Annotated in this window: 208 protein-coding genes, 1 tRNA gene, 1 other RNA gene and 8 pseudogenes (1 of these 218 running past the window's edge); 151 read left to right on the top strand and 67 right to left on the bottom strand. The window is 62.8% G+C overall.

Going from position 1 to position 227,552, the window contains the following annotated elements:
• From XH79_RS40255 to XH79_RS40240, 4 genes are all read left to right on the top strand, one after another.
• Positions 1–825 carry the 3' portion of a TRAP transporter substrate-binding protein gene (locus tag XH79_RS40255; protein WP_271585288.1) on the top strand. It extends 207 nt beyond the left edge of the window, so 825 of the gene's 1,032 nt are visible here — the last part of the coding sequence; its start codon lies beyond the left edge, outside the window; the stop codon is at positions 823–825.
• Between the two features lie 34 nt (positions 826–859).
• Complete coding sequence (locus tag XH79_RS40250; protein ID WP_212339986.1) at positions 860–2,713, top strand: TRAP transporter large permease; 1,854 nt, start codon at positions 860–862, stop codon at positions 2,711–2,713.
• Between the two features lie 12 nt (positions 2,714–2,725).
• Positions 2,726–3,703, top strand: coding sequence for a hydroxyacid dehydrogenase (locus tag XH79_RS40245; protein WP_271585287.1), 978 nt, complete (start codon positions 2,726–2,728; stop codon positions 3,701–3,703).
• Between the two features lie 85 nt (positions 3,704–3,788).
• A complete protein-coding gene (locus tag XH79_RS40240) occupies positions 3,789–3,914 on the top strand; it encodes a hypothetical protein (RefSeq protein WP_271585286.1) in 126 nt (41 codons plus the stop codon).
• A gap of 3 nt (positions 3,915–3,917) precedes the next feature.
• Here XH79_RS40240 and XH79_RS40235 read toward each other — a convergent pair whose 3' ends face one another.
• On the bottom strand, positions 3,918–5,084 hold the full coding sequence (locus XH79_RS40235; protein ID WP_271585285.1) for an ABC transporter substrate-binding protein: 1,167 nt from the start codon (positions 5,082–5,084) through the stop codon (positions 3,918–3,920).
• 287 nt (positions 5,085–5,371) lie between these two features.
• On the opposite strand from XH79_RS40235, the gene XH79_RS40230 reads away from it, so the two are divergent.
• From XH79_RS40230 to XH79_RS40220, 3 genes are all read left to right on the top strand, one after another.
• A complete protein-coding gene (locus tag XH79_RS40230) occupies positions 5,372–7,801 on the top strand; it encodes a bifunctional diguanylate cyclase/phosphodiesterase (protein WP_271585661.1) in 2,430 nt (809 codons plus the stop codon).
• 88 nt (positions 7,802–7,889) lie between these two features.
• Complete coding sequence (locus tag XH79_RS40225; RefSeq protein ID WP_271585284.1) at positions 7,890–9,185, top strand: MFS transporter; 1,296 nt, start codon at positions 7,890–7,892, stop codon at positions 9,183–9,185.
• A gap of 156 nt (positions 9,186–9,341) precedes the next feature.
• Positions 9,342–11,927 (top strand): EAL domain-containing protein, encoded by a 2,586-nt coding sequence (locus XH79_RS40220; RefSeq protein WP_271585283.1) that lies wholly within the window; start codon positions 9,342–9,344, stop codon positions 11,925–11,927.
• 67 nt (positions 11,928–11,994) lie between these two features.
• On the opposite strand, the gene XH79_RS40215 is transcribed toward XH79_RS40220, so the two are convergent.
• The 5 genes from XH79_RS40215 to XH79_RS40195 all read right to left on the bottom strand — a co-directional run bounded on the left by XH79_RS40215 (position 11,995) and on the right by XH79_RS40195 (position 17,001).
• The gene (locus tag XH79_RS40215) at positions 11,995–12,420 is read right to left on the bottom strand and encodes a hypothetical protein (RefSeq protein ID WP_271585282.1); all 426 of its coding nucleotides are present in this window, start codon (positions 12,418–12,420) and stop codon (positions 11,995–11,997) included.
• Positions 12,421–12,736: 316 nt separating this feature from the next.
• Positions 12,737–13,372: a response regulator transcription factor gene (locus tag XH79_RS40210; RefSeq protein WP_271585281.1), complete on the bottom strand. Its 636-nt coding sequence runs from the start codon at positions 13,370–13,372 to the stop codon at positions 12,737–12,739.
• A 342-nt stretch (positions 13,373–13,714) separates the two neighbouring features.
• The gene (locus XH79_RS40205) at positions 13,715–15,670 is read right to left on the bottom strand and encodes a peptidoglycan-binding protein (protein WP_271585280.1); all 1,956 of its coding nucleotides are present in this window, start codon (positions 15,668–15,670) and stop codon (positions 13,715–13,717) included.
• Positions 15,671–15,717: 47 nt separating this feature from the next.
• On the bottom strand, positions 15,718–16,131 hold the full coding sequence (locus tag XH79_RS40200; RefSeq protein WP_271585279.1) for a hypothetical protein: 414 nt from the start codon (positions 16,129–16,131) through the stop codon (positions 15,718–15,720).
• Positions 16,132–16,389: 258 nt separating this feature from the next.
• Positions 16,390–17,001 carry a TetR/AcrR family transcriptional regulator gene (locus tag XH79_RS40195; protein WP_271585278.1) on the bottom strand — a complete coding sequence of 204 codons (612 nt, stop codon included), beginning with the start codon at positions 16,999–17,001 and terminating at the stop codon, positions 16,390–16,392.
• 126 nt (positions 17,002–17,127) lie between these two features.
• Here XH79_RS40195 and XH79_RS40190 point away from each other — a divergent pair, with 126 nt between their 5' ends.
• The 4 genes from XH79_RS40190 to XH79_RS40175 all read left to right on the top strand — a co-directional run bounded on the left by XH79_RS40190 (position 17,128) and on the right by XH79_RS40175 (position 23,781).
• Positions 17,128–18,360 (top strand): cytochrome P450, encoded by a 1,233-nt coding sequence (locus XH79_RS40190; protein WP_271585277.1) that lies wholly within the window; start codon positions 17,128–17,130, stop codon positions 18,358–18,360.
• A 154-nt stretch (positions 18,361–18,514) separates the two neighbouring features.
• Entirely contained in the window at positions 18,515–22,147 is a 3,633-nt protein-coding gene (locus tag XH79_RS40185) for an AsmA family protein (protein WP_271585276.1), read from the top strand.
• A gap of 228 nt (positions 22,148–22,375) precedes the next feature.
• Positions 22,376–23,500: a DUF2336 domain-containing protein gene (locus XH79_RS40180; protein WP_271585275.1), complete on the top strand. Its 1,125-nt coding sequence runs from the start codon at positions 22,376–22,378 to the stop codon at positions 23,498–23,500.
• A 41-nt stretch (positions 23,501–23,541) separates the two neighbouring features.
• A complete protein-coding gene (locus XH79_RS40175; protein WP_271585274.1) occupies positions 23,542–23,781 on the top strand; it encodes a hypothetical protein in 240 nt (79 codons plus the stop codon).
• Between the two features lie 39 nt (positions 23,782–23,820).
• On the opposite strand, the gene XH79_RS40170 is transcribed toward XH79_RS40175, so the two are convergent.
• Positions 23,821–24,837 carry a zinc-dependent alcohol dehydrogenase family protein gene (locus tag XH79_RS40170; RefSeq protein ID WP_271585273.1) on the bottom strand — a complete coding sequence of 339 codons (1,017 nt, stop codon included), beginning with the start codon at positions 24,835–24,837 and terminating at the stop codon, positions 23,821–23,823.
• 26 nt (positions 24,838–24,863) lie between these two features.
• On the bottom strand, positions 24,864–25,337 hold the full coding sequence (locus tag XH79_RS40165) for a cyclophilin-like fold protein (RefSeq protein WP_271585272.1): 474 nt from the start codon (positions 25,335–25,337) through the stop codon (positions 24,864–24,866).
• Between the two features lie 150 nt (positions 25,338–25,487).
• Between XH79_RS40165 and XH79_RS40160 the strand changes: the two genes are divergently transcribed.
• Entirely contained in the window at positions 25,488–26,384 is an 897-nt protein-coding gene (locus XH79_RS40160; protein WP_271585271.1) for a LysR family transcriptional regulator, read from the top strand.
• Between the two features lie 198 nt (positions 26,385–26,582).
• Entirely contained in the window at positions 26,583–26,810 is a 228-nt protein-coding gene (locus tag XH79_RS40155; protein WP_271585270.1) for a hypothetical protein, read from the top strand.
• Between the two features lie 148 nt (positions 26,811–26,958).
• Here the strand turns inward: XH79_RS40155 and XH79_RS40150 are convergent, their stop codons facing one another.
• Both XH79_RS40150 and XH79_RS40145 read right to left on the bottom strand, forming a co-directional pair.
• Positions 26,959–27,192 carry a hypothetical protein gene (locus XH79_RS40150; protein ID WP_212339585.1) on the bottom strand — a complete coding sequence of 78 codons (234 nt, stop codon included), beginning with the start codon at positions 27,190–27,192 and terminating at the stop codon, positions 26,959–26,961.
• Between the two features lie 236 nt (positions 27,193–27,428).
• Entirely contained in the window at positions 27,429–28,601 is a 1,173-nt protein-coding gene (locus XH79_RS40145; RefSeq protein ID WP_212339584.1) for a hypothetical protein, read from the bottom strand.
• A 194-nt stretch (positions 28,602–28,795) separates the two neighbouring features.
• Here XH79_RS40145 and XH79_RS40140 point away from each other — a divergent pair, with 194 nt between their 5' ends.
• A complete protein-coding gene (locus XH79_RS40140) occupies positions 28,796–29,167 on the top strand; it encodes a cupin domain-containing protein (protein WP_271585269.1) in 372 nt (123 codons plus the stop codon).
• A 13-nt stretch (positions 29,168–29,180) separates the two neighbouring features.
• Here XH79_RS40140 and XH79_RS40135 read toward each other — a convergent pair whose 3' ends face one another.
• Positions 29,181–29,678 (bottom strand): GNAT family N-acetyltransferase, encoded by a 498-nt coding sequence (locus XH79_RS40135; RefSeq protein ID WP_271585268.1) that lies wholly within the window; start codon positions 29,676–29,678, stop codon positions 29,181–29,183.
• 40 nt (positions 29,679–29,718) lie between these two features.
• On the bottom strand, positions 29,719–30,396 hold the full coding sequence (locus XH79_RS40130; protein WP_271585267.1) for a TetR/AcrR family transcriptional regulator: 678 nt from the start codon (positions 30,394–30,396) through the stop codon (positions 29,719–29,721).
• Between the two features lie 172 nt (positions 30,397–30,568).
• Here XH79_RS40130 and XH79_RS40125 point away from each other — a divergent pair, with 172 nt between their 5' ends.
• From XH79_RS40125 to XH79_RS40115, 3 genes are all read left to right on the top strand, one after another.
• Positions 30,569–31,402, top strand: coding sequence for a DUF3313 domain-containing protein (locus XH79_RS40125; protein WP_271585266.1), 834 nt, complete (start codon positions 30,569–30,571; stop codon positions 31,400–31,402).
• A gap of 110 nt (positions 31,403–31,512) precedes the next feature.
• Positions 31,513–31,701, top strand: coding sequence for a hypothetical protein (locus tag XH79_RS40120; protein WP_212339578.1), 189 nt, complete (start codon positions 31,513–31,515; stop codon positions 31,699–31,701).
• Between the two features lie 27 nt (positions 31,702–31,728).
• Entirely contained in the window at positions 31,729–32,007 is a 279-nt protein-coding gene (locus XH79_RS40115; protein WP_271585265.1) for a hypothetical protein, read from the top strand.
• A gap of 103 nt (positions 32,008–32,110) precedes the next feature.
• Here XH79_RS40115 and XH79_RS40110 read toward each other — a convergent pair.
• Positions 32,111–32,308: pseudogene (locus XH79_RS40110) on the bottom strand (GNAT family N-acetyltransferase); the annotation flags it as partial.
• On the opposite strand from XH79_RS40110, the gene XH79_RS43380 reads away from it, so the two are divergent.
• Together XH79_RS43380 and XH79_RS40100 are read left to right on the top strand one after the other, a co-directional pair.
• Positions 32,307–32,783, top strand: a complete 477-nt coding sequence (locus XH79_RS43380) for a hypothetical protein (RefSeq protein ID WP_442870024.1) — start codon at positions 32,307–32,309, stop codon at positions 32,781–32,783. The pseudogene XH79_RS40110 and the gene XH79_RS43380 sit on opposite strands and share 2 nt — an antisense overlap.
• A 162-nt stretch (positions 32,784–32,945) precedes the next feature.
• On the top strand, positions 32,946–33,707 hold the full coding sequence (locus XH79_RS40100; protein ID WP_212339575.1) for an outer membrane protein: 762 nt from the start codon (positions 32,946–32,948) through the stop codon (positions 33,705–33,707).
• A 93-nt stretch (positions 33,708–33,800) separates the two neighbouring features.
• Here XH79_RS40100 and XH79_RS40095 read toward each other — a convergent pair whose 3' ends face one another.
• Together XH79_RS40095 and XH79_RS40090 are read right to left on the bottom strand one after the other, a co-directional pair.
• Complete coding sequence (locus XH79_RS40095) at positions 33,801–34,082, bottom strand: hypothetical protein (RefSeq protein ID WP_271585264.1); 282 nt, start codon at positions 34,080–34,082, stop codon at positions 33,801–33,803.
• A 127-nt stretch (positions 34,083–34,209) separates the two neighbouring features.
• Positions 34,210–34,599, bottom strand: coding sequence for a DoxX family protein (locus XH79_RS40090; RefSeq protein WP_271585263.1), 390 nt, complete (start codon positions 34,597–34,599; stop codon positions 34,210–34,212).
• Between the two features lie 154 nt (positions 34,600–34,753).
• On the opposite strand from XH79_RS40090, the gene XH79_RS40085 reads away from it, so the two are divergent.
• Entirely contained in the window at positions 34,754–35,134 is a 381-nt protein-coding gene (locus XH79_RS40085) for a winged helix-turn-helix transcriptional regulator (RefSeq protein ID WP_271585262.1), read from the top strand.
• A gap of 253 nt (positions 35,135–35,387) precedes the next feature.
• On the opposite strand, the gene feoB is transcribed toward XH79_RS40085, so the two are convergent.
• From feoB to ssrA, 7 genes are all read right to left on the bottom strand, one after another.
• Positions 35,388–37,259, bottom strand: a complete 1,872-nt coding sequence (gene feoB / locus XH79_RS40080) for a ferrous iron transporter B (protein WP_271585261.1) — start codon at positions 37,257–37,259, stop codon at positions 35,388–35,390.
• Positions 37,260–37,296: 37 nt separating this feature from the next.
• Positions 37,297–37,572 carry a FeoA family protein gene (locus XH79_RS40075; RefSeq protein WP_212339569.1) on the bottom strand — a complete coding sequence of 92 codons (276 nt, stop codon included), beginning with the start codon at positions 37,570–37,572 and terminating at the stop codon, positions 37,297–37,299.
• 117 nt (positions 37,573–37,689) lie between these two features.
• Complete coding sequence (locus XH79_RS40070; protein ID WP_011089261.1) at positions 37,690–37,941, bottom strand: ribbon-helix-helix domain-containing protein; 252 nt, start codon at positions 37,939–37,941, stop codon at positions 37,690–37,692.
• Complete coding sequence (locus XH79_RS40065; protein ID WP_212339568.1) at positions 37,938–38,126, bottom strand: DUF4169 family protein; 189 nt, start codon at positions 38,124–38,126, stop codon at positions 37,938–37,940. Before XH79_RS40065 ends, XH79_RS40070 begins: the two co-directional genes overlap by 4 nt.
• Before the next feature lie 272 nt (positions 38,127–38,398).
• Entirely contained in the window at positions 38,399–39,832 is a 1,434-nt protein-coding gene (gene fumC / locus XH79_RS40060; protein ID WP_271585260.1) for a class II fumarate hydratase, read from the bottom strand.
• Positions 39,833–39,920: 88 nt separating this feature from the next.
• Positions 39,921–40,439, bottom strand: coding sequence for an SspB family protein (locus XH79_RS40055; RefSeq protein WP_271585259.1), 519 nt, complete (start codon positions 40,437–40,439; stop codon positions 39,921–39,923).
• Between the two features lie 114 nt (positions 40,440–40,553).
• Positions 40,554–40,921: a transfer-messenger RNA gene (gene ssrA / locus XH79_RS40050) on the bottom strand.
• A gap of 95 nt (positions 40,922–41,016) precedes the next feature.
• Here ssrA and XH79_RS40045 point away from each other — a divergent pair.
• The 12 genes from XH79_RS40045 (at position 41,017) to XH79_RS39990 (ending at position 51,719) form a co-directional block, all read left to right on the top strand.
• On the top strand, positions 41,017–41,622 hold the full coding sequence (locus XH79_RS40045) for a chromate transporter (protein ID WP_212339561.1): 606 nt from the start codon (positions 41,017–41,019) through the stop codon (positions 41,620–41,622).
• The gene (locus tag XH79_RS40040) at positions 41,619–42,149 is read left to right on the top strand and encodes a chromate transporter (RefSeq protein WP_271585258.1); all 531 of its coding nucleotides are present in this window, start codon (positions 41,619–41,621) and stop codon (positions 42,147–42,149) included. The genes XH79_RS40045 and XH79_RS40040 overlap by 4 nt, the downstream gene beginning before the upstream one ends.
• A gap of 96 nt (positions 42,150–42,245) precedes the next feature.
• The gene (locus XH79_RS40035; protein WP_271585257.1) at positions 42,246–43,007 is read left to right on the top strand and encodes a tripartite tricarboxylate transporter TctB family protein; all 762 of its coding nucleotides are present in this window, start codon (positions 42,246–42,248) and stop codon (positions 43,005–43,007) included.
• A 7-nt stretch (positions 43,008–43,014) separates the two neighbouring features.
• Entirely contained in the window at positions 43,015–44,529 is a 1,515-nt protein-coding gene (locus tag XH79_RS40030) for a tripartite tricarboxylate transporter permease (protein WP_232954462.1), read from the top strand.
• A 123-nt stretch (positions 44,530–44,652) separates the two neighbouring features.
• Complete coding sequence (locus tag XH79_RS40025; protein ID WP_271585256.1) at positions 44,653–45,636, top strand: tripartite tricarboxylate transporter substrate binding protein BugD; 984 nt, start codon at positions 44,653–44,655, stop codon at positions 45,634–45,636.
• A gap of 171 nt (positions 45,637–45,807) precedes the next feature.
• A complete protein-coding gene (locus XH79_RS40020; RefSeq protein WP_014493053.1) occupies positions 45,808–46,602 on the top strand; it encodes a thymidylate synthase in 795 nt (264 codons plus the stop codon).
• Positions 46,603–47,088 carry a GNAT family N-acetyltransferase gene (locus tag XH79_RS40015; RefSeq protein ID WP_212339551.1) on the top strand — a complete coding sequence of 162 codons (486 nt, stop codon included), beginning with the start codon at positions 46,603–46,605 and terminating at the stop codon, positions 47,086–47,088. It begins immediately after the preceding gene.
• Positions 47,088–47,600: a dihydrofolate reductase gene (locus XH79_RS40010; RefSeq protein ID WP_212339549.1), complete on the top strand. Its 513-nt coding sequence runs from the start codon at positions 47,088–47,090 to the stop codon at positions 47,598–47,600. Before XH79_RS40015 ends, XH79_RS40010 begins: the two co-directional genes overlap by 1 nt.
• Before the next feature lie 153 nt (positions 47,601–47,753).
• Complete coding sequence (hflK, locus tag XH79_RS40005) at positions 47,754–48,896, top strand: FtsH protease activity modulator HflK (protein ID WP_212339547.1); 1,143 nt, start codon at positions 47,754–47,756, stop codon at positions 48,894–48,896.
• Entirely contained in the window at positions 48,893–49,789 is an 897-nt protein-coding gene (gene hflC / locus XH79_RS40000) for a protease modulator HflC (RefSeq protein WP_212339545.1), read from the top strand. The genes hflK and hflC overlap by 4 nt, the downstream gene beginning before the upstream one ends.
• A gap of 70 nt (positions 49,790–49,859) precedes the next feature.
• A complete protein-coding gene (locus XH79_RS39995) occupies positions 49,860–50,066 on the top strand; it encodes a DUF2065 domain-containing protein (protein WP_212339542.1) in 207 nt (68 codons plus the stop codon).
• Positions 50,067–50,210: 144 nt separating this feature from the next.
• Positions 50,211–51,719, top strand: a complete 1,509-nt coding sequence (locus tag XH79_RS39990; RefSeq protein ID WP_271585255.1) for a Do family serine endopeptidase — start codon at positions 50,211–50,213, stop codon at positions 51,717–51,719.
• A 161-nt stretch (positions 51,720–51,880) separates the two neighbouring features.
• Here XH79_RS39990 and serB read toward each other — a convergent pair whose 3' ends face one another.
• Positions 51,881–52,786, bottom strand: a complete 906-nt coding sequence (serB, locus tag XH79_RS39985) for a phosphoserine phosphatase SerB (protein ID WP_271585254.1) — start codon at positions 52,784–52,786, stop codon at positions 51,881–51,883.
• Between the two features lie 11 nt (positions 52,787–52,797).
• Between serB and miaA the strand changes: the two genes are divergently transcribed.
• The 9 genes from miaA to XH79_RS39940 all read left to right on the top strand — a co-directional run bounded on the left by miaA (position 52,798) and on the right by XH79_RS39940 (position 62,087).
• Complete coding sequence (gene miaA, locus XH79_RS39980; protein ID WP_271585253.1) at positions 52,798–53,739, top strand: tRNA (adenosine(37)-N6)-dimethylallyltransferase MiaA; 942 nt, start codon at positions 52,798–52,800, stop codon at positions 53,737–53,739.
• 329 nt (positions 53,740–54,068) lie between these two features.
• Positions 54,069–55,844: an acetolactate synthase 3 large subunit gene (locus XH79_RS39975; protein ID WP_212339534.1), complete on the top strand. Its 1,776-nt coding sequence runs from the start codon at positions 54,069–54,071 to the stop codon at positions 55,842–55,844.
• A gap of 4 nt (positions 55,845–55,848) precedes the next feature.
• Positions 55,849–56,820, top strand: a complete 972-nt coding sequence (locus XH79_RS39970) for a threonine dehydratase (protein ID WP_271585252.1) — start codon at positions 55,849–55,851, stop codon at positions 56,818–56,820.
• A gap of 23 nt (positions 56,821–56,843) precedes the next feature.
• On the top strand, positions 56,844–57,386 hold the full coding sequence (ilvN, locus tag XH79_RS39965; protein WP_018640841.1) for an acetolactate synthase small subunit: 543 nt from the start codon (positions 56,844–56,846) through the stop codon (positions 57,384–57,386).
• A gap of 3 nt (positions 57,387–57,389) precedes the next feature.
• On the top strand, positions 57,390–58,085 hold the full coding sequence (locus XH79_RS39960) for a class I SAM-dependent methyltransferase (protein WP_271585251.1): 696 nt from the start codon (positions 57,390–57,392) through the stop codon (positions 58,083–58,085).
• Positions 58,086–58,134: 49 nt separating this feature from the next.
• Positions 58,135–59,010, top strand: a complete 876-nt coding sequence (locus tag XH79_RS39955; RefSeq protein ID WP_271585250.1) for an EamA family transporter — start codon at positions 58,135–58,137, stop codon at positions 59,008–59,010.
• A gap of 7 nt (positions 59,011–59,017) precedes the next feature.
• On the top strand, positions 59,018–59,620 hold the full coding sequence (locus XH79_RS39950) for a LysE family translocator (RefSeq protein ID WP_271585249.1): 603 nt from the start codon (positions 59,018–59,020) through the stop codon (positions 59,618–59,620).
• 133 nt (positions 59,621–59,753) lie between these two features.
• Entirely contained in the window at positions 59,754–60,773 is a 1,020-nt protein-coding gene (gene ilvC, locus XH79_RS39945) for a ketol-acid reductoisomerase (RefSeq protein WP_018640837.1), read from the top strand.
• A gap of 471 nt (positions 60,774–61,244) precedes the next feature.
• Positions 61,245–62,087 (top strand): SDR family oxidoreductase, encoded by an 843-nt coding sequence (locus XH79_RS39940; protein WP_271585248.1) that lies wholly within the window; start codon positions 61,245–61,247, stop codon positions 62,085–62,087.
• 7 nt (positions 62,088–62,094) lie between these two features.
• On the opposite strand, the gene XH79_RS39935 is transcribed toward XH79_RS39940, so the two are convergent.
• Positions 62,095–62,715, bottom strand: a complete 621-nt coding sequence (locus XH79_RS39935) for a hypothetical protein (RefSeq protein WP_271585247.1) — start codon at positions 62,713–62,715, stop codon at positions 62,095–62,097.
• Positions 62,716–62,821: 106 nt separating this feature from the next.
• Here XH79_RS39935 and XH79_RS39930 point away from each other — a divergent pair, with 106 nt between their 5' ends.
• Together XH79_RS39930 and XH79_RS39925 are read left to right on the top strand one after the other, a co-directional pair.
• The gene (locus XH79_RS39930) at positions 62,822–63,490 is read left to right on the top strand and encodes a TetR/AcrR family transcriptional regulator (protein ID WP_245003550.1); all 669 of its coding nucleotides are present in this window, start codon (positions 62,822–62,824) and stop codon (positions 63,488–63,490) included.
• Positions 63,491–63,665: 175 nt separating this feature from the next.
• Positions 63,666–65,378, top strand: coding sequence for a sulfatase-like hydrolase/transferase (locus XH79_RS39925; RefSeq protein ID WP_271585246.1), 1,713 nt, complete (start codon positions 63,666–63,668; stop codon positions 65,376–65,378).
• Positions 65,379–65,529: 151 nt separating this feature from the next.
• Here XH79_RS39925 and XH79_RS39920 read toward each other — a convergent pair whose 3' ends face one another.
• Together XH79_RS39920 and XH79_RS39915 are read right to left on the bottom strand one after the other, a co-directional pair.
• Positions 65,530–67,089, bottom strand: a complete 1,560-nt coding sequence (locus XH79_RS39920) for a glycine betaine ABC transporter substrate-binding protein (RefSeq protein ID WP_271585245.1) — start codon at positions 67,087–67,089, stop codon at positions 65,530–65,532.
• Positions 67,086–67,868 carry an ATP-binding cassette domain-containing protein gene (locus XH79_RS39915; protein WP_271585244.1) on the bottom strand — a complete coding sequence of 261 codons (783 nt, stop codon included), beginning with the start codon at positions 67,866–67,868 and terminating at the stop codon, positions 67,086–67,088. Before XH79_RS39915 ends, XH79_RS39920 begins: the two co-directional genes overlap by 4 nt.
• A 280-nt stretch (positions 67,869–68,148) precedes the next feature.
• On the opposite strand from XH79_RS39915, the gene XH79_RS39910 reads away from it, so the two are divergent.
• Entirely contained in the window at positions 68,149–68,967 is an 819-nt protein-coding gene (locus XH79_RS39910; RefSeq protein ID WP_271585243.1) for an ABC transporter ATP-binding protein, read from the top strand.
• Positions 68,967–69,755, top strand: coding sequence for an ABC transporter permease (locus XH79_RS39905; RefSeq protein WP_211405599.1), 789 nt, complete (start codon positions 68,967–68,969; stop codon positions 69,753–69,755). Before XH79_RS39910 ends, XH79_RS39905 begins: the two co-directional genes overlap by 1 nt.
• A gap of 45 nt (positions 69,756–69,800) precedes the next feature.
• Here XH79_RS39905 and XH79_RS39900 read toward each other — a convergent pair whose 3' ends face one another.
• Entirely contained in the window at positions 69,801–70,250 is a 450-nt protein-coding gene (locus XH79_RS39900) for a cupin domain-containing protein (protein ID WP_212339512.1), read from the bottom strand.
• A 138-nt stretch (positions 70,251–70,388) separates the two neighbouring features.
• On the opposite strand from XH79_RS39900, the gene XH79_RS39895 reads away from it, so the two are divergent.
• The 9 genes from XH79_RS39895 (at position 70,389) to XH79_RS39855 (ending at position 78,867) form a co-directional block, all read left to right on the top strand.
• On the top strand, positions 70,389–71,414 hold the full coding sequence (locus tag XH79_RS39895; RefSeq protein WP_212339510.1) for an ABC transporter substrate-binding protein: 1,026 nt from the start codon (positions 70,389–70,391) through the stop codon (positions 71,412–71,414).
• Between the two features lie 29 nt (positions 71,415–71,443).
• Positions 71,444–72,148, top strand: a complete 705-nt coding sequence (locus tag XH79_RS39890; protein ID WP_271585242.1) for an NUDIX hydrolase — start codon at positions 71,444–71,446, stop codon at positions 72,146–72,148.
• Positions 72,149–72,242: 94 nt separating this feature from the next.
• Positions 72,243–73,553: an ABC transporter substrate-binding protein gene (locus XH79_RS39885; protein WP_212339505.1), complete on the top strand. Its 1,311-nt coding sequence runs from the start codon at positions 72,243–72,245 to the stop codon at positions 73,551–73,553.
• 12 nt (positions 73,554–73,565) lie between these two features.
• Entirely contained in the window at positions 73,566–74,333 is a 768-nt protein-coding gene (locus XH79_RS39880; RefSeq protein ID WP_271585241.1) for an ABC transporter ATP-binding protein, read from the top strand.
• Positions 74,334–74,336: 3 nt separating this feature from the next.
• Positions 74,337–75,041 (top strand): ABC transporter ATP-binding protein, encoded by a 705-nt coding sequence (locus XH79_RS39875; RefSeq protein ID WP_271585240.1) that lies wholly within the window; start codon positions 74,337–74,339, stop codon positions 75,039–75,041.
• 5 nt (positions 75,042–75,046) lie between these two features.
• On the top strand, positions 75,047–75,928 hold the full coding sequence (locus XH79_RS39870) for a branched-chain amino acid ABC transporter permease (protein WP_212339499.1): 882 nt from the start codon (positions 75,047–75,049) through the stop codon (positions 75,926–75,928).
• The gene (locus tag XH79_RS39865) at positions 75,925–76,944 is read left to right on the top strand and encodes a branched-chain amino acid ABC transporter permease (protein ID WP_212339498.1); all 1,020 of its coding nucleotides are present in this window, start codon (positions 75,925–75,927) and stop codon (positions 76,942–76,944) included. Before XH79_RS39870 ends, XH79_RS39865 begins: the two co-directional genes overlap by 4 nt.
• Positions 76,904–77,833 carry a polyphosphate kinase 2 family protein gene (locus tag XH79_RS39860; protein WP_271585239.1) on the top strand — a complete coding sequence of 310 codons (930 nt, stop codon included), beginning with the start codon at positions 76,904–76,906 and terminating at the stop codon, positions 77,831–77,833. The genes XH79_RS39865 and XH79_RS39860 overlap by 41 nt, the downstream gene beginning before the upstream one ends.
• Complete coding sequence (locus XH79_RS39855; protein ID WP_271585238.1) at positions 77,830–78,867, top strand: patatin-like phospholipase family protein; 1,038 nt, start codon at positions 77,830–77,832, stop codon at positions 78,865–78,867. Before XH79_RS39860 ends, XH79_RS39855 begins: the two co-directional genes overlap by 4 nt.
• Positions 78,868–79,258: 391 nt before the next feature.
• Here the strand turns inward: XH79_RS39855 and XH79_RS39850 are convergent, their stop codons facing one another.
• On the bottom strand, positions 79,259–80,143 hold the full coding sequence (locus XH79_RS39850; RefSeq protein WP_271585237.1) for an MBL fold metallo-hydrolase: 885 nt from the start codon (positions 80,141–80,143) through the stop codon (positions 79,259–79,261).
• Between the two features lie 741 nt (positions 80,144–80,884).
• Here XH79_RS39850 and XH79_RS39845 point away from each other — a divergent pair.
• From XH79_RS39845 to XH79_RS39795, 11 genes are all read left to right on the top strand, one after another.
• A complete protein-coding gene (locus XH79_RS39845; RefSeq protein ID WP_271585236.1) occupies positions 80,885–83,215 on the top strand; it encodes a mechanosensitive ion channel domain-containing protein in 2,331 nt (776 codons plus the stop codon).
• Between the two features lie 100 nt (positions 83,216–83,315).
• A complete protein-coding gene (locus tag XH79_RS39840; RefSeq protein ID WP_271585659.1) occupies positions 83,316–84,314 on the top strand; it encodes a Bug family tripartite tricarboxylate transporter substrate binding protein in 999 nt (332 codons plus the stop codon).
• A 300-nt stretch (positions 84,315–84,614) separates the two neighbouring features.
• Positions 84,615–86,267, top strand: coding sequence for an NAD-dependent malic enzyme (locus XH79_RS39835; protein WP_271585235.1), 1,653 nt, complete (start codon positions 84,615–84,617; stop codon positions 86,265–86,267).
• 349 nt (positions 86,268–86,616) lie between these two features.
• A complete protein-coding gene (locus XH79_RS39830; protein WP_212339479.1) occupies positions 86,617–87,009 on the top strand; it encodes a BlaI/MecI/CopY family transcriptional regulator in 393 nt (130 codons plus the stop codon).
• Complete coding sequence (locus XH79_RS39825; protein WP_271585234.1) at positions 87,006–89,525, top strand: M56 family metallopeptidase; 2,520 nt, start codon at positions 87,006–87,008, stop codon at positions 89,523–89,525. The genes XH79_RS39830 and XH79_RS39825 overlap by 4 nt, the downstream gene beginning before the upstream one ends.
• A 174-nt stretch (positions 89,526–89,699) precedes the next feature.
• Entirely contained in the window at positions 89,700–91,163 is a 1,464-nt protein-coding gene (locus tag XH79_RS39820) for a DUF1800 domain-containing protein (RefSeq protein ID WP_271585233.1), read from the top strand.
• A 2-nt stretch (positions 91,164–91,165) separates the two neighbouring features.
• On the top strand, positions 91,166–92,416 hold the full coding sequence (locus tag XH79_RS39815; RefSeq protein WP_271585232.1) for a DUF1501 domain-containing protein: 1,251 nt from the start codon (positions 91,166–91,168) through the stop codon (positions 92,414–92,416).
• A 30-nt stretch (positions 92,417–92,446) separates the two neighbouring features.
• Entirely contained in the window at positions 92,447–92,608 is a 162-nt protein-coding gene (locus tag XH79_RS39810) for a hypothetical protein (RefSeq protein WP_271585231.1), read from the top strand.
• 152 nt (positions 92,609–92,760) lie between these two features.
• Positions 92,761–93,273, top strand: a complete 513-nt coding sequence (locus XH79_RS39805; protein WP_271585230.1) for a septal ring lytic transglycosylase RlpA family protein — start codon at positions 92,761–92,763, stop codon at positions 93,271–93,273.
• Positions 93,274–93,376: 103 nt separating this feature from the next.
• On the top strand, positions 93,377–93,532 hold the full coding sequence (locus XH79_RS39800; protein WP_212339470.1) for a hypothetical protein: 156 nt from the start codon (positions 93,377–93,379) through the stop codon (positions 93,530–93,532).
• Between the two features lie 17 nt (positions 93,533–93,549).
• Entirely contained in the window at positions 93,550–93,720 is a 171-nt protein-coding gene (locus tag XH79_RS39795) for a hypothetical protein (RefSeq protein ID WP_271585229.1), read from the top strand.
• Between the two features lie 79 nt (positions 93,721–93,799).
• On the opposite strand, the gene XH79_RS39790 is transcribed toward XH79_RS39795, so the two are convergent.
• The 3 genes from XH79_RS39790 to XH79_RS39780 form a co-directional block, all read right to left on the bottom strand.
• Positions 93,800–94,105 carry a hypothetical protein gene (locus tag XH79_RS39790; protein WP_018640807.1) on the bottom strand — a complete coding sequence of 102 codons (306 nt, stop codon included), beginning with the start codon at positions 94,103–94,105 and terminating at the stop codon, positions 93,800–93,802.
• An 84-nt stretch (positions 94,106–94,189) separates the two neighbouring features.
• Positions 94,190–94,462 (bottom strand): hypothetical protein, encoded by a 273-nt coding sequence (locus XH79_RS39785; RefSeq protein WP_018640806.1) that lies wholly within the window; start codon positions 94,460–94,462, stop codon positions 94,190–94,192.
• Between the two features lie 132 nt (positions 94,463–94,594).
• Entirely contained in the window at positions 94,595–97,285 is a 2,691-nt protein-coding gene (locus XH79_RS39780; protein ID WP_271585228.1) for a flavin-containing monooxygenase, read from the bottom strand.
• 191 nt (positions 97,286–97,476) lie between these two features.
• On the opposite strand from XH79_RS39780, the gene XH79_RS39775 reads away from it, so the two are divergent.
• A complete protein-coding gene (locus XH79_RS39775; protein ID WP_212339463.1) occupies positions 97,477–97,725 on the top strand; it encodes a hypothetical protein in 249 nt (82 codons plus the stop codon).
• Positions 97,726–97,802: 77 nt separating this feature from the next.
• Entirely contained in the window at positions 97,803–99,278 is a 1,476-nt protein-coding gene (locus tag XH79_RS39770; RefSeq protein ID WP_271585227.1) for a carboxylesterase/lipase family protein, read from the top strand.
• A gap of 7 nt (positions 99,279–99,285) precedes the next feature.
• Here the strand turns inward: XH79_RS39770 and XH79_RS39765 are convergent, their stop codons facing one another.
• Positions 99,286–99,465, bottom strand: a complete 180-nt coding sequence (locus XH79_RS39765; protein WP_271585226.1) for a hypothetical protein — start codon at positions 99,463–99,465, stop codon at positions 99,286–99,288.
• A gap of 158 nt (positions 99,466–99,623) precedes the next feature.
• Between XH79_RS39765 and XH79_RS39760 the strand changes: the two genes are divergently transcribed.
• On the top strand, positions 99,624–100,418 hold the full coding sequence (locus XH79_RS39760) for a DODA-type extradiol aromatic ring-opening family dioxygenase (protein WP_271585225.1): 795 nt from the start codon (positions 99,624–99,626) through the stop codon (positions 100,416–100,418).
• 113 nt (positions 100,419–100,531) lie between these two features.
• Here XH79_RS39760 and XH79_RS39755 read toward each other — a convergent pair whose 3' ends face one another.
• The 3 genes from XH79_RS39755 to glgC are packed head-to-tail and all read right to left on the bottom strand — an operon-like array spanning position 100,532 to position 103,539.
• A complete protein-coding gene (locus tag XH79_RS39755) occupies positions 100,532–100,792 on the bottom strand; it encodes a SemiSWEET transporter (RefSeq protein ID WP_018640800.1) in 261 nt (86 codons plus the stop codon).
• A gap of 33 nt (positions 100,793–100,825) precedes the next feature.
• Positions 100,826–102,280, bottom strand: a complete 1,455-nt coding sequence (gene glgA / locus XH79_RS39750; RefSeq protein ID WP_271585224.1) for a glycogen synthase GlgA — start codon at positions 102,278–102,280, stop codon at positions 100,826–100,828.
• Positions 102,277–103,539, bottom strand: coding sequence for a glucose-1-phosphate adenylyltransferase (gene glgC / locus XH79_RS39745; RefSeq protein ID WP_271585223.1), 1,263 nt, complete (start codon positions 103,537–103,539; stop codon positions 102,277–102,279). Before glgC ends, glgA begins: the two co-directional genes overlap by 4 nt.
• 325 nt (positions 103,540–103,864) lie before the next feature.
• Between glgC and XH79_RS39740 the strand changes: the two genes are divergently transcribed.
• On the top strand, positions 103,865–104,329 hold the full coding sequence (locus XH79_RS39740; RefSeq protein WP_212339451.1) for a hypothetical protein: 465 nt from the start codon (positions 103,865–103,867) through the stop codon (positions 104,327–104,329).
• Positions 104,330–104,455: 126 nt separating this feature from the next.
• Here the strand turns inward: XH79_RS39740 and XH79_RS39735 are convergent, their stop codons facing one another.
• The gene (locus XH79_RS39735; protein ID WP_271585222.1) at positions 104,456–105,436 is read right to left on the bottom strand and encodes an ABC transporter substrate-binding protein; all 981 of its coding nucleotides are present in this window, start codon (positions 105,434–105,436) and stop codon (positions 104,456–104,458) included.
• 474 nt (positions 105,437–105,910) lie between these two features.
• On the opposite strand from XH79_RS39735, the gene XH79_RS39730 reads away from it, so the two are divergent.
• The 9 genes from XH79_RS39730 (at position 105,911) to XH79_RS39690 (ending at position 114,915) form a co-directional block, all read left to right on the top strand.
• A complete protein-coding gene (locus XH79_RS39730; RefSeq protein WP_271585221.1) occupies positions 105,911–107,014 on the top strand; it encodes an ABC transporter substrate-binding protein in 1,104 nt (367 codons plus the stop codon).
• Complete coding sequence (locus XH79_RS39725; RefSeq protein ID WP_271585220.1) at positions 106,992–108,014, top strand: ABC transporter permease; 1,023 nt, start codon at positions 106,992–106,994, stop codon at positions 108,012–108,014. The genes XH79_RS39730 and XH79_RS39725 overlap by 23 nt, the downstream gene beginning before the upstream one ends.
• Positions 108,008–108,805 carry an ABC transporter ATP-binding protein gene (locus tag XH79_RS39720; RefSeq protein WP_271585219.1) on the top strand — a complete coding sequence of 266 codons (798 nt, stop codon included), beginning with the start codon at positions 108,008–108,010 and terminating at the stop codon, positions 108,803–108,805. Before XH79_RS39725 ends, XH79_RS39720 begins: the two co-directional genes overlap by 7 nt.
• Positions 108,799–109,971 carry an acyl-CoA dehydrogenase family protein gene (locus tag XH79_RS39715; RefSeq protein ID WP_271585218.1) on the top strand — a complete coding sequence of 391 codons (1,173 nt, stop codon included), beginning with the start codon at positions 108,799–108,801 and terminating at the stop codon, positions 109,969–109,971. The genes XH79_RS39720 and XH79_RS39715 overlap by 7 nt, the downstream gene beginning before the upstream one ends.
• A gap of 25 nt (positions 109,972–109,996) precedes the next feature.
• Positions 109,997–111,091 carry an LLM class flavin-dependent oxidoreductase gene (locus tag XH79_RS39710; RefSeq protein WP_271585217.1) on the top strand — a complete coding sequence of 365 codons (1,095 nt, stop codon included), beginning with the start codon at positions 109,997–109,999 and terminating at the stop codon, positions 111,089–111,091.
• Entirely contained in the window at positions 111,088–112,026 is a 939-nt protein-coding gene (locus XH79_RS39705; RefSeq protein ID WP_271585216.1) for an ABC transporter substrate-binding protein, read from the top strand. Before XH79_RS39710 ends, XH79_RS39705 begins: the two co-directional genes overlap by 4 nt.
• 412 nt (positions 112,027–112,438) lie before the next feature.
• Positions 112,439–113,284: a CmcJ/NvfI family oxidoreductase gene (locus XH79_RS39700; RefSeq protein WP_271585215.1), complete on the top strand. Its 846-nt coding sequence runs from the start codon at positions 112,439–112,441 to the stop codon at positions 113,282–113,284.
• Positions 113,285–113,386: 102 nt separating this feature from the next.
• The gene (locus tag XH79_RS39695) at positions 113,387–113,701 is read left to right on the top strand and encodes a septal ring lytic transglycosylase RlpA family protein (protein WP_212339436.1); all 315 of its coding nucleotides are present in this window, start codon (positions 113,387–113,389) and stop codon (positions 113,699–113,701) included.
• 44 nt (positions 113,702–113,745) lie between these two features.
• Positions 113,746–114,915, top strand: a complete 1,170-nt coding sequence (locus XH79_RS39690) for a Gfo/Idh/MocA family protein (RefSeq protein ID WP_271585214.1) — start codon at positions 113,746–113,748, stop codon at positions 114,913–114,915.
• 53 nt (positions 114,916–114,968) lie between these two features.
• Here XH79_RS39690 and XH79_RS39685 read toward each other — a convergent pair whose 3' ends face one another.
• The 9 genes from XH79_RS39685 to XH79_RS39645 form a co-directional block, all read right to left on the bottom strand.
• Positions 114,969–116,279: an ABC transporter substrate-binding protein gene (locus XH79_RS39685; protein ID WP_271585213.1), complete on the bottom strand. Its 1,311-nt coding sequence runs from the start codon at positions 116,277–116,279 to the stop codon at positions 114,969–114,971.
• Positions 116,280–116,440: 161 nt separating this feature from the next.
• Positions 116,441–118,951, bottom strand: coding sequence for an excinuclease ABC subunit UvrA (uvrA, locus tag XH79_RS39680; RefSeq protein WP_271585212.1), 2,511 nt, complete (start codon positions 118,949–118,951; stop codon positions 116,441–116,443).
• A gap of 164 nt (positions 118,952–119,115) precedes the next feature.
• Positions 119,116–120,351 carry an ABC transporter substrate-binding protein gene (locus tag XH79_RS39675; RefSeq protein ID WP_271585211.1) on the bottom strand — a complete coding sequence of 412 codons (1,236 nt, stop codon included), beginning with the start codon at positions 120,349–120,351 and terminating at the stop codon, positions 119,116–119,118.
• A 40-nt stretch (positions 120,352–120,391) separates the two neighbouring features.
• Positions 120,392–121,873 carry an ATP-binding cassette domain-containing protein gene (locus XH79_RS39670; RefSeq protein WP_271585210.1) on the bottom strand — a complete coding sequence of 494 codons (1,482 nt, stop codon included), beginning with the start codon at positions 121,871–121,873 and terminating at the stop codon, positions 120,392–120,394.
• On the bottom strand, positions 121,873–122,799 hold the full coding sequence (locus tag XH79_RS39665) for a branched-chain amino acid ABC transporter permease (protein ID WP_271585209.1): 927 nt from the start codon (positions 122,797–122,799) through the stop codon (positions 121,873–121,875). Before XH79_RS39665 ends, XH79_RS39670 begins: the two co-directional genes overlap by 1 nt.
• A 1-nt stretch (position 122,800) precedes the next feature.
• A complete protein-coding gene (locus XH79_RS39660; protein WP_212339415.1) occupies positions 122,801–123,676 on the bottom strand; it encodes a branched-chain amino acid ABC transporter permease in 876 nt (291 codons plus the stop codon).
• 607 nt (positions 123,677–124,283) lie between these two features.
• Positions 124,284–125,381: an NAD(P)/FAD-dependent oxidoreductase gene (locus XH79_RS39655; protein WP_271585208.1), complete on the bottom strand. Its 1,098-nt coding sequence runs from the start codon at positions 125,379–125,381 to the stop codon at positions 124,284–124,286.
• A gap of 58 nt (positions 125,382–125,439) precedes the next feature.
• Positions 125,440–126,570, bottom strand: a complete 1,131-nt coding sequence (locus tag XH79_RS39650) for a D-alanine--D-alanine ligase family protein (RefSeq protein WP_271585207.1) — start codon at positions 126,568–126,570, stop codon at positions 125,440–125,442.
• A gap of 119 nt (positions 126,571–126,689) precedes the next feature.
• On the bottom strand, positions 126,690–127,913 hold the full coding sequence (locus XH79_RS39645) for an SMP-30/gluconolactonase/LRE family protein (RefSeq protein WP_271585206.1): 1,224 nt from the start codon (positions 127,911–127,913) through the stop codon (positions 126,690–126,692).
• A gap of 276 nt (positions 127,914–128,189) precedes the next feature.
• Between XH79_RS39645 and XH79_RS39640 the strand changes: the two genes are divergently transcribed.
• The 5 genes from XH79_RS39640 to XH79_RS39620 all read left to right on the top strand — a co-directional run bounded on the left by XH79_RS39640 (position 128,190) and on the right by XH79_RS39620 (position 132,965).
• Entirely contained in the window at positions 128,190–128,453 is a 264-nt protein-coding gene (locus XH79_RS39640) for a hypothetical protein (RefSeq protein WP_212339412.1), read from the top strand.
• Positions 128,454–129,122: 669 nt separating this feature from the next.
• Positions 129,123–130,685: a 2-isopropylmalate synthase gene (locus XH79_RS39635; protein WP_271585205.1), complete on the top strand. Its 1,563-nt coding sequence runs from the start codon at positions 129,123–129,125 to the stop codon at positions 130,683–130,685.
• Between the two features lie 215 nt (positions 130,686–130,900).
• Entirely contained in the window at positions 130,901–131,902 is a 1,002-nt protein-coding gene (locus tag XH79_RS39630) for a TRAP transporter substrate-binding protein (protein ID WP_271585204.1), read from the top strand.
• 209 nt (positions 131,903–132,111) lie between these two features.
• Positions 132,112–132,720 carry a Spy/CpxP family protein refolding chaperone gene (locus XH79_RS39625; RefSeq protein WP_271585203.1) on the top strand — a complete coding sequence of 203 codons (609 nt, stop codon included), beginning with the start codon at positions 132,112–132,114 and terminating at the stop codon, positions 132,718–132,720.
• 169 nt (positions 132,721–132,889) lie between these two features.
• Positions 132,890–132,965: transfer RNA gene (locus XH79_RS39620), tRNA-Lys, on the top strand.
• 229 nt (positions 132,966–133,194) lie between these two features.
• Here XH79_RS39620 and XH79_RS39615 read toward each other — a convergent pair.
• Together XH79_RS39615 and XH79_RS39610 are read right to left on the bottom strand one after the other, a co-directional pair.
• Positions 133,195–134,721 (bottom strand): hypothetical protein, encoded by a 1,527-nt coding sequence (locus tag XH79_RS39615; protein ID WP_128948312.1) that lies wholly within the window; start codon positions 134,719–134,721, stop codon positions 133,195–133,197.
• Between the two features lie 59 nt (positions 134,722–134,780).
• A complete protein-coding gene (locus tag XH79_RS39610; RefSeq protein WP_271585202.1) occupies positions 134,781–135,068 on the bottom strand; it encodes a hypothetical protein in 288 nt (95 codons plus the stop codon).
• A gap of 506 nt (positions 135,069–135,574) precedes the next feature.
• Between XH79_RS39610 and XH79_RS39605 the strand changes: the two genes are divergently transcribed.
• The 6 genes and pseudogenes from XH79_RS39605 to XH79_RS43375 all read left to right on the top strand — a co-directional run.
• Positions 135,575–136,909: an NtaA/DmoA family FMN-dependent monooxygenase gene (locus XH79_RS39605; RefSeq protein ID WP_271530762.1), complete on the top strand. Its 1,335-nt coding sequence runs from the start codon at positions 135,575–135,577 to the stop codon at positions 136,907–136,909.
• Positions 136,910–136,939: 30 nt separating this feature from the next.
• On the top strand, positions 136,940–138,628 hold the full coding sequence (locus XH79_RS39600) for an ABC transporter substrate-binding protein (RefSeq protein ID WP_128948315.1): 1,689 nt from the start codon (positions 136,940–136,942) through the stop codon (positions 138,626–138,628).
• Positions 138,625–139,587 (top strand): ABC transporter permease, encoded by a 963-nt coding sequence (locus XH79_RS39595; RefSeq protein ID WP_271530761.1) that lies wholly within the window; start codon positions 138,625–138,627, stop codon positions 139,585–139,587. The genes XH79_RS39600 and XH79_RS39595 overlap by 4 nt, the downstream gene beginning before the upstream one ends.
• Positions 139,584–140,465, top strand: coding sequence for an ABC transporter permease (locus XH79_RS39590; RefSeq protein WP_128948317.1), 882 nt, complete (start codon positions 139,584–139,586; stop codon positions 140,463–140,465). The genes XH79_RS39595 and XH79_RS39590 overlap by 4 nt, the downstream gene beginning before the upstream one ends.
• The gene (locus tag XH79_RS39585; protein WP_128948318.1) at positions 140,462–142,192 is read left to right on the top strand and encodes a dipeptide ABC transporter ATP-binding protein; all 1,731 of its coding nucleotides are present in this window, start codon (positions 140,462–140,464) and stop codon (positions 142,190–142,192) included. Before XH79_RS39590 ends, XH79_RS39585 begins: the two co-directional genes overlap by 4 nt.
• A gap of 248 nt (positions 142,193–142,440) precedes the next feature.
• Positions 142,441–142,702 (top strand): annotated as a pseudogene (locus XH79_RS43375) (IS30 family transposase); the annotation flags it as partial.
• 365 nt (positions 142,703–143,067) lie between these two features.
• Here the strand turns inward: XH79_RS43375 and XH79_RS39580 are convergent.
• The 5 genes and pseudogenes from XH79_RS39580 to XH79_RS39565 form a co-directional block, all read right to left on the bottom strand.
• Entirely contained in the window at positions 143,068–143,547 is a 480-nt protein-coding gene (locus XH79_RS39580) for an acetoacetate decarboxylase family protein (protein ID WP_245471719.1), read from the bottom strand.
• A gap of 55 nt (positions 143,548–143,602) precedes the next feature.
• Positions 143,603–143,821: a DUF3141 domain-containing protein gene (locus tag XH79_RS43370; protein ID WP_128948319.1), complete on the bottom strand. Its 219-nt coding sequence runs from the start codon at positions 143,819–143,821 to the stop codon at positions 143,603–143,605.
• Between the two features lie 1,232 nt (positions 143,822–145,053).
• Positions 145,054–145,307, bottom strand: a pseudogene (locus tag XH79_RS39575) (nickel/cobalt efflux protein RcnA); the annotation flags it as partial.
• Positions 145,308–145,533: 226 nt separating this feature from the next.
• Positions 145,534–146,817 (bottom strand): cystathionine gamma-synthase family protein, encoded by a 1,284-nt coding sequence (locus XH79_RS39570; protein WP_128948321.1) that lies wholly within the window; start codon positions 146,815–146,817, stop codon positions 145,534–145,536.
• A 1,086-nt stretch (positions 146,818–147,903) separates the two neighbouring features.
• A pseudogene (locus XH79_RS39565) lies at positions 147,904–148,034 on the bottom strand (Ku protein); the annotation flags it as partial.
• A 609-nt stretch (positions 148,035–148,643) separates the two neighbouring features.
• Here XH79_RS39565 and XH79_RS39560 point away from each other — a divergent pair.
• Entirely contained in the window at positions 148,644–149,012 is a 369-nt protein-coding gene (locus XH79_RS39560) for a hypothetical protein (RefSeq protein ID WP_128948322.1), read from the top strand.
• Between the two features lie 279 nt (positions 149,013–149,291).
• On the opposite strand, the gene XH79_RS39555 is transcribed toward XH79_RS39560, so the two are convergent.
• Both XH79_RS39555 and XH79_RS39550 read right to left on the bottom strand, forming a co-directional pair.
• Positions 149,292–149,600: a GNAT family N-acetyltransferase gene (locus XH79_RS39555; RefSeq protein WP_164937368.1), complete on the bottom strand. Its 309-nt coding sequence runs from the start codon at positions 149,598–149,600 to the stop codon at positions 149,292–149,294.
• A gap of 231 nt (positions 149,601–149,831) precedes the next feature.
• Positions 149,832–150,632: a GH12 family glycosyl hydrolase domain-containing protein gene (locus XH79_RS39550; RefSeq protein WP_128948324.1), complete on the bottom strand. Its 801-nt coding sequence runs from the start codon at positions 150,630–150,632 to the stop codon at positions 149,832–149,834.
• A 1-nt stretch (position 150,633) separates the two neighbouring features.
• Between XH79_RS39550 and XH79_RS43175 the strand changes: the two genes are divergently transcribed.
• The 4 genes and pseudogenes from XH79_RS43175 to XH79_RS39540 form a co-directional block, all read left to right on the top strand.
• Positions 150,634–151,155, top strand: coding sequence for an IS66 family transposase (locus XH79_RS43175; protein ID WP_333921999.1), 522 nt, complete (start codon positions 150,634–150,636; stop codon positions 151,153–151,155).
• Positions 151,136–151,366 (top strand): IS66 family transposase, encoded by a 231-nt coding sequence (locus tag XH79_RS43365; protein WP_442868953.1) that lies wholly within the window; start codon positions 151,136–151,138, stop codon positions 151,364–151,366. The genes XH79_RS43175 and XH79_RS43365 overlap by 20 nt, the downstream gene beginning before the upstream one ends.
• Before the next feature lie 22 nt (positions 151,367–151,388).
• Positions 151,389–151,547 carry a transposase domain-containing protein gene (locus XH79_RS43170; protein WP_333921997.1) on the top strand — a complete coding sequence of 53 codons (159 nt, stop codon included), beginning with the start codon at positions 151,389–151,391 and terminating at the stop codon, positions 151,545–151,547.
• A 21-nt stretch (positions 151,548–151,568) separates the two neighbouring features.
• Positions 151,569–151,712, top strand: a pseudogene (locus XH79_RS39540) (IS3 family transposase); the annotation flags it as partial.
• 7 nt (positions 151,713–151,719) lie between these two features.
• Here XH79_RS39540 and XH79_RS39535 read toward each other — a convergent pair.
• Positions 151,720–152,046: a hypothetical protein gene (locus XH79_RS39535; RefSeq protein ID WP_128948326.1), complete on the bottom strand. Its 327-nt coding sequence runs from the start codon at positions 152,044–152,046 to the stop codon at positions 151,720–151,722.
• A 190-nt stretch (positions 152,047–152,236) separates the two neighbouring features.
• Between XH79_RS39535 and XH79_RS39530 the strand changes: the two genes are divergently transcribed.
• The 8 genes from XH79_RS39530 (at position 152,237) to XH79_RS39495 (ending at position 160,975) form a co-directional block, all read left to right on the top strand.
• Positions 152,237–153,622, top strand: a complete 1,386-nt coding sequence (locus XH79_RS39530; RefSeq protein WP_128948327.1) for an ABC transporter substrate-binding protein — start codon at positions 152,237–152,239, stop codon at positions 153,620–153,622.
• A 67-nt stretch (positions 153,623–153,689) separates the two neighbouring features.
• The gene (locus tag XH79_RS39525; RefSeq protein ID WP_128948328.1) at positions 153,690–154,652 is read left to right on the top strand and encodes a carbohydrate ABC transporter permease; all 963 of its coding nucleotides are present in this window, start codon (positions 153,690–153,692) and stop codon (positions 154,650–154,652) included.
• 12 nt (positions 154,653–154,664) lie between these two features.
• A complete protein-coding gene (locus XH79_RS39520; protein ID WP_128948329.1) occupies positions 154,665–155,525 on the top strand; it encodes a carbohydrate ABC transporter permease in 861 nt (286 codons plus the stop codon).
• A gap of 14 nt (positions 155,526–155,539) precedes the next feature.
• A complete protein-coding gene (locus tag XH79_RS39515; RefSeq protein ID WP_245471720.1) occupies positions 155,540–156,463 on the top strand; it encodes a ribokinase in 924 nt (307 codons plus the stop codon).
• Entirely contained in the window at positions 156,460–157,230 is a 771-nt protein-coding gene (locus XH79_RS39510) for an SDR family NAD(P)-dependent oxidoreductase (RefSeq protein WP_128948331.1), read from the top strand. Before XH79_RS39515 ends, XH79_RS39510 begins: the two co-directional genes overlap by 4 nt.
• Positions 157,223–158,050, top strand: a complete 828-nt coding sequence (locus XH79_RS39505) for an HAD-IIA family hydrolase (protein WP_128948332.1) — start codon at positions 157,223–157,225, stop codon at positions 158,048–158,050. The genes XH79_RS39510 and XH79_RS39505 overlap by 8 nt, the downstream gene beginning before the upstream one ends.
• Positions 158,050–159,162, top strand: coding sequence for an ABC transporter ATP-binding protein (locus XH79_RS39500; RefSeq protein ID WP_128948333.1), 1,113 nt, complete (start codon positions 158,050–158,052; stop codon positions 159,160–159,162). Before XH79_RS39505 ends, XH79_RS39500 begins: the two co-directional genes overlap by 1 nt.
• Before the next feature lie 37 nt (positions 159,163–159,199).
• A complete protein-coding gene (locus XH79_RS39495) occupies positions 159,200–160,975 on the top strand; it encodes a phosphoenolpyruvate hydrolase family protein (RefSeq protein ID WP_271530758.1) in 1,776 nt (591 codons plus the stop codon).
• A 4-nt stretch (positions 160,976–160,979) separates the two neighbouring features.
• On the opposite strand, the gene XH79_RS39490 is transcribed toward XH79_RS39495, so the two are convergent.
• Positions 160,980–161,528, bottom strand: coding sequence for a hypothetical protein (locus tag XH79_RS39490; protein ID WP_271530757.1), 549 nt, complete (start codon positions 161,526–161,528; stop codon positions 160,980–160,982).
• 941 nt (positions 161,529–162,469) lie between these two features.
• Between XH79_RS39490 and XH79_RS39485 the strand changes: the two genes are divergently transcribed.
• From XH79_RS39485 to XH79_RS39465, 5 genes and pseudogenes are all read left to right on the top strand, one after another.
• Positions 162,470–163,720 (top strand): Tm-1-like ATP-binding domain-containing protein, encoded by a 1,251-nt coding sequence (locus XH79_RS39485; protein ID WP_271530756.1) that lies wholly within the window; start codon positions 162,470–162,472, stop codon positions 163,718–163,720.
• Complete coding sequence (locus XH79_RS39480) at positions 163,713–164,576, top strand: phosphoenolpyruvate hydrolase family protein (protein ID WP_128948462.1); 864 nt, start codon at positions 163,713–163,715, stop codon at positions 164,574–164,576. The genes XH79_RS39485 and XH79_RS39480 overlap by 8 nt, the downstream gene beginning before the upstream one ends.
• Positions 164,569–166,332 (top strand): FAD-dependent oxidoreductase, encoded by a 1,764-nt coding sequence (locus XH79_RS39475; RefSeq protein WP_128948336.1) that lies wholly within the window; start codon positions 164,569–164,571, stop codon positions 166,330–166,332. Before XH79_RS39480 ends, XH79_RS39475 begins: the two co-directional genes overlap by 8 nt.
• Before the next feature lie 145 nt (positions 166,333–166,477).
• Positions 166,478–166,802: pseudogene (locus tag XH79_RS39470) on the top strand (pyruvate kinase); the annotation flags it as partial.
• Between the two features lie 3 nt (positions 166,803–166,805).
• Positions 166,806–166,981: pseudogene (locus tag XH79_RS39465) on the top strand (IS1595 family transposase); the annotation flags it as partial.
• A gap of 241 nt (positions 166,982–167,222) precedes the next feature.
• On the opposite strand, the gene XH79_RS39460 reads toward XH79_RS39465, so the two are convergent.
• Complete coding sequence (locus XH79_RS39460) at positions 167,223–168,569, bottom strand: IS5 family transposase (protein ID WP_271530753.1); 1,347 nt, start codon at positions 168,567–168,569, stop codon at positions 167,223–167,225.
• A 158-nt stretch (positions 168,570–168,727) separates the two neighbouring features.
• Positions 168,728–169,516 carry a DUF3800 domain-containing protein gene (locus tag XH79_RS39455; RefSeq protein ID WP_271530752.1) on the bottom strand — a complete coding sequence of 263 codons (789 nt, stop codon included), beginning with the start codon at positions 169,514–169,516 and terminating at the stop codon, positions 168,728–168,730.
• A gap of 154 nt (positions 169,517–169,670) precedes the next feature.
• On the opposite strand from XH79_RS39455, the gene XH79_RS39450 reads away from it, so the two are divergent.
• The 9 genes from XH79_RS39450 (at position 169,671) to XH79_RS39410 (ending at position 178,415) form a co-directional block, all read left to right on the top strand.
• Positions 169,671–170,396 (top strand): PAS domain-containing protein, encoded by a 726-nt coding sequence (locus tag XH79_RS39450; protein WP_271530751.1) that lies wholly within the window; start codon positions 169,671–169,673, stop codon positions 170,394–170,396.
• Positions 170,397–170,459: 63 nt separating this feature from the next.
• Positions 170,460–170,654, top strand: coding sequence for a hypothetical protein (locus tag XH79_RS39445; protein ID WP_208757082.1), 195 nt, complete (start codon positions 170,460–170,462; stop codon positions 170,652–170,654).
• Positions 170,655–171,143: 489 nt separating this feature from the next.
• Positions 171,144–172,007, top strand: a complete 864-nt coding sequence (locus tag XH79_RS39440) for a branched-chain amino acid ABC transporter permease (protein ID WP_128948339.1) — start codon at positions 171,144–171,146, stop codon at positions 172,005–172,007.
• Complete coding sequence (locus XH79_RS39435) at positions 172,004–173,224, top strand: substrate-binding protein (protein WP_271530750.1); 1,221 nt, start codon at positions 172,004–172,006, stop codon at positions 173,222–173,224. The genes XH79_RS39440 and XH79_RS39435 overlap by 4 nt, the downstream gene beginning before the upstream one ends.
• Before the next feature lie 65 nt (positions 173,225–173,289).
• Positions 173,290–174,300, top strand: coding sequence for a branched-chain amino acid ABC transporter permease (locus XH79_RS39430; protein ID WP_271531168.1), 1,011 nt, complete (start codon positions 173,290–173,292; stop codon positions 174,298–174,300).
• Positions 174,287–175,021, top strand: coding sequence for an ABC transporter ATP-binding protein (locus tag XH79_RS39425; protein ID WP_128948340.1), 735 nt, complete (start codon positions 174,287–174,289; stop codon positions 175,019–175,021). Before XH79_RS39430 ends, XH79_RS39425 begins: the two co-directional genes overlap by 14 nt.
• A complete protein-coding gene (locus XH79_RS39420) occupies positions 175,014–175,709 on the top strand; it encodes an ABC transporter ATP-binding protein (RefSeq protein ID WP_128948341.1) in 696 nt (231 codons plus the stop codon). The genes XH79_RS39425 and XH79_RS39420 overlap by 8 nt, the downstream gene beginning before the upstream one ends.
• Positions 175,710–175,785: 76 nt before the next feature.
• Entirely contained in the window at positions 175,786–177,042 is a 1,257-nt protein-coding gene (locus tag XH79_RS39415) for an amidohydrolase family protein (RefSeq protein ID WP_164937371.1), read from the top strand.
• A gap of 152 nt (positions 177,043–177,194) precedes the next feature.
• Positions 177,195–178,415 (top strand): substrate-binding protein, encoded by a 1,221-nt coding sequence (locus XH79_RS39410; RefSeq protein ID WP_271530749.1) that lies wholly within the window; start codon positions 177,195–177,197, stop codon positions 178,413–178,415.
• Between the two features lie 58 nt (positions 178,416–178,473).
• Here the strand turns inward: XH79_RS39410 and XH79_RS39405 are convergent, their stop codons facing one another.
• Positions 178,474–179,256: an enoyl-CoA hydratase-related protein gene (locus XH79_RS39405; protein WP_128948343.1), complete on the bottom strand. Its 783-nt coding sequence runs from the start codon at positions 179,254–179,256 to the stop codon at positions 178,474–178,476.
• Between the two features lie 765 nt (positions 179,257–180,021).
• Between XH79_RS39405 and XH79_RS39400 the strand changes: the two genes are divergently transcribed.
• Positions 180,022–181,281: an MFS transporter gene (locus XH79_RS39400; protein ID WP_164937373.1), complete on the top strand. Its 1,260-nt coding sequence runs from the start codon at positions 180,022–180,024 to the stop codon at positions 181,279–181,281.
• 125 nt (positions 181,282–181,406) lie between these two features.
• Positions 181,407–184,043 (top strand): CehA/McbA family metallohydrolase, encoded by a 2,637-nt coding sequence (locus tag XH79_RS39395; protein WP_271585201.1) that lies wholly within the window; start codon positions 181,407–181,409, stop codon positions 184,041–184,043.
• Between the two features lie 166 nt (positions 184,044–184,209).
• Here the strand turns inward: XH79_RS39395 and XH79_RS39390 are convergent, their stop codons facing one another.
• Complete coding sequence (locus tag XH79_RS39390; protein ID WP_128948345.1) at positions 184,210–185,301, bottom strand: LacI family DNA-binding transcriptional regulator; 1,092 nt, start codon at positions 185,299–185,301, stop codon at positions 184,210–184,212.
• Positions 185,302–185,384: 83 nt separating this feature from the next.
• On the opposite strand from XH79_RS39390, the gene XH79_RS39385 reads away from it, so the two are divergent.
• From XH79_RS39385 to XH79_RS39365, 5 genes and pseudogenes are all read left to right on the top strand, one after another.
• Complete coding sequence (locus XH79_RS39385) at positions 185,385–186,761, top strand: CaiB/BaiF CoA transferase family protein (protein ID WP_245471725.1); 1,377 nt, start codon at positions 185,385–185,387, stop codon at positions 186,759–186,761.
• A gap of 64 nt (positions 186,762–186,825) precedes the next feature.
• A complete protein-coding gene (locus XH79_RS39380) occupies positions 186,826–188,250 on the top strand; it encodes an MFS transporter (RefSeq protein ID WP_271585200.1) in 1,425 nt (474 codons plus the stop codon).
• Between the two features lie 58 nt (positions 188,251–188,308).
• Positions 188,309–189,460 carry a hypothetical protein gene (locus XH79_RS39375; protein WP_271585199.1) on the top strand — a complete coding sequence of 384 codons (1,152 nt, stop codon included), beginning with the start codon at positions 188,309–188,311 and terminating at the stop codon, positions 189,458–189,460.
• Positions 189,461–189,637: 177 nt separating this feature from the next.
• Positions 189,638–190,567 carry a dihydrodipicolinate synthase family protein gene (locus XH79_RS39370; protein ID WP_271530746.1) on the top strand — a complete coding sequence of 310 codons (930 nt, stop codon included), beginning with the start codon at positions 189,638–189,640 and terminating at the stop codon, positions 190,565–190,567.
• 3 nt (positions 190,568–190,570) lie between these two features.
• Positions 190,571–192,036 (top strand): annotated as a pseudogene (locus XH79_RS39365) (NAD-dependent succinate-semialdehyde dehydrogenase).
• Positions 192,037–192,742: 706 nt separating this feature from the next.
• Here XH79_RS39365 and XH79_RS39360 read toward each other — a convergent pair.
• Genes XH79_RS39360 through XH79_RS39350 form a run of 3 tightly spaced genes read right to left on the bottom strand, consistent with a single transcriptional unit; the run spans position 192,743 to position 195,804 of the window.
• Positions 192,743–193,657, bottom strand: a complete 915-nt coding sequence (locus XH79_RS39360; protein ID WP_128948349.1) for an NAD(P)-dependent oxidoreductase — start codon at positions 193,655–193,657, stop codon at positions 192,743–192,745.
• A gap of 3 nt (positions 193,658–193,660) precedes the next feature.
• Positions 193,661–194,341, bottom strand: a complete 681-nt coding sequence (locus XH79_RS39355; RefSeq protein WP_128948350.1) for an HAD family hydrolase — start codon at positions 194,339–194,341, stop codon at positions 193,661–193,663.
• On the bottom strand, positions 194,338–195,804 hold the full coding sequence (locus tag XH79_RS39350; protein ID WP_271585198.1) for a hypothetical protein: 1,467 nt from the start codon (positions 195,802–195,804) through the stop codon (positions 194,338–194,340). The genes XH79_RS39355 and XH79_RS39350 overlap by 4 nt, the downstream gene beginning before the upstream one ends.
• Before the next feature lie 41 nt (positions 195,805–195,845).
• Between XH79_RS39350 and XH79_RS39345 the strand changes: the two genes are divergently transcribed.
• From XH79_RS39345 to XH79_RS39275, 16 genes are all read left to right on the top strand, one after another.
• Positions 195,846–196,052, top strand: a complete 207-nt coding sequence (locus XH79_RS39345) for a hypothetical protein (RefSeq protein ID WP_271585197.1) — start codon at positions 195,846–195,848, stop codon at positions 196,050–196,052.
• The gene (locus XH79_RS43360; RefSeq protein ID WP_442870032.1) at positions 196,007–196,201 is read left to right on the top strand and encodes a hypothetical protein; all 195 of its coding nucleotides are present in this window, start codon (positions 196,007–196,009) and stop codon (positions 196,199–196,201) included. Before XH79_RS39345 ends, XH79_RS43360 begins: the two co-directional genes overlap by 46 nt.
• A gap of 35 nt (positions 196,202–196,236) precedes the next feature.
• A complete protein-coding gene (locus XH79_RS39340) occupies positions 196,237–196,518 on the top strand; it encodes a helix-turn-helix transcriptional regulator (RefSeq protein WP_128948359.1) in 282 nt (93 codons plus the stop codon).
• Positions 196,519–196,540: 22 nt separating this feature from the next.
• Positions 196,541–197,422, top strand: coding sequence for a replication initiator protein A (locus XH79_RS39335; RefSeq protein ID WP_128948360.1), 882 nt, complete (start codon positions 196,541–196,543; stop codon positions 197,420–197,422).
• 289 nt (positions 197,423–197,711) lie between these two features.
• Positions 197,712–198,176 (top strand): DUF2840 domain-containing protein, encoded by a 465-nt coding sequence (locus XH79_RS39330; protein WP_128948361.1) that lies wholly within the window; start codon positions 197,712–197,714, stop codon positions 198,174–198,176.
• Positions 198,173–198,685: a S26 family signal peptidase gene (locus XH79_RS39325; RefSeq protein WP_128948362.1), complete on the top strand. Its 513-nt coding sequence runs from the start codon at positions 198,173–198,175 to the stop codon at positions 198,683–198,685. Before XH79_RS39330 ends, XH79_RS39325 begins: the two co-directional genes overlap by 4 nt.
• 152 nt (positions 198,686–198,837) lie before the next feature.
• Entirely contained in the window at positions 198,838–199,518 is a 681-nt protein-coding gene (locus XH79_RS39320; RefSeq protein WP_333921845.1) for a lytic transglycosylase domain-containing protein, read from the top strand.
• A 418-nt stretch (positions 199,519–199,936) separates the two neighbouring features.
• Positions 199,937–201,700 carry a relaxase/mobilization nuclease domain-containing protein gene (locus XH79_RS39315; protein WP_128948363.1) on the top strand — a complete coding sequence of 588 codons (1,764 nt, stop codon included), beginning with the start codon at positions 199,937–199,939 and terminating at the stop codon, positions 201,698–201,700.
• 36 nt (positions 201,701–201,736) lie between these two features.
• On the top strand, positions 201,737–203,398 hold the full coding sequence (traG, locus tag XH79_RS39310) for an IncP-type conjugal transfer protein TraG (RefSeq protein WP_271585196.1): 1,662 nt from the start codon (positions 201,737–201,739) through the stop codon (positions 203,396–203,398).
• A 5-nt stretch (positions 203,399–203,403) separates the two neighbouring features.
• The gene (locus tag XH79_RS39305) at positions 203,404–203,829 is read left to right on the top strand and encodes a CopG family transcriptional regulator (RefSeq protein ID WP_128948365.1); all 426 of its coding nucleotides are present in this window, start codon (positions 203,404–203,406) and stop codon (positions 203,827–203,829) included.
• Positions 203,830–204,373: 544 nt separating this feature from the next.
• Entirely contained in the window at positions 204,374–205,978 is a 1,605-nt protein-coding gene (locus tag XH79_RS39300) for a S8 family serine peptidase (RefSeq protein ID WP_271530256.1), read from the top strand.
• Between the two features lie 90 nt (positions 205,979–206,068).
• On the top strand, positions 206,069–207,268 hold the full coding sequence (locus XH79_RS39295) for a hypothetical protein (protein WP_128948367.1): 1,200 nt from the start codon (positions 206,069–206,071) through the stop codon (positions 207,266–207,268).
• Between the two features lie 24 nt (positions 207,269–207,292).
• A complete protein-coding gene (locus tag XH79_RS39290; protein ID WP_271530255.1) occupies positions 207,293–207,760 on the top strand; it encodes a Rieske (2Fe-2S) protein in 468 nt (155 codons plus the stop codon).
• A gap of 35 nt (positions 207,761–207,795) precedes the next feature.
• The gene (locus XH79_RS39285; protein WP_128948369.1) at positions 207,796–209,112 is read left to right on the top strand and encodes a YCF48-related protein; all 1,317 of its coding nucleotides are present in this window, start codon (positions 207,796–207,798) and stop codon (positions 209,110–209,112) included.
• 77 nt (positions 209,113–209,189) lie between these two features.
• The gene (locus XH79_RS39280) at positions 209,190–210,647 is read left to right on the top strand and encodes a hypothetical protein (RefSeq protein ID WP_271585195.1); all 1,458 of its coding nucleotides are present in this window, start codon (positions 209,190–209,192) and stop codon (positions 210,645–210,647) included.
• A gap of 28 nt (positions 210,648–210,675) precedes the next feature.
• Positions 210,676–211,041, top strand: a complete 366-nt coding sequence (locus XH79_RS39275) for a hypothetical protein (RefSeq protein ID WP_128948371.1) — start codon at positions 210,676–210,678, stop codon at positions 211,039–211,041.
• Positions 211,042–211,313: 272 nt separating this feature from the next.
• Here XH79_RS39275 and XH79_RS39270 read toward each other — a convergent pair whose 3' ends face one another.
• Entirely contained in the window at positions 211,314–211,652 is a 339-nt protein-coding gene (locus XH79_RS39270; RefSeq protein ID WP_128948372.1) for a KTSC domain-containing protein, read from the bottom strand.
• A gap of 573 nt (positions 211,653–212,225) precedes the next feature.
• On the opposite strand from XH79_RS39270, the gene XH79_RS39265 reads away from it, so the two are divergent.
• From XH79_RS39265 to XH79_RS39210, 12 genes are all read left to right on the top strand, one after another.
• Positions 212,226–213,560, top strand: a complete 1,335-nt coding sequence (locus XH79_RS39265) for an MFS transporter (protein WP_128948373.1) — start codon at positions 212,226–212,228, stop codon at positions 213,558–213,560.
• Between the two features lie 268 nt (positions 213,561–213,828).
• Entirely contained in the window at positions 213,829–214,743 is a 915-nt protein-coding gene (trbB, locus tag XH79_RS39260; RefSeq protein WP_208757083.1) for a P-type conjugative transfer ATPase TrbB, read from the top strand.
• A 1-nt stretch (position 214,744) separates the two neighbouring features.
• Positions 214,745–215,068: a TrbC/VirB2 family protein gene (locus XH79_RS39255; protein WP_271530253.1), complete on the top strand. Its 324-nt coding sequence runs from the start codon at positions 214,745–214,747 to the stop codon at positions 215,066–215,068.
• A complete protein-coding gene (locus XH79_RS39250; protein ID WP_128948376.1) occupies positions 215,068–215,331 on the top strand; it encodes a VirB3 family type IV secretion system protein in 264 nt (87 codons plus the stop codon). Before XH79_RS39255 ends, XH79_RS39250 begins: the two co-directional genes overlap by 1 nt.
• Positions 215,332–215,341: 10 nt before the next feature.
• The gene (trbE, locus tag XH79_RS39245) at positions 215,342–217,783 is read left to right on the top strand and encodes a conjugal transfer protein TrbE (RefSeq protein ID WP_128948377.1); all 2,442 of its coding nucleotides are present in this window, start codon (positions 215,342–215,344) and stop codon (positions 217,781–217,783) included.
• A complete protein-coding gene (trbJ, locus tag XH79_RS39240; RefSeq protein ID WP_128948378.1) occupies positions 217,780–218,508 on the top strand; it encodes a P-type conjugative transfer protein TrbJ in 729 nt (242 codons plus the stop codon). The genes trbE and trbJ overlap by 4 nt, the downstream gene beginning before the upstream one ends.
• Positions 218,508–218,876, top strand: coding sequence for a putative entry exclusion protein TrbK-alt (trbK-alt, locus tag XH79_RS39235; protein WP_128948379.1), 369 nt, complete (start codon positions 218,508–218,510; stop codon positions 218,874–218,876). Before trbJ ends, trbK-alt begins: the two co-directional genes overlap by 1 nt.
• Entirely contained in the window at positions 218,873–220,099 is a 1,227-nt protein-coding gene (gene trbL, locus XH79_RS39230) for a P-type conjugative transfer protein TrbL (RefSeq protein WP_271530252.1), read from the top strand. The genes trbK-alt and trbL overlap by 4 nt, the downstream gene beginning before the upstream one ends.
• A gap of 91 nt (positions 220,100–220,190) precedes the next feature.
• Positions 220,191–220,874 carry a conjugal transfer protein TrbF gene (gene trbF, locus XH79_RS39225; protein WP_128948381.1) on the top strand — a complete coding sequence of 228 codons (684 nt, stop codon included), beginning with the start codon at positions 220,191–220,193 and terminating at the stop codon, positions 220,872–220,874.
• A complete protein-coding gene (trbG, locus tag XH79_RS39220; RefSeq protein WP_164937377.1) occupies positions 220,871–221,905 on the top strand; it encodes a P-type conjugative transfer protein TrbG in 1,035 nt (344 codons plus the stop codon). The genes trbF and trbG overlap by 4 nt, the downstream gene beginning before the upstream one ends.
• Positions 221,902–223,113 carry a TrbI/VirB10 family protein gene (locus XH79_RS39215; RefSeq protein WP_128948382.1) on the top strand — a complete coding sequence of 404 codons (1,212 nt, stop codon included), beginning with the start codon at positions 221,902–221,904 and terminating at the stop codon, positions 223,111–223,113. Before trbG ends, XH79_RS39215 begins: the two co-directional genes overlap by 4 nt.
• 4 nt (positions 223,114–223,117) lie before the next feature.
• The gene (locus tag XH79_RS39210; protein WP_128948383.1) at positions 223,118–223,360 is read left to right on the top strand and encodes a DUF2274 domain-containing protein; all 243 of its coding nucleotides are present in this window, start codon (positions 223,118–223,120) and stop codon (positions 223,358–223,360) included.
• A gap of 175 nt (positions 223,361–223,535) precedes the next feature.
• Here XH79_RS39210 and XH79_RS39205 read toward each other — a convergent pair whose 3' ends face one another.
• The 3 genes from XH79_RS39205 to XH79_RS39195 form a co-directional block, all read right to left on the bottom strand.
• Positions 223,536–224,453, bottom strand: a complete 918-nt coding sequence (locus tag XH79_RS39205; protein WP_128948384.1) for a TauD/TfdA dioxygenase family protein — start codon at positions 224,451–224,453, stop codon at positions 223,536–223,538.
• Positions 224,454–224,848: 395 nt separating this feature from the next.
• The gene (locus XH79_RS39200) at positions 224,849–225,478 is read right to left on the bottom strand and encodes an FMN-binding negative transcriptional regulator (RefSeq protein ID WP_128948385.1); all 630 of its coding nucleotides are present in this window, start codon (positions 225,476–225,478) and stop codon (positions 224,849–224,851) included.
• Positions 225,479–226,540: 1,062 nt separating this feature from the next.
• A complete protein-coding gene (locus tag XH79_RS39195; RefSeq protein ID WP_128948386.1) occupies positions 226,541–226,774 on the bottom strand; it encodes a hypothetical protein in 234 nt (77 codons plus the stop codon).
• Positions 226,775–227,552: the final 778 nt, after the last annotated feature.

Below are 227,552 nucleotides of genomic sequence, written 5' to 3'. Positions count from 1 at the left end.
CTCGGTGAGCAGGTCGAGGTCGCGTTCTTTCCCGACAACCAGCTCGGCCAGGAAATCGACGTCATCAACTCGGTGAAGCTCGGTGTCATCGACCTCATGGTGTCGGGCTCGTCGATCTCGGCCAATCTGGTGCCGCTGGTCGGCACCTTCGACCTCGGCTTCCTGTTCTCGAGCTTCCCGCAACAGACCAAGGCGTTCGATGCCGGCGCCGCCAAGCCGATCGAGGACGCGCTGCTCAAGGGCGGCAACATCCGCATCATCGCCTGGGCCTATAATTTCGGCTCTCGCAGCGTGCTGGCGAAGAAGCCGGTGAAGACGCCGGAGGATCTCGCCGGCCTCAAGATCCGCACCCTGCCCAATCCCGTCATCACCGAATGTCTGCGCCTGATGGGCGCGGCCGCGACGCCGCTGGCCTTCGGCGAGATCTATACTGCCTTGCAGGCCGGTGTGCTGGATGGCCTCGAGCATGATCCACCGACGATCCTGGCCAGCAAGTTCTTCGAGACGTCAAAGTCCTACGCGCTGACGCAGCACAATTTCTCGCCGCTCGCGATCTATTTCAGCGACATGACCTACAACCGCATGGATCCGAAGCTGCGCGAGGGTTTTCTCGATGCCGCGAAGAAGGCCGCGGTCGACACCCGTGCTCATGGGCTCGCGGTCGAGAAGGAGGCGCTGGCGGCTTTGACCGAGAAGGGCGTGACGGTGGCCGAATGCGACCGTGAAGCGTTCAAGAAGCGCGTCGCGCCGCAGTACGAGAACTTCATCAAGGCGCGGCCGGAATCCAAGCCGGTCATCGACATGATCCGCGCGACGCAAGCCTGATGGCCAAGTCCCAATGGCCAAGTCCGAAATGGCGATGACAGCCGCGGTGCCCTTCTCGGGCGGCCGCCATGGCAGCATGACGCTTCTGCTTCGCCTCAGCGACGCGATCGCGGCCGTGCTGCTGGCCGCCGATCTCGTGGTCGTCTGCGCGTCCGTGCTGCTGCGCTTCTTCTTCAATGCGCCGGTCGAATGGTCCGATGACGTCGCCCGCGGATTGATGGTCGGCTCGGCCTTCTTCGGTGCCGCGAGCGCGCTCGCGCGCGGCGAGAATGTCGGCGTCTCCTTCTTCCGCGATCTCCTGCCGGTGCGGCGGCGCTCGCTGGTCGATGCCGCCAGCGCGCTGCTGATCGTGCTGATCTCCGGCTATGTCGCCTATCACGCCATCAAGCTGGGCTCGCTCACCGCCGGCCAGACCACCGGCTCCGGACTGCCGCTGGAATTGACCTTCTATCCGATGGGCGTCGGCGCGCTATTCATGACGGTGTTCGCGATCGACCATCTCTGCGCAAGGCCGCTTCCGGATATCGTCAGGGGCCTCATTGCGATCATCGTAGTGACCGCGCTTTATCTCGCCTGGGACTATCTGTCGCCGTCCTCGGTGCCGTCGGCAGGCACCTTGATGCTGATCGGCTTCTTCGCAACGCTGTTCGGCGGCTTGCCGATCGGCTTTGCGCTGGCGCTGGCCGCGCTGATCTTCATCTGGGTCGAGGGCGCGCTGCCCGGCGTCATCTTCGCCCAGCAGATGGCGCGCGGCATCGACAATTTCGTGCTGCTCGCGATCCCGTTCTTCATCCTCGTCGGCTACCTCATGGAAGCCAACGGCATGTCGGTGCGTCTGATCGAGCTGTTGCAGCGCGCGGTGGGGCGCATGCGCGGCGGCCTCAACGTCGTGATGGTGGCCTCGATGGTGCTGTTCTCGGGCATATCAGGGTCGAAGATGGCCGATGTCGCCGCGGTCGGCTCGGTGCTGATCCCGGCGGCGCGCCGCTCCAAGCAGAATCCGGGCGGCGCCGTGGCGCTGCTCGCCGCCTCCGCAGTGATGGCGGAAACCATTCCGCCTTGCATCAACCTGATCATCCTCGGCTTCGTCGCCAACCTGTCGATCGGCGGCCTGTTCATGGCCGGCCTGCTGCCGGCAGCGCTGATGGCGCTGGTCCTGATCGCGGTGTCCATCATCTTCGGCAAGCCGCCGGCGGAGGCCGAGGACGTCGCACCACAAGCGCCGGTATCCGGGCTCTGGAGCGGCGCGATCGCCGCGTTCGGCCTGATCTTCATGATCTTCTTCGGCTTCAAGAGCGGCTTTGCCACGGCCACCGAGATCTCGGCGTTCGCAGTCGCCTATGCGCTGGTCGTCGGCAGTGTCGTGTTCCGCGAGCTCAGCTTCAAGACGGCCGCGCACAGCTTCGTGCAGGCCGCGACCAGGGCAGGGCTCGTGCTGTTCATCGTCGCCGCCGCGCAGTCGCTCGCGTTCACGCTGACCCTGCAGCAGGTGCCGCATGCGGTCGGCGATTTCATGCTGGGACTGTCAAAGACCTCGGGCGTCTGGCTGTTCATCCTGCTCGCGATTGTCGTGCTGATCGTGATGGGCTCGGTGCTGGAGGGCGCTGCGGCGCTGATCATCTTCGGGCCGCTGCTGTTGCCGGTGGCGGTGCAACTCGGCGTCGATCCTCTGCATTTCGGCGTCGTGCTCGTCATCGCCATGGGCATCGGCCTGTTCGCGCCGCCGCTCGGGCTCGGGCTCTACGGCGCCTGCCTGATCGGCAACGTGCCGATCGAGCAGACGGTCAAGCCGATCATGGGCTATCTTGGCTTGCTATTCCTCTGCCTGCTCGTTATCGCCTTCGTGCCATGGCTCTCGACCGCGCTGCCGCGGGCATTCGGCTACTGAAGGAGTGAAGTCGTGAAGGTCCTGCTCGCGCACACGCCCGAGATGCGGCGCAACTACTACGGCGATCGCAGCCTGAACGGCCTGCGCGCGGCCGCCGAGGTGATCCTGCACGAGAGCGACGAAACGCTGGACGCCGCCGGCCTCGTGCGTGCCGCCAAGGATGCCGACATCATCGTCGCCGATCGCATGACCGAAGGGCGCGGCGAGATCTTCGCGCAATTGCCGCGCCTGCGGGCCTTCGTTCGCTGCGCCGTCGATATCCGCAACGTCAACGTGGATGCGGCTTCACAAGCCGGCGTGCTCGTGACCCGCGCAGGCCCCGGCTTCGTGCAGGCGGTCGCCGAGCTCGCACTCGGCTTCATGGTCGATCTCTCCCGCGGCGTGTCGCGGACGACGGCGGACTACCAGGCCGGCCGCAAGCCCGAGGCGCGGATGGGCCGCCAGCTCGCCGGCAGCAGGATCGGCATCATCGGCTATGGCAGCATCGGGCGCTACCTCGCCGAGGTCGCAAAGGTGTTGCGCATGGAGGTGCTGGTCTCCGATCCCTTCGCGACCATCACCGATGCTGCGAACCGGCAGGTCAGCCTCGACGAGCTCCTCGCCGCATCGGACTATGTCGTGTGCCTCGCCATCGCCAACGAGCAGACCGAGAACCTGATCGGGGAGGCCGCGCTGGCGCGGATGCAGAGGCATGCCGTCTTCATCAATCTCTCCCGCGGCAATCTCGTCGACGAGGCTGCGCTCGCACGCGCGCTGCGCGAGAACCGCATCGCCGGCGCGGCGATGGATGTCGGCCGCGCGCCCGACCAGATGCCGGCGCCGGAGCTCGCAAAGCTGCCGAACGTCATCGCGACCCCGCATGTCGGCGGATTGACGCCGCAGGCGATCGAATACCAGTCGCTGGAAACCGTGCGGCAGGTGGAAGCGATCGTGAAGGGCGAGGTGCCGCCGGGCGCCGTCAACGCCGAGCGCTGGACGCGGCGGCCGTGAACTCCCTGCCTTGAACCTCGTCCGGGCCCGCGACGTCAAAGTTCCGTGCCTGTCGTGAGATGGTTCATTGAGCAGGGTTGAGCAGATGAAGTTTCTGATCACTGCGGTATGCGCGGTCCTGATCGGCGTGTTCCTGAGCGCCTGCCTCACATCTGATCCCGACAACAAGCCGCCTTACGGCCAGGCCAACGGCAGGAAATCTGATCGTTAGGTCCTACAGCCGGTCCACCGCGCTGAACGTTCCGTCCTTCTGGATCACCGTCAAAAACACCTTCGGCGGCGTTTCGATCGCGCGCATGCCGACGGTGACGATGCTACCGCTGATGTCGAAGCGGCCGACCTCGTTGATGGCGCGTAGCAGGCTCGCGCGCGTCGGTTGCGGTCCGGCCTTCTCCAGCGCCGCGGCGGTGAGGCGGCCGGAGAGATAGCCTTCCAGTGATACGAAGTCCGGCGTCAGCGCCGGGTCGAACGCCTTCAGCGCCGCCTGGTAGTCGGCGACGAGCCTGAGCGAACGATCCCAGGGAAACGGCACCACCTGCGAGACGATGACGCCTTCGCCGTCGGGGCCGAGCTCCTTGGCGAGCGCATTGGCGCCGACGAAGGAGATGTTGACGAAGGTCGGATAGGCGCCGCTGCGGTGCGCCAGCTTGATGAACTCGGCGCAGGGACCATAGGTCCCGACCATGACGATGGCTTCGGGCTCGGCGCGCCTGATCATGCGCCAGGCCGCGCCGACCGCGCGGGTGTTGCGCTCGAAGGTGCCTTCGGCGGCGAGCTCGAGGCCGCGCTTGGCGAGCGCGCGCTTCACGCCGAGGAGACCGTCACGGCCGAATGAATCGTCCTGGTAAAAGATGCCAATGCGGGTGAACTTACGATCCTCGGTGAGATGCGCGACCCAGGCCTCGGCCTCCGCGCCGTAGCTCGCGCGGATGTTGACGACATTGGGAAGCTCGAGGTCGCGCAGGAACTCGGCGCCGCTGAATGGGCCGATGAAGGGGATGTTCCGGGCGCTGGTGATCGGGATCGTCGCCATCGCGGTCGGCGTGCCCACAGCGCCGATCAGCGCGAACACCTTGTCGTCCTCGATCAGCCGCAGCGTCTGCGCGACCGAGCGATCGGGATCGTAGCCGTCGTCACGGCTGATGAGCTGGAGCCTGCGGCCGTAGACGCCGCCCCTCTCGTTGATCTCGGTGAATGCCGCGACGATGCCTTGCCGCATGCGCTGTCCGAGCGCGGAGGAGGGACCCTCGAGCGCGGCCGCCTGGCCGAACAGGATCGCATCGTCGCTGACGCCGACCTCGCCGCCTTTCGCCGGCAGCAGGCTTGCTGCCAGCAAGACGATGGTCAAGGCGAGGCGTGTCGCGGAGCGCGATCGGGTCATGGGGAGGGGTGCCGGATGCAGGATGAGCGTATTGGAATGATAGTTCTGCAGGCTGAACAGCTCGCTAACCGGCGTCGCAACGCCGAACCGTAAGACTCCGGGTAAAAGCGGCAAGTTATTTCCAGTCTGCAGCGACTTGCAGGGCAGTCGTTAACTAAAGCGCGCAATGCGGGACGCCCTGGTTCCGAAATTGTGCAGTTCTTAACCCCGATCCTTGTCCGATAGAAGTTCCGGTGGCTCAACCACAAGTTCGTGCCGCCGCGCCGAAGGGGGACGTGCGGATCAGGATGGGCGGTCGCGATCAGAACGATCAGGATCGGAAGCGGAAGACCGGATGGTGGCGTGCCGCGCCGCTGCTCGGGCTCTATCGCCCTGCGCTGGTCGCTGTCGCCGTCGGGCTTCTGTTCTCGGTCGTGGGCGCCGCCGCCGTTGCGCGATGGGAGAACCGCGTCAACAAAATCGAGTTCGAGAACGCAGCCGAAACCGAAGCGATCGTCATGCAGAACGGCATGGGCGAGTACATCTCCAGGCTGGTCGCGCTGCGCACGCTGTTCGAATCGACCAACGAGGAAATCAGCCGCAGCGAATTCGAGACCTTCAGCGCGCGCCTGTTCGAGCGCCATCCCGGCATGTTGCGCATCGCCTGGCTGCCGCGCGTGAACCGCAAGGAGCGCGCCGAATACGAGGCCGCCGCGATCACCGACGGCGTGTCCGGCTACCGCATCAAGGTGCCTCAGGGCGATGCCTTCGCGGCCGCGCCGCAGAGCGACGAATATTTCCCGGTGTTCTACTCGACGCAGCCGAAGACGTCGCAGGTCTACGGCATGGATTACGCGAGCATCCCGGAACGCCTCGCGGTGCTGGAGCGTGCCCGCGACAACGATCGGGTGGCGGCCGTCCGTACCCGTCTCTACGAGCCCAAGGAAGGCGGCCGGCTGCCCGACGTCCTCGTCGCCATTCCCGTCTACGCCAAGGGAACGTCGCGCGAGACGGTCGCGGACCGGCGCCGCAATCTGGCCGGCTTCGTGGTCGGCGTCTTCGATCTGCCGCTGCTGATCCAGTCCATTCGCGTGACCACCGGCGCAAGCCCCGCGGTCAGCGTGAACGTCTATCCGCCCTTCACCGGCCAGATCGTCAGCCTCGAGGACATGCTGCCGGACTTTTCGTCCGCCGCCACCGTGCCGCAGTCGATGCGGGACGTCGCGCGGGTTCTGCACTGGTCGGGCGGTCTCAAGATCGGCGATACCGACTGGCAGGTGCGCGCCATGCCGACGGCCGGCGGCGCGCTGGAGACGGCATATGATCGCGCGGTCGCGGTCATCATCGTCGGCTTGCTGCTCACGCTGTCGCTGTCGACCTATCTCTTGCTCGCCAGCCGCAATTCGCGGCGGCTGTCGCTGGCGAACCGGCGGGTGCTCGAGCTCGCCCAGACCGACATTCTGACCGGCCTGCCGAACCGCGCCTTCTTCCTCGCCCGGCTCGACGAGCTCAACCGCCGGCTCGACGATAGCGGCGCGGCCTTCTCGATCCTGATGCTCGATCTCGACCGCTTCAAGAACGTCAACGACTCACTCGGTCACGGCGCCGGCGACGTGCTGCTGCGTCAGGTGGCGCAGCGGCTGAAATCCGCGCTGCGCGCCACCGACGTGCTGGCGCGGCTCGGCGGCGACGAGTTCGCCATCATCCAGGAGTCTTGCGAGGATCAGCGCGCCTGCTCCACGGAGCTCGCGGCACGGATCGCCAAGCTCGTGGCGCAGCCGTTCCTGCTGCCCGGCCATCGCGTCGAGATCGGCACCAGCATCGGCATTGCGATCGCGCCGGATCACGGCAGCGACCAGGAGCAGCTCTTGAAGAAGGCCGACCTTGCGCTCTACCGCTCGAAATCGGCCGGCCGCAACTGCTTCACCGTCTACGACGAGGCGATGTCGGCCGAGCTCGAGGCACGCAACACGCTGGAAGGGGATTTGCGCGACGCGATCGCGCGCTGCCAGCTCGAGGTGCACTACCAGCCGTTCGTCGATGCCACGAGCGGCGCGCGGTGTGGCTTCGAGGCGCTGGTGCGCTGGCGGCATCCGAGCCGCGGATTGATTCCGCCGGACCAGTTCATTCCGCTCGCCGAGGAGACCGGGTTGATCGTTCCGCTCGGCGAATTCGTGCTGCGGCGCGCCTGCGCGGATGCGGCCGGCTGGCCCTCCGACCTCATGGTCGCCGTGAATCTCTCGCCGATCCAGTTCAAGGAAGCCGAGCTGTTCGAGATGATCTGTGCGGCGCTGGCGGATTCCGGCCTGTCGCCCGATCGGCTGGAGATCGAGATCACCGAATCCGTGCTGCTGGAGCGCGGCGTCGAGAACCACGCCTTCATGGAGCGGCTGAAGGGCATCGGCATCGAGCTCGCGCTCGACGATTTCGGCACCGGCTATTCCTCGCTCAGCTATCTCACCGCGTTCCCGTTCGACAAGATCAAGATCGACAAGTCGTTCATCCGCAACCTCACGCACCAGCCGCGCTCTTCCGCCATCATCTCCTCGATCGTGACGCTGGCGCGCGGGCTGGACATGTCGGTCACCGCCGAGGGCGTCGAGACGGCCGAGGAGTTCGAGCGGCTGAGGGCGCTCGGCGTCAATTTTGCCCAGGGCTATCTGTTCGGGCGTCCGCAGCCGGTCGACGAGATCGAGCTGGGTGCGACCATTGAATCCTCCCAGCTCGACGCCGCCTGAGCTCACCGCCCGACGGGCATGCGCCGAAATCGCTTGACCCGGGCCGCCTCGGATGGTCGGTAGCACCATCTAGGGATGAAATAGAAAAATGCGGCTTCCGTTCTTCTACGGCTGGGTCGTGGTCGCCGTGACCTTCGTCACCATGGCCATCGGCGTCAACGCGCGCACCGCCTTCTCATTGTTCTTTCCGCCGATCATTTCCGAATTCGGCTGGGAGCGCGGCATCACCGCGGGCGCCTTCTCCTTCGGCTTCGTGGCCTCGGGTGTCGCAAGCCCGCTGATCGGCCGTCTGATGGATCGTGCCGGTCCACGTGCGGTGATGGAGCTCGGCGTGGTGCTGATGGGCGGCGGGCTGCTGCTGGCACCGCTCACCAGCCAGCCCTGGCATCTCTATCTCACCATCGGCGTCATGGTCGGCGCCGGCAGCGTCTGTCTCGGCTATTCCGGCCAGTCATTGTTCCTGCCGAACTGGTTCATCCGCAAGCGCGGCTTTGCCATCGGCATCGCCTTTGCCGGCGTCGGCATCGGCTCGGTGACGCTGCTGCCATGGGTGCAGCACATGATCGAGCAGACCGGCTGGCGCACCGCCTGCACCGCGATGGGCCTGCTCGTCCTGATCGCGCTGGCGCCGATCAACCTGCTGCTGCACAAGCGCCCCGAGGATATCGGCCTGCAGCCGGACGGCGATGCGGCGCATGCCGCAGGCGCGGCGAAGCCGGTCTCCAACATCGTCGATCCGGTCTGGGTCAACACCGACTGGACGCTGAAGCGTGCCGTCCGGACCGCGCGGTTCTGGTGGATCGCAATCGGCTATTTCTCCGGCCTGTACATCTGGTACGCGGTGCAGGTGCATCAGACCAAATTCCTGCTCGATATCGGCTTCAGCCCCGGTGTCGCGGTGTGGGCGCTCGGCATCGTCAGCCTGCTCGGCATTCCCGGCCAGATCGCGCTCGGTCATATCTCGGATCGCATCGGGCGTGAGTGGGTCTGGGCGATCAGCTGCGCAGGCTTTGCGATCTGTTTCGCGGCGCTGATCGCGCTCAAGTTCCAGCCGTCGCTCTGGCTGGTCTACGTCATGGTGTTCACGCAAGGCGCGCTCGGCTACGGCCTCACCTCGATCATGGGCGCGGTGGTGTTCGAGATTTTCCAGGGCCGGCACCAGGGCAGCATCTTCGGCACCATCATGCTCGCCGCACTGGCGGGCGGTGCGGCAGGTCCCTGGCTCACGGGCCTGCTCTATGATCGCACCGGCGACTACACGCTCGCCTTCGCCATTGCGATGGTCGTGAGCGGCTTGTCGGCGCTGTCGGTGTGGCGGGCCTCGCCGGGCAAGGTGCGCGCCGTAGCCGGGCGGCTGCACAAGCTCAAACCGGCATCCGAATAGGTTCCGGACGCATCAATATACCTCTGCCGTCTTCGCCGAACGTTAAGCATGCCGCGTCTTGGCGCGGTGCGGCGGAATTGCAAAAACGTCTTGGACACCATCGGAGCGTTAACCTCTCGCCGATTGCCGCATTTCCCGATGCCGCCGGTTCAGACGATGTCCGCCTCCGATCGCCTTGTCACAGAAACTCCGGACGTGCTGCGCGCCGCGCTCGAACGCGCCGACGACGGCATCGTCATCGTCGACGAAGCGCGTCGCATCACCCATTTCAACCCCGCCGCGGAGCGGATCTGGAAGCTTGCCGCCACCGAGGTGCTCGGCCGCGATGCCGCCGTTCTCAGCCTCAGATGTCTTGAAGCCGGTGCGACCGCCGACGTCCGCGAGGAGATCAGCCTCGTGCGGCGCGACGGCAGCCGTATCAAGGCGCAGGTCGCGATCTCGTCGGCGACGGTCGACGGCGCGCCCCATCGCATCGTGTTCGCGCGCGACGTCACCCTCGATGCCGAACGCCGCGTCAGGATCGGGCTGCTCCACGCGGTCTCCGACCAGACCAACCGCGCGGTGATCATCACCGATGTCGAGCAGAACATCGTCTACGTCAATTCCGCGTTCACGGCGCTGTTCGGCTATACCAGCGAGGAGGCCGAGGGGCGCCGCGCGGGCGAGTTGATCGCCGGTCGCCACACCGATCGCAGGGCCGTCGTGAATCTCGTCAGGCGCCTGATGACTGGCGGCCACCGCGGCGAGGTCGAGGTGCTCGTCTACGACAAGGACGGCGAGGAGATCTGGGTCTGCGCCCGCATCGATGTGTTCCGCGACAGGAAGGGCCGGGTCAAGCATATCTTCGCGCTGATCGAGGACATCACCGAGACCAAGCAGCTGCGCTCGCTCCAGCAACTGATCATGGGCGCGCTCGCCGACGAGGTTCCGATCACCGACATCGCCGACAGGCTGTGCCGCCGGGTCGAGGAGATCGCGCCCGACGTGGTCTGCTCGCTGCTTCACGTCGATGCCGCCGGATTGGTCCATCCGCTCGGCGGCCCGAGCCTGCCGGAGGATTATTCCCGCGCGCTGGATGGCGTCGCGATCGGCCCCAATGTCGGCTCCTGCGGAACCGCGGCCTTCTACGGCGTGCCGGTCCTGGCCGAGGATATCGACACCGACCCGCGCTGGCAGCCTTACAAGGCCATGCCGCTCGCGGTCGGCCTGCGCGCCTGCTGGTCGACACCGATCAAGGCCAAGGACGGCCGCGTCATCGCGACCTTCGCCTTTTACTATTGCGAGCCGCGTGCGCCGAGCAACTGGCATCGCCGCATCGTCGAGGCCTGCGTCGACCTCGGCGCCTTCGCGATCGAGCGCAAGGAAGCGCGCGCCGAGATCGCGCGGCTCGCCTATCACGACATCCTCACCGGCCTGCCCAACCGCGCGCAGCTGCGGCACCTGATCACGACGGCGATCGATGCCTGCCCGACCGGCAGCCATGTCGCGCTGGCCTTCCTCGACGTCGATCATTTCAAGGACGTCAACGACACGCTCGGCCACGCCGCCGGCGACGAGCTCTTGATCCAGCTTGCGCAGCGCCTGCGCGAGCATATCGGTCCTGAGGACATGCTGGGACGGCTCGGCGGCGACGAGTTCGTCATCCTGCTGCCGCAGCGCAACGCCGAGGCCGCCGAGCGCATCGCGGCCGGGATCACCGAAGCGCTGGCCGCGCCCTTGAGGCTCGGATCGAAGCTGATGCCGATGTCGGCCAGCATCGGCATCAGCCTCTATCCCGATCACGCGACCGACATCGACACGCTGATGCAGCAGGCCGACGCCGCCATGTACATGGCCAAGCAGGCCGGCCGCTCCACCCATCGCCTGTTCAGCGCCGAGATGAACGGGCTCACCGAGCAGCGTCTGGCACTGATCGCCGCACTGCGCCGCGCCATCGCGGACGGCGCGCTCAGCCTCAGCTACCAGCCGCAGATCCGCAGCTGCGACGGCGCCGTCCACGGCGTGGAGGCACTGGCACGCTGGCACGATGCCGAGCTCGGCGACATCTCGCCGGCAAAATTCATCCCGCTCGCCGAGGAATGCGGCCTGATCGAGCAGATCGGCCTGTGGTCGGTGCGCGAGGCCTGCCGGCAGATGGCGAGCTGGCGCCGTGCCGGGCTCAATATCCCCAGCGTCTCCGTGAACCTGTCGCCGATCAACTTCCGCAACGTCACGCTGGCCGCGCGGCTCAAGGACATCCTCGCCGAATACGACCTGCCGCCGGATGCCCTGATGCTCGAGATCACCGAGGGCGTGTTCATGCAGGACAGCGTCGCCGCGCTCGAGACCATGAACGCAATCCGCGAGCTCGGTGTCGGGCTCTCGGTGGACGATTTCGGCACCGGCTATTCCAGCCTCAGCCGTCTCGCCCATCTGCCGATCCGCGAGCTCAAGATCGACCGCAGTTTCATGCGCGACATCGAGCGTGACGCGGGCGCCCTTGCAATCGCCACCGCCGTGGTGCGCGTCGGCCAGGGCCTCGGCATGACCGTCGTCGCCGAGGGCGTCGAGACCGAGGGCCAGCGCAGGACGCTGGCCGAGCTCGGCTGCGACGTCGTGCAAGGCTTCCTCTACGCCCCCGCACTCGCCCCCGTCGCCTTCGAGCGCTGGCTGATCGAGCACTGCGCCGAGCAGGCGAGGGCGATGCTGGGGCGGCTGGATGTTGCGACGGTGGAACGCGAGCCCGTGAAGCGGTCGGCGTAGGCCGTGTACCTATCAACCCGGCGGATGACGACGTCAGCTTGGGATCTGCGCCCTTTGTTGGCCCCATCTATCGTTTGCGTGATGACTGTTCGCCATTGAAGTAGAAGACTTTGGTTGTGATATAGAGCATCGAAACCAAAGTGCACTCTAGAAGAAGCAATGTCGTAACGAACAGCGCAGGCTCTTCAGAGGGAATGATCGTTCTGGTCCATCCGAGCTTGCTCGACCCAATCGTCAATTGTCCTGACAGGTAGAGTTGCAAGGGTCCGGCAATCGCGGCTGCCACAAGCCCCGCTGTCGCGAGCAACCTGCTCCATATCGGAAAATCTTCCAACAATCGTCTGGTCTGCTCGGCCTTGATTTTTTGCCTTTCGGCATCGCTCATAAGTAAGAATTGGCCGTCAATGATGCCGAGGTAGACGAGCCATCGCTTCCATCTCGGTAATGCCGCAAAGCATTGAGCCTTGGTCTCTTCGGGTTCGGGATCAGTCATAGCAATCGTCGAATGGGAATCGAGATCAAGCCAATCTCGGAAGATATTCCCTAAGATCTAAGAGCACCTGAGCGCGAAGCAGCAAAAGTCGGGTTATCGCGTAGCGATAGCTTAACCCCTTACTTCCGCTTTGGGTTATTTTCGAGGGTTTCAGCAGATATTGTCGGCCGGCTGATGTCCGCTTCTACCTCGTAAGCGTCCAACCGGGCTCTCCGCGGAATGGTGGCCTGTTCCTCTCCAGCAAGCGGGAGAGGAGAACATGTCCGCGGCAATCGAACCTAAAGCCACTCCGCGCTGGCAGCGGCCGCGCGTCACCTTATACGGTCGCGCCCGGCTCGTCCTTTGCGCCGAGCACGCCGAGCCGCTCGGCGATCCTGACCAGTTCGACCACCGATTGGACCTGAAGCTTGTCCATGATCGCGCTCCGATGCGCCTTGATGGTCCGCTCGGTGCTGCCGAGCTCGCGCGCGGCATGCTTGCTCGTCTTGCCCTGGACGATGATCTCGAAGACCTGCCGCTGGCGCGGGGTGAGCGTCGAAAGCCGGCGCCGAAGTGCTTCCAGCTCGCCGTCGAGTTCGCGCGCGTCGCGATGCCGCGCGATCGCGCGTGCGATGGCTCGTAAGAGATCATCCGAGCTGACAGGCTTGATGAAGAAGTCATCCGCCCCTGCCTTGATCGCCTTCACGGTGATGCCGACGTCGGGATAAGCGCTCAGGAAGATGATGGGCAGTGTCGAGCCGCGCTCGGTCAAGCGGTTCTGCAACTCGAGCCCACTCATGCCCGGCATCCTGACATCCAGCAGAATGCAGCCCTTGATCTGGTCGAGCCGCTGTTCCAGCAATTGCTGCGCCGATGCATAGGTGGCGACGCGGTATCCGCTTGCCTCTAGAACTTGTTGGATGGCCGATAGGTACGATGCGTCGTCATCCACGACATGGACGATGCCGGGCAATGAATTCTCCTGAACGAAAAGTAGCTGCTTTGCTTGCTTTTCTTGCTGTTGGTGCAGCGCCTTCTCGTCCGGTCATTGCCGGATCACGTCGCTCTTGAGTGGCAGTTACGTCCTGCAATCGCGAGGTGCAAATTAAATTTGCTACAGCATGCGGCACCGGACGTTGGGTGTGTCCTTTTGATCGCAAATGCGCGCGGACGCGAGATAGGGCCGAATGAGGGCGCGTCGTCATTTCAACATGGCACCGTCCCGCTTGCTGCAGGTCATCGCCTTGAATGCTGCTGGCCGTAGCGAAAGAGCCCCGCCGGGGAGGCGGGGCTCGGAAGCGTGTGGTCAGCCGCTCTACTTCTGGCTCGGCTGACTGGACGTCGAAGGCGGCGGCGCACTGTTCTGGTTGGTCTGTTCGGTCTGCGTGTTCTGGTTGGTACTGGGCTGACTGGTGGACGGAGTGCTGCTTTGTGCCGGAGCCTGGCCGGTGGTCTGGCCCGACGGCGGTTGCGTGGTGGCCTGACCCGAGGCGGCCGGTTGGTTCTGCTGAGCCTGGCCGGTTGTGGACGGCTGGTTCTGCGGAGCCTGGCCGGTGGTCTGGCCCGACGGCGGTTGCGTGGTGGCCTGACCCGAGGCGGCTGGTTGGTTCTGCTGAGTCTGGCCGGTTGTGGACGGCTGGTTCTGCGGAGCCTGACCGGTGGTCTGGTTCTGCTGCGCCGGCGCGTTGCTCTGGCCGGTGTTTTGGCCGGTCGTGTTTTGCGGCATCGACTGGTTGTTGCCGCCCTGGCCGACTGTGGTCGACTGGCCCTGCGTGGCGCTGATCTGGTTGGACACGCCGAGCGCAGCGACAGTGCGGGTGTCGATCGAGCCGGTGGCCTGGAAGCCTTCCTGTCTCTGGAAGGTCATCAATGCCCTGCGTGTACCCGGCCCGAGGACGCCGTCGGCTTCGCCGGACAGCATGCGGCGTTCGATCAAGACCCGCTGAACAACGCGGATCTCGTCGGGGCTGAGATTCAGCGCAGCGATGCTGCCGCCACCACCGCTCGGGCCACCGCTCCGGGCATAGCGCGTCCGCGGCCCAGCGGGAATGACGTCGACGATCCTGCGGCTGCGGTCGGTGACGATGATCTCGTCGTCGACGACGAAGAAGCTGTCGTCGCGGTAGTCAGGATAGACATCGATCAGCGCGGGATAAGCCGCGACCGAGACCACGGAGATGTTCCGCGGCACGACCACGCCGGCATTGACCCGGAAGTTGATGGCATTGGTGTTGACGCGCACGCGGTCCACATTGCGTGAGTTCAGCACCGACTGCTGCAGCTGCGTCTGCTGCTGCGCATTCACCTGCACGCGGCCGGACATGCTCTGGGTGGCCGCGCCCTGGGTCTGAGCCTGAGCGTTGGCCTGACCTTGCGCGTTGGTCCCTGTCGCAGTGCCCTGACTCTGCTGGGTACTCTGGTTTTGGACGTTACCCTGGGCACTGCCGCCAGTGTTCGCGCCGGTCGTCGTCGTGCGCGGATCCTGTGCGTTCTTGTCTTGTGCGTTCCTGTCTTGGGCGTTCCGGTCTTGGGCGGTGCTCTTGGTGTTCGCGCCGGTGGTCGTCGTGCTCTGACCCTGCGCGTTCTTGCCCTGGGCATTCTTGCCCTGTGCATTCCTATCCTGGGCATTGTCCCTGGTATTGGCGCCCGTCGTGGTACTCTTGTTCTGTTCGGTGCCCTGCGACTGATATGTATGGTCGCGGTCGTTGCGGCTCTGTCCGACCGTCTGCTTGCCGCTCTTGTCGCTCTCGGACTTGGATTGACGCGCCTGGTCCCTGTCGCCACGGCTCTGGCCGACCGTCTGGTCCTTGCCTTGCTTGCTTTGCTCCGATTGCGATTGGCGCGCGCCGTCGCGGCCCTGACCGATGGTCTGCTTGTCGTCCTTGTCCGCGGCCCGGCTGCTGTCGTGCGCTGCAGAGGAACCTTCGGCCCGACCGCCCGCGCGGCCCTGCGTCATCCCTTCGCTGCGTGAGGCACCGGCGGCGCCCTGCGACGTCGCACCGGATCGTCCGCGTTCCGCAGCACCTCCGCTGGCTCCGCCACCGGTGCTCATGCCGCTTCCGCCGGCACCTTCACGTTCACGCATGCCTTGCGCCGATGCCAGACTGACGCCGGCGAGAAGGACTGCCGTGGTCAGCAAAAACTTGTTCTTTCCCGTGTTCATCTGAGACTCCTTGTTGATCTGCTCGCTGCAATTGCTCAGGTTCCGTGGCGACGCGACCGCGCGTTGAACGTCGCGGTCGAAGCCGGACGGCATCGACCTGATCATCATTCTTGAGGGCTCAGCGTTCCGTGCTGGGCCTGTCTTGGCGCTTCACATCACCAGTGATGGTGCCAACGATGGTGATAGAAGTGCCGACGCGGGAACGGTCCGCCGTAATAGGCGTAGGCCGGACGCACGACGCGGCGATAGCCGTACCCGTAATAGGCCGGGGCATAACCAGTGCTGTAGTAGGTCGTGGTGTAGCCGCCCCAGGGATATGGTTCGTAGCCGCCGTAATACGCCGGCGCGTAGCCGCCGCCGTAATAGCCGTAACCCGGGCCATAGTAGCCGTAACCCGGCCCATACGCGTAAGCGGAAGAGGCCACGCCGCCGATCACGGCGCCTGCGATCAATCCACCTGCCAGCGCCGGACCGAAGCCGCCACGCCAGCGGGCTTCCGCGGGCGTTGGTGCTGTCACCGCGCTCACGCCGAGCGTACCGACGGTTGCCAGAACTAGCGCGGTCTTCATGTGCGGTCCTCCTCGATGCCGTTGTGATGCGGTGCCAACATCAACGACGGGCAAAAGTTGCAAGCGCGCAATCAGGAGAGGCAAAGAGTCATGAAGATAAATGCGCGTTCATCTCGACGGTCTCGCGTCTCCTGATGGCGGTCGCCTCAGGACTGATCGCGACGGTTGAAGGGATCGGCCAGCTGTTCCGCGGACGTTTGTTGATCGCGTCGCGCTGTTTGTTCCCGGCTGCGGCGGTTTGGCACATGCGTAGCCGCCCTAGTCCGACGCCAGTCCCGTCCTTCGCCGCAGATCCGTGATGGCGCGTAAGAAGCTGTCGGCTGGCGTCGTTTCCGGATCGATCAGCCGGTGCAGGCGAAAGCCGTCTTCGAGCGCCAGCACGACCGAGGCCATCCAGGGCGGATTCACCGTGTCGTTCTTGCCGTTGCCCTTCAATGTCGCCTCGACGATGTCGGCGACGAGCTTGCGCCGCGCCCGCAGGCGTTTGGCAAGTTCGGGCCGACGCTTCTCGGCGCGCGCGACGTAGAGGATCATCTCCATGTGGAGGAGGGGCGCGCGGCCGAGCGGATCCTGCTTGCTGCGGTCCATCGACTTCAGTGCCGCGATGAAATCGTCGAGATTGTCGTGCTGGGCGAGGATGTCCATGTTGCGGCGGATCGATTGCTCGACATGGTCCTCGAGCATGGCGATGATCAGCTCGTCCTTGCTCTTGAAGTTGGAATAGAACGCGCCGCGGGTGAAGCCCGCGGCGGCCGCGATCGCCTCGATGCTGGCGCCGCCGATGCCGTCCTCCTCGAACACGCGCGCGGCCGCCTCGAACAGTCTGTCGCGCGTATCGTTCCTGGTCGGCCTGGTTCTCACCCTTGACATCGGCGCAGCTTAGGGCAGAATGCAACTCGATACAACAGTGTATCGAGTTGATAAATAAGAGGGATGGTTACGCCGGGCAGGGGCTGCCTTGCGTATGCGTGTCATCGGCAACCGATTGAGGTCACCATGAACGAGCAAGTGCAACCCGCAGGCGGAGATCCGCTGTTCAATCCGCTGTCGCCGGACTTCATCCGCGATCCCTATCCGCATTACGACCGGCTGCGCGCGATCGACCCGATCCATGTGACGCCGTTCGGTCAGTTCGTCGCCAGCCGCCACGCCGACGTCAGCCTCGTGATGCGCGACAAGCGCTTCGGCAAGGATTTCGTCGAGCGATCCAAGCGCCGTTACAGCGAAAAGATCATGGACGAGCCGGTGTTCCGCAGCATGAGCCACTGGATGCTGCAGTCTGATCCCCCGGATCACACCCGCCTGCGCGGCCTCGTCGTAAAAGCCTTCACCGCGCGCCGGGTCGAGGACATGCGGCCGCGCATCCAGGAGATGGTCGACCAGGCGATCGATGCCGTGATCGCGCGCGGTCACATGGATCTGATCGAGGATTTCGCCTTCCGCCTGCCCGTCACCATCATCTGCGACATGCTCGGCATCCCCGAGGACCATCGCGAGGTGTTCTACAAGAGCTCGCGCGACGGCGGCCGGCTGCTCGACCCCGTGCCGCTCTCGAAGGAGGAGATCGCCAAGGGCAACGCCGGCAACATGATGGCGCAGATGTACTTCCAGCAGCTGTTCGAGCTGCGCCGCAAAAATCCCGGCGACGACCTCATCACGCAGCTGGTGCAGGCCGAGGAGGACGGCAACAAGCTCACCAATGAGGAGCTGACCGCCAACATCATCCTCTTGTTCGGCGCCGGTCACGAGACCACCGTCAATCTGATCGGCAATGGCCTGCTGGCGCTGCACCGCAATCCGGACCAGCTCGCGCTGCTCAAGGCGCGGCCGGAGCTGATGGTGGGCGCGATCGAGGAATTTTTGCGCTACGATTCCTCGGTGCAGATGACCGGGCGTGTCGCGCTGGAGGACATCGAGGATCTCGGCGGCAGGCAGATCCCCAAGGGCGAGACCGTGCTCTGCCTGCTCGGCTCGGCCAACCGCGATCCCGCCGTTTACCCCGATCGCCCCGATCGGCTCGACGTCACCAGGCAGAACGTGAAGCCGCTGTCCTTCGGCGGCGGCATCCATTTCTGCCTCGGGGCCCAGCTGGCGCGCATCGAGGCTGAGATCGCCATCGCGACGCTGCTCCGGCGGCTGCCCGATTTGCGCATCGACGACGTCGAGAACCCGAAATGGCGGCCGACCTTCGTGCTGCGCGGCCTGACGCAGCTCCCGGCCAGCTGGTGAGGCTGCAGCGTTAACCTCCGCGCGCAACAGTCGCTGTGACTTCGCCACACTTCCCTCTATATAAGGGGCTGTTCCGGCGCGCCTGAAGCCTCAAGGCCAAGGTTTGCAGGGGTCAAGGTTTGGCCCGGGTGCCGGTTTGGCCGAGGGGAGACCCGTGCAGACGACGCTGCTCGGATTGGCGATTGCCTTCATCTTAGCGCTTCTGGCGGCGCTGATCGGGCCTTACTTCATCGACTGGAACCAGTTCAGGCCCCAGTTCGAGGCGGAGGCCGGCCGGATCATCGGCGTGCCGGTGCGGGTGGCGGGCGAGCTGGACGCGCGGCTCCTGCCGGCGCCGACCTTGCGGCTGCGCTCGGTGACATTCGGCGGCAACAACGATCTCGGCCGGCTGCGCGCCGACAAGCTCGACGTCGAGTTCAGCCTGGGCTCCCTCATGCGCGGCGAATGGCGTGCCACCGAGCTGACGGTGGGCGGCATGGCGGTCGATCTCGGCCTCGATGCGCGCGGGCGGGTCGACCTGCCGTCCACCGCGAACGGCAGCTTCAACCTCGCCTCGCTCGCCATCGAGCGGGTGAACCTCACCGGGCGCATCGCCTTGCACGATGCCGCCAGCCGTTCGACGCTGGAGCTGACCGACATCGCGTTCTCCGGCGATGTCCGCTCGCTCGCCGGCTCGGTGCGCGGCGACGGCAGTTTCAAGGTGTCGGGCACGCGCTATCCGTTCCGGATCTCTTCCGGCCCGAGCGCTGACGGCAGCGCCACGCGTCTGCATCTCAACGTCGATCCCGGCGAGCGCGCGACCCTGGCCGATCTCGAAGGCGTGCTCGCTTTCGACAACCGCCAGCCGAAATTCGACGGCGCGCTGACGCTCGGTGTGCCCGCGGCGAAGAAGCCGGGCGAGGCGGGGCCGACGCCGTGGAAGCTCACGGCAAAGCTCAAGGCCGACCCGGCCGGCGCCAAGCTCGACCAGATCGATGCCAACATTGGCACTGATGACAACGCGTTGAAAGTTGGCGGCGTCGGCGACCTCAGGTTCGGTACATCGCCGCTGCTGCGCGCGGTGCTGTCGGCCCGTCAGATCGATGCCGACAGGCTGGCGGCCAGGAACGATTCCGAGCCGCTGCGCATCCTGCCGGCGTTGCGCGCGGGCCTTGCCGCGATCCCGCAGGCGCCGATCCCGGCGCAGATCGAGTTCAACTCCGACCAGATCATGCTCGGTGGCCGCCCGCTCCAGAACATCGCGGCGGAGCTTGCGACCGACGGTCGGTCCTGGACCTTCCGGCGGCTCGAGCTGCGCGCGCCCGGCACGACGCAGCTCTCGCTCAACGGCGCAACGCCAGGCGCGGACAGTTTCAGCGGCCGCCTCAACGTCGAGTCGTCCGATCCGGATACGCTGGTGGCCTGGCTGCTGGGCCGCAGCGAGATCAACCGCCGCAGCACGCGGCCGCTGCGCCTTGCCGGCGATGTGACCATCGCCGCCAACCATCTCGCCGTCGACAGGCTGAAGGCCGACATCGAAGGCGGCGCCGTCGAGGGACGGATTGCCTTCGTCCAGAACGGCGCGAGCAAGGGCTCGCGGATCGATGCCGAGCTGAAGGCCGACCGGCTCGATCTCGACGCCGCCGCGAGCTTTGTCCGCGCGCTCGCGGGGCCGCAAGGTGAATGGCCGGAGGAAGCCAAGCTGTCGCTCGATATCGGCCGCGCCATCTCCGCCGGCCAGGAGCTGCGGCCGTTCGCGGCCAAGCTCGGCTACTCGCCGGCGTCGCTGTCGTTGGAGCAGTTGCGGTTCGGCCAGACCAGCGGCGTGACCACGGAAGCGAGCGGCAGTTTCGACCGCACCAGGGCCACCGGCAAGCTCGCGCTGAAATCCTCCGCCGGTTCGCTGCACGAGCTCACCGCGCTGATCGAGCCGTTTGCGCCGTCGGTGCGCGCGCGCTTCGATGCCCTGCCGTCGCTGCCGGGTGTGACGCGCCTGAAGCTCGACGTCAGCCTCGACAAGAACGCCGAGCATGCCGATCGCAGCGACGCCCGCGCCGTGCTCGATCTCGACGCGCCGCAACTCAAGGCCAATGCGACACTGGCCGCGCAGACTCCGGTGGCGGACGTCAACGGCATCGATATCGACAAATTGCGGAGCAGCGACTTCACGCTGGACTCGAAGGTGTCGACTCCGCAGGCCGGCGCATTGCTGGGCCTGCTCGGGCTCGACCGCATGGTGGCCGCAGGCGAGGGCGCCTCGCAGTTCGAAGGCCGTTTGAGCGGCGCCTGGCGGCGACCGCTGCAATTGAACGCAAAGCTCAGCGGCGGCGGATTGGATGCGGATGCGCAAGGGACTGTCGAACTGTCGGAGCCCAAGGCCAGCGTCAATCTGCGCGTGCGCAACGTCAACCTCGCGCCGCTGTTCGGGACCGGCACGGCCGACAAGTCGGTGCAGGGTGTCAACCTGTCCTCGCGCCTCACGCTGTCAGGCAACCGCCTGACTTTCGACGATCTCGACAGCAGCGCGGCCGGCTCGCATCTGCGCGGGCGTCTCGCGGTCACGCTCGACCCGGAGAAGAGCGTCGACGGCGAGATCGGCCTCGATACGCTCGACCTCGCACCTGCGCTCGCAAAGGCGATCGGCGCGGCCGGACGCGATGCGGGCGAGCCGCTGAGTGCGGGGCTGCTCGGCGGCTGGCGCGGCCGCATCGCCTTCCAGGCGCTGCGCGGCACGATGCCCGGCGGCATCGAGCTGCGCCCGTTCGGCGGCATGATCCGCAGCGACGGCCAGTCGCTCGCGTTCGATGGCCTCAAGGGCGGTCTCGGCGGCGGCGAGGTGTCAGCGAGCTTCGACGCGCGCAATGGCGCGAACGGCCTCGCGCTGAACGCGCGCATCGAGCTCAGCAATGTCGATGCGACCGTGCTGCGCTATCGCGATCTCGCGCTGCCCAAGGGCCGTGCCTCGGTGCAGATGGCGCTGACCAGCCAGGGCCGCAGCGTCGCGGCGCTCACCGGCGCGCTCGCCGGCAACGGCACGGTGAAATTGGACTCCGCCGAGATCAGCGGCCTCAATCCGCGCGCCTTCGAGATCGCCATCCGCGCCAGTGACGGCGGCCAGGTCAGTGACGACAACCGGCTGCGGCAGCTGGTCGAGCCCGCGCTGTCGGCAGGCCCGATTGCGGTCGCCTCGGCGCAGATCCCGTTCACCATCCGCGACGGACGGCTGCGCGTCGGTGCGACGCCGCTGGAGGCCAAGAATGCCCGCGCCATCGTCTCCGGCGGCTACGACATTCCCGCCGACCAGGCCGACATCCGCGCCAGCCTGACGCCGATCATGACCGGGCTCTCCGGCGCGCCGCCGGAGATCCAGCTGTTCGCGGCAGGTCCGCCCGATCGCCTCAGCCGCACCGTCGACCTCGCGCCGTTGTCGTCATGGCTTGCGGTGCGCACGATCGACCGCGAGACGCGCCGGCTCGACGCGATCGAGCGCGGCGAGCCGCCGCCGGCCACCGCCGCGCTGCCGACGCTGGTCGCTCCGGATGCAGCGCCCGAGCCGGCGCCGGTCAATGTGCCGCTGCCAGGCCAGGATCCGCGCCGGGTGCCGCAGTCCAAGCCGAAGGCCGCGCCGATGCCGAAGGCGCCGCAGGCCGCGCCCGCCGCGCCAAGCCCGCCACTCACGAGCCCGCCGCTCGCAAGCCAGCAGGTCGCGCCCTTGCCGCCGCCGATCGAGGTGCGGCCGGCGCCGGGCCCCGCGCCCGCAAAGCCCAGGCCGAAACCGCCGCTGGTGCTGGTGCCGCAGAATCCGTAGTCAACGGTGCTCCCGCAGCGCTCGATGCTCACCGGGCGAGGCGTCGCAGCTTGCCCGGCGGTTAACCCATCCCCTTGCATTTGAATGAATTTTCGTCGGCAAAACTGATTTGCCAATTTTACCGAATTCTCGCGTTTCATCTCTAGCGTTGGTTCTCAGAGGAATTCGGCGTCGCGTCCGCACGGGCGGGACGGCTCGCCAAAGACGACCAAGAACTGGGGTATCGAGATGAACGGGGCGAAATCGCTTCTGCAGGATCTGGACGACGCGATCGCGCGCGGCACCGACGAAAGCCGGGCACGCGCGTTGTGGCATGCGACCGACATTCTGATCACCGGCCGCTACAGCGACGACGAGATCAGCATGTTTGGCGAGGTCATCGGCCGGCTCGCCGAAGAGATCGAGGTCGCCGCGCGGGCGCAGCTCTCGGAGCTGATGTCGGCGTGCGATCATGCTCCGCTCAACGTCATCGAGAAGCTCGCCCTGGACGACGAGATCGAGGTTGCCGGTCCCGTGCTGCGCGACTCCAATCGTATCGACGAGAAGATGCTGGTCGAGAGCGCCCTGACCAAGGGCCAGGCGCATCTGCTGGCGATCTCGCAGCGCCAGTCGATCGGCGAGGCCGTGACCGACGTGCTGGTCAAGCGCGGCAACCAGGAGGTCGTGACGTCGGTTGCCAAGAACGAGGGCGCGCGCTTCTCCGGCTCGGGCCTGCTGCACATGGTCCGCCGCGCCGAGGGCGATTCGATCCTCGCCGAGCAGCTTGGCCTCCGCAAGGACGTGCCGCGCCACATCTTCCAGCAGCTGATTGCGAAGGCGTCGGAAGACGTCCGCCGCCGTCTCGGGACCGAGCGCCCCGAGATGATGGCGCAGATCCAGAGCTCGGTGACCGAGGTCACCGGCGATCTGCAATCCAAGTTCGGTCCGTCTTCGCGCAGCTATTTCGTCGCCAAGCGCGTGGTCACGACGCAGTACCGCCAGGGCAACCTCAACCAGGACTCGATCGCGAGCTATGCGCGCCAGCACCGCTTCGACGAGGTGCAGATCGGCCTGTCGCTGCTGTCGGCGCTGCCGGTCGACGTGATCGAACGCGCGCTGATGGACCGCAACCGCGAGATGCTGCTGGTGCTGTGCAAGGCGCTCGACTTCTCCTGGGACACGACGATGTCGCTGCTGTTCCTCGGCGCCAAGGATCATCTGATCACCGCGCGCGACCTCCAGGACAATGAGCGCGAATACGGCCGGCTCAAGATCGAGACGTCGCGCAGCATCCTGAAATTCTACCAGTCGCGCAAGAACAGCGCGGGTGCCGATTCCGCCTCGGGCCGTCAGCCCGAGCTCCAGGTCCATTGAACAGGTCAACTGAGCGGGAATTCGAGAGGGGAGTATTTGAGATGTTGCCTCAATTCGGCACCGCAGTTCGCAAGAAGAGCCTCAACAAGGTCGCCGCAGACATCGGCGGCGGAGCACCGGACAAGGCCTCGGTGGACGCCGCCTGGCTCGTGCTCGAAGCCGCCAACGACCTCGGCGACCACGCCGCGATCGAGGCCTGCCGCCGGGTCATCGATGCCGAGCTGAACGGCACGGCGGCCCGCAGCTCGGACGTCGATCTCGTGCTGGGGTATTTCAGGTAAGCTGCTTTCCACGCCGTCATTGCGAGCGCAGCGAAATCCTCACAAGGTGATCAACGTCTTGATCGCGCGCCGCTCGTCCATGGCGCGGTATCCCTCGGCCACTTCCGACAGCGGCAGCTTCAGATCGAACACCTTGCCCGGCTTGATCCTGCCGGCGAGGACGCGCTCGATCAGGTCCGGCAGGAAGCGCCGGACCGGCGCCGGTCCGCCGAGCATGCGTCGCTGCGCGAAGAACATCGCCTCGCCTTCGAAGGTCACGCCGTGCGGCACGCCGACATAGCCGATCGACCCGCCGGGCCGTGAGCAGGCGATTGCCTGCGTCATCGATTGCTGCGTGCCGACGCACTCCAGGACGGAATCGGCACCGACGCCGCCGGTGAGGTCCTTGATGCGGGCAATACCCTCTTCGCCGCGCTCGGCCACGATATCGGTCGCCCCGAGCTCGGTGGCGAGCTTTTGCCGCGCAGCGTGACGGCTCATGGCGATGATCCGCCCGGCGCCCATTTCGCTCGCCGCCAGCACGCCCATCAACCCGACGGCGCCGTCACCGACCACGACGACGGTCGACCCTTCGCGGACATTGGCGGCGTCCGCGGCATACCAGCCGGTGCCGAGCACGTCGGAGGTCGCGAGCAGATGGGGAATGAGATCGGCCGATGGAAGCTCCGCGGTCGCCACCAGCGTGCCGTCGGCCAGCGGCACGCGCGCGTAGGGGGCTTGCGCGCCGGACATGAACTCGCGCTGCACGCAGGAGGAATGGAAGCCGAAGCGGCAATGCGGGCAGGTGTTGTCGGAGATGCAGAAGGAGCCGACGACGAACTGCCCGGGCCGCACCGTCTTCACCTCGCTGCCGACCTCCACGACCACGCCGCAATATTCGTGGCCCATATGCGCGGGGCCGTCGGTCGGCTGCAGGCCGCGATAGGGCCACAGGTCCGAGCCGCAGATGCAGGTCGCCGACAGCTTGATGATGGCGTCGGTCGGCTTGAGGATTTTGGGATCGTCGACCGCTTCGCAGCGAACGTCGCCGGGACCGTACATGAGCGTTGCCAGCATGGTCGTATCCTTTCGGGGTTTGATCGTCAGGAGAGAAGCTCGATCCGCAGCGGATATTGTCCGCGCGTGAGCAGGGGCTGAGCGCCACCGTCGAGACGGCCGAGACGGATCAGCCCGTTGGAGTAGCGGTAGTTGCCGTGGAAGAAGGCGAGATTGCCCCAGGGCGCGAAGTAGCAGAGATCGCCCGGCGCCTCGTCCGTGAACGGCCCGCTGCCGTTCTCGGTCAGCTTGCGCGGCAGATAGGCGATCTTCTCGTTGGTCGAATAATCCTCGATGGCGAGGTCGAGCGGCAAGAGAGCGGCGAGGTCCCGCGCCGACGGGTTGTCGAGAAGAGTTGCCGTAAAACTGTGGCGGTCGAAGACGCATCGTATCTGCATGTTTGCTGCTCCCGTCTGACCGGAGGCGTTCGTCGCGGTCAGGCCGGCGACGGAGCCGGGCACTGCGGCGATGGCCACGAGGCCGCCGACAATTGTGCGGCGCGTGGGGCAGTGTCTGGACATGATGCGTGCGCCTGTGGTCGGGACGGCGGCCAGGCTGCGGCCATCCGTGGCAGCTGAAATAGCGCTCCGCTCGCACCCCGATTAGATGGAATAGTCCGCTTGCATTAATCGACCTGCGGCATAAATGGATGGTTTCAGCGGCGGACAGCGATGGCCAGGCACGATTTCAACGACCTCTTGTGGTTTCTCACCGTCGCCAGGGAGCGCAGTTTCACCAAGGCGGCCGCCAAGCTCGGCATCGCCCAGTCGACCCTGAGCCACACCATCAAGCGTCTGGAAGACCAGATGGGCATTCGGCTCCTGACGCGCACGACCCGCAGCGTCGGTCTCACCGAAGCCGGTGAGCGCCTGCGGCAATCGATGGCGCCGCGCATCGCCGAGATCGAGGCCGACATCGCCGACCTCATGGCATTCCGCGACAAGCCCTCGGGGCGGATCCGGATGACGATTTCGGACCATGCGTTCCACAGCGTGGTGTGGCCGAAGCTCGAGCCGATCCTGAAGGATTACCCGGACATCAAGCTCGAGGTCAGCCTCGACAGTGGATTTCGCAACATCGTCGAAGAGGGGTTCGACGCCGGCGTCCGCCTCGGCGAGAGCGTCGAAAAGGACATGGTCGCGGTGCGGATCGGGCCGGACTGGCGGCTGGTGGCCGTGGGCTCACCCGGCTACTTCGCCGAGCACGGCGCGCCGACCCACCCTCATGAGCTCGTGCGGCACAATTGCATCAACCTCCGCATGGAACGGGCGGGCGGGCTGTATGCGTGGGAGTTCGCGAAAGGCAGCCAGGAGCTTCGCGTCCGCGTCGACGGACAATTGACGTTCAACAATTCCTACGCCCAGGCCGACGCGGCGCTGAAGGGATACGGCATCGCCTATGTGCCGGAGAACATCGCACGGCAGCACATCGCGGCGGGTGACCTCATGCTGGTGCTGGACGATTGGTCGCCGACGTTCGACGGTTACCACATCTACTATCCGAGCCGCCGCCAGAACGCGCCCGCCTTCAAGGTCATTGTCGATGCGCTGCGCCATCGCGGCGAGTAATGACAGGCTGCCGGCGGAGGACGAGACGCCTCGATTGCGCCCGCGTTTGGTTAGCTCGCCGGAGGAGTGAGAGCCGGCATTTCCGCAAGGCACCTCTTCGATCCCGAATGGACACGCGTCCATCTCGCGCAGTCGAAAGCATGCTATCGTACCACCTGGGATAGCGCTCGCTAATCCCTGGATTTGGGAGAGATAGTCATGAAGACCTTCGCGTTTCTCGTCGTCGGGCTCGCTGTCACAACCCTGTCGATGCCGGCAGCCAATGCTCAATACAAGTGCTCCTGGAGCGGCGGCACGATTTCCTCCGTCCCGTGTGCCAAGCGCTATGCCGTCAACTACGAAGCGTGCCGGAAATACGTTATAGAGCATGGCTCGACCTCGGCCGACGCCATGTGGTGGTGCACGAGCCAGGGTTACACGAAGTAGCGGCACAAGTAATTTGATAGGCCACGCAGGGCGATCTGATGCCAGCTAGGAGGCTGCCGTGCCTGGCGGCGTCTTCCGTGCGTCCAATGCAAAAAGCAAAAAGGCCCCGTCCGAGCGGGGCCTCCTTGTTCGATCGTACTGGCGCGCACTAATCGTCCCAATGATGATAACGACGGATCACGACGCCGCGGTCGTAGTCGCGGTCGTGGTGATACCAGCCACGATGCCAGCCGCGGTCATGCTGGTAGACCCGCGCGCGGGGGCCGTCATAATAGTCCCTGTCGCCGCCGACATAGACGCCGAAGCCGGCCGCATTGGCGATGGTGGGGGTACCGATTGCAAGCGTCGCTAGCGCTGCAAGAGCGTAAGTCAGCTTCTTCATCTGTTCCTCCTTGGTTTGCGTCCGTCGCGAGACAACGACCGCCACCATCGCCTGTTGCAGGAACGGGCAAGAAACTTTCTTGAACGGCTGTTCAGGTCCAGCGTCACCGCAACTGCATGGACTGCCGTTCGTTGGGTTTCTTTTGTTCCGCTTGTGGCGCTGAATGCCGGTGTCGAAGGGCCGAGCCGGTTCCAGCCTCACAGGCCACCAGAGCCGCAAATCAGCACTTCGGCGGTTTACGGCGGCAAGCTCTCTGAGAGCTCGAAAATGACCGCACGGCGCCTGACGGGATCGCTAACCTGTTCGGCAATCGGGATGGCCGCTGTGACGTCACCGGACCTTGCCGTTGCTACGGCAAGGGCGCGAAGAAGCGATTGGTGAATGTTCGGATCGGTCTCGTCCTTCAGAAAGGTCTGGACCTCACGGGTCTCTTCGAGCCGGCCATGCTCGGCATCCCAAAATGCGATATTCAAGAGGCTGAACGGCCTGTAGCGTTGCGGCGTGGAGTTGGCGATGTCGGCCGCCATCCTGGGATTATCGAGCCGCAACAGCATCACGATGAGTCTTTGATAGCCCGCATTGCGGTTGATCTCGACCCAATTGGACGGCTTGTCCGACACCGCGGGCAATTCCTTCAGCGCGGCCTTGACACCGTCGGTATCGCCGCGCGCCGCTCGCAATATAATCCGATCGAAACGAAGCTCCATGTCGGTGTGGTCCTGAACCACACCGGGCGCTCGCTGCTCCACGACGGATTGCGCTTTGTCGTAGAAGCGCGCGGCCATCTTCTGGTCGCCGCGCTTGGCGTAGGCCACTCCCAGCGCTTCCAGCGTGTCCGCGTCGGGCGCGCCGGCCGGATAAAGGGCGCTGAAGGCCAGGGCCTGCTCGATCTTGCCTTGCTCGGCCAGCATCGTCACGGCCGTTTTGAAGACGTGTCGCGGATCGGCCACCATTGGCCTGCCGAAGACGGGGATGTCGTCCAGCTTGTCGGCTTTGATGAGCGCTCTGATCACCTCACTCAGAGCGTTATTGCGCCACCCTGCATCCAGATCCGATATCAGATCTAGCGCTTCCTGGACCTGGTCGGCTGCGATCAGCCCCGTCGCCGCCACCGCGAAGTACTGCCATCGCGACGCCGGCTGCGAGGCGGGCTGGCTCATGAGCTGCCGCTTCGCCTCGTCAATATCCGCGGCCGTCAAATATTGGGGATGGCTCCGGTAGTTGGTCAGAGCAAGGACATCAAGACGTTCCTTGCCGACAAGCGGCCCTTGATCGCCGCGCAGGGCCTCTTCGAGCAGGCAGGTTCGTGTCGGCTTGCTTTGGCAGCTGGCCCAGTCCGCTCTTGCCGTCGATCCCCAGGTAATCCAGCCGACAATGGCTGCGGCCGCCGCGAAGTAAATGCAATCCACTCTCACAGTCGATTTCCCCAACCCTGGTCTCACGAACGTGCGCAACCGGAAGAGCGTACTGGGTGCATGATCGCGAGATAGCACGTAAGGCGAGAAAAGCGCAACATGGCGCTGAACCGGAAATCGGCCACTTTGTTGTCCTGCGCTAGTCGCCAGACGAAGAAAACTCAATCCTCGAAAGAGTCAGGTGCTCCATGGATGAACATAGCGACGGTCGCGCAGGCGCTCGGCAGGCCGGGTTTGCCGGTGTCACACGCAAGGTTCTCGAACGTCTGCCATTGCCCGGCCGTCAGCAGGAGCTCATGGTCGTCGAGGTCACCTATCCGCCCGGCGGCACAGCTCCGCTTCACCGGCATCCCGTGGCCGGCGCGATCTACATCGTCGAAGGTGTTGCCGAATCCGCCTATGGCAGCGACGAGCCGCGCCAATACCGGGCGGGCGAGACCTTGCAGGATCGGGCGGATGTTCCGCACACCCTGTTTCGCAATTGCGACCCGGACCGTCCGCTCCGCTTCCTGACCATCTACGCGCTCGAACCCGGGCGCTCCTACACGATGGAGCCGTGAGGTTGCTGCGCTCTCACCGCTGGATACGATAGATCACGGCGTCGTTGCCGTAGCGGTTCGTGCTCCGCTCGAGCAGGTAATTCGATTTCTCCAGCACGCGGCGGGATGCGCCATTGTCGACACGGACGATGCCGATGAGCGAGGGTAGCGCGAGCTGTGACAGCCCGATGCGCGTCATCGCGCTCGCGATCTCGCTGGCAAATCCCAGTCCCCAGACACTGCGCGTGAACGCGTAGGCAATCTCGATCTCGTCCACGTCATCCACGAGGATGTGCCTGATGCCCGCCCGTCCGGCGAACGCACCGTCCTTCGTTCGCAGCGCCCAGAGGCCGAAACCGTGGTGGTCCCAATGGGCCATGTTGACGTCGAGATAGGTCTTCGTCACCTCCGCCGAGCGAACGCCACCGAGATAACGCGACACCTCGGCATCGAGATGCAGCGCAACGAGGTCTTCGAGATGAATTTCGTTCAGCCTTTCGGCGGTCAATCTGTTTGAGCTGAAGTGGTCCATGAACTGGATCGTTGCCCTGCTTTGATCGCGTTGTCGCCGGTTATCTCTTCCGGTTTGTGTTCAAGGCCGCGTTCCTGCTGCCGGTGACGCGGCGCACGTGCACTGACACCTCCTTCGGCGGCTTCAGGAAGCGCGACAGCATGGTTCGCAGATGGGCCAGGCTTTGCTCGACGTCCAATGACGGCGTGCGGATCGGCATCGCACGCGCGCCGTCGATGATGGCGAGCAGAATGTTGGCGGTAGCAGCCGGGTCCAGCTCCGGATCGATCTGCCCCTGGCGCTGCGCCATACCGATAAAATCGACCAGAAGATTCCGCGATACGCTGGCGTGTTTCTCGACGATCCCGGCGAATTGCGGATTTCGGGCGGCCTCCGCCAGTGCATCGAGACTGAGGACCTGAGCCGTGCGATGCCGCAGGCTGCCGCGTTCGAGATAGTCGATCAGGGCCTCGATGAAGTCAGGCGCGGCCGATATCTTGCCGAACTCTTCCGTCGCGCGCGCGAGGCCGATATCGACCATCGCCTCGACGATCGCCTCCTTGCTCGGAAAGTAGTGATACAGATGCCCGGGACTGATCTTCGCCGCGGCACAGATGTCCGTCGTGCTCGCCCCGTGAAAACCGTCCTTGATGAAGCAACGAAACGCCGCGTCGAGGATGTCCTGGCGCTTCTGTTCGTGTTTGACGGGGTCCACTTTTCGCACGATCGGCGTCTCCAATTCTGACAAGCGCTTACCACAATTTGACCGCGGCTACGCCAAAAATAGAGAGGTAACTCTATTATTCTTGACAAGTCGCCCGGACCGATTATTAGAGAGATAAGTCTAATAATCGTCGCGAGTTCCTGTGGTGCGTATCTCTTCGCGTTTGTGCTGGGCGGACGTGGCCACGATGGCGACGCTGACGCTCGCGGGCTGCGCGACAGCTCCGCTGGATCGCGCGGGTTCACTTCGAAGCTATGACCGCCTGTCGGAGGCCGATGGCCTGATCACCAAGGCGCAGATCCGGGCGAGCAAGAAGGACCTGCTCGCTGCAAAGACCGTTCGGATCGCGCCCGCCACGTTTCCGGCGCGGGCCGGGGTGCCTCTCAACGAGAAGGAGCGGGCCTTGGTCGCGAATGCGATCAGCCGCGAGCTGTGTCTCAGGCTGAGCGAGAAATTTCGCATCGTCACGAGCGACGACGATGCCGACCTGACGATTCAAGCCACGGTGACGCATGCCACGCCGACCGGTGAGACGGCAGCGGGCGCCTCGAAGGCCGCCGCGGTTGCAAAGACCGTGGCGTTGCCCGGCGTGCCCGTTCCGGTGCCGCGACTGCCGGTCGGGCTGGGCAGCCTTTCCGTCGAGGCCGAGGCACGAGACTTCGCCGGCTTCCAGAAGGCGGCGATGGTCTGGGCGCGTGGCGCCAATTCGATCACCAATTCGCCGCGCATCGCCAACGAGGGCGACGCCTACGACCTTGCATCGGATTTCGGCGCGGATTTCTCCAAGCTCATGCTGACGGGTGAGTCTCCTTTCGGAGGACTGCCTGCATTGCCTCCGGTCGAGAGCGTGGGGCCACGTTTCGGCGGCGCGCCCAAATACGTCGCCTGTGAGCAATTCGGCAGATTTCCCGGTGTGACCGGTTTCGTCGGCCAGCAGCTCGGCATGCCGCCGTCGTGGACGGACTCCGGCGCGAAGCCCTCGCCGACACCAATTAACGAAGGACAAACGGCCTCACGATGAAGCGCTTTCTTCTGACCATCCTGCTCGCGACGCTCGGGCGCATCCTCACCACGCTCATCGTCTTGTCGATGGCGTCACTTTTTTCCCGCTGACGGGCGCTGGACATGAGCATGGGAAACGATCCCCGACGTCCTCTCTTCGTGGCCGATGCCGCCTGGCATCGCGCGCAACTGCCTGCGAGTCACGAGAGCGGCAAGGCAGAGGCGGTATTCGATACCGATTTCTGGATTTGGATTGCGCTGGCGTTCCTGCCGACAATCCTGGGCTGCCTGTATCTGCTTTTCTTTGCCGAGGTTTGACGTCACCGCACATCAGGTAGCGTAATCGTGCGTATCGAGTTCTGCGCCTTGTTGGCGCGTCATGCCGTCCTGCTCATGCTGTTCGTGCTCGGCGGATGTGCAACGCTTGCCCGGGACGATGTCGCCGACAGCCATGTAGCGCAACGGCAGCCCGGTTCAAGCACCGTGCATGACTATCTTCCAGTCCATGATCTGCCGCCTCAACGTGATGAACCTTTGATCCCCGCGGGGGAGCAGGACAGGATCAAGACGGAATTGACCGCAGCCCAACGTCAGGCGCAGCGCGTCAGCGCCAAACCGAAATAGAAATCCGGAAATAGAGATCCGGATGGCTAGAGCTCTTGCGAAACCCATCATTGCTTCTGAGTGTCTCGAAGCGTGATGGGTTTCGCTTCGCTACTACGAAAATGCGCAGCACCCAGAGGCCGAAACCGTGCTGGTCCCAATGGGCCATGTTGACGTCGAGACAGGTCTTCGTCGCTTCCGCCGAGCGCACGCCACCAATATAGCGTGATACTTCGGTATCGAGATGCAGCGCGACGAGGTCGGCGAGGTGGTTTTGGCGCAGTCGCTCGGCGGTCGGTCTGTCGGCGCTGGAATGATCCATGGAAACAGTTCGTCGCCTGGGAGCCGGTCGCGATCTTGATGATGCCATCGTGCCCCTGGTCTGCCCGGCGGGTCAACCGACGCCCGGCTCGCATCCCGGCGCTCGCATGAAAGTGGCCAAGTGGCAGCTTGATCTGAATCAAGCACGCGGAATCATGGCCACACCACAACGCGACCTCAGGGGTTGCTGGCATGTTGGTGTGTGCGCAATGATTCCGACCTGGTACGTCACCTTCGAAGTGCGACAGCGAGGCATTCTGCCGAGACAACGCAGTCCGCGTGAGACGAAGACCTTCGCGACTGAGCATGAGGCGAAGCTGTTTGCGCGCGCCAAGCGCGATGAGGGACTTTCCGTCTTTGCAGGCACGATCAACCCCCACCTCCCGAAGCGGCTGATCCCGTCCTCCGGCATCAACGCCTGGCTTGCCGACGAACAGGACAGCGCCGCTTCACCCGGCGCTTCAGATGACGACTAAGCACCTTTCCGTGCATAGCGATGGGGCCGGAGTGTTGCCATTTTGGTACGGGCCAGGAATCCCCTCGCGCGTAAACTTCAGATGGTTCGCAGCACTTATGCACGCCAGCCTACATAAGGGCTTGTTTCTAACGAACGAGATTTGAGCAAAGGGGATGAGACGATGAATAAGCTTTCGATCGCGGCGATCGGCTTCGCGGCGCTGAGCATGGCGGCTCCGGCCATGGCGGCCGACATGGCCGTCAAGGCGGCACCACCGCCGGTGCCGGTGGTGGCGGTCTACAACTGGACCGGGTTTTACATCGGCGCCAATGGAGGCTGGGGGCAGAGCCATGGCTGCGTGGATTTTCTGACGCCCACAGGGACATTCGCAAGTGGTTGCGCCGATCGCTCCGGAGGCCTCGTTGGCGGACAGATCGGGTACCGCTGGCAGACCAATCAGTTTGTGCTCGGCCTGGAAGCACAGGGCGATTGGGCCGATATCAAGCACACGCGCGTCACCCTGATCGATCCGTTGATCTCGACCACGGGCAAGACAGATGCCATTGGACTCTTCACGGCCCAGGTCGGTTGGGCCTGGAACGCCTCGCTGTTCTACCTGAAGGGCGGCGCCGCCGTGACGCGCAATCGCTTCGACGTCTTCAACAACGTCACCGGCGTCGGCCTCGCCTCGGCAGGTCACACGCGCTGGGGCGGTGCCCTGGGTGTCGGTTGGGAATATGGATTCACGCCGAACTGGTCGTTCGGTATCGAGTACGACCATCTCTGGATGGGGCGTGACAACAGGACCTTCGCAGCCGGCGTGGTCACCCCCAATGGATCCATCCTCACGGGCAGCGGAGTCAGCCAGGACATCGACATGGTCACGCTTCGGGTGAACTACCGCTTCGGCGGCTACGGTGCGCCGGTCACGGCGCGCTATTGAACCAAAGCCTCTCCAGTGAACTCAGGCCCCGGCATCGACCGGGGCCTTTTTCATGGGGAGTCAAGAAAAACGCGAGGATGCGATCGCGCGCCCTCAATAGCAGGGCGGATAGGGGTAATATCCACAAGCCCGGCGATAGCCATAGGCCCCATAGGCTGCGGCTCCCGCCGCTGCCGCACCGTAATACGCCCGCCGATGGACCCTGCGATTGACACCGGCAACGCTTCCGGGCGTAAGGGGACGCCCGACGCGGGCTTCGGCCGTGTCAGCGGACACGGTCAGCGCATCCACCGGCGAGTAGCGGAACGACAGGGGCGTTGCCGTGAACAGCACGGCAGTTACGAACAGTCCAAGCAGCTTGGCACGTCCAGTCATGTGCTCTCTCCCTTTGCAGGACGACGAGAAAACGTGACATGCCGATGAGGTGGACCATTGACCGAAATCAATGGAGCGCAATTCCGAATGGATCGCGGGGATCCGTTGGTTCCCCCGGGCGACAAGATCACAACATCATTGTTTGCGCGTAAGGCGAGGGGATCTCCCGCGCGGCGTTCTGGGTGACGAACGAGGCGGCTAGCAGCACGATGCCCACGATTGCGGGCACTGCACCGCCGGGCCTCCTGACGCCGAGATAGGCAAGGCCCGCCAGCAGCAGGTGAAACAAGATGCCGGCATAGGCGAGATCGCTGAGCGCGACGCTGGCGCGCAGCAGGATCGCCGCCGGGCCCAGCACTTTCACCACGATCATGCCGGGCACGAGATAGGCGGGATAGCCGAGTTCGGCCAGCGCCTGCCGGACCCAGTCTCCCCTGGTGAGGTACATGTAGGCAGAGGTCAGATACAGCAGGCACAGCAGCGCCGTGCTGATCCAGTAGGTGTAGATTGCAGCCATGAGGTCTCGTTGATCGCCACCGAACGCGGCAATCTCTCCTTCGTCTCGTTGGTTTCGTGTCGATGCGCAGCCTTCGTAGGCGTGCCTGCATCACGCATCGAAAATGCTAAGCAAGACCGGATTGCGCAAGTAGGATGAATAATCCGCGCTAAGTATGGAAAACCAGACCATGGCCGATAAGGCGCTCAACATGCACGAGGAGATGCGGCGCGCCTTCGCGTTGCTCTCGGGCAAGTGGAAGCTCGAGATCATGTGGCTGCTCAACCAGCGGATCTATCGCTTCGGCGAGCTGCGCAAGGCGATCCCCGGCATCACGCAGCACATGCTGACCGCGCAGCTGCGCGAGCTCGAAGCGGACGGCCTGGTGCTGCGCACGGTGTTCGCGGAAGTACCGCTCAGGGTCGAATACGAGATCACCGAAAAGGCGCGGGGGCTCGGCCCGACCATGGAGGCCCTGACGGCGTGGTGGACGAAGTATGGAAAAAGCGTGCCGGCGAAAGCGAGTGGGCGGGGCCGCAAGGCCAGGCGCAATTGACTGGTGCGCGCGGATGCGAACGCAGGTCGATGTTGCCATCATGCCAGTGTTTTGCCCGACGGTGCAACCGGGGCGGTCCGTAGCCCGGATGGAGCGTAAGCGTAATCCGGGTCCGCTGGCGCCTTGGGCAAGAGTCCCGGATTTCGCTGCGCTCCATCCGGGCTACGGACTGGCACATCCGTAAGCCATTGATTTCACAACCCCCCGCCTACTGTGCATGGGGTTGTTTTCGCAGTTTGAGTTTTGAGAGGGGCTAGCCCGCGCCCAGCCCCACCGCGACGTTGTACGTCACGAGGCTCGCCGCATAGGCCAGCACCAGCATGTAGAAGAAGGTTGCCGCCATCCACCCCCAGCTTCCGGTCTCGCGCCGGATCACGGCCAGCGTCGAGGCGCATTGGGGAGCGAAGATGTACCAGGCCAGCATCGACAGCGCGGTGGCGAGCGACCATTTCGTCGCCAGCACCTGGCCGATCTGCTCGGCGGCTTCCTTGCCGCCTTCGATCGCATAGACGGTGCCGAGCGCCGCGACCGCGACCTCGCGGGCGGCCATGCCCGGGATCAGCGCCACCGCGATCTGCCAGTTGAAGCCGACAGGGGCGAGCAGCGGCTCGAGCGCCTTGCCGAGGATCGCAGCGAGGCTGAAGTCGATCGCAGGCTCGGTGCTGCCCGCCGGCGGCTGCGGGAACGAGGCCAGGAACCAGATCAGCACCATCATCGAGAAGATCGTGGTGCCGGCGCGGTAGAGGAACATCTTGGCCCGCGTGTAGATGCCGATCACGATCGATTTCAGCCTGGGCATCTTGTAGTCCGGCAGCTCCAGCATGAACGGCGCCGGTGCATAGTCGCGGATCATGAAGAACTTGATGACGAACGAGACGGCGAGCGCGCTGACGATGCCGGTGGCGTAGAGGCCGAACATCACGAGGCCCTGGAGGTTGATGAAGCCCCAGACGTCCTTCGCAGGGATGAAGGCGGAGATGATCAGCGTGTAGACCGGGATGCGCGCCGAGCAGGTCATCAGCGGCGCGATCAGGATCGTGGTCAGCCGGTCGCGCTTGTTGTCGATCACGCGCGTCGCCATGATGCCGGGAATGGCGCAGGCAAAGCTCGACAACAGCGGGATGAAGGCGCGGCCGTGCAGCCCGGCGCCGCCCATGATGCGGTCCATCAGGAACGCAGCGCGCGCCATGTAGCCGAAATCTTCCAGCAGCAGGATGAACAGGAAGATAAGGATGATCTGCGGCAGGAACACGATGACGCTGCCGACGCCGGAGATCACGCCGTCCTGCAGGAAGCTCTGGAGCAGGCCGTCGGGCAGGCTGGCTTTCACGAGCTCGCCGAGCGCGTCGAAGCCCGACTTGAGCAGGTCCATCGCCGGCTGCGCCCAGGCGAACACCGCCTGGAACATCACGAACAGGATCAGCGCCAGCACGATCAGGCCGCCGACGGGATGCAGCACGACGGCGTCGATCCGCGCGGTCCAGGTGTCGGGCCTGTCAGGCAGGCTGACGCAATCGGCGATGATGCGGTCGGCCTCGCGCTGGGTGGCGCGCAGCTCGGAGACGCTGAGTGCGCGCCAGCTGTTCTCCTGCGGCTCGGCAGCAAGCTTCGCGGAAATCTCGTCGGTCAGCGCCAGCAGGTCGGCCGTGCCGCCCTTGCGCACCGCGATCGAGGTCACCACGGGCACGCCGAGCTCCTTGGCGAGCCGCTCGACATCGACCGTGATGCCGCGGCGGGTGGCGATGTCGAACATGTTCAGAACGAGGATCATCGGTCGCCCGGTGCGCTTCAGCTCCAGCAGCAGGCGGATGGTCAGGCGCAGATTGGTGGAATCGGCGACGCACAGCACGAGATCGGGCACGGTCTCGCCGGAGGCCTTGCCGAGCACGAAGTCGCGGGTGATCTCCTCGTCCGGGCTGCGGCCGCGCAGCGAATAGGTGCCGGGCAGGTCGACTACGGAGACCTGGCGGCCGAGCGGGGTGACGAAGAAGCCTTCCTTGCGCTCGACGGTGACGCCCGGATAGTTCGCGACCTTCTGCCGGCTGCCGGTCAGGGCATTGAACAGCGAGGTCTTGCCGCTGTTGGGCGTGCCGACCAGGGCGAGATGCAGCAGGGGTGCTTCCATGGGATCAAGGGCCTGGGGGCAGTTATCCGGTCGCTGTTCAGGCGACGATGATGGCCATGGCTTCGCGCCGGCGGACCGCGATCGTGATGCTGTCGACCCTGACCGCGATCGGGTCGCGCCCCACCAGCCCCTCGTGCAGGACCTCGACCCGGGCCCCCTCGACGAAGCCGAGCTCGATCAGGCGGCTCTCGAGCTCGATGTCCGAAAGCGCCGAGCCCGTATCCTTGGTGGAAAGGTGCTGAATGACGCCGGTATAGCCGCGCAGGGCCAGACCCAGCGGCATAAGCGGGCGCGTATCATCATGGTCGGTCATGCCCTGTATTTTCAACGCAGGGCATTGAGGTCAAGCGCGCGCAGCGGCCGAAACTGCACCTTAGAGTGATTTTAAAGTGCAGGCGCCCGGGTCGCGTCGGAAAACAGGCCCCCGCGGCTATTGCGCCGGGACCTTGTCCGGCTGGACGGCCATGGCCCGGCTCTTGAAGTAGTCGAGCACGAACAGGCGGATCGCCGAGGACAGATTGCCCTGCTGGCGGTTGCCGTCGATCTCGCCGACGAGCTCGGACAGCGTCATGTTACGCAGACCCGAGATCTCCTTCATGCCGTTCCAGAACGCCTCTTCCAGGCTGACGCTGGTCTTGTGGCCGGCGACGACGATCGACCGTTTCACGACGGGCGACTTCATGGCTGCTCCTCGCGATCGATCCGATGCTGGTCCAGATGTGTCGTCGCCTTGTCCGCGCGCGTCTCCTCCGCTGACCGCTCCGCCTTGGTGCGGCCGAACTTCGCCCGGTTGGCGTCCGCCTGTTTCGCCGACGCTTCCCGTTCGGCGCGTTTCCTGAAACGATTCAGGTTGATGACGTTCCCCATGCCGCGTCTCCATCATTCGATCCTCGGCAGGCAGGATGAAATGTTCAGGGGGCGGCATTGCGCCCCAAAAGACTTGATGTTCATTCGCTTGTCCTCGTCAATCGGCCCTTCGGGCCATCAAACGATGAATTTCGCCCCATCACGGGCGGTGGGGCTGCGTAACACGCCGCCCCGCCGGAACATTGACGGTAATCAAATCCCGCCCCCAAAACTGCATATTTCTGAGCGCCCAGCGTCCGTATCATTACGGATGACTATCGGAATTTGGAAATCTAGCCCGGGCTGGTCATCTTCTCCGGGCGCACCAGGCGGTCGAATTCATCGGCCGAGACGAAACCGAGCCGCAGCGCCTCCTCCTTCAGCGTGGTGCCGTTGGCATGGGCGGTCTTGGCCACCTTGGCGGCGTTGTCGTAGCCGATCTTCGGGGCCAGCGCCGTCACCAGCATCAGCGAGCGCTCCATCAGCTCCCTGATGCGCTTTTCGTCGGCTTGGATGCCGTTGACGCAATGCCCGGTGAAGGAGCGCGCGGCATCCGCCATCAGGCGGATCGAGTGCAGCATGTTGTAGGCCAGCACCGGCTTGTAGACGTTGAGCTCGAAATGGCCCTGGCTGCCGGCGACCGTGATCGCGGTGTGATTGCCGAACACCTGGCAGCACACCATGGTCATCGCCTCGCACTGTGTCGGATTGACCTTGCCGGGCATGATCGAGGAGCCGGGCTCGTTCTCCGGCAGGATCAGCTCGCCCAGCCCCGAGCGCGGGCCCGATCCGAGCAGGCGGATGTCGTTGGCGATCTTGAACAGGCCGGTCGCGACCGAGTTGATGGCGCCGTGCGCCAGCACATAGGCATCGTTCGAGGCCAGCGCCTCGAATTTGTTGGCGGCGCTGGTGAAGGGAAGTTTCGTAATCGCCGCGACATGCTTTGCGAACAGCTTCGCAAAGCGCGGCTTCGAGTTGAGGCCGGTGCCGACCGCGGTGCCGCCCTGCGCCAGCGGATAGAGATCCTTCACCGCGACCTTGAGCCGCGCGATGCCGCTTTCGACCTGCGCGGCATAGCCGGAGAATTCCTGGCCGAGCGTCAGCGGCGTCGCATCCTGGGTATGGGTGCGGCCGATCTTCACGATCTTCGAAAACTCCTTTTCCTTCTTGCGCAGCGCGCGGAGCAGCTCGCCGAGGGCCGGGACGAGATCGGCATTGATGCGGCTTGCGGCCGCGATGTGCATCGCGGTCGGGAAGGAGTCGTTCGACGACTGGCTCATGTTGACGTGATCGTTGGGATGCACCGGCTTCTTGGCGCCGAGCTCGCCGCCGAGCAGCTCATTGGCGCGGTTGGCGATCACCTCGTTGAGGTTCATGTTGCTCTGCGTGCCCGAGCCGGTCTGCCACACAACGAGGGGGAAATGGTCGTCCAGCCTGCCCTCGATCACCTCGCGTGCGGCGCGGATGATGGCATTGGCGCGGCGCTGGTCGAGCAGGCCGAGTTCGAGATTGGACTGTGCGGCCGCGAGCTTGACCATGCCTAGCGCATGCACGAGCGAGATCGGCATGCGGTCGGTGCCGATGCGAAAATTCTGGCGCGACCGCTCGGTCTGCGCCCCCCAATAGCGATCGGCGGGCACTTCGATGGGACCGAAGCTGTCGGTCTCGGTGCGGGTTGCGGGGCGAGCGGTCTTCGAGCGGGAAGCTTTGGCCATGAGCACATCCATTTTGCCGCGCGAAACGCCGCACGGCCTCTTCATGTGCTCTTCTATATAGGCAGTTGAGCGGGCGCGATGGCTCCGCGCCCAACCTAGATCATTTCTTGCGGAAACGATCGAGCCGCACGACCTCGGCACCGCCCTGGCTCGGCGGGGTCGGCTCTTCCGCTGTCTCCGCGTTCTCGGCGACGGCGGCAGGCACCGCGACGGCCGAAGGGGCAGGGGCCGCCGGCAAATTCTCCGGCGCGACCTCGGCGACATCGGACGTGTCGAACTGGAGGCCGAATTTCACGGAGGGATCGAGGAAGCTCTTGATGGCGCTGAACGGCACCACCAGCCGCTCCGGAATGCCGCCGAAGGACAGGCCGACCTCGAAGCGGTCTTCGAGCACGGTCAGATCCCAGAACTGGTGCTGCAGGATGATCGTCATCTCCTCCGGATATTGCGCCAGCAGCCGCGGCGACAGCTTCACGCCCTCGGCCTTCGATACGAAGGTGATGAAGAAATGGTGCTCGCCCGGCAGGCCATGGACCGCGGCATCGGTCAGCACCTTCCGCAGCACGCCGCGCAGCGCGTCGCGGGCCAGCACATCGTATCGGATATGATCGGTCGCCATGGTGGTCCTGTTGCATTCCAGGAGTTGGGCCCTGCCGGCCCGACTCGCCAAGCCGCAATAGTACCGCGCCTGACGGGTCAGCAGGAGTCCCCGCCGGGGAGGAAATAGAAGGCAAGTGGAGGCTTCTGTTGCCAGGTGCCTCCGAACCCCGCCTAGCGGAGCTTAACCCGCTAGGACTTTAGAGTGGTCTTTCAAACTGCGTTACGCAGCCTGAGCAACCGGAGCAAAGTTGTCGTTGGCAACTATTGCAGTAGCCCGATAACGGCGGAACAATACCGGGAAAAAGCACGCCCTTTACGCCCTCGTCGATCCTATTTCGCCCCCGCCAAAGCCCGCTTTCCAGGCTAGCCCGATGGTGGGCTTTGGTGGAGGCGCCGGGTACCGCCCCCGGGTCCGAATGGTTTATTACGACGACCGTTTATTTCCATAGCCGGCGAACCGGCACCTCCAATATAGGGGGCAAAGGTTTCAAAAAACAGAGGTTTCGAGCAGCGATGTGCTGTTCCTTTTGGATAGCTTCCGGATCGCTGCAGGTCCGATCTTGGCCGCGCCGTGGCCCCCGTTCTAAGCTCCTGAGATGTCCACCGATTCAGTACCGGCCGCCCAAGAGCCGGACCAGCCAGCCTCGCTTGCCGCCCCGCCCAGCCTGACCGGACTGTTTGTGGCCTTCGCCCGGATGTCGCTGGCGGGTTTCGGCGGGGTCCTGGTGTTTGCGCGGCGGGCGATCGTCGAGCAGCACCGTTGGATGACGGCCGACGAGTTCAACGAGACTTTTGCGCTCTGCCATTTCCTGCCCGGCCCCAACATAGTCAATCTGTCGATGGTCTTTGGCGCGCGCCTACGCGGGATCGCCGGAGGTGTCGCCGCTTTTGCCGGGCTGCTGCTGCCGCCGACGCTGATCATGACCGTGCTCGCGATCGCCTACGCCCGGTTCGGCGACCTCGAGGTGCTGCGTCGCATTCTCGCGGGCATCTCCTGCGCCGCAGTCGGCCTCCTGATCGCGGTGGTCTTTCGCATGATGATGCCGCTCCTGAAGCGGATGGAGGCGGTCGCGCTGATCCTGATGCTCGGTGTCTTCCTCGCCATCGGCGTGCTTCGCCTGCCGCTTCAGGCCGTGCTCCTGGTCGCGATCCCCGTGAGCATCGGCGCCACCTTCCTCCTGCGGCGGAAAGTAGCAGCGTGAACACCGAGAACCCGGTCTGGGCGCTGATCTCGACCTTCGGCCTGATGTCGCTGTTCGCGGTCGGCGGCGCCGCCGCGGCGGTGCCCGAGATGCACCGCATCGCGGTCGACGTGCATCACTGGATGACCGACAAGCAGTTCGCCGATGCCTATGCGATCGCGCAGCTCTCGCCAGGTCCGAACGTGCTTATCGTGACGTTAATCGGCTACGCCGTCGCCGGCATCCCCGGTGCGCTCGCGGCCACGCTGGCGATGTGCCTGCCGACCGCGCTGGTTGCCTATTATGTCAGCCGTCTCCTCAACCGGCCCAGCCAGTCGCGCTGGCCGGCCCTGATCCAGGCTGCACTGGTTCCGCTCTCGATCGGATTGATGGCGGCGAGTGCCCTGATCCTGGCCCAGTCGACCGACCGGACGATTGCTGCAGTGCTTCTGACCGCGATGGTTGCGGTGATCGCATCGGTCTCGCGCATCAATCCCCTCTGGCTCCTGCTCGCCGGGGGCCTGTTGGGTTTTGCTGGCATTGTGTGATGAAAATCGCTAGGCAGTGCTGCGGCCCAGGGGATCCCTTTCAAGCCGATTTAGAACAACAGTGCTCGTGACTTACGGGTCGCGGAGGAGACATGCATGGCCGAGACGATGGGCCACTCAGCGACAGCCACCCGAAACACCAAGGTGGTGATCGGTTTCTGCTTGCTGGCGATAGCGCCGCAGATCTTCGAATTCATCTGGTCGATCGGGACCATCTTCGGCTGGGGCGCGGGACGTGGCCCGGCCACCGTCCTGATCAGCCACGCCACCGCGCTGGTCGCCGGCGCTCCCACGGTCCTGATCGGAGCGGCCGGCGGTGAGACCAAGAAGGCGTCCTCCGATGTGTTGCTGGCGCTGATCTATTCCTATCCGATCCTTGCGGTGGCGATCGTCACGCTGTTCATGACCATCCGGTCGGCGCAGGACTATGTCGGCGGCGTCATTCTGATGGCGGTCGCCTTGTTCGCGCTGTGGGCGTCGAGCGATTTGCAGGGCATGCGCGGCTTCTCCTTCGGCGCGGGCACCGCGCCGCGGATGTTCGGCGGGCTTCTGGTCGCGCTGTCCGCCGGCATCGCCCTGACCGGCCTTCTGGCCGACGGGCCGTCGATGGCGCATTATTCGTGGCGCGGGCCGTTGTTCGTGATGGTCGCGATCCTGTTCTTCGCGTTGGCGATCCGGCCGCTCGGCCTCGTGGTCACGGCCTTCGCGAGCTTCATGATCGCGGCGACAGGGTCGCATGAGACGCGCTGGCTGGAGGCTGCCATCGTCGGCGCCTGCCTGACGCTCGGCTGCGCGATCCTGTTCCCCTACGTGCTCGGGCTGCCGATGCCGATGTTTCCGCGTTTCCTGATCCAGTGAGGGCGTGATGGATATTTTTGCCAACCTCGCTCACGGCTTCGCCGTCGCGCTCTCTCCCATCAATCTGCTGATGTGCCTGATCGGTGCGCTCGTTGGCACGCTGGTCGGTGTTCTCCCTGGTATCGGCACCATCGCGACGGTCGCGATGCTGCTGCCGATCACCTTTGGTCTGCCGCCGGTTGGCGCGCTGATCATGCTCGCCGGCATCTATTACGGCGCGCAATATGGCGGCTCGACCACGTCGATCCTGGTCAATATTCCCGGTGAGGCGACATCGGTCGTCACCGCCATCGACGGTCACCAGATGGCCAAGCAGGGCCGCGCCGGTCCGGCGCTGGCCATCGCGGCGATCGGCTCCTTCTTCGCCGGCTGCGTCGCAACTATCTTGATCGCCGTCCTCGGCGCGCCGCTCACAAAGCTCGCGCTGGCGTTCGGCCCGGCCGAATATTTCTCGCTGATGGTGCTCGGCCTGATCTTCGCGGTGGTGCTGGCCAAGGGCTCGGTGCTGAAGGCGATCGCGATGATCGTGTTCGGCCTGCTGCTGTCGATGGTCGGCTCCGACATCGAGACCGGCGCCTCGCGCATGGCCTTCAATATTCCGGAGCTCGCCGACGGTCTCGGCTTTGCGACGGTGGCGATGGGTGTGTTCGGCTTCGCCGAGATCATCCGCAATCTCGACGCCGGCGCCGAGATGAACCGCGACCTCGTGCAGCAGAAGATCACCGGCCTGATGCCGACCAGGAAGGATCTGGCTGACTCGACGCCGCCGATCCTGCGCGGCACGGTGCTCGGCTCGATCCTCGGCATTCTGCCGGGCGGCGGCGCGGTGATCGCCTCGTTTGCGGCCTATACGCTCGAGAAGAAGCTCGCGAAGGATCCGAAGCGGTTCGGCCGTGGCGCGATCGAAGGCGTGGCGGCGCCGGAAAGCGCCAACAACGCCGCAGCGCAGACCTCCTTCATCCCGCTGCTCACCCTCGGCATCCCGCCGAACGCGGTGATGGCGCTGATGGTGGGCGCGATGACCATTCACGGCATCGTGCCGGGTCCGCAGGTGATGCAGAAGCAGCCGGATCTCGTCTGGGGCATGATCGCCTCGATGTGGATCGGCAACCTCATGCTGATCATCATCAACCTGCCGCTCGTGGGCATCTGGGTCCGCCTGCTGCGCGTGCCTTACCGGCTGATGTTCCCCTCGATCGTGATCTTCTGCGCGATCGGCATCTACTCGGTGAACAACGCGCCGGTCGACGTCATCCTCGCCGGCGTGTTCGGGCTCGTCGGCTATTGGCTGATCAAGCACGATTTCGAGCCGGCGCCGCTGCTGCTCGGTATGGTGCTCGGACCGCTGATGGAGGAGAACCTGCGCCGTGCGCTGCTGATCTCGCGCGGCGACTGGAGCGTGTTCCTGACGCGGCCGTTGTCGGCGGTGCTGCTGGCGATCTCGTTCGGTCTTCTGCTGCTCACGGTGCTGCCTGCGCTGCGTGCCAAGCGCGACGAGGTGTTCACCGAGTCTGAGAACTGACGACGCCGTTCCCTGCGTCGGCACGCCGCATTCGGAAGTCGAATCGACGTGTGTGATGCCTTCGTGACATGAAAATGCCGGCCCTTGTGGCCGGCATTTTTGTTTGTGCCCCGGGGAAACGACATGACTTCCATTCGCGCGCTTGCTACGGGCGCCTGTGCCGCCGCGCTCGCTTCACTGTGCGCCTTTGTTGCACCTGCGAAGGCGCAAAACTATCCGACGCGCAGCATCACCATGATCGTGCCGTTCGCAGCGGGCGGCCCGACCGATGTCATCTCGCGCATCGTCACCGCACACATGGCGCAGACGCTCAGCCAGAGCATCATCATCGAGAACGTCGTCGGCGCCGGCGGCACCACCGCGACCACGCGTGCGGCGCGTGCCGCCAATGACGGCTATACGCTCATCACCGGGCATATGGGCACGCATGCGGCGTCCGTGCCGCTCTATCCGAAGCTCGCCTATCATCCCGAGAAGGATTTCGAGCCGATCGCGCTGCTCGCGGGCACGCCGATCCTGATCCTCGCGCGCAAGGACTTTCCGCCGAAGGACCTCAAGGAGTTCGTCGCTTACGTGAAGGCCAATGCCGAGAAGGTCAACGCGGCGCATGCCGGCGTTGGCTCGGTCTCGCACGTCTCCTGCGAGCTCTTGCACTCCATCCTCGACGTCAAGCCGGTCGGCGTGCCCTTCAACGGCACCGGCCCCGCGATGAATGCGCTGGTAGGGGGGCAGGTCGACTACATGTGCGACCAGATCGTCAACGCCGTGCCGCAGATCAACGCCGGCACCATCAAGGCCTACGCGATCGCAACGCCGGAGCGCAATCCGTCGCTGCCGAACGTGCCGACCACCACGGAAGCGGGCCTGCCTGCGTTCCAGGCCCAGGCCTGGAACGCGATGTTCGCGCCCAAGGGAACTTCGCCCGCGATCATTGCAAGCCTGAACGCCGCCGCCCTCAAGGCGCTCGACGACGAGACCGTGAAGAAGCGCCTGCTCGAGCTCGGCAGCGTCATCCCGGCGCCCAAGGACCGTACGCCGGAGGCCCTGGCCACTCTGGTCAAGAACGAAATCGCAAAGTGGACCCCGGTGCTCAAGCCAGCAACTTAACCAGCACTTTCAAGCTGATAGGCGAGGGGCGGACGCTGAGTTCCGCCCCTTGTCGTTTGCCGCGGGAACGCTCACCTTTTCCTTGTATAATCTGTGGGAGCAGCGAATCGCTGCTGTCGCAGCGCGGGGGCGGCCGTTAAGTTCGCCGCCTTCCCAAAGGCTCAGTCGCACATGCACCAATATCAGGACCTGCTCGAGCGGATTCTTTCAGACGGCGCCGAGAAGACCGATCGGACCGGCACCGGCACGCTGTCGGTGTTCGGCCATCAGATGCGCTTCAACCTGTCGGCCGGCTTCCCGATGCTGACCACCAAGCGACTGCCGCTGAAGGCCATCGTGCACGAGCTGCTGTGGTTCCTGAAGGGCGACACCAACATCAAATATCTGCGCGACAACGGCGTCACCATCTGGGACGAGTGGGCCGACGCCAATGGTGATCTCGGCCCGGTGTACGGCCATCAGTGGCGGTCCTGGCCCACGGCTGACGGGCGCAGCATCGACCAGATCGCCAATGTCATCGACATGATCAAGCGCACCCCGGACTCCCGCCGGCTGATCGTCACTGCCTGGAATCCGGCCGACGTCGAGAAGATGGCGCTGCCGCCCTGCCACCTGCTGTTCCAGTTCTATGTCGCGAACGGCAAGCTGTCATGCCAGCTCTATCAGCGCTCGGCCGACGTCTTCCTCGGTGTGCCCTTCAACATCGCATCCTATGCGCTGCTTACCATGATGGTCGCGCAGGTCACCGGCCTGAAGCCCGGCGACTTCGTGCACTCGCTCGGCGACACCCATCTCTACTCCAACCATCTGGAGCAGGCGCGGCTGCAGCTCACGCGCGCGCCGCGCGCGCTGCCGGTGATGCGGATCAATCCTGATGTGAAGGACATCTTCTCCTTCCGTTACGAGGATTTCGAGCTTGTCGGCTACGATCCGCATCCGCACATCAAGGCGGAAGTCGCGGTCTAGATGTCACTGAATATTCGCCGCGCGCGCCCGGGGGAGGCCGGTCTCGTTCTCGCCTTCATCCGCGAACTCGCCGAATACGAAAAGCTGTCGCACGAGGTCGAGGCGACCGAGGCTGACATCGCGCAGGCGCTGTTCGGCGCGAGGCCGCAGCTCTATTGCGCGATCGCCGAGTGGAACGGCGAGCCGGTCGGCTTTGCGGTCTGGTTCGCCAATTTCTCCACATTCAGCGGCCGCCACGGCATCTATCTCGAGGACCTCTATGTGCGGCCGTCGCATCGGGGCAGGGGCCTCGGCAAGGCGCTGCTGGTTTATCTCGCCAGGGAGTGCGTCGAGAACGGCTGGTCGCGCCTGCAATGGGCGGTGCTCGACTGGAACTCGCCGTCGATCGCATTCTACAAATCGCTCGGCGCCGTGATGATGGACGACTGGACGCTGTGCCGCGTCACCGGTCCCGCGCTGAGGCAGCTCGCCGGGAGCACGTCCTGATGGAGATCGTCTTTGTCGTCGCGATCGCGGAGAACGGCGTCATCGGCGCCGGCAACGCGATCCCGTGGCGATTGAAATCGGACATGGCGCGCTTCAAGGCGCTGACGATCGGCAAGCCCGTGATCATGGGGCGCAGGACCTTCGAATCCCTGCCCCGCCGTCCCCTGCCGGGCCGCACCAATATCGTCATCACGCGCGATGCGGACTATCGCGCCGCGGGCGCCATCGTCACGACATCGGCGGCGGACGCGGACGCGGTTGCGCGTGGCGATGCCCTGCGGCGTTCGGTCACTGAGGTCGCGGTGATCGGCGGCGCCGAGATCTTTCGGCAATGGCTCGATCGCGCCGATCGCCTCGAAATCACCGAAGTGCATGCGCGACCCGAGGGCGATACGCATTTCGACATCGACAAGGCAGAGTGGGATGAGGTGGCGCGCATCCGTCATCCTGCCGGGCCGGACGACAGCGCCGACTTCTCCTATGTGACATATCGTCGGCGGCCGCCCCATTAACCGCATTCCCCAATGTTTACATTGACTTTTTCGTGCCCGAGCATAGCTCGAAAGGCAGCCAAGGCTGCGTTGTAAGGGACCTGCCTGTCCCCTATAAAGCCGGACCGGACAAAGCGGGCGGGGGCAATTCCACCCTGCCGAGGAGAGCGTCGAATGCCGTGGAAGAATCAGGGCGGTGGCCCATGGGGCTCGGGTCCGAAGGGACCGTGGGGCTCAGGCCCGCAACCGGTCGGGCCGAGACCGCCGGATCTGGAAGACCTTCTGCGGCGCGGCCAGGACCGCCTTCAGCAGATCATGCCGGGCGGCTATTTCTCCGGCGTCGGCATCACGCTGATCATCCTGCTCATCATCGCATTCTGGCTGCTGTCGGGCTTCTTCCGCGTGCAGTCCGAAGAGCGCGGTGTCGTGCTGCGGTTCGGCAAGCATGTCCGCACCGTGGATCCCGGCCTGAATTATCATCTGCCCTATCCGATCGAGACCGTGCTGCTGCCGAAGGCGCTGCGCGTCAACACCACCTCCATCGGCATGACCCTGATCGACGATCCGGCGCGGCGCGGCCGCTCCATCCGTGACGTGCCGGAAGAGAGCCTGATGCTCACCGGTGACGAGAACATCGTCGATGTCGACTTCACCGTGCTGTGGCGCATCAAGCCCGATGCCGGCGGCGTCGGCGACTTCCTGTTCAACATTCAGAACCCCGAAGGCACCGTGAAGGCAGTCGCCGAGAGCGCGATGCGCGAGGTGATCGGCCGCTCGCAGATCCAGCCGATCCTGACCGGCGCCCGCAACACGATTGAGCAGGGCGTGCAGGAGCTGATCCAGAGGACCCTCGACAGCTATGGCGCCGGCATTCTCGTCACCCAGGTGCAGATGCAGAAGGTCGACCCGCCCGCGCAGGTGATCGACGCGTTCCGCGACGTGCAGGCGGCGCGCGCCAATCTCGAGCAGTTGCAGAACGAAGCGCAGACCTACGCCAACCAGGTGGTGCCGCAGGCCCGCGGTCGTGCGGCGCAGATCCAGCAGGCCGCCGAAGGCTACAGGGAGCAGGCGATCGCCGAGGCCAAGGGCCAGAGCGCGCGCTTCCTGAAAGTTTACGAGGAATACAAGAAGGCGCCCGACGTGACGCGTGAACGGATCTATCTCGAGACGATGGAGCGCGTGCTCGGCGGTGCCGACAAGCTCGTCTATGACGGCGGTCCCTCGGGCCAGGGTGTCGTGCCCTTCCTGCCGCTCAACGAATTGACGACCAAGCGGCCGCCTACCACCGGTCAGACCTCGAGCGGAGGCAGCCGATGAGGTCTCCGGTCACAGGTATCGTCACGCTGCTCGGCCTCCTGCTCGTCGTGATCGTCGGCTACATGTCGCTGTTCACGGTGCAACAGACCGAACAGACCATCGTGCTGCAGTTCGGCAAGCCCGTCGACGTCGTCACCGCTCCCGGCCTGCATTTCAAGGCGCCGTGGAATTCGGTGATCAACATCGACAAGCGGATCCTCGATCTGGAGAACCCGTCGCAGGAAGCGATCGCGTCCGACCAGAAGCGGCTCGTGGTCGACGCCTTCGCGCGTTACCGCATCAAGGACGCGCTGCGCTTCTATCAGAGCGTCGGCTCGATCCAGGCCGCCAACATCCAGCTCACCACGCTCCTGAACGCGGCGCTGCGCCGCGTGCTCGGCGAGGTCACCTTCATCAACGTGGTGCGCGACGACCGCGAGAAGCTGATGCTGCGCATCCGCGACCAGCTCGATCGCGAGGCCGACGGTTACGGCATCCAGGTGGTCGACGTCCGTATCCGGCGCGCAGACCTGCCGGAGCAGAACAGCCAGGCGGTCTATCTGCGCATGAAGACCGAGCGCGAGCGCGAGGCGGCTGAGTTCCGCGCGCAGGGCGGCCAGAAGGCGCAGGAGATCCGCTCCAAGGCCGACCGCGAGGCGACCGTGATCATCGCGGAAGCCAATTCGCAGGCCGAGCAGACCCGCGGCGCGGGCGATGCCGAGCGCAACCGCCTGTTCGCCGAGGCCTACAGCAAGGATGCCGACTTCTTCTACTTCTACCGGTCGATGACGGCATACGAGAACGGGCTGCGTGCGAACGACACCCGCTTCCTGCTGCGGCCGGAGTCGGATTTCTTCCGGTATTTCGGTAACCCGACCGGCAAGAGGGCGGCCGAGACGCCGGCGAAGCCTTAAGCTAGACAGGGGCGGCGGTTCTGCCGCCCTTCGTCCAGACAAGAACAGCACCACGGGAGGTTCCAATCCGATGAGGTCCATTGCGTTCGCCGACTTCCTCATCGGCTTGGGCATCCTGTTCGTGCTGGAAGGCTTGATGTTTGCGGCAAGTCCAAACTGGATGCGCAAGGCCATGAAGAGTGCGATGGCCACCCCCGACCACATCCTGCGAGCGGTCGGGATCGGTTCGGCCGTCGTCGGCCTGATCCTGATCTGGGTGATGCGGCGTCCGGTTTAACCGCAGAGCCAACGCCAAAGTGAAGGCGCAAGGCCGGTTTTCGCCATATTATCCGGGTCTTGAGGCCCGTTAAGGTCCGTGCTTGCGCCGCGCCCCCGTTCGAGCGCAGTCTGGCGCCGAATCCTATTTTCTCTGGAGATCACCATGACCGCTGCCACCATTGCCCCGACCCGCTTGCGCCATGCTGTGCGCATTGGGCTGGCGGCGCTCGCCATCAGTGCTTTCGGTGCGCTCGGCAACCCGGCTCAGGCGCGCGGACCGGAGGGCATCGCCGACGTCGCCGAGAAGGTGATCGACGCGGTCGTCAACATCTCGACCTCGCAGACGGTCGAGGCCAAGGGCGGCGCCAACACCATGCCGCAACTGCCACCCGGCTCACCCTTCGAGGAGTTCTTCGACGACTTCTTCAAGAACCGCAGGGGCCCCGGTGGCGGCAGCAAGGGCGGCGACAGCGGCAGCGGCCCGCCGCGCAAGACCAACTCGCTCGGAAGCGGCTTCATCATCGACACGTCGGGCGTCGTCGTCACCAACAACCACGTCATTGCCGACGCCGACGAGATCAACGTCATCCTCAACGACGGCACCAAGATCAAGGCGGAGCTGGTCGGCGTCGACAAGAAGACCGACCTCGCGGTGCTGAAGTTCAAGCCGACCAAGCCGCTGGTTGCGGTGAAGTTCGGCGACAGCGACAAGCTGCGCCTCGGCGACTGGGTGGTCGCGATCGGCAACCCGTTCAGCCTGGGGGGAACGGTGACCGCCGGCATCGTCTCGGCCAAGAACCGCGACATCTCTTCCGGTCCCTATGACAGCTACATCCAGACCGACGCCGCCATCAACCGCGGCAATTCCGGCGGCCCGCTGTTCAACCTCGAAGGCGATGTCATCGGCGTCAACACCCTGATCATCTCGCCCTCCGGCGGCTCGATCGGCATCGGCTTCGCCGTGCCGTCGAAGACGGTCGCGGGTGTCGTCGACCAGCTCCGCCAGTTCGGCGAGCTGCGTCGCGGCTGGCTGGGCGTGCGCATCCAGAGCGTCACCGACGAGATTGCCGAGAGCCTCAACATCAAGCCGCCGCGCGGCGCGCTGGTTGCCGGCGTCGATGACAAGGGCCCGGCCAAGCCTGCCGGCATCGAGCCCGGCGACGTCGTCGTCAAGTTCGACGGCAAGGACGTCAAGGACCCGAAGGACCTGTCCCGCGTCGTCGCCGATACCGCGGTCGGCAAGGAGGTCGATGTCGTCATCATCCGCAAGGGCCAGGAAGAGACCAAGAAGGTCACGCTCGGCCGCCTGCAGGATCCCGAGAAGGTGCAGGCCGCGGTGAAGACCGACGAGCCGGCGCCCGAGAAGCCGGTGACGCAGAAGGCGCTCGGTCTCGATCTCGCGGCGCTGAACAAGGACCTGCGCACGCGCTACAAGATCAAGGACAGCGTCAAGGGCGTGGTCGTCACCAATGTCGACGCCAATTCGGATGCCGCCGAAAAGCGCCTCTCGGCCGGCGACGTCATCGTCGAGGTCGCGCAGGAAGCCGTCTCCAGCGGAGCCGACATCCAGAAGCGCGTCGACCAGCTCAAGAAGGACGGCAAGAAGTCGGTGCTGCTGCTGGTCTCGAATGCCGACGGCGAGCTGCGCTTCGTGGCGCTGAGCGTGCAGTAGTCGCGGCAGAGTCTCGCACCGCGGCACGGTCTCGTAGGGTGGGCAAAGCGAAGCGTGCCCACCATCTTTCTGCCGTCTCAACGAGTGGTGGGCACGGCGCAAGCGCGCCTTTGCCCACCCTACGGCTGCGGAGCGCGGGCAAGTGCTGACGACGAAAGAGGCTACCCCTCCACGAACTCGTCGCGCCGATACCCCTGCGCATAGAGCAGCGCGGTGAGATCGCCGTGGTCGATCCGCGCAGCTGCCGCGGCGGCCACAGCCGGCTTGGCGTGATAGGCCACGCCCAGCCCCGCCGCCTGGATCATCGCGAGGTCATTGGCGCCGTCGCCGACCACGACCGAGTCGACGTCGTCGAGATCGAATGATTCCATCAGATCGACCAGCGTCGCCAGCTTGGCGGCGCGGCCCAAGATCGGCTCCTTCACCTCGCCGGTGAACTTGCCGTCGCGCACGATCAATTCGTTGGCGCGGTTCTCCTGGAAGCCGATCCTGGCGGCGACGGCGCTCGTGAACAGCGTGAAGCCCCCGGAGACGAGGCAGGTATAGGCGCCGTGCGCGCGCATGGTCGCGACCAGCGCGCGGCCGCCCGGCGTCAGCGTGATGCGCTTGTCCAGCACTTCGTCGACGACGCTGGCGGGGAGGCCCTTCAGCAGCGCGACGCGCTCGCGCAGCGCCGGCTCGAACTCGATCTCCCCGCGCATCGCGCGTTCGGTGATCGCGGCGACATGGGCCTTCATCCCGACCAGATCGGCGAGCTCGTCGATGCATTCCTGGCCGATCATGGTGGAATCCATGTCGGCGAGAAAAAGCTTCTTGCGCCGGAAGCCGGCAGGCTGCACGACGATGTCGATCGGCAGGTCGACGCGAAGCTCGCGGAGCCGCTGCTCGATGGCGTGACGGTCGCCTTCGAGGTTACTGTCGGCACCGAAGGGTATGTCGACCGCAACCCCGTCGAACAGCCAATGCGCGGGAGCTGCCTTCGGCAGCACGGCGCGGGCGCCGTCGACGATGGTAGAGTCGAGCGCGGGGTTGTCAGGGTTGCAGATCAGCGTGGCGACGAGGGACATTTGAGGTTTTCGTGAGCGAGAGGCATTCGAGCAAGGCCGTGCTTATCGCAGGCCCGACCGCCAGCGGCAAGTCGGCGCTGGCGCTCGAGCTTGCGCTCAGCGCCGGCGGCACGGTCATCAATGCCGATTCCATGCAGGTCTATCGCGACCTCCGCATCATCACGGCGCGCCCCACACATGGCGAGGAGGCGCGAGCGCCGCACCGTCTCTACGGCCATGTCGATGCAGCCGTGAATTTCTCCGCCGGCGCCTGGGTCGTGGATGCTGCGAGGGCGCTCGAGGAGGCGCGCGCCGAAGGCCGGCTGCCGATCTTCATCGGCGGCACGGGGCTCTATTTCAAGGCGCTGACGGCGGGCCTTTCCGTGGTGCCGCCTATCCCCGCCGAGCTGCGCGAGGACGTGCGCGCGAGGCTGGAGCGGAACGGCGTCGAGGCGCTGCATGCGGAACTCGCTGCCCGCGATCCGCGCGCGGCCGGGCGATTGAACCTGCGCGACCGCACCCGCATCGCGCGCGCGCTCGAAGTGGTCGAGGCGACCGGGCGCTCACTGCTGGATTGGCACCAGGAGGGCCAGCCGCCGCTGCTGCCCAGGGACAGTTTTCGCGCGGTATTCCTCGCCCCCGCGCGTGACGATCTCTATGCCCGTATCGATGCCCGCTTCGATGCCATGCTGGGTGCCGGCGCCTTGAGAGAGGTCGAGCGGCTCGCCGCCCGCGGTCTTGATCCGCTGCTGCCGGCAATGAAGGCCCACGGTGTGCCGGCCCTGATCCGGCATCTGCGCGGTGAGCTCAGCCTGGAGGAGGCCGCCACGATCGGCCGCGCCGACACCCGCCACTACGCCAAGCGTCAGTTCACTTGGTTCCGGCATCAATTGCCGGAATTCGAATGGGTGAAGCCGGAGGAGGCGAGGGGATGGCTCGCGGCGGCCGTGAGCGCGGAGCGGGACCCGGACTGACGCGCATTTGTGCCGGGTTCCCGAATTTTACCTCTCGCCGAACCCGGGGAACACCGCTACACTGCCAAAATCGCGCGGGAACGGCCGCATTGCCTTGACATCCGGGCTTTGGCCGCTATGTTTCGCGCAACCTTTGGGAAGCCGGGCGCCTGCCATGCGTAACATTATTACCAAACTCCTTATCGCCGTCGTACCCAGGCACACCGCCGGGGATGGCTAGCTGCCATCCACAAGACAGGCGGTGTGCATGGGCCCTCTTCGGGGCCTTTTTTATTTCCCGAACCCGACACGAACGAAGCCGCTGACAACAGCGCATCCGGAGCAAGCCAATGAGCGACAAGAGCCACGATCCGAACCAGATGACCGGCGCCGCGATGATCGTCCGCGCGCTCATCGATCATGGCGTGACCGACATTTTCGGCTATCCCGGCGGCGCGGTGCTTCCGATCTACGACGAGATCTTCCAGCAGAGCGAGGTCCAGCACATCCTGGTCCGCCACGAGCAGGGCGCGGGCCACGCCGCCGAGGGCTATGCGCGCTCGACCGGCAAGCCCGGCGTTGCGCTGGTGACCTCCGGCCCCGGCGCCACCAACATGGTGACGCCGCTGACCGACGCCCTGATGGACTCGATCCCGCTGGTCTGCATCTCCGGCCAGGTGCCGACGCATCTGATCGGCAACGACGCCTTCCAGGAATGCGACACCGTCGGCATCACGCGGCCCTGCACCAAGCACAACTGGCTGGTGCGCGACGTCAACGATCTCGCCAAGGTGCTGCACGAGGCGTTCTATGTCGCGACCTCGGGCCGTCCGGGCCCGGTGCTGGTCGACGTGCCCAAGGACGTGCAGTTCGCAACCGGCACCTATCATCCGCCGCGCAAGTCCGACGTGCACCGCTCCTACGCGCCGCGCGTGAAGGGCGATGCGACGCAGATCCGCAAGGCCGTGGCGCTGCTCGCGAACGCCAAGCGTCCCGTGATCTACAGCGGCGGCGGCGTGATCAATTCCGGCCCCGAGGCAACCAAGCTGCTGCGCGAGCTGGTCGAGGTCACCGGTTTTCCGATCACCTCGACGCTGATGGGCCTCGGCGCATATCCCGCGTCGGGCAAGAACTGGCTCGGCATGCTCGGCATGCACGGCACCTACGAGGCCAATATGACCATGCATGATTGCGACGTCATGCTGTGCGTCGGCGCGCGCTTCGACGACCGTATCACCGGCCGCGTCGATGCGTTCTCGCCGGGCTCGAAGAAGATCCACATCGACATCGACCCGTCCTCGATCAACAAGAACATCCGCGTCGACGTGCCGATCATCGGCGACTGCGGCAACATCCTCGGCGACATCCTCCAGGTGTTCAAGGCGGAGGCGAAGAAGCCCGACGTCAAGTCGTGGTGGCAGCAGATCGCGCAGTGGCGCGCGCGCAACTCGCTGTTTTACAAGAAGAGCAACGACGTGATCCTGCCGCAGCACGCGATCCAGAGCCTGTTCGAGGCGACGCGCGGCAAGGACACCTACATCACGACCGAGGTCGGCCAACATCAGATGTGGGCGGCGCAGTTCTACGGCTTCGAGGAGCCGCATCGCTGGATGACGTCGGGTGGTCTCGGCACCATGGGCTACGGCCTGCCGGCCGCGGTCGGCGTGCAGGTGGCGCACCCGGACAGCCTCGTCATCGACATCGCGGGCGATGCCTCGGTGCAGATGACGATGCAGGAGATGTCGACGGCGGTTCAGTACGAGCTGCCGATCAAGATCTTCATTCTCAACAACCAGTACATGGGCATGGTGCGCCAATGGCAGCAGCTGCTCCACGGTAACCGCCTGTCGCATTCCTACTCGGAGGCGCTGCCGGATTTTGTCAAGCTGGCGGAAGCCTATGGCGCCGTCGGTCTCCAGGTGCACAAGCCGGGCGATCTCGATGGCGCGATCCAGGAGATGATCTCGGTCAAGCGCCCGGTGCTGTTCGACTGCCGCGTCGCCGCGCTCGAAAACTGCTTCCCGATGATCCCATCCGGCAAGGCGCATAACGAGATGCTGCTGCCGGAGCAGGCCAACGACGAAGCAACCGCCAAGGCGTTCGCCGCCGGTAAGGCGCTGGTGTGAGGCCATGTTCGACCTGAGGGAGCTCGAGCGCGCACATGCGATCGTGGGGCAGGCGGTGCCGGCAACGCCGGCGCATGCCTGGCCGCTGCTCGCCGCTCGCCTCGGCACCGAGGTCGTGGTCAAGCACGAGAACCACACACCGATCGGCGCCTTCAAGGTGCGCGGCGGCCTCGTCTATCTCGAACGGCTGAAGCGCGAGCGGCCGACCACGCCCGGCATCATCTCGGCGACGCGCGGCAACCACGGTCAGAGCCTGGCCTTTGCCGCGGGGCGCCACGGCGTGCCGGCCGTGATCTATGTGCCGCGCGGCAACTCGGTCGAGAAGAACCGCGCGATGAAGGCCTTTGGTGCCGACCTGGTCGAACATGGCGAGGACTTCCAGGCTGCGCGTGAGGAAGCCGAGCGCCGCGCGCAGTTCGCCGGGCTCCATATGGTGCCGTCATTCCATCCGGACCTCGTGCTGGGTGTCGCGACCTACGCACTGGAGCTGTTCAGATCCGCGCCCGACCTCGACGTCCTCTATGTGCCGATCGGGCAGGGCTCCGGCATCTGCGGCTGCATCATGGCGCGTGACCTTCTGGGCCTGAAGACCGAGATCGTCGGCGTGCAGTCGACGGAGGCGCCGTCCTATGCGCTGTCGTTCGCGGCCGGCAAGATCGTGACGACCGAGACCAGCAACACGCGCGCCGACGGCATGGCGACGCGCATTCCGGACGCGGATGCGTTCGCGCTGATCCGCAAGGGTGCCTCGCGCATCGTGGAGGTCCCCGACGACGAGGTCGCCGCCGCGATCCGCGCCTACTGGACCGACACCCACAATCTCGCCGAAGGCGCGGGCGCAGCTGCGCTCGCCGCGGCATTGCAAGAGAAGAGCAAGCTGAAGGGCAAGCGCGTCGGTCTCGTGCTGTCCGGGGGCAACATCGATTTCGATCTGTTCCGCCGTTGGGTCGGAACGGACGCGCCAGCGATGGCGTGATGGAGAGACAAGAGGGGACGACAATGAACCAGCCCGCATCCGCCTACTTCATCGAGGACCGCCACGATCCCAACGAGACGCACACGCTCGCGGTGCTCGTGCAGAACGAGCCGGGCGTGCTCGCGCGCGTCATCGGCCTGTTCTCGGGGCGCGGCTACAACATCGAGAGCCTCACGGTCTCGGAGACCGAGGCCCAGAAGCATCTGTCGCGCATCACCATTGTCACCACGGGCACGCCGATGGTGATCGCGCAGATCAAGAATCAGCTCGACCGCATGATCCCGGTCTACCAGGTCGTCGACATGACCCAGACCAAGCGCTCGATCGAGCGCGAGCTCGCGATGGTGAAGGTGCGCGGGCAGGGCGAGCACCGCGTCGAGGCGCTCAGGCTGGCGGACGCGTTCCGCGCCCGCGTGATCGACGCCACCACCGAGAGCTTTGTGTTCGAGATCACAGGCAATACGGACAAGATCAATCAATATATCGATCTGATGCGCCCGCTCGGCCTTGTCGAGGTGTCGCGCACGGGTGTTGCCGCGATCGGTCGCGGGCCTGAAGGGATGTGAGCCATGCTGGCGCGCGACTGGTACTACAACGAGCGGAACCGGATGGGGATCGAGCCCGCGGTGGCGTCGATCTACGACAACCATGACGATGCCGATCTGCGGGCGCGCGCCGCGCTGAAAATGCTCGGGGTCCAGCGCGGCTGGCGCATCGCCGACATCGGCTGCGGCAACGGCGTGCTCGCCACCGAAGCGGCGCTGATGGGCGCCGAGGTCGACGCCATCGACATTTCGCCGGCGATGCTGGCGCTCGCCGAGATCTACGCGCGCGACCGCAAGGCACCCGTACGCACCCAGTCCGCCGGCCTGCTCAGCTTCGCCTACCGGCCGGAATCCTACGATCTCATCGTCAGCGAATTCACGCTGCATCATTTGCCGGATTTCTGGAAGGTGGTGGCGATGTCGCGGATCTATCGCGCGCTGAAGCCAGGTGCGAGCTTCTACCTGCGCGACATCGTCTATGCGTCGATGCCCGACGCGCTTGAGCGCGACGTCGAGCAATGGGCCGACTTCCAGATCAAGAACCACGATTTCTCGCGCGAGGGCGTGGTGACGCATATGCGCGACGAATATTCCACCTTCGGCTGGGTGATGGAGCGGATGCTGACCGATGTCGGCTTCACGCTGGTCTCGGCCGACTACCACGCACCGATGCACGGCACCTATCTGCTGCGGAAACCGAAAGCCGGCGAGCAAGGCTAGACAAGAACAACAAACAGGGCTGCACGACAAAGCAGAACCGGAAACAACAATGAAGCCGGCCGACATCCTCATCGCCGTCATGGTGGCGATCATCTGGGGGCTTGCCTTCGTGGCGAGCCGGATCGCGCTCGACGAGCTTTCGCCGGAGCTGATGACGGCGTTGCGCTTTACGATCGCCGCGGTGCCGTGCCTGTTCATTCCCAAGCCGAAGGTCGCCTGGTCGCTGCTCATCGCGATCAGCTTCACGCTGTTCCTCGGCCAGTTCCTGTCTCAGGCCTATGGCATCGCCCACGGCGTGCCGGTGGGCCTGACCAGTGTCGTCGTGCAGAGCCAGGCGCTGTTCACGATCGGCTTTGCCGCGCTCGCATTCGGCGAGCGGCCGACGCCGATGCAGACGCTGGGCATCGGCGTTGCCGCGGCCGGCCTTTTGATGATCTGCGGCACCGTCGGCTATGATTTCAGCGTCAGTGCCTTTGCGGTGCTGATGATTTCGCCGGTCAGCTTTGCCGTCGGCAATCTGCTGCTGCGCGGCGCCCGCGGCGTGCCGATGTTCGACCTGTTTGCCTGGCTGTGCCTCGCCTCGGCCGTGCCGCTGTTCGTGCTGGCGCTGCTCGCCAACGGACCGGCGTCGACCTGGACGTCGCTGACACGCATGTCGCTCACATCGGCGCTCTGCATGCTGATGCTCGGCGGCATTTCCACCAGCATCGCCTATTGGCTGTGGGGCCGCCTCTTGCGCGACTATCCGGCGGCGCAAGTAGTGCCATTCGCGCTGCTGGTGCCGTTCGTCGGCTCCGCCGCCTCCAGCATCGTGTTCGGCGAACGGTTCGGCCCGCTGCGCCTCGCCGGCATGCTGACCGTGATCGGCGGCATCGCGGTGATGGTGCTGGCGAAGCGCCCGCAAGTCCTGCCGAAGACCGCGTGAGGTGAGCATGACCTACTCGCTGTTCTACGCTTTCCTCGCCTTCATGGTGGTGATGTACTTCACGCCCGGGCCGAACAACATCATGCTGCTGTCCTCCGGCCTGACCTATGGCTTCCGCCGCACCATCCCGCACATCGTCGGCATCGTCATCGGCTTCGCCTTCATGGTCGCCACCGTCGGCCTCGGGCTCGGCACCGTGTTCCTGGCCTATCCGATCCTCCAGACCATTCTGAAATATGCCGGTGCGGCCTACCTGATCTATCTTGCCGCGGTGATCGCCATGTCCGGTCCAACCACGCCGGGCGGAGACAGCGGCCGCGGCCCGATGACCTTCTGGGGCGCGGCGATGTTCCAGTGGATCAACGCCAAGGGCTGGGTGATCGTGATCGGCACCATCACCGCCTACGCGGCGATTGCCCAGTTTCCCATCAACATCGTGATCCAGACCCTGATCAGCCTGCTCGTCGGCACGGTCTCGACCGTGGTCTGGGCGCTGTTCGGCACCGCACTGCGGCCGGTCCTGACCTCCGAGCGGCTGGTCCGCGCCTTCAATATCCTGATGGCGATCCTGCTGCTGGCCTCCCTCTACCCCGTTTTCATGGATGCATGATGTCGCGGATTTCCATGCAGAAACGGGTTTCCCTCAGGGCTGAAAATGCTCTAGACAGCCCCCGAAATCCGCAAATTTCACCCTTCGGACACTGACCATCGGCCGATTTCGGCCCTGAACGAGGAAACGACCTATGCGTGTTTATTACGATCGCGACGCCGACCTGAACCTGATCAAGGGCAAGAAGGTCGCCATCGTCGGCTACGGCAGCCAGGGCCACGCCCATGCGCTCAACCTGAAGGATTCCGGCGTCAAGGAAGTCGCCATTGCGCTGCGCAAGGACTCGAGCTCGGTCAAGAAGGCAGAAGCCGCCGGCTTCAAGGTGATGGAAGTCGCCGAAGCCGCCAAATGGGCCGACCTCGTCATGATGCTGACCCCGGACGAGCTCCAGGGCGACATTTATCGCGAGCACCTGCACGACAACATGAAGAAGGGCGCCGCCCTCGTGTTCGCGCACGGCCTCAACGTCCACTTCAACCTGCTCGATCCGCGCGCCGACCTCGACGTGCTGATGATCGCGCCGAAGGGCCCCGGCCACACTGTCCGCTCGGAGTATCAGCGCGGCGGCGGCGTGCCCTGCCTGATCGCGATCGCCAAGGACGTCTCGGGCAACGCCCATGACCTCGGCCTGTCCTACGCGTCGGCAGTCGGCGGCGGCCGCGCCGGCATCATCGAGACCACCTTCAAGGAAGAGTGCGAGACCGACCTGTTCGGCGAGCAGGTGGTGCTCTGCGGCGGCCTGGTCGAACTGATCAAGGGCGGCTACGAGACCCTGGTCGAAGCCGGCTACGCGCCCGAGATGGCCTATTTCGAGTGCCTGCACGAAGTGAAGCTGATCGTCGACCTGATCTATGAAGGCGGCATCGCCAACATGAACTACTCGATCTCCAACACCGCCGAGTACGGCGAGTATGTCACCGGTCCCCGCATCATCACGGACGAGACCAAGAAGGAGATGCGCAAGGTTCTGGCCGACATCCAGGGCGGCAAGTTCGCCCGCGACTGGATGCTCGAGAACAAGGTCAACCAGACCTCGTTCAAGGCGACCCGCGCCAAGCTCGCCGCCCACCCGATCGAGGAAGTCGGTGCCAAGCTGCGCGACATGATGCCCTGGATCAAGAAGGGCGCGCTGGTCGACAAGTCGAAGAACTGACGGCTACGCCGTCATTCCGGGTTCGCGCGAACGACACCCGGAATGACGAGCGAAGCGCAAGCTTCGCTCGCCAAACCAAATCTTAAAACCTTCGCGGGTATGGTGGAGCGAGATCGTAGACAGCGGTCTCGCTCTTTCCTTCTCGCGCGAAGCATTGTTGCTTCATTCAAATTCTTCGCGAGTTGACGCGCTCCTCGAGCACCAAGAACTGACGCTTAAACCACATTCTTGGCAGTGCGTCGTTTTCAGAACTTTTTCAGAAGTCCGGATTCGTCAAAAGCCGTGCGTCTTCAGGGCCAAGGATTCGGCTCTTTATCCGCTTGTTTAAGGCGCCTTCGACCTCGCGTCGCAACGTTCGCACGCCGCCTCATCTTAAGAACCGACACTGGCCGCACCTTCTTGAGAGTTGGACGGCATTGCGCGACCGCGCCTTCCTCCTACATGATCGCGGGAACTCGAGGGGAGAGGACCATGCGATCCGTCGTCATCACCGGCGCGTCCACCGGCATCGGCTGGGCCATTGCGAAATATCTGGTCGCGCGCGGCTATCGCGTTTTCGGCAGTGTTCGGAAGCAGGCCGATGCCGACCGGCTCAAGGGTGAGTTTGGTCCGAACTTCACGCCGCTGCTGTTCGACGTCACGGATGAGGCCGCCGTGCTTGCGGCTGCGCGAAGCGTTCGCGAGGCGCTGGGCGGGGAGACGCTGGCCGGCCTCGTCAACAATGCCGGCATTGCGGTCGCCGGCCCGGTGCTCGAATTGTCGGCCGATGATTTCCGCCGCCAGATGGACATCAACGTCATCGGCCCTGTGATCGCGACGCAGGCGTTCGGGCCGCTGCTCGGCGCCGACCCGTCGCTGAAGGGGCCGAAGGGCCGGATCGTGATGATCAGCTCGGTCGCGGGCAAGAACGGCAATCCGCTGTCGGCGCCTTACTGCAACTCCAAGCACGCCGTCGAGGGCTTGTCGGAAAGCCTGCGCCGCGAGCTGATGCTGTTCGGCATCGACGTCATCATCGTCGCCCCCGGCGCGGTCAAGACGCCGATCTGGAGCAAGGCCGAAGAGATCGATCTCACTGTTTACAAGAACTCGCCCTATCTGCCCGCGCTGAACAAGGTCATGGCGTTCATGATGGAGCTCGGCCTGCCGGCCGAGCGCATCGCCGAAATCGTGTTCGAAGCGCTGACGGCGACGAGCCCCAAGGTGCGCTACCAGATCACGCCCGATCCGCTGCGCCATTTGATTACGGCGCTGCTGCCGAAACGGACACTCGACCGCATCATTGCCAAGCGGCTCGGGTTGCTGCCGCAAGGGTAACCGTCATTCAGCTCGCCTCGGCCGTCTGCCCACGTGGATGGGCGGCCATCGCGATCAGCCGCAGCGCCATCACGACGAGCAGCGGAAGCAGGAAGGCGGCATAGAGCGGCATCGCCGGTACGCGCTTGCCGAACGACACCATGAACTGGAACCAGAGGTAATAGCCGCCGACAAGATGCAACGCGCGCCAGGCGCGCGGTCCAAGCAGCGCGGCGGTGCGGTCGAACGAGGTCGCGCTCATGACTATGATAACGGCATAGCCGATGCCGCCGAAGATGTAGGAGGCCGCCGAGGTGGCCTCCGCAAAGCCGGCTGGATCCATCCTGGCGAAGGCAACGATGGCCACTGCGTGGATGGCGTGCGAGGCGGCGAAGCTGAGGCCGAGATAGCGGCGATTGCGCCGCTGCCAGCGCGTCCAGGCATTCGGCCACAGCCGCGCCAGCGCCGCGGCACTGAAGGCGAGGCAGAACAGCGTGAGCGAGCTTCGCGCGGTGAAGCGGATTACCATCCGCGCGCCCTCGACCTCGAACTGTCGCATCGCGGCGATCCACAGGCTAAGTGCGATCAGGCTGAGGGTGAGCACGGCAAGCAGCCGCCAGCCTTCGAACCAGCCTTGACGTTGCGACATGGCAATCTCCTCCGTTATGTAATCATCGATTACATTTAGGGATCGCGCATCCGTCAATGGTGTAATCGCTGCTTACATTCACGATGGAGTGATGCTAGAAGACGCCATGCCCGCCCGTCCGACCTCCAAGCCGCGCGCCCGCCGCCAGAAGCCTGAAGCTCGGCCGTACCATCACGGCGACCTTCGCCGCGTGCTGATCGATGCTGCGTTGCAGCTCGCCGCGGAAGGCGCCGAGGTCTCGGTACGGGAGGCCGCGCGCCGGGCTGCGGTATCCCCGGGGGCGCCGTTCCGACACTTCCCCAACCGCGACGCGCTGATGGCGGCGGCGGCCGAGGAGGCGCAGCGGCGCTTCCGAGCCGAGATCGAGGCGGCGCTGGGCGAGGCCAAAGGCGCGGAAGCGGCCGCCGACCCGCTTCTCCGCTTCCGCGCCTTTGGCCTGGCCTATCTGCGCTGGGCCATGCGCAACCCCGCGCATTTCGAGATCATCTCGACGGGGCGATACTTCGCCCATGGCAGCTCGCCGGAGCTGACGCGCGACAACGCCGAACTGATCGCGCTGACGGAGCAGATGCTGGCTGATGCGGCAGAGCAAGGCCTGCTGCGGTCGGCCGACCTCAAGCGCATCCAGATCGCCGGCCGGGCCCTGGTCTACGGCTTTGCCCGGATGAATCTCGACGGCCATTTTCCGCGCTGGGGCGTCGGGAAGGGCGAGGTCGAGCGGATGGCTGAAGGGGTGATCGATCTTTTCATCTCCGGGATCGCCACGACCGATTAGCCACGAGCCGACATTAAGCGAAGGTCGGATCGCGGCGCGCGTTGCCTGTCCTTGACTGTTCCGTTACAGTTTTATGACACGGTGCAGGTTTCCGGCTGCGCCGGACGCCCTAGCCGTCTTGGGACCGGCCAGACGGCTTTGCATACCCGCGCCGGACCAGAGTTGCGTGCCGTCGATGGCGTCCGCGCCCAATCCAGGTCCTTCTGCCACCACCGCCGTGCTGGCGAGCGTCGCCGCGCTCGGCATCTGGCGGCTGCTCGCGGTCGCCGCGCCGCATCTGGCGGCGCTCGCGCTGATGTACGAGACCGAGACCGATTTCGGCTCGCGCCTGTCCTTCGCCCTGGCCTGGGGCATCCTCAACTTCTTCTGGATCACGCTGTTGCGCCGGCCGGCGCTGTCGGGCGCGCTGTCGCTGACCATGGTCGTCGTGCTGGTGCTGCTGTCGCGTCTCAAGCACGACGTCGTGCAGATGACGGTCAACTTCATCGACCTGATGATGATCGACCGCGACACCGTCGCGTTCCTGTTCACGATCTTCCCGAATTTGCGCTGGTCGGTGATCCTGGCCGGCCTCGTCACGCTGCCGCTGATGTATGCGCTGTGGTGGCTCGATCCGTTCCGCATCCGCCGCCTGCCGGCACTCGCCTGCAAGCTCGCCTGCCTCGCCGCCCTGGTCAGCTATTCGCTCTATCATCCTGATGAAGCCTGGCGCGGCTATTACGACGACGGCTATCTCTCAAAATTCTTCCGCTCGGGCGTCAGCGCCGTCTCCGACCTTGCGCAGTACGGCTTCATGGAGTCGGCGGCTTCGACCAACGAGCGGCTCAGCATGCCGCTGGTCGATGCCTGCCACCCTGCGGGCCGCCGGCCGAACATCATCATGGTCCATGATGAATCCAGCTTCGACATCCGCGCCGCGCAGGGCATCAGGGTGCCGCCGCGCTATGGCGATCACTTCAAATCGTGGGACGGCAAGCAGCGTACCTTCCTCGCCGAGAGCAATGGCGGGCCGAGCTGGTTCACCGAATACAATGTGCTCGCAGGGCTCTCCTCGCGCTCGTTCGGTCGCTTCGCCTATTTCGTGACGCGCATCGCCTCGAGCCGCGTCGAGCGCGGCCTGCCGCTGGCGCTGCGCCGCTGCGGCTACGACACGCTGTCGCTCTATCCCGCCCATGGCGGCTTCATGGGCGCACGCAGCTTCCAGATGACGACCGGCATCGAGCGCTTCCTCGACTCGAAGGACCTCGGCGCCAAGGACGTCGAGCCCGACAGCTTCTTCTACGACAAGGCGCTCCAGCTGATGGGCCAACAGCCGCCGAACAAGCCGCTGTTCACCTTCATCTATCTCGGTGCCAATCATTTCCCCTGGGAGACGCGCTTCCGCCCGGACCTGCTGCCGAACTGGCGCGCGCCGGGCAATGTGGCGTCCATCGACGAATATCTGCGCCGGCAGGCGATGAGCGCCGAGCAGTACAAGGCGTTCGTCGCCGGCCTGAAGAAGACCTTTCCCGGCGAGCCCTTCCTGATCGTGCGCTATGGCGATCATCAGCCGGAATTCGCGCCGAACCTGCTCGAGCCCGGACTCGACGAGGGCGCCATCGGCAAGAAGTTAGATGCCTACGATCCGCGCCTCTACGCGACCTATTATGCCATCGACGCCGTCAATTTCGAGCCGGTCAAGAGCGATGCCGTGATGGACACGATCGACGGCCCCTATCTGCCGCTGGTGATCCAGGAAGCCGCCGGCATCCCGCTCGACCCGTCCTTCGCCGAGCAGAAGGCGATCATGCTCCGCTGCAAGGGCCTCTTCTACGGCTGCAAGGACGGCGCCGAAGCGCGGCGGCTGAACCGGCTGCTGATCAACGCGGGGATGATCCGGGGATTGTAGTCGCTCGCTTGGGTCGCGGACCGGTGCTCACCAAGCGGCGTGAGATCGTAGGGTGGGCAGAAGCGAAGCGTGCCCACCAATCCTGTCGCGCGTGTCCAGAGACGGTGGGCACGGCGCTTATGCGCCTTTGCCCACCCTACGAAATCCCGGCCTACTGCGTGCCCACCTTCCCCCACAGCCATTTCGCCACCGCATCCGGCGACGAGTTCGCGTCGTTGCCGCTGGCGCGCAAATTCGCTTCGCGCATGGTGGCGATGTCGATCTTGCCGAGCAGGGGTTGCAGCGCCGTCTTGAGCCGCTCGTCGCCGGCGCGTTTCGGCGCCAGCAGCAGGATGGCGTCGTAGGGCGGGATCGCGCGTTTGGGATCGTCGAGCGTGACAAGGTCGTATTTGGCGATCAGGCCGTCGCTGGTGTAGCCGGCGATGACGTCGACCTCGCCGCTGGCAACCGCCGCATACATGAAGTCCGGCTGCATCTGGCGCTGGGTGCGGAACTGCAACCCATAGGCCTTTTGCAGCGCTGCCCATTCGGGGCGCGAGAAGAATTCGTAGTCGCCGGCAATCGATAGCGTCGAGGCATGTGCGGTGAGGTCGGCGATGGTGCGGATGCCAAGCGCCTCGGCGCGCTTCTTCGGCATCACCAACGCATAGGCATTCTCGAAGCCGAGCTCGCCGAGCAGGGTGATGTTGTCCTTTGCGAGCGCCGTCTTCAGCTCGGCGACCAACTCGGCGCGCGGCTTGATGTCGGTGCGATGCAGCTGGTTGGCCCAGAGCGTGCCGGAATAATCGACATAGAGATCGATGTCGCCCGCCTTCAGTGCCTCGAAGATCACGCTGGAGCCGAGCCCCGACCGCGCCGTGGCCGAGAGGCCCGCCGCCTGGAGGCGGTCCCTCATCAACGCCGACAGCACATATTGCTCGGCGAAGGTTTTGGCGCCGACCACGTAGCCTTGCGACGAGCGTCCCATGGTCGGCACCAGCGTTGCTGCGACCAGCGCCGCGATCCCGATCGCGCCGAGGCCGGTGCGCAGACGGCCGCGACGGCGCAAGCCGCTTTCGATCAGCCCAAGCAGCTGATCGACCGCGAGCGCGAGCAGGGCCGAGGCGAGGCAGCCGAACAGCACGAACACCCAGTTCTGGGTCTGGAGGCCCGCAAAAATGTAATTGCCGAGGCTGGTCTGCCCGATCGGCGTCGAGAGCGTCGCGGTGCCGATCACCCACACCGCGGCGGTGCGGATGCCCGCCATCATCACCGGCAGCGCCAGCGGGAGCTCAACCATGACAAGCGACTGCCGTGCGGTCATGCCGACGCCCTTGGCCGCCTCGATCAGCGCGGGATCGATGCCGTTGAGGCCGGTGATGCCGTTGCGCAGCACCGGCAGCATCGAATAGAGCGCCAGCGCCAGCATCGCCGGCAGGAAGCCGAAGGCGGAGAAGGACACGCCGAACCAGGCGAGCGTGACCGAGGCCGCCAGCAGCAGCAGCGGGTAGAAGAGCGCGAGCAGCGCCAGTCCCGGCACGGTCTGCACGATGCTGGCGAGCGCGAGCAGGATGCCGCGCGGTGCCGGACGGTTGCGCGTCAGGATCGCCAGCGGCAAGCTGACGGCGAGGCCAAGTGCGAGCGCGGCGAGGCTCACCCGCACATGGTTGCCGAGATAATCGGGCAGATGCGACAGCGCCTCGCCCCAGCGCGGATCGGAGAGGAGGCTCATGCCGCACCGCTCTGCGGCAGCAGTGCATTCAGCCGCTCGACCTGGCGCCGCGGTGTGCGCAACAGCTCGAGCACGTAAGCGTCGCTGCTGCTGGAGAGCTCCGCGGGCGTGCCTTGCGCCAGCACCTTTCCGCCGCGCATCACCGCGATACGATCGGCGAGCAGGATCGCCTCGGTCATGTCGTGCGTGATCATCACGGTGGTCAGACCGAGCCTGCTGTGAAGCGTGCGATAGTCCTCGCCGAGCGCATCGCGGGTGAGGGGGTCGAGCGCGCCGAACGGCTCGTCCATCAGCACGATGCGGGGCTTTGCGGCGAGCGCCCGTGCCACGCCGACGCGCTGGCGCTGGCCGCCGGAGAGTGCCTCGGGCAGACGATCACGATGTGATGCGCGGTCGAGCTGCACGAGCTCCAGCAGCTCGTCGACACGCCCAGCGATGGCCGCTGCCGGCTCGCCCAGCAGTTTTGGCGTGATCCCGATATTGTCGGCGACGCTTAAGTGAGGAAACAGCCCGCCGCTCTGGAAGACGTAGCCGATCCGGCGCCGCAGGGCGACCGGATCGACATTCCGCACGTCCTCGCCCTCGACCATGATCGTGCCGGTATCGGCCTCGATCAGCCGGTTGGCGAGTCGCAGCAGCGTGGTCTTGCCCGAGCCGGAGCCGCCGACGATGGCCAGAAACTCGCCCTCGGCAATGTCGAGCGACACGTCGTCTACAGCCCTGAGGGAGCCGAAGCTCTTGCTGACCGTTTGGTAGCTGATCGCTGGTTTGGAAGTCATCCGACGTGGCTCATTCTTCCTTACCCTCCCCTGGAGGGGGAGGGTCGCTCGCGCGAAAGCGCGGGCGGGGTGGGGTGATCTCTCCACTCGGGCACTGTTCGAGGTGGAGAGACTGTCACCCCACCCCGTCTCGCATTTCGCTGCGCTCAATGTGAGCCGACCCTCCCCCTCCAGGGGAGGGTAAGAGCACGGCAAGACCCCATGCGTAGCACGCTTGGCGGCTTGATTGAACTTGGCCGCGCGAGAGGCTAAGGCATCGGCCTGAGTTCGGAGGAAACATATGACAACGCCAACGGCAGTGGCGCTGAAAGATGCCAAGGTTGCGTTCCGGCTGGGGGATGGTCGGGTCTATACGGCGGTGGAGAAGGCGCATCTGACAGTCGCGCAGGGCGAGTTCGTCGCCATCGTCGGTCCGACCGGCTGCGGGAAATCGACGCTGCTCAATGTTGCCGCGGGCCTGCTCAAGCCGGCCGCCGGCAGCGTCAAGATCTTCGACCGGCCGCTGGCGGGGCTCAACCGGGAGGCCGGCTACCTGTTCCAGGCCGACGCGCTGTTCCCCTGGAAGACCGCGCTCGACAATGTCGCGATCGGGCTCGAGATCAAGGGCACGTCGCGCGCTGAAGCCCTGCCTCAGGCGCAGAAATGGCTGACCTCCGTGGGCCTCGGCGCCTTCGCCAATCGCTATCCGCACATGCTCTCCGGCGGCCAGCGCAAGCGCGTGGCGCTGGCGCAGGTGCTGATCCGCGATCCCAAGATCCTGCTGATGGACGAGCCGTTCGGGCCGCTCGATGCGCAGACGCGACAGGTGATGGGCAACCTGCTGCTCGACTTGTGGAACGCCGACCGCAAGGCCGTGCTGTTCGTCACCCACGATCTGGAAGAGGCGATCGCGCTCGCCGACCGCGTGGTGATTATGTCGGCGGGGCCGTCCTCGCGCATCATCGGTGACTGGCGCGTCAGCCTGCCGCGCCCGCGCGACATTTTCGAGGTGCGGCTCGACAAGGAGTTCCATGCGCTCCATCGCGAGATCTGGAGCGTGCTGAAGGACGAGGTGATGAAGGGCTACGCGCAATCCACGCACGCGGCGGAGGCGGTCTGATGTCGCGTCCGACGCTGTTTGCGCTGCAGGTTCTGGTCGCGGTCGTGTGCATCGTGCTGTGGCAGGTGCTGTCGACCGTGCCCGTGTTCGGCAAGATCCTGCTGCCGCCGTTCTTCTTCTCCAATCCGTTCGACGTGTTCAGCCAGATCGTGAAATGGTTCGCGTCCGGCGTGATCTGGAAGCATCTCGGCATCACGCTGGCGGAATCGATCCTCGCCTTCGTGATCGGATCGGCCGGTGGTGTGCTGGTCGGCTTCTGGTTCGCGCGCCAGCCGCTGGTGGCGGCGGTGTTCGACCCCTACGTCAAGATGGTCAACGCACTGCCGCGCGTGGTGCTGGCGCCGATCTTCGCGCTGTGGCTCGGGCTCGGCATATGGTCGAAGGTCGCGCTCGGCGTGACCCTGGTGTTCTTCATCGTGTTCTTCAACGTCTATCAGGGCGTCAAGGAAGTCAGCCGCACCGTGCTCGACAACGGCCGCATGCTCGGCATGAGCGAGCGGCAGCTGATGCAGCACGTCTATTGGCCGTCGGCATTGTCGTGGATGTTCTCCTCGCTGCACACCTCCGTCGGCTTCGCCGTGGTCGGCGCGGTCGTCGGCGAATATCTGGGATCGGCGGCGGGGCTCGGCTATCTGATCCAGCAGGCTGAAGGCGTGTTCGACGTCGCCGGCGTGTTCGCCGGCATGTTCGTGCTGTCGGCCTTCGTCATCCTGATCGACTACGGCGTGACACTGGTCGAGCGGCGCCTCCTGGTGTGGCGGCCGACCGCGTCGGATGGGCGCGGCTAGCTGAAAATGGGCTCGCGCATCGGCGCGAGCCCCATTTCCGTAGGCTCAGTCCAGCAGCTTGGTATCGTCGGGTGCCTGCGGTGGCGTCTTGATGGCGATCGCCTTGACCTGACCGCTGATCGGCTTGGTGCCGCCATGCGGCGTGCCCTTGGGGATGATGACGAGGTCGCCCGGCTTGACCGTGACCTCCTTGTCGCCGAGCCAGATCGTCCCGGTCCCGTCCAGGATGTACTGAATCTCGTTGGTGTTGGGGTGCATGTGCTTGGGCACGTTGCCGACCTGGATCGAGACGGTGGCGCCGTCGGCGCTTGCGAACATTTTTGAGCGGTAGCCGACATTGTTGGCGGGGCCGAGCGCATCGCCCTCCATCTCGCCAGTATGGATGAGCTGCGCGGTGATGTTCTCGGCAGCCAGCGCCGGCCGGAGCAGCTGGTTGGCGCCGCATCCGGCGGCAAAGGCGGCGGCGAGCGACAGCCCGGCAATAAGGCGATTCATGGATCATTCTCCCCATCTGGAATTGTTCTTGTTCAGGCATGCTATTGCGCCGAAAGGCAGATGGCCAGCCCACTTAGGCAGTGCTTCTCAAGCCGGTCCCGCTGCTCTATGGTGCCGCCGGCCGAACGGAGGAAACCAATGAAGAACACGATTGCCAGGCTCGCCGGCGCGCTGCTCGCGCTGACGCTCACCACCTCGCTTGCCGCAGCCCAGAGCAAGGTGACCGTCGCGGTCGGCGGCGGGGCCTGCCTGTGCTACCTGCCGACGGTGCTGGCCAAACAGCTCGGCGAGTACGAGAAGGCCGGCCTCAACGTCGAGCTGGTCGACCTCAAGGGCGGTTCGGACGCGCTCAAGGCCGTGCTCGGCGGCAGCGCCGACGTCGTCTCCGGCTATTTCGACCATTGCGTCAACCTCGCGGCCAAGAAGCAGGAGCTGCAGTCCTTCGTGGTCTATGACCGCTATCCCGGCCTCGTGCTGGTGGTTGCGCCGTCGCGCACCAATGACATCAAGTCGGTCAAGGACCTCGCCGGCAAGAAGGTCGGCGTCAGCGCGCCCGGCTCCTCCACCGACTTCTTCCTGAAATATATGCTGAAGAAGAACGGGCTCGACCCCACCAGCGCTGCTGTGATCGGCGTCGGCCTCGGCGCTACGGCCGTGGCCGCGATGGAGCAGGGGCAGATCGACGCGGCCGTGATGCTCGATCCGTCCGTCACCGTGCTGCAGGGCAGCCACAAGGATTTGCGCATCCTCAGCGACACCCGTACGCAGAAGGATACGCTCGAGACCTTTGGCGGCGAATATCCCGGTGGCGCGCTGTACTCGACGGCGGCCTGGGTCAATAGCCACGAGAAGGAAACGCAGGCGCTGACCAATGCGATCCTGGCCACGCTCGCCTGGATCCATTCGCACTCGCCCGAGGAGATCATGGCCAAGATGCCGGAAGAGACGGTCGGCAAGAACAAGGACCTTTATCTCGCGGCGCTGAAGAACACGATTCCCATGTTCTCCGAGACCGGCAAGATGGACCCGAAGGGTGCCGACGCTGTGCTTGCGGTGTTCAGTGTCGGTTCGCCCGAGGTGGCGAACGCCAAGATCGACGTCAGCAAGACCTTCACCAACAAATTCGTCGACCAGGCCAAGAAGACCACGGGGAGCGCCAAATAGCTGACGCGAAGGCGTGGTAACCAGGCGTCATGACGTCACCGGTCATTCATCGCGTCACGACGCTTGACCTTGCGGTTCGGCCGATTGTTTGGCCGTTCGCGGAGGAACGGCGCGCCGAGATCGCAGCGCATTTCGCCGAGAAGCAGCGCGAGCGGCCGAAGATCTGGAACGGCCGCGTCCTGCTCGGGCGCGATGCCGTGTTCAGCGACGGGCATCTTTCTGCGACCTACTTCGAGACCGATTTTGCAAGCTTCCTCGCCTGGCGCGACTGGGGCTTTCCCGACAAGGCCGTGTTCAACGGCTTTGGCATGGGCGCGCTGCGCGCGTCCGACGGCGCCTTCATCATGGGCGAGATGGCACCCCACACCGCCAATGCGGGTCGCGTCTATTTCCCCTCGGGCACGCCGGATCTCGACGACGTCAGGGACGGCACGCTCGATATTCCCGGCAGTGTCGTCCGCGAGCTCGGCGAGGAGACCGGTCTGACCGCGGCCGACTACCGGGTCGAGCCGGGCTGGCATTGCGTGGTCACCGGCCCCTCGATTGCAATGCTGCAGGTCATCAACCTGGATGTGCCGGGCGATGTGGCCCGCGCCCGGATCGAAGCCAATCTTGCACGCGAGACCGAGCCGGAACTGTCGGCCATTCATATCGTGCGCGGGATGAGTGATCTCACGCCGGCCATGCCGCGATTTGTCACGGCCTTCGTCGAGCAGCAGTTCGCCTCGCGCTGAGCGCGAGGCTTGACATCGCCGCGCGCAGCCCATGTGATGGGCAAAAAAGCAAAAGCAAGAAGAATGCAATGCACAATCGTCCAGGGAGGTTTAGATGCGCCTGCGCATGGCTGCCCGGTTGGTACGTGGGCTGTTGGTCGCGATGTCAGCGACGGGCTTGATGGCTTCGGCCGAGGCCCAGGAGAAGAAGATCAAGATTGGCGTCGTTTTCGACCTGACCGGGCCTCTCGCGGGCGGCGGTTCTGAACTGAACTATGTCGGCACCAAGATCATCCTCGACCATTTCGCCAAGACCGGCGTCGAGGGCTACAAGATCGAGGCGGTCTACGCCGACGCACAGAGCAAGCCCGACATCGCCATCAATGAATCCGTCCGCCTGCTCGAGCAGGAGAAGGTCGACATGGTGCTCGGCTTCTTCTCCTCGGCGCAATGCGTGCCGGTGGCCTCGCGCGTCGAGCAGCTCAAGAAGTTCATGTGGATGACGACCTGCATCTCGTCGGCCGTGTTCAACGACAAGGGCTACAAATACGTCTTCCGCCCGCAGGCGAGCGGCGACCAGTTCGGCATGATGACGATGGATTTCATCGCCCAGAATGCCAAGGAGAAGCTCGGCAAGGAGCCGAAGGATCTGCGGGTCGCCATCATCCACGAGGACGGCGCCTATGGCGTCGATGTCTCCAAGGGCAACGAGGCCGGCGCGAAGAAGGCGGGCTTCAACGTCGTGCTGAAGGAAGGCTATTCGGCCACCGCGCCGGATCTGTCGGCGCTGGTGACCAAGCTGAAGCGTGCCAAGCCCGATGTGATCTTCCACACCGGCTACAATCCAGACATCACCTTGCTGCTGCGCCAGGCCCGCGAGCAGGGCTTGAAATTTGCCGCGCTGATGGGGCATGGCGCCGGCTACGGCGTGTATGAGAAGCTGAAGGAGGGCATGGGCGCGGACGCGACCTACATCTTCAACGCCGATCCGATCTCGATCTGGCTCTCCAACCAGAAGACCATGGATCCGAAACTCCCGGCCGTCATCAAGATGGTCGGCGAGGAGTTCGACAGGATCAAGCCTGGTGTCGCCATCCGCTCGGCGCATGTCGGCATCGGCGCCTCCAACACCTATGTGTTCATGAGCGAGGTGCTGCCGCGCGCAATCAAGAAGTATGGCGGGGTCGATCCTGATGCGCTGCGCAAGGCCGCGCTCGACACCGACATCCCCGAAGGCGGCACCATGCTCGGCTTCGGGGTCAAGTTTTACGGCGAGGGCACGCCGATGGCGGGCCAGAACGAGCGCTCCTTCCCGGTCGTGATCCAGTATCTCGACGACAAGTCCCATGTGGTGTGGCCCAAGAGCCAGGCACAGCGCGAAGCCGTGCTGCCGCTGCCCAAGGGCACCACCTACAGCAACCAGTAGCGGAGTGATCCGGTGTTGGAAGTCAGCGGGCTGGTGAAGCGGTTTGGCGGCTTCACCGCCGTGAACAACGTGTCGTTTCGGGTCGAGCAGGGCGAGATCCTCGGCCTGATCGGCCCCAACGGCTCTGGCAAGAGCACGATCTTCAACATGCTCTCAGGCACGCTGGCCCCGACCTCGGGCTCGATCCTGTTTGCCGGCCACGAGATCGCGGGCCTTGCGCCGCACCGGATCATCAATGGCGGCATCGGGCGGACCTTCCAGATTCCGCGGCCGTTCCGTCGCCTCTCCATTTTCGAGAACGTCGCGCTCGCCGGCTTCTACGGCCAGGGCCGCCACAGCCGCGCCAAGGCCGAGGAGGCGGCCGGGCGCGCGCTGGCGATGGTCGGCCTGCCGACCGATCGGCACGCCAGCGTCGATGGTCTCGGTGCCGCGGGGCTGAAGAAGCTCGAGCTTGCCAAGGCCCTCGCCACCGCGCCAAAGCTGCTGCTCGCCGACGAGAGCCTCGGCGGTCTCGATGAGGCCGAGATGGACCAGGCGGCGGACATGCTGCGCAACATCCGCGACGAGCTTGGCATCACCATCATCTGGGTCGAGCACATCATGGGCGTTCTGATGCGCGTCGTTGACCGCGTCATGGTGCTCGATCACGGCGAGAAGATCTCGGAAGGCCTGCCGAGCGCGGTCGCCGGCGATCCGCGCGTCATCGAGGTCTATCTCGGCACCGATGCCGAGACCACGCAAGCCGCGGCCGCCGAAGCGCGCCGCCGCGCGGGAGGCTAGCCGATGCTGGAGCTCCGCGGCGTCAATGCCGGCTATGGCACCTTCCAGGCGCTGTTCGACGTCAATCTCGACGTGAAGGCCGGCGAGGCCGTCGGCGTCATCGGCCCGAACGGTGCCGGCAAGACCACGTTGATGCGCGTCATCTCCGGCCTGATCCGGCCCTCGCGCGGCTCGATCAAAATGGAAGGCGTCGACGTCGTCGCGACGCCGCCGCACAAGATCGTCAGCCTCGGCATTGCGCATGTGCCGGAGAACCGGCGGTTGTTTCCGCGGCTCACGGTCGACGACAATCTCAAGATGGGCGCCTTCATGAAGGAGGCGCGGGGACAATATGCCGAGCGGCTGGAGGTCGTGTTCGACCTGTTCCCGCGCCTGAAGGAGCGGCGCCACCAGATGGCCGGGACGATGTCCGGCGGCGAGCAGCAGATGTGCGCGATCGGCCGCGCAATGATGTCCAATCCAAAGCTGCTGCTGCTCGACGAGCCGTCGGCCGGACTTGCGCCGGTCGTGGTGCAGCAGGTGTTCGAGCTGGTGAAGCGGATCCGCGCCAGCGGGCTGACCGTGCTGATCGTCGAGCAGAACGTGCAGCAGGTGCTGAAGGTGGTCGACCGCGCCTATCTGATCGAGGCGGGCACGATCCGCGCGTCCGGCACTTCGGCCGAGATGCTGGCGAGCGACACGGTCAAGGAAGCTTATCTCGGGGTGTGATGGGCATGCAGGCGTTCCTGGACATTTTCGACATTTACCTGCTGGAGGCCGTCATCAACGGCATCCTGCTCGGCGGCGTGCTGGCGCTGCTCGCGCTCGGGCTCAATTTGATCTTCGGCGTCATCGACGTGACCTGGATTTGCTATGCCGAGCTGGTGATGATCGGCATGTATGCGATGTATTTCACGGTGCAGTATTACGGCGTCAGCTATTTCGTCGCGGCCCCGCTCACCATCCTGCTGGTCGCCATGCTTGGCGCGGCGCTGCATTACCTCGTGATCGCGCCGCTATTGACCGCACCGCCGATCAACCAGCTGCTCGCGACCGGCGGCGTGCTGTTCGTGCTGCAGAGCTTTGCCACGGTCGCCTTCGGCATCGACTTTCGCAATCTTGGCATCCGCCTGCCGGTGCTCGCCTTCGGCGACATGAACTTCAGCTACGCGCGGCTGCTGTCCTTCGTGGCCGCGCTGGTCGGCATGGTCGCCGTCTATCTGTTCATGACGCGCACCTTCACTGGCACCGCGATCCGCGCCATCTCGCAGGACCGGCAGATCATGGCGCTGATGGGCGTCGACACCAAGCGCATCTATCTCATCACCTCCGCGCTCGGCGGCGCGCTCGCCGGCCTCGCCGCCTGCCTCCTGGTGCTGCAATATGACGTGCATCCCTTCGTCGGCCTCTCATTCGGGCCGATCACCTTCCTGATCTGCGTGCTCGGGGGCCTCGGCAATTTCATCGGCGGCTTCATCGCCGCCTTCCTGTTCGCCGAGATCATCTCGCTCGGCGGCCTGTTCTCCGATCTCGAATGGGGCTATGTGCTCGCCTTTGCCTTCTTCATCGTCATGATGTTCATCCGGCCCGCGGGCCTGCTTGCGAGGCGCCGATGATGGGGCAGGGACGTCTTGCGGCATGGGCGATAGGGCTGGCGGCGCTGGTCGCGCTGCCCTTCGTCTATCGCGATCCCTATCATCTGCACATCCTGGTGCTGATCCTGATCTGGTCGTTCGCCTATACGTCGTGGTCGATGATGGGGCGGTTTGGCCTCGTCTCGCTCGGACATGGCGGCTTCATGGGCATTGGTGCTTACGTCACCGCGCTGTTGTGGAATCACCTCGGACTGTCGCCCTGGATCGGCATTCCCATCAGCATGGCGGCGGCCGGCGCGCTGGCGATGATCGTCGGCTATCCCTGCTTCCGCTTTCGCATCACCGGGCATTATTTCGTGCTGGTGACGTTGGCGCTCTCAGGCATCGTGCTCCAGGTCATCACCGCGACGCGCGACTATACCGGCGGCTCGCTCGGCTATACGCCGAACCGCGCGTCCGGCAACAAGCTGCTGGCGCTGCAATTCGACGACAAGACCACCTGGTACCTGATCGCGCTCGCGGTCTGGCTGTTCGGCATCGTGGTCTGGCACTGGGTCGACCGCAGCATGGCCCGCTATGCGCTGGAGGCGATCTCGGAAGACGAGGACGCCGCCGCTGCCGCTGGCGTCGACGTCACCGCCGAGAAGCTGAAGATCACGCTGCTCAGCGCGCTGATGACGGCGCTCGCCGGCGCGATCTACTGCCAGTACCAGATGTTCATCACCCCCGACACGGTCAGCGGCATCGCGGTGTCGCTGCAGATGGTGTTCGCGGCGATCGTCGGCGGCCTGTTCGTCTCGCTCGGGCCGACCGTCGGCGCCATCATCACCATCCTCCTGGCCGAGACCCTGCGCATCGGCTTCGGTACCAAGGCGGTCGGCTGGGACAATCTCGTCTACGGCGTGCTGCTCGTGCTCTTCATCATATTCCTTCCCAAGGGCATCCTTGGTAGCTTGCTCGACCGACTGAAGCCGCAACGCAAGGTATCCCGCGCTCATGAGCAAGAAGCCGTCCAAATCGCTCGCCCAGGAGCTTGACCGCTACATCACGCCATTCCGCTACGATGGCTCGGGCAAGTTTCACCTCAAGGCGCACAAGACCAACGAGAAGGGCGATCTCGACAAGGAGAAGGCGCAGGCGATTCTCGACGCCAACAAGAAGCGGCTGATCGAGTTTCAGGAGAAGCTCTACGCCCAGGACCGCTGGTCGCTGCTGATCGTGTTCCAGGCCATGGACGCGGGCGGCAAGGACTCTGCGATCAAGGCGATCTTCGAGGGCATCAATCCGCAGGGTTGCGAGGTCACGGCCTTCAAGGCGCCGAGCAGCAAGGAGCTCGACCACGACTTCCTCTGGCGCCACGTCGTCGCGCTGCCCGAGCGCGGTCATATCGGCATCTTCAACCGTTCCCATTACGAAGAGTGCCTGGTCACGCGCGTGCATCCGGAGATTCTCGCCAAGGAGAAGCTGCCGCAAAAGCTGGTCACCAAGAACATCTGGAAGGAGCGGTTCGAGGACATCTCCGCCTTCGAGCGCTATCTCTGCCGCAACGGCACCGTGGTGCTGAAGTTCTTCCTCAACGTCTCCAAGGACGAGCAGCGCGAGCGCTTCCTCGACCGGCTGGAGGATCCGGCCAAGCAGTGGAAGTTCTCCATGGGCGACATCACGGAGCGCGCGCTGTGGCCGCGCTACCAGGCGGTCTACCAGGACATCGTCCGCCACACGTCCACGCCGCACGCGCCCTGGTACGTCGTGCCCGCCGATCACAAATGGTTCGCCCGCGTCGTGATCGGCTCGGTGATCAATGCCGCGCTCGAAAAGCTCGACTTGCGCTTTCCCCGTGCCGACAAGGCCTCGCTGCAGGAGTTCGAGCAGGTGCGCAAGGCGCTGGAGAAAGAGGGGACGGGAGGCAAGAAGAAAGCAAAGTGACAGCCAACGGGACCGCCGACCGCAAGACCGTCAACTTCGCGCTCCAGGGCGGCGGCGCGCACGGCGCCTTCGTCTGGGGCGTGCTCGACCAGGTGCTCGAAGACGGCAGGCTCGCGATCGAGGCGATCAGCGCGACCAGTGCCGGTGCTATGAATGCGGTCGTGATGGCCTCCGGCATGGCGCACGGGGGTGCGGAGGCCGCGCGGGAGAGCCTGCACGCATTCTGGTACGAAGTGTCGCGCATGGACATGGCGTACGATTTGATGTCGCCACTGAACCAGTGGATCCAGGCGCTGAGACTGCCGCCGGAATATCATCCGGTTCACGCCGTCATCCACACGCTGACGCACACGCTGCCGCCGGGCCTGCTCAATCCCTTTCATTTCAATCCGCTTCGCTCGCTGCTGCTGCGCGTGGTCGATTTCGACCGGCTCAATTCCTCGCCCGAGGCGCCACAGCTGTTTCTCAACGCCACCAACGTCCGCACCGGCAAGATCAAGGTGTTCCAGAGCCCGCTTCTCACGGCCGAAACCGTGCTCGCCTCGGCCTGCCTGCCGCCCTATTTCCAGGCCGTCGAGATCGACGGCGAGCATTATTGGGACGGCGGCTATCTCGGCAATCCCGCGATCTATCCGTTGATCTACCGCAAGGGCAGTCATGACGTCATCATCGTGCAGGTCACCGCGATCCGGCGCGACGAGCTGCCGACCAGCGCAGCCGATGTCCTCCACCGCATCAACGAGATCAGCTTCAATTCGTCCCTGATGCGCGAGATGCGCGCGATCGCCTTCGCCACGCGGCTGATCGACGACGGCGAGCTCGACAGCGACAGGCATAGCCGCATGTACATGCACTGGATCGGCAACGACCAGCTGATGTCGCAGCTCGGCACGGCCACGCAGTTCCATCCCGAATGGAGCCTGTTGTGTCGCCTGCGCGACGAGGGCCGCGAGGCGGCGCGAGGCTGGCTGGCGCGACACTTCGACCAGATCGGAAAGGCCTCGACGGTCGACCTGGCGGACATGTTTCTCTAGGCCGCTGAGCGGGCCATCGACAAAAAAAGTGCGAAAACAACCCCATGCACAGTAGCCGGTGTCAGCGGAATCAATGGCTTGGCAGGCGTGTCGATCGCATTCGGATTTAAAGAAGTCCGTTTGACCCGTCGGGCAAAACAGGGGTATGATGTCAACATCGCCGCGGACCGGGCAGGGTGGGCAGAGCGACGTGTCCGCCGTCGCTCATAGCCGAGATCACTGGCCTCGTAGGGTGGGCAAAGCGAAGCGTGCCCACCGATCTTCGACCGGATAGAGGTGGTGGGCACGGCGCAAGGGCGCCTTTGCCCACCCTACGAGTTCTGTGCACGCGGCTCTCAATACCCGCGTCCTCAGCGCGAGCGAAGCTCGTCGCGTCTGAGCGAGCCGACTCTCAATATCCGCGTCCCCACCAGTAGCAGAAGCGCTCGATATTGGCGGGAAGGCTCGCCTCGTAATTCGCCCACTCCTCGTATTTCGGCAGCTTTACTTCCTTCATCGCGGTGTCGAAGCATTTGCCGGCGTCCGCCGCCTTCTTCACTTCAGCGGAGAGGTCCTCCATGTAGGCGATGTCGTCCTCGACGTCCTTCTTGGTGCCGAAGCGTCCGCCGGCCTGGGGATGGCCGGGAATCATCCGCTCCCAGTCGAGCGAAGCCAGCTTCTTCAGCGAGGCGATGTACTCCAGCGGCGAGGCATTGTCGGGAATGTTGCGGAACTGGACGCTCTCGATCGGTGCGAAGTCGACCACGAAGACGATCTTCTCCTTCGGCAGCCGCATCACCAGCGAATTGTCGGAATGATTGCGGCCGACATAGTTCAGCTCCAGCGTGGTGCCGCCGAGCGTGATGTTCTTCTTGTCGTCCACCACCTGGTCCGGCATCACGACGTCGGCGAGCAGGGATTTCTGCTTCTTCAGCTCGAGCAGGCGCTCCTTGGTTCGCCGGTGCGCGATGAAGGTGGCGCCGAGATCCTTGAACGGCTGGCCGCCGGCGATGTGGTCGTAGTGATGGTGGCTGTAGATGACGTATTTGATCGGCTTGTCGGTGACCGCCTTGATCGCGTCGATATAGGGCTTTGCGGGTCGCAGATACGAGATCGGATCGGTCGCGATCACGCCCTGCGGCGTCACCACGAACATCGACTGATGGCCGCCATAGCGGAAGACGTAGACATTGTCGGTGCCGTCGACCTTCCTGGTCGAGGTCTGCGGCGGGGTCTGCGCGAAGGCCGATCCGGTCGCGAGGGCCACGAGAATGGGGATGCAAAATAATGCTTTCATCTCTGGGCTTTCTAGAAACGAAGAAGATGTGGGAGAGGGAATATCCCTTCGACACAAACGCTGCGTCGAGGGATTTATTCCGCTGTTTTACACGGCCAGTCTGTCGCGGAACAATGTGGAACGCAGTGCCAAATGTGATCTGAAAGCCATCGATCCTGCTTGACAGTTTTGTGTCTCGGGAGGAGCATCGCTGTGGTCGCAAACAAGCGACGCGTAACGTCCACCTCATGAGCAAGGGGAGGTCTATGACTCCACCTCCGCAAATCCAGCCGCGTTAAATGCGATGGAGCTCGTTCGGACTATCGCATAGCGGCGAAAACCGCGAACGGCACGCCGGGTCAAGGTTTAGCGGGCTGCATCAGTGAGGCATAGCCCCTACCTTCCCGGCGCTGTATTTTGCATCACATCGATCATTGGATGGCCGCGCTGAGGCCACCTCGACGAATGGATTTCCATACACTGCTCACTCTCCTCCTCCTCGCCGTCATTCCGGGCCCAATCCCGGAATGACGGGCGAAGTTTTGGCGTGAGCATCGTGTTCCATCGATGCATGCCGGCATTTCGCCGGGCGTAGGCGGAGTTTCTGCCTCCTGCATTGCGGCAAATGCCAAGAGAATGTCGCCTCAATGGCCAACTTCCGACACAGGGTCGGGGCGAATAGCGGGTATCCGACATGACGCATGTGCTTCGGCGGTGACGGTCCCGTCGCCGCCGGCGCATTCATTTTTTCAGGGAATCCGCGTGTCGCATAAGCTTGTCCTGGCGCTTCTCGCAGCGCTCTTCCTTGCCATCTCGTCTTTTGCCCCGGTTCGCGCCGAGAAGCCCGCTCCGGCCGCCAATCAAGCGGCCGCACTGTCGCCTGACGAGGCCAAGCGCGCACTGGAAACCCTTCAGGACGACAAGAAGCGCGCCCAGATGATCGATACGCTGCGCGCAATCGCCAATACGTCCGGTCCGCCGCAGCCTGCACCCGAACCGAAATCGCCGATCCCGCTTGCGGCCGACGGCCTGGGCGCGCAGCTCATGCTCACGGTGTCCGAGCAGATCGGCGAGATCTCGAGCGAGATCGCCAGCATGGCGCGGACGATCACGCATTTCCCGGCCTTCTACTACTGGATCATGCGAACCGCGAACGATCCGGCGGCCTACAATCTCCTGATCGAGATCGCCTGGAAGCTCGCGCTGGTGCTGGGCTGTGCGCTCGCGGCAGAATGGGTGATCTTCCGCCTGATCCGCCGCCCGGTCGCATTCCTGGAAGGACGCGTGCCGGAGACCGCCCGCCTGCCGGTGCAGGCGCTGCCGATCGCCGATCCGCCATCGTCAGTGGCCGACGTCACGCCGGCCCCTGAATTGCAGAAGCGCCGCCACAGTCTGGCACGGATCTGGCAGGTCATGCTGCGGCTGCCCTTCGTGCTTGGACGCTTCGCGCTCGAGCTGCTGCCCGTGCTCGTCTTGGTCGGCGTCGCCACCGCGCTGCTGGGGACGGAGATCGGAGAACCGACCACCGTCCGCCTCGTGATCCTCGCGGTCGTCAACGCCTATGCGTTCTCGCGCGGGCTGATCTGCCTGGTCCGGGCGCTGGCGGGGCCGTTCGGCCTGTTTCCGGTGCGGGCCGAGACGGCGGCCTATATCGAGATTTGGGCGCGCCGAATCGTCGGCGTCGGCGTCACCGGTATCGCCTTCGCCAATGTGGCGCTGCTGCTCGGCCTGCATCGCGCCGGCTATGCCGCGCTGCTGCGCATGGTGATGCTGGTCGTACACCTCTTCATCGTCGTCATCATCCTGCAATGCCGCCGTCAGGTCGCCGAAGCCATTCGCGCGCCGGCCGATAGGCAGGGCATCGCGGCCGGCATGCGCAACCGCATCGCCGGTGGCTGGCATTACCTCGCCATTGCGCTCGACCTGGCGCTGTGGGCGGTGTGGGCGCTCAACATCCGCAACGGCTATTCGCTGCTGCTGCAATATTTCGTCGGCACCGTCGTGGTGGCGCTGATCACGCGCGTCGCCATCATGCTGACGCTGGGCCTGATCGACCGCGGCTTCCGCATCAAGCCGGAGATCCTGCAGCGCTTTCCGGGGCTGGAGGTCAGGGCCAACCGCTATCTGCCGATGCTGCGCAAGATCGTCTCGGGCGTGATCGCCTTCATCGGCTTCGTGGCCGTGCTCGAGGTCTGGGGCGTGGACGCTATCGTCTGGTTCTATGGCGGCCAGATCGGCGGCCGGCTGATCTCGGCGGTGGTGACGATCGGCATTGCCGTGTCTATCGCTGCGGCCATCTGGGAAATCAGCAATGCGCTGCTGGACCGCCAGATCAATGCGCTGTCCCGGGACGGGCACTACGCCCGCGCGGCGCGCCTGCGCACCTTCCAGCCGATGCTGCGAACCGCGCTGCTCTGCCTGATTGCCACCGTCGTCGGCCTCACGGCGCTGAGCGAGATCGGCGTCAATGTCGCCCCGCTGCTGGCGGGCGCCGGCATCGTCGGCATCGCGATCGGCTTCGGTTCGCAGAAGCTGGTGCAGGATCTCATCACCGGCCTGTTCCTGCTGCTGGAGAATACGGTGCAGGTCGGCGACAATGTCAGTGTCTCCGGGCTCTCGGGCGTCGTCGAGAACGTCTCGATCCGGACCATCCGCCTGCGCGCTGGCGACGGCGCCGTGCACATCGTGCCGTTCAGCGCGGTCACCACCATCACCAATGCCAGCCGCGGCGCCGGCAACGCCTCCGTCAGCGTCAACGTCGCCTACAGGGAAGACACCGATCGCGCCGGCCAGATCCTCAAGGACATCGTCGACGAGATGCGCCGCGAGGCGGACTTCCGCGCGCTGATCCGCGGCGATCTCGAGCTCTGGGGCGTCGACAAGGTCGACGGCGCGATGGTCTCGATCGTCGGCCAGATCCGCTGCACCGAGGCCGGCCGCTGGCCGGTGCAGCGCGAATTCAACCGCCGCATGAAGCAGCGCTTCCAGCAGCATGGCATCGAGGTTGCGTCCGCGACCCAGACCATTCTGATGCATGTCGCGCCGCCGGCAGAGGGGACCACCAATCTGACGCCGCGGCGGGCGGCCGGATAGCGGCTCCGCAAAATTCCAGCTTGCCTGCGCTCGCCCGGCAGCGTTCACTCCAGCCTCAGCCCGCTGACAACAAGCGGGCGGCAAAAAGGGGGAGACGATGATGCGGGGGCTGTGGGCCGGATGTCGTGGTCATGTGTTCGTCATTTGCGCGCTGATCGGAGGCGCGGTGTGGGTTGCTCCCGGCAACGCGCAGCCGTTTCCGTCGCGTCCCATCACCCTCGTCGTGCCGTTTGCCGCGGGCGGCCCGACCGACACGCTGGCGCGGATCCTGTCCGAGCGGATCGCGGCCGAGCTGCACACGACGGTCGTGGTCGAGAACGTGGCGGGCGCCTCCGGCAGCATCGCCGGCGCCCGCGTCGCACGCGCTACGCCTGACGGCACCACCGTTACCATCGGCCATTGGGGCACGCATGTGCTGAACGGCGCGATCTTCAAGCTGCCTTATGACGTGATTGCCGATTTCGAGCCGGTGGCGACCATCGCGATGGGCACGCAGCTCATCGTCGGCCGGAAGTCGCTCGAGGCCAACAACCTGAAGGAGATGATCGCGTGGCTGAAGGCCCACCCCGGCAAGGCGACCGCCGGGACGGCCGGCGCGGGCACCGGCGCCCATGTCGCCGGCGTGTTCTTCAAGGAGAAGACCGGCACTGATTTCCAGTTCGTGCCCTATCGCGGTGCGGGCCCGGCGATGATCGATCTGGTCGCCGGCCAGATCGACATCATGTTCGACCAGGCCTCGAACTCGCTGCCGCAATACAAGAACGGCGCGATCAAGGCGTTCGCCGTGACCTCGCCGACACGGCTCGCCTCCGCGCCCGATATTCCGACGGTCGACGAGGCGGGCCTGCCCGGGCTCTATATTTCCTACTGGCACGGCATCTGGGCGCCGAAGAACACGCCGAAAGACATCGTCAGCAAGCTCAACGCCGCCATCGTCGCCGTGCTTGCGGATGCTTCCGTCAAGCAGCGCTTTGCCGAACTCGGGCAGGAGATACCGCCTGTAGCCCAGCAAACGCCCGCAGCGCTCGCCGCCTTCCAGAAGGCCGAAACCGAGAAATGGTGGCCGATCGTGAAGGCCGCCGACATCAAGCCTGAGTAGTTTCGGGGCACCACAAGCACTGCTCCTCATCCTGAGGAGCCCGCGCGAGCGGGCGTCTCGAAGGATGGCCGCGGGCGAGATCGGAGCCTTCATGGTTCGAGACGGCGCTGGCGCGCCTCCTCACCATGAGGAGTGCGAGATTGCCGCGTTAACCTTTTCGCGTGCGCAATTGCCGGTTTACGCGCCATTCTCGCTGCGGTGCGAGATCACAATCGATGCTGCAATGGCAACGTCCTTGATCTCAGGGGAACGCTGGCCGACAATGGTTGCCCTTCAATAAGAAACTCCCTGGGGGAATTCGTGAATAGAGCTGCTCGGGTCAGCGCCCATTCGACATCATCCGACGCCGCGCACGGCATGACGCTGCTGCGCGATCCCTTGCTCAACAAGGGTACCGCCTTCACGGAAGCGGAGCGCGCGGCGCTCGGCCTGCGCGGCTTGCTGCCGCCTTGTGTGCTGACGATGGAGACCCAGGCGGAGCGCGTGCTCACCAATCTGCGTACGCTGCCGACCGATCTCGAAAAATACGTCGCGCTGAACGCGCTGCATGACCGCAACGAGGCGCTGTTCTTCCGTGTCGTGGTCGACAACATCGACGAGATCCAGCCGATCATCTACACGCCGACCGTCGGGCTCGCCTGCCAGAAATACGGCCTGATCTTCCAGCGACCGCGCGGCATGTTCATCTCCTCGCGCGACCGCGGCCAGATCGCCGAGATCCTGAAGAACTGGCCTTATCCCGCCAAGCTGATCGTCGTCACCGACGGCGAGCGCATTTTGGGACTTGGCGATCTCGGTGCCAACGGCATGGGCATTCCGGTCGGCAAGCTCTCGCTCTATTCGGCCTGCGCCGGTGTGCATCCCGAGCTGTGCCTCCCGATCGTGCTCGACGTCGGCACCAACAACGAAGAGCTCCTGAACGATCCCTATTATCTCGGCCTGCGTGAGCGCCGGCTGACGGGCGAAGCCTATGACAGCTTCGTCGACGAGTTCATGCAGGCGGCGCGGAAGACCTTCCCGGGCGTGCTGATCCAGTTCGAGGATTTCGCCAATCATTCGGCGTTCAAGCTGCTGCACAAATACCGCGACGAGGCCTGCGTCTTCAACGACGACATCCAGGGCACCGCGGCGGTGGCGCTCGCCGGCCTGTTCTCGGCCCTGCGCGTCTCCGGCGGCAAGCTGAAGGATCAGAAGATCCTGTTCCTCGGCGCGGGCGAGGCGGCGACCGGCATCGCCGATCTCGTGGTCTCCGCCATGATGGCGGAGGGCGCTTCCGAGGCGGAAGCGCTTCGTCGCAACTGGCTGGTGGATTCCCGCGGCCTCGTCGTCGGCGGCCGTGAGGGCCTCTCCGGCCACAAGCTGCGCTATGCCCATACCGGCCAGGCGCCGATCGCCGATTTCCTCACCGCGATCAAAACGCTGAAGCCGACGGCGATCATCGGCGTCGCCGCGGTCGGCGGCGCCTTCACGCCCGAGGTGCTGAAGACGATGGCCGAGCTCAACCAGCAGCCGATCGTGTTCGCGCTGTCCAACCCGACTTCGAAGGCGGAATGCTCGGCGGAGGATGCCTATCGCTACACCGACGGCCGCGCGCTGTTCGCCTGCGGCAGCCCGTACGATCCGGTCACGCTCAGCGGCCGCACCTTCGTGCCGCGCCAGGGCAACAACTCCTACATCTTCCCCGGCGTCGGCCTCGGCGTCATCGCCAGCGGCTCCAAGCTGGTGACGGACGAGATGTTCATGGCGGCCGCGCATACGCTCGCCAACAGCGTCGGCAAGGAAGACCTCGCGCAAGGCAGCCTCTATCCGGCGCTGCCCCGCATCCGTGAGGTCTCGGCCAGCATCGCCGCCGCGGTGGCCGATGTCGCCTATCAGCGCGGCCTCGCCGACGGACCCGCGCCGAATGACGTGAAGGCCCTGGTGCAGTCGCAGATGTACGAGCCGAAGTACTGAGGCTTACAATTCGGTCCGAACTTGTGGAGGCAGCTCCTCACTCCAACCCTCTCCCCGTAAGAACGGGGCGAGGCAGCGTGAGAGTGGCGCGTCCCTAACCTCTCCCCGCTCTTCTGCGGGGAGAGGTCGGATCGCGCCGGCGATGCGAAGCATCCTCGGGTGATCCGGGTGAGGGGCAGGGCATTCTGCCAATCGCGTCGGAGCTCCATCCGACTCCTCAGACGTTTCTAGACCGGCGTTAGGTCAGCCCACCACCACCATTTCAGGTGGAATCGCCGTTGTGCCGCGCGGCCGTCTATGCGACAGTCTGTAGCGTTACAAGAATACTCAATCCGCAAGGTCAGATGCCATGGACGATCGTTTGCCTGAACTGGGCGACCTCGAGCGTGAGGTCATGCAATTGGTTTGGGCCCATGGTCCTGTCACGGCCGAAATCGTGCGCGAGCGGTTGTCGCGGCGCCTGAAGGAATCCACGGTGCGCACGGTGCTGCGCCGGCTGGAAGAAAAGGGCTATGTCAATCACACGGTGGACGGCCGCACCTACGTGTACCACGCTGCCGAGCCACGCGCGCGGGTTGCGGCGAAGGCGGTGCAGCGCATCGTCGACTGGTTCTGCAACGGCTCGATCGAGGAGGTCCTCGTCGGCATGGTGGACAACAAGATGCTCGACCAGCAGCAATTGCGCTCGCTGGCCGACCAGGTGGCCAAGGCGAAGAAAGCGAGGGGAGTGAAGAAAGAATGATCGCAACTCTGGCGGAGGCGGCGCTGCGCTCCTTTGTGCTGGGAGGCGTCGTCTGGTTCGGTCTCACCCTGTTTCGCGTGCGCAATCCGCACGTCCACATGACGGCCTGGGTCGTCGTGCTCATGGCCTCGCTCGCGATGCCGTTCGTGATGCATTGGCCGACGCTCACCATCGACCGGTTGCCCGCGTCCGTTCCGGTGCCGGGCGAATTGTGGCCGGCCGATATCCCGATGCTGGAGACGCCGCAGCCGGCGCTGCCGATTGCGCCGGGCGTCGTCGCTGCGCCGCCGGCGCGAAGCGGCGTCTCGATCGACTGGTGGCTGGTGGCGACGATCGTCTATGCCGGCGTCGCCGGCCTGTTGCTGCTGCGGCTCGCCATCGGCCTCGGCCTGACCTGGCGCCTGGCGCGCGCGGCGAAGCCGGTGAAGGGTGCGCAGCTGATCGATGCCGACATCCGCGTCAGCCGCGACGTCGGCGGTCCCGTCACCTTCGGCTCGACCATTCTGGTGCCGCCGCAATTTGCGGGATGGGATGCGAAGAAGCGCCTCGCGGTGCTTGCGCATGAAAGCGCGCATGTCGCCAACCGCGATTTCTACATCCTCCTGCTTGCCTCGCTCAATCGCGCGGTGTTCTGGTTCAGCCCGTTCTCCTGGTGGCAGCTCGCGCGCCTTGCCGAGCTTGCCGAGATCATCAGCGACGCGCAGGCGATCGAAGTGATCGACGACCGGCTGTCCTATGCGGAGATCCTGCTCGATTTTGCCAGCAGCGTGAAGCCGCGCCCCGTCGAGCTCGCGATGGCGCGGGCCTCGACCGTGCGCGCCCGCGTCGAGCGCATCATCGCGGCCGCCGCGCTGCCGGTCGCGGTCGGCTGGCGCAAGCGGCTGTGGATCGCGGCCACGATCGTGCCGGCCCTGATCGTGTCGACCGGCATGATCGCCTATCGCACGCCCGACCCTGCGCCCACTGTTGCGGATAGCGGCGAGGTGCCGGCCCAGCATTACCGCCCCTTCGTCAATTTCTACGCCATGGGGCCGGCCTCGGTGTTCGCCATCTTCCGCGAGGACGATGAGCTCTATGGACAGCTGACCGGGCAGCGCAAATTGCGCCTGACGGTCGGCAGTGACGGCACCGCATCCTACGCGGCCTCGTCCGGCGAGATCACGTTTCCGCTCGATGCGGAGCGCCGCTCGGCCGAGCTGGTGCTGCGCATGAACGGCCGCGACATCCGCGCGTTCCGCATCGCCGAGGTGCCGGCGGCGGCAACCGGACCCGCGCCACTCGATCAATATGTCGGCTGGTACAAGGTTGCGCCGAACCGCGTGCTCACCGTGCGCCGCGACGGCGATCGGCTTCAGGTGCAGGAGACCGTGCAGGGCCGGGCGGCACTTCTCACTGAGGGCGCCGACGTCTTCTCGATCCATGGCGACAATCTCCTGGTCTTCCTGCGCGACGAGCAGGCCAGGGTCTCGCGCGTGCTGGTCCAGAATGCGGTGTTCGGCGCCCGTCTGGCGCCGCGGATCGATGCGGCCGCGGCGCAGGCGATCGAGGCCGACTTCGCACGCCGTGTTGCGGAGGTGCCGGATCGTTTCCGCGAGCAGGTCCCCGTCGCCGGCGGCAAGGAGATGATCCTGCGCGGAATCGAGGACCTGCGCCGGGGCACGCCGAACTACGACCGCATGAGCGCGCCGCTGGCTGCGAAGATTCATCGTCAGCTCAACGAGACGCAGGCGACGTTCGTGGCGCTCGGCGCGCTCGAGTCGATCTTCTTCCGCGGCGTCGGGCCCGGTGGCTACGACATCTATGGCGCGAAGTTCGAGAACGGCACGGCGGAATTCCGCCTGCTGCTCGAGCCCGACGGCAAGGCCGGCGACGTGATCTTCCGGGCCGACGGCAATGACGAGCTCGGCGGCATCCTGCCTTGCTCGGAAGAAGCGAATGTGCGCGGCCGCGCCGGCACCTCGCCGATCCGGATCATGGTCTACAACGAGCTGGGCGACGACATCCGCGTCTTCAATCTCGATGCCGACGGCAATCGCAGGAGCCAGAGCGTCGTCAGATCCAACATGAGCTGGGCTGCCACGACCACCGTGAACAATGCCTGGGTGATCGCCGACAAGTCGGGACGGTGTCTCGAGGTCCTGATGCCGGGCCGGCAGACGCGCTTCCACAATGTCGAAGCCTCGAGCCTCGGCGCAAAGCCGGGGCGTGCCGCGCGCCGCGCCGTTCCGATCGCCAATGGCGAGGAGATGCTGCGCCGTTACATCGAGGGCGTCGGGAAGGGACAGCCCGATTACGAGCACATGACGCCCGAGGTCGCCGACATCACGCGCCAGCAGCTTCCGTTCGACCAGGCCATCCTGGCGAAGCTTGGTACGCTGCGTGCGGTGTCGTTCCGCGGCGTCACTGCGCTCGACAGCGACATCTACATCGCCCAGTTCGCCAACGGCTCGGCGGAATGGCGGATCGGTGTCAGGAACGGCACGATCACCAAGATCGCGCTCGGGCCGAATTTCTAGGGATCGTTGCGGGTGCCCGTCCGTCGCATCGGATGGGCGTCTCCCGATTTCTTGATGCCAACGGCTCAATCTCCGCTTGCCGGCGCATGCCACGAATGCTACGGTTTGTAGCATTACGGTTCGTAGCCTCGTACGGCGCGATGTCGGCAGGCTCGAGAGAATTGGGCGTTCGCCATGAGCAATTCTGCAAAGGCCGAGGCCGTGCTGGCGCTGCATCGCTTCGGTATGGGGCCGCGGCCGGGATCGATCGCCGCAATGGGTACGGACCCGCGCGGCGCGCTGATCGCCGAGCTCGACCGGCCGCTCACGCTGACCGCCGCGGCTGTGCTTCCCACCAGCGCCAAGGCCTTTCGCACCGTTGCCGACGCCAATGCGCGGCGGACGGCGCGGGTCAAGCAGGCGCAGCAGCAGGCCAAGAAGCAGCAGATGGCGGCCGCGCAGGCGATGTCGGAAGACCAGGCGCAAGCGCAAGGCCAAGGTCAAGCCCAGGACAAGGACGCCGCCGAGATGGCGGCCAAGCAGGCCGCCGAAGCCGTTCCCGATCCCGGACGTCCGATGTATCTGCAGGAATCCAAGCTGCGCACGGAAGCTGCGCTTGCCGCCGACATCGGCTTTGCCGAGCGGCTGGTGTGGTTCTGGTCCAACCATTTCTGCGTTTCGGCCAACAAGATCCAGAGCATGTCCGGCGCCTATGAGCGCGAGGCGGTTCGCGCCAATGCGCTCGGCCACTTCGTCGATCTCCTGCTGGCCGTCGAAGGCCATCCGGCGATGCTGTTCTATCTCGACAATCTGGAATCGATGGGCGCGAACTCGATCGCGGGCATCAATCGCAGCCGCGGCCTCAACGAGAACATCGCGCGCGAGATCATGGAGCTGCATACGCTCGGTGTGCGCACCGGCTACACCCAGGACGACGTGATCAGCTTCGCCAATGTCATGACGGGCTGGACGCTGGTGCCGCCGGGCGCCGATCCCCAGCACGGCGGCGAGTTCACCTTCAATCCGCGGCTGCACGAGCCCGGCGGGCAGACCGTGCTCGGCAAGCGCTACGAGCAGGAGGACGCCGAGCAGGGCCGCGCCGTGCTGCGCGACCTTGCCGCGCATCCGGCTACCTCGACCCATGTCGCGACCAAGCTGGCGCGGCACTTCGTGGCCGACGAGCCGCCGCCGGCGCTGATCGAGCAGATGGCGAGGACCTTTCGCGACACCGAGGGCGACCTCAAGCAGGTCGCAATCGCGATGGTGTCGTCGGACGAGGCGTGGCGCGGACCGCCGTCGAAGCTCAAGCGTCCCGGCGAATGGGTCGCCGGCATGGTGCGCGCGACCGGCATCACGACCGTCGATCCCGTCCGTTACACCGGCGGCCAGGAGCTGCTCGGCGAGGCGCTGTGGCGTCCGTCCGCGCCGAAGGGCTATCCGGACGACGAGGCGAGCTGGATCGACGGGGTCGGGCGGCGGCTCGACATCGCCAACAACTTTGCCGAACGCATCACCGGCATGGCCGATCCGCAAGTCATCATCGAGGACGTGTTCGCGTCCGAGATCGCACAAGAGGTGAAGCAGGCGGTCGGCCGCGCCGAGAGCCGGCAGCAGGCGCTCGCGCTCCTGTTCATGTCGGCGGATTTTCAGAGGAGGTGAGCATGGGCTTCGATCGTCATCTGCCCACGCGGCGCGAGCTTCTGGCCGGCTCCGGCGCGCTGTTCGCGTGGAGCCAGATGCCGCGGATTGCGCGCGCCGAAGGGCGCGATCCGCGCCTGCTCGTCGTCATCCTGCGCGGCGCGCTCGACGGCCTCGGCGCAGTCGCGCCGGTCGGCGATCCCGACTGGATCGCCTTGCGCGGCGATCGCGCGCTGCTGCTCGACGGCAAGCCGCCGGCGCTGCCGCTCGATGCCTTCTTCGCGCTCAATCCGGCGATGCCGAACCTGCATCGGCTCTACAAGAGCGGCAAGGCCGCGATCGTCCATGCCACGGCCACGCCCTATCGCGAGCGCTCGCATTTCGACGGCCAGGACGTGCTGGAGAGCGGCTTCACCAGGCCCGGTGCGACCGCTTCGGGATGGCTCAACCGCGCGCTGCTCGCGATGGAGTCCGGCGGCCGCGTCGATCCGCGCGGCAGCCGCGCGCTCGGCATCGGCTCGGTGACGCCGCTGGTGGTGCGCGGCTCGGCGCCGGTCATGACATGGGTGCCGCAGAAACTCCTGCCGGCGAGCCAGGATACGCAGAACCGCCTGCTCGATCTCTACCAGCACACCGATCCGAAGCTTGCGACCGTGCTGCAGGCGCGGATGAAGCTGGCTTCGCTCGACGGTGCGATGGGCACGGGCGATCCGATGTCGGACGATCCGACGCTGGCGCCGCCCGGCATCGCGCGCGTGCGCGCCTATTTCGCCGAGGCCGCCGGCACCGCCGCGCGCTATCTCGCCAAGCCCGACGGCCCGCGCGTCGGCGCGATGGGCTTCGTCGGCTGGGACACGCACATCGCCGAAGGCGCTGCTTCGGGCCAGCTCTACAATCTGCTCGGCGCGCTCGACGGCGCGTTCGCAGCGATCGAAAGCAACATGGGCGAGGTGTGGCACGAGACCGTGGTCGCCGTCGTCACCGAGTTCGGCCGCACCGCGCGCATCAACGGAACGCAAGGCACCGATCACGGGACCGGCACGGTCGCCTTCCTCATCGGCGGCGGGCTGGCCGGCGGCCGCGTGATCGCGGACTGGCCGGGCCTGAAGCCCGCGCAACTGCTCGAGGACCGCGATCTCAAGCCGACCACTGACTTGCGCGCCGTGCTGAAAGGACTGCTCAGGGATCATCTGCGCGTCGAGGAGAAGATCCTCGCCGAGACGGTCTTCCCAGGCAGCGTCGACATCAAACCGATGGGAGGCCTCGTCGGCTGACGGCGCGGCTCTCGCAACCGGATCGGGTTCATGTGCACACTGACGCAATTGGAGCTCGACTTTCTCGCCAGCCTCAAAACCGGCTGGCGTCGGCTCTATCGGCGCGAGCTGATGCGGCTGTTGCGTCGGGACGCCGGTACCGATGAGGCCCGACCGGATGCGCGCCCGATCTTGCGCACTGTATCGGGCTAATAGTTCCGCTGATCTGTCCCGATTCAGGACATTAACTGTGATGGAATCGTCACAGCCGCCGCGAAACGATGGCGGCCTCACGTCCGCTTTTGTTCCGACAAGGTTCTGCCCTCATTGCCCACCGAAACTTGGGGTTGTTCGGAGGGCGCATCATGTCTCGCATTGCACGTGCCGAAACTGCCCGAATGTCGCTGGCAACCCCGAGCCGGCTGCTGCTCGCCATCATCGGTGCCGCATCGCTCGCTGCCTGCGCGCAGTCGCCGGTCGGCCGCCAGAAGGCCGATCTGGCCGGCACGAGCCGGCAGGCCGCGGTCGAGCGGCCGCACAGGGTGGCGGCGCTGCACCCGCGGCCGATCAGCCGGGCGCGTGTCCAGGACGCAAAGCGAACGGCCTCGCATGGCCTCGCCAGCTTCTACTCGGACACCGAGACCGCGAGCGGCGAGAAGTTCGACAAGAACGAACTGACCGCGGCGCATCGCACCTTGCCGTTCGGCACCAAGCTGCGCGTCACCGACGTGTCCTCCGGCCGCTTCGTCACCGTCAGGGTCAACGATCGCGGTCCCTTCGTTCGCGGGCGCGTGGTCGACATCTCGCCGTCCGCGGCCGAGGCGCTCGGCATGGTCGACAAGGGCCTCGCCAATGTCCGGCTCGACGTCGTGCGATAAAGCGCGTTTCGTCGAGGTGAAGCTCAGCGCTTAACGAGCTGTTAGGCGGTTCTCACGCACCATGGCTGCCCAAACAAATTGGGGCTTTTGGGGAGGCGGACGCTTGACCACGATCCAGTATCTCGAAGATCAGGCCGCGCGCGCCGAGCGGCTCGCCAAGAGGATCACGGATACGCTGACGATCGAAAAGCTCCTGACCTTCGCCGGCGAACGCCGCCGCGAGATCGAGGTCATCGCCGGCAAGTATCGGCGCGTATAACTCCCGCAACCCATGCCGTGAGCGCATTCGTGCTTCCTGCGAAGCGCGGAACTTCCGCTCGTCTCCTGCGTCAATTGGGCGTGAGAGAGGAGGAGGACATCATGGGTTTTGGACGAGGTGCTTTGCTTTGGTTGCTTGGCGTGCCGCTGCCGATCATTCTGCTGCTGGCATTGTTCTGGCACCATTGATGTTGCCACACTAAAAGCGCCGCGGAAGCGGCGCTTTTTTATTGGGCGCGATCTGCAGCGTTCGAGGCGCGATGCGCCCTCAGCTATGGCTCTCGACGAAGTCGCTGAGATAATCGGGCAGCTCTATGCCATAGATGTCGCAGCGTGCTTTTATCGCGCCGGCGACGTCGGTCGAGATGTCCTTCATCCAGTGTTCGAGCGTGTTGAACGAGATCACCTTGACGGGATCGTTGAAGCAGCCGGCGACGAACTCGCCGATCGTGGCTTCGAGATCGCTGCGCTCGATGCGGATTTCAGTCGCTATGTCGAGACGGTCGACGACGACGAAGAGGGTTTGGTCCGCGCCATAGGGCACGACGGGAGATGCAACGCCAGCTTCAAGCATGTGAGGCGCTCACGGTTTGACTTCCGATCTCCAATAACGGGAAAAACCGGAAGAAGGTTCCTACGCACGTGCTTGTGAAGGCCGTCAGAGAAATTCCCGCCAGCGTGATAGCTCGATGACGTGTTCGGGTGAGAGAACGGCGGTAACCAGCGGTGGCTGCGGCGCGGTGCGGATCTCATAGAGATGTCGGGTCGCCGCCGGCTTCTGCATGAAGGCCGAGATACATTCGTCGAGCGTGCCTTCGCTCACCTGGTAGGGCTCGCGGTCCGGGCGGCGCTGGTTGGCTAGCGACGGCCATTTATGCAGCGCCGCAAGCGCGCCGAAATCGACTTTTGACTCCGCAACAACGTCCCCCATCGTCCCGCCTCACGCAAGAAGAACCCCAGCGCGCGGACTTGCGCGCCGGGGCCTACACCTATCGCTGCATCTCAATGCCACGACTACCTAACGCAGCAGCCGTGCAAAGGTTCCCCGCCGATCCGTTGCAGCTCAGCTCGCAGCCGCCGCGATCTTGTGCCCCGGGCTCGTGTGACCGTGGCTGCGCTCGTCACTGCTGCTGACCTCCGGCGGAAGTCCGGCGAACCGCCGCAAGGCTTCGGCCATCTGCCCGCGGCCCGGCGCGCCCGTGATCACCACGTCGACCATCGTGAAGGACGAGTGGAAATGGCCGCGCGCCTTGAGTTGCTCAACCGGGACGCCGGCAGCCTGCATCGCCTCGGCATAGGCGATGCCCTCGTCGCGCAGCGGATCGAACTCGCAGGTGACGACGAAGGCCGGCGGCAAGCCTTCGACCTTGCCGCGCAGCGGCGAGACGCGCGGATCGGTGCGGTCCGCCGGCGAGCAATAGAGGTCCCAGAACCAGTTCATCAGCGAGCGCGTCAGGAAATAGGCGGTCGCATTGTCGTTGTAGGAGGGGCGATCGAAGCTGCAGTCGGTGACCGGGCAGATCAGCAACTGGCCCGCAATCTCGGGCCCGCCGCGGTCGCGCGCGAGCTGGCAGGTGACGGCGGCGATGTTGCCACCGGCGCTCCAGCCGGCGACCAGCACCGGGCCCGGTCTGCCGCCGAGCTCGGCGGCGTGCTCGGCGATCCAGCGCGTGGCCGCATAGCCGTCTTCGGCCGCAGCCGGGAAGCGATGCTCGGGCGCGTGGCGATAGCCGACGCTGACGAACATCATGCCCGTCCTGCGCGCCATGTCGCGGCAGAACGGCTCGTCCGACTGCTCGTCGCCGAGCACCCAGCCGCCGCCGTGGAAATAGACCACGACCGGATGCGGTCCTGCTGTTGCGGGCTTGTAGACACGATAGGGCAGCGGACCATCGGCACCGGGCAGGGTGCCGTCGACGATCTCGCCGATCGGCCGTCCGGCGGGACGGCTCTTGTTGAACTCGTTGACGAAGGCGCGCGCCCCTCCCGCGCCCATCGACTCGATCGGCGGCAGGTTGAGCGTTGCCAGCAGGTTCAGCACCAGCCGTACGTCCGGCTGCAGGCGCACCACCTCGCCGTCATTGCATTGCGCGGTGCCATCGGGGCCGGTGAGCCTGAAGCCGAACATGCCGCGGCTGACCACCTCGTCGCAGATGCTGCGATAGGGGCCGACGCCGCCGGTATAGGGCATCAGGCCCTGCACCTTGCCGGGCACGTTGGCGCCCGTGTACCAGGTGTTGGCGAGCCGGTGCAGCGTCAGCATCGAGCAGTCGGCCATGTGCCGGCCCCAGGCGGCCTGCGCCGTCTCGGTCGGCTCCATCGTGGTGAAGCCGGCATCGCGTAGCGCTTTGAGGCGGTCGACGACCCAGTCGACATGCTGCTCGATCGACACCGCCATGTTCGACAGCACCGACGGGCTGCCGGGCCCGGTGATCATGAAGAAGTTCGGGAAGCCTTCCACCGTGAGCCCGAGATAGGTCTGCGGCCCCTGCGCCCAGACGTCGGTGAGCGACTTGCCGCCGCGCCCGCTGATCGGATGCACGGCGCGGATCGCGCCGGTCATGGCGTCGAAGCCGGTCGCGAACACGATGACGTCGACGTCGAAACTGCGGCCGTTCGTGAAGATGCCGCTCGCCGTGATCGCCTTGATCGGCTCCTGGCGCAGATTGACCAGCGTGACGTTCGGCCGGTTGTAGGTGGCGTAGTAATTGGTGTCGAGACAGGGACGCTTGGCGCCGAAGGGATGATCGTGCGGCGTGAGCGCCGCGGCGGTCTCGGGATCTTTGACGGCGGCGCGGATCTTCTCGCGGATCAGGTCCTGGACGATCTTGTTGCCGTCGACATCGACCGCCTGGTCGGCCCAGAGCTGCGTCAGGATGTGGACGAGGTCGCCGGCGGCCCAGGCCCGTTCGAACCGCTCGCGACGCTCGGCATCGCTCAACTGCCAGCTCACGACCGTCTGCTGCGGATAGGGCACGCCGGCCATCGATTGGCGCGCCTGCTCGCGATAGGCCGCGCGGTCGCCTTGCAGAAGGCTCATGCGGTCGTCCGGCGCCGGGCCGTTGTGTGCAGGCAGCGCAAAATTCGGCGTGCGCTGGAACACGGTGAGATGCGCGGCCTGCTCGGCGATCAGCGGGATCGACTGGATCGCCGAGGAGCCCGTGCCGATCACGGCGACGCGTTTGCCCGCGAGATTGACGCCGTCATGCGGCCAGCGCCCGGTGAAATAGACCTCGCCCTTGAAATCCTTGACGCCGTCGATCTCCGGCGGCTTGGGCGCGGAGAGGCAGCCTGTGGCCATGATGTAATGGCGGCAGGAGACCGGCGCGCCGTTGTCGGTGGTGAGCTGCCAGCGCTCGGCGGCCTCGTCCCATCTGGCTTCGGTGACCTTGGTCTTGAAGCGGATGTCGCGGCGCAGATCGTAGCGGTCGGCGACGAAGCCGAGATAGCGCAGGATCTCGGGCTGGGTCGCGTATTTCTCCGACCAGGTCCAGGCCGCCTCGAGGTCGGGATCGAAGGTGTAGCTGTAGTCGATGGTCTGGATATCGCAGCGCGCGCCGGGATACCGGTTCCAGTACCAGGTTCCCCCGACATCGCCGGCTTCTTCGAGGGCGACTGCCGAGAGGCCTGCCTTGCGCAGGCGATGGAGAAGATAAAGACCGGCAAACCCGGCGCCGACCACGGCGACGTCGACCTGCTCTGCTGTTCCACTTGCCGCTTTGGACTCACGCGCAGCAACCATAGCTTCAGGCATGGCATTTCCTCCCGTGCGTTTTGTTTTGCCGGCAGGCTAGTCCTGCAGGCTCGGCTTGTCATCAGACCAAGTGCAATCCTCGGTAGTCGTTTGCGGCTTCACGGTGGCGGCGCGAACGTTGCTCCACTGCACGCATCGCGATGCACAATGGCCGTGATTGTCCGGGCTAATCATGCCTGATCCCTCTGTGTATGCTTGCGGTTACAAGCCACGCGTGCCGGCCGGGCGTCATGACAGAGTTGAGTGAGCGGACCAAAGCCAACATGGACGTCGTCCTGGAAGAGACGTGCCGTCAATTGCCGCATGGCGGCGATCATGACAGCCGCAGGTTCATCGCCGAGCGCCTGATCGAGGCGGCGCAGTCGGGACACTCCACCCTCGGTGAACTCGGCATCATCGCGCGGCGGGCACTGGCGGAGATCATTGCGAAGGGCGGTTAGCTGCGATCCGTGAGGCTTGCCTCGGCGGTGTGCGCGGACATAACTTTGCAGGAAATCTCGCGCATCGAGATCCCAAGATGCGGTCCCTGCTTGCGCTCGTTACGGCTTCCGGATTCCTTTGCCTCGCTGACCCGGCCGCAGCCCAGCCGGTCGGGCAGTTTCCGTTCGCGCTGACGCGCGAGGGCCAGATGCTCGGCGGCGTCGAAGGCGAGGTGGCCTTCTTCAAGGGACTGGCTTATGCGGCCCCGCCGGTCGGGCCGCTGCGCTGGCGTCCGCCGGAGGTCACGCCTGAAAGCTCGGAGATGCGTACGGCCTATGAGTACGGTGCACCGTGCCTTCAACCGTCGCTCTCCGGGGCGCGCGAGGATTGCCTCACGCTCAACGTGTTTCGTCCGTTCGGCGTCGACGGCCCGCTGCCGGTGATGGTGTTCATCCATGACGGCGCCTTTGTCAGCGGCACCGCCAACGATCCGCTGTTCGATGGCGCGAGGCTCGCGCAGGCCGGCCTCATCGTGGTCACCGTGAACTATCGCCTCGGTGTGTTTGGCTGGCTCACCCATTCCGCGCTGTCGGAAGGCGGCTCCGGAAATTACGGACTGATGGACCAGATCGCGGCGCTGCGTTGGGTGCACGACAACATCGCGGCGTTCGGTGGCGATGCCGGCAACGTCACGCTGTTCGGCAGTGGCGCGGGTGCGACATCGATCGCGTTGTTGATGCTGTGCGGCGAGGCGCGTGACCTGTTTCAGAAAGCCATCCTGCAATCGCTGCCCGGCCGCGTGCGCTTGCGCTCCCGGCAGGAGGCAGAGGCCTTCGGCCTGCAATTGGTCGCGACGCTCGGACAGGATGGCACCGATCCGCGCGGAAGCGCGCCGGCGCGGCTGCTCGCGGCCGAAAGCAAGCTGCTCGCAAAATCTCCGCACGGCTTCGCGCCCGCGATCGATGGAAGCCTCGTGACGGAGGACATTGCCGCAGGCTTTGCGGCGGGACATGAAGGGCGGATTCCCCTGATCATCGGCTCCAACGATGACGAGACGGGTTTCGACAGCGAGCCCGAGATCGCTGAGGCGCTTACATCGTCAGGCGCGACACCCGAGCAGCTGCGCAAGCTCTATCCCGACCTAGCCAGGCCTTCGGACCTTGCCGCACGTGTCTACACCGACAAGGTCTTCTCCGAGCCGGTGAGGCTGCTGGCGCGCCTGCATGCCGCGACCGGCGCGCCGACCTATCGCTATCGCTTCGCCTATGTGCCGGAGGCGCGGCGAACCAATCCCGAGGGCGGTCACGGACGCGAGCTGCAATTCATCTTCGGCGCGGAAGGCGTGCCCGGTGCGGGCATCCTGTCGCGGCGCGACCGCGAGGTCGCAAGCCGCGTGCGCGGCTACTGGATCAATTTTGCCAAAAACGGCGATCCCAACGGCCCGGACCTGCCGCGTTGGGACGCGGCCGCAGACCGCGACCGCCTGCTGCTGATCGCGAATGATCGCATTGCGAGCGGAGACGATCCCTTCGCGGGTCGCCTCGACCGGCTCGCAGATGAGAGCAAGAAATGAGTTGGAGTTAAGCCGCGAGCTCGACGCGCGGCGCCGGGCTTAGCCGGTTTTCCTCGAGATAGTCCATCGCGCCGTCCTTCTCGACGGCATAGAACTGCTGGCCCTCGCGCGACTTGAAGGCGGCGCGAACGACGCCGCGGCGGCCCTTGTCACTGTTGACGACGTCCCCCAGCGAAAACTTCCTCATCTCACGTCCTCGTCTTCTGGCCGACTCCTTCGGCCACGGCGGGGATTTTGGAAGGGAAATCGTTAACGACTTGCTAACCATACGGGTTTGCCTATGCTCGCCGCCGGTCGCGTGGGACCGCCACGCGCGTATGTTGTCTTTGAGCCGAGCCCTTACCCATGACGCGATTTCCGACCCTCTTCCTGTCGCATGGCGGCGGCCCCTGGCCGTTCATGGAGGACCGGCGGGTGCAATATGCCAGGACCGCCGAGGAGTTCGGCCGGCTGCCGCAGCTTCTCCCTGACAGGCCGAAGGCCGTGCTCGTCATCACCGGGCATTGGGAGGCGGACGCCTTCACCGTGTCGACCTCGGCGCATCCGCCGATGGTCTACGACTATTACGGTTTCCCGGAGCATACCTATCGCCTCAAATATCCCGCGCCGGGCAAGCCCGAGCTTGCAGCTGAGGTGAGGGCGCTGCTCAAGCACGCGGGCCTCGATTGCCGCGAGGATCCCAATCAGGGTTTCGACCACGGCACGTTCGTCCCGCTCGGCCTGATGTATCCGAACGCCGACATGCCGATCGTGCTCTTGTCGCTGAAGTCGAGCTACGATGCGGCCGAGCACATCAAGGTCGGGGAGGCGATCGCATCGCTGCGCGACGAGGGCATTTTGATCGTCGGCAGCGGGCTCACCTATCACAACATGCGCGGCTTCAACCGGCCGGAGTCCAAGCCCGTCTCGTACGATTTCGAGGCCTATCTGAACGAGGCGATCAGCAATCCCGATGCGGCGCGCCGCAACGCGATGCTGGTCGATTGGGAGAACGCGCCGAGCGCACGCCTTGCGCATCCCCGCGAGGACCATCTGCTGCCGCTGATGGTGGCAGCCGGCGCCGCCGGCAAGGATATAGGCAAGCGCGTCTTCGTCGACGAGGTCGCGAACGTCGCGATGGCGTCATATGTGTTTGGATGAATAGTAGGGTGGATTAGCGCAGCGTAATCCACCATCGGGCGGCAATGAAGGTGGTGGATTACGCCCACGCACTGCGCTTTGCGCAGCCCGTGGGCTAATCCACCCTACGCATCCTAACCGTATCGCAGCTTCATCACCAGAATGCCGCCGGCGAGCAGCATGGTGACGGCGTTCGAGGCGATCAGCGGGCCATCGCCCGAGAGCAGGCCGTAGATGAGCCAGAGCGCCAGGCCCAGCACCATGACCAGGAACATGCCGAGCGAGATGTCGCCGGTGGAGCGGGTCTTCCACACCTTGATGGCTTGCGGCGCGTAGGCCACGGTGGTGCAGGTGGCGGCGGCAAAGCCGATCAGCTTGATCAATAGCGGGTCCATGCGCGCTCTATAGCATGGATTCGACGTCATGCCTCAAGCGCGGGCCGCCACGAGATCGCGATACAGCGCGGCATAGTCGCCGGCGCGGTTGCGCCAGGAGACGCCGGTCGCAAGGCCGCTTCGCTGCAGCCGCCGCCAGGTCGTCTTGTCGTGGAAGACGGTGTTGGCCTTGCGCAGCGTGCCGGCGAAGGCATCCGCCGTCACCGGGCCGAACTTGAAGCCGGTCGCATCGCGTCCCGATCTGTCGGCTTCGCCGATATCGACGATGGTATCCTCGAGGCCGCCGACGCGTGACACGATCGGCACCGCGCCATAGCGCAGCGCGCAGAGCTGGGTCAGGCCGCACGGCTCGAACCGCGACGGCACCAGAAGCGCGTCCGAGCCGGCCTGGATCAGATGCGCCAAAATCTCGTCATAGCCGATCACGACGCCGATCCGGCCGGGATTGGCGCGGGCGGCGGCCTGATAGCGGTCCTGGAGATCGCGGTCGCCGCTGCCGAGCAGCGCGAGCTGCATGCCTTCACGCAAGATGGTCGGAATGGCCTCGAGCAGGAGATCGAGCCCCTTCTGCCAGGACAGGCGGCTGATGACGCCGAGCAGCGGCGCTTCGTCCGAGGAATCGAGATTGAACTGCTGCTGCAGCACCGCCTTGTTCGCCGCGCGGAACGTCAGGTCCTCCGCGCCGAAGCGATAGGCGATGTGCGGATCGGTTTGCGGATTCCACACCTCGGTGTCGATGCCGTTGAGGATGCCGCTCAATGCGCCCGCGCGTGCGCGCAACAGGCCGCCGAGCCCCATGCCGCCTTCGTCGCTCTGGATTTCATGGGCGTAGGTCGGCGACACCGTGGTGATGCGATCGGCGAATTGCAGGCCGGCCTTGAGGAAGCTGATGCCGCCGAAATATTCGAGGCCGTTGACGTCGAAGGAGCTCCACGGCAGGCCGATCGCGCCGATCAGCTCGCGCGCGAACTTGCCCTGATAGGCCATGTTGTGGATGGTCATCACGGTGCCGGGCCGCGGGCGGTTGTCATAGTGGAGGTAGGCCGGCGCGAGCCCGGCCTGCCAGTCATGGGCATGCACGACATCAGGCAGGAACGCCGGCACGAGGCCATAGCCGATATCGGCCGCGACGCGCGACAGCGCCGCAAAGCGCACGCCGTTGTCCGGCCAGTCGACGCCCTCGGCGGTGACGTAAGGGTTGCCCGGCCGCGCGTAGAGATGCGGCACGTCGAGCACGAACAGGTCGAGCCCGTCATGGGAGCCGGCGAGCAGCCGGCCCGGTCCGCCGAAATAATCCGGCCAGCGCCGGACTTCCTCTGCGCTCGCAAGCAGCCGCATCACGCCGGGATAGCCCGGCATCAAGGTGCGCATCTCGACGCCATGCGCCTTCAGCGCAAGCGGCAGCGCACCGGCGACATCCGCGAGGCCGCCGGTCTTGACGATGGGGTAGACTTCAGAGGCGACCGCGAGGACGCGAACAGGCGTCATGTATTGAGCCTGTCGATCATCGGCTGGGTGATCAGCGAGATGCCCTGCTCGGTGGTGCGGAAGCGCTTGGCATCGATCTCGGGATCCTCACCGACGACGAGACCCTCGGGAATCTCGACGCCGCGGTCGATCACGACATTCTTCAGTCGCGCGCCGCGCCCGACATTGACATAAGGCATGATCACGGCGTTCTCGACATTGGCGTAGGAGTTGATGCGCACGCCGGTGAACAGCAGCGAGCGGCGCAGCGAGGCGCCGGAGATGATGCAGCCGCCGGAGACCAGCGAGCTCACGGCCTGGCCGCGCCGGCTCTCCTCGTCATGGACGAATTTCGCCGGCGGGGTGATCTCCGCATAGGACCAGATCGGCCAGGCGCGGTCGAACAGGTCGAGCTCCGGTACCACGTCGGTGAGGTCGATATTGGCGGCCCAATAGGCGTCGACCGTGCCGACGTCGCGCCAGTAGGCGCGCTCATCGCTGCCGGAGCGGACGCATGACGTCGAGAACTGGTGCGCGATGGCGCGGCCGTTCTTGACGATGTAGGGAATGATGTCCTTGCCGAAATCGTGGTTCGAGTTCGGGTCTTCCGCGTCGCGCTTGAGTTGGTCGAACAGGAATTTCGAGTCGAACACGTAGATGCCCATGCTGGCGAGCGAGACGTTCGGCTTGCCCGGCATCGGCGGCGGATCTTTGGGCTTTTCCAGGAACTGCTGGATCCAGCCGTTCTCGTCGATGTGCATGATGCCGAAGCCCGAGGATTCCGCGCGCGGCATTTCCAGGCAGCCGACGGTAACGTCGGCGCCGCTGTCGACGTGCTGGCGCAGCATCACCTCGTAATCCATCTTGTAGATGTGGTCGCCGGCCAGCACGACGATGAAGCGGGCATTGTGCGATTCGATGATGTCGATGTTCTGGTAGATCGCATCCGCCGTGCCGACATACCACATGTTCTCGGAGACGCGCTGGCTCGCGGGCAGGATGTCGAAGCTCTCGTTGCGCTCGGGGCGGAAGAAATTCCAGCCCATCTGGAGATGCCGGATCAGGCTGTGCGCCTTGTACTGGGTGGCGACCGCGATGCGGCGGATGCCGGAATTCACCGCATTCGACAGCGCGAAATCGATGATGCGGGACTTGCCGCCGAAATAGACCGCGGGCTTGGCGCGCCGATCGGTCAGCTCCAGCAGCCGGCTGCCGCGTCCACCAGCCAGGACGAACGCCAGCGCCTGACGCGCGAGCGGCTCATTACCCACGGCACTCATGCAATCCTCCCCACACCTCTGGCGCGTCGCGGGATGCGTCCCGGCCGCGCACCATTGGAACCGATAGTAACGGTACGAATAGTAAATCAGGAAGATGGTTGTTGGTTGCGAACGCGCGGGAAGCTTAATGCTTTGCCGTGGTCGCCGGGACCCGGCGCCGTCGCATCGGTGTCATATCGTCGCGATCCCGCTTGACCATAATTGAGGCATGCACCGGCTCTCTTGTGCGCCGCACGCAAAATCGAGGCTTTGACTTGGCGCAACGTTGCCCGATCATGGGCCTGCGATCCTTTTCCAAGCGAAACGTCAGACAGGGAGCAAGACGATGAGGATCTGGACAACGGCAATTGTCTGTTCACTGGCGGGCGCGGTCATGGCCGGCCAAATCGGCCAAGCCGCAGCAGCCCCGCTGCCGACCAATGTCGCGGCCATGAAAGCGGCCGTCGGCGATGATGTCACGCAGGTCTATTGGCGCGGCCGCGGCTGGGGTGGCGGCTGGGGCTTTGGTATCGGCGCCCTCGCGGCCGGCGCGATCATCGGCGGCGCCATCGCCAGCAGCGCGCCCTACGGCTACGGCTATTATGGCGGCGGACCGTATTATGGCGGCTATGGATATCCGGGCTACGGCTATGGTTACGCGCCGGCCTATTACGGCGGCTACGGCTATGGACCGAGCTACGGCTATGGCGGCTACTACGCGCGTCCCCGCTATTATGGCTATCGGGTCTATCGTCCGTATTATGGCCCTCGCTACGGCTACTACCGGCCCTATTACCGCGGATATTGGTGAGCGCCTCGCGGAGCTAAAGCGAGAGCCACACGATCAAGCTCATGCAGGTGAAATGCGCGAGCACGATCGCGGCGAGATGCAGCGGGCCGGCCCTGAGGCGAGGCCTGCGCATCCCGCCGCTCCGCGCTAGTTCGATCCGGCCGCCGCAGCGGTGAAGCTGCGGTCGACGGCTTTGCTGACGTCGAGCGTCTTCGGCAGGATGCCGTAGCGCGTCGAGCGGTCCGAGGCGGCCTGGATTTCCTTCACCACGTTCTCATCGATCACGATCGGGCTGGTGCGCTGGGCGGTGTAGGCCGACAGCAGCACGTCCTCCGGCAGTTTTGTCAGGTCGGCCGTGCTCTTAGCGTATTCGGCAACATGATCGAGCGACCAGAGTCGCGCCTTGTTCAGCCGCTGCACCAGGTCCTGCACCGCCGCGCGCTTGGTGGCGATGGCGTTGTCGGAGGCGACGATGAAGGTGATGGTCGGCGTCAGGCCTTCGCCGTCGGCGATCACGCGCGCCTTGTCCTTCAAGGTTGCGAACGAGACATAGGGCTCCCACACCGCCCAGGCGTCGATCGAGCCGGCGACCAGCGCGATCTTGGCATCGACCGGGCCGAGCGGCGCGAAGGTCGCATCCTCGAGCTTGATCTGCGCCTTCTCCAGCGTCGCGTCGATCAGGAACTGGCCCCAGCCGCCGCGCGTGCCGGCGAGACGCTTGCCCTTGAGGTCGGCGGCCGATTTGATCGGCGAATCCTGGCGCACGAGGATCGCCTGCGTCTTCGCATCGGAGCGCGTGCCGCCGATCGCCTTGATCGGCGCGCCCGCCGCATAGACCGAGAGGAAGGAGAGATCGCCGGTATAGCCGACATCGAGGGCGCCGGCGTTGAGCGCTTCGAGGATCGGCGCGGCCGCAGGGAATTCCGACCATTCGATCTTGTAGGGCAGGTCCTTCGCATAGCCGGAGATCTCCAGCAGCGAGCGGTTGCCGCCTTTCTGGTCGCCGACGCGCAGCACGACGGTGTCGGCGGCGAGCGATGCTGCCGCTGTCGACAGGGTGATGGCGGCGGCCAGCAGCGAGGTAGCGAGCCGGCGCGTGATGGAATTGTCGTTGGAGTTGATGCTCATTGGATCCGTCTTGTTGCGTCGCTCACGATGCGTGAGCGGACGATGCAGCGAGACGATCAAGTCTATGAGTGCGCGATCCGCAGTCAATGAAATGGCCAACCGTATTGCGTGCGCGATCGGCAAGGACGTTTCAACGAAGTGCTGCTTTCGAGAACGTGCAACGTGCACGGCGGAAGATGCACGCGGATGAAGCAAGCGGCGGAGTCGCGGTGCGCTTTGCAAGGCGATGCGGCAGCGAAAATCCTTTCATCGTTCCCGCACGTGCCGATGGAGAGAATGACTTCGCTTCGCGTCACATTCGAAATTCCATTTCATTGACGATGCCGCGAACGCGCCGCATGATTTGCGCATCGCATCAAAGCCGCGTGTGAAGCGACGGCGAAGAATATTCTCCCAACGCATCTCCGTGCGGAACATGCGCAACGCAATGTGCTGCGCGAACGGCGGAGCTGTGCCAACTCAGGAGCGGGGCTGATGGACAACGACAACAAGCGCGGCGGATCGAGCCTCGACCGGCGTCATTTGCTGCAGGCGGGGTTGGCCGCGGCGTTCGCCGCGCCGCTGGGTGCCTTCGGTGCAGCGCAGGCGTTTGCGCCACAGGCGATCGCGCCCGGTGTCGATCTCTCGCAATTCCCGCTGTGCCGCACGGCCTCCGACGCGCCCGCGCTCACGGGCGCGCCGCGCAAACTGAAACTGTCGTGGAATGCCGGCGCGGTCTGCCTCGCGCCGGTGCCAGTGGCCATCGAGCACGGCTTCTTCCAGAAGCACAATCTCGACATCGAGCTCATCAACTATTCCGGCTCAACCGACCAGCTGCTCGAGGCGATCGCGACGGGTAAGAGCGATGCCGGGCTCGGCATGGCGCTGCGCTGGCTGAAGCCACTGGAGCAGGGTTTTGACGTCAAGATCGCAGCCGGTACCCATGGCGGCTGCATGCGCGTCCTCACTCGGACTGATTCCGGCGTGAACAAGCTCGCCGATCTCAAGGGCAAGATCGTCGCGGTCGGCGATCTCGGCGGCCCCGACAAGAACTTCTTCTCCGTCCAGCTCGCCAAGCTCGGGATCGACCCGAACAAGGATGTCGACTGGCGCGCCTATCCCGGCAACCTGCTCAACGTCGCCGTGGAGAAGGGCGAGGTCCAGGCCTTCCTGTCGTCCGATCCGCTCGGCTATCTCTGGCTCAAGGACAGCCAGTACAAGGAAGTCGCCTCCAACCTCGACGGCGAATATCGCGACAAGAGCTGCTGCATCCTCGGCCTGCGCGGCAGCCTGGTGCGCGAGGAGCCGCAGGTCGCGCGCGCCCTCACGCAGGCGCTGCTCGATGCTGCGATGTTCACCGCGCAGAACCCGGCCGTGACGGCAAAGTCGTTCCAGCCTTACGCGCCGAAGACGGCATCGCTCGCCGATATCGAGGGCATGGTGCGCTACCACACCCATCATCACCATCCCGTGGGTGAAGTGCTCAAGCGCGAGCTCAAGGCTTACGCCGACGACCTGAAGACCGTGCAGGTCTTCAAGCAGAGCACCGATACCGCCAAATTCGCGGAGCGCATCTATGTCGACGTATTCGCTGTCTGACGGCCTTGCCTCCGGCGCGCCGCGCTCCTCGCGCGCGCCGCTGCTGGCGAGCTGGCTCCGGGACTCCGGCGTCGGCGTGCTCGCCAGCATCGCCTGGATCGCCTTCGGCCTGTCCTGCCTGTGGTGGGAGGATGTCGGCGACTGGTCGCGCACGCACTCGCTCGGCATCGCCGCCTTCATCATCGCGGCCGTCGCGCTGTTCGGAACCGTCGGGGCCGATTATCTCGGCTCGGCAGGGAAGGCCTTGCACAAGCGCGCGCCCTGGCTGGTCGCGCTCGGTGCCTTCCTGACGGTGTGGGAAGTTGCGACCGCGAAATTCGCCTGGCTGCCGCTGCCGTTCTTTCCGCCGCCGCAATCGATCATCGAGGTCTATACCGACGATCTGCCAAAACTGCTCGACAGCGTGTTCGCCTCGGTCAAGCTGCAGCTCGGCGGCTATCTGATCGGCGCGACGGTCGGCTTTTTGACTGGTGTCTCGATCGGCTGGTCGCGCGCGGTCGGCTATTGGGTGCATCCGGTGCTGCGCTTCATCGGCCCGCTGCCGGCGACGGCCTGGCTGCCGATCGCCTTCTTCACATTCCCGTCGAGCTGGAGCGCCTCGACCTTCCTGATCGCGCTGGCGACCGGCTTTCCCGTGACCGTGCTGACCTGGTCGGGTGTCGCGAGCGTCAGCAACGCCTATTACGACGTCGCGCGCACTCTCGGCGCAAAACCGTCCTTCCTGGTGCTGAAGGTCGCAATCCCGGCCGCGCTGCCGCACGTCTTCGTCGGCCTGTTCATGGGGCTCGGCTCGTCCTTTGCCGTGCTCGTCGTCGCCGAGATGATCGGCGTCAAGGCCGGGCTCGGCTGGTACCTGCAATGGGCCCAAGGCTGGGCCGCCTACGCCAACATGTACGCGGCGCTGATCGTGATGTCGTTGCTCTGCTCCGGCGCGATCACGCTGCTGTTTTCGATCCGGGATCGATTGCTGGTCTGGCAGAAGGGGACCGTCAAATGGTAGCCGCAGCTCTTGCCGAAGCCGCGAGGCATCCCGCCGCCGGCGCCGCGCTCGACATCGAGCAGGTCAGCCACGCCTTCGATATCGACGGCACCGAACTGCCGGTGCTGAGCGACGTCAGCATCTCGGTCGAACCCGGCGAATTTGTCGCGCTGCTTGGCCCGTCCGGCTGCGGCAAGTCGACCCTGCTGCGGCTCGTTGCCGGGCTCGACAAGCCCAAGGCGGGCAGGCTGCGGGAGGATGAGGAGCGCATCAGAAATCCGCATCCCTCGCGCGTCGTCGTGTTCCAGGATCCGACCCTATTTCCCTGGCGGTCGGTCTGGGACAACGTCGCCCTGGGCCTTGAGGCGCAGGGCATTTTGAAGAGCCAGCGTCACCGCGTCGACGCCGCGCTCGATCTCGTTGGGCTTGCCTCGTTCCGCAATGCCTATCCGCACCAGCTCTCCGGCGGCATGGCGCAGCGCGTCGCGCTGGCGCGGGCGCTGGTCAACGATCCCAAGATCCTGATCCTCGACGAGCCGCTGGGAAAACTGGATTCGCTGACCCGCATCACGATGCAGGCCGAGCTGGTCTCGCTCTGGCAGCGCAAGGGGTTTACGACGCTCCTGGTCACGCATGACGCCGAGGAAGCGCTCGTGCTCGCCAACCGCGTCATCGTGTTCAGCGATCGTCCGGCGCGGGTGAAGGCCGACATCCGCGTCGACCGTCCCTATCCGCGCCATCGCGGCGATCCGTATCTCGCCGATCTGCGCCGCCAGATCCTCGGCCTCCTGGGATTAGATGCCACATGGTGACTTCTGTAGCCAAAGGGCGCACGGCCCATAGCGAACCCGACTACATCGCTCGCGCCGAGGCGCTGGCCGAAACCTTCGCCACGCGCGCGGCCGAGCACGACCGCACCGGCAGCTTTCCTTTCGAGAATTTTCGCGAACTCTCGGAAGCTGGCCTGCTGTCGTTGACGGTACCGGCCGCCTTCGGCGGGGCCGGCGCCGGCGCGAGATACGCCGCACGCGTGCTCGGCATCGTCGGCAAGGCCTGCTCGTCGACCGCACTGGTGCTGTCGATGCACTACATCAACCATCTGGTGATGGCGCGAAGCCCGACTTGGCCGGTGCGACTGTCGCGCAAGCTCGCCCATGAGACTGTCGAAGGTCTTGCGCTGATCAATGCGCTCCGCGTTGAGCCGGAGCTCGGCTCGCCCGCGCGTGGCGGCCTGCCGGCGACGATCGCGCGGCGCACGGAGACCGGCTGGCGCCTCTCAGGCCACAAGGTCTATTCGACGGGCTCGCCGATCCTGAAATGGTATCTGGTCTGGGCGCGCACCGACGAGGCCGAGCCGCGCGTCGGCCAGTTCCTGGTGCCGGCGGGGCTGCCGGGCACGCGCATCGTCGAGACCTGGGATCATCATGGCCTGCGCGCCAGCGGCAGCCACGATGTCATCTTCGACGACGTCGTGATCCCGCTCGACGCCGAAGTCGACGTGCGCGCGCCCCAGGATTGGCGCGCGCCCGATCCGGCGCAGGCGACCGTCCACACCATCTTCGTCGCTGCGATCTATGACGGCATCGCCCGCGCGGCGCGGGACTGGCTGGTGACTTTCCTGAAGACGCGGGTGCCGGGCAGTCTGGGGGCGCCGCTTGCGACCTTGGCCCGCGCCCAGGAGATACTGGGCGGCATCGAGGCTAAGCTCGCAGTCAACGCACGTTTGATCGACAGTTTCGCCTCTGATTTCGACAACGGCTTGCAGCTGAGCGCGATCGAGTCCAACATCGTCAAGCTCACGGTGACCAATAACGCCGTGGCCGCAGTGGAGGACGCCTTGTTGCTGACCAGCAATCACGGTCTGTCGCGCAAAAATCCGCTGGAGCGGCATTACCGCGACGTGCTCTGCGGCCGCGTCCACACCCCCCAGGACGACTCTACGAAAATCTCCGCCGGGCGCGCAGCGCTGGGCGTCTGACCCATCACTTGCAAGGAGTTCCCCGATGTCGGTCGAGTTCATCGGCTTTATCGCCAACAGCAATGCTTCCGAGACCATCGTGCGGCAGGGACCGGTGCTCGATCCCGCCTATATCGAGACGGTCGCGAAGGCGCATGAGCTCGCCGGTTTCGACCGCGCGCTGCTGGCGTTCCATTCAACCACGCCGGATGCGCTCCAGATCGCCCAGCATGTGCTGACCATTACAAAGAAGCTCAAGGTGATGATCGCGCAGCGCCCGGGTTTCACTGCGCCGACGCTTTTGGCGCGCCAGCTCGCCACGCTCGACCAGCTCTATGGCGGCCGCGTCTCGCTGCACGTCATCACCGGCGGCAACGCCATCGAGCTCAGGCAGGACGGCAACACGCTCGACGACAAGGACGAGCGCTACGCCCGCACCAGCGAATTCCTCGACATCGTGCGGCTGGAATGGACCAGCGAGAAGCCGTTCAATTACAGCGGCAAATACTACAATGTCGAGAACGGTTTCTCCCAGGTGAAGCCGCAGCAAGCGGGCGGCATCTACACTTTCGTCGGCGGCGGCTCCGATGCCGCGATCGAGGTCTCGGGCAAGCATGCCGACACCTTTGCGCTGTGGGGCGAATCCTACGCGCAGGTGCGCGACGTCACCGCGCGCGTTCATAACGCAGCAGTGCGGCACGGACGGCCGACGCCGCGCTTCAGCCTGTCGGTACGGCCCATTCTTGCCGATACCGAGGAGAAGGCATGGAAGAAGGCGGACGAAATCCTGGAACGCGCCACCGCGCTTCAGGACCAGACCGGCTATCGCCGGCCCAATCACGCCACCGAGGGCGCCAAGCGGCTGCTGGCGGCGGCCGACCAGGGCGCGCGCATCGACAAGCGGCTCTGGACCGAGATCGCCAAGCTCACCGGCGCCAACAGCAACACCACCGCGCTGGTCGGCACGCCCGAGCAGGTCGCCGAGGTCTTCGGCGACTACTACGACCTCGGGGTCAGCCACTTCCTGATCCGCGGCTTCGATCCGCTCCCTGACGCCATCGACTATGGCCGCGAGCTGATCCCGCTGACGCGCGAGCTGATCGCCAGGCGTCGGGCCGTGCGCGGTGAGGCCGCGGAATGATCCGCCTCATGCTGGCCGGCGCGCTGCTGTTCGGTTCATTCGAGCTGGCGGCGGCGCAAACCACTTTGCGCGTCGGCGACCAGAAGGGCAATTCGCAGGCCGTGATGGAAGCGGCCGGCGTGCTCAAGGATCTGCCGTACAAGATCGAGTGGAAGGAGTTTCCGGCGGCAGCCCCACTGCTGGAAGCGCTCAGCGCTGGCGCGATCGAAACCGGCCTCGTTGGCGACGCTCCCTTCACCTTTGCGGCCGCCTCCGGCGCGCCGGTGAAGGCGATCGCCGCGATCCGGCAGACGCGGGAGGGGCTCGCCATCCTCGTGCCCGAGCATTCGCCGATCAAGAGCTTTGCCGATCTCCGCGGCAAGAAGATCGCAACCGGCCGCGGCTCGATCGGCCATCAGCTGATCCTCGCCGCGCTGGAGAAGAACGGCTGGAGTGCCAGCGACGTGCAGATCGCGTTCCTGGCGCCGTCGGATGCGAAGATCGCCTACACGCAAGGCTCGGTCGATGCGTGGTCCACCTGGGAGCCCTATGTCAGTCAGGAGGAGGTGCTGTTCAAATCGCGCCGCATCATCACCTCCGAAGGGCTCACGCCGGGCCTGAGCTTCCAGGTGGCGCGGCCCGAGGCCATCCGCGACAAGCGCGCGGAGCTGACCGACTTCGTGCGGCGTCTCACCGCGGCGCGGGCGTGGTCGCTGAACAATGTCGACAGCTACGCCGCGACCTGGGGCAGGCTGATGAACATCCCGACCGCCGTGCCGCTGAACTGGCTGTCGCGCGCCAAGATCCGCATCGCGCCGATCGATGACGGCGTGATCGCGGACGAGCAGAGCACGATCGACCTGTATTTCCGCTGGGGGCTGATCAAGCAGAAGCTGGATGCAGCCGAGATCGTGGATCGCTCGTTTGCCGATGCGATCGCGAAGGCGGGGTTGTAGGCAGCTCTGCTTGCGTCGGGCGGCTTACCCTCCCCTTGAGGGGGAGGGTCGGCTCACGTTGAGCGCAGCGAAACGCGAGACGGGGTGGGGTGACAGTCTCTCCACGCCCACGCTGCCCGAGAGGAGAGATCACCCCACCCCGCTCGCGCTGCGCGCGATCGACCCTCCCCCTCCAGGGGAGGGTAAGAGTTCGCGCCACCTTCTCCCACAAGGGAGGAGGAAGAAGCGCTCTCACGGACGCTTCAAGGACTCGTGAGGAAGGAGGAGGTTTCCAGCGCAATCGGCTTGCTCGACACATTCCTTCTGCGCTTTGCACTGACGACAACACCTCCATTGCTATTTGCTTCCCCTCCCTTGCGCCACGTCGCGCCCCGTCAAAAATCAATTCGACGACCACATCGGGAGACCGGCCATGGGCCTGCAAGAAACAAAAATCGAATCGCTTCCCTTCGTCACCGCCGAACTCAACTATCTCGCGCCGACATCAGGCAAGCCGCGCACCTACGCCTTCGATCCGCCGCCGGGTGAGCCCAAAAGCACGTCGCTGCCGGAGCCGCATCAGGTGCCGATCTTCGATGCGCGGCTGATCGCGCAAAACTTCTCGCTCGATCGCGAGGGCTTTGCACTGGTGCGTCACCCGACGCAGGTGAAGGATTTTTACAACGACGAGGAAATCCGCAGCGTCTACTATCCCGCGGTCGAGGCGTTCCTGCGCGCCACGCTGAAGGCCGATCGCGTCGTCATCTTCGACCACACCGTGCGCAAGCGTGTCGAAGGCGCGCCGGATATCCGCGACGGCGGCCCGCGTCAGCCGGCAACGCGCGTGCATGTCGACCAGACCGCCGTCTCCGGCGCCAACCGCGTGCGAGAGCATCTGCCTGACGAGGCCGAGGAGCTGCTGAAGGGACGCGTGCAGGTGATCAATCTCTGGCGGCCGATCCGCGGGCCCTTGCGCGATTCACCGCTCGCCATGGCCGACGGCACCACGGTGGCGCCCGACGATCTCGTGGCCTCCGACCTGATCTATCCCAACCGTCGCGGCGAGACCTATTCGGTGAAATACAATCCGAACCACCGCTGGTTCTATTTCCCCGAGATGACGCCGGACGAGGCGCTGCTGCTGAAGTGCTACGATTCCGCAACCGATGGCCGCACCCGATTCGGACCGCATACCGCGTTCATCGACCCGACCACGCCGGCCGATGCCGCACCCCGTGAGAGCATTGAGGTCCGCACGCTGGTATTTCACCGGCAGTAACAAACTGTGATAGCCCTGCCGGCATTTCCCGGCAGGGTTCCCGGAACCCAGGGGAACAAAGGACGTTTGCAGCGCCGGACAGGGCCAACCGGGAGCGGTGCCGTGCGCGCGCAGACGACCCTTTTGCTTTGTTTGATGACTTCATTCCTCGCCTTCGTGTCCGTCGCTAAAGCCGAAAGCGGTCTTGCTTCGTACTACGGATATGGAAGGGCGGGCAAAGGCGGCGAGTTGACTTGCGCCCACCGCACACGCCCGTTCGGCAGCGTGCTCAGGGTGTCCTACAGCGGGCGCTCGATCCAGTGCCGGGTCAATGATCGCGGTCCCTTCATCCGCGGCCGTATCGTCGATCTCTCCGTGCCCGCCGCCCGTGCGCTCGGCATGATGAGCGCGGGCGTGGTGCGCGTCTCGGTGGATTAGGTCTCCGAGCGCGCTATAGTGCCGCCCGAAGCAAGGGGGGCGCTATGACTGGGATCAGGGTGGGACTCGTCGGCTGCGGCTTCGTGTCGGAGCTGCACATGTACGCGTTCCGGCGCGTCTATGGCGTGGACGTCGAGGTCGCGGCGGTCGCCGCGCGCGGCGACAAGGTTGTCGCGTTCGCCCAGCATCACAATATCCCGCGTGTTTACCGGAGCTTCGCCGAGCTGATCGCGGACGGCGAGCTCGATGTCATCGATATCTGCACGCCGCCCAACCTCCATGCGGAGATGATCGTCGCCAGCATGCAGGCCGGCAAGCACGTGATCTGCGAAAAGCCCTTCGCCGGCTATTTCGGCCGCGAGGGGGATCAGCAGCCGATCGGCAAGCACGTGCCGAAGGCGCTGATGTATGAGCGCGTGATCGAAGAGATGGACAGGACGCGCACCGCGATCGAGCGCACCGGAAAACTCTTCATGTATGCCGAGGACTGGATCTACGCGCCTGCGGTGACCAAGACTGCGGAGATCATCAGGGCGACGAAAGACAAGATCCTGTTCATGAAGGGAGAGGAGAGCCATTCCGGCTCGCACGCCGCGCATGCCGCGCAATGGGCGATGACCGGCGGCGGCTCGCTGATCCGGATGGGCTGCCATCCGCTCTCGGCCGTGCTGTATCTCAAGCAGGTCGAGGCCAAGGCGCGCGGCGAGAGCATCCACGTCGCCAGCGTCACGGGCGATGTCGGCAACGTCACCGCCGTGCTCAAGCCGGAGGAGCGCGCCTACATCAAGGCCAATCCCGTCGACGTCGAGGATTGGGGCACGCTGACGGCGACATTCTCCGACGGCACCAAGGCGACCGTGTTCTCCGGCGACATGATCATGGGCGGCGTGCGCAATCTGATCGAGACCTACACGTCCGGCGGTTCGCTGTTCGCCAACATCACGCCGAACAATCATCTGATGAGCTATCAGACCAGCGAGGAGAAGCTCGCGAGCGTCTACATCACCGAAAAGGTCGACCGCAAGACCGGCTGGCAATATGTCTGCCTCGAGGAGGAATGGACGCGCGGCTATCTCCAGGAGATCCAGGATTTCATGGAATGCGCCGCGACCGGACGCCAGCCGCTATCGGACCTCGCGCTGGCCTACGAGACGATCAAGGTGAACTACGCCGGGTATTGGGCGGCGGAGGAGGGGCGGCGGGTGGTGTTGTAGGGGATCGGTACGCTTACCCTCCCCCTCCAGGGGAGGGTGGGAGCAAGGCCCCCTCACGCCCCGTAGGTCGAGCCCTTCGGCAGCGGGAATACCGGGTCCTGCGTCTTGATGTTGGTCGGCCACACCACCGAGATGTGCTCGCCTGCGTTCTGCATCACCACCGGCGTCGAGCGTTCGTTCTGGCCGGACAGCGGCGTGCCCGGCGGGAAGAATTTCACGCCATAGCCCTGGATGGTGCCGCCGGCGGGGATGTCGACATCGAGCGCGGCCTTGCGGATCGCCTCGGGCTCGAAGCTGCCGTACTTCTCCTTGGCGACCGGCAGCACGTTGTTGAGCAGCACCCAGGTCTGGTTGAAGCCCATCGAGCAGTGCGGCGGCACGTCGGTGGCGCCAGTCTTGGTTTGATAGCGGCTGACCATGGTCTTGATCAGATCGCCCATGCCGGGCGCGAGCTTGGCGGGATCGAGCAGCTGCGCCGGCACCGGATCGATGTTGCAGAAATTGTCGATGTCGGCGCCGAAGGTCGCGCGCAGCTTGTCGAGCTGGCTGTAGCCGGCACCTGCCCCGAACAGCATCTTGAAGCGTAATCCGCTCTCGCGGGCCTGCCGCAGGAACAGGGTGATGTCCGGGTTGTAGCCGGCATGCGAGATCACGTCGGCCTTGGCACGCTTGATCTTGGTGACCAGCACCGAGAGGTCGGGCGCGGCGGCCGAATAGCCCTCGCGCAGCACCACCTGGATGCCGGCCTGCTTGGCATAGGCCTCGTCGGCGGCGGCGACGCCGACACCGTAGGGGCCGTCCTCGTGGATCAGCGCAACCTTCACCTCGCCCGGCTCCATGCCGAGCTTGGCCTTGGCGTGCTCGGTGAGGAAGGCAGCGAAGGCCTGCCCGTATTGATCGGAATGAATCTGCGCGCGAAACACGTATTGCAGGTTCTTGTCCTTGAACACGGCGGTCGAGACCGCGGTCGTGATCCAGAGGATCTTCTTCTGCTGCTCGACCTTGGCCGCGAGCGGCACCGCATGCGAGCTCGCATAGACGCCGTTGAGGATGTCGATCTTCTCCTGGCTGACCAGGCGTTCGGCCTCGTTGATCGCGACGTCGGGCTTGCTCTGGGAATCCGCGGCGACCGGCACGATCTTGGTCTTGCCGCCGATACCGCCTTTCTCGTTGACGAGATCGATCGCGATCTGCGCGCCGATCGACGAGGCGACCGAGCCGCCGGCGGCGAACGGGCCGGTGAGGTCGTAGATCAGGCCGATGCGCAATGTCTCGGCTTGCGCCTGGGCCCTGGTCCAATCGAGGCTGAGTGCGGCGGCGGCAGCCGCCGAGGTCTTCAGCAGCTGCCTGCGTGAAGTCGGCATCCTATCCTCCCTCAAAACCCGTCTTATGCTTGGTTGTATTTTTTTGCGAAGTATGGGGAGGGGCGCGGCGGAAAGTCAACATCGCGAAAGTCGGAGTCTATCCTCGCCGCGTAGAACGCAATTGCGAGATGAGTGACGACGAGACCGCGAGATCGCGTCCGTCACTCCCTCAGGCGGCGGGCCAGATAAGATGCCGTCTTCCCGCCCGCCCTGGCGAGCTGATGCGGCGTCCCCGCCGCGACGATAAGGCCACCCTCGTCGCCGGCGCCGGGGCCGAGATCGATGATCCAGTCGCTGTGAGCCACGACATCCATGTCATGCTCGACCACGACCACGCTGTTGCCGGCATCCACGATCCGGTCGAGCTGGGCGATCAGCCGCTCGACGTCCCTGGGATGAAGACCGGTGGTCGGCTCGTCCAGCACATAGAGCGTGTGCCCGCGCTGCGGACGCATCAGTTCGGTCGCGAGCTTGATGCGCTGGGCTTCGCCGCCGGACAGCTCGGTCGCGGATTGGCCGAGGCGGATATAGCCGAGGCCGACTTCGCGCACGATGGATAGCGACCGGTTCAGGGTGGCATCGTCGCGGAAGAAGTCGAAGGCCTCGTCGACGCGCATCGCCAGCACGTCCGCGATGGATTTGCCGTCGATCTTCACCTCGAGCGTCTTGTCGTTGTAACGCGCGCCCTTGCAGGTCGGGCAGGGCGCGTAGACGCTGGGCAGGAACAACAGCTCGACGCAGACGAAGCCTTCACCCTCGCAGGTCGCGCAACGGCCCTTGGAGACATTGAACGAAAAGCGCCCGGCATCGTAGCGGCGGGCCTTGGCCTGCGGCGTTGCTGCGAACAGCTTGCGCACATGGTCGAACAGGCCGGTATAGGTCGCAAGGTTGGATCGCGGCGTGCGGCCGATCGGCTTCTGGTCGACGACGACGAGGCGATCGATCCGGTCGAGGCCGGCGACAATCCTGCCGCCCAGCGTCTCGACGGTGGGAGCAAGGCTGTCGTCATCCGCATCGGTGGCCAACGTATGGCCGAGATGTCCGGCCATGGCCTCGACCAGGAATTGGCTGATCAGGCTCGATTTGCCGGAGCCTGACACGCCGGTGATGCCAGCGATCACGCCGAGCGGAATATCGACGTCGAGGCCGCGGAGATTGTTGCGGAACACGCCCCTGATCTTCAGGTGCCCCTTCGGCTCGCGACGGGCCGTCGGCAGCGGTTTTCTCGGTTGCGACAGATAATCGGCGGTTCGCGATTGCGCGATGTCGCCGAGCCCTGCCGGCGGTCCGCTATAGAGGATGCGTCCGCCGCCGTCGCCGGCATCGGGCCCGACATCCACCAGCCAGTCGGCTTGCCTGATCACCTCGATCTCGTGCTCGACCACGAAGATCGAGTTGCCCGCGCGCTTCAGCCGGTCGAGCGCACGCAGCAGCGCCTCGGTGTCGGCGGGGTGCAGGCCTGCGGATGGTTCGTCGAGGACGTAGACGACGCCGAACAGGTTGGAGCGGACCTGGGTCGCCAGCCGCAGCCGCTGCAGCTCGCCCGGCGACAACGTCGGCGTGCTGCGCTCGCAGGCGAGATAGCCGAGGCCGAGGTCGAGCAGGACGGCGAGGCGCGCCGACAGATCCTCGCAGATGCGCCGGGCGACGACAGCCTTCTCCGACCTGTCCGTTGAAGCTTTTGCGAATGGCTTGATCAACTCCTGCAACTGCTTGAGCGGCAGGTGCGAGATCTCGGCGATATTGCGGCCGGCGAACTTGACCTTGAGCGCCTCGGGCTTCAGCCGCGTGCCATGGCAGGTCGGGCAGTCCTGCGTGATCATGAACTGCGCGACGCGGCGCTTCATCATCGCGCTCTCGGACTTGGCGTAGGTCTGCATCACGTAGCGCTTGGCGCCGGTGAACGTGCCCTGATAGCTCGGCTCCTCCTTGCGGCGCAGCGCGCGCTTGACTTCGGCTGCGTCGTAGCCGGCATAAACCGGAACAGTCGGCTGTTCCTCCGTGAACAGAATCCAGTCGCGGTCCTTCTTCGGCAGCTCGCGCCAGGGCTTGTCGACGTCGTAGCCCAGCGTCGTCAGGATGTCCCGGAGGTTCTGTCCCTGCCAGGCGCTCGGCCAGGCCGCGATGGCGCGCTCGCGGATCGTCTTGGTGTCGTCAGGCACCATGGATTTTTCGGTGACGTCGAGCATCCTGCCGATGCCGTGACAGGTCGGGCAGGCGCCCTCCGGCGTGTTCGGCGAAAACGCTTCCGCATAGAGCATCGGCTGCCCCCGCGGATAGTCGCCGGCGCGGGAATAGAGCATCCTGAGCAGGTTCGAGATGGTCGTCACGCTGCCGACGGACGATCTTGTCGTCGGCGCGCCGCGCTGCTGCTGGAGCGCGACGGCGGGCGGCAGGCCCTCGATGTCGTCGACTTCAGGGATCTGCATCTGGTGGAAGAGGCGTCGCGCATAGGGTGACACCGATTCCAGATAGCGCCGCTGCGCCTCGGCATAGATCGTCCCGAAGGCGAGCGAGGATTTTCCCGAACCCGAGACCCCCGTGAACACGACCAGGGCGTTGCGCGGAATTTTGACGTCGATGTTCTTGAGGTTGTGCTCGCGCGCGCCCCGGACCCGGACGAAGCCGTCGTCCTGCATCAGGCTCTCGGGTGGTCTCGGTCGGTCGTCCATCTGGCTCCTCCAGTCCCCATCCGGGCACTAACGGCAAGATCGCAGGATGGGTCCTTTGATGCCAGCGGGCCAGTTACGTTCTGCACAAAGCGAAGGCCCGCCGCGGTCATGCGACGGGCCTTGCTGGGGTGTTTGGGCTGCCGGCAGCGGTCCGGCGCCGGCTATTACTGTGACAGCTTCACGAAGTTCGGAAACTTCATCTTGCCTTCGGCGATCTTCTCGGGCCAGACCACGACCTGCTTTGAGTCCTGCCACTGGAAGACGAGGCCGGTGATCGTGCCCGGGCCGGACTTGATGCCATGGGTGAACTCGTCGTTCTTGCCGTAGAACTGGATCTGGCCGATCGTGCCCTCGTAGTCGGTCTTCTCGAGCTCGGTGACCATCTTGTCGGGATCGGTCGAGCCGGCGCGCTTGATGGCGTCGGTGATGATGTAGACCTCATCATAGGCGGTGTAGCCGGTATAGGCCGGCGGCGAGCCGAACTTGGCCTTGAAGGCGGCCGCGAACGGTTTTGTCTTTGAGGTCACGGCCACATCGGGCGTCGCCACCGCCAGCGACGGCACGCCGTCGGCGGCACCATTGGTGTCCTTCCAGAAGGTCGGGCTCAGCGCCTGCGCGCTGATGCCGAACATCGGGATCGGCACCTGCTGGTTCTTCCACTGCACGGTCGGCTGCACGCCGACATGCGAGATGCCGGTCACGATCACGTCGGGCTTCTTGCCCTCGATGTTGTTGAAGATCGGCGTGAAGTCGGTGGTGTCGGGCGAGAAGCGGACATGCTCGACGACCTTGAGGCCGGCCTTGGGCAGGCACGCCTCGTAGCCGACGTCGAGCGGCTTGGTCCAGGCGGCGTCCTCGCTCATGATCGCGACCGTCTTGAACTTGAGCTTGTCGACGAGGAGATCCTTGGCGGCGTCGCAGACGAGCTGGGCCTGCGCGGCCGAGGTCAAATAGCCGTGGAAGGTGTACTTGTTCTTCTCGTAGTCGTTGTGGATCGCCTTGGTGATCTCGTTCGAGGCCGCGCCGGGCGTGATCAGCGGCATCTTCAGCCGCGCCGCCCAGGGCTCGAGCGCCAGCACGACCTCGGAGATGTAGCTGGCGATCACGGCGGAGACCTTGTCCTCGCTCACCGCGCGCTGGAAGGCTCGCACCGAGTCGGCCGAGGAGCTCTTGTTGTCATAGGTGACGATCTCGACCTTGCGCCCCAAGATGCCGCCCTTGGCGTTGATCTCGTCGGCGGCGATCTGCGCGCCGCCCGGCGTCGCCGCGCCCGCGATCGACTGCACCTCGGCGATGACGCCGATCTTGATCGGATCGTTCGACTGCGCGTAGGCGGGCGCGGCGAGGCACAGCGCCAGCGCGGAGGCGAGGAAGCTGCTGCCGAGAACTGAAGATCGCATGGTCGTTTCCTTTCTATGTTTTTTGTTGATGTTGACAGACTTACAGAAAATCGGCGCCGGCCTCGCTCGCAAAGCGGCCGGGATCGCCCTCCCAGATAATCCGGGCGTGTTCGAGCACATAGACGCGGTCGGCGTGCGGAAGCGCGAAGGTGACGTTCTGCTCGCCGAGCAGCACCGTGATCGCCGTGGTCTGCCGCAGCTTGGTCAGCGCCTTGGACAATTGCTCGAGGATGACGGGCGCAAGGCCGAGCGTCGGCTCGTCCAGGATCAGGATCTGCGGCTGCATCATCAGCGCGCGGCCGATCGCGAGCATCTGCTGCTCGCCGCCGGAGAGCGTCTGCGCCATCTGGCCCTGACGTTCCTTCAGGATCGGAAACAGCTCGAACAGCCAGGCAAGCTGCGCGGCGCGCTTGTCGTCGGACAAATGCTGGCCACCGAGATCGAGATTCTCCCGCACGCTCATCTCGCCGAACAGCTCGCGCGATTCCGGGCACTGCACGAGGCCGCTGCGGGCGATCTTCGCCGGGCTGGTGCCGCGCAGCTTCTCGCCACCGCGTACGATCTCGCCGCTATAGGGCAGGAAGCCGGAGATGGTGTTGAACAGCGTGGTCTTGCCGGCGCCGTTGAGGCCGACCACGGAAACGAACTCGCCCTCATGGACGTGGATCGAGACGTTCTCCAGCGCCTGCGCCTTGCCGTAGAACACGCTGACATTCTCGACCTGGAGCAGCGGCACCTTGTCCTTGAAGCTGGTCTCGGGCCGCGCATGGGTCTCGATGGCGCCGCCGAGATAGACCCGGCGCACGGTCTCGTTTCGCATGACGTCCTCGGCCTTGCCGGTGACGATCTCCTCGCCGAGATACATCGCGAGGACGCGGTCGACGAGCGCGGCGACGCTCTTGACGTTGTGATCGACCAGCATCACGGCGCGGCCGTCGTCGCGAAAGCTGCGGATCAGGTCGGAGAAGATGTCGACCTCGGCCCGCGTCAACCCGGCAAAGGGCTCGTCCACCAGCACGACCTTGGGATCGCGCGCGATCGCCTTGGCAAGCTCGAGCCGGCGCAGATCGGCGAAGGGCAGTGTCGGCGGGCGGCGGTTCATGACGTTACCGAGCCCGACGCGCTCGGCGATCCATTTGGCACGCTCGACCAGCGCCTTGTCGGGAAACAGCATGAACAGGCTGTCCGGCAGCAGCGCCACCATGATGTTCTCCAGCACCGTCTGCCGGTTCAGCGGCCGCGAGTGCTGGAACACCATGCCAAAGCCCTTGCGCGCGATCTTGTGCGCGGGTAGGCCGGCGACGTCCTCGCCTTCGAAGATAACCTCGCCCGCAGTTGGGCGCTCGATGCCCATCACGCTCTTCATCGCGGTCGATTTGCCCGAGCCGTTCGGCCCGATCAGGCCAAAGATCTCGCCGGCGTTGACCTCGAAGCCGAGGTTCTTCACCGCGGTCAATCCGCCGAAGCGCTTGGTCAGGCCGCGGACTTCGAGCACGGCCCGGTTTGAAAGCCTCATATCCATCACGAACGAGCCTCGCGCGAGAGGGCCGCTCCGAGGAAGCCGCCGGGGAAGAACAGCACGACGAGAAGCGCGACCGCCGAGACGATGAAGGTCGCAAGCTCGCCGGTAGGGCGCAGGAACTCGCCGGCGACGATCAGGAAGATCGCACCCAGCGCCGCGCCGAGCACGGTGCGCCGGCCGCCGAGCACGGCCGAGACGATCACGTTGACGCCGACCGCGACGTCGACGACGGTGCCGACCGAGGCGGTGCCGAAATAGAACACCAGGAGGGCGCCCGATAACCCCGAGAAGAACGCAGAGACGATGAACGCCGCGAGCTTGTGCTTGACGATGTTGAAGCCGAGCGCGCCGGCCTGCACCGGATCCTGCCCGCTCGCCTGCAGCACGAGTCCAACAGGCGATTGCGACAGGCCGTAGAGGATCGCCGCCGAGATGATCATGAAGCCGAGCGCGATCCAGTAATTCGCGCCGGCGTCGATGCTGATGACGTCGGGGATGGTGAGCCCTATCTCGCCGCCGGTGAGATCGGCGAACACCACGATGAAGTTCTGCAGCATCAAGACCGCGACCAGCGTGGTCAGGCCGAAATAGGGTCCGCGCACCCGTAAGGCCGGCAGCGCCAGCACGAGACCGGCGATGACCGAGGCGAGCGCGCCCAGCACGATGCAAGGATAGACCGACCAGCCGAACTGGGCGTTCAGGATGCCGGCGGTGTAGGCGCCGACGCCGATCAGGAAGGTCGGGCCGAAATTGACCTCGCCGGCGAAGCCGAACAGGAGGTCCCAGGCCATCGCGAACACGCCGAAGTAAAAGGCGACGGTAAGAAGCCCGAGGACGTAGCCTGAGACGTAAAGCGGTAGCGTCGCTGCGATCACGACCAGCGCCAGCGAGATGAAGAACAGGCGCGAGGTGAAGAAGTTCGACATCTCAGCGCCTCCCGAGAAGGCCCTGGGGCCGGATGTACATCACGAACACGAGCAGCAGCAGCGCCGGGATGGTGCGATAGGCCGGCGAGACCAGGTAGGCCGTCAGCGTTTCGAGATAGCCGACCACGAAGGCCGCGATCAGAGAGCCCGAGACGCTGCCGAGCCCGCCGAGCACGACGATCGAGAACGCGCTCGCCGTCAGCGGTCCGACGCTGTAGGAGCTGACCCCTAAGAACATGCCGAGCAGCACGCCGGCGATGCCGGCGAGGATGCCGTAGATCGCCCAGACCACGATGTAGATGTTGGTGAGCTCGAGCCCGAGCAGGGTGACGCCGCGCGGATTCATCGAGGCCGCCAGCACGGCCTTGCCGGTACGGGTGCGGTTCACCAAGAGCCATAGCAGCGCGATCACGAGGCAGCACACGATGGCGGTGAAGATCTCATTGCGCGGCGTGCGCACGCCGAGGATCTCGACCACGCCCTCGACGATCGGCAGCACGGTCTTGGCGTTGTTGGTGAAGAAATAGGCGATCAGCTCCTGGATCATGATGCCCCAGAGCAGCGTTCCCGTGAGGACGAAGATCTCCTTCTCCTCATTGGGGATGCGCCGGGAGTCCTGGATCGGCTTCACCACCGCGAAATAGGTGGCAAACGCCGTGAGGAGGGCGACCGCGACGCCGATCAGCGCGCCGGCATAGGTGCCGACCCCGAGGATGCTCGCAGCGGCCCAGGCGGCGACGGCTGCCGCCACCATGATGGCACCGTGAGAAAGGTTGAGGACGCCCGAGACGCCGAAGATCAGCGTGAAGCCGGTGGCACCGAGCGCGTAGAGAGCGCTGATGGCAAAGCCATCGATCAAGATCTGGAAAGCTCGCATAGATGATTGGCCAGGCAGACGAGCTGCCTCCTTGAGGGAAGGTGCTGTGTGGAGCGCATGTGAACGCTTCCGGGCTTCATGCCCGGAGAGCAATCCCGATCAGCCTGTGATGGGTTCGATGAGGCTCGGAGGCCGGACGTTGGCCTTCGCAACGTCCTTCGGCCCGCTAGTCGCGGTCATGCCGCACGCTATACGCAACGCAACAGAGAGTCGTTTCTTCATGTTGTTCTCTCCCTTTGAACAGGCCTCTTGTGAGCCATTGTGTCGCGACTATACCGGCGGAGAGTTTCTCGGCAAGTGAAACTGCATTCAGGATTGTGAGAGGCGGACTAAAGTTGAGAGCTTGCGCAATTTGCAGGCAGAAAAGATGCGCGATCCTCATTACGCGCGCAGGCATGCAGATTCCGTCGATGGGCATGCGTGAGCATCAACGGCTGCGAGCGATCGCCGATTGGCGAGCCGCGACGTCGTCGAGAGCTTCAGCGTGCTTGCAGCTTCCGTAGCCCGGATGGATCGAAGCGCAATCCGGGGTTCTCACCAACGGGCACTGAGGTCCCGGATTTCGCTTCGCTCCATCCGGGCTACAAGAAAGCGAAATGTGGGCGTTTCAGCGTGCTTGCAGCAGGGATGGATCGAGCGGTGTAAGCCGGGCCGGATCGAATGGCGACAAATCAACCTCGCGCGTTGCGCCTTCAGTGATCAACTCCGCCAGCGCTTCTCCGGTGGCGGGTGCATTGAGGATGCCCCAGACATTGTGTCCGGTCGCAACATAGAGACCTTCGCTCTGCGGCACCTTGCCGATCAGCGGCAAGCCGTCCTCCGTCACGGGGCGGAAACAGGCCTGCTGCGCGATGATCCTTTCGGAACGGAACAGCGGCGACAGCCGCTCCGACATGCTCTGCAGCCGCCCGATCGCATCAACGTCCGGCGTCACGGCGGCGGGATCGAGCGGCAGCGGCGCGATGTCGGACAGGGCGGTGATGTGCGTGCTGCCGTCGGCGCGCGGGAAGACCTCGATCGAGACCGTGCTGCCGTCTTCCTCATACTCCAGGAATAACGCATCGGCCGGCACCTCGGAGACGGTGTCGTACACGATGCTCGGGCTGCGCTGGCCGTAGACGGCCGGCAGGCTCATCCATTGCGCCGCGAGCAGCGACCATGGCCCCATCGCGATCACGACGGCATCAGCCGCGACGACGCGACCTTCGACCTCGACACCCCTCGCCCGATCGCCATCGCGCACGATGCCGGTGATGCGTCCAGCGCGAAGCGTGGCTCCTTGCGCGAGCGCAGCGTCCATCACGGCCGAGGTGAACTTGCGGGGATGGACGATCGCGGTCGTCTTCGCCGTGCCGATGCGTTGTGTGATGACGACACCGTCGCGGAGCCAGCCGAGTGCGGATGGTGCATGCCGCCGCGCGTCGCCGTCGGAAGCAACGAAACCGCTATAGGCGATCATCGGCCGGTAGCCCCAATTGCCCGCGATCTCCTCCGGCAGTTGCGCGTGAAGCGCAAAGCTGCGCCGCGCGAGCGCGTCCAGCGGCGTGCCGGCGCACCAGTCCCGGGCCAGGAAGCCGCCGGCCTTGCCGGAGGCGGCGGCCGCGACCTCGGTTCGCTCCACGACGGTCACGTCGATGCCGCGGCGGCGCAGGAAATAAGCGGTACAGGCCCCGATCACGCCGCCGCCGCAGATCACAACGCGCATGGTGTCTTCCCTGGCTCGCGTCAATTCCTGGAGCGCTTAGCTCCCGAGCGGAAACAACCTAGCTAGCGTAACCCCGTTCCAGCGATTGACGCTGCCGGTGCCGGTCCAGCGCCAGCTCGACGAGGCGGGTCAGCAGCTCGCCATACGGCACGCCCGAGGCTTCCATCATCTTCGGGTACATGCTGATGGAGGTGAAGCCGGGCAGGGTGTTGATCTCGTTGAAGCAGAACTCGCCGCCCTGCCGGTCGAGGAAAAAGTCGACGCGCGCGAAGCCGCTGCATTCGAGCGCCGCGAACACCTGCGTTGCCAGCGACCGGACGCGCTCCATCTGTGCTGCGTCGAGGTTGGCGGGAAGGTCGACCCGGGCGCCGTCGGGATCGAGATACTTGGCCTCGTAGGAATAGAACTCGTGATGGGCATTGGGATTCAGCTCGCTGGCGAGGCTCGCGAACAGCGTCTCGCCCTCGAGCACGGCGACCTCGATCTCGCGGGCGTCGATGCCCTGCTCGACCAGCACCTTGACGTCATAGCGGAACGCATCGTCGAGCGCCGCTCCGAGCGCCTCCCAAGTCTTCACCTTGTGAATGCCGACGCTGGAGCCCATGTTGCACGGCTTGACGAACACCGGGAGGCTCAGTCCTTCGGCCGCCTTCGCAAGAGACGTGGACCGGTCCTGGACGAAGGCCTTGCGGGTGAGCACGCGATAGGGCGCGACCGGAATGCCCGCGAATTCGGCGAGCCGCTTGGCGACGTCCTTGTCCATGCTGACGGCGGAGGCGAGAACGCCGGATCCGACATAGGCGACGTCGGCCAACTCCAGCAGGCCCTGCACGGTGCCGTCCTCGCAAAGCGGTCCGTGGATGACCGGAAAGACGACATCGATCTCGAGCGGGTCCATTGTCCCTGCTGTCCCTGCGGAAATCGGCATGAGAGCGACGCGTCCATCAGGTTCTCTAGCGAGCCGTATCTCCGGCGCGTCGGGCAGGATCGGCAAGGACGTCGTCTGCGCCAGATCGAGCGCACCAAGATCGTTCCATTGCCACCGACCCTCCTTGTCGATGGAGACCGGGATCACCTCGAAACGGGTGCGATCGAGATGCCTGAATACGGAGGCCGCCGATTTGAGCGAGACCTCATGCTCACCGGACCTGCCGCCATAGAGAACCACAACGCGAATTTTTTCTGCCATGGCTCAATTATCACGCGCCCGGTCTGGAAGTCACCTCTGTTGCCCCGGTTGCTGCATCGATCATAACAGTTCGGCGCCGGCGAGGCCCGCCGGCGCCGTGTCGTGAAGGCCGCTGCGCTTCAGCCCGGCCCCGCGCCCTGCGTCGCCGTATATACCGCATAGAGCGACTGGCTCGCGGCCATGAACAGGCGGTTGCGCTTGGGCCCGCCGAAGCAGACGTTGCCGCAGACTTCCGGCAGGCGGATGCGTCCGAGCAGCTTGCCCTCCGGGGACCAGACCGTCACGCCGCTGTAGCCGACGGCGCGGCCGGCATTGCTGGAAGCCCAGAGATTGCCGTTGACGTCGCAGCGCAGGCCATCGGGCCCGCACTTCACGCCGTCGATCACGCAATCGCTGAACTTCTTCAGGTTCGAGAGCTTGTTGTCCGTGCCGACGTCGAACACGAAGATCTCGCCTTTGCCGCCGGGGCCGGTATCGCCCGGTCCCTTGCCGGTCGAGGCGATGTAGAGCTTCTTGTAGTCGGGCGAGAAGCACAGCCCGTTCGGATCGGGCACCTGGTCCTCGGTGACGACGAGATCGATGCGGCCGGAGGGATCGATGCGATAGCAATTGGTCGGCAGCTCGCGCTTGCCCGGTGTGAAGCCGGCCGGCTGTCCGATGCGCGGATTGAGCTTGCTGCCCGCATTGCTCGGGCCGCCCGCGACGTCAGGCTCGCCTTCGTAGAGCTGGCCGCCATAGGGCGGATCGGTGAACCAGTAACTGCCGTCGGGATGCGCCGCGATGTCGTTCGGCGAGTTCAGCCGCTTGCCTTGATAGGAATCCGCCAGCACCGTGGCGGTGCCGTCATGCTCGTAGCGCGTCACCCGGCGCGTCAGGTGCTCGCAGGAGAGCTGGCGGCCCTGGAAGTCGAAGGAGTTGCCGTTGGAGTTGTTGGAGGGCGAGCGGAATACGCTGACGCGGCCGTCATCCTCGGTCCAGCGCATTTGCCGGTTGTTGGGAATGTCGCTCCACAGCAGATACCGGCCCTGTGCGCTCCAGGCCGGGCCCTCGGCCCAGAGCAGGCCGGTATAGAGGCGCTTGATCGCGGTGTTGGGCTGCGCGAGATCTTCGAAGGACGGATCGACCGCGATGACGTCGGGGTCCCAGAAATAGGTGGTCGGCGCGCCATTGGGGCCGAAATCGCGCGGCGGCGTGGTGATCGTCGTCGGCGGTGCGGCTGGCCCGGTCTGGGCCAGCGCGGGGCCGGCTATCGTGGCCGCGGCGCCGAGCGCCAGTCCCCGGACAAGTGTTCGTCGTGAAAGCGCAGCATCCTGCTCCTGCTCAGGAGCCTCCTGGCGTGTCATCGCGTCCTCCCGGTCATGTTTGGCTGGCCGGTTGATCCGGCCGAGCGAGCCGAAGGTTAGTCCGGTCCGCGTCCGGTTGCGAGGGGCAGGTTCGCAGCCTCCGCGCGATGCCGCGAGATCGCCGCAACATCGCCGCATTGCGGGCTGTTCGACCTGCAAGGCGACAATTCGTCTCGCCCGCGAGCTGTTAACCGGGGCCGGTTTTGGGACCTGTCAAGCCTTGACCTCGCGCGCGATGCTGGCAGAACGTCCCCGGGGTCAACGCCGGAGTTCATTGTGTTAGCCGTTGTTGCACTGGTCATTGCGCTCGCCGTCGCGTTTGCCGCGGGCTATTTCACCCGCGATCGTGTCTCCCGCCAACGTCGGGCGGAGGCGCAGCGCTGGCGCGAATATAGCGAGCCGGGCTGGTTGCGCGCCGCCGCGCCCGCCAACACCAACGAGGCTGCGAATTCCAACGCAGTCGCGAAGGTCGCCACCGGCGAACTCGGCCAGATGCTGGATCGTTGGGAGAGCAGGGCCCGCGCCCGCCGCGCGGGATAGTTTGACATTGCTCCCAGTTCGGATCGGGCGAAGCATGATCCGGGGGCGTTTGCATCAGGACGCTACCGCGAACTCTCCTACATCACCGTCACCCCCGCGCGAGCGCTTAGCGCTCGTCGCTGGAGGTGCGCGCCCCTGCGGCGCGACAGAGCCGCGGGGCAAGCCTCGAAGGATGAACGGCCCGAATGCATCCCGGCCGCTCATCCTTCGAGGCTCCCGGCGCGATGCTTAGTGCATCGCGCCACTCGCACCTCAGGATGACGGGGCTGGCAAGGGCGCTTGCTGAGGCGGCGCGATCCACCTCCAACCAGGTCAGCCTTCCTGACCATCTTTTGGCGTTGCAGTTGCGGCCATTTCTCGTCTAGAAACAGGCCGATCGAGCCTCCCGGCAACCAACCGTCAACGGTTTTGACCGAGGATTTGAGGGCTCAAAAGGGTCTGGCAATGCTGATTCGCGGCCAAATCGATGGGATTTCGAAGGAGGTGGCTCCGGCCGCCGCCGCGATCCCGGCTGCGCTGCCCACCCTCCTTCTTGGCGGGCTTCTTCTTAGCTGCCCCTGAGGGCCGGCTGGGCGCAACGCGCCTGGGCGCTCAGGGGCTGGTCGAGATCACCGGACACCTCAGGCGCCCTGCAGATTGAACGGCGCTAAAGCTCAAAAGGAATTTGAAATGGCCAACGTGAACAAGTCCGAGAAGGACCGCGTCATCATTTTCGACACCACGCTGCGCGACGGCGAGCAGTGCCCCGGCGCCACCATGACCTTCGAGGAGAAGCTCGAGGTCGCCGAGCTGCTGGACGATATGGGCGTCGACGTCATCGAAGCCGGCTTCCCGATCACCTCGGAGGGCGACTTCCAGGCGGTCAGCGAGATCGCCCGCCGCTCCAAGAACGCCGTGATCGCCGGGCTGTCCCGTGCGCACCCGGCCGATATCGATCGCTGCGCCGAAGCCGTGAAATTCGCCAAGCGCGGCCGCGTCCACACCGTGATCGCGACCTCGCCGCTGCATATGCGGGTGAAGCTGAACAAGACCCCGGAGCAGGTGATCGAGACTTCGGTCGCGATGGTCGCGCGCGCCCGCAACCAGATCGACGACGTCGAATGGTCGGCCGAGGACGGTACCCGCAGCGAGATGGATTTTCTCTGCCGCATCGTCGAAGCCGTGATCAAGGCCGGCGCCACCACGGTGAACATTCCCGACACCGTCGGCTACACGGTGCCGGAGGAATACACCCACTTCATGAAGACGCTGATCGAGCGCGTGCCGAACTCCGACAAGGCGGTGTTCTCGGTCCATTGCCATAACGACCTCGGCATGGCGGTAGCGAACTCGCTGGCCGGCATCACCGGCGGCGCGCGCCAGGTCGAGTGCACCATCAACGGCATCGGCGAGCGCGCCGGCAACGCTGCGCTCGAAGAGATCGTGATGGCGATCAACGTCCGCAACGACAAATTCCCGTACTGGAACAAGATCGACACCACGCAGCTGACCCGCGCCTCGAAGGTGGTGTCGGCGGCGACCTCGTTCCCGGTCCAGTACAACAAGGCGATCGTCGGACGGAACGCGTTCGCGCATGAGAGCGGCATCCACCAGGATGGCGTGCTGAAGGACGCGTCCACCTACGAGATCATGCGGCCCGAGATGGTCGGCCTGAAGCAGTCCTCGCTGGTGCTCGGCAAGCACTCCGGCCGCCACGCTTTCGTGCACAAGCTGGAGGAGATGGGCTACAAGCTCGGCCCGAACCAGCTGGAAGATGCGTTCACGCGGATGAAGGCGCTCGCCGACCGCAAGAAGGACATCTACGACGAGGACATCGAGGCGCTGGTCGACGAGGAGATGGCGGCTTCGCACGACCGCATCAAGCTGACCTCGCTGACCGTGATCGCCGGCACCCATGGCCCGCAGCGCGCGACCATGAAGCTGGACGTCGACGGCCAGATCAAGATCGAGGAAGCCGAGGGCAATGGTCCGGTCGATGCGGTGTTCAACTGCATCAAGCGCCTGGTGCCGCACGAGGCCAAGCTCGAGCTGTACCAGGTCCACGCGGTGACCGAAGGCACCGACGCGCAAGCGGAGGTCTCGGTGCGGCTGTCGCATGACGGCCGTTCGATGACGGCGCGCGCGGCGGACCCGGATACGCTGGTGGCCTCGGCCAAGGCCTATCTCGGTGCGCTCAACAAGATCGTCATGAAGCGCCAGCGCGACACGGTGACGACGGCGGCGGCGAGCTGAAGGTCACGTTCCGGATGAAACGGTGGAAACGCGGTGGCCTCGGCACCGCGTTTTTCGTTGAGCGCCGCGGCTTCTTCCCGGATACCGCATTTTTGCAGGGAGACCCCTGCTAAGGGGCAATGGCGCCCCAGCCTGCTTCCCTATAATGCTGCCTCCAAAGAATTTAAGGCTTGGGGCCGGCGGTCCGCGCCCCACAAAAGCGTAGTGGAGGAAGCATGCGGAAACTCATTTGGGCTGCAGCATCGATTGCGGCTTTGGCGCTGACCGGGCCGGCAACGGCGCAATCGCCGATCATCATCAAGTTCAGCCACGTCGTCGCCACCGACACGCCGAAGGGCAAGGGCGCGGAGAAATTCAAGGAACTCGCCGAGAAGTACACCGGCGGCAAGGTCAAGGTCGAGGTCTACCCGAACTCGACGCTCTACAAGGACAAGGAAGAGCTCGAGGCGCTCCAGCTCGGCAGCGTGCAGATGCTGGCGCCGTCCAACTCCAAGTTCGGCCCGCTCGGCATCCGCGAGTTCGAGGTGTTCGATCTGCCCTACATCCTGCCCGACCTGAAGACGCTGCGGAAGGTGACGGAAGGCCCGCTCGGCGCGCGCCTGCTCAAGCAGCTCGAGCCCAAGGGCATCACCGGACTTGCCTATTGGGACAACGGCTTCAAGCAGATGAGCGCGAACAAGAAGCTGATTGCGCCCGCCGACTATCAGGGCGTCAAGTTCCGCATCCAGTCCTCGCGCGTGCTGCAGGCCCAGTTCAAGACGCTCGGCTCGCTGCCGCAGGTGATGGCTTTCGGCGAGGTCTACCAGGCACTGCAGACCGGCGTGGTCGACGGCCAGGAGAACACCTGGTCGAACATCTATACCCAGAAGATGCACGAGGTGCAGAAGTACATCACCGAGACCAATCACGGTTACATCGGCTACGTCGTGATCGTGAACAAGAAGTTCTGGGACGATTTGCCGGCCGATATCCGCGACCAGTTGTCGAAGGCGATGAAGGAAGCCACCGACTTCAACAACGCGCAGTCGCAGAAGGAAAACGACGACGCGCTCGCCGAGATCAAGAAGAGCGGCAAAAGCGAGATCATCAAGCTCACGGGCGAGCAGGACGAGGCGATGCGCAAGGCGATGGAGCCGGTCTACAAGGATGCCGCGAGCCGCGTCGGCCAGCCGCTGATCGACGAATTCCTGAAGGAAGCGAAGAGCACGACGAACTGACGCGCGTGGTGCGCGGATAAATAGTGCATGAACAAAAGGGCTTCCGTGTCGGCACGGAAGCCCTTTTTGTTGCAAATCGTTTCAGTATGCATCTGAACGGACATTCACGGCAGTTACATCTCCGTAAGAACGGCTTCCTGTCCAAGTTGTAAGTTGCGCGTCAGCCTCCTCGCGCTCATCCTCAGCGCATCCTTCCAGAGGAGGTTCGGATGAAGAAGTTCACCATCGCTGCCATTGCCGCGCTCAGCATCGCCGGCTCGGGCGCGGTCTATGCCCAATATCATCGTCCGTGGATGGAGCACTTCCGCCACATCCGCATGAACCCGGAGGATCGCGCCGCTTTCGTCGATGCGCGGATCGCCGCCGTCCATGCCGGGCTGAAGCTCAACGCCGATCAGGAGAAGCTGTGGCCGCCGGTCGAGGCCGCCGTGCGCGACTTCGCCAAGCTGCGTATCGATCGCGCCAATGCGCGCATGAATGCCGGCCCGGGTGACGCAAGCAGGGATGCCGACAAGCCGGACGATCCGATCGCCCGCCTGCGCCAGCGCGCCGAGGACATGGGCGCCAGTTCCGCCGCCCTGAAGAAGATCGCCGATGCCGCCGATCCGCTCTACAAGACCCTCGACGAGGGCCAGAAGCGGCGCCTCGCCGTGCTGACCCGCCACCGCGGCCCGTTCGGCGGCGGCGAGGACGGCCCGCCGCGCCACTTCATGGAACGGGGCATGGACCGGATGATGGAGAGGGGCATGGAGCACTTCCGCCGCGACCGTTTCGACCGCGATGGCGGCCCGGACCGGGACCGCGAGGGCCGGCTCTGAGCGAGTACGGGATTTCCCTGGGATTAACCTTGGCGAAGCCGCTGGAATCCAGCGGCTTTTCGCTTTTTGTGGACTGTGGAAGAACCTTGGAAAACATGCGCCACATCGCTTGCCATCCCCGGATCGCTTTGCTAAACGACCGGCCTCGCAAGGCTTTGACCGGCCTTTCGGGCGCATAGCTCAGTTGGTAGAGCAGCTGACTCTTAATCAGCGGGTCCCAGGTTCGAGCCCTGGTGCGCCCACCACTCTCAAGAGATTGGCCCACAAGGGCTTTTTTCATTTTTGCGGATAGAACAAAATGTGGCCGTGCGACGCTTTTTGTGGTCGCACGTCGCACGCCGTGCGACGAGTCTGTATCGTTCTCTGAATGTTCTTTGTGGCACTTTGTAGGAGACGGTTGCAACCGGCGAGGGTATCACCGACATAAACAGAGCACACGGGCTGTCGCCGAACGAGGTTCGGCCGGTCCCGCAGTCAGCCCTTCATCCCTTCCTTGCGTACCTGCAATTCGAGCCGGTCGATGCCGGCGTCGGCGCGATCGGCATTTCGGGCGCGGTAATGCTTCACGATGGTTTGCGCGCTTCGATACGAGTGCCCGGTAATGTCGCAGATGGTCAGCAGGTCGCAGCCGGCGCGATCAAGCAGCATCACACAAGTATCGCGCAGGTCCTGGTCGTGTTTCTGGTCGAGTTCGCCGGCCACATTGACAAACATTAGCGACGGGCAGGGCTTCAGGCGCCACGCCGCCGTCTCCCCATTGCTGTCGCGCGTTGCCTGCGCATCCAGCCATCGCGCCAATGCACCCGCGCGCTGATCGACCGCGCGGGCCCGTTTCGCTTTGTTTTCTGAATCGAGTGAGAAAGGCGCGAACAGTGTGTCGACGGTATTGATCAGTTCGGAGGTCAGCCGCTCAGCGCGGACGACCGCCTGACGCGCGGTATGACTTGCGAGAAAGCCGAAGACGGCGACGGCCCGCGCGGTTGATACCCAATGGCGATAGGTGCTCTCGTCATATGGCTCGCCATTGTCCTCGTTGATGACAAGTTCGAGCGGTACTGTCTCAAGCTGAAGCCGCAGCTTGAGCGCCTTTATCCTGGCGCGCGAAGCGCTTAGCCTTGCGCTAAGTTGTGGCGCCTCCTTGATGTCGACGAGTTCGCCAGTCTTGCTTTGCCGGAACGCGTGCCGTCCCTCGACGTCACCCTCGTCACGCATGATCAGACGATCGGTCTGGCGCTGCCCGGTGAACAGGGCAAGATAGAAGCTGTCACCAATCGAAGGCCGTTCGATTGCATCGGCTGCAGCCACCCATGCCGAAAATTCTCGCATCGCTACCAGCACGATCCGGCCGTCCGGATGATCGAACTCCATGCCCTCTCGCGGGTTTGGTCCGAGGCGCCACAGGATGCTTTCCTGACCCCAAGTGAACGCGGCAGACAGCGTCGCGATCATCGACAGCGCCATGTGATGCCCGCGCACTGATTTCGCATAGTTATAGAACGCGCGGAACTCCGGCTTGCCAATCGAAGATGGCGTCGCGGTCGCGATCGCCTCGAGCTCTCGCGCGGGCTCCGCCAGGCCGAGCAGTCGGGCGGCTCGGATCTCCGCACGCATCCGTGCAGCAGCCTCGCGCGTCTGCGGTCGATACAGGATGGCGGAGATGCACTTCCGGTAGGATGATTGCGAGGCGGCCGACAATGCCTTGAACTCAGCCGATTTGCTCCAGTCGTCTAGAAGATCTCCAATTGTGGTACGCTTCCTTACAGTTATCTTTTTGGGCAGTTTGCCGGCGCGCCGCGCCGCATCGATTTCCGATCTTCGTCTATCTGAAAAGTCAGAGGCCTCCTGGAGATTGAACCATGCACCGACCGGATGGCCTTTTTCATCGTGGGGCGGATGGCGCAAGTCGGAATCGAGGAAGCCAAGTGCTCTGGCGTAAGCGCCATGCGATGAACGCGGGCGACCGTCACGCCACTTCACGTACGGAAATTTCGGATCCGCCATAGCAAACCTTGGTGCCGAAGTAAGAAAGCACCTATTGGACTCTGGGGCGATCTACGATGTCAAGCGCGATGATTGCCATAGGCCGTTCTCAGCCGCTCGCGATGTTCTGCATCGGTTGCTGCTGGTGGTGGCACGAATGTGTCATTGGCGATCGTCTTTGGACGCATGGGGTGATGTCGGGTCAGCCAGGCGTCGAAGCCCGTGCGCTCCCATTTGAGCGGCCCCCGCGCGCTGATCGGCGCTGGCAAGCCGTCGCGCTCGTGTCGGATCTGACGCGTGCGATAGAAAGTGTCCAGCGAAATGCCCATCGCTTTTGCGACTTCAATTGAAGAATAGGGCGGCTCCATGGTCTGTGCGCTATTTGGCGAGCGCAGCTGCATAAGTCCGCAACGCCGCGTCACTTTTTTCTCCGTTGAACGATTTCGATACAACATGGAAGCAGACAAGAACGAACATGAAAAGCGTGCCCTCCTAATCGTAGCGAATTCGGCTAATTTCGCGTGCAAAATAGGATGCAAGGGTCCTCTCGCGTCGCGTCTTCACGCACCGTGCTGAGGGAGAACATTCATGGGAGGAGCCCAAAGACCGCCGATGCGATTGCAAACCGGATAGATGGGGCTTCTCAGTCGCGGAGTTTATCGTTCCGTGCGGTGATGCATTCCCAACAAAAATCAATTATCGGGCGGCACGAATTGAAACAGGCATTCTTATTTCGTCTGCATGGTTGACGCTGGTCGGCTACTCAACAATGTTGAAGTGCCATGACGGGTTCATGGCTACCGAAAATTGAGAGGAGCGGGATGACGTTTTTGAGCTTCCGGTGCACCTCCACTCGAATCACATGTGCCGCGTGATGACGTCAGCGCTTGAACGTGAGCTTCACCTTGGTTTGAACCTGCACGGCGCTGGGGGACATGCAGCGGCGTGGCGGTGGCCCGGAAATCCTCCTGGGGCATTCTACGACGTTGAACATTACGTACGAGCCGCAAAGCTCGCCGAGCGTGGAAAGCTCGACGCGGTTTTCCTCGCCGATACGCCAGCGCTCAATCCAGCAATCGACAAAAGCCCGCCGCTCAATGGCATCGAGCCGACGATTACGCTTGCCAGCATCGCACGAGAAACAAAATTTGTCGGGTTAATCGGCTCGGCATCCACCACCTACAACGAGCCCTATAACCTCGCGCGCCGATTTCAGTCGCTTGACGTTGTCAGTGGCGGCCGTGCGGCCTGGAATGCAGTTACGACATCCAATGTCTATACGGCCAGGAGCTTCGGCGGCCAGGAGCAATCACGTGATGACCGTTATCGCCGCGCTGAAGAATTCGTGGAGGCCGTGCGAACCCTTTGGCAGAGCTGGGGAGAAGGCGCTCTTATTCTGGACCAGGCCTCGGGGCGTTTCGGTGATCCGAGCCGGCTGCAGAGGGTAAGACATGCCGGCGAGTTCTTCGACATCAGCGGGCCACTGACACATCCGGGCTCAAGACAGGGACAGCCGGTTATCTTCCAGGCAGGCGGATCGGATCAGGGGCTTCAGTTCGCTGCCCGAAGCGCCGACGCCGTGTTCTCGTCGACAGGCAATCTGGAAATCGCCTTGCGCGAGGCCGATCGCCTCAGGTCGTTTGCTTCTCAACATGGACGACGGGCGCCCCTTGTGCTGCCGGGCATCGTCACTTTCATTGCCGGAACGGAAGAGGAAGCAATCAAGCGCAAGGCAGGGCTTGACGAGCTTATCAACTTTGACGTTGCCCTTGATGTGCTGTCCGGTCGTTTCGGTATTCCTGCCGAAAGGCTGAAGATCGACGAACCAATCGACCCCAACTTACTGCCGCGACATGCGGACGCGGCTTTTTCCATCGGCCAGTATCGCACTGTGGAAGCGCTCGTGCGCTCCGGCAAAACGGTCCGCGAGATCATCGTCGAGGCGCCTGCTTACGGTCACCGGGTGCTGGTTGGATCGCCGGAGCAGATTGCCGCTTCCTTCGAAGAGTGGTTCCGGGCTGGCGCAGTGGACGGGTTCAACGTCATACCGGATGTTCTGTCCGACGGCACGCCTGCGTTCGTCGACCATGTTGTTCCCGTTCTGCAGCGGCGCGGCTTGTTCCGTTCGGACTATAGCGGCGAAACGCTGCGCGAGCATCTTGGCATTCCTCTGCCGGGCGAGCGCGCCGAACAGGTCTCCGCCGCCTGAGTTCTTCTCCCTTCATATTCGGAGCTTATCATGTCTAAGCCGGCTGCCGTTCGTTCGGCGTTTCTTCTCAAAAGTATGAATCGTCGTCTGAAGTCTCACGCCGCAATCATCGCCATCGCGATGTCTGGCCTTACCATAGCGGATGCCGTGAAGGCGGAAGATGCTTCTGCTGGCAAGCCGCAATCGGGCGGGATCATCCGGTACGGTCACTTCCAGGAGCCGCCGTGCCTCTATGGTGGCTGGGTGCAGCAATGGTACCTGCAGCGTCAATTCAGCGACAATCTGGTCGCCAGGGCTGAAGACGGAAGAATCCTGCCTTGGCTTGCGACCGCCTGGAGCGTTTCGGATGACCGCAAAACCTACATTTTCCAGATCAAGCCCGACGTCAAATTCACGGACGGGACGCCTCTGGACGCCCAGGCGGTCGTCGATAACATCAATGGATGGCTGAGCGACAATCCGGAGCTGGAGAACCCCACAGCCGGCCCTTATCTCAAGGGCGTCTTCGAGTCCGCGGCGGCGGCTGGCCCGCTGACGCTCAAGATCACCTTGAAGACGCCATTCGAGCCGCTGCTGAATGTCTTTGCGCAGTCCTCGCAAGGTATCCTATCGCCGACGGGGCTGAAGCGTGGCAAGGCCGTGAACTGCGAAAGCCCTGTCGGTTCGGGACCGTTCATCGTGGAGAAATGGAACCGCGGCAAGAACGTCATATTCCGTCGAAACCCAAACTACAATTCGGCCCCGGCCACTGCCAAGCATCAAGGCCCAGCCTATGTCGAAGGAATCGAGTGGCGTTTTCTCGCTGACCCCACGATACGCTACGGCTCGCTTCTGTCCCGCGAATCCGACGTTGTCTATCATATCCCGGCCGTCAACTGGCAAGACGCCAATTCCCGCTTCAAGATCGTGCGTCACCTCACGGGCGGAACGCCGCTTCGGCTTGCGTTGTTCTCCGAGAGACCGCCGTTCGACGACGTGCGTGTCCGGCAGGCTTTTGCTTATGCCTCCGACCGGCGTGCTGCCGTGCAAGCGGCGTTCCTTGGCTCGCTGCCCTATGAGGGCAATTTCGCTTTGAGCCAAAGCTCGCCTGAATATGTCGGCGAGCTCTCAAAATCCTATTCTTATGACGTTGAGAAGGCGAACAAGCTGCTCGATGAGGCCGGGTGGACGGTGCGCGATGCAAACGGCATTCGCAGCAAGAACGGCAAAGCGCTGATCATACGCATCACCTACACCAACGCCTTTTCGCCTCCCGATGGCGATCAGGTCCTGCAGATCATCCAGCAGCAAGCGAAGGCTGCAGGCTTCGACGTGCGCCTCCAGCCCACCAACCAGGCTGATTTCTGGGCCGGAAAGAATCTTGGTCCAAATGACTATGAGATCGTGCCCCTATATTGGGTTGCGCCCGGCGCCGAGATCTATCGCATCTCGTACAAGCCCGACCTGAATGGTGTCCGCAATCCTTTCAATCCCTCCCGCTATCAGGATCTGCCCCTGTGGGACATCATCCAGAAGGCCGAACAGACCGCTGACAAGGAGCAACGCACCGCGGTTTATCAGCAGGCGGAGCGCCGGATCGTCGAGAACGCGCCGTCCCTGAGTTACACGGTTTTGGATGTCACCCTCGCTTTAGCCGATAATGTGAAGGACATCTGGCTCGACAGCGGGTCGGTGGGCGAGCCCGTTTTCTCGGACGCATATTTCACCGATAAGAAATGAATGCGGCGAAGATGATAGGCCATCAAAGCCTTTGGCTGGCGCGCCGGCTCTTGTCCGGCGTGATCGTGGTCTGGGCCGCGGCGACATTCACCTTCTTTGTGCAGTTTCTGATGCCCGGGGAACGCGCCCAGATCATCTTCAATGCAAATAGCGGAAACGTGGGAGAGATTCCTCGGGACCAACTGCTCGCCATCAACGCCAAATATGGCTTCGATCAACCCGTCATCGTGCAATATGGAAGGTATATAAGGGACGTGATGCACGGAGACCTTGGGCAGTCTTACGTTCAATATCAACCTGTCACGGACCTGATTGGGCGCCAGATCGGACCGACGATTGCGCTCGCCTTTGCCGCCGTGTTGACGGCCTGGATCATCACCATCACAACCACGGTTCTTTTCGCTGGGCGTGACAACATATGGTCCAAGGCGCTGGGCGGGCTTCAGGTCTTCTTGGCAACCCTTCCGCCTTATTGGCTGGCGACAATCCTGTTGGTCGTTTTCGCGATCCAGCTTCGCTTGTTTCCTGTCGTAGGCGGCAACACCCTCATGGGCCTCGTTCTGCCGACGATCGCCCTGGCCTTGGAAATCTATGGCTTCCTTGGTCAAGCGGTTTTGAGTGAATTCACGCGGGTTCTTGATCAACCTTTCATCACCTCATCGAGAATGCGCGGCACAGGGGATCTCGGTATCCGTCTACGTCACGCTCTGCGCCATGCTGCCTTGCCCGGGATCACCCTTTCCGGCTGGATTATAGGCAAGCTGCTGTCCGGCGCGGTATTGATCGAAGCGGTCTTTGGCCGTCAGGGGCTGGGCGGCGTTCTCGTCGCAGCAACCTCCACACGCGATGTCCCGGTCGTGTCAGGGGTGATTCTGGTTTCGGCTGCGCTGTTTGTCGCTACCAGCTTGTTCGTGGATCTCACGGTGCAGCTCATCGATCCCCGGATGAAAGAGGCATGAGTTTCGCCACTAGCTCCGCCGGACATGCTAAGGCGTTCATAACTGCAAGAGTGCTGACGGGCGCCCGTAGATTTCCAGTTCGGGTCTATGTCGCGGCTTTTTTTATGGCGTTCTTCCTCATCGCGGCGATTGAGCCGAAACTGCTTCAGACGCATGATCCTTTAATGCTGAGCCTGACGTCACCTCTGAAGGCCCCTTCCTTGACGCATTGGCTGGGGACGGACCAGTCCGGACGGGATCTCTATTCCCGCATCGTGGCAGGGACAGGTCATTCTCTCTCGATTGGGCTGGGTGCGACTGCGCTCAGCCTTGCCCTCGCGCTTATACTCGGCGTGACGGCGGGCCTGTCTGGCGGCTGGATCGACAATGTGCTCAGCCGGCTGTTCGACGCCTTGTTCGCTCTCCCCACTCTGTTTCTTGCGCTTCTCTTCGTTTCGTTGTTGGGCACCTCGGTCCCGACGCTGGTTATCGCCGTCGGCCTTGGAACATCGCCCGGATATGCGCGGATGGTGAGGGTGCAGGTTCTGAGCGTTAAAGCGACCAGTTATGTTGAGGCGGCAAGGGCGCTAGGACACTCGCCGAGACGCATCCTGTTCAAGCATATTCTCCCCAACGCAATCAGCCCACTTGCGACAATGTTCACGCTCGGTGTCGGGCAAGCCATCATTTGGGCATCCGGCCTTTCCTTTCTAGGCTTGGGAGTTGCGCCCCCGTCATCGGAATGGGGCGCGCTGCTCAATGCCGGGCGTAACTACGTGATCTATGCGTGGTGGCTCGAGGTCATGCCCGGTATTGCCATCGCTGCCTTAGCACTCTCAGTTACTGTTGTCGGCCAGTACGTGCAGCAACGCCTGGAAGGAAGGATTGAGCTTCCATGAACGTGACCTATCCCGCAGCCTCCTTCCGGCAAAATGCCACACCGCCCGCGGCTAGCGTCCCGTTGCTCGGGGTACAAAACCTCAACGTTTCCTTCGGGCCGGCGCATTCGCGGCGAGATGTGGTAAAGAGTGTCTCTTTCACGGTTGAGAAAGGCCGGTGCGTCGCGATCGTTGGTGAATCAGGATCAGGCAAGAGCGTTACGGCCCGGACGTTGGTTGGTCTTACCGGCGCGCGTTCTCATGTCCAAGCTGACCGCCTGACTTTTCAAGGGAAGAGTATCGATCACCTGGGTGACACGGAATGGAGAGCCCTGCGCGGCAAGGGTATCGGCTTCGTGTTACAGGACGCACTGGTGTCGCTCGATCCGCTAAGACCGGTTGGCAAGGAGATCGGTGAAGCGCTGACTGTTCACCGCGCAATCAGGACAGGCGCAGAGTTGACAGAACGGGTGCTTGAGCTTCTGAAGCTCGTCGGCGTGCCCGAGCCGGCGGTCAAGGCGCGGCAGCTTCCACATGAGCTGTCAGGCGGACAACGACAACGAGCCTTGATTGCGACGGCGATCGCTCTCGATCCAGCTCTCTTGATCGCAGATGAGCCCACGACGGCGCTGGACGTTACGATCCAGGCGCAAATCTTGGATCTGCTCAGCGAAACCCGCGAACGCGGGAAGGCCGTGATCCTCATCAGCCACAATCTTGCCGTGGTATCGCAGATGGCCGACGAAGTCATCGTGATGCGACACGGTGAAATCGTCGAGCATGGCTCATCAGAACAGATTTTTGGCAATCCAAGACACGATTATACCAGAAGCCTTCTTAAGGCGATCCCATCCGTCCAGTCACGCGGCAGCCGTCTTTCGTCCTATAAGGCGCCGCGCTTCATCTCGGCTGAGCGCGACGTGACCAAAGCGCTGGCCCAATCGGATATCGCACAGCGTAGTAGGCCGCTGCTTGAAGCGGAAGGGCTCGTCAAGCGCTTTCGTGGACCGGACGGCAAGCTGCGTACCGTTGTCAATGATGTCTCGTTTCGCCTCGGCCATGGAGAGACGCTTGGTATCGTCGGCGAGTCAGGGTCCGGGAAGACGACCGTGGCACGCATGGCGCTCGCGCTCGAAAGGCCGGACCTGGGAGAGGTGACGCTCGAAGGTGCGCTGTGGACTGCAGCGACTGAGAAAGAGCGCCGCCAGCGGCGATCGGATATCTCGGTCATCTACCAGGACCCACTAAGTTCATTCGATCCGCGCTGGAGCATCGAGCGCGTCATTGATGATGCCTTGGCAAGGCGCCGCGGAGATCCCCTCGACAGAGCCAGTCGACGATCCGAGGTCAGTGAGTTGCTCGATCTTGTGGGGCTTTCATCAAGCTTCAGGAACAGGCGCCCACTCGAGCTGTCGGGAGGTCAACGCCAACGGGTTGCGATCGCCCGCGCGATTGCTCCGCGCCCCAAGATCATCGTGTGTGACGAGCCGGTCGCGGCACTTGATGTATCCATCCAGGCGCAAATTCTCGATCTGCTTGGCGATCTCAAGTCTCACTTGCGCGTCAGCTATCTATTCATCTCGCATGATCTCGGCGTCGTGCACCACCTGAGCGACCGTGTTCTTGTCATGAATCACGGCGTGGCCGTCGAAGCCGGCGCAGCAGACGACGTATTTTTACGGCCTCGGCAACCCTATACGAGGAAGCTGGTTGCGGCCGTTCCACAATTGCGCTTCCAGGCGGCTTAAAGTCTCAAGGCCAGCCACTCCCCGTCGGCTCAGCGCGAGGCTGAGCGCACGACAAGGCGCTGTGCAAGGCAGCTAGATCGGGCCGTGGCTCTCCCATGCATGCATCCGCGCCAGCGGAAGCCCGTCTGCCTATTCGGACGATGCAAATTCCGTCCTTTAAGGGGATTCACTGCCAGACCGAAGTCCACAAGATGCGATGGCCGATCACCACACCGGCGCAGGTGGGTCTAGACTAGCCGCAACGGAGCTCACAAGCTTCGGCCGAGCGACGGAGGCGATGGGGTTGTCGCTTCAAGCTGGCGCGCCGGTCAGACCTGCGCAAATGCGTGGGCAAAAGCCTTGCGACGGGACATTCGCCGGAGCAGATCGCCGGCCGCCTGGTGCTGAAGCATGGTCGCGCCATCATCAGCCATGAGTCAATATCGTCTCATCTAACGTCGGACGGCCCAGAACGATTACTGGTACCGCCTGCTGCCACTTCACAAGAAAATACGAGGGCACCCCGGCAGAGACCTAGGTAAAGCTTAGGGCAAGGTCACCAGGGACTTCTAACTGGATAAAGTTGGGGCAAACTCACTCCTCATTCTGTTTGCCTGAATTGATCTCCCGACAAGACATCGATGGCCTGGAGTCTAGACTCATACTCCTCGTACGTGCCGAGCAGGGTATCCCCGACCGCCAAATTGTGCACGGGATCGATGAGTGAGGGGGCAGTCGTAAGTTAGGGAAACCGGGCCAGTAAAAAGTACTTCGGCGCCCCGCTCGTCTCGTCGGAACCTTCGGTCCGTGCACCATTTCACGAGTTGCGTTACGGCTCCCTTTCCGGACTCTGTTAGTGGCAGATGGCGAACCGAATAGAAGTTCGTCCGCGTAGGCTACATCTGCCGCGCACCCGAGCTCATGCGTTGATTTGGTTGAGCAGTGATGGTTAGCAGACGCTTGCCAGCCCGACGTTCGAGCGTGCCCTGAATCGGACCAGCTTCCCATGTCAGTCTGATGTGCGCCAGCTTGTTTGGAGCACCAAGGACCTCCCGTCCCGAAGCGAGCGCTGCATCATTCGTTGTCACGTAGATGCATGGAATGTAGTAGCCGGTCTGCCCGCCAGGATTGCGAACTTGGAGTCCTGAGTAGTGCTCTAAGTACGCTCCGACTGTGCTTAAGCCATAGCACGCTACGCCCACAATACCGATCGCCGGGTTTGCTGCAGGTACTAGCTCCTCCGGCAGTAGACGAGTCGCGTCCCTTGTGATGCTGAACATGACATTTACGGCTTGGCAGTTAAGAAACGCGCTACCCTGCTCGTCGCCCCCGTGGTAAAGCGGCGCATCAAACGGAATGCCTTTGACTTCGTGCATTGCTGCAATCCTCCTGATTGTTCTACTCTATGATGTGAACTCAACCTTCACATCGCTAGCGGATCCTCAGGCCAGCCGAGATTTGTCCGGGCGAGTAGGAGGGCCGCGCAGCCACTTTGGCGATTGCCGATGACGGCCGGGAGAGGGCATGCGGATGCCGGCGCATGACTTTCCGAACGATGGCCGCTTTCGCGTGGGTAACACACGAGAGATGCTGGTCCTGCTCTGTGTCACGCTGGAAGCGCACCAAGTACACGGGATGACCTTCGCGCAATGCAAGTCCACCTCTCGCCGGCTTTGTGGCCGCCGACGCCCGGACTGGGTCCCGCTCGCGTACAGATAATCATAAAAGGGCGACGGCCGTAGCCGACGGTGACGTTTTCAGCCGGAATGACGTGCATTAATACGTACCTGCGGTCCTTCCATGTCTGTGTCGTAGTCGTGGAATAGAACGGGCGGACAGCCTGCCGACTCATGTTCGGGGAAGACTTCGCCAAGCTCGCGGAGAACATCCGCGCGCTCACTTGCGTCACGCCGGTATCCCGTCCTGGCAACGCCCCGCATTCCATCGTCGCGCATCTTACGTAGAGCCTCAGCCGGACTTTCATCGTCTGCCAAGAGATTGGGCAGGAGCGTAGACATGCGGTTGCAGATGCGCTGGACGCGCAGCAACAGGGCGCCTGCAACAAGTCACGGGTCTTGCCGCTCGCTTCGATGCGGGGCGCGTTTTCGTACGATCGCTGTCGCTGCTGTCGATCAGGTTGGCACCAGCCGTGTGCACTCCACGACAACATTTTCCGGAATGCTGTCCAGCGAGAAATTGCCGACGGCCCGATAATGCCAACGGGCGATCGAAGCGCTCATCCCTTCTGGGAGTAAAGAGTCGGAATTCGGTGGAGGAACTCGCCCGGACGTCAACAGCGGAAATCAATGGGGCCGCGAGACGATGCAGTCCCGCGGCCTCGCCACCGGAATTTAGTGAAAAGACAGTTTAAGTATGAAATCCCTCAGCCGGTGTTCTTACAGTAGAACACCCTGTTAGACACTTGACAATCCGGACGGCTACGGGGAAACGCGTGCAACCGCAGACCAATGCGGCCGCGAGATCGATGAAGAAGCCGGCTAAAATTGACGGTTCGCCTGTCCTATTCGCCTGTATAACGGGTGCCAAGCGTCGAAAGAGTGTTCAGCGAAGAAGCAGCGCTCGATGCTATTGCGCTGTTCGTAGTCGTCGGCTTCGTGCAGGAATGGTGATCCTGCCGGTGCCGTTTGAGCGTATCATTGCTGTTGCGCTGATTGCGCCGATGTTCGTGCATAACTGCCGGTTGCCGAGGCCCGCTTCAGCGTCATACGGCTTCCGTTCGCTTAAACCATTTCCTCGGTAAGCCAATGTAGTAGCCGCGCCTGATCTCGACCTGCAACTGCACGCTGCCGCGAAGGCGATCTCCGATAGGTTCCAGCAACCGCCTTGCGTAGGACGGACGCGGGTGCCGGTCAGATCATCAGTTAGTGCCAACCCGACCAACCCCTGTAGAGGCCGACAAGCACGATCTGGCGGCGGAGAACGTTGGCGCACGGTGCGCGAAGCGGCTGAAGACGCTCCAATGGCGCTCAATCCGGCGAAGGCTGAGGGGGGCGGCGACGCCGGCCGAAACCATCGTGATTGCAAGGAAGCGGAGGACCATAACTGAGCCGAGGCTGAACTCCTCCAACTAGATGCAAAGCAGAAGCACGGTGATCGCGGTCGGGCACGGGATCAGGCGGCAATTGGGAGTTGGTTTCGTTCGTTGGCCCACGGGTCGCGCCGTCTCCAAATGGCTCGAAGCCGAGTGAGATTGACGGCCTGCCGGCGATTCCCTGCTGAACGCATCCAGCAAGGGCTATTACATCTGCCTCGTGCGGCAGCTCTCGGGCGCGCAGAGTAACGAGGCTGCCGCGGCGATCATGTCGGCATGCCGCGCGTCCAATCCGCTTTGATCCCCCCGCTCAAGCCGCATTCAGCGCCTGGGCGAGGTCCGCGATCAGATCCGACGGGTTCTCGATGCCGATCGACAGCCGGATGGTGGAATCGAGCACGCCGATCTTTTGGCGGATGTCGGCGGGAACGCCGGAATGGGTCATCGTCGCGGGCAGGCTCGCGAGCGACTCGGTGCCGCCAAGGCTCACCGCCAGCTTGAGGATCTGCAGCGCATTGAGGAATTTCACCGCCGCTTCCTTGCCGCCGACGATGTCGAACGAGAAGGTCGATCCCGCCCCCAGGCATTGCCGCGCGAACACGCGGCCCTGGGCGGAGTCCTGCTCGTGATGACCGAGATAGTGCACCTTGGCGACTTTTGGATGGTCGCGCAGATAGCTCGCCACCAGGCGCGCATTCGCATCGGCCTTTTCCATGCGCAGGCTCAGCGTCTCGAGCGAGCGGTTGATCATCCAGCACGAATGCGGATCGAGCTGGGTGCCGATGGCGCCGCGCAGCGCCTTGATGCCCTTCATGATCGCCTTCGAACCGAGCGCGGCGCCCGCGATCAGGTCGGAATGGCCGCCGACATACTTCGTCAGCGAATACAGCGACAGGTCCGCGCCGTGCTCGATCGGCCGCTGAAACACCGGGCCGAGCAGCGTGTTATCGCAGGCGATGATCGGCGTGTGTCCCTGGGCCTTGCCGACGGAATCGGCGATGCGGCGGATCATCGCGATGTCGACGAGGCCGTTGGTCGGGTTGGCCGGGGTCTCGATCAGGATCATCGAAACCCGCCCCTTGCCCGTCGCCTCCTCCGAGGCTTGCCTGACGGAGGCTTCATCGATGCCGTCGGCAAAGCCGACCGCGCCGATCGACAGGCGCGCCAGCGTGTTCGTCAGCAGGGTTTCGGTGCCGCCATAGAGCGGCTGCGAGTGCAGGATGACGTCGCCGGGGCGGACGAAGGCGAGGATCGTGGTCGCAATGGCCGCCATGCCCGAGGAGAACAGCGCGCAGCTCTCGGTGCGCTCATAGACCGCAAGCCTGTCCTCGACGATCTCGCTGTTGGGGTGGTTGAAGCGCGAATAGACGAGGCCCGCCCCCATGCCTTCTGGCGGCTCGCGCCGGCCGGCGACGTAATCGAAGAAATCCTGGCCGTCTTCGGCGGTCTTGAACACGAAGGTCGAGGTCAGGAACACCGGCGGCTTGATGGCGCCTTCCGACAATTGCGGATCATAGCCATAGGTCAGCATCAGGGTTTCCGGATGCAGCATATGGTTGCCGATATGGGTCTTCGACGGGAACGGTTTTGCCATGGCCTGTCTCGCTGTTCTGATGCTCGCCGCGCGTTGCGGGCCGAATCGGTGGTACACCGCGGTGGTCACAAAATCGACCCTGTATGCAGGTTCGTCAGCACCTGCTCCGGCAGCGGATTTCCAGACACATCTGACTCGGCACCAGCGCTCAAATGCGTCAGTAGGTTCTCGGGTAGGCTGGTTAGCTGGTTATGGTTAGCGAGGAGGAGCACGAGCCCGGGCGGGCGCGCTTCAGGTAAGCTGGTTAGCTGGTTGCCCCTAACGGCGAAAGTATGGAGCATAGCGGGAAGCCCTCCGGCAGACTCGTCAATTGATTGTCGCTGAGCTCGAGATACTGGAGCGAATCAGGGAGGATCTCCGCTCCTGCCCTTTTGTTCGTTCGAAGAGATCCCATCGCCGCGCAGAATCTGTCCTGCCTCGAAAGGATCCATTCCATACTCCCTTGCCAGGACTGAGTAGACTTAGTCCATACGATACGTTGTAACCTCTGAAGCACTTACCTGTCGGTAAGCTGACGAAGAAGCTATCGCCAGGTGGCGACCATAGGAGTTGGAAAGGCGGTGATCGTTGCGCCTGCCCGAAGCTGCTCGACCATTTCGGCACGATCATCATATGACAGGGACGTATCCGCGTGGAGGCGTCTGATTTCCTCCTCGCCGTCCGACCGTGCCACCGCCGCCTTGGTCTGCGCGGCCGTCCCCTGTCGCTGCCTGAACTGTTCGGCTGCCCGCGCCGCACACATCGCGCGCTGGCTCTCGGCGAAAACGAGGCCGGGGCGCACCGGGACGGAGTGCTCACAGTCTATGACGTGGCAGATTCAGCTCATGCGGAGGATGACGTAGACCAGAGGGTTGAAAATTGGGCTGCCGAACGGGACGTGGGCCCGCTCGAGGTTCGAGAAGACCTAACGCGATTAAATCTCTCCGAGAGAGATCAACATCTTCGATCTCGGATCGTTGTCGGTGTCGACGCTTCAAGTTGTCAGGCTGATGACGTATCCCAGCGGATCGTCACCGTAATAGTTGCGCGTCGGATGGTACGTGTCGATTCGAGCGCGATCTCCTCGAGCTCCTCTTTCGAGACCTAGATGTACTGACCCTTCTCGAGCTCGTAGCCCCTGACGATTCTTCGTTCGGCACCTCGTCGCCGGTGTCGGCGTCGACCTTCACGTACTTGATGCGGTGTCCCGTCTGGCGGTTGAGCTGGTCGAAGGCGATACTGTGTTTCCCAAACCGAAGGACCAGGCCTTCTTCCTCAGCTCGCGAGGCTGCCGTCTGTCGGCGACCGGCCTGCAGAGCGTCAGCAAAGATTGCGTGAGTCAGCCACCACATACGATTCCACGGCGCGGCCAAAATGAATGCGAGCGACGATAGCCGACCCATACGCTACTCAGAAGGAGGCAATCCGCGCCGCGGTCGATGCCGCCCACGCGAACGGAAAGGCAGGTCACGACGCTTAGGTTCTCGTTCAAGGGGAAAACTACCAATTTAGAATCGAGTGGACACATGGCCACGACCCCATACCACACCAGCCGGCTAATCGCGGACCACATGAGATCGGCGCCGACCAATCCTGGTAGGTGCCTTGCAGTCCTTCTCCGCGATAATTGGCAGCACCCTTTGGGAGTTCAGTCTCTCGGGGGCCGAGGTGGCCAGCCTTCCTAACTCCGAGGGCGACGGCTGGTGGTAGGGACAGTGCTTTCGGGGCGAGCGCCGAAACACGTCTGCGCTGCCCGTTTTTCGGAGCGCCCCGCCTTTCCGCTGAATCTTCACCAACGGTGCGAACTGGAATCGCTGCTTCCAACCACGGTCCAAAGGAAACCTGATATGATCCCTATTGAGCAGTCCTTTATTCGAGCGATAACGTTGCTTGACGGACCAAAACCGACCGAGCAACGGGCTGAAATCGTCGCCCACCTGGATACTATTGTAGACTATGCACGCGACGATGCCGAGGAGCGCCTAGCCCATAGTTTCAAAGCGATGGCCCTGAACCACCTCGACAGTATCGGTCGAGATACGTCGACTATTGTTAAGGAAAAAATGGAGCTGGCTCTGATCGCCACTGAAGAATTGATTATAGCTATCGTTGAGCGCAACCGGCGGGGAATAAGATCCGAGCGACGTCCATGCAGGAACGTTGCAACTGGGCAATACGCCGGCCGGTGGTCGCGATCAGATAAGCATGACCGATGACGACCTCCACCGGCGCTTCAGGTCTTCCTGGTAAAACTTCACCGCCAGATGGATCATCCTTCCGGCGACCGCGATCGCATCAGACGGTTTTATTAAGATCTACGCGAATGGACTTATCTCATCACGGGGCAAAGACCATCGTCTGGTATTGACAATCAACGGTGACTATCAAAGCTACGTCCTGATGAGTGGTCACGCCAGCGCAGATGAATGGGACGATTGCGGCATCCTATCTTGGAGGAGTGGGTTGGGGGCAAGACGCAGATTTCTCAACGGAGATCACCGCTGCCATCCATCGCTGGCGTAAAGACGCTCGGCAGCAGAACCTGTGGTCGTGATGAGCGTCAACAACATCTTTCCCTCTTTTTGTGCTAACTCGCTGACAGCCGAGAGCAGCCAGCGCCCGATACCGCGACGGCGTGCACTTCTTCCAACCAGGAGTTTGACGACTTGAGCGCTATGCATCTGGTTCGCAAAGGCGGCAGGTACCATCTGGACTGTGCCAACAATCTGACCTGTGCTATCTTCCGCAGCTAGCAACACGCTTTCATTGCAAATGACCGCGTCCGCAATGCTACGCCAGTACACCAGCGCACGTCGTCGAGATACAAGCTGACTGAGTCGCCGTGGGCGACGCAGTCGATGAGGATGTCAGCGAGACCCTCCAAACGCCTATCGACTTCGTCGGCGTCGATGCGCCGTACCTGGATATCGTCTGTCATCTGATTCTGGAGAGAGCGAGCCGATCACCCTCGGCAAGGCCTCACGCGCTTGCTGCCGGTGGCCTCGAGAACGGCCGAGGCGAACAGAACTGGATCTTCACTTTGAGGTCACGGTCCAGTTATTGAACTTGAAGTCCATTCCGCCTGGGGACGAGGTGATCTCGACGCCGTATTGGACGCTACCGACGTTTATGTCGCCGAAGTAGCCTTTCGACTTGATCCACTCTAGGATGCCTTTGATGTCCACTGTCCCGCTATTGCTCTTCGAAGTGGGCACGAGCGAGATGACGTTGTGACCATTGTTCCCTTCAAACACGTTCCAGGTCGTCCCTCCCACCTCGACGTTAGTGTAGACCGGGATCGCGGCCCCGGAGGGATCCTGCCGATAATGATAAGAAATCGGCTTAACGTTGCCGCTACCGTCCGAGTTTCCAGTGTAGTTTGTCCAGATCATGATCTCGTGCTGGTTTGAGCTGTCCCAAATATCATAGGCGGTGTCCCAAGCGCCGCTTTTAGGAACGTCCTGATTGAAGGTCGAGCTCAAGGTGTTGATTGCACTGAGCGGCTTCCCGATATGGACGGCCTCATGCGGATAGCTCTTGATGCCACCAGTTCGAGGCTGGTTCGACCACACGCTCCACCGGTTCGCTCCATACACCGAAATGGTCTGAGGCCCGGCACCACTGCCCCACACGTCGTTGTTCCAGGAGTAGCCATCGCGTGCAAAGTTCCCGTACGGAGCGCTCGAACTCCAAATCGGGGGCTTTGCCGGTACAGCGGCGACCGGCCGCCCGACGTCTTTTACAGCTTGCCTGAAAAGCTCATGATGCTCCTGTGAGTGGGCGTACCCCGTTGGGGACTCTGGCAAGCCGGCACCGTTTATCCGATTGGAATCCATTATGCTCTCCCTTGCTCCTATGAGAACAAAGCCTCTTCGGTTGGCCCTTAAAGATCGGCTTCGAATTCTAGGACGGTTGGCTTTCGAGAAGCTGACTAGTGCGCGAGTGCACGGTACGCGCCTGGCCGCTACTTTTCCAACCCACGCACGTGGCGCAACGAGAAGGATTTCCCGATGGTCATCGCGAGCCCGCCGGGATCATGATCGGGCGCGACTCTGGCGCCATCTGAGTGACGCGGGCAATTGGTCAGGCCGCGCTGCTTCCATTTCCAGCCCGTTGCCGACCACATGCGCCGCCATCTGGCAGCGGCGGATCGCTTGTTCATGGATTGAAACCACGGCGCCGGTGCTCGATCGCGGGCGTGGTCAAACGAAGAAGGGCTGCTTCTGGGCGATCGTCTCCGACGACCGCAGCCATAGTGGCCCAAATCCGCCGATCGTGCCGTTCCGATATGCCCGGATGCCTTCGCTGAGCAGTTCCTGGACGCTTCAACGGACACTTCCTGCAACGCGATGCCTATGACGGTTATGATCGGCTGATCGAAGTTGTCCGACCGCAAGGGCCGTGGTGCTCGTACATTGCTGGAGCCATTTGCGCCGGCGCTTCGTCAGATTGGCCCTGGCTGACGCGCTTCCTCGATGACGAGCGTCTCGAGCTCGACACCAATCCGGTTGAAAAGGCGATCCCGCCAATCTGCTTGACCAAAAATAAACGCGCTCTTCGCCAGTCATGAGGTCGGAGCCGAAAACTGGGCCTTGCTCGCACCCATCGTGGCGACCTGTAAGCTCAACGACATCAACCCGGTCGCCTACATCGCCAAAACGCTCACGGCGATCATTGCCGACCATCCCCAAAGCGAAATCGACGACCTCATGCCATGGCCCTTCCGCAAAACCTCAAGCCAGCATCAATAGGGTTGCGGCTAAGCGCTTACGATCATCGAGCGCGGCGAGCCAAAAATGGTGGTCAGCGACAACGGCACTGAATTTACCAGCAACGCCATCGTGACATAGGCCGGTCGGAGCCGCGTCGCCTGGCACTACATCGCGCCCGGCAAGCCGAGGCAGAATGCCTTCATCTAAAACTTCAATGGCCGTCCGGGATGGCCATCTCGAAGTATACGTTTAGACGCCGCTCCTGCGTTCGAGCGAGCTTTGCTGAGCGCTCAAAAAGAATATCAAAAGCGCTCCGGTGCAAGCCCCAAATCATCTCGTCCGGATCTAGGTATGGTGCAAAGTCCTCACGCCACATCGCATATGCGTAGTGCTTTGCGGCAACCGTTAGCGGCATCACGTGCGTGCGGCCGTTCTTGGTCACTTCGCTCGGAAGTGTGATGTTCTCTGTGATCCAGTCTTTGGCTATCGACCAGTCGTTGCGGGACTGGTTTCGCGGCGCCTGACCATGCGCCTGCACTTGATCATCTCCCACCGCTTCGTGAAGCGGCTCGTGCGACGTTGTCTTCTTGACTTACCCAATGTTACCCAACTTCGATCTGAATGGGCGTATATGGGCCGAAAATGACGGTTAGCGTTCCCGATACTCGCGACCCTGGAAGAGGAGGGGGACGCGAGTTGGCGGGCCAAAGAGCCCGGAGGAGGGATTAATGCCAAGGACGCAAGCCGCTTTGCGCGGCCATTCGGCTCATTTGTTCAAAACCGCTCTGATTTGCTCAGCTCTCTTGGCTGGGGCGGCCGCATCTTTCGGCCAGGCCAAAGGGGACGATATCAACTGGCGCCAGTTCGAGGGCGCTTCGATCGTGTGGGCATATGACATCCATCCCTATGCTGACGCGGTCGCAGCACAGCTGCCTGACTTCGAGAAGTTGACAGGCATCAAGGTGACGCCTGAGCTTTATCCGGACGACGCCTACTGGAATAAGCTGACCATCCAGCTGAGCACAAAGTCACCCTCGTGGGACATCGTCGGCATGGGGATTCAGCCGGCTTGGGATCTCGCCCCCGGTCAACTGCTCGAGCCGCTCGATCGTTATTTGAACGATCCCAAGCTCACCTCGGCAAGCTATGATTATAAGGACTTTTTCCCCGCACTACGTGACGCGCTGACATGGGAGATCAACGGCGGGCAGATCGAGGCCGGCCGGGGTCAGGTGTGGGCCATCCCGCACGGTTTCGAAAACATCCAATTGTTCTACCGCAAGGACATTCTGGATAAACACGGTATCAAGGTCCCCACAACTCCGCCGGAGATGTCCGCGGCATGCGAAAAGCTGAAATCTGCGGATCCCGCGATCACACCCCTGGGCGTGCGGGGAGTGCGCTTTTGGAGCAGTATCCACACGGCCGCCATCTCGATTGCCAAGTCCTATGGTGTGCACGACTTCGTCGTCAAGGACGGCAAGTTGGAAACCGGTCTCGATTCGCCCGAGTCGCTCGCCTTCCACAAGGACTATGTGCAGATGATCAAGAAGTGCGCTGCTCCGTCCTTTGCCAACGACAACTGGTACCAGGTGGTCGATGGCATCAATTCGGGCCGGACCGCGATGGCGATCGATTCCAACATGTTCGGATTCTGGAACGATGTTGCCGGCAAGCCCGCTTCGGGCAAGATCGCATTCGCTCCCCCGCTGCGCGCTCCGAACGGCAAGAATTTCGAATCGAACATCTGGATCTGGTCCCTGGCCATGAATGCTGCCTCCCAGAAAAAGGGAGCGGCCTGGCTGTTCATTCAGTGGGCGACGTCAAAGCAGGTCGAGCTGAACGGAGCCGTCGCCGGGAAGCTCGTCAACTCTCCGCGCGCTTCGACCTGGAGCGACAAGGTTTGGCTCGACTATGCGGCTAAACCGGAATTCACGAACTTCGTGGATACCTTCAAAAGCGTGCAGGACAGGGCGGCGCTCGCCTTTACGCCGCGCGTAGGGTTTGCCGAGGCCATGAACGCCTGGGCAGTCGCCATGCAGAAAATGGTCAATGGCGCGGACGTGAAGGCGACGTTGACCGGCCTCGCCTCCGAGATCCGCTCTTCCATGTAAGGCGATCGGGGGCGGCATAAGGGTTTGCCGCCCCCATCACGCCCGAGTAGCTTTTGAGAAGTGAGCGATGGACCTTCGAGGCACCGACGCAACCGTGACGTTACAATCATCGGCAGGCCAACTGGCATCGTCCAAAGACGAGCAGGTGCAAAACGCCGAAAAGCATGGGCTTGACTGGTGGAGCCTTGCTGCGATTGCGCCCGCGATCATTATCCTGCTTGGATTTCTTTTTCTGTTTTTCTATGGGATCTTTCAATCGCTGACCGATCTCAAGTTTGGTCGTCCCCTGGTTCGCTTCATTGGATTCACCAACTATGAAGTGGCGATCAAGTCCCAGGATTTCTGGAACAGCGTGCGGGCGACAATGGCGTATGCCTGCTCCGCCGTGCTCGCGGAAGCGTTGTCCGGGCTTGCGCTTGCCAAATTGTTCGCAAGTGGGGTGTTCCTTGCCCGGCTGATGCGACCCGTCATTCTCCTTCCCTTGGTTCTGCCGCCAATGAGCGTCGCCTTGATGTGGACCACAATGATGGATCCGCAGAATGGGATCCTGAACTACTTGCTCTCGCTTATTGGGATCGGCCGGTTGGCATGGATTTCGGACGCCAGCACAGCGATGTTGTCGCTGGTTCTCATCGACATATGGACTTACACGCCATTTTTCGCGCTGATCATCTTCGCCGGCTTGCAGGGCATCGACCATGAGGTCAGAGAAGCCGCGCGGGTCAATGGTGCGAAGGGTTGGGCAACCTTCCTCCATATCGAGCTTCCGCTCATCGCGCCATACATCCTGATCGCCGCTGTATTTCGGCTGATCGAATCGCTCAATCAGTTCGATATCATCTTCGGGACAACGCAAGGAGGCCCGGGTGACAGTACCGCCGTGCTCTCGGTCCGCGCCTACATCACAGCCTTTCAAAATCTTGCCTTCGGGCGTGGTGCCGCGCTCATGGTCGTCAACTGGTTGATCGTACTTCTCGGGACCTTGGCCATGGTAAAATTGTGGCGCTTGGTCCGGCAGCGTGTCAGTTAGAGGAGGCTTGAGATGCGTTTAAATCGCTCAACGCCGGCAAGCTTATTCCTCAATCTGCTGGTTGTTGCCTGTACGCTGATCCTGACATTTCCGCTGGTCTGGATCGTGATCATGTCGCTGAAGCAGCAGGCCGAGGTCATGACCTGGCCACCGCGCTTCATCTTCACGCCGACTTTCGAAAACTTCCGCGTTTTGTTTGATGCAGCCCAGGCCGGGGCAACCAGCTACGGCACCATCAAGGTTGATTTCCTGGCGCCGGTCACCAATAGCGTTGTGATCTCGCTTGGTGCGGTGCTCGTATCGCTGATCGCCGGGGTGCCTGCAGGCTACGTCCTGGCGAGGCGTGATATCCCTATGAAAGAGGACATCGCATTCTTCATTCTGGGCTTCCGCTTCGCGCCGGCGCTACTTGTGGTCATACCGCTGTTCAGTGTGTTCCAAACAGTCGGCCTTTATGACACCTATTTCGGTATGATCTGGGTCTATCAGGTCGTCACGCTGCCGATGATCATTTGGCTCAGCCGTTCGTATATCGAGGACATCCCAAAGGACATTGAGGAGGCCGCCGCCATGGATGGTGCAAAACCATTCCGCGTGGTCTGGCACATCGTCCTTCCGCTTCTAAAGCCCGGCTTGATAGGCGCTTCATTGCTCATTTTCCTGCTTGCGTGGCACAACTTCGCTCTCGGCCTGATCCTCAGTTCGACGAAAGCGCCCGTCACCGTCGCTCTCCTCAAGCTGCTCAATCCGGGCGTTCAGTTCTATCCAGTCATGGCTGCGGGTCTGGTGGTGACCATGATTGTGCCGGTCGTCCTGATCATCCTTGGCCAGCGTCATCTCGAACGTGGTCTTACCTTCGGGGCCGTGAAATGAGCCCGAGACGATTGATGTTCTTTGGAACGACCAATCTCGACCTCTGCTTCACCGTCGAGCGGCTTCCAACGCCCGGTGAAAGCCTGATGGGAGGCTTGAAGCGGAATGCGGGAGGCAAGGGCGCCAATCAGGCGGTCGCCGCCGCTCGATTGGGCGTTCGGCCGAGCTTCTACACCCGACTTGGCGATGACGATGCCGGCCGATCGTTGCTGCAAGCGCTGCGTGAGGCAGGTGTCTGTCTCGATGCAGTTGCGGTGTGCCCAGGGGAGATATCGGGTTCAGCTCTCGTCCTGGTCGGTGACGACGGCTCCAACATGATCGTCATAGACCCCGGAGCCAATGCAAATGTCACACCAAGCATGGTCGAAAAGGCCGCCGAATTCATTGAACGGGACGCAATTGTAGTTGCCGAGATGGGCATGCCGGTCGGCGCACTCAATCACCTCTTTGCAATGAAGAGCGTCAAGGGATTCGAGCTCATTTTCAATCCGGCCCCCGTGAGGGCCGGCCTGTCGTCGGAGGCGTGGAGAAGTGTCGATTTCGTCACTCCAAACCAGGCCGAGGCTTTCGAGCTCACCGGCGTCGAGGTGCACGACTTCGACAGCGCCGCTCATGCGGCCGGAAAGCTCCTCGATCTCGGCCCGAGAGCAGCCCTGATTACGCTTGGTGCGCAGGGGGCCTACTACGCCGATGCCAGCGCGTCTTTTGCCCTCCGGGCATTTCCTGTGAAGGTCGTTGATACGACTGCGGCGGGCGATGCCTTCAATGGAGCCTTCGCAGCCTCCCTTGCTCAGCGCCTACCGATCCGCCAAGCGGTCAGGAAGGCCCTTGCCGTAGCGGCGCTGTGTGTAACGCGACGCGGCGCGCAAAGCGCAATGCCAAGCAGCGAAGCCGTCGACGAGTTTCTCAAGTCTCAAACTATCCTGGAGTTGGAATGACCGAACAGTTCTCAGTTGCAGACAGGACCGTGCTCGTGACCGGTGCGGGTGGAGGCATTGGCTCAGCCATTGCAAATGCTTTCCGTCAAGCCGGTGCGAACGTCCTGGCAACCGACGCAAATGTGGAAAACCTCCGTAGCATTCTGACGCACCTGCCGTACGGCAACGGCATCCTGCCGATGAGCATGGATGTGTCACGAGAAGACGATGTCGGCAGGGTGCTTGATGAGATCGCCAGGCGCTTCGGCAGGCTCGATGTCCTGATCAACAACGCCGGAATAAAATCGGCTCAGCCGCTTCTGACCGGCAATGCCGATCGAATTGAAAAAACCATCCAGATCAATTCCGTCGCGGTGCTTCGCTGTGCCAAGCTAGCGATCGAGCGCTTCATGAAGGCCAAGGGCGGCCGCATCGTCAATGTCGGGTCCTCGTTGTCATCTCAAGGCGCGGTTTTCAACTACCAGGCTGGCGGTGCCGACTATTGCTTGTCAAAAGCCATCGTTCACGATGTGACAAAGCTGCTCGCTTATGAATGTGCTCCGCTCAAGATCAACGTCAACGCAATTGCACCCGGGATTATCGATACGCCCATGCATGGGCGTCCGCGAGAGGAGACCGAAGCGCGTCATAGTGGCCGGATTCCACTGGGCCGGGTCGGATTGCCGGAGGATATCGCAGGCCTCGCGGTTTTCCTGGCTAGCCCCGCAGCCTCCTATATGACCGGGCAGATTGTCCATGTGAATGGCGGGATGCTGATGAATGGTTAGCAATGGCTGCGACATCGGCTGGCCGCCAATAGAAGGGATCATCTCCGACCTGGATGGCGTCGTCTATCGCGGCAGCACCGCAATCGCGGATGCGATAGAAGCGTTCACGCGATGGCAGAAAGTCGGCGTGCCGTTCTGTTTTGTGACGAACAATTCCACGCATACCCCGGAGGACGTCGTCCGCAAGCTGACAGGATTCGGGCTTGTGATCTCGCCGTCACAGGTCGTGACAAGCGCTATCACGGCTGCAGAACTTATTCGAACGAATTATCCGCAATTGACGCGCGTCTATGTCATCGGAGCTCCGTCGCTTGTCACGGCCATGCGCGATGTCGGGCTGGAGGTCACTGAGCGAAACCCCGAAGTTGTCGTGATGGGGCTTGACAGGGATATTACTCACGAGAAGATGCGAATTGCCGTTGAGGCGATCCTCAACGGCGCTGTCTTCATCGGAACCAATCCTGATCTTCTCTTGCCCACGGCCAGCGGGTTCGAGCCTGGGGCAGGAGCTGCGATTGCGGCTGTGGCTGCCGCGACGCAAGTGCAGCCTTCGATCGTCGGAAAGCCGCAAGTGCCGATGATCGAGACAGCGCTCTCACGCCTCGGTACGAACCGCGCTTTGACGATTATGATTGGAGACCAGATTCCAACGGATATTCAAGCCGGAAAAGTAGCGGGGCTTGCTACGGTGCTGGTTACAACTGGTGTGCCGATGCGTCATGACCCGTCCCTAATGGCCCCCGATTTCACCGTAACGACCTTGCGCGACGTTGAGGTAAGTGCCGCGCGCTCGGGTCGCCCGCAACAGAGGAGGGCATAATGGCCGATGTTCGCCTGGAAGGCCTCAGGAAGGCCTATGGGACGATCGAGATCCTGCGCAATATCGACCTTGCGATTGATCACGGCGAATTTGTCGTCTTCGTCGGTCCATCCGGGTCAGGCAAGTCAACGCTTTTGCGCATGATTGGCGGGCTCGAGCCCATCAGCGGTGGGCGGCTCCTCATCGACAATGAGCTCGTCAACGACATCGATGCGGCCGATCGCAACCTCGGCATGGTCTTTCAAAGCTACGCTCTCTATCCGCATATGACGGTCAGAGAAAATCTGGCCTTTCCTCTGCGCATGGCCAAAGCCTCGAAAGCCAAGATCGCCACCAAGATAGCCAAAACTGGCTCGCTATTGCAGATCGACCATTTATTGGATCGCAAGCCTCGACAACTCTCAGGCGGCCAACGCCAGCGCGTCGCAATCGGGCGCGCCATCATGCGCGAGCCAAAAGTGTTCCTGTTCGATGAGCCGCTCTCGAACCTGGACACCGAACTACGCGTGCAGATGCGGGTTCAGATCGCCAAGCTCCACAAGCAGCTCGGAAATACCATGATCTATGTGACGCATGACCAGGTCGAGGCCATGACCATGGCTGACAAGATCGTCGTGCTCAAGGACGGCAACATCGAACAGGTCGGCAGCCCGCACGATCTGTATCACAACCCCGCTTCGCACTTTGTGGCGGGATTCATAGGCTCGCCGAAGATGAACTTCCTGGGCGGTATGGTCGCGGCTGCCCGCGAACATGGCGTGGACGTCCGGTTGGACGCCGGTCCGACGATCTCCGTTCCGGTTCATCCGGACCAGATGCTGGTTGGCAAGCCGGTCACCCTTGGAATTCGTCCGGATGACTTCTCCTCGTCCGCGCCTGGGCAGCAGGAGATCGCGATTGAACTCGGAGTCGATTTCGTTGAGCATCTCGGCAGCGTCACGTATATCTACGGTAATGCAGGAAACGAAACCGTAGTAGCCAGGGCACCACAATCCGGTTGGCCCAAAGGCGCTAGCCGGCTCACCCTCACCGCCGCTCCAGCCGATTGCCACTTGTTCATGAGCAATGGAAGGGCGGTACGGCGGTTGCACGCACCGGCGAGTTGGAGGTAGTCTTGACGTAGAGCCGTACGATGATGCGCGGCTCAGAATGGACACGCGGACGGCTGAGGTGAAGGGAGCCGGTATCAGGCAGTTCTTCCGCAATTCCCGTTCGTTTGTCCTTGGTGCGGGGATCGGCTCGGGCATGACCGCCAGGGCCGCCGAGCGGGCGGGGGCCGACTTCGTGCTCGCGCTCAATGCGGGCCGTTTTCGTGCCATGGGTGGGGCCTCGCCTGCCTCGATCCTTCCAATCCGCAACAGTAATGAATTCGTAGCAAACTTCGGACGGACCGAAATCCTCCCAAGTACCAAACTGCCAGTCTTCTTCGGCGCCTGTACCTTCGACCCTGAGCTCGATCTTGATCGTTGGCTCGATCGGATCATCAAATGGGGATTTGCCGGTGTGACCAACTTCCCATCGGTCATACACATCGACCATGAGCGCAGGTCATTGCTCGAGAAGTGTGGTCTTGGTTACTCCCGGGAAATCGAGCTCCTCGTGAAAGCTGCAAAACGCGGCTTGATGACGATTGCCTATTCGCGCAGTCAATCCGAAGCGCGTCGCATGGTCGAGGCGGGCGCCGAGGCCATTTGCATCAACTTCAATCTCAACCGCGCGGTTGAAAGCGGAGCCGATCCGTCGATCAGCCTGTCTGAACTTGCAGCGCGTACGAATGCCGTTGCGCGCGTTGCTCAATCGGTCAACAAGAGCACCATCTGCCTGCTTGGGGGCGGCCCCATCACCAAGCCGGACGAGCTCCTCGACATCTGCCGCGAGACCGGAATCCAGGGGTTCATCGGAGGCTCCTCGCTGGACCGCGTGCCTCTCGAGATGTCGGTCCTCGAGGTAACATCAGGCTTCAAGACCATCCACCTGTTGCGCGAGAAGGTGGATCTGCTCGAACGACAGCTGCAGTTAAGTGGTTTCAGGCACGGCGTGATCGCGCAGTCCTCGGCAATGAAGCGTATCCTTGAGATCACCAAACGCGTTGCGGCGACCCCCAGGCCAGTCCTCATCTGGGGGGAGGCTGGCTCCGGCAAGCGGAGAATAGCAACCCTGGTTCATGCGTTTAGCGACCGCAGGCACGCCAAAACGGCGTTGTTCCATTGCCGCCTCGGTCCGGCGATGAATATACTTGGCCCGTTGTTCGGCGCCGAGCGTCTTGAGAGCGGCAGACGCCAATTGTCACTCCTGGAGGCGTCGAGTGACGGTGCCGTCGTGCTACTGCATGTCGACCAACTTTCGCGCGATGGACAGGAGCGGCTTGCCGATTACCTCGAGACAGGCGGATTTACCCCTCTGAACGGGGTAACTGTGATGCGTTCCAATGCCCGGATCATTGCGACCGCCACGGTCGAGCGCGGCGCTGGCCTTGAAACGGTTCTGTGCGCGCGGCTTCTCGCCCTTTTTACCGGCCTCGATGTCCAATTACCTTCGCTGCCCGACAGGCTTGAAGATTTGCCGCAACTCATTCAACACTTCACGGTCGAAGCAAAGGGGGATTCCAGCGCCCAGACGCTCACAATCGAAAACTCTGCATTTCTCGCGCTCGCCGGGCACGACTGGCCGGGCAATTTGCGCGAGCTGCGGCAGGTCGTGAACCAGCTCGTAACCCTTCCAGCAAGTCACATCACCGGTGAGGTGCTAAGGCCGCTTTTGGACACAGCCTCACATGCAAGGCCGCCCGTTTCTCTTTCGGAGCGAGACTGGATTATTGAGGGCTTGAAGAGAAACAGGCTTCACCGCGGCAAGACTGCCCGCTCTCTCGGGCTTTCGCGAAAAACCCTCTATAACAAAATCAAGAAGCTGCGGATCCTCGAATAACGCTTCATGCTCGTCGAAGCGGCTGTTTGGATGTGGCTGCATGCTCCAGCGCGAATTTCGGTACGGACGCTCCTTGAGAGCCAAGGCTTACGAGCGTTATGTCCGCTCCAATCGGCAGCGCAAGCGCATCGGGACGCAGATAGACGAACCCACCCAGCTGCGAACCCAAGCGTTGTTCTGCTGCTCTCATCTCCGACTCGTTTGCCGCGACAAACAGGACTTTGAACCCGCGATTTGCAAACCACTCCATTCTCCGAAGCTCGAGCTCCTGACCGCGATCGATCGGCACTCCTGCCGGTGTCCGTTCAATCATGGAGGCAGGCGGAAAGTTTGTCACTCCGGTCATCTTTGCATCCTGTAACAGATCTACCAGGTCTTCCCAGCAGGCAAACGGATCGATCATGACGATCGCCGCGTAGCAGGAAGGGGGCGCTTTGGGGCTCGTTTGCAAGTCTCGCAGGAGACAGTCGTTCCAGTCGATGACGGGAAGTGTAGCCATGACGAACATGGCATTCTGCGGAAGGGTCCGCAGTGACGGAGCATAGATCGTCATCTGATCACCGCGAGACGAGGAGAGACTTGCGACAAGGCGACCTAAGACATTGGCTCTCACGGTTCTACCCAATTCTACCCATTTGAACGTTTCGCCGATCTTACACGCCGCTCCATCGAGGTCTAGACCACCACTGTCGATCTTGGAGGAGCAATGTCATGTCTTCCCTCGGCGAGGGAGCCGGGCTCGGCTGGAAGCGATGGATGCTAAGGGCCGTCATCACTGTTCATGCTTGCGGTATGCTTGAGTGGCCTCTCCGCGTCTGTCCTCGCCTGCCGGATACGATTTGCCGATGCTGGCCCGAGCTCGGCTCGTTCTGAAAAAGGGCCCGTGAAGCGTCTGGGCTAAAAATTGCGGGCGAGCTATCGCTGCGCCTGACGAATCCGCTAGCAGACCGGTCGTCTGCTTTCCTCCCTGACTCAGCGCCGCTGCTGGAAAACTCCGGCAGCGGCATCTTTTTGTCTCGGAGCGCGCCGCCATGCGGGGGAGCCCAAACCATCAAAGCGTCGCCAGCTGACGCTCGCCTCAGTCCATCCAAATGGGAGGCGGCTTCCATCGTCACACGGCCCTCAATCACCTCGCTTCGAAACCGCTGTACCTCATCGGGGCACCTTCATCGAAGCACAGGGGAAGCCTTCTGCCCGCCCCATTGCCTGTGATCCTTCTCAAGGATGCGGCAGGCGCCGGAGCGCTCTTGGCTCGCCAAGGACGTCGCCTTGGTCAGCGCTCTCAGCGCTGTACGGCTATTCAACGCCACCTGCAAACTTCTGGACGTGCAATCTGCTGTTAATCGGACCTTGAGCCTCTCGGGAAGCGGCTGCTGCTGCTACGGCCGCTTTGCACCTACCCAACTTTACCCAATCGCGCTCGTATCCGGGCTTATGTGCCATTTTACTCCGATCTAGACCTCCAGGTGTCCAGAAACGTCCAGGAGGAAGATCGTGTCTCACCATTGCGCGGACGACCAGAGGTCAGTCCGGGATGGTCACCCGTCCGATCCTGCCGGCAAGGTCGCGATCGTCGCAACCCTGGACACAAAGGGCCGCGAAACCGCTTATCTTGCGCGCGTCATCGAACAGTGCGGCCGCAAGACTCTTACGATTGATGTAGGCACATCAAACAGGAGAGGCAGAAGCGCGTCGGACTGCAGCGATGCAGGGGTGGTCGCACCCGCCGAGCTCTTACGGGAAATAGCTGCAAGTGCGCGTGAAGAGGTGAAGGAGCTCCTGCGATTAGGTGCGATCGACGCCATCGTCGGAGTAGCGGGCGGCAAAGGCAGTGCAGTCTTCGGTGAAGTTGTTTCGGAGTTGCCGTATGGATTCCCGAAGCTGCTGGTGAGCAGCGCAAGGCCAGCCCTCCTGGCCGAACTGGCCCTCCAAAACGACGTCATCCTCTATCCGACCCTGGTCGATCTCTTCGGAATCAACGCGTTCACCGAACGCGTTCTGGACAATGCCGGGCGGGCCATTGCGGCGATGCGTTATGTACCGGCTCAAGGTCGGCAGAAGAGAAAGATTGTTGCGATCACGGCCTTTGGGGTCACGACGCCGGCGGCAAATCGCTGTGTCGCGCGGCTGGCAGAGGCAGGCATCGACGCGATCGTCTTTCCGGCCAATGGCGCGGGTGGACGCAAGATGGAGCAACTCGTGTCCGCCGGTGAGTTCGATGCGGTGCTCGATCTGACCACAACCGAGCTTGCTGACGAGCTCGTCGGCGGCACCGCCAGTGCAGGTCCGGATCGGCTCAAAGCAGCTTCTCACCGCATGATTCCGCAGCTCATCGCGCCGGGGGCCGTCGATATGGTGAATTTTGGCCCGCCCTCGAGCGTGCCTGCCGAGTTCAAAGGGCGCCAATTCTATGCGCATACCCCCTTCACGACGCTCATGCGCACGACCGTCTCGGAGAACGAGCGCATAGGAAGGCTCACAGGCGCGCGCCTTTCGCAAGCAAAGGCGCCCGCTCTCGTTTTGTGGCCGGCCAAGGGGGTGTCTGACTATGACCGGGACGGCGGCATCTTTCGAAATCCTGAAGCCGATAGAGCCTGGTTCGACGCGGTCAGGCGGCATCTGCCGCGCTCGATCATCGCTCGCGAGCTGGATTGTCACATCAATGATCCGGAATTTGCGGAGGCGGCCGCATCGTGGATCGTCGAACAATTGACACAAGGAGGTTCATCCCGTGCGGATGTTTGATCGGCCCGAAATACTTGCAAAGATCACAGCTCAAGTTGCGGCGGGGAAGGCAGTGCTTGCCGCGGCAAGCAGTTGCGGCCTCGTCGCAAAATGCGCAGCTCTCGGCGGCGCCGACATGCTCGTGGTCTACAGCACCGGGCTGTCGCGGTTGATGGGGCTGCCGACGAGCCGGATCGGTGATTCCAATGCGCGCACGCTCGGGCTCGCGGCGGAGATCCGCAACGTCGTCTCCTCCGTTCCTGTTATCGGCGGTATCGAGGCCTGGGATCCCCTCCGGCTCGATCTCGATGATCTCTTGGACAAGTTCTGGGCTGCCGGCTTCTCCGGCGTGATCAATTACCCGACCATTTCAACGATGGGTGCGAAATGGCGCGATCGTCGAGGCCGCGTCGGGCTCGGCTTTGAACGTGAGGTCGAGATGATCGCAGCGGCCCGCAGGAAGAGCATCTTCTCGCTCGCCTATGTCGCAAGCGCGCACGATGCCAAAGCGATGGCAACCGCAGGAGCCGACTGCGTCGTCCCACATGTCGGCGCAACGCGCGGCGGGCTCGTTGGTCATGAGGAGGGACAGTCGATTGAAGAGGCCATCAGACGCATCAACGAGATCAATGCTGCGGCTCAGGCCGTTCGCCCGGATGTCATCCTTCTCTGCCATGGCGGGGCAATCGCTGAGCCCCAGGATACCTCGGAAGTCTACCGATCGACCGGATGCGTCGGCTTTGTTGGCGCCTCCTCCATCGAACGGATCCCGATCGAGCGGGCGGTGAAGGCTGCAGCCGAAGAATTCAAAGCCGTTCCGCTCCCGCGAAAGCGACAGCATTCACTGCAGAGTCTGCACCGAGGCACGAATGAATAACCAGATCACTAAATTGAAGCCCAATACCGCTTCCTTCTCCCAAACGCATGATTGGGAGACGGACGTGCTCGTGATCGGCAGCGGCGCGGCCGGACTGTCGGCGGCGCTCTATGCGGCAAAGGCCGGTCTTCGCGTGACCGTGTGCGAGAAGTCTGCCCGGCTCGGTGGCACCACTGCCCTGTCGAACGGCATGATCTGGGTTCCATGCTCAATGCAGGCTCGAGCGGCAAAAATTGATGATTCGATCGCGAAAGCGAAGACCTATCTGCAACACGAACTTGGCAACTATTATCGCGCTGAGTTCGTAGACGCCTATCTTGAAGACGGCCCGACAGCGCTCGCCGGCCTGGAGAATGGGAGTGAAGTCAAATTCACACTGGCCTCCGCCCCCGATTATCATTCGAGCCAGATCGGCGGGGTTGACAAGGGCCGGGCGGTGAGCCCCGCACCTTATGACGGACGGCTTCTCGGCAAGGATTTCGACCTGATAGGTGATCCGATCCGGGTCGTGCTCGGCGGGATGATGATTTCATCCAGCGAGGTCAGAAGCTTCCTCAATCCCTTCCAGTCGGCTGCCGCGCTCAAGCACGTCCTGCGCCGCGTCGGCCGCTACGCAAGCGATCGGCTGCGCTACAGGAGAGGCACTGAACTCAGCGGGGGCAATGCGCTGATCGCGCGGTTACTGGTCAGCCTGCGCAGATATGGCGTTGAAATCCGGCCAAGCTGCCCAGCGGTTGATCTGACGAAAGAGGGCGGGAGAGTCACTGGCGCAATCGTCAAGCGTGATGGCGCCGATCTCCGCATCCGCGCCTTTCACGGGGTGATCCTGGCAACTGGTGGCTTTGCGCGGAACGGTCAGTTGAGAGCCCAGCTCAGCCGAGCCCACCAGCACAATGATACGCTGGCCCACAGCGATGTCACTGGAGACGGCATTGCGCTCGCAGGCAAGCTCGGAGCTGCGATCGATAATGACGTTGCATCGAGTGGATTCTGGACGCCCGTGTCGATCCTCAGGAACGGCCGCTCCTCGCAAGTGGTCCCGTACGGCTGGCTCGATCGTGGCCGTCCAGGTGTCATCGCCGTAGGGCCAAACGCCAAGCGCTTCGTCAATGAATCCAATTCCTACCACGACATCTGCCTTGCCATGTTCAACAACGGCTATCCGGCGGACAAGCGGTTCTATTTCATCTGCGACAAGGAATTCGTCCGCCTCAGAGGCATGGGACACCTGCTCCCCTGGCCCTGGACTTTGAGCATCAAAAAATATGCCCGCATGGGCTACATCGAAATTGGCCGGACGATTGCGGAGCTTGCGGCGGAATTGGGGCTCGACCCGAAAGAGCTGCAAAAGACCGTTGAAGAACATAATGCCCACGCAGCTGAAGGAAGCGATCCGCTCTTCAAACGCGGTGAATCGGCTTTCAACCGAACCCTGGGAGATCCGTCGGTCGGAAAGAAGAACCCAAACCTTGGGGCTATCAAAAACGGGCCATTCATCGCGCTTCCGATTGTCCCGGCAACCCTCGGAACGGCGACCGGCCTGTCAACGGATCCTGGCGGAAGGGTCCTGAATGGAAACGGCGTGCCGATCGCAGGTCTTTATGCCTGCGGCAACGACATGACCTCACCGATGCGTGGGATCTATCCTGGGGCAGGCATTACGATCGGACCGGCCATCGTGTTCGCCTACCGCGCGGTGAACAGCATCGTACAATCCACTCATCAAGGACAGACCGCGGCAGCATCCGGAGCGTAAGTGCGGTGTTTTCACCTCTTGGTCCAGCAACGACGGACGGCGGAGAGAGCGAAAGTGCGCAACGTCGGCCAGCTCGCTTTGAATACCTTATGGGCGGCCGTATCCCGCTTGATACCGGGCTTATCTTCTGACCTGGAGGGGCACGATGCGCCGCTCACGCCACGCTAAGATCGTTGTAACCGTTGGTCCAGCGACCGCGTCGCCTGAAAAGCTTCGTGCGCTTTATCTTTCGGGGGCTGATACTTTCAGGCTGAACTTCAGCCACGGGACCCATGACGATCACGCCCGTGTGCTCGCCTCGATCCGTGCGTTGGAGCTGGAATTCAATCGGCCGATCGGTGTGCTGCAGGATCTGCAAGGCCCGAAGATCCGGATTGGCCGGCTCGATGAAGGGCAAGCTCGCGCGGGATGCCGGGGAGACGGTCTGCTTCGCGCTAAGAAGGACAGGCGGGAAGCAGTCAATCCCGCTGCCGCGCGGCATGAAGGGTACCTATCAGCATTGCGCCGAGAAGCATTTGCACCGATATTTGAACGAGTTTGATTTCCGCTGCAGCAATCGCGTTGCTCTTGGCGTGAACGATCTCGACCGTGCAGAAGTGCGTTGAAGGGTGCCGCTGGAAAGCGCCTCACCTATAAGACAACTAACTAGCCAAGAGGCGCCCTACGGCAAAAGCCGCCGCTCCCCCAAAAGGGAAAAAGGCAGAGCCAAAAACGAAACTGACCGACAAAGAACAATCCGAGCGATTCATGCAAACCGCTCGTGAGCTTGGCGTTGACGAGAGTGGCGAAAAGTTTGAGCGGGCCCTAGGAAAAATCACTTCGTTAACAGCCGCGAGGTCGGGTCGGGCAAAGTCATCCTGACCCCTTCACGTCGCCGACTTAGTCGTCCGTTAAGAAGCCGAATTGAGCGGGGCTGGACAGGCGAGCATGCGCCATAGCTGGAACAGGAAGAGGCACAAGAGTTCTCTGAGCCAGGCAAGGATGCGGCGGAAGTTGTGGCCCACGGCCGAGAGGATGACGTTGGCGGCATCTCCTGCGCGGCCCTTGAGGTAGCAGCGTCCGAGGTGACCTTCGGTCTTCAGGTGTCCGATGATGGGCTCGATGGCGGAGCGGCGGCGCAGCTCGCGCTTGATGACACCGAAGACACCGCGCTTCTGGCCAGAGATGAAGACGCGACGGGGATTTTGTGCGTCGTGGCCGCGGTATCCCTTGTCGACATAGGCCCGCTCGATCGAACAGCCGGTGAGCGTCTCGGTGCGGTCAAGGACGTCCCGCAAGGTGTGACCATCGTACGGGTTATCGGGCATCGCCCTGGCGTGCAGCACGAACAGGCCACCGGGAGCCCGGCGGTTGTTGGTGACGATGGAGGCCTTCACGCCGAACTCGTAAGGTGCGCTGGCCTTGCCCTTGCCGATGCACTCGACCTCCGGAGCATGGAAGGAATACAGCTTCCAGCCGCGCTGGCGCTGCTGCTGCGAGCGGATCTGGGTGGCTCGGCTCAGCGGGAGGGCGAACGCCTCCTCCAGTACAGGCTGGCCCCCGATCTTGCGGCGGATGTCGCGGATGATCCGGCCCAGTCGGCTGCGCAAGATACGCAACTGCCGCTGATGCCGCCTGAACTGTTTGGCATGGGCGTAGCGGCCCGCCATCATCGCGGCGGCCTTGGCCACGCGAGAATAGGATTGCCGCAGCCTGACGCCGTGTCTTCTCGCCAGGCGGTTGAGGCCATTGATGGCCGCATGCAGCAGCTTGGCGTCGGTCGGAAAGGTGATGGCCTTCGGCTGCACCGTGGTGTCGACCGTGACCCGCTGGAGGTCTTGGCCACGTAACGCGCCGGCCTCGTGTGCCACCCGCAGGCTCTCGGCCAGCAAAAGCTCCAGCTTGTCGCCGAGCCGCCTGCGCCAGTGGCTCAGGTCCGAGCGCTCGTGCGGGAAGACGTGCTGGAAGAACTCTTCGCCGGTGAAGAACTGAAAATACGGGTCATGGACCCAGCGTTCGCAGACCCCCTCATCGGACAACCCGTAAATGTGCTTGAGCAACAGCAGCCCGATCACGAAGCGGGTCTCGATCCCGGGCCGGCCGTTCTCGCTGTAGAGCGGCGCGATATCGCCGTCGATCCAGTCCCAATCGACCTTGCCAGCGAGCAGAACCAGCTCGTGCTTCATGTTGATGATCTGGTCCAGCCGTGCCCGGAACAGATCGTTCGATCCCGTCGTCTTATGCTTCTTCGGCCGCATCGTCCCCCTCCGATGCAACATAGAATCATGGTCCGCAGCGAAGGGAAATCCATAAAACGAAATTGCAGGGTTTGGGCTTCTCAAGCTCCCAATCCCTGCAATCTCAAATGCCTCCGCATCCGAAAAACAGACTCCCGCTCAATCGCTTAGAGGCTTGTTCACGGACGACGACTTAGCCACCGCGCCGCATCTTGCGGTCCGGAGAAAGCACTCATCACGGATTTGGTGAAAGGCATCTTTTTTACTGCATCAGCAAGAGTCCTGCGGATGCCGCTTTCCTTCAGGTCTATATGGATTTGAGGTATGTCTCTCTTACATCCCCAGGGAAACTGATAGCTCTGGATAGCCTCTCGATTCCCTTCATTGTGCCATTTCCTGATCCACCATGCGTACAGGTCAGCGGCTTGGAGCGGCATAAATCTTTCATCTGGTCTGAAGATTGGCGTGCTGCCGATACGGCCTTGCGCCGCTGGATTCATCAATACCTTCATCCAGTCCCACATCTCCAAGATATGAACCTTTTCCGACTCGTCATCGAAGATGAAATCTACTGGATCGTTCCACTGCATGAATTTCTGCTGATGTATGGCCAAAATCTCAATGAGGCCGCGCGATGCGATGTAATATGGATTTTCAAGGTTTTCTCGCCCGAGCACGGTTTCTGTAACCAATTCGCGAACGGCCTTCTTGAGGGCGGCCGTATCAACCGCAATTGAGATGGCTGCTTGCATGTTGTGCTTTTCAATCAGTCGGTAAAAGTACGCAGCTATTTCTAGCCGCTCTTTCATCTCGAACATTTTGAACCGCGCCATTTGGGCATGGTCCAGTTGCGCTTTCCATTCATCTGAAAAGCTGGCCCACGTGTCAGCATCGGCAATATAGCCGGCCAAAACAAGCGACCGCTTATCGCCGGTACCACTGCCATCAATGTACGCCTGCAGCACCATCAGATGACGCGAGGGGTTTCCATTCTGGGCAAGCCGCTGACGAGGGCCCATGCATCTGCGGCGGCATGCCGGGCAGCCTTCATGGCCTACCCCGGGCCTGCATACCACTTGGGTACGGCAACTACAATGTGCCCAGACCGGCAGCCCTTCCTCGATGGACAAGACCCGAAAGTGTCCGCAACTGATTGCAGCTCGCCTGATCACGAGCCCACATTGCTTGAGCGCCGGCAGCATCAGCCTGGCCGATATACTTCCCTTTATCGAAGAAAAGCTGTCGATCGGCCTGTGGCGGAGCAATGAAAGTGGGCAGATGCAATGGTCTCCCGGATTCTACGAAGTGTTCGGACTGGACCCGCGTCAAACAGAGCCGTCCCCTGCCGAGATCGACAGGAGAATTCATCCCGAGGACGGCGGCCGCGTCCGCAGGTTCGGACAGCGATCAATCGCCCATGCGACACTCGAGGGTGAATTTCGGATCATCCGGCACAACGGCACCTTGCGCAGGATTTGCGCCCGAGCCGAGCCGTTGCCGGACCCGACCGCAAGCCGCAATGGATGCTTGGCCTTGCTGCCGATGTCACGGAAAAGCAAAACTTGTCCGAGGCTCTCAACATTGCAACGGAGCGCTCGAGAGCTCTGGCGCGGCTCGTTCGGGGGCTGGTATGGGACGGCCAGTTGTGATGGTCACATCAGCGCGTTTTCCGATCCAGACCCCTGCGTGGAATACGGCAATCCGGGAAAGTGGGCGGACCTTCTCCATGACAAGGAATGCGAACCCGTTTTGAGGGAGTGGCAAGTCTCCTTAGCAACGGGACAGCCATACGAGGTGGAGGCCCGGTTGCGGCAGGCAGATGGAGCTTACCGACGCGCATTAGGATAACTCGCAAGGGAGCGGAAAGGCGCATCGAAGCTCACGGGGAGGCAATTGCGAGCCGCACGGGGGATGCTGAACTGGTCGGTGAAGCAGGTGGCCAAGCGAAGCGGGTTTTCATGCGCCGTCATCAGGCAGCTCGAAGAGTACAATGACACGCTTCCCGGATCCGACGATCTGCTACAGACTCTGTTGACCACGTTTGCGGGTGCGGGAATTGAATTCACATTTCCGCTGGTCGGCAAGCAAGGTGTTCGGCCACAATGACTTGATACCTTCTCGGTGCCGAACTCACTGCCTGCGGCCATCGTGAAGTGGTGCGTCAGCTCGTCTGGTTTCCTCCGATAGTTCGGCAAGCGCTAACGACGCGCGTTTGCGAGCGCCTGCGGTGAGGGCATGCGGATAGCTCTCTGTCGCTTTTGGCTGCATCGAAATTGGGCTGGCGAGAACGGCCGGCGACCCGCCGGGGCCTCTTTAACGTGTCCCGCAATGTCGGTCGCCTGGCCAACATTACCCAACATTACTCAAATCTTCCTGCGTTGATCTAGGCAATCTCGTGCCGCATGTCGTGAATGAAGCGCCGACAGGCGGGCCGCCCAAGAGGCTCACCATTGCCTGCAACTCCCCTTGTCGGGATGACCTTCCAGGAGCGCTCTCGTGTCAGCAGCCCTTCGCATTCCAACGTGCAGCTCACGCCTTCGAGCGCTCGGCGTGAAGATGATTTGCTCCCAAGCCCAAGGAATGTGACGCAGCAACATGGATACGCTACTTATCGCGGCCTTCGAGATTTTGAGCTTTGGTGCCATCGTTGTGCTGGTCGTGCTCGGGCTCGGGATCATTGCCAGCATGATGGGCATCTTCAACTTCGCGCAAGGCGAGTTCGTCCTGCTCGGCGCGTACGTCACTTATCTCGTGCACAGCGTCGGTTTACCGGTCCCGCTCGGCATGCTTGCCGCGCCCGTCGCGGTCGGCACGCTTGGCTTCGTCCTGGAAAAACTGGTCGTACGACGATTCTATGCCGCTCCAATTGTCGCCATGCTCGGCACCTATGCGCTCGGGCTGATCATTCGCGAAGCCGTGCGCGGCCTGACCGGGGGGCTTTATCTCTCGGTCCCGGAGCCAATCAGTGGCTCTATTACGATCGGTAGTCTGCATTTCGCCTCCTGGCGCGGCGTCATCGTCATCATCACTTTGCTGGTCATGGCCGCGAGCCATGCACTGCTCGCCTACACCTCGTTCGGCCTGCGAGTCCGCGCCTCGCTGGAGAATCCACAGCTGGCGCGTGCCTCAGGCATCTCCACGGGCATGATCTACAGCGTCACCTTTGCCTTTGGTGCGGCGCTCGCGGGTCTCGCCGGCGCGCTGATCGTGCCGGTCTTTTCACTATTTGCCGATCTCGGCATCCGCTTTCTTATCCAGGGTTTCGTTGCCGTGATGGTCGGTGGCGTCGGGTCCTTCGCGGGCCCGGTCGCTGGCGCCAGCGTCATCGGTACGTTCAGCGCTTGGCTGCCTTGGCTGATGTCACCGGTCATCGCCGACGTTCTGGTGTTCGTGCTCGCCATCATTTTCATCAAGTTCCGGCCGCAAGGCCTTGTTTCGGGAAGAGGGGTCAATCGATGATCAACGCCAGCCGTCAACTGAGCCGCCGCCGCTTTCTCGGCAATCTCGGCTTCGCCTCCGCCGCCATCGCGGCGGGTCCGGGCAGCTGGGTGATCCGTCCGGATTGGGCAAATGCTGCGGAAGGTCCGATCAGGCTCGGCATTGCGACCGACCTTACGGGGTCACTCGGCTTTGCCGGCAACACCGACGCCAATGTCGCTCGCATGCTGGTCAAGGAGATCAATGACTCCGGCGGCCTGTTGGGACGCCCGATCGAACTCCTGATTGAGGATACTGCCTCCGACGAATCCGTCGCCGTAGGAAATGTGCGCAAGCTGATCCAGCGAGACAAGGTCGATCTGGTGATCGGCGGTATTTCGAGCTCGATGCGCAATGCGATCAAGGACGTCATTATCTCTCGCGGCAAGACGCTCTATATTTATCCCGAGGGTTACGAAGGTAAAGAATGCACACCCTATCTGTTCTGCACCGGCCCGGTACCGGCACAGAATTGCGACCAGTTCATTCCCTGGTTGATCAAGAATGGTGGCAAGCGCTTTGCGCTGCCTGGCTCCAATTATGTCTGGCCGCAAACGATCAACGCCTATGCGCGCAAGGTGATCGAGAGCAGCGGTGGCGAAGTCGTCTTCGAAGAATACTACCCGCTCGATCAGATCGACTTTTCGTCGACGGTCAGCCGCATCATATCCAACAAAGTCGACGTGGTGTTCAACGCCATTGTGCCGCCGGGCGTGAGCCCGTTCTTCAAACAGCTTTATCAAGCCGGCTTCTCCAAAAACGGCGGGCGGCTGGGGTGCGTCTATTACGACGAAAATTTCCTGGAAATGAACCAGGCCCAGGAGATTGAAGGGCTTGCGAGCAGCCTCGACTACTACAAGGTGCTCGCGGCGGAGGATCCGGTGAGCGCCAGGATTCAGTCGGCTTACGACAAGCAGTTCCCTGCCAAGTTCCGATTCTCTGCAGGCAGCGCTGCGACCGGCACCTATCGAGGATTGAAGCTGTGGGAGGCTGCAGTGAAGGAGGCCGGTACAATTGACCGTGACGCGGTAGCCGCCGCGCTCGACCACGCCAAGATTGCGGAAGGGCCGGGCGGGCCCGCCGAAATGGCGCCCGGCAAGCGCCACTGCAGGATGAACATGTACATTGGAGTGGCGAAGGGCGGCCAGTACGAGATTGTCGCGCGTAGCGCCGGCCTGGTCGATCCGAAGGAGTGCTGATGTCATCGACCGGCACCGGCATACAGCCCCCGCCACACGTGATTGAAGCTGCTCGTTCGCCCGGCATGGCATCTGCCTTCGCCGGGCGAATGAAGGTGCTTCCGATTCTCGAAGTGGCATTGCTCATTGCAGCTTCGATCGCACCGCTCGTCCTGCGGGATTACATCACTGTCTATGCGACGCGAGTGCTCATCCTGTGCCTCTTTGCGTTGTCGTTCGACCTGGTGTGGGGCTATGCCGGGATTTTGAGCTTGGGTCAGTCGTTGTTCTTCGGCATGGCCGGCTACGGAGTGGCGCTGCTTTCACGCGACTTCGGAGTCGGATCGATTTTTGCCGTCCTCCCGGCTGGAACCCTGATCGGTTTTGTGGCGGCATTGTTGCTGGCTGGTTTCCTGCTGCTTGGCCGTCACCCCTCCAGTGTGGTCTTCGTTTCGCTTGGTACGATGACCGGAGCTTACACAGCTGACCGGCTTGCGAGAGGCTCTCATTACCTTGGCGGCCAGAACGGTATCCCTTCGATCCAACCGATGACAATCGGCTCATACCAACTGAGCGAGGGACCAGGGTTTTACTACCTGGTGCTCGCCATTCTGGTTCTGATCTACCTTCTGTCGCGCTTTTTGTTGAGGTCGCAGTTCGGTCTGGCGCTGGCGGGATTGCGAGAGAACGAACAGCGCATCGCCTTCTTCGGGTACAAAGTGCAACATTTGAAGGCGATCATATTCGCAATCAGCGGCGCGATCGCAGGGACTGCCGGCAGCCTCTATGCGTTTCACGAGGGGTTTGTCTGGACCAACATGCTGGGCGTGGTCATGTCGACCCAGGTCGTACTCTACGTCCTGTTCGGCGGCTCCGGGACATTGATCGGCGCGGTCATCGGCACCGCGATTGTCGAGGGCCTCAGCTTCTGGCTCTCCGACAACTATCGCGATATTTGGCCGATCATACTCGGCGTTCTGCTGTTGCTCGTCATTTTGTTCCGGCCACTCGGCTTGATCAGCCTGGTGCTGGGCGAGCGGGAACGTGTAGGTCATTTCGGCCCGAGCCTGAAGGAAAAGCGCAATGCCGCTCCTTGAAGCCGTGGGCATCTCCAAGGTCTTCGGCAAGCTCACCGCGCTAGACGGAGCGGCGCTCACGGTCGGCGAAAGAGAGTTTCATGGCCTGATCGGGCCGAACGGCTCGGGCAAGAGCACGCTGATGAAGTGTCTTGCAGGTGCGCTGGTGCCGACGCAGGGCAAGGTGACGTTCATCAATACTGACGTCACCTCGTTGACGCCGCCAGAGCGTGCGCGAGCGGGCATGAGCCTGAAATTCCAGATCACCGCCGTGCTACCTGCCCTCACGCTTTACGACAACATCCTGCTCGCGCTGCAGGCCCGGTCCTCACTGCTGGATCTGGCGTTCTCGCGTAGTCGGGGACGACTGCACGAGGAGGTCATGGCGATGCTCCTCCAGTTCCGGCTCGCCGATCGCGCCTTTGATGCTGCGGCGACCCTGTCTCATGGGCAGCAGCAATGGCTGGAGATCGCGATGGCGCTCGCTTGCCGGCCGCGCCTTCTGCTGTTGGACGAGCCGACCGGTGGCATGAGCCTCGAGGAGCGCCGCGTCACGGGCGAGTTGCTGCAGCCGATCAAACAGCATTGCTCGCTCCTGATCGTGGAGCACGACCTAGATTTCATCCGCGACATCTGCGACCGCCTGACTGTGCTCGATCAGGGCAAGGTGCTGGCGTCAGGGACGGTTGCCGAGATCCAGGCCAACAGAAGTGTCCAGGAGATCTATTTGCGCCGTGCCTGAATTCCTCAATATCAAGCATCTCGACGCCGGCTATGGACGCAGCCAGGTCTTGTTCGGCGTCAATATGGCCGTCCCGCCGCGCGGCGGTGTGGCCGTCCTTGGCCGCAACGGCGCCGGAAAGAGCACGCTCATGAAGGCGATCGTGGGCGAACTGCCGGCATGGAAGGGCGGCGTGCAGTTCGGCGGCCGGGACATCGATCGCCGCCGCACCGAAGAGCGGGTGCGGGCCGGTATTGGATATGTGCCGCAAGAGCATTCGGTGTTCGCGCGCCTGTCCGTGCGCGACAATCTCGCCGTCGGATCGCTTTTGCACCGCGATGGATCGGCAGTGGACCGGGTCATGAGGATGTTTCCAAAACTCGGCCAGCGCCTGGATCAGCCGGCCGGAACGCTGTCCGGTGGCGAGCGCAAGATGCTCGCAATCGCCCGCGCGATGCTCGGCAACCCTAAGCTTCTCCTATTGGATGAGCCGACCGAGGGTGTCTGGATCGGCGTCATCGAGGAGATCACCGAGCGCTTGATGGAGCTGGCCAGAGAGATCGCCATCATCATCGTTGAGCAACATCTCGATCTTGCAATGCGTGTCGCGGAGCACGCCTATGTGCTCGATCGCGGCCGTGTCGCGCTGTCGGGCCCCTCGCAGCAATTACGCGACGACCCGCGGCTCCTGACGTATCTGGCGCCGTAGAGGCGTCCCCGGCTGCCATCACAGCCCGAAAGATGGCGCCTTGAAGTTCCTTGCGATGGCCGAACAGAGAGGAACGATGTCCAAAACCATGAGCGATTTTGTGAATGCGTGCCAAGTCGTCGATGTCCATGAACATCACATACCCGAGGTCGCACATAGCCGGGACGTAAATCTGTTGAAACTGTTTCAACAGAGCTATGCGGCTTGGACAAGCAACGTCCTGCCATCCGAGCCCAAGGCGACGGGCGACATGTTATCTACCGCTACCGAGCCGACCACCTGGGAAGCCCTTGCGGCGTTCCTGGAGAAGAGCGGATCGAACGCATTCGTTCGCAACCTCGCCGGCGGTGTTGCCGAGCTTTACGGCGTCGCCGAGACCGGAATCACGCGCGACAACTGGGAGGCGGTAGACGCTTCCGTGCGCTTACGCCACAAGGAGGCGACATGGCCAAGTGAAGTCATTGGGCGCGCCGCCATCGGGCGGATCGTAACGGACCCTTTTCTCGATCCGTTGATGGATCCGCGCCCGGGTCTTGGACAAAACTACGATGCGGTCCTCCGGATCAACGCATTCGCCCTCGGCTGGCACCCGGAATCCCGCGATCACAATGGAAATTGCGGCCATACGTTGCTGCGGCGCCTTGGCATGGAGGTGAAAACCTTTGACGATTATTGCAATGCAATCCGCGAGCTGGTAGCCGGCTCCGCCCTGCGCAATCACGTTGCGCTCAAAAACGCGCTCGCCTATGACCGGGACCTAAGCTTTGACGAACCGAACGAGGACCTGGCTCGGCAGGCCTGGGGACAAAGGTCTCCATCCCGTGCGGCGCGCAAGGCTTTCTGCGACTTTGTCGTCGACCTGTTTTGTCAGCTCGCAGGCGAGGCCGACCTGCCAGTCCAAACGCACCTTGGAACGGCAATCATCAGCGGCTCCCACCCGCTACGCATGATCGGGTTGATTGAGCGTCATCCTCGGACGCGCTTTCTGCTGATGCATTTGGCCTATCCCTGGAGCCGGGACTTATTGGGAATGGCCTTTGTGTACCGTAATGTCTGGCTTGATTTGTGCTGGTCCTTTCTGTTGAGCCCGTCACATTTCAAGCTCGCCCTGCACGAGGCCATTGAAGTCTTGCCGGATGAATCGCGAATGATGATCGGAGGAGATTGTCTTCACGTCGAGGAGACGTTTGCCGCGGTACAGGGCGCACGCCGGCTCATCGGCGAGGTTCTGAACGAAAAGGTCGCGAAGGGTTACTTTCGATCCCGAGACGCAGAGCGCCTGGCGGTCAGAATCCTTGGCGAGAACGCGAGGGAGTTTTTCAGACTGTCCTGAACGCTGCCCTTTGTTACGCGATTTTACCCAAACGCGAGCGTAAGAGGCTGCTTGAAACCAAAAGGGACGGATAGCTTTCCGCCTACCGCGCTCCCCGAGGGAAAGAGCAGGGCGCGTGATTTAAGGCCATGAGCCAAGGGGAGGTCAGTTCGATGTTGAATGATCACCGGCAACTCAGCCGCCGCCGCTTTCTCGGCAATTTCGCCTTTGCGTCTGCGGCCGTTGCGGCCGGCCCGGGCAGCTGGGTGATCCGTCCTGACTGGGCCAACGCCGCCGAAGGCCCGATCAGGATTGGCATTGCCACCGACCTTACGGGGGCACTCGGCTTTGCCGGGAATACCGACGCCAATGTCGCTCGCATGGTCGCGAGCGAGATCAACGAGAACGGTGGTCTCCTGGGACGCCCGATCGAGCTCCTGATCGAGGACACTGCGTCCAACGAGTCGGTTGCTGTCGGCAATGTCCGCAAGCTGGTTCAGCGAGACAAGGTCGACCTGGTGCTTGGCGGCATTGCGAGCTCGATGCGCAACGCCATCAAGGACATCATCATCTCTCGTGGCAGGACGCTCTACATCTATCCGCAGGCCTACGAAGGCAGGGAGTGCACGCCCTATCTGTTTTGCACCGGGCCGGTACCGGCGCAGAATTGCGACCGGTTCATTCCGTGGTTGATCAAGAACGGTGGCAGACGCTTTGCGCTGCCTGGCTCCAACTACGTCTGGCCGCAAACAATCAATGCCTATGCGCGCAAGGTGATCGAGAGCAGCGGCGGCGAGGTGGTGTTCGAGGAGTACTACCCGCTCGACCAGATCGATTTTTCATCCACCGTGAGCCGCATCACGTCCAACAAGGTAGACGTCGTATTCAACAGCGTTATCCCCCCGGGCGTCGGCTCGTTCTTCAAACAGCTTTATGAAGCGGGCTTTTCCAGGAATGGGGGACAGCTGGGCTGCGTCTACTATGATGAGAACACGCTCGAAATGAACCAGGCTCACGAGATCGAAGGCCTCGCCAGCAGCCTCGACTATTACAAGGCGCTCACCGTGGAGGACCCGGTGAGCGCCAAAATCCAGTCGGCCTACGAAAAGCAGTTTCCAGGCAAGTTCCGGTTCTCAGCAGGCAGCGCCGCGACCGGCACTTATCGAGGACTGAAGCTGTGGGAAGCCGCAGTGAGGGAAGCCGGTACAATTGACCGCGAGGCCGTCGCCGCCGCGCTTGACCACGCAAGGATTTCGCAAGGGCCTGGCGGGCCGGCGGAGATGGTGCCGGGCAAGCGCCACTGCAGGATGAACATGTACATTGGTGTGGCAAAGGCCGGCCAATACGAGATCGTCGCCCGTAGCGCCGGCCCGGTCGAGCCGAAGGAGTGTTGAATGCCGCATGTTGCGCGGGCGAGCATCGCCGGCGCCGCCTGCGGGCAAATCGTGGTGGCTATGTCCCGCGATAGTTCGGCGGCCTCTTCTCAAAGAAGGCGTTCATTCCCTCCTGCTGGTCAGCTGTCCTGAAAGCGTGACGTATCGCTTGCCGCTCGAACTCGAGCCCGACGTCCAGCGTGGTCTGAAACGCTGCGAGAACGGCCGCTTTGGCAAGTTCAGCCGAACGGGGAGGCTTTTGCGCAATCAGATCGGCTATTTCGAGCGCTCGCGTCTGTGCCCGGCCGCTTTCGACAACTTCCGCGACAAGGCCTGCCTGCATCGCCATGCGGGCCGTAATGGACTGGCCGCTCAGGATCATCAGCATGGCCAGAGATTTGCCAGCCACACGAGTTAGCCTTTGCGTTGCGCCGTCACCCGGCAATATCCCGATGTTGATCTCAGGCTGCGCAAAGACCGCCCCTTCGCCTGCTATCACGATATCCGCGAGCAGCGCCAATTCGTGGCCGCCGCCGAAGCAAATGCCCTCGACCGCGGCAATGAGGGGCTTGGGGAAATTGGCTATGTCCCGCCAGGCAGAACGTCGCGCGGAATTGTCGATTGCCTCAAAGCCGCGTTCTCGCATCTCCTTGATGTCGGCTCCGGCAGAGAAGAACGCATCGCTGCCACAAAGCACGACACAGCGGACATCCTCATCGGTTGCGGCACGGCGCAAGGTGGCGCCAAGCTCCCCGATCAGCTGGTTGCTCAAGGCGTTTCGTTTCGATGTCCTATTCAGCGTCAATAGGCGCACGTGGGGCGCGACAGATGTCGACAGGATGAGATCGGGCGTCTCGGTCATGGAGCGATTCTCCGGAAGGAATATGACGTCACGCCTTAGACTGAAATCGATTTCTTAGCAACGGAGCTTTTCGGGGCTTCATTTTAGCTAGTTTGGCTCTTGGGGCGCTGGCTCGACGCGGCTTCGCCAGCAGTGTGGCTGACCTGCCCCTTAGAAAATGGCTTGACTCGTGGTTCCAAATGCTTATCTTTTATGAAATCGATTTCATGGATCGACGGAATAGATACCCGATACTGCGGGAAACCGGAAGCGTGCGGCCGGCGTGAGTGGGCTGCATCAGAGGGATCTCATTGACGCTGCGACGCGCTCTTGTGACGCCGCGCTGTCCAACAAGAATATCGGCTTCTTCAGAAGCGCGCTTTGAGCAACAGAGGAAGGCTGGCCATGAGGATGGCATGGAATCTGGCGCGCGCTTCATGCGAGCCGCCGCGCAAGTCGCAAGCAGCAATGGAGGCGTCCTGCGCGACCGAGGCCGTGCGATGGCCGCTCGTGAGGCGAGGCCCGCAAATAAGTGAGGCGAGGCAGGCTTATCGCCAGCATGCCGGCCACCTTTTGCGCCTGCGCTTTCGCCGGCCGGCCTGCTCGATGCCGCCGCTCTCGTAGACCCCGCCGCGGCGGGCGCAGTTGAGCCGACGAGCGGCTGCTCGTTCTCGCCCGACCCGCAATACCATTCACGTCATCAATAGAGCCCGAGGACCCATGAACATTGTTGCTCAGCCCAGCGCTGCATCCATCCAGCTTGACAGTCCAGTCGCGAATAGACGGATGACCGCCGGCCTCGGAGGAGGCGTAGCTCTGGAGTGGTACGACTGGAACATCTATGGCGCGATGGCGGCGTTTCTCTCGCCTCACTTCTTTCCTTCTGATGATCCGACGACTTCGCTGCTCGCGGGACTGGCGGTGTACGGGGCGGGTTTCTTCGCTCGGCCCCTGGGCGCGGCGCTGCTGGGGCCGGTCGCCGATCGCATCAGCCACAAACGCGTCATGCTGATCTCGGTCACGGCCATGGCGGTTTGCTCGCTATTGATATCCTTATTGCCGACCTACAAGGACATTGGCGTCACGGCGGCCGTGGCGCTGCTCATCATGCGACTGATTCAGGGGCTTGCAACGGGCGCTGAAGCTGGTGTCGCCAACGCCATCGCGATTGAACTGGCGCCGCCCGGGAAGGAGGGACGTTTTCTTGGTCTAATCGGCGGCACGTTCATCCAGCTGGGAAACCTCGGATCCAGTCTGGTTGCCTTCCTGGTGAGCGCCTCGGTGGCTCCCGATGTGATGCGCGAGTGGGCTTGGCGCATACCCTTCGCGGTCGGTGGCGTGCTGGGCCTGTTGATCATCTATCTGCGCACCGCGGTGCCGGAAACCTTGATCCATCGGGCCATGCATAGGCAGGATGAGGCTTCGCGCATTCGGGAGACGACGGGCGGGGTGTGGAAGACGCTGTGGAGCGTGCGGCTATCCCTGCTGACTGTCATCCTGGTGATCGGGTCGATGCAGATTGCCAATTATGCCTGGAATGCCGGGCTGCCCAACATGGCCAACACTGTGTTCAAGGAGAACAGCACCTCTGTGTACGGGATCATGACATTGATGGTCCTGACCTGGATGCTGTCCGCACCTTTTGTCGGCGCCTTCGCGGACAAGGTACGGCCCTCGCGTGCTTTCACGCTGCTGCGGCTGCTGCTCATCCCGTGCTTCTTCCTGACGCTGCTCTACTCCGAAAAGAGCATCTCCACGTTTTTCTTTGTCACGGTATTCGGGGGCGCCATCGTGGGCTTCAACATGGCCCTCTACAACTTCATCGCCACCACGCTGATGCCGCGTGCGGTACGGACAACGGGAGTAGCTCTTGGCTATGCACTCGGTGTTTCGCTGTTTGGCGGAACGTCACCCTATCTGATGGTCTGGCTGCAACGCGAGCAAATTGCCTGGATGTTTCCCGTGTACGGCTCGTTCGTCGCGCTGCTCAGCGTCGTCGTCTACCGGGTCGCCAAGAAGCGCGGCCGCGTCTACATCGGTGATTGAAGGCGCTTTGCCTGCTGCATTCCGCTGCGCCAAGGCAGACGCAAGTGTTTCTTATTCGAGACAAGGCAATGATCGCGGCAAACCTCACTTGCGGACCGGCGAATTCCTGAACTGGAGTCCAATGAATGAAAACGCCTTCATCGCCGCACTTCACGCCCGTGGACTTGAAGCCATATTTCAACGCCAGGCGTGCAAATGCCGGTGAAGGTTTTGCCAGCCGCCCGGGCGACACTGGCTGGATCGATTCCCTTCGCGGTCCGAAGATCCATCGCGGCATGCCCTTTCTCTTCGGCAGCGATACAGGGCCGGATGTGCTGGAGCTGCGCCCCGGGGCACCTCCTGTTGCCATCGCGCTGCCACCGACAATGGCGAGCTATGTGTTGTTCGTGCAAGTGGCGGCAGACCGACCCAGCGCAAGCCCCATGGGTTTCGGAGAGATCGGCCCGGCCACGCTGCCTGTGGAAGGCAATCCACTCGGCGATCTGGTCGCGACATACACGCTCTGCTACGCCGACGGCAGCGAGACCGACGTGCCGGTGCTGCGCAGGTTCGCGATCCAGCAGAACCACATCTCCTGGAGTGCGAGTGCGTTCGCTGCCCTGCCGCTACGCGCACCGATCGTGCACGCAAGCACCGGCGAGGACTTCGTACTCGGCAGAGTGCCGGGTGCGAGCTTCTTCCTGGGCGAGGCCCGCACCGAATCCGGACGCATGGACCGGCAAGGCGAGAACCTGTGGCTTTACGCGCTCCCGAACCCCTATCCAGACAAGGAGCTTTCCGCGTTAAGTTTGCGCGCGGGACAGGAACTCTCGCTCGTCTTTGCGGCGACCACGACAATCCTCACCCAGCATCCGCTGCGCCTTCAGGGCCGCCGCAAGCTCAAGGTGCGGCTGCCGCCCGGGGTCCATCTGAACAAGCTTGGCGAGCTCGATGTCGACGATCGGGGCGAGCAGATCGGCATGGACCTCGGCACGGTCATCTCGGCCCGCGCAGTGCTCGAGTACTCCAGAGCGGATTGGCTTGGCGCCAAAGTTGATGTGCAGCCCGTGCGCTCCGGGAACGAAGTCATCGTCGAGTACTCCGCACATCCGGACGCAAGGCTCTATCTGCGCTCTGACGATGGCCGCTTGCACGTCTTCGAGCTTCGCTCGCTGGAAGCTGCCGGCGATGCAGGAGGCGCGCCGCTCAATGTGACCACAATCGAACCGGCCACAAGGCCGGTCAGGATCCGCATCGTAGAGAAGGGCAGTGGCATGCGTGTTGCCGCGCGCCTGCATCTGCACGGTGCGCACGGGGAGTATCTGCCGCCCAAGGGGCATCACCGCAAGGTCAACACCGGCAGGTTCGAAGACTTCGCCGGCGAGTTTGCCAACGGGCTGAACCAGTACGCCTATGTGGACGGCAGCTGCGAGGCGGACCTGCCGCTCGGGCCCGTGTTCGTCGAGATCTGCAGGGGCTTTGAGGTGATTCCGCTACGCACCATCGTCGAAATCACTGCGTCCACCGACAATCTCACTTTTGAGCTCGATCGTGTCCTGCGCTGGCGCGAACAGGGATGGGTCAGCTCCGATACGCACGTCCATTTCCTGAGTCCGCAGACAGCTCTGCTCGAGGGCAAGGCTGAGGGTGTCAACGTCGTCAACCTGCTCGCGGCACAATGGGGCGAGCTATTCACCAACGTCGCTGATTTCGACGGCCGCACGACGATCGGGGCAAAGGATTTCGGTGGGGACGGAGAGTTTCTGGTTCGGGTCGGCACGGAGAACCGAATGCAGGTTCTGGGGCACATATCGCTGCTCGGCTACGAAGGCGAGATGATCAATCCGCTCTCTTGCGGCGGGTCCAACGAAGCTGCGATCGGCGATGTCCTTGAAGCGACCATGGCCGACTGGGCGGAGCGCTGCCGTCACCAAGGGGGACTGGTCGTGATGCCGCACGCGCCGAACCCGCAAGCCGAGCGGGCGGCCGACATTGTGCTCGGCCTTGTCGACGCCATCGAAATGATGTCGTTCAACCCGCGGACCGCGCAGATCAGCGCGTTTGGCCTGGCCGACTGGTACCGCTATCTCAACATCGGATACCATCTGCCGCTGGTAGCCGGCTCCGACAAGATGGACGCGGCCGCACTCCTCGGCGGTTCGCGGACCTATGTGCGGCTGGGCGAGCGCGACTTCACCTATCGCAATTGGATGGAGGCCGTGCGTCGCGGGGATACGTTCATCACCGTCGGGCCTCTGGTTGAGATGATCGTCGAAGGCCAGCGTCCCGGGAGCACGATCCCGCTTTCCCGTTCAGGCGGCACGCTTGGCATCGACTGGCGCATCGAATCGGTCAGCGTCGCACCGACACGGCTGGAGCTGATCCGTAACGGCACGGTGGTCGAGGAAGTCCGATGTGCCAGCTTGTCGTGCAAAGGTCAGCTCTCGCTGCACATCACCGAGTCCTGTTGGATCGCGCTACGCGTGCGGGGCAGTGTCGCTGGACGCGAGGCTGACATCGCGGCGCACACCAGTGCTGTCTACGTCACAGTTGGCGAGATGCCCATCTTTGCCACTGCGGACGCCGTGGCGGTCCTTGCGCAAATCGAGGGGTCGATCGCCTATATGGATACGCTTGCCCCGAAGTCCAATGAGGCGCGACACGCGCGGCTGCGAGCCACCCTGGAACTTGCGCATCATCGCCTGCATCACAAGCTGCACGAGCTCGGCGCCAGCCACCACCATGCGCCCGTTCACTCCGTTCACGCTGAACGCGAGCATTGAAAACCTCTGTGCCGTCGGCTCTTGGGAGGTGTCGTGGCATAGTCGCCGATCTACTTTTCGCGCGACAATGAATGGGCGGGCAGCACTGCGTTTCGACCGGCTCCTGGGGCCTTGGGGAGGTCAAACTACCTCCTTAACTGAAATCGTTTTCAAGTGGTGGGCGCAATCATACATCTCGGCTGCGCCGCCGGCGGGCGGGCCCTTCGCCAGAGCGTGGCGGCGCGCTCGATGAGCGCATGACAAGGCGGTAAGGCAACAGGACGCTTTTGGGAACCGGACTTCCGGCGATGGCATTGATTAGGTAATCGGCGGCCCCTCGGCCGATTTCAGCTGCCGGAACACTGACGGTTGTGAGCGGGGGGTCCATTTGCGCCGCGAGCTCCACATCGTCGAATCCTGTGATGGATAGCGCAGTCGGAACGATCAGCCCCATTTTTCGAGCCTCTGCCATGGCACCGATGGCAAGCGTGTCGGTGGTGCAGATCACCGCTGTCGTATCAGGGTGGTCGGTCAGGAGTTGACGAAGGGCGCTGCGGCCCTGGGCAAGCGAATAATCCGCCTTGATGATCTGGGTCGGCTTGAGCGGCAGGCCCGCGTCGGAGAGTGCGCGCTGAATTCCCTCGAGCCTGGCGCGGGATCTGTCGTTGGAGGTTGCAACAACATTGGCGATCGCGCCGAATCGGACATGTCCAAGCCTTAGGAGATACTGGGTCATCTCCCGGGTGGCGCTTTCGTTATCGATCCCTATCGCGGGGATACCGCCACCTGCCTTGGAAACATAGGTCGTGATGACGGGTACGCCGGCCTGTTCGATCAGGCTCCTCAGTTCACGTCCATGGGAGCCGCCAACAAGTACGATTCCATCGATGCCGCGTTCGACAAGGCTCTGCAGTTCCTGGAATTCCCGCCGCTGGTCATACTGCGAATTCGCAATGAACAGCGTGTAACCGCTTTCGCTGAGGCGGTTCTGCAGCGCCTCCACCCCTTCCGCAAAGATGCCGAGCGCCAGCGTCGGGACGATGACGCCGACAGTCCGCATGCGTCCCGATTTCAAGGCCCTGGCCGCGCTATCGCGCGTATAGGAGAGGTCATTGATATGCCGCATGACCCTGTCGCGAAGCTCCGGCCGCACGATATCGGGATGATTGAGGACGCGCGAGACGGTCGCCGGTGAGACATTTGCCTTCCGGGCGACGTCCTCGATCTTCACGCGCGGTTGCTGGCGGCCTTTGGGGTCGATGACAGGTTTCTTGTCCATCTGCTCTGGTCAATCGCGAGCAGGAGAGGGTCTCCCGCTCAAAACTTTAACCACCCCGAGTGCCACATGCTCAAGTCCTGTGTGTGGACGATCCCGCGCTATCTGTGGTCCTCCCAGCGCGGACGGCAGGTGAGCTGGTCGGGCGGCATTCGAAAAATCTGTTGATCCGCTTGACTCCGTTCGAAGGAGGGAATAATTCTGAAATCGATTTCAGAAATGAAGTAAGAAAATACCGTCATCTTCACGAAAGCCGAAGGCACGAACGTATGGTCGATCTCTTGAAGGGCATTCGTGTCCTGAGCTTCAATCACTTCCTGATGGGGCCGGTCGGGGTGCAGTTTCTGGCGGACCTCGGCGCTGACGTGATCGCCGTAGAACCTCCCGGCGGGGCCTTTCAGAGGAAATGGGGCGGAGCGGACAAGCGGGTCGACGGCCAGTCGATGTTGCTTCTCACCGGAAACCGCAACAAGCGCAGCCTCACGCTCGATCTGAAGAAACCCGAAGCCGTGGCCATTGCCAGGCAACTGATCGCGCAATCGGATGTGATCACAGAAAACTTTCGCCCGGGCGTGCTCGACAAGCTTGGCCTTGGCTATGAGAATGCAAAGAAGATCAATCCTCAGATCATCTACGCTGCCGCCTCCGGCTACGGTCCTGACGGGCCCTACGTCAATCGCCCCGGCCAAGATCTCTTGATCCAGGCGCTGTCAGGACTTGCGATGATCACCGGAAGCCGCGAGCAGGGGCCGCGGGCTGTCGGCGTTTCCGCCATCGATCATCACGGCGCTGCCTTGTTTGCGGCGGGAATTCTGGCTGCCCTGGTGAGAAAAGCGCGCACGGGGCAGGGCTGCCGCGTCGATGTCAGCCTGCTGTCGGCAGCGCTCGACCTGCAGATGGAATCTTTTACCTGCTACCTGAACGGCAAAAGGCCTGACGACGTCCGTCAGCCAGGCCCCGTAGCCGGCTGGTACTACGGAGCACCTTACGGCATCTATGCGACGCGCGATGGACACATTGCGATCTCTCTGGGATCGCTGGAGGCGCTCTCGGACGCGCTCGGCCTGCCTGCCGATCAGCGAATTCCTGACCAGGAGGCGTATCGCCGGCGGGATGAAGCCTCGGCTCTGATTGCCGCCAACGTCGCCAAGCGCTCAACCACGGAATGCATCGTCCTATTCGAAGCGCACGGAATTTGGCACGCCGCGGTCAACGACTATGCCGAGGTCGTTGTCGATCCGCAAATCGCGCACAACAAAAACTTCCAGGTCGTCGCTGGTGCAACGGGGACTCCCATCACGCTCGTCAGCCATCCCGTGCGCTACGACGGGGAGCTGCCGGACGTGCGTTTGCCGCCGCAAAAGCTTGGTGCGCAAACGGAAGAGATCCTGAAAGAGCTCGGCTATGACGCCCGGCAATTGAAGGATCTCTACGAGACGGGCGCCGTCGGCGCTGCAGAGTAGCATTATCAAACAAAAATAAGCTTCCCGAAAGAAGCACGCTTTTACACCAGGAGGGACCACGGGAATGGGACATAAACCTACTCGCGCGCGCTTTTTCGGCGACGCTTCCAGAAATGTTTACTCTTCGACGTCAGCGCAAGCGGCGATGCCGCTCGGCGGAGAGGTGAACACGTTCGTTCACGTCAGTCCCGTGTCCGATGCGCCTGAGGGGCAGATTGCCACCAGGACAATGACGGCAGGCCTCGGGGGAGGGGTTGCGCTCGAATGGTACGATTGGAACGTCTATGGCGTGATGGCGGCGTTCTTGTCGCCTCATTTCTTCCCATCGAATGATCCCACCACCTCGTTGCTCGCCGCGCTCGCCGTCTATGGAGCAGGCTTCTTCGCGCGGCCGCTGGGCGCGGCCCTGCTCGGTCCGGTCGCCGATCGCATCAGCCACAAACGGGTGATGATGATCTCGGTGACGGCGATGGCGCTGTGCTCGCTCTTGATCGCGCTTCTGCCGACTTACAGGGATATCGGGGTCGCCGCGGCGGTTGCGCTGCTTCTCCTTCGTCTTGTTCAAGGACTGGCGACCGGAGCTGAAGCCGGCGTCGCTAACGCCATCGCCATCGAGCTGGCGCCGCGCGGCCGGGAAGGGCGTTATCTGGGCCTGATCAGTGGTACGTTCATCCAGCTCGGCATCTTCGGATCCAGCATGGTGGCCTTTCTGGTGAGCGCGTCGGTCGCCCCCGAGGTGATGCGCGAATGGGCCTGGCGTCTGCCATTCGCCGTCGGCGGCGCGCTTGGCCTCTTGATCATTTATCTTCGCAGCACCCTTCCAGAAACCTTGATCAATCGCGCGATGCACCGGCAAGATGAGCTGTCGCGCATTCAGGATACGACAGGCGGTGTCTGGAAGACGCTTTGGAGCGTCCGGCTCTCCCTGCTCGCCGTCATTCTGGTAATCGGGTCGGTGCAGATCGCGAACTACGCCTGGAACACCGGTCTGCCCAACATGGCCAACACCGTGTTCAAGGAGGATAGCACGTCAGTCTACGGCATCATGACGCTGATGCTCCTGATCTGGATGTTTGCCGCACCCTTGGTTGGCGCGTTCGCCGACAAGGTCCGGCCCTCGCGCGCTTTCACGCTGCTGCGGCTGCTACTCATTCCGTGCTTCTTTCTGACGCTGGTCTATTCGGAGAAGAGCATCTCCACGTTCTTCTTTGTCACGGTGTTCGGCGGCGCCATCGTGGGCTTCAACATGGCCCTCTACAACTTTATCGCCACGACGCTGATGCCGCGTGCCGTGCGGACCACGGGGGTGGCGCTCGGCTACGCGTTGGGCGTGTCGCTGTTCGGCGGGACGTCACCCTATCTGCTCGTGTGGTTGCAACGTGAGCAGATCGCCTGGATGTTTCCTGTCTATGGATCGTTGATCGCGCTGCTCAGCGTCGTGGTCTACCAGATCGCCAGGAGGCGTGGCCGCGTCTACATCGGCGACTGACCCCCAACCTGCCTCCCCACCGCGCCTATGACGTAAAGAGAACTCTGTAGGACCAAGAATGATGTCGAGAAGCGAATATCTTTCCGCGCGGGAGCGCATGCTCACGCGCATTGCACAGACCCGGGACGCTGCACGCTCTGGCCTACCACACTGGGCGAGCACCGTGGACGGAACCTGGACGTTCACGCCCGACGGTGATTGGACTGGCGGAGCGTTCGTCGGTGAGCTCTGGCTTGCGCATCTCGCTGACCCGAGGCGGTTCTCAATCGAGGATGCGCATGCCGCGCTAAGTCGGATGTTGCCACGTGCCGAGCGGCTTACGGCCTTCAAGGGTTTCGGCTTCTATCATGCCGGCGCCCTCGGCAGCATTCTTTTTGCGGATGAAACCGCGCGCGCGGCGGCTATGACAGCAGCAAGGTCGCTCCGGGACATGTTTGATCCACGCCTCGGACTGATACCGTTGGGCGGGGATGCCGAGGAGGCAAGCGCAGTCGGAGCCTCCGAGAGCAGCATCGACTCGCTCCAGGCGATGGGCCTGCTCTATTGGGCCGCAGACGAGCTTGCCGATGCCCGGATGGAGGAGGTTGCCAATGCGCATATGCGGCGCGTCCTGGAGATCCACGTGCGGCCGGATAATTCGGTCATCCAGTCCTCCACGCTCGACCCGCACACCGGAAAGGTTCTCAGAACACACACGCACAAGGGATATAGCGATATCAGCACCTGGGGCCGGGCGCAGGGATGGGCGATGCTCTACACCGCTCACGCGGCCATGGTTCGCCCGAAAGAGCCGTTATGGCGCGATTACGCGGTGCGGGTTCTTGGCTGGTGGATCGACCATGTCCCTGCCGACCTCATTGCCTACTGGGATTTCGACGACCCGGCGATCCCCAACACCAGCAGGGATACTGCGGCCACTGCTATCGCCGCTGCCTCGGCGTTGCGGCTCGCATCCGCACTTGGTCCTGAGGAGGGCGCCAAGTATCGAGTGTTTGCAGAGCGCACAGTAACGCAGCTGTTGAAATACCTGACACCGACTGTTCCCGAAGACCGGCGCCCGCCCGGAATCCTCACCGGCGGCTGCTTCACCCGAAAGGCGATCGTGCGCGATATCGATGCGGCGGAGAATGTCGAGCTGATCTTCGGAAGCTATTTCCTGTTTGAATGTCTTGCCATCCTGACGGGGCTGCTCCCATCTGGGCGGATCTAGGAGCGATGAGCGAAACGTCCGGTCGCGATCGGCAGCATCTTCGAGCAGTCTTGCTCGGACGCCACGCCGCTCAATTTGTTCAGTAGGTTCGGCACTATCTGCTGCACTCCTTCAATGTTTCCGATCGACTGATCGAGCTCGAAAGCAACTGACTGCCTTCTGTTTGGAATCCTCTGCATGAGAAATGCGAAAACTCCCGTCTATCGCGGCCTGTTCCCGGTCGCTCCGACGCCCTTTACGAAATCCGGAGATCTCGATCTGGAAGGGCAGCGGCGCGTGCTGGATTGCATGATCGATCAAGGCGTCGACGGGATCTGCATTCTGGCCAATTATTCCGAGCAGTTCCTGCTGTCGGATCAGGAGCGCGATATTCTGGTCGATCTTTGCCTCTCGCATGTCGCGGGCCGCAAGCCCGTCATGGTGACCTGCAGCCATTTCAGTACGCAGATCGCGGCGCAACGCGCCCGCTATGCGGCCGAACGTGGCGCAAGCCTCCTCATGCTGATGCCGCCTTATCATGGCGCAAGCCTCAAGGCGGATGAAAGCGCCATGATCGCGCATTTCGGCCGCGTCGCGGACGCGGCCGGGATTCCAATCATGGTCCAGGACGCGCCGCTCTCCGGCGTTACATTGACGGTCCCTTTTCTCGTCCGGCTTGCTTGCGAGGTGCCGCTCGCCAGATATTTCAAGATCGAGGTCCCGTTTGCGGCTGCCAAGCTGCGCAGCCTGATCGAGCTCGGCGGTGAGGCCATCATCGGTCCATTTGACGGGGAAGAAGCCATCACCATGATGGCAGACCTCGATGCCGGTGCGACCGGAACGATGTCGAGCGCGCTGCTGCCCGATCTGCTTCGCCCCGTGCTCGATCATCACAAAGCGGCACGTAGGCAGGAAGCCGCTCTTGCGTATGCAAGGGTGCTGCCCCTCATCAATTTCGAGAACCGCCAGTGCGGCCTGCGCGCAGCCAAGAGCGTGATGGCTGAAGGTGGTGTGATCAAATGCGAGGCCGTGCGCCATCCGCTCGAGCAGCTCCATCCGGCGACGAGAGCTGGATTGATGGAGCTTGCGCATGAGCTCAACCCGCTGGCTCTTCACTGGGGACATTGAGGCATGAAGAATCGGGAACAAGCGCTGCAGACACAACCTGTGTACCCCCAGATCAAGATGTTCATTGCCGGGGAATGGACGGAAGGGCGGGCGGATCGCTCTGAAGAGATCCTCAATCCCGCGACCGGACAGCCCATTGGCGAGACTCCTTATGCGTCCCGCGTCGATCTTGATCGCGCCCTCGCGGCCGCCGCGGAGGGCTTCGAGATCTGGAGAAAGGTATCGGCCTTCGACCGGTACAGGATGATGCGCAAGGCCGCCGATCTCATACGCTCGCGCGCAGCCGACATCGCGTCGATCATGACGCTCGAACAGGGTAAACCGCTGAGCGAGTCGAGCGCTGAAACGCTCCTCGCCGCCGATATCATCGACTGGCTCGCCGAGGAGGGGCGCCGAGCTTATGGGCGGATCGTACCGGCGCGCTTTGGCAATGTTGCCCAGCTGGTGACCAAGGAGCCGGTCGGGCCGGTTGCGGCATTTACGCCGTGGAATTTTCCGATCAATCAGGCCGTGCGGAAGATCTCCGCAAGCCTTGCAGCCGGCTGCTCCATCATCGTCAAGGGACCTGAAGAGACGCCGGCGAGCTGCATGGAGCTGGTTCGTAGCTTCGCGGATGCGGGCTTGCCGGCCGGCGTCGTCAATCTCGTTTTCGGCGTTCCGTCCGAAGTGTCAGACTATCTTATCCGCCATCCCATCATCCGCAAAGTATCCTTCACCGGCTCGACCGTGGTCGGAAAGCATCCGCAGCCCTTGCCGGCGCCCATATGAAGCGCGCTACCATGGAGCTTGGCGGGCACGCGCCTGCCATTGTTTTCGCGGATGCCGATGTCGGGAAAGCCGCCAAAATCCTCTCGGCGAACAAGTTCCGTAACGCCGGCCAGGTCTGCGTCTCGCCGACGCGTTTTCTGGTGCATGAGAGTATCTATGAAGAGTTCGTCGACAGGTTTGTTGCCGAGGCCAGCGCGATCAAGGTTGGCAATGGCCTCGAAAGGGATAGCCGGATGGGACCGCTCGCCAACTGGCGGCGGGTCGACGCAATGGAAAACCTTGTCGCGGACGCTCTTGGTCGCGGCGCACAGTTGCGCATCGGCGGCAAGCGTATCGGCAATGCGGGATACTTCTTCGAGCCGACGGTCCTGACCGATGTTCCACTCCAAGCGCGCATCATGAATGAAGAGCCGTTCGGCCCCGTCGCCCCGATCGCGCGGTTTAAAACCTATGACGAGGTTGTCACGGAGGCCAATCGACTGCCTTACGGGCTCGCCGCCTACGCCTCCACGCGATGCGCCGCTACGATGGCCGCGATCGGGGCCGATCTTCAATGCGGCATGGTGTCGATCAATCATCATGGGCTTGGGCTTCCCGAAGTGCCTTTCGGAGGAACGAAGGAGTCGGGGTTCGGTTCGGAAGGTGGCCTCGAGGCAATCGAGGGCTATCTTCACACCAAATTTGTGAGCCAGGCGAGCTAAAACCGGAATACCAGACGCCAAACCGGCGGAGAGCGACTTCGTTCGACAGTGTCGCCGGATCGCCTCGAGCGCTCCGCCCCTTCTCCGCTGGCAGGCCGGTAAGTCTGCCGTCTCCCAAGACTTGAGCCGCTGTTGGAGAAATCCGGCAGCGATCCTTTTCTTTGCTGGACTGACACCTTCTTCTCCATTCAGGCGGGAGCAGAACGAGATACTTTGCCCAGAAAATCAGCCCGTCGTGGACAACAGTTACGTGTGCAGGAGCGCTCAAATATTCGCGCCAATGATAGCCGGCGAGCAACCACCAATACCGGCGTTTCTGTTGCAAGCGTAACGCGTTCGAATCCGCCTTGCCTGGAATGTGCTGCCGGAGGTCTTCAAGCGCGGGCAGCTCTAAGTCGAGCCGAACAAGGAGGCAAGGAAGCACCCGTGAGCGATGTGAGCTATTCGTTGCTTCCCGTCCGCGTGCCGCCCCACCAGCACCGGTTTGGATTACTCGCCAAACGCGTTACGGGTTCGAGCACGCGCTTCATGATCGCTAAACCACCGCCTGCAATCGCGAGCGCCCTGGCTCAGTCCGGTGCGCTGCACCTCCTGACACCGCCGCCGGATTCGCTTGTGCTGAGGCCTAATGTCATACTCATCGAACACGCGGCGGCACGCGCCGAAACACGGACACCAAGGCACGCGGAAAGATGGCCCCGTTGACTTATACCAAGCCGTTTACGATCGCCAAATGTGGCAGGGTCAGTTCACCTTTGCCTGCGACAACCGCGAGGTTGAATTCCTGCGCGGCAGCATCCAGGACCGACACGGAAACGGCTCTCTCGCGCGCTAGGCGCACAGCACACTCGATATCCTTTGCAGCATTTGCAATCGAGATGGCGAGTGCATCTGGTTTTTCGCCTAACAAAAAGGCGGCGAAAGCTTGGAATATTCCACTGTTAGTCGAGCCGCGACCGACCAAAGAGCGTAGCGTCACAAGATCTATCTCTAGACTATCCGCGAACTGACAGACCTCAGCGGCGACGGCAGCTATGCCCATCGTCATGCTGTTGTAAACAAGCTTGAGCTTGTGGCCGTCTCCGACATCTCCAACATGCAGAACGGTCTCGCAAAACGCAGCAAGAACGCGTTCGGCGACGGGAAAGAGTGTTGCATCCGACCCAACCATCGCGTTGAGAAGGCCCAGCTCTGCTTGCTCGGGGCTCCGTGTTACCGGAGCATCAACAAAGTTTATACCCCGGCTTCGCGCCTTTCTCGCCAATGCAATGGTCGAGGTAGGATACGAGGTCGTGCAATCAATTATCAGACCTCCTCGGCACATGTGAACAAACAGTCCATCGTGATCGAGGCACACCGTCTCGACTTCGCGGCTGGACGGTAGGGATAACACCACGACACTTACGTGCTGCGCCAATTCAGCGATCGATGTATGCTCGCGGGCCCCTCCACCTGTCAGGCGATCAGCACCGAATCGGTTCTTGTTGACTTTGATGTGGAGCTCGCTTTGGCGACGCAACAGGCTAATGCCTATACCTGTTCCCATGCGCCCCGCTCCGATAAGCCCTACGCTCTGCTTGATCGCTTTGGGAGCCGCGTTGGCTGATGATCGCTTGCTCATGATTTAGCATTCCGAAAAGAAGCCATGCTTTTGTAGGATAGGCAACAGCTCGTGATGGTTGTTGATCGTGTAATCTGGATGCGCGGCTTGCAGGCGCGACGCCGAAACAAAACCTCCGGTAATGGATATGCTTGTCAGCCCGAGATTACGCGCAATATCAGTCTCGACGGGCATATCGCCTATGATGAAGGTTGACGACGGATTCAGGCTGTACTTGTGCATATAAAGGCGAAGCCGCTCTCCTTTGCTCATCGATTTGTATTGGGTGGCGCGGCTTTCAAAGGCGATCACATCGGTGATGTAGTCATCCACGCCAAGTCTCCTCAGCTGGGACTGTAGAGGCGCGACTATGTGGTTGCTGACGATGATGAGTGGAGCGGATTCTCGGCGCGCCAACTCGAACACTCTGCGAGCGCCCTCACGTAAATCGGCTTTATCGGCAAGAGGCTCGTACGTGTCATGAAACAGTGCGCCCTCGTCACGCTCTATTGCCTCAATCTCCTCCTGCGACATTCCAAGGCTATGAAAGAGACGAGAGAGGGGAACATCACAATGCTCTCGTAAGGTGTCTATATTGATGCGCGGACGACCAAAGCGGTTCAAAATTGCGTTGGTCGTATCGAGCAGCGCGTACGTGTCATCCAGCAGTGTTCCGTTCCAGTCGAATACGAGAGCGGGTTTCATGATCCTGACCTCAGACGGGGATTGACGGAAAGAGCGGCCAGCAACGCGTCCAAGCTTCTGTCCGCGCGCTGCCGTCCAGCGGGAGTTGGCATCTCGAATGTGAAGGGTGACAAATCGATGCTGTCTAGCCTGTCAGCCAATATGGATACTAGGGCGCGGAAGGGCAGATAAGTTACCGTCGCTGCTTGGATCGCTCTCGCAATGTTGGTTTCAATGGTTCTGAGGGCTGGCAAGTCCATCCTGTGGAAGCGAAGGCACTGGGCGCGCAGTTCAGGCGGAAGTCGCTTCAATGCCTGCCAGAATGCGAGCTCATCTGGCGTGTCAATACCCATGCCGTAGTAATTTGGGGCAACTATAGGCGGCGAACCAATCGCCCAATGTACGGCTTTGGCTCCAGCGGCAAGAAGCATGGTTGTGACGGCTTGGCTGGTATCGCCTCGAATGAGTGCCTCGTCAACAACGACGATGGCTCGTCCAGCGACGCCAGCTTCCGACACTCGATACTTTTGAGCAATGCGAGATTGGCGGCCCCTGGGTCTGCCCAGCAGTGTTCGCTCAAGAAATTGCGTTGCCACTACGTCGCCACGCTCGGCACGCACGCCCTGTTCGGCGAGAGAGTCAAACAGACCATCGGCGTACGGCCCTCCAGTATTTGGCATGGAGGACACGATTGGCGGCATCAAGAGTGCCTCTGTTTGAACTCGCTCGGCAACAATTCTCCCCAAGGCGAGCCCGATGTTGTAACGGGTTTGGAGATGTGAATGGCCCTCGACCGAGGTGTTCGGACTTCCCAAATATAGAGTTTCGTAGGCGCAGAGTTTGGCTTTATATCGTCGGCTGTTCAGGGCATGGTCAACGCTGCCGCCTGTCTTGGCGTCCACGCGCCGTATGCTCCCCGGCAAGAGCTGCTGGGTCTTACCTTCCGAGCCAGCGAAGGCACAATTTTCAGAAGCAAAGAGCAACAATCCATTGTTCGTCGACATAGTCTCCAATGGGCGCAAACCGCTTCGATTGCGGTATGCAACAAGATCTCCGTTCTTATCTAGCAAAAGCGCGCTAATGGCGCCGTCTATACGATCATCCAGCTCGCGAAAGATGGCTTCGTAGTTTGCGGGCAAGCCGTGACGCCAATATTCTCGTTTGCAAGATCGTTCAATCCACCTCAGCAAGAGCTCGGCGTCAGTGTTGGTGTCTATCAGTTGGCCTTGAGCGATTAGTTCGCTTCTGAGTTCATGAGCGTTGACCAAGGCGCCATCCAGAGAAATTGCAAAATGGCGGCTAGTGCCTGCAGCGGCGGGAATTGACTGCACATCGTCGTCACCCCCACGTCCACAGGATCTGCTACGGATCTGCGCGATCGCAACATGAGGCCGAAAGCGCGACTCCTGTTCGATGCGGTCAATGCGTACTGAACTATCGGCCGATTGAAATGCCCTTCCATATCGGATCCCACGCTTTTTCATGAAAGCAGCGACTAGGACGCCTGCTTGCCCACGGAGTGCAAGTGTCGGAATCATTTTCTTCAGCTGATCAACAACACGCGGCGATGGTTCGTTTGGAGATCCGTGCGCTCGAGGCGCACGGCGCGGGCGCAAGCTATCGCGTTATCGCCGAACTACTGTCCGGCAAAAAGCGTATCCCGATCGCGCCTGGAAGACGCATGATCTGCGCAATCGAACGATCCGCTTCGTGCAAGGCGGCCTCACGTTGATGCGCGGTGGTTACCGCAAAAAATCCTGCGGCCTGGGCGCAGGGACGGGTAGCGTCGTTCCCCAGGGTGCCGAAAACCGTTCCCTCCATATTCGGCATCCCTCTCCGAAGTCTTGCTCCTCCATGATGACCGCACACACGCCGGCCTAGCCAAGCGTAGTGCGTCGTCTTCTTGGAGTTCTCAAATGCCCGATCCGATGGCCGGTGTTCCCCCGCGATTCCTGCGTACACCTGAGGCCGCGCGCTATCTTGGCCTGTCCGGTCGCACGCTGGAGAAGCACCGCACGTACGGTACCGGACCAACATATCGGAAGATTGGCGGACGTGTCGTCTACGCCGTCGATGACCTGAAAGCGTGGGCCGACCGCGGCGCCAGGACGTCGACGTCCGATCCCGGCAAGGGGACCGTGCTGCCCGCCAAAAAGCATCCGGCCCTGCGTCCCTATGCAGGTCAGGAACGTCGCTGATAGCCGCGTGAGAGCAGTGACTATGCGGCGCAAACTTCATTCCGAGCGCGACCAGCTTGAGCTCTTTCGGGCGCTACCCGGCGATCTTGCGCCCCGCGACGCGCAAGATCTGATGGCCTATCCGTTCTTCTCGCTCGCAAAAACGAAGCGGATCGTGCCGATCGATTTCCGCGCGGGTGCGATCGCAATTCGGGTCGAAGCAGTGCCGGAACACGGCATGGCGACCATTTGGGATGCAGACGTTCTGATCTGGGCTGCGTCCCAGATCGTCGAAGCGCGTGACGCCGGCTTGAAGACGTCGCGCCTGATGGCCGCAACGCCTTATGAGATTCTGACGTTTGTCGGCCGCGGCACCAGTGCACGCGACTACGATCGGCTGAAGGCGGGCCTCGACAGACTCCAGTCAACGACCGTGATGACGTCGATCCGCCAACCGACAGAACGGCGACGGCATCGCTTCTCGTGGATCAACGAGTGGAAGGAGACGGCCGATGCAAATGGCCGCCCATTCGGGCTCGAGCTGATCCTGCCGGATTGGTTCTATGCAGGGGTCATCGATGACGCGCTCGTGCTGACGATTGACCGCGCCTATTTCGATCTGACGGGTGGGCTCGAGCGCTGGCTTTATCGTCTTGTGCGAAAGCACGGCGGCCGACAGGACAGCGGCTGGAGCTTTGATCTTCTGCACCTCCATGCCAAGTCCGGCATCCTCTCGCCGCTCAAACACTTTGCTTACGACATCCGTCAGATCGTCCAGCGCCAGACGTTGCCCGGCTATCAGCTCGTTCTTATGCGCGATCCTGATGGCACCGAGCGGCTGAACTTCACGCCTATGCCTGTTGATCCCTTAACGGCACGCCTGCGCCGCCGCGGTCTCATTCCAAATTTGGAGGACAACCTGTGAATCAGCTCGTGCTATCGGGGACCGCAACCCTCGTGCTATCGGGGACCCGATCCTCGTGCTATCGGGGACCGGAATCGAGCTTAACAGCTTGTTTCTCCGTGCTTTCCAGCCGCTCTAACTTTACTAACCAGAAATCCTTCGGATTTCTTCTAACGGACCAAGCCGCAAAGCGCATGGGAGGTGGCCGGCAAAGTCGGCCCGTCCGTCCTGCTGGCGTTCGCAAGCCGTACACGCACTTCCCCGCCGCCAAAGCGAACGGCTCCCAGTTAGAGCGTGGGGGAGCCACGGCATGAGCGATCTGACCGAAGTAGAAGTGCTGTGGCTCGAAAAACGTATCGAAAATCTCATTCGGTTCGGTCGTATCGTCAAGGAACGGCAGCTTGATCGCCATCGGCGCCTCCTGTCGTTTGCGCCCGGCAGCATCTTTGCCTTCGTCCGATGGACCTCGAACGACTTTGGGGCAATCATTTCGCGGATCGACATCTTGCGCGCAGTCGCGCCGGGACAACGCTGCTCGACCGTCCCTTATGTGACACCCGGCGGAGAGATTTTGCTGCGTCTGTCCGGCTGGCCGAAAGTCGAGCGAGTGCTGCAAATGGCCGATGCCGTTGAGGCGCTCGGCATCGATCCAGCTGACGTCGCGCCTGATCATTGGCATCACGTTCATAACCGCCTGTCCGTCAACGAAAACCCGCGCCCGTATACTAAGGCGCGCCATCAGGCCTGGCTACACCGCCAAAAGGTGATGCGATGACGGGCCGCCTGAAGACGCTGACTGCGACGTTTGGGGCGGCTACTGCGCTCGTCGTGACGATCGTCCTGGAGCCGCTTCCGCTTTACATCTGGAACGCATCGGCAAGCGTGCCGATCGGTCTCTACCGCCTCCGACCTGCGGACCAATTCCAAGTCACTGAATTGGTCGCCGTGCGGCCGCCGGAGCCGCTTGCGACTTTCCTTGACCTTAACGGTTATCTGCCCATTGGCGTTCCCATGCTGAAGCGCGTGCTCGCACTTCCGGGGCAGAGTGTTTGCAGAACCGGCCTCATGATTTCGGTCGACGACGTCGCGGTGGGCGAGGCGAAGGATCATGACGGACGAGGCAGGCCGCTGCCGAAATGGCAGGGCTGCCGCGTCGTCGGTGACGGCGAGCTGTTTCTGATGAACTGGCAGTCGGACAACTCTCTTGACGGCCGGTATTTTGGATTTCTTCCGGCATCTAGCGTGATCGGCCGCGCGATGCCGGTGTGGACGTGGGAGGAGTGATCGTGCGTATTCGACGTGTTCTCCTCGCCATTCCCTTGTTCGATCGGTCGCGGGATCATTCCCCCGTCGCGAGCGATTTCTGCAAGGCTGGCGCGAGCCCGACAGCGTGCTTGGGTCGGTTGGGCACGCGCGTTTGTGCTGTGGTGCCCCTTATGTTTCTTCTGACCACGTCCGACAGTGCTGCTTTGGCCCAGAGCACATCAGCTGGACGACGGGCCATCGGTCAGACAGTTAATTCGTTTGAGAGCTTCATCACTGAAGCCTCACAACGCTTTGCGATTGCGCCGATCTGGATTCGGGCAGTTCAAAGCGTCGAGAGTGCTGGTGACGTGCACGCCAGATCGCCACAAGGCGCAATGGGCCTGATGCAAATCATGCCGGCGACCTGGGCGGAGCTTCGCGAGCGCTACAATCTCGGGAACGATCCCTACGACCCGCACGACAACATTCTGGCCGGCACGGCGTACTTGCGCGAACTGCTCGACCGGTATGGCTCGCCTGGCGTGTTTGCCGCGTACAACGCGGGACCATCTCGCTATGAAGAGCATCTCGCAGGCGGCTCTCTGCCAGAGGAGACGCGAGCATACGTCGCAAAGCTTGCAAATCTGCTTGCCATCGAACTGCCGCCGAAGTGGATGTCCAGCGGACGGTCATCAGCAGTTGCGACGCTATTCGTTAAGCGATCCGATCTCATGAAAACGCGCGATCGGTTGCTTGCGCTCATGCCGCCGGGCGGTGTGACGACCGCAATCTCGGCGTCCGGTGTTTCACCCATGGTTCCCCGGCCTAGTGGCGTGTTCGTCCCTCGATCGGATTCGGGACAATCGCAATGACCAAGTGTGCGGGTTCGCAAGCCTTGGCGTGCTTCACCGAGCGAGTGTCACGTGCTCATGGCGTATGGGCGATGCCTTCGGCCCGCGCTCTACTCGTCGCTTCGCTCCTCACCGAGCCACCCTTCGGGTGTCTCGGCCCTTCGGGTAACGATCGCTATCGCAAGCGCTCGGAAGCAGTCGGGGCTTCGCGAGTTGGCTGCCAAGTCGCGGCGGCTCTGTCGGGAACCCGCGACCGGGAGACCACGACGGCAGGACGGCGAGATAAAAGGGGCTCGCCGGTCGAACCGCAAGCCATTGGCATGGCTTGGGTTCTGGCGTGCCGGTCAGTCGGGGCGCGTGCCGCGCCTTGCATTTTGTTTAATGCAATCAAAGGCGTTTTCGGCACCGTGCGCGCTTTTGATCGTTGGGAGGCCCTGCCGTGAGCGTGGGCGACAGCGACCTGCGTGTTCGGCCTGGGCGCATCCGCAGCACTCGCTCGCCTAAGCCGAAGAGCTTCATCAACCAGGTGCTGCGGGCGGCGAAGAAAGCAGGACACACCTCGGGTCAGACCGGGACCGGCAGGCGTTTGGCGGCCTATGGGCGCTCGACGTTTGGCCGCGGGCGCCTCGCATTTAGCCGCAGCCGATTGTTCAGCCCGACGCGGCGCGTCGTGGTGAAGGCGCGTGTGGTTCGTCACAAAGGGCGAGCCTTCCGTTCAGCGCCACTGACCGCCCACCTCTCATATTTGAAGCGCGACGGCGTGACCCGGAGCGGCGAGCGGGCCGAGATGTTCGATGCTGGCAGCGACCGCGCCGACAGCGCGGCTTTCGCGGACCGGTCCAAGGACGACCGGCATCATTTCAGGTTCATCGTCTCGCCTGAGGATGCGGCGGACATGACTGACCTGAAAGCCTTCACGCGCGATCTCGCCAGACAGATGGAGAGTGATCTCGGCACGCGGCTCGATTGGATGGCTGTCGATCACTGGAATACCGACAACCCTCATGTTCATCTTCTCGTTCGGGGAATAGATGAGGACGGGACGGATCTCGTGATCTCCCGTGACTACATCAGCCGAGGCCTGCGCGCGCGCGCCGAGGAATTGGTCGCCATTGAACTCGGTCCAAAACCGGAGCACGAAATCCGCAATTCGCTGGAGAGCGAAGTCACGGCGGAACGATGGACGCGGCTCGATCGGGAGATCCGGCTGGCGGCCGATGAGACCGGCCATATCGATCTACGTCCCGAAAATCCCGGCAGGCCCGATCCCGAGATCCGGCGCCTGATGGTCGGTCGCCTCCAACACCTGGAGAAGATGGGCCTTGCCGCATCCGCCGCACCAGGGGAATGGATGGTTGGGCTTGAGGCCGAGCGTAGCTTGCGCGACCTCGGTATGCGCGGTGACATTATCAAGACGATGCACCGCGCCTTCACAGAGCGTGGAGAAGTCCGCGGCGTTGCCGATTTCATCATCGAGGGAGGGCAGCCGACGTCCCAGATCATCGGACGGCTGGTCGACCGTGGACTGCATGACGAACTGACCGGAGAGGCCTATGCCCTGATCGACGGAACAGACGGGCGGGCGCACCATGTGCGCTTTCGAGGCTTAGAGGCTTTCGAACATGCACCGCCGGCCGGCGGCATCGTCGAGGTCCGACGCTTGGGTCAAGCAGGCGGTCCGCGACCGATCTTGGTGCTCGCGACCCGTTCCGATCTCGATCTCGGTGGGCAGGTCACCGCAAAAGGGGCCACCTGGCTCGACCACAGGCTGGTCGAACGCGACCCGATACCGCTCGCCATGGGTGGATTTGGCCGCGGGACCCGCGACGCCATGGAAGCCCGTACCGAGCATCTGATCCAGGAGGGCCTGGCACGGCGGCAGGGCCAACGGATCATCCTGCAGCGCGATCTCCTGGACACGTTGCGCAGACGCGAACTGGACGAGGTGGCAGCAAAGGTCTCGGCTGACACCGGCCTGCCTCGCGTGAATGCCGCCTCCGGGGAGCATGTGGCGGGCACGTATCGCCAGCGCCTGACGCTCGCCTCGGGACGCTTCGCCATGATCGATAATGGGCTCGGGTTCCAGCTCGTGCCCTGGTCGCGCGAACTCGAAAAGAGGCTCGGCCAACACGTCACCGGCGTCGTGAAGGACGGCGGCGGCATCGAATGGGGCTTTGGTCGGAAGCGCGACCTCGGCCTCTAGCTATCTCGCCAATTCAGTTGCAGAAGGGCGCTCAGAATGTCCGGAACCAAAATCCTCTGGGGACAGGTGATCGTTGTCGGCCTGATCGTTTTGCTGGCCATCTGGGGAGCAACCGAGTGGACGGCCTGGCGACTTGCCTACCAGCCCGAGCTTGGACGGCCTTGGTTCGAACTGTGGGGCTTCAAAGTCTATTATCCACCGATCTTCTTCTGGTGGTGGTTCGTCTTTGATGCCTATGCCCCGCAGGTCTTTGTCGAGGGGGCCTTCATTGCGGCGTCGGGGACTTTCGTTTCGATCGCGGCGGCGATCGGCATGTCGGTGTGGCGGGCGCGCGAAGCCAAGAACGTTGAGACCTATGGTTCGGCGCGCTGGGCTGGCGCGGAAGAGGCTCGAGCGGCCGGACTTCTCGGTCGGGATGGTGTGGTGCTGGGCAAGCTCGATCGCGACTACCTCCGCCATGACGGGCCGGAGCACGTGTTGTGTTTTGCTCCCACCCGGTCCGGCAAGGGTGTCGGACTCGTCGTTCCCTCGTTGTTGGCATGGCCGGGCTCGGCTATCGTGCACGATATCAAGGGTGAGAACTGGCAGCTGACCGCGGGTTTCCGCTCGTGGCATGGCCGCGTCCTGTTGTTCGACCCGACCAACCCGGAATCCTCGGCTTACAATCCGCTGCTCGAGGTCCGGCGCGGGGAATGGGAGGTTCGCGACGTCCAAAACGTGGCCGACGTCCTGGTCGACCCTGAAGGCTCCCTCGACAAGCGGAACCATTGGGAGAAGACTAGTCATTCGCTCCTGGTCGGCGCCATCCTCCATGTCCTCTATGCCGAGGCAAACAAGACTTTGGCCGGGGTCGCCGCCTTCTTGTCCGATCCGAAGCGGCCGATCGAGGCGACGCTGAAGGCGATGATGACAACGCCGCATCTTGGCGAGCAGGGCGCCCATCCCGTGGTCGCCTCGACCGCGCGCGAACTCCTCAACAAATCCGAGAATGAACGTTCCGGTGTTCTGTCCACCGCGATGTCGTTCCTCGGACTTTACCGCGATCCCGTCGTGGCCCAGGTGACCTGCCGCTGCGACTGGCGGATCGCCGACCTGATCGCAGATAGCCGCCCGACGACACTTTATCTCGTGGTGCCGCCCTCCGATATCTCGCGCACCAAACCGTTGATCCGCCTGGTACTGAACCAGATCGGCCGGCGCCTGGGGCACCTAATGGTTTCGCGGCAGGAGACGGCAAGGCCGCTCTTGACCCCAGGTGAGGTCATGCAGCTTCCGCCGATGGATGAGATCGTCATGGTGGCGGGGACGGCGCCGATCCGGGCGAAGAAGGTCCGCTACTACGAGGATCGGCGATTCACAGAGCGGGTACTGCCGCCGCCTGATCCGGCGACGGCTGGCCAGTCATCGCGAACGGACGGATGGTCAACGTTCGGAGCGTCAAAGCCGGCGGGGAGTCCAACTGAAAAAGCCGCGAAGGCCGAGCAGGACACGGCGAATAGCGGACTCCGTCGTGAGCCCGAACTCCCCGATCACGTCGCGATCGCCAAGGAAACGAGCGAGCCAACGCCAGCCGAGGAATTTTCCGCCGTGCTTGACGATGACGAGGACGCGGTCCGCCAGTCCCGGCTTATACGTCAACAGATGCGCGGTGTCGCCCGTCAAGTCGCCATGGATCCGAATGACGGTATGGAGCTCTGAGGCATATGCGCGACCGGATGAACGTCTACTTCCCACCAGAGCTTCTGAAACAGATCTCGGAGCTCGCCGATCGCAAGAAGCTTTCCCGGTCTGCCATTGTGGAAGCTGCGGTCGCCTCCTTTCTTTCACCCGACGGAGTGGACAGGCGGGAGGCAGCGTTTACCCGTCGCCTGGATCGGCTTTCCCGTCAAGTGCAGAGGCTGGAGCGCGACGTTGGTTTGACGGCGGAGACCCTGGCTCTTTTCATCCGCTTCTGGCTAACGATCACGCCACCATTGCCAAACGAGGCGCAGGCGGCCGCACAGGCCAAGGGCAGGGAGCGCTTTGAAGGCTTTGTCGAAACGCTCGGGCGTCGGCTTCAAAAGGGACAAGGCTTCTTGCGCGAGATTCCTGAAGATATCCTCCGTGAGAAACCGGCCGGCGAAACGTGACCGAGCATCCCGGGTATGTTATCACGCGCCTTCCCTTCTTTTCCACACCAACCTGCGACCACAGGAACCGGGCGTAGCTGGCAATGAGCTCGACGCGCTATCGGCTCGAACAATCCGTGCTTTGGTCGCCAATCAGCTCGGTTTTGGTGCTGCTGTTCCTGGGGTGCCTGCCTAAGTCTGTTTGCCGATGTTTCGTGGCTGCTCAATCCCTGCCGGCATTTTGTCGGAGCATTATTGCGCCCGTCGCGCGCCCAAGTGTCGCGGTCGAGCTGCGTCTGCGCGACAAAAATCATTAGACAAACTCCAGATCACAATTTAGAATTGTAGTAAACGATCGCATATTGGACGGGCTAACTCCTGAATTATTGGTTTGCTGCTGCTGCTTTGAAGGTCTTTGAACTTCTTTGAGCGTTGATGGCTGGTCGCTACGCGCGCTAATGTTGAATTGCTTTGCTTCCGAACGGACAGTGCGACGCCGAATGCTGTGATCGCTGATCAGGATAACGGCGCTCGATCTTACTGACAGATATTCGGCGGTTGATCCGTGAGTAATATTTTGAATCTTCGGTACGGCGGCGGCTCGCTCGCTCTGAACAAGAGCAGCACCCTCGCAGCTGTCCATTCCGGCTCGTTGCTTCAGCCCGCTGCAGAAAATCAAATCGCTTCTCGCTCCGGTTCGTATCAAATCCGGAAGCGCAGCGACCTTGGAACCATCAAGGCGCTCGGAGACGAAACGCGAAGGGATTCGAAGAGCCTCGAAAGTACGATCGGCAGGCTGTCACGTCCCGCGGAAATTACCAACGTCTATCACAGCTCTCCCGATATGGTGCCTTTCGTTCCGACCGGAACGGTCTATCTCGAATTTCATGAAATGGCCGATGAGCAGACGAGGAATGAACTGATCACCCGGCACCACTTAAAGCTGGTAAGACGGGAATTCGACGGCGGGTTGACGCTTCGTGTGGACGATCATCGACGGGACGCAGTCGAAGTTTGCACCGCCTTGCAGCAGGAGCCATCAGTCAGGATCGCCGAGCCCGACCTGTCGACAGAGGGTGAGGTGAAGGGCTTTGCCGTCCCGAACGATGCCCTGACGGATCACGAGTGGTACCTCGAAAATACCGGCCATAACGGCGGCGACACTGGCAATCTGAAAGCTGGCGCCGATGCGCGAGTGATTGCCGCATGGCGTCTGCTTCAAGGCTTCGGTTCTCCCGATGTGGTGATTGGAATTATCGATGACGGCTTCGACTTGAGCCATCCCGATCTTGCGGATCGATCGGTGCATCCCTGGGACTTTGCGCGCAATGCGGCCAACGTCGCTCCCGAACCCAACCTCACGTCGCCGCAGTTGGGAAACTGGCATGGCACGGCATGTGCCGGGATTGCCATTGGGGCCGTCGGCGCCGGCAAAATCGTTGGCGCCGCTCCTGGATGTTCCTGGATACCAGTGCGCTGGTCGAGTCTGGAGCCGATAGAGATCGCGAAATGGTTTGACTATATGTGTGAGCACGGAGCATCGATCGTCAGTTGCAGCTGGGGCGCTCGGGCGACCAACTACCCACTGTCGACGCGGGTTGCCAAAGCAATCAGCCGTTGTGCCACCGAGGGGCGTGAAGGCAAGGGCAGCATCATCGTCTTTGCCGCCGGTAATGAAGGCCGTGACGTCAATGACCCGGCCCACAGCAGCGTGAATGGATTCGCCATCCATCCAGACGTCATAGCGGTCGGCGCTTCCGACAGCCTGGATGAATATGCTTCCTATTCGAACACCGGCAAGGAAATCTGGATATGCGCGCCCTCGAGTAGTGACAGCGGTCGTGGTGTTACGACTGCCGACGTGACCGGAGAATTCATCGACTCGATCGGAGCGACGCGCCCTTTGGGCTATGTGCCAGGTGATTACAACGAACACTTCGGCAAGACGTCGAGCTCCTGTCCGCTGGTTGCCGGAATCTGCGGGTTGGTGCTGAGCGCCAATCCAGGACTGACCGCGGCGGAGTGCCGCGAGATCCTCAAGCAGACCGCGCGTCGGATCGGTGATCCTGGTTCCTACGATGCTGATGGCCATTCACGACTCTTTGGATACGGATGTGTTCACGCCGAGGCGGCGGTTGCCGAGGCGAAGGCCCGGTTGTTGCAGGCTTAAGCCAATCCGCTGCCTGCAGATCAAGTGTTTGCCCCAAGGGCGCGAGTTGTAACGCAGGAGGAAGTTATGTGGGCATTCCGGGCTTTCGCGATGATGATCGCCGTCAACGCGAGCTTGCATTCGGTCAGCGCGATGGCACAGGAGGCATGGAAGGAACCGCAAGATTCCGCCGCCGCGGTCACCGATCCGGACCGGTATGCCTGGCGGCTTTTCGTGGCCCTCAATTGGCCGGCAAACGTTAAGCAGAGGGCACCGGATTCAACCAAGAAGTTCGGAGATGCGGCACCGGGACCGGTCGTTTGGGAAACCTGGCGGAGCGCCAATAACAATGCAGCCGATACGGCTTACCCCATCGACGGTTCTGACCCCGGCACCTGGCTCGACAAAGAAACGCCCGCCGACAAACCTATCGCTGGTCTGGACCGTGGCGCGGAGCAGCAACGAATCCTGCTGGAGTCGATGAAGCGGGGAAACACACCGCTGCCGGCATTCGAAGAGGACATCGCAAGAGCCTTAGAGAACGAAGAGACCGTCAACGAGACCAGATTAAATCAGGCAACGTTCGAATTTGTGAGGTCAAAGAAGCTCTACAACGTCGACGAACAGATCAAGCTGTTTACGAACCGGGTCCAGACCATCGACTTTCCGCTGGCAGCCAAGGAAGTGAAGGCGCAATGGCGCGAGATCCAGGAGGCCGACAAGCCGCGCTACCACTGGGTCAAGTCCGACAACGGCAAGATCTATGGACTGACGGCGCTCCATATCACGACAAAGGATTTACCGAAATGGCTTTGGGCGACCTTCGAGCACATTGACAACAAGATTCCGGAATCCCAGGGCGGGCGCAAATTCAATATTGGCTGGAATCTGAAGTCGGTGGATCACTTTGCTTGCCCTCAGGCGCCGCATGATTGTGAACAAGCGCCGGCCAATATCGGTCTCGAAGGCACCAAATGGGCAAACTACCGGCTTCGCGGAACGCAGATCGATTTCGTCGACAGCCGCGGCAACATCACGCTGCTCGCGAATTCGCAGCCCGAAGGCGGCTTCCAGAACACGTCGTCCTGCATCACGTGCCACGCCCGGTCGACGATCGGCGCAACGGCACGCATGTCGGTCTTCAAATGTCAGGGGCAGGGTTCGACGGGTATGCCCAGCCCGGCGTGGTTCGTCGACCCGGCCAACAATCTCAAGTTCGTGCAACTTGACTTTGTCTGGTCTCTTTTCCGAGCTCGACGGGCAAATCATAGCGGAGCTCCCCCGGCTCAGGACCCGCTCTGCTCGAATTAGATCGTTTTGCCTAGGGAGAATGAGATGACAACGAACATTCCCGGTTTCGTACAAACCATCAAAGTCAACGATTTTCTGCCGGGTGATCCACCAATCGACATAACTGACATCGTTCGTCAGGCGGATAGCGGCGCAACTCCGCGGATACTTGCGCGGTTAGAGACGGATAAGCCAGATGGAGAGCAACCGCCGTCACCGCCAAAGTTCTTTTCGATTGCACGGCGATGCACGCATGCCGGCTGCAATATCCTCAAGGGCAGTCCGAACTGGGCGACGGCTGACCGGCCCATTGTGTTCAGCATGCTTGGGGAGGGTGCTACGGCTTATCCGGTCATCCAGTGTCCGTGTCATGGCAGCAGATTCGATCTGACCAGTGGCAAGCGCTTGCTGGGTCCGGCGCCGCCCGGTGCCAATCTGGCTCAATTTGAAACCAGGATCGAGACGGTGGGCGAAGATTCCTTTGTGTTTGTGGCGATAAACGCCATGCCCTGACGGGACGAGTTGGCGGTATTTGGCGGAGGCTGACAATGGCAGCAGCTTTGAAATGGACGGCGACGGGGGCGACACCCAGCCAGCGTTACGACGATGTCTGGTTCTTCAATCCCACTGTCGGATGGGCGGTCAACAGCTCGGGATACGTCCAGAAGACGACCAACGGCGGACAGACATGGGAGACCAAGTTCAAGACACCTATCCTCCCCGGGACTAATCGGCCGGTCTACCTTCGCTGCATGGCTTGGCCGAGCGAGCAGGTGGGGTGCGTCGGAACGCTGACAACCGAGCTCCGCCTCTATCGCACCACGGATGGTGGCGAACACTGGAATCCGGTCACTCTACCGGCCGCCGCGCCAAAGAAGGTCTGTGGATTGTATGCGGTAGATCAGTCCGTCATCTACGGTTCGGGGACCAACGATCCCAGCGACGGAGCTGCAGTGATCAAGAGCAGCGACGGAGGAAATAGCTGGATCGCGATCGACATGTCAACGCACGCGTCGAATTTGATCGACATTTACTTCCAGACCAGGGAACGCGGCTGGGTAGTCGGCGGCTTCTCCGACAAGGCGCAGCCCACATATGATGACGTCAAGCCGGTGATCCTCTTTACTGAGGACGGGGGTGAGACATGGGTCGACCGTCTGAAAGACATGCGCTCCCAATTTGTGGAGGGCACCTGGGGATGGAAGATTCAGTTCCTGAATGACCGGCTCGGATTTGTCTCGCTGGAGAACATGACACAGGCCTTCATTCTCAAGACCGAGGATGGCGGCAAGACTTGGTCGAAGTTTTCGGTACACGGCAATGCCAATATTGAAGGCATTGGCTTCCTCGATTCATCCACCGGTTGGGTCGGCGGGTGGGGCGATGAGGACTTTGCCTCGGGCAAGAGCAGCGTCACGAATGATGGCGGCCAGAGCTGGCAGAATGCGGATTCGATCGGAAAGTTCATCAATCGATTTCGCTTCTTCGGCAACCCCGTCAATCTCGGATACGCCGCGGGACGGACCATCTACAAATATGCACCGGACGTGGCAATCAAAGGCGTCGCACCGGTTGCCGTTGCCGCCGCCGCCCGCGCGGAAACCGAAAGCACTCCGTCCTACGACAAGCAGGTGCCGATCAGATTCCAAGTCCCCGCCGGGAGCGAGCGCGCAACGCTCCATATCTGGAATCGCTTCGGCAAGGAGATGCGAACGCTGATCGATGAAAAGAAGCCCGAAGCAGGGTCTCGGGAAATGGTGTGGGACCGCAAGGACGACCGCGGAGAGGCGGTTCGCCATGGCGTCTACATCTATCGCGTGACGGTCGACGGGAATGCAGAGAGTGGCGTGTTCGCGTTGCGCTAGCCGAGATATCACGCGGAAGGCGTAATCTGTATCTGTGTGGGGCGATTGTGTAGTGATGATCTAGGGAGGGATACGTGATGCAAACGCGCTTTGTCGCTGCCGGAGCTCTCCTTGCCACAATTCTCATGAATGCTCACGCCGCATCGGCGCAGGGAGCGCCGGATGTAACGCCCAAGGTGCTGCCGGACCGGATCGACGATGTACCGGACGCTGATGGGAGCCCGTTTCCGTGCTTCGACAATTTCAGTTGGCGGGCCTTCATCGCCCTGAACTGGCCGGCGCTTGAGGGGCCTGAAAATCGCGGCATGCCGGACCGGACCAAAAAGCCGGGTGATAGCGGACCGCGCGTGTGGGAGACCTACAAGGCGCGCTACGAGGTTTTCGCACCGGGGGCACCAGAACCGAAGGGCTGGACCAGTTACGAGGGGGCGAATCCGTGCGGCGGGGTCGACAACGAGACCAAGACACTGAGCGCATTCAGTCATTTTGCGGACTACAATCAGGCATCATTCGTGCTGGGGAGGCTGGCTAATCCGCTGATCGACCAGAGCAAGATGTATACGCGTTATGAGGTCCGCTTTAGCCGCGAACAGTTTGAGTCGATCGTGGATCCGAACAACAAATGGTACATCAAGCAGAATTTGCCGACGGCGGCGAAGCCTGGGACTTTCAAGGATGGCTCGGTTGAGATCAAGGCAGCCTGGCGCGTGCTCAATCCTGGTGATGGCACCGTTCGCAGCCGCTTCTACATCAACAAGGCGATGGTGTTCGATCCGGTTGCGACGGATCAGCAGGGGACAGTCGTCTGCAATGAACATGAAATTGCGCTGGTCGGATTTCATATCGTCATCAAGACGAAGTTGAGGCCACAATGGATCTGGAGTTCTTTCGAGCACGTCGACAATGTGCCGCCCAGGACTGACGAACCCGATGCCAAGGCCGTGCCTGTCCGATACTCATTCAATTCCGGGTTGCCGCCGCAGGTAGTGGCGCCGATGCCGGCGCCAGGGATGATTTCCGAGACCAACCGGCCCGACCCGAATTTGAAGATGCAGGTTATCCGCGCGCAACCGATTCAGCCGGAAACGATGCAGATGAATCGGAATTACTGGAATCTCCCTGACATCAAGGAGACCGTTTGGGCCAACTACATGCTGGTGATGACGCAGTGGCCGAGAATACCGGGCACGCCCGGCATCGGCAACGCGGGAACGCCATTTCCGACCGGTGTTTCATCCACCCTCGCGAACACGACGATGGAGACCTATCAACAGAGAAACGGCAGAAGCTGCATCGAGTGCCATCAAGAGGTTTCCAACTCGCTGGGCAGGGATTTCGTTGCCTTCATGGGCTTCGACGCTACAGATCCTGTGCAGCAGGCGATCGCCGCGACAGCATTCCGGGCCAGTTCCATCCGTGCTGCGAACGCAACCAGGAACTCGCCGAGCCTGGACTCTGTAAGGGGTCCGTCGCGAACTGCACTGGATGATGATCCATCGGTGCAGGCTTTGGTCCGGATCCTTCAGGAGCCGTGAGATAGAACGCCGAACAGGAGGGCGAAGAATGGCCGGCAAGATTAATACATACGGGGAGTTTCAGGACTTCATGGACGCCTGCTGCGTTAAGGTCCAGGCCGATCCGGACCTCTCGGGGCATGGGCGGTGGTGGCGGCAGATGGATCACAATGAGTTTGTCACCACCGGCGAGGTCAAACATCGGCGCGTAGTGGTGGTTGGCGATCCCGACAATTCAGTTATGGTCCAGGCGCTGCGAGGCGTCCCGCCGGACTTTGCCGACGATCCCGGCGCATTGTTTGGCCGTATGCCGCAAAATGCTGCGGCATTTTTCGATGTGGCCGATATCGACGAAATCGCAGACTGGATCAAACGCGGATGCCCAAACGGCGGGGGTGGCGTACCGGCTTCCTGACATGGTGACATTTCTCGGGAAGGGCTGCTCCGGGCGAGTCCGTTCGTGTGCTTCAGTACCTTATTGAGCGCGGTCCAGGCCGGACGGAGGTCGAGCTGGCCAAGGCAATTCATGGTGACAAAGGATATCAGCGACAGGTCAACCAGGACCTGGTGTTGTTGCTGGGAAAAGCAACCGTCACTCGGCGCGGTGAACCATGGCGATACTATCCCGCCTGACTTTTTCCGCTTCGGAATGCTTCAAGGCCAAGGTAGCTGGTTCTGCCTGCGGTCTCAGTAGCCCGGCACGCGATCCGTCCTGCAATCGTATGGACCGTCCTTACCCGTACCCTCAACCCTCGTATCGTAGAAATGGCCCGTGGACGGAGCGGCGAGCCATTCGTCAACAATCGGCTTCGGCATTTCGAAATAGTGGTAGTAGGTCGTTTTGAGCCGGACGACGACGTACTGATTTGAAGCGTCGTAGCAGAGCCTGTTGACGACACTGCTCCGGGTGATGTCCTGGCAAGTGAAGGGTTTGAGTTCAACCGGCCCGCGATACTTCACATCGACAGACTCTGAATCGGCCCAGGTGGCACTCATCAAGAGGAAGATCAGAGACAGGTAGCGCATTGATTTGCTCATTCATTCGAGTGGGCTGCGACTGTAAGCCTCTGGCCGCTGGCAACGTGATCGGCCCATCCGATGCACGTTTTGTCGCCCTCGATTGCTGGGAATCTACGGTGACAACCCATTCCATGCTGTTCAGTTGGAGGCGGAGATCTTGCGCCGCGCGCACGCTCAGCAGCGCGCTGGGCCGCACCGCGTATACGTGGACGACGACGCAATTCGTCCAAGTCATGCTGAACCCTGACGGTCGGCAGTGGATCAACGAGCTTTGGCAGGCCGAGTGAAAGAAGTGAACGGTTCTGCTGCTGATAGCGATCGAATCCTTGACTTGGTGAAGCACCATGTCGGGCGAAGGTCTCACTGGGACCCCGTTTACAAGAGCGGCAGGCTTGTCGGCTAGATCTGGGAGATATCTTTCGTCACATCAAAACAGCGGCCTGATTGCCCACGTGGACGAGTTGCTTCGCCGGTCCTTTCTTTTTCTACGCCAGCCTACGACCGCCGCAATTTAGCCAAGCCGACAAAAAGCTGGACGCGCTATCGGCTCGAATGAGCAGAGGAGCAAGAAGAGCTAGCATGCGGATTTCAGGGACATGGCGTCTCATCGTGCGCGTTTTTCTCCCATTTGCTGCTGGATACTATCTTTCCTACTTTTTTCGAACGATCAACGCTCTGGTCTCTGATCATCTCGTCTCGGATGCCGGGTTCGGTACTGCCGACCTCGGGTTACTCACGTCGGTCTATTTCCTGGTGTTCGCAGCGGCCCAGATCCCAATCGGTATATTGCTAGACCGCTTTGGCCCGCGTCGTGTGCAAAGTGCGTTGCTCTCGGTCGCCGCCGCAGGTGCTGGCCTATTCGCGATATCCACGGGATTGCCGTCACTCTTGATTTCACGAGCAATGATCGGTCTTGGGGTAGCGGCAGCGCTGACCGCTGGGTTGAAGTCCATTGTTCTTTGGTTTCCCAGAGAACGAGTGGCCTTGCTGAACGGTTACATGATCATGCTGGGCTCCCTCGGAGCGGTAACCGCCACGACTCCCGCCGAGCATCTGCTCACCTGGATCGGCTGGCGCCAGCTCTTCGAAATCCTGGCGGCTGCGACTGGTGCCACGGCCGTGCTCATCTATGTGGTGGTTCCTGAACGAGTCGTCGCCTCATCAACAGTACCAACGCGCGTCACGCTAAGCTCCGTTTTTGGCGACAGGCGTTTCTTGCGAGTTGCTCCGTTATCAGCGACTTGCGTGGGATCGGCCTGGTCCCTGCAGGGGTTGTGGGCCTCGCCGTGGCTGACGGACGTGGAGCGGCTCGATCGTGCGAGCCTTGTCGGGCAACTCTTCACGATGTCGATCGTGCTCTGCGGTGGCGCCTGGTTGTTCGGTACGATGGTCCATTACATCAGACGAAGAGGAGTGAAAGCGGAAACAGTATTAGCGATTGTCGCGGTGCTGTTCATCGCTGCCGAGTTTACCTTGATTCTGCGCGTGCCTCTGCCGTCCATTCTGCCTTGGTCCGTTGTCGCAATTGTCGGAACTGCGACCGTGGTCAGCTTCGCGGTCATCGGTGATTACTTTTCGCCAGAACTCACCGGTCGTGCAAACGGTGCCTTGAACGTGCTGCACTTCGGTTGGGCATTTCTGGCCCAATACGGCACTGGCTTGGTCCTCGAGCAATGGCCCACTGACGATGGTCATAAGTCCGTCCTGGCCTATCAAATTGCCTTCAGTCTCAACGTAACAGTACAGATCGCGGCGTTCGCATGGTTCGCGCTACCGTGGCTCCGATCTCTCAACCGGTGGATGGGTTCGGTTCCACTCTTCATGCCGGTTGGCGGTTCCGACGCACTCGAGCCTACCATCTCGAACGAGCAAGCGGTAGTACTAGTGCCCGCTGACGACGACGCGGAGTGGTGAGCAGCGAACTGCAACGTTTAAACTTTGCCGACGAGCATTGATCAACAACTCTCCGAACCGAACGCGTCCGGTCGAGCAGTTGTAGTATGCTCCCAGTCCTTCTTTTTCTACGCCAATCTACGATCCCCGTAAGCGCTTGTTGCGCCAAGTCAGTCGGTGCCTTTTCTAATCATTCCCATCTGAGGACGCTCTTTAATACCCTCATTCGGTGGGGACGACCGTGGCAATCCATTCCTTTCAATCTGAGGCGAATTCGCGAGGTGCGCGAATGCTTCGTAGCGCGCTTGGCACAGCCATTGCGGGCTACTTGGAAGACGACGCGATCATCGAAGTCATGCTCAATCCGGATGGTCGGTTGTGGATTGATCGACTGTCAAGTGGGTTGGTTGACACTGGAGAAACTCTGTCTGCGGTCGACGGCGAGCGCATCGTTCGTCTGGTGGCACACCATGTGGGCGCCGAGGTGCACGCCGGAGCGCCACGGGTTTCGGCCGAACTGCCCGGGACAGGCGAGCGCTTCGAAGGTCTCTTGCCTCCGGTCGTTGCAGCACCGGCCTTTGCTATCCGCAAGCCCGCCGTCGCCGTGTTTACGCTCGACGACTACGTCGCCAGGGGGGTCATGACCTCGGAGCAGGCGAAGATCCTGAGGGCCGCGGTCGATGCACGGAAGAACATCCTCGTCGCCGGCGGGACCTCGACCGGCAAGACGACGCTGACGAATGCCCTCCTGGCCGAGGTGGCGAAGACCTCCGATCGGGTCGTGCTGATCGAAGACACGCGCGAACTGCAATGCAAAGCACCAAATCTCGTGGCGCTGCGGACCAAAGATGGTGTGGCTACACTATCGGATCTCGTTCGGTCCTCGCTGCGACTGCGTCCTGATCGTATTCCGGTTGGCGAGGTCCGCGGTGCGGAAGCGCTCGATCTGCTCAAGGCTTGGGGTACAGGCCATCCCGGCGGCATCGGCACTATTCATGCGGGCACCGCGGTCGGCGCGCTACGGCGGCTCGAGCAACTCATCCAGGAAGCCGTCATCACAGTTCCGCGGGCCCTGATCGCCGAGACGATCAACGTTATCGCCGTACTGGCGGGGCGCGGCGCTGACCGTCGCCTCGCTGAGCTCGCCACGGTCTCAGGGCTCGGTACCACCGGCGACTACAGCCTTTCAACAGCAGGAGACTGACATGCGTCAGCAATTTCGCTTTCTTCGAGGTACGTCGTTGGCCGCCTACGGCGCCCTGTTTTTGGTAGTTCAACCCGCATGGGCGGCTGGTTCGAACATGCCGTGGGAGCAGCCGCTCAATCAGATTTTGCAGTCAGTGGAGGGGCCGGTCGCCAAGATCATCGCCGTCATCGTCATCGTGGTGACCGGGCTCACGCTCGCGTTCGGGGATTCCTCGGGCGGTTTCCGCAGACTGATCCAGATCGTGTTCGGTCTGTCGATCGCGTTTGCGGCCTCAAGCTTCTTCCTGTCGTTCTTCTCCTTCGGCGGTGGCGTGGTGATCTGATGGATGAGGCGATCACAGGCTTTGTCGTGCCCGTTCATCGCGCGCTCACTGAGCCAATCCTGATGGGCGGCGCGCCGCGATCGGTTGCGATCGTCAACGGCACGCTTGCGGCAGTCCTGGGTCTGGGGCTGCGGCTCTGGATCGCGGGTCTGGTCCTCTGGTTCATCGGCCACATGGCCGCCGTCTGGGCCGCCAAGCGCGACCCCGCTTTTGTCGATGTGGTGCGCCGACATCTGCGCATCCCCGGTCATCTCAACACCTGAGCTCTCGGTCATGATGAACCTTGCTGAATATCGCCATTCCAACGCGCGGCTCGCCGACTTCCTGCCCTGGGCAGCCCTGGTCGACGAGGGAATCATCCTAAACAAGGACGGCTCGTTCCAGCGGACGGCGAAGTTCCGGGGGCCTGACCTCGACAGCGCAGTGCCGGCTGAACTTGTCGCCGTCGCCGGTCGCTTGAATAACGCCTTGCGTCGCCTGGGATCCGGCTGGGCCGTGTTCGTCGAGGCGCAGCGACATTTTGCAGGAGCCTATCCTCCGAGCACCTTTCCGGATGTCGCATCCGCGCTGGTCGACACGGAGCGTAGAGCTCAGTTTGAAGAGGCGGGCACCCACTATGAGTCCAGTTATTTCCTGACCTTCCTCTATTTGCCACCGGAGCAAGGGGCTGCCAAGGCAGAACGACTTCTCTATGAGGGTCGGGATCGCACCGTTGGAGCAGACGCGCGTGAGGTTCTCCGCGCATTTATTGACCAAACCAACCGCGTGCTTCAACTGGTCGAAGGGTTCATGCCGGAATGCGCCTGGCTCGATGATCAGGGCACGCTGACCTATCTGCACTCGACGATCTCGACCAAGCGTCATCGCGTTCGAGTACCCGAAATTCCCATGTACATCGATGCGCTGTTGGCCGATCAGCCGCTTACCGGCGGGCTCGAGCCGATGTTGGGCTCAGCCAACTTGAGGGTTCTGACGATCGTCGGCTTTCCGGGAGCGACGACGCCGGGGATCCTGGATGACCTCAATCTACTGCCGTTTTCGTATCGTTGGTCGACCCGCGCGATCATGCTCGACAAGACCGATGCCGCCAGGCTCGTGACCAGGATCCGCCGACAGTGGTTCGCCAAGCGGAAATCCATCGGAGCCATCCTCAAGGAGGTCGTGACAAACGAGGCCTCGACGCTGCTCGATACCGACGCCCACAACAAGGCGCTTGATGCCGACGCGGCGTTGCAGGAACTGGGGTCCGATCAGATCGGACAAGCCTTTGTCACTGCGACCATCACTGTCTGGGACCTTGATCCCAATGCCGCTGATGAAAAGCTGCGCTTAGTCGAGAAGGTCATCCAAGGCCGCGATTTCACCTGCATGATCGAGACGGTGAATGCCGTCGAAGCCTGGCTCGGTGGCTTGCCGGGCCATGTGTACGCCAATGTGCGGCAGCCACCGGTGTCGACCCTCAACCTCGCCCACATGATTCCGCTGTCGGCCGTGTGGGCCGGCGAGGTGAGGGATCTGCACTTCAAGGGTCCGCCGCTCCTGTTTGGGAAGACCGAGGGATCGACCCCATTCCGATTCTCCCTCCACGTCGGCGACGTCGGCCACACGCTCGTGGTAGGGCCGACAGGTGCCGGCAAGTCGGTCCTTCTAGCTCTGATGGCGCTACAGTTCCGTCGTTACCCGAACTCGCAGGTCTTTGCGTTCGATTTCGGCGGTTCGATCCGGGCGGCCGCGATTGCCATGGGCGGCGACTGGCATGATCTCGGCGGTGGACTGTCTGACGGGGACGAGAACCCTGTGGCTCTGCAACCATTGGCCTGGATCGATGATCCCTCAGAGCGCGGATGGGCCGTGGAATGGATTGGCGCGATCCTGGCGCGCGAAAAGGTCGAGATCACGCCGGAGGTCAAGGATCATCTTTGGTCGGCGCTCACCTCTCTCGCTTCGGCGCCGAGGGAGGAGCGCACCCTCACGGGCCTCTCAGTTTTGCTGCAATCCAATTCCCTGAAAAGGGCCTTGCAACCCTATTGCCTAGGTGGTCCCTCTGGACGCTTGCTCGATGCAGAATTCGAGCGCCTCGGCGAGGCGTCGGTCCAGGCATTTGAGACCGAAGGCTTGATCGGAACGAGCGCTGCCCCGGCCGTGCTGGCGTATCTCTTCCATCGTATCGGTGATCGTCTTGATGGTCGGCCGACACTCCTCATTGTCGATGAAGGCTGGCTTGCCCTCGACGACGAGGACTTTGCCGGCCAGCTCCGCGAATGGCTGAAGACGCTTCGGAAGAAGAATGCGTCTGTCATCTTCGCTACCCAGTCGTTGTCGGATATCGACGGCTCCGCGATCGCGCCCGCTATAATCGAAAGCTGCCCAACTCGTCTGTTACTACCGAACGAACGGGCAATCGAACCGCAGACCACCGCCATCTACCGCCGCTTCGGTCTCAACGATCGCCAAATCGAACTTCTGAGCCGGGCAACGCCAAAGCGCGACTACTACTGCCAGTCGCGCCGGGGCAACCGCATGTTCGAACTTGGGCTTGGTGAAGTCGCGCTCGCCTTTACGGCAGCTTCTTCCAAGACCGACCAGGCTGTCATCGCGCAACTCTTTGCCGAACATGGACCTGACGGCTTTGTGCCGGCTTGGCTCCAGCACCGTGACGTCGCGTGGGCCCTCGACCTGATCCCCAATCTCGTCAATCTGGAGAAATTGCTATGAAGCGTCTTGGTCTATTGGCGGCTGCTGGCACGGTCGCGCTGATCCTGGGCGTCACGGCGCCTGCAAGGGCGCTGATCGTCTTCGATCCCAACAACTACGTTCAGAACGTCCTGACTGCCGCACGAGAGCTGCAGCAGATCAACAATCAGATCACCTCGTTGCAGAACGAGGCGCAGATGTTGATCAGCCAGGCGAAGAACCTGGCAAACCTGCCGTACTCGTCGATACAGCAACTGCAATCTTCCATCCAGCGGACTCAGCAATTGCTGGCCCAAGCCCAGCGCATTGCCTACGACGTCCAGCAGATCGATCGTGCCTTCTCGACGAGCTACGCGCCAGCTACCAGTAGCCAGTCGGATCAGTTGCTGATCGCCAATGCTCAATCGCGTTGGCAGAATTCATATGCCGCAACGCAAGACGCGCTTCGTGTCCAGGCAGGCATCGTTGGCAACCTCGACACCAACCGCGTCCAGACCTCCGCGCTCGCTAGCTCGAGCCAAGGCGCTATCGGTGCCTTGCAGGCGACACAGGCCGGCAATCAGATTCTGGCATTGAACGCGCAGCAGCTCGCCGACCTCACGGCTGTCGTGACGGCGCAGGGCAGGGCGCAAAGCCTTGAAGCCGCGCAACGCGCGGCGGCCCAGGACCAAGGCCGCGAGCAGCTTCGGCGGTTTCTCACGCCAGGGCAGGGCTATCAATCATCCAACGTGCAGATGTTCCACTGATGACCGATATCCGGGCATTCACGGCGTTGTCGCTGCTTACGACAATCGGCGTCCTGGTCGTCACTGCCTGCACGATTCAGCTTCGCGGCGGAGACGGTCCTCCGCCGCCGAAGGCGGAGCAAACGGCAGACGCAACCAGCTCAGACCTCGCGCCCTGCCGCAGCGTCACTGCGGAGCAAGCAGAGCGTTATGAGCGTTGCAAGCAAGTTTGGGCCGAAAACCGCCGTCGCTTCTTTGGCAAGATGGACGGTGCCGCAGTTCCAGGCCGCGACGAATCCGCCGCCGGCGTGGCGCTCGCTCCAAAGGATCAAAGCCGGATCCCCCAGGGATATCCGAACCTGGCGACCCCTGAGGCGAGCAAGCCATGACAGGTACGGGGATCATTGACCAGTTTCTTGAAACGTTCACGCGTTATATCGACAACGGTTTCGGACTGCTCGGTAGCGATGTCGGATATCTCGCAACGACTCTTGCGGCGATCGACATCACGCTCGCCGCATTGTTCTGGAGTTGGGGAACGGACGAGGACGTCATCGCGCGCCTCGTCAAGAAGACGCTCTTCGTCGGCGTCTTTGCCTACCTCATCGGTAACTGGAACAGCCTGGCACGCATCGTCTTCGAGAGCTTTGCCGGTCTCGGGCTGAAAGCATCGGGCGCAAGCCTATCTGCATCGGATTTCCTAAGACCTGGAAAGATCGCTCAAGTCGGCCTTGATGCCGGCCGACCATTGCTCGACTCGATCTCCAACCTGATGGGCTACATCAGCTTTTTCGAGAATTTCGTCCAGATCGTCGTTCTCCTGTTCGCGTGGGTCGTGGTGCTGCTCGCCTTCTTCATTCTGGCGATCCAGCTCTTCGTCACCCTGATCGAGTTCAAGCTCACGACGCTAGCCGGCTTCGTGCTCATTCCCTTTGGCTTGTTTGGCAAGACCGCCTTCGCGGCGGAGCGAGTGCTGGGCAACGTGATATCTTCCGGCATCAAGATCCTGGTCCTGGCCGTCATCGTCGGCATCGGCTCCACCCTGTTCTCGCAGTTCACCGTAGGTTTCGGCGATGCACAGCCGACCATCGAAGACGCGATGACGCTGGTGCTCGCGGCGCTTTCCTTGCTGGGCCTCGGCATCTTCGGCCCGGGTATCGCAAACGGCCTAGTGTCGGGCGGACCTCAACTCGGCGCCGGGGCCGCGATTGGAACAGGCCTTGCTGCTGGCGGCATTGTTGCGGCTGGCGCGGGACTCGCCGCTGGCGGTGCCGGTCTCGCTGGCGGTGCGGTTGCAGGCGCCGCGCGCAGTGGCAGCGCTGTCCTAAGCGGAGCATCAGCCGCATATCGAAGGGGCGGCGTTGCTGGCATCGCGGAGGCCGGCAGCTCTGCTGCGATGAGCCCTTTGCGTCGAGCCGCGGCTGCCTTCGGAGGAGGGCGAGCAGGCGAGCAAGGCGCGAGCACCTCGGCTGAAGGGCAGCCTGATTGGGCGCGCCGCATGAAGCGTGCTCAGACCATTCGGCATGGTGCCTCGGCCGCTGGCCACGCTGTCCGCTCGGGCGATCACGGTGGCAGCGGCTCCTCCGTCGATTTGTCCGAAGGAGAACGCTGAGACGCACCACTGCATCTCCGCCGCACAGCAGCGCCTCAAATCCACCTAGCGCACGACTTGAAACCGATCACTCGATATCAAGGGCAACCCGATGTTCAAACGACCATCAGTTCACTACGGGCGCATGCCCGAGCCGATTACGCCTTATCAAAAGGCCGCACAGGTTTGGGACGAACGCATTGGATCGGCGCGCGTGCAAGCCAAGAACTGGCGCCTAATGGCGTTTGGCTGTTTGATGCTGTCGGCCGGTCTCGCTGGCAGCCTTGTCTGGCAATCGAGCCGGGGATCAATCACGCCGTGGGTGGTGGAGGTCGATCATCTCGGCAAGGCCCAAAGGGTCGCGCCGGCAAACATCGACTATCAACCGACAGATGCCCAGATCGCCTACCATCTGGCGCGCTTCATCGAGGATGTCAGAGGCCTGCCGGCCGACGGCATCGTTCTGCGCCAAAACTGGCTCCGGGCCTATGATTTTACGACCGATCGCGGCGCCGCTGCGCTCAACGACTACGCGCGCAACAATGATCCTTTTGCCAGACTTGGCAAGGCGCAAATCTCCGTCGACGTCTCGAGCGTCATTCGCGCGTCGTCGGAAAGCTTTCGGGTCGCGTGGACCCAGCGCATCTACGACAACGGCTCGTTGAGCTCGACTGAGCGCTGGACTGCAATCCTAACGATCGTGATCGAGACGCCGCGCGATGCCGAACGTCTGCGCAAGAATCCCCTTGGCGTCTATGTCCGCGCCATCAACTGGTCAAAGGAGTTGGGTCAGTGACCAAGACGCCGTCTGACGTTCATTCGAAATGTTCCATTCAGAAAAGCAGGCTCAATTCGGCTTGGCCGGAGTTCGTGAGCTCGAAGCGTGCACTTCTATCCGCTCTTCTGCTTTGCTCGTCCGTGCTCGGTGGGTGCGCGACCTACATTCCGCCGGAGATCAGCTATGACGCTGAAGTTCCTCCGCTGCCGGCGACGCCCGTCGCTCTCGACGACAGATCGCGACCTCTTCACGTTCCGCCCCTCTGGAAGCCTGCTCTCGGCGGCAAGTCGGGAGGGAAAGAAGACGCTGAACCCGTGAGCCGGGTTGAGACCGCAAACGGCGCAGCCCGCGTGGAACCGCGCAAGCGGGGGTATTTCAACGCAGCGCAAATCTACGCCTACAGTCCTGGGGCGCTCTATCAGATTTACGCAGCGCCGGGGCAGATCACGGATATCGCGCTCGAGGAGGGGGAGCAGTTGACGGGATCGGGGCCAATCGCGGCCGGAGATACCGTACGCTGGGTCGTGGGCGATACCGAGAGTGGAAGCGGCGACACGCGGCGCGTCCATATCCTGGTCAAGCCGACCCGAGCTTCGATCGAGACCAATCTCGTCGTCAATACCGACCGGCGCACCTACCTGATCGAGCTCCGCGCCCGCGAACGGCCATATATGCCGTCTGTTGCCTGGTACTATCCAGAAACTGCACGGGAACGATCGCGTTCGGTCGCTCTGAGGCCCATTCTTCCGGACCCGGCGCGGCGCATCTCCCGCTATGCCATCGAAGGGGACAGTCCTCCCTGGCGTCCGATTGCTGCATACGACGATGGGCGCAAGGTCTATATCGAATTCCCGCAAGGCATCGTGCAAGGTGAGATGCCTCCGCTCTTTGTCATCGGTCCGGATGGCAAAACCGAGCTCGTCAACTATCGCGCTTACACCAACGTATTGATCGTCGATCGGCTGTTTGCTGCCGCTGAACTCAGGCTAGGCGGTGAGCACCAGCAGAAGGTCAGGATTGTCAGGACTGACGGGAGGCCGTCGTCATGAACACCCGGAATGTAAACGATGGGGAGCAAGCAGTTCCCCCGGAGACACAATGGGAGCAGTCAGAAAGTTTCCGCTTGAGAGCAGAGCATCCGCGCGTGACAAGATTGTCACGAAAGGTCTTGGCCGGCGGGATCGCGTTTGCCCTGCTTGTCATCGGCGGAGCGGTGCTGTGGTCGCTGCAGAACAATCGCTCCCGTAATCAGGCGGCCGATGAGCTTTACGGTACCGACCATCACAATGTTGCCGACGGAATTACGACGCTGCCGAAGGACTATGCTGGCGTTCCGCGCCAGCCAATACCGCAGCTTGGCCCGCCGCTCCCCGGGGATCTCGGTCGACCGATCCTCGCGGCCCAGGGCCAGCCGCCGACGATCGGCGCTGATCCGGACCAGCAGCGTCGAGAACAAGAGACCGAAGCTGCGCGTATCAGCCGTTTGTTCGCTTCGACCAATGGAAGAGACGTGCGTCCGCCCGTCCCTGCGGCGGTTGGAAGTGACCGCGTGGTGCCACCGAACGCAACGAGCACTGGCGACGATGGATCTGCGCAGAACGGCCAGGACCGCAAGCTTGCCTTCGTGAACGCCTCTGTCGACCGTCGCACGGTAAGCCCTGACCGTGTCACCAGACCCGCTTCACCATACATCGTGCAGGCTGGGACGATGATTCCAGGGGCGCTCATCACTGGAATTCGATCGGATCTGCCAGGCCAAGTTACAGCGCAGGTAACCGAGAATGTTTTTGATACGCCGACCGGCCGCTTTCTTCTTGTGCCTCAAGGAGCGCGCCTGATCGGGATTTACGATAGCCTGGTCACTTTCGGCCAATCCCGTGTGCTGCTTGTCTGGACCCGGCTGATCATGCCGAATGGACGTTCAATCGTTCTGGAGCGGCAGCCTGGCGCTGACACCGCAGGATATGCAGGCCTCGAAGATCGGGTTGACAATCACTGGGGCGAACTCTTTAAGGCTGCGGCACTATCGACGTTTCTGGCGGTCGGGACAGAACTGGGGGCCGGTTCGGACTCCAACAGCAACGACAGCGCCATCATCCAGGCATTGCGACACGGCGCCTCCGACTCATTAAGCCAAACTGGACAGCAGGTCGTTCGGCAGAGTCTCAACATTCAGCCTACTCTGATCGTGCGCCCCGGGTATCCGGTTCGCGTTCTCGTCAATCATGACCTCATACTTACGTCGTATAGAAAGTGACAACATGCCGAAACTCAAAATAGGAGAGCTTCCAGACGACAAGCCCGTCAAAGTGAGCACAGAACTGCCTGCGGCCGTGCATCGTGATCTCATTGCATATGCAGAAGCGCTTACGCGTCAGGGTGGTCAAGTGGTCGATCCGACTAAACTCATCGCGCTCATGTTGGCGCGCTTTATGGCGACGGATCGAGGATTTTCTAAACTGAAACGTGAAGGCCACGCCCCCTCCACTGACGAAGGACAGTGACGCTTAAGCGTCCCCGAAGCTGTTGGTCGACGCAAAATAGTTCCGTAATCAACCCAGGCGCTGCCGAGTTGGCGCTAACAGCTGGATATCGTATCGGAAAGTGTGTTCCCGCGTCTGCCCGGAACAACTCCGATTACCGGGTTCTCTCTGTTTTCAGACGCGAGAGTGCTGGAGTCTAGGTGCGGCTATTCGTTACCTTCAGGCGCGTTACACTACTCCGGCCATCGACGCTGACAGGCACGTCACCCTCGATCGTGGCCCGACGTACGATGCGACGCTGGTCCCCGTAGTCGTTGACCGCGTAATGCTGCGTTGCCCGGTTATCCCATATCGCAATATCGTCCTCTAACCAATTCCAGCGCACGGTGTTTTCGGGTGCGGTGATGTGCGACTGGAAAAGATCAAATAGTTTTTGTCCGTCGTATTTGGAGACCCCAACAAAGTGCTTCACCAAGGCGCCGAGCACTAGCGTCCGCTCGCCTGTTTCGGGATGGACGCGTACGACGGGATGCTCGGCCTCGAAAACTGTTCTGGTGAACACCTCGTCAAAGTGTTTTTTGTCGACATCGCGGACACGTGCCATCCCGGCGTAATCGAAAACATTGCTGTGAACGGCCCATAGGCCCTCGGCAAGCCGTTGTAGCGGCGGCGGCAGATCAAGATAAGCGGCAGCTGTGTTCGACCACAGGGTGTCGCCTCCGAACGTTGGCATTACTACTGCCCGTAGGACCAAAATCTTGGGATAGGCGTCGGCGAAAGTCCCATCTGCATGCCAAACGTCGGCGCGACCGCCGCCGCGAGTGGAATCCAACTCGAGGAGCGACCCCATCCCCTTGGTAGCACCGAGCATCGGATGTGGCACTAGCTTTCCGAGGCGAGCGGCAAAGCGCTCCTGCTCGGCGTCATTGAGATGTCCTTGATTGCGGAAGAAGATCACCTTGTGCTCGAGCAATAAGCTGCTGATCGCGGCGATCGCGTGATCCGGTAGATCGCCTGATAGTTTGATATTTTTGACTTCGGCACCGATGCGCGCTGCACGTTTCACAACATCTGTGCTCGGGATGAAGCCACCGATCAAAGCCATTGCGCTCATCTTGCTTTTCCAAGTCCTGGCCGCTCTTCCTCGCCTCTTGAAGCGAGTAATCTTCAGCAAGCATCGTGCCAAGTACCCGTCAATGCGCACTGAACGAACGGTGGTATTTGGCGCGAGCCATAAACTGAGCCGATGGTTGGGCATGCCAGGCGACGCTGGGAAAGCTATGCCGAATGGACTTTAGCTTACTATGCGCGCTGTACTGGATCTGACACCAGCTTGTGCCTCTGTCAGAATACGGACAACTGTTTCTAAACAGTGCGGTAAGTCCGAGCTGACTGTTCCGTTAGTGAATTTCGCGAGGTAATCGATGGCCCGACCGCTGGAGCCTGGGAGAGCTGTAGATGCAACATCAGGTCGAGCGGCGCTGTTGGCTGGTCATGCACATTTGTGTTTCAGTCCTGAATCGGGATAAGAGCTGCGACTTCCTGGTCCCGCGCCAGTTTGCTCGCCGCTAGGCCGGTGGCGACACCAATGCGATCTGCCGCGGGGCGGTTTTGGCTCATCTTGCGCTTGCCTTCGACTTTGGTGATCGGGATGCGCACGCCGACGATTTCACGCAACTGGGCGGTTATGAAATCCGCGGGCGCATCGCTGACCGCCCAGGGCGTCGCACGTGACGTCTCATGGATATTCGTCAGACGCGTCACGATCTCGAGCAGGCGATTGGGATCCTCGAAGAACTCAATCGGCCCATGGGCGTGGACCGCGATGTAATTCCATGTCGGAACCACATGTTCAGCTTGTCGCTTGCTGGGATACCAGGATGGCGTCACATAAGCGTCCGCGCCAGTAAAGATCGCCAGAGCTTCTCCAATCGGGGCCGTGCGCCATTGTGGATTGCCCTTCGCCAGATGCCCGTACAGCGCGCCGTGTTCGCCTTCGCTCTCATTGAGGAAGAGCGGAAGAGGGGTCGCAAGTGGCCCATCTGATGTCGCCGTGATCAGGTTGGCCAATCGGGCGCAGCGGATTGTCGCTCGAATGTTCTCGATGTCGTCGTCTCGAAACGGGACTGGTATGTACATGAAGGCTCTCCACTGGCAGCGTGGAGATAAACCTAAATCAATATGCTAGAAAACTGCCAGTTTCAGTCGTTCCCCTAACCGTGTTTCAAAACCACTACGTCCTGGCCCCGTCGAGTTGAGCAATCAACGCTGATTATCGTCATTGCTGCAGTGCTAGCAGAGCTTCTTCCGATCAGCTGGGGCAAGCTGGGTAAGACTATCCGCGGCTCGATCGCGGGCACGGCCACCGCGATTCATCACCTGCGCCCACCCGGCGGGCCCGCATCGGATCTGCCTTCCGCGTTGTTCACATATCTTGCAAATGAATTGAGGTCCTAATGTCGTTCACTTATCGCCCTATGCTCAAGACGCAAACGGGTGAGGTTGCTGCCCTGCTCCAGTTGGTCGCGCCCCAACGCGGCGCCTTGCGGCGCGACACTCGATGTACCCGGGCCGCATCGCCGAAATGATCCTGAACGGCGCGCTGAAACCGGCGACACGTTTTGCGAGAACCTCTTGGATCTGGACGACGAGTAATGACGTCGTCGCCTGTAACTCGGCAGGCTGAAACGCGGCGCACGCCAGGTCGGCATCGCGGCCGTTCTGGCTTATAGTGAGCCTATACTCTATCGCGCACTCACGGGACGACGTTTAACGCCAAAATTGCGATCACCGCCGTCACCACTGTGACCGTCATGGTCACGGTTTCGAAGCCGATCCCCCAGCTTCCGTTTTCACCAAGGTCCACCACAAAAGAACCAATCCAAATAGTACGCACGCGCCGCCGTTAACGACGACGCGATTAGCTCTTATATCGACAACGAAGGAACCAAGAATGGCTATTCCCAAAATGAGAAGCGCTACTCCTGTTGCGGCAGTCAAAACGTTAGAACCGTTTTTTCGGGGCATCGCTGCTACTCCGATCTTAGTTAGTCCGAATGGTGACAAGCCTGCTTGCAACTTCGGAGCGTAATTACACTGCGCTAAATGTCTAACCGTTTCCAGTCGCAGCGAACGGCAGCAGAGCCGCCGCCATCGAAGTCTGCTGCAACCGTCTCGATGCTGAACGGCCGCGGATCCGCCTCATCCGCCGGGCTGTTGGTCCTTCGCCGAACTCCAGTCAGGACCGTGGATGCGGACCATCTCGCGATGGGACCACTTGATGAAGGCACGCTCAACACAAAAGGCGGCGGCGACCCCAGCGGCCAGCGCAAGGCCGCAGGCGATGTAGTCGTTCGTGAAATTCCAATAGATATTGCTGCCGGCGACCACGACAAAAGTGAGTGCCATCGCCGTATTGCGAAATGCCTTGACCATTTTGCCCCCAGCAAATTGCCTACGAACTTCCTAGCATTGCGACCCTGAGGATCAGCAGCGTCGACGGGGCGTCCTGCGCCGTCTTTCTGCACGGACCCCAGAAAGCCACGCCCGCATCCGAATGCCGGCAGCGGCCCGGCGATGGTTTCGCCTCGGTCGGGCAGCGCCGCTAGGCGTCCACTTGGGCGCGCTTGTGCAGCGACGTCCCGGCGATACGGTCCAGATCGGGGCCTAGTTTCCGGCCGCGCGTAATATCGCGCTCGACGGTCCGAGGCGGTGTCCTGCTCTTTGCCGGTATCCATCACGCCGATCAAACCGCCATTTTGGCGGTTTGATCGGCGATGGATCCCCGCTGTGCTGCGTCTCCGGATGCATCCCTTCATGAGCCGCCTTCCGCTTCGCGATCAGCTTCGCGCTGCGCCGACGTCAGGTCGCGGCGGATCAGGTTTCGTCGGTTTCGGTTAACGCTGCTTGCCTCGTTATCGCACGAACTAAATGGACGTCCACAAGAATGCGCCTCTGACCCAGAAAGGTCGAGAGGCCATGGTGTAGGGTTGTTGAAGGAGGGGTACGGGAGATTGCATCGATGGAAACGTGGTGTCCAAAGCCAATGGCGCGTTCCCCGACCTGGGGCAGGGGCAACTCGCCTTGGACAGCTTCAGCTACACGATCTCCGACGGTACGCTGGGCGATACGGCAAGCACTAGTGGCTCTGCACAGTGATTATGACTCTTTGGAAGTAGCGGGATAGGCGCGGCCCATTTTGGTGCGGGCTTTG

The organism is Bradyrhizobium sp. CCBAU 45389 (assembly GCF_028128625.1).
In the GTDB taxonomy this organism is placed as follows: Bacteria; Pseudomonadota; Alphaproteobacteria; order Rhizobiales; family Xanthobacteraceae; genus Bradyrhizobium; species Bradyrhizobium liaoningense_B.
This window is presented reverse-complemented; position numbering and strand designations above follow the sequence as displayed.

Excerpts from the sequence above, each read along its gene's own strand:
- XH79_RS39775 (WP_212339463.1), top strand. The coding sequence starts at position 97,477 with ATGCTTGCGGTTACAAGCCACGCGTGCCGGCCGGGCGTCATGACAGAG.
- XH79_RS39390 (WP_128948345.1), bottom strand. The coding sequence starts at position 185,301 with ATGGACAAGAAACCTGTCATCGACCCCAAAGGCCGCCAGCAACCGCGC.
- XH79_RS39960 (WP_271585251.1), top strand. The coding sequence starts at position 57,390 with ATGCTGGCGCGCGACTGGTACTACAACGAGCGGAACCGGATGGGGATC.
- XH79_RS39810 (WP_271585231.1), top strand. The coding sequence starts at position 92,447 with ATGTGCACACTGACGCAATTGGAGCTCGACTTTCTCGCCAGCCTCAAA.
- XH79_RS39615 (WP_128948312.1), bottom strand. The coding sequence starts at position 134,721 with ATGGCGGATCCGAAATTTCCGTACGTGAAGTGGCGTGACGGTCGCCCG.
- XH79_RS39700 (WP_271585215.1), top strand. The coding sequence starts at position 112,439 with ATGGGCCTGCAAGAAACAAAAATCGAATCGCTTCCCTTCGTCACCGCC.
- trbB (WP_208757083.1), top strand. The coding sequence starts at position 213,829 with ATGCTTCGTAGCGCGCTTGGCACAGCCATTGCGGGCTACTTGGAAGAC.
- XH79_RS39860 (WP_271585239.1), top strand. The coding sequence starts at position 76,904 with ATGAGCAAGAAGCCGTCCAAATCGCTCGCCCAGGAGCTTGACCGCTAC.
- XH79_RS39525 (WP_128948328.1), top strand. The coding sequence starts at position 153,690 with ATGGACCTTCGAGGCACCGACGCAACCGTGACGTTACAATCATCGGCA.
- traG (WP_271585196.1), top strand. The coding sequence starts at position 201,737 with ATGTCCGGAACCAAAATCCTCTGGGGACAGGTGATCGTTGTCGGCCTG.
- XH79_RS39790 (WP_018640807.1), bottom strand. The coding sequence starts at position 94,105 with ATGCTTGAAGCTGGCGTTGCATCTCCCGTCGTGCCCTATGGCGCGGAC.
- XH79_RS39850 (WP_271585237.1), bottom strand. The coding sequence starts at position 80,143 with ATGAAAGCATTATTTTGCATCCCCATTCTCGTGGCCCTCGCGACCGGA.
- XH79_RS40010 (WP_212339549.1), top strand. The coding sequence starts at position 47,088 with ATGGAGATCGTCTTTGTCGTCGCGATCGCGGAGAACGGCGTCATCGGC.
- XH79_RS39675 (WP_271585211.1), bottom strand. The coding sequence starts at position 120,351 with ATGCGATCTTCAGTTCTCGGCAGCAGCTTCCTCGCCTCCGCGCTGGCG.
- XH79_RS39890 (WP_271585242.1), top strand. The coding sequence starts at position 71,444 with ATGACGTCACCGGTCATTCATCGCGTCACGACGCTTGACCTTGCGGTT.
- trbL (WP_271530252.1), top strand. The coding sequence starts at position 218,873 with ATGACAGGTACGGGGATCATTGACCAGTTTCTTGAAACGTTCACGCGT.
- XH79_RS39970 (WP_271585252.1), top strand. The coding sequence starts at position 55,849 with ATGTTCGACCTGAGGGAGCTCGAGCGCGCACATGCGATCGTGGGGCAG.
- XH79_RS39935 (WP_271585247.1), bottom strand. The coding sequence starts at position 62,715 with ATGTCGCAACGTCAAGGCTGGTTCGAAGGCTGGCGGCTGCTTGCCGTG.
- XH79_RS39410 (WP_271530749.1), top strand. The coding sequence starts at position 177,195 with ATGTTGAATGATCACCGGCAACTCAGCCGCCGCCGCTTTCTCGGCAAT.
- XH79_RS40015 (WP_212339551.1), top strand. The coding sequence starts at position 46,603 with ATGTCACTGAATATTCGCCGCGCGCGCCCGGGGGAGGCCGGTCTCGTT.
- XH79_RS39765 (WP_271585226.1), bottom strand. The coding sequence starts at position 99,465 with ATGAGGAAGTTTTCGCTGGGGGACGTCGTCAACAGTGACAAGGGCCGC.
- XH79_RS39285 (WP_128948369.1), top strand. The coding sequence starts at position 207,796 with ATGGCAGCAGCTTTGAAATGGACGGCGACGGGGGCGACACCCAGCCAG.
- XH79_RS40150 (WP_212339585.1), bottom strand. The coding sequence starts at position 27,192 with ATGAAGAAGCTGACTTACGCTCTTGCAGCGCTAGCGACGCTTGCAATC.
- XH79_RS39560 (WP_128948322.1), top strand. The coding sequence starts at position 148,644 with ATGATCCCTATTGAGCAGTCCTTTATTCGAGCGATAACGTTGCTTGAC.
- XH79_RS39690 (WP_271585214.1), top strand. The coding sequence starts at position 113,746 with ATGACTGGGATCAGGGTGGGACTCGTCGGCTGCGGCTTCGTGTCGGAG.
- hflC (WP_212339545.1), top strand. The coding sequence starts at position 48,893 with ATGAGGTCTCCGGTCACAGGTATCGTCACGCTGCTCGGCCTCCTGCTC.
- XH79_RS39505 (WP_128948332.1), top strand. The coding sequence starts at position 157,223 with ATGGTTAGCAATGGCTGCGACATCGGCTGGCCGCCAATAGAAGGGATC.
- XH79_RS39605 (WP_271530762.1), top strand. The coding sequence starts at position 135,575 with ATGACGTCAGCGCTTGAACGTGAGCTTCACCTTGGTTTGAACCTGCAC.
- XH79_RS39500 (WP_128948333.1), top strand. The coding sequence starts at position 158,050 with ATGGCCGATGTTCGCCTGGAAGGCCTCAGGAAGGCCTATGGGACGATC.
- XH79_RS39435 (WP_271530750.1), top strand. The coding sequence starts at position 172,004 with ATGATCAACGCCAGCCGTCAACTGAGCCGCCGCCGCTTTCTCGGCAAT.
- XH79_RS39205 (WP_128948384.1), bottom strand. The coding sequence starts at position 224,453 with ATGAGCGCAATGGCTTTGATCGGTGGCTTCATCCCGAGCACAGATGTT.
- XH79_RS39645 (WP_271585206.1), bottom strand. The coding sequence starts at position 127,913 with ATGACACGCCAGGAGGCTCCTGAGCAGGAGCAGGATGCTGCGCTTTCA.
- XH79_RS39805 (WP_271585230.1), top strand. The coding sequence starts at position 92,761 with ATGTCTCGCATTGCACGTGCCGAAACTGCCCGAATGTCGCTGGCAACC.
- XH79_RS39665 (WP_271585209.1), bottom strand. The coding sequence starts at position 122,799 with ATGTCGAACTTCTTCACCTCGCGCCTGTTCTTCATCTCGCTGGCGCTG.
- XH79_RS40220 (WP_271585283.1), top strand. The coding sequence starts at position 9,342 with ATGTCCGCCTCCGATCGCCTTGTCACAGAAACTCCGGACGTGCTGCGC.
- XH79_RS39885 (WP_212339505.1), top strand. The coding sequence starts at position 72,243 with ATGCGCCTGCGCATGGCTGCCCGGTTGGTACGTGGGCTGTTGGTCGCG.
- XH79_RS40090 (WP_271585263.1), bottom strand. The coding sequence starts at position 34,599 with ATGGCTGCAATCTACACCTACTGGATCAGCACGGCGCTGCTGTGCCTG.
- trbK-alt (WP_128948379.1), top strand. The coding sequence starts at position 218,508 with ATGACCGATATCCGGGCATTCACGGCGTTGTCGCTGCTTACGACAATC.
- XH79_RS39290 (WP_271530255.1), top strand. The coding sequence starts at position 207,293 with ATGACAACGAACATTCCCGGTTTCGTACAAACCATCAAAGTCAACGAT.
- XH79_RS40140 (WP_271585269.1), top strand. The coding sequence starts at position 28,796 with ATGGATGAACATAGCGACGGTCGCGCAGGCGCTCGGCAGGCCGGGTTT.
- glgA (WP_271585224.1), bottom strand. The coding sequence starts at position 102,280 with ATGACGCCTGTTCGCGTCCTCGCGGTCGCCTCTGAAGTCTACCCCATC.
- XH79_RS39490 (WP_271530757.1), bottom strand. The coding sequence starts at position 161,528 with ATGACGATCTATGCTCCGTCACTGCGGACCCTTCCGCAGAATGCCATG.
- XH79_RS40190 (WP_271585277.1), top strand. The coding sequence starts at position 17,128 with ATGAACGAGCAAGTGCAACCCGCAGGCGGAGATCCGCTGTTCAATCCG.
- XH79_RS39705 (WP_271585216.1), top strand. The coding sequence starts at position 111,088 with ATGATCCGCCTCATGCTGGCCGGCGCGCTGCTGTTCGGTTCATTCGAG.
- XH79_RS39865 (WP_212339498.1), top strand. The coding sequence starts at position 75,925 with ATGATGGGGCAGGGACGTCTTGCGGCATGGGCGATAGGGCTGGCGGCG.
- XH79_RS39735 (WP_271585222.1), bottom strand. The coding sequence starts at position 105,436 with ATGAGCATCAACTCCAACGACAATTCCATCACGCGCCGGCTCGCTACC.
- XH79_RS39210 (WP_128948383.1), top strand. The coding sequence starts at position 223,118 with ATGCCGAAACTCAAAATAGGAGAGCTTCCAGACGACAAGCCCGTCAAA.
- XH79_RS40055 (WP_271585259.1), bottom strand. The coding sequence starts at position 40,439 with ATGGCGACCGATCATATCCGATACGATGTGCTGGCCCGCGACGCGCTG.
- serB (WP_271585254.1), bottom strand. The coding sequence starts at position 52,786 with ATGTCCCTCGTCGCCACGCTGATCTGCAACCCTGACAACCCCGCGCTC.
- XH79_RS39670 (WP_271585210.1), bottom strand. The coding sequence starts at position 121,873 with ATGGATATGAGGCTTTCAAACCGGGCCGTGCTCGAAGTCCGCGGCCTG.
- XH79_RS40250 (WP_212339986.1), top strand. The coding sequence starts at position 860 with ATGACAGCCGCGGTGCCCTTCTCGGGCGGCCGCCATGGCAGCATGACG.
- XH79_RS40215 (WP_271585282.1), bottom strand. The coding sequence starts at position 12,420 with ATGACTGATCCCGAACCCGAAGAGACCAAGGCTCAATGCTTTGCGGCA.
- XH79_RS39570 (WP_128948321.1), bottom strand. The coding sequence starts at position 146,817 with ATGGCAAAACCGTTCCCGTCGAAGACCCATATCGGCAACCATATGCTG.
- XH79_RS40030 (WP_232954462.1), top strand. The coding sequence starts at position 43,015 with ATGGATATTTTTGCCAACCTCGCTCACGGCTTCGCCGTCGCGCTCTCT.
- XH79_RS39585 (WP_128948318.1), top strand. The coding sequence starts at position 140,462 with ATGAACGTGACCTATCCCGCAGCCTCCTTCCGGCAAAATGCCACACCG.
- XH79_RS39455 (WP_271530752.1), bottom strand. The coding sequence starts at position 169,516 with ATGGTGCTGCAGGCGTACATTGATGGCAGTGGTACCGGCGATAAGCGG.
- XH79_RS39915 (WP_271585244.1), bottom strand. The coding sequence starts at position 67,868 with ATGACTTCCAAACCAGCGATCAGCTACCAAACGGTCAGCAAGAGCTTC.
- XH79_RS39550 (WP_128948324.1), bottom strand. The coding sequence starts at position 150,632 with ATGGATTCCAATCGGATAAACGGTGCCGGCTTGCCAGAGTCCCCAACG.
- XH79_RS39430 (WP_271531168.1), top strand. The coding sequence starts at position 173,290 with ATGGCATCTGCCTTCGCCGGGCGAATGAAGGTGCTTCCGATTCTCGAA.
- XH79_RS40200 (WP_271585279.1), bottom strand. The coding sequence starts at position 16,131 with ATGAAGACCGCGCTAGTTCTGGCAACCGTCGGTACGCTCGGCGTGAGC.
- hflK (WP_212339547.1), top strand. The coding sequence starts at position 47,754 with ATGCCGTGGAAGAATCAGGGCGGTGGCCCATGGGGCTCGGGTCCGAAG.
- XH79_RS39760 (WP_271585225.1), top strand. The coding sequence starts at position 99,624 with ATGACGCGATTTCCGACCCTCTTCCTGTCGCATGGCGGCGGCCCCTGG.
- ilvC (WP_018640837.1), top strand. The coding sequence starts at position 59,754 with ATGCGTGTTTATTACGATCGCGACGCCGACCTGAACCTGATCAAGGGC.
- XH79_RS39515 (WP_245471720.1), top strand. The coding sequence starts at position 155,540 with ATGTTCTTTGGAACGACCAATCTCGACCTCTGCTTCACCGTCGAGCGG.
- XH79_RS39685 (WP_271585213.1), bottom strand. The coding sequence starts at position 116,279 with ATGCCGACTTCACGCAGGCAGCTGCTGAAGACCTCGGCGGCTGCCGCC.
- XH79_RS39255 (WP_271530253.1), top strand. The coding sequence starts at position 214,745 with ATGCGTCAGCAATTTCGCTTTCTTCGAGGTACGTCGTTGGCCGCCTAC.
- XH79_RS39275 (WP_128948371.1), top strand. The coding sequence starts at position 210,676 with ATGGCCGGCAAGATTAATACATACGGGGAGTTTCAGGACTTCATGGAC.
- fumC (WP_271585260.1), bottom strand. The coding sequence starts at position 39,832 with ATGGATGTGCTCATGGCCAAAGCTTCCCGCTCGAAGACCGCTCGCCCC.
- XH79_RS40095 (WP_271585264.1), bottom strand. The coding sequence starts at position 34,082 with ATGACTGGACGTGCCAAGCTGCTTGGACTGTTCGTAACTGCCGTGCTG.
- XH79_RS39280 (WP_271585195.1), top strand. The coding sequence starts at position 209,190 with ATGCAAACGCGCTTTGTCGCTGCCGGAGCTCTCCTTGCCACAATTCTC.
- XH79_RS43380 (WP_442870024.1), top strand. The coding sequence starts at position 32,307 with ATGGAAACAGTTCGTCGCCTGGGAGCCGGTCGCGATCTTGATGATGCC.
- XH79_RS39730 (WP_271585221.1), top strand. The coding sequence starts at position 105,911 with ATGGACAACGACAACAAGCGCGGCGGATCGAGCCTCGACCGGCGTCAT.
- XH79_RS40065 (WP_212339568.1), bottom strand. The coding sequence starts at position 38,126 with ATGGGGAACGTCATCAACCTGAATCGTTTCAGGAAACGCGCCGAACGG.
- XH79_RS40085 (WP_271585262.1), top strand. The coding sequence starts at position 34,754 with ATGGAAAACCAGACCATGGCCGATAAGGCGCTCAACATGCACGAGGAG.
- XH79_RS39625 (WP_271585203.1), top strand. The coding sequence starts at position 132,112 with ATGAAGAAGTTCACCATCGCTGCCATTGCCGCGCTCAGCATCGCCGGC.
- XH79_RS39475 (WP_128948336.1), top strand. The coding sequence starts at position 164,569 with ATGAATAACCAGATCACTAAATTGAAGCCCAATACCGCTTCCTTCTCC.
- XH79_RS39480 (WP_128948462.1), top strand. The coding sequence starts at position 163,713 with ATGTTTGATCGGCCCGAAATACTTGCAAAGATCACAGCTCAAGTTGCG.
- XH79_RS39320 (WP_333921845.1), top strand. The coding sequence starts at position 198,838 with ATGTTTCTTCTGACCACGTCCGACAGTGCTGCTTTGGCCCAGAGCACA.
- XH79_RS39785 (WP_018640806.1), bottom strand. The coding sequence starts at position 94,462 with ATGGGGGACGTTGTTGCGGAGTCAAAAGTCGATTTCGGCGCGCTTGCG.
- XH79_RS40020 (WP_014493053.1), top strand. The coding sequence starts at position 45,808 with ATGCACCAATATCAGGACCTGCTCGAGCGGATTCTTTCAGACGGCGCC.
- XH79_RS39635 (WP_271585205.1), top strand. The coding sequence starts at position 129,123 with ATGGCCAACGTGAACAAGTCCGAGAAGGACCGCGTCATCATTTTCGAC.
- XH79_RS40125 (WP_271585266.1), top strand. The coding sequence starts at position 30,569 with ATGGCGACGCTGACGCTCGCGGGCTGCGCGACAGCTCCGCTGGATCGC.
- XH79_RS39445 (WP_208757082.1), top strand. The coding sequence starts at position 170,460 with ATGCTGAACTGGTCGGTGAAGCAGGTGGCCAAGCGAAGCGGGTTTTCA.
- XH79_RS39905 (WP_211405599.1), top strand. The coding sequence starts at position 68,967 with ATGTCGCGTCCGACGCTGTTTGCGCTGCAGGTTCTGGTCGCGGTCGTG.
- XH79_RS40100 (WP_212339575.1), top strand. The coding sequence starts at position 32,946 with ATGAATAAGCTTTCGATCGCGGCGATCGGCTTCGCGGCGCTGAGCATG.
- XH79_RS40235 (WP_271585285.1), bottom strand. The coding sequence starts at position 5,084 with ATGACCCGATCGCGCTCCGCGACACGCCTCGCCTTGACCATCGTCTTG.
- XH79_RS39910 (WP_271585243.1), top strand. The coding sequence starts at position 68,149 with ATGACAACGCCAACGGCAGTGGCGCTGAAAGATGCCAAGGTTGCGTTC.
- XH79_RS40120 (WP_212339578.1), top strand. The coding sequence starts at position 31,513 with ATGGGAAACGATCCCCGACGTCCTCTCTTCGTGGCCGATGCCGCCTGG.
- XH79_RS39530 (WP_128948327.1), top strand. The coding sequence starts at position 152,237 with ATGCCAAGGACGCAAGCCGCTTTGCGCGGCCATTCGGCTCATTTGTTC.
- XH79_RS39975 (WP_212339534.1), top strand. The coding sequence starts at position 54,069 with ATGAGCGACAAGAGCCACGATCCGAACCAGATGACCGGCGCCGCGATG.
- XH79_RS39825 (WP_271585234.1), top strand. The coding sequence starts at position 87,006 with ATGATCGCAACTCTGGCGGAGGCGGCGCTGCGCTCCTTTGTGCTGGGA.
- ilvN (WP_018640841.1), top strand. The coding sequence starts at position 56,844 with ATGAACCAGCCCGCATCCGCCTACTTCATCGAGGACCGCCACGATCCC.
- XH79_RS39580 (WP_245471719.1), bottom strand. The coding sequence starts at position 143,547 with ATGCACGAAGTCAAAGGCATTCCGTTTGATGCGCCGCTTTACCACGGG.
- XH79_RS39325 (WP_128948362.1), top strand. The coding sequence starts at position 198,173 with ATGACGGGCCGCCTGAAGACGCTGACTGCGACGTTTGGGGCGGCTACT.
- XH79_RS39510 (WP_128948331.1), top strand. The coding sequence starts at position 156,460 with ATGACCGAACAGTTCTCAGTTGCAGACAGGACCGTGCTCGTGACCGGT.
- XH79_RS40230 (WP_271585661.1), top strand. The coding sequence starts at position 5,372 with ATGGGCGGTCGCGATCAGAACGATCAGGATCGGAAGCGGAAGACCGGA.
- XH79_RS39755 (WP_018640800.1), bottom strand. The coding sequence starts at position 100,792 with ATGGACCCGCTATTGATCAAGCTGATCGGCTTTGCCGCCGCCACCTGC.
- XH79_RS40195 (WP_271585278.1), bottom strand. The coding sequence starts at position 17,001 with ATGTCAAGGGTGAGAACCAGGCCGACCAGGAACGATACGCGCGACAGA.
- XH79_RS39920 (WP_271585245.1), bottom strand. The coding sequence starts at position 67,089 with ATGAGCCTCCTCTCCGATCCGCGCTGGGGCGAGGCGCTGTCGCATCTG.
- XH79_RS39720 (WP_271585219.1), top strand. The coding sequence starts at position 108,008 with ATGGTAGCCGCAGCTCTTGCCGAAGCCGCGAGGCATCCCGCCGCCGGC.
- XH79_RS39925 (WP_271585246.1), top strand. The coding sequence starts at position 63,666 with ATGGCGTCCGCGCCCAATCCAGGTCCTTCTGCCACCACCGCCGTGCTG.
- XH79_RS39270 (WP_128948372.1), bottom strand. The coding sequence starts at position 211,652 with ATGCGCTACCTGTCTCTGATCTTCCTCTTGATGAGTGCCACCTGGGCC.
- XH79_RS39650 (WP_271585207.1), bottom strand. The coding sequence starts at position 126,570 with ATGGCAGAAAAAATTCGCGTTGTGGTTCTCTATGGCGGCAGGTCCGGT.
- XH79_RS39440 (WP_128948339.1), top strand. The coding sequence starts at position 171,144 with ATGGATACGCTACTTATCGCGGCCTTCGAGATTTTGAGCTTTGGTGCC.
- XH79_RS39595 (WP_271530761.1), top strand. The coding sequence starts at position 138,625 with ATGAATGCGGCGAAGATGATAGGCCATCAAAGCCTTTGGCTGGCGCGC.
- XH79_RS39955 (WP_271585250.1), top strand. The coding sequence starts at position 58,135 with ATGAAGCCGGCCGACATCCTCATCGCCGTCATGGTGGCGATCATCTGG.
- XH79_RS39590 (WP_128948317.1), top strand. The coding sequence starts at position 139,584 with ATGAGTTTCGCCACTAGCTCCGCCGGACATGCTAAGGCGTTCATAACT.
- XH79_RS39710 (WP_271585217.1), top strand. The coding sequence starts at position 109,997 with ATGTCGGTCGAGTTCATCGGCTTTATCGCCAACAGCAATGCTTCCGAG.
- XH79_RS39395 (WP_271585201.1), top strand. The coding sequence starts at position 181,407 with ATGAAAACGCCTTCATCGCCGCACTTCACGCCCGTGGACTTGAAGCCA.
- XH79_RS40240 (WP_271585286.1), top strand. The coding sequence starts at position 3,789 with ATGAAGTTTCTGATCACTGCGGTATGCGCGGTCCTGATCGGCGTGTTC.
- XH79_RS39820 (WP_271585233.1), top strand. The coding sequence starts at position 89,700 with ATGAGCAATTCTGCAAAGGCCGAGGCCGTGCTGGCGCTGCATCGCTTC.
- XH79_RS39195 (WP_128948386.1), bottom strand. The coding sequence starts at position 226,774 with ATGGTCAAGGCATTTCGCAATACGGCGATGGCACTCACTTTTGTCGTG.
- XH79_RS39400 (WP_164937373.1), top strand. The coding sequence starts at position 180,022 with ATGACCGCCGGCCTCGGAGGAGGCGTAGCTCTGGAGTGGTACGACTGG.
- XH79_RS39295 (WP_128948367.1), top strand. The coding sequence starts at position 206,069 with ATGATGATCGCCGTCAACGCGAGCTTGCATTCGGTCAGCGCGATGGCA.
- trbE (WP_128948377.1), top strand. The coding sequence starts at position 215,342 with ATGATGAACCTTGCTGAATATCGCCATTCCAACGCGCGGCTCGCCGAC.
- XH79_RS39380 (WP_271585200.1), top strand. The coding sequence starts at position 186,826 with ATGGGACATAAACCTACTCGCGCGCGCTTTTTCGGCGACGCTTCCAGA.
- XH79_RS39405 (WP_128948343.1), bottom strand. The coding sequence starts at position 179,256 with ATGACCGAGACGCCCGATCTCATCCTGTCGACATCTGTCGCGCCCCAC.
- XH79_RS39215 (WP_128948382.1), top strand. The coding sequence starts at position 221,902 with ATGAACACCCGGAATGTAAACGATGGGGAGCAAGCAGTTCCCCCGGAG.
- XH79_RS40035 (WP_271585257.1), top strand. The coding sequence starts at position 42,246 with ATGGCCGAGACGATGGGCCACTCAGCGACAGCCACCCGAAACACCAAG.
- XH79_RS40045 (WP_212339561.1), top strand. The coding sequence starts at position 41,017 with ATGTCCACCGATTCAGTACCGGCCGCCCAAGAGCCGGACCAGCCAGCC.
- XH79_RS39630 (WP_271585204.1), top strand. The coding sequence starts at position 130,901 with ATGCGGAAACTCATTTGGGCTGCAGCATCGATTGCGGCTTTGGCGCTG.
- XH79_RS39250 (WP_128948376.1), top strand. The coding sequence starts at position 215,068 with ATGGATGAGGCGATCACAGGCTTTGTCGTGCCCGTTCATCGCGCGCTC.
- XH79_RS39375 (WP_271585199.1), top strand. The coding sequence starts at position 188,309 with ATGATGTCGAGAAGCGAATATCTTTCCGCGCGGGAGCGCATGCTCACG.
- XH79_RS39495 (WP_271530758.1), top strand. The coding sequence starts at position 159,200 with ATGGACACGCGGACGGCTGAGGTGAAGGGAGCCGGTATCAGGCAGTTC.
- XH79_RS40155 (WP_271585270.1), top strand. The coding sequence starts at position 26,583 with ATGAAGACCTTCGCGTTTCTCGTCGTCGGGCTCGCTGTCACAACCCTG.
- XH79_RS40135 (WP_271585268.1), bottom strand. The coding sequence starts at position 29,678 with ATGGACCACTTCAGCTCAAACAGATTGACCGCCGAAAGGCTGAACGAA.
- XH79_RS39200 (WP_128948385.1), bottom strand. The coding sequence starts at position 225,478 with ATGTACATACCAGTCCCGTTTCGAGACGACGACATCGAGAACATTCGA.
- XH79_RS39350 (WP_271585198.1), bottom strand. The coding sequence starts at position 195,804 with ATGAAAAAGCGTGGGATCCGATATGGAAGGGCATTTCAATCGGCCGAT.
- XH79_RS39520 (WP_128948329.1), top strand. The coding sequence starts at position 154,665 with ATGCGTTTAAATCGCTCAACGCCGGCAAGCTTATTCCTCAATCTGCTG.
- XH79_RS39950 (WP_271585249.1), top strand. The coding sequence starts at position 59,018 with ATGACCTACTCGCTGTTCTACGCTTTCCTCGCCTTCATGGTGGTGATG.
- XH79_RS39940 (WP_271585248.1), top strand. The coding sequence starts at position 61,245 with ATGCGATCCGTCGTCATCACCGGCGCGTCCACCGGCATCGGCTGGGCC.
- XH79_RS40025 (WP_271585256.1), top strand. The coding sequence starts at position 44,653 with ATGACTTCCATTCGCGCGCTTGCTACGGGCGCCTGTGCCGCCGCGCTC.
- XH79_RS39740 (WP_212339451.1), top strand. The coding sequence starts at position 103,865 with ATGAGGATCTGGACAACGGCAATTGTCTGTTCACTGGCGGGCGCGGTC.
- trbJ (WP_128948378.1), top strand. The coding sequence starts at position 217,780 with ATGAAGCGTCTTGGTCTATTGGCGGCTGCTGGCACGGTCGCGCTGATC.
- XH79_RS39660 (WP_212339415.1), bottom strand. The coding sequence starts at position 123,676 with ATGCGAGCTTTCCAGATCTTGATCGATGGCTTTGCCATCAGCGCTCTC.
- uvrA (WP_271585212.1), bottom strand. The coding sequence starts at position 118,951 with ATGGACGACCGACCGAGACCACCCGAGAGCCTGATGCAGGACGACGGC.
- XH79_RS39415 (WP_164937371.1), top strand. The coding sequence starts at position 175,786 with ATGTCCAAAACCATGAGCGATTTTGTGAATGCGTGCCAAGTCGTCGAT.
- XH79_RS39600 (WP_128948315.1), top strand. The coding sequence starts at position 136,940 with ATGTCTAAGCCGGCTGCCGTTCGTTCGGCGTTTCTTCTCAAAAGTATG.
- XH79_RS39335 (WP_128948360.1), top strand. The coding sequence starts at position 196,541 with ATGCGGCGCAAACTTCATTCCGAGCGCGACCAGCTTGAGCTCTTTCGG.
- XH79_RS39770 (WP_271585227.1), top strand. The coding sequence starts at position 97,803 with ATGCGGTCCCTGCTTGCGCTCGTTACGGCTTCCGGATTCCTTTGCCTC.
- XH79_RS39930 (WP_245003550.1), top strand. The coding sequence starts at position 62,822 with ATGCCCGCCCGTCCGACCTCCAAGCCGCGCGCCCGCCGCCAGAAGCCT.
- XH79_RS39815 (WP_271585232.1), top strand. The coding sequence starts at position 91,166 with ATGGGCTTCGATCGTCATCTGCCCACGCGGCGCGAGCTTCTGGCCGGC.
- XH79_RS39370 (WP_271530746.1), top strand. The coding sequence starts at position 189,638 with ATGAGAAATGCGAAAACTCCCGTCTATCGCGGCCTGTTCCCGGTCGCT.
- XH79_RS39840 (WP_271585659.1), top strand. The coding sequence starts at position 83,316 with ATGCGGGGGCTGTGGGCCGGATGTCGTGGTCATGTGTTCGTCATTTGC.
- XH79_RS40165 (WP_271585272.1), bottom strand. The coding sequence starts at position 25,337 with ATGTCCAGACACTGCCCCACGCGCCGCACAATTGTCGGCGGCCTCGTG.
- XH79_RS39995 (WP_212339542.1), top strand. The coding sequence starts at position 49,860 with ATGAGGTCCATTGCGTTCGCCGACTTCCTCATCGGCTTGGGCATCCTG.
- XH79_RS40175 (WP_271585274.1), top strand. The coding sequence starts at position 23,542 with ATGTTGCCTCAATTCGGCACCGCAGTTCGCAAGAAGAGCCTCAACAAG.
- XH79_RS39305 (WP_128948365.1), top strand. The coding sequence starts at position 203,404 with ATGCGCGACCGGATGAACGTCTACTTCCCACCAGAGCTTCTGAAACAG.
- XH79_RS39895 (WP_212339510.1), top strand. The coding sequence starts at position 70,389 with ATGAAGAACACGATTGCCAGGCTCGCCGGCGCGCTGCTCGCGCTGACG.
- XH79_RS40070 (WP_011089261.1), bottom strand. The coding sequence starts at position 37,941 with ATGAAGTCGCCCGTCGTGAAACGGTCGATCGTCGTCGCCGGCCACAAG.
- XH79_RS40180 (WP_271585275.1), top strand. The coding sequence starts at position 22,376 with ATGAACGGGGCGAAATCGCTTCTGCAGGATCTGGACGACGCGATCGCG.
- trbF (WP_128948381.1), top strand. The coding sequence starts at position 220,191 with ATGTTCAAACGACCATCAGTTCACTACGGGCGCATGCCCGAGCCGATT.
- XH79_RS39875 (WP_271585240.1), top strand. The coding sequence starts at position 74,337 with ATGCTGGAGCTCCGCGGCGTCAATGCCGGCTATGGCACCTTCCAGGCG.
- XH79_RS40160 (WP_271585271.1), top strand. The coding sequence starts at position 25,488 with ATGGCCAGGCACGATTTCAACGACCTCTTGTGGTTTCTCACCGTCGCC.
- XH79_RS39830 (WP_212339479.1), top strand. The coding sequence starts at position 86,617 with ATGGACGATCGTTTGCCTGAACTGGGCGACCTCGAGCGTGAGGTCATG.
- XH79_RS39655 (WP_271585208.1), bottom strand. The coding sequence starts at position 125,381 with ATGCGCGTTGTGATCTGCGGCGGCGGCGTGATCGGGGCCTGTACCGCT.
- XH79_RS39330 (WP_128948361.1), top strand. The coding sequence starts at position 197,712 with ATGAGCGATCTGACCGAAGTAGAAGTGCTGTGGCTCGAAAAACGTATC.
- XH79_RS39460 (WP_271530753.1), bottom strand. The coding sequence starts at position 168,569 with ATGCGGCCGAAGAAGCATAAGACGACGGGATCGAACGATCTGTTCCGG.
- XH79_RS40075 (WP_212339569.1), bottom strand. The coding sequence starts at position 37,572 with ATGACCGACCATGATGATACGCGCCCGCTTATGCCGCTGGGTCTGGCC.
- XH79_RS39265 (WP_128948373.1), top strand. The coding sequence starts at position 212,226 with ATGCGGATTTCAGGGACATGGCGTCTCATCGTGCGCGTTTTTCTCCCA.
- XH79_RS39450 (WP_271530751.1), top strand. The coding sequence starts at position 169,671 with ATGGACAAGACCCGAAAGTGTCCGCAACTGATTGCAGCTCGCCTGATC.
- XH79_RS39780 (WP_271585228.1), bottom strand. The coding sequence starts at position 97,285 with ATGCCTGAAGCTATGGTTGCTGCGCGTGAGTCCAAAGCGGCAAGTGGA.
- XH79_RS39725 (WP_271585220.1), top strand. The coding sequence starts at position 106,992 with ATGTCGACGTATTCGCTGTCTGACGGCCTTGCCTCCGGCGCGCCGCGC.
- feoB (WP_271585261.1), bottom strand. The coding sequence starts at position 37,259 with ATGGAAGCACCCCTGCTGCATCTCGCCCTGGTCGGCACGCCCAACAGC.
- XH79_RS39990 (WP_271585255.1), top strand. The coding sequence starts at position 50,211 with ATGACCGCTGCCACCATTGCCCCGACCCGCTTGCGCCATGCTGTGCGC.
- XH79_RS40225 (WP_271585284.1), top strand. The coding sequence starts at position 7,890 with ATGCGGCTTCCGTTCTTCTACGGCTGGGTCGTGGTCGCCGTGACCTTC.
- XH79_RS39340 (WP_128948359.1), top strand. The coding sequence starts at position 196,237 with ATGCCCGATCCGATGGCCGGTGTTCCCCCGCGATTCCTGCGTACACCT.
- XH79_RS39900 (WP_212339512.1), bottom strand. The coding sequence starts at position 70,250 with ATGAATCGCCTTATTGCCGGGCTGTCGCTCGCCGCCGCCTTTGCCGCC.
- XH79_RS39360 (WP_128948349.1), bottom strand. The coding sequence starts at position 193,657 with ATGAGCAAGCGATCATCAGCCAACGCGGCTCCCAAAGCGATCAAGCAG.
- XH79_RS39715 (WP_271585218.1), top strand. The coding sequence starts at position 108,799 with ATGGTGACTTCTGTAGCCAAAGGGCGCACGGCCCATAGCGAACCCGAC.
- XH79_RS39870 (WP_212339499.1), top strand. The coding sequence starts at position 75,047 with ATGCAGGCGTTCCTGGACATTTTCGACATTTACCTGCTGGAGGCCGTC.
- XH79_RS40170 (WP_271585273.1), bottom strand. The coding sequence starts at position 24,837 with ATGCTGGCAACGCTCATGTACGGTCCCGGCGACGTTCGCTGCGAAGCG.
- XH79_RS43175 (WP_333921999.1), top strand. The coding sequence starts at position 150,634 with ATGCTCTCCCTTGCTCCTATGAGAACAAAGCCTCTTCGGTTGGCCCTT.
- XH79_RS39610 (WP_271585202.1), bottom strand. The coding sequence starts at position 135,068 with ATGGAGCCGCCCTATTCTTCAATTGAAGTCGCAAAAGCGATGGGCATT.
- XH79_RS39425 (WP_128948340.1), top strand. The coding sequence starts at position 174,287 with ATGCCGCTCCTTGAAGCCGTGGGCATCTCCAAGGTCTTCGGCAAGCTC.
- XH79_RS40205 (WP_271585280.1), bottom strand. The coding sequence starts at position 15,670 with ATGATGATCAGGTCGATGCCGTCCGGCTTCGACCGCGACGTTCAACGC.
- glgC (WP_271585223.1), bottom strand. The coding sequence starts at position 103,539 with ATGAGTGCCGTGGGTAATGAGCCGCTCGCGCGTCAGGCGCTGGCGTTC.
- XH79_RS39355 (WP_128948350.1), bottom strand. The coding sequence starts at position 194,341 with ATGAAACCCGCTCTCGTATTCGACTGGAACGGAACACTGCTGGATGAC.